The 226,483-nt window shown below is 64.0% G+C and carries 203 protein-coding genes, 7 pseudogenes and 2 riboswitches (2 of these 212 only partly in view); of the genes and pseudogenes, 105 read left to right on the top strand and 105 right to left on the bottom strand.

Annotated elements, in window-relative coordinates:
• The 4 genes and pseudogenes from C2H86_RS25800 to C2H86_RS25785 form a co-directional block, all read left to right on the top strand.
• Positions 1–1,074: pseudogene (locus C2H86_RS25800) on the top strand (cation acetate symporter) (its annotated part extends 495 nt beyond the left edge of the window); the annotation flags it as partial.
• Positions 1,075–1,101: 27 nt separating this feature from the next.
• A complete protein-coding gene (locus C2H86_RS25795; RefSeq protein ID WP_159410485.1) occupies positions 1,102–2,334 on the top strand; it encodes an OprD family porin in 1,233 nt (410 codons plus the stop codon).
• 24 nt (positions 2,335–2,358) lie between these two features.
• On the top strand, positions 2,359–4,407 hold the full coding sequence (gene paaZ, locus C2H86_RS25790) for a phenylacetic acid degradation bifunctional protein PaaZ (RefSeq protein ID WP_159410484.1): 2,049 nt from the start codon (positions 2,359–2,361) through the stop codon (positions 4,405–4,407).
• Positions 4,408–4,624: 217 nt separating this feature from the next.
• Positions 4,625–4,924, top strand: coding sequence for a hypothetical protein (locus C2H86_RS25785; protein ID WP_159410483.1), 300 nt, complete (start codon positions 4,625–4,627; stop codon positions 4,922–4,924).
• Here C2H86_RS25785 and C2H86_RS25780 read toward each other — a convergent pair.
• Complete coding sequence (locus C2H86_RS25780; protein ID WP_159410482.1) at positions 4,911–6,572, bottom strand: ATP-binding response regulator; 1,662 nt, start codon at positions 6,570–6,572, stop codon at positions 4,911–4,913. The two genes, C2H86_RS25785 and C2H86_RS25780, sit on opposite strands and share 14 nt — an antisense overlap.
• 116 nt (positions 6,573–6,688) lie before the next feature.
• On the opposite strand from C2H86_RS25780, the gene C2H86_RS25775 reads away from it, so the two are divergent.
• Both C2H86_RS25775 and C2H86_RS25770 read left to right on the top strand, forming a co-directional pair.
• On the top strand, positions 6,689–7,303 hold the full coding sequence (locus C2H86_RS25775) for a LuxR C-terminal-related transcriptional regulator (protein WP_159410481.1): 615 nt from the start codon (positions 6,689–6,691) through the stop codon (positions 7,301–7,303).
• 149 nt (positions 7,304–7,452) lie between these two features.
• Positions 7,453–7,623 carry a hypothetical protein gene (locus C2H86_RS25770; protein ID WP_159410480.1) on the top strand — a complete coding sequence of 57 codons (171 nt, stop codon included), beginning with the start codon at positions 7,453–7,455 and terminating at the stop codon, positions 7,621–7,623.
• A 4-nt stretch (positions 7,624–7,627) separates the two neighbouring features.
• On the opposite strand, the gene C2H86_RS25765 is transcribed toward C2H86_RS25770, so the two are convergent.
• Both C2H86_RS25765 and C2H86_RS25760 read right to left on the bottom strand, forming a co-directional pair.
• The gene (locus tag C2H86_RS25765; protein ID WP_159410479.1) at positions 7,628–7,897 is read right to left on the bottom strand and encodes a DUF6555 family protein; all 270 of its coding nucleotides are present in this window, start codon (positions 7,895–7,897) and stop codon (positions 7,628–7,630) included.
• Between the two features lie 132 nt (positions 7,898–8,029).
• Positions 8,030–8,245: a general stress protein gene (locus tag C2H86_RS25760; protein WP_103447403.1), complete on the bottom strand. Its 216-nt coding sequence runs from the start codon at positions 8,243–8,245 to the stop codon at positions 8,030–8,032.
• Positions 8,246–8,555: 310 nt separating this feature from the next.
• Between C2H86_RS25760 and C2H86_RS25755 the strand changes: the two genes are divergently transcribed.
• Positions 8,556–12,320 (top strand): CheR family methyltransferase, encoded by a 3,765-nt coding sequence (locus tag C2H86_RS25755; RefSeq protein ID WP_159410478.1) that lies wholly within the window; start codon positions 8,556–8,558, stop codon positions 12,318–12,320.
• A gap of 31 nt (positions 12,321–12,351) precedes the next feature.
• Here the strand turns inward: C2H86_RS25755 and C2H86_RS25750 are convergent, their stop codons facing one another.
• Together C2H86_RS25750 and C2H86_RS25745 are read right to left on the bottom strand one after the other, a co-directional pair.
• A complete protein-coding gene (locus C2H86_RS25750; protein WP_159410477.1) occupies positions 12,352–12,903 on the bottom strand; it encodes an ATP-dependent Clp protease proteolytic subunit in 552 nt (183 codons plus the stop codon).
• A 23-nt stretch (positions 12,904–12,926) separates the two neighbouring features.
• Complete coding sequence (locus C2H86_RS25745) at positions 12,927–13,301, bottom strand: low affinity iron permease family protein (protein ID WP_159410476.1); 375 nt, start codon at positions 13,299–13,301, stop codon at positions 12,927–12,929.
• Between the two features lie 172 nt (positions 13,302–13,473).
• Here C2H86_RS25745 and C2H86_RS25740 point away from each other — a divergent pair, with 172 nt between their 5' ends.
• From C2H86_RS25740 to C2H86_RS25720, 5 genes are read left to right on the top strand one after another with little or no spacing between them, the layout of a single operon-like run.
• Complete coding sequence (locus C2H86_RS25740) at positions 13,474–14,391, top strand: DUF72 domain-containing protein (RefSeq protein WP_159410475.1); 918 nt, start codon at positions 13,474–13,476, stop codon at positions 14,389–14,391.
• Positions 14,388–15,173: an endonuclease/exonuclease/phosphatase family protein gene (locus C2H86_RS25735; RefSeq protein WP_159410474.1), complete on the top strand. Its 786-nt coding sequence runs from the start codon at positions 14,388–14,390 to the stop codon at positions 15,171–15,173. The genes C2H86_RS25740 and C2H86_RS25735 overlap by 4 nt, the downstream gene beginning before the upstream one ends.
• A complete protein-coding gene (clsB, locus tag C2H86_RS25730) occupies positions 15,170–16,372 on the top strand; it encodes a cardiolipin synthase ClsB (protein WP_159410473.1) in 1,203 nt (400 codons plus the stop codon). The genes C2H86_RS25735 and clsB overlap by 4 nt, the downstream gene beginning before the upstream one ends.
• A complete protein-coding gene (locus C2H86_RS25725; protein ID WP_159410472.1) occupies positions 16,372–17,319 on the top strand; it encodes a lysylphosphatidylglycerol synthase domain-containing protein in 948 nt (315 codons plus the stop codon). Before clsB ends, C2H86_RS25725 begins: the two co-directional genes overlap by 1 nt.
• Before the next feature lie 17 nt (positions 17,320–17,336).
• Positions 17,337–17,765, top strand: coding sequence for a hypothetical protein (locus C2H86_RS25720; RefSeq protein ID WP_159410471.1), 429 nt, complete (start codon positions 17,337–17,339; stop codon positions 17,763–17,765).
• A gap of 15 nt (positions 17,766–17,780) precedes the next feature.
• Here the strand turns inward: C2H86_RS25720 and C2H86_RS25715 are convergent, their stop codons facing one another.
• Positions 17,781–18,011 (bottom strand): metallothionein, encoded by a 231-nt coding sequence (locus C2H86_RS25715; protein ID WP_159410470.1) that lies wholly within the window; start codon positions 18,009–18,011, stop codon positions 17,781–17,783.
• Positions 18,008–18,472 (bottom strand): phosphotransferase system, HPr-related protein, encoded by a 465-nt coding sequence (locus tag C2H86_RS25710; protein WP_159410469.1) that lies wholly within the window; start codon positions 18,470–18,472, stop codon positions 18,008–18,010. The genes C2H86_RS25715 and C2H86_RS25710 overlap by 4 nt, the downstream gene beginning before the upstream one ends.
• Positions 18,473–18,601: 129 nt before the next feature.
• Between C2H86_RS25710 and ligD the strand changes: the two genes are divergently transcribed.
• Genes ligD through C2H86_RS25685 form a run of 5 tightly spaced genes read left to right on the top strand, consistent with a single transcriptional unit; the run spans position 18,602 to position 24,146 of the window.
• The gene (gene ligD, locus C2H86_RS25705) at positions 18,602–21,100 is read left to right on the top strand and encodes a DNA ligase D (RefSeq protein ID WP_159410468.1); all 2,499 of its coding nucleotides are present in this window, start codon (positions 18,602–18,604) and stop codon (positions 21,098–21,100) included.
• Positions 21,097–22,140 (top strand): acyl-CoA dehydrogenase family protein, encoded by a 1,044-nt coding sequence (locus C2H86_RS25700; protein WP_159410467.1) that lies wholly within the window; start codon positions 21,097–21,099, stop codon positions 22,138–22,140. The genes ligD and C2H86_RS25700 overlap by 4 nt, the downstream gene beginning before the upstream one ends.
• Positions 22,137–22,892: a PIG-L deacetylase family protein gene (locus C2H86_RS25695; protein WP_159410466.1), complete on the top strand. Its 756-nt coding sequence runs from the start codon at positions 22,137–22,139 to the stop codon at positions 22,890–22,892. The genes C2H86_RS25700 and C2H86_RS25695 overlap by 4 nt, the downstream gene beginning before the upstream one ends.
• A gap of 10 nt (positions 22,893–22,902) precedes the next feature.
• Entirely contained in the window at positions 22,903–23,502 is a 600-nt protein-coding gene (locus C2H86_RS25690; protein WP_159410465.1) for a class I SAM-dependent methyltransferase, read from the top strand.
• Positions 23,499–24,146, top strand: coding sequence for a glycosyltransferase (locus C2H86_RS25685; RefSeq protein ID WP_159410464.1), 648 nt, complete (start codon positions 23,499–23,501; stop codon positions 24,144–24,146). Before C2H86_RS25690 ends, C2H86_RS25685 begins: the two co-directional genes overlap by 4 nt.
• Before the next feature lie 53 nt (positions 24,147–24,199).
• Here C2H86_RS25685 and C2H86_RS25680 read toward each other — a convergent pair whose 3' ends face one another.
• The 9 genes and pseudogenes from C2H86_RS25680 to C2H86_RS25640 form a co-directional block, all read right to left on the bottom strand.
• Positions 24,200–25,039 (bottom strand): Ku protein, encoded by an 840-nt coding sequence (locus C2H86_RS25680; protein WP_159410463.1) that lies wholly within the window; start codon positions 25,037–25,039, stop codon positions 24,200–24,202.
• A gap of 90 nt (positions 25,040–25,129) precedes the next feature.
• Positions 25,130–25,720 (bottom strand): nucleosidase, encoded by a 591-nt coding sequence (locus C2H86_RS25675; protein ID WP_159410462.1) that lies wholly within the window; start codon positions 25,718–25,720, stop codon positions 25,130–25,132.
• A gap of 51 nt (positions 25,721–25,771) precedes the next feature.
• The gene (locus tag C2H86_RS25670; RefSeq protein WP_159410461.1) at positions 25,772–26,929 is read right to left on the bottom strand and encodes a carboxylate-amine ligase; all 1,158 of its coding nucleotides are present in this window, start codon (positions 26,927–26,929) and stop codon (positions 25,772–25,774) included.
• Positions 26,930–26,935: 6 nt separating this feature from the next.
• Complete coding sequence (locus C2H86_RS25665) at positions 26,936–27,889, bottom strand: methyltransferase (protein WP_159410460.1); 954 nt, start codon at positions 27,887–27,889, stop codon at positions 26,936–26,938.
• Positions 27,889–29,217, bottom strand: coding sequence for an iron-containing redox enzyme family protein (locus C2H86_RS25660; RefSeq protein WP_159410459.1), 1,329 nt, complete (start codon positions 29,215–29,217; stop codon positions 27,889–27,891). The genes C2H86_RS25665 and C2H86_RS25660 overlap by 1 nt, the downstream gene beginning before the upstream one ends.
• Before the next feature lie 59 nt (positions 29,218–29,276).
• Positions 29,277–29,399, bottom strand: a pseudogene (locus tag C2H86_RS25655) (general stress protein); the annotation flags it as partial.
• 157 nt (positions 29,400–29,556) lie between these two features.
• Complete coding sequence (locus tag C2H86_RS25650) at positions 29,557–30,846, bottom strand: NTP/NDP exchange transporter (RefSeq protein ID WP_159410457.1); 1,290 nt, start codon at positions 30,844–30,846, stop codon at positions 29,557–29,559.
• 4 nt (positions 30,847–30,850) lie between these two features.
• Positions 30,851–31,759 (bottom strand): aldo/keto reductase, encoded by a 909-nt coding sequence (locus C2H86_RS25645; RefSeq protein WP_159410456.1) that lies wholly within the window; start codon positions 31,757–31,759, stop codon positions 30,851–30,853.
• A gap of 89 nt (positions 31,760–31,848) precedes the next feature.
• Positions 31,849–32,730: a Dyp-type peroxidase gene (locus tag C2H86_RS25640; RefSeq protein ID WP_159410455.1), complete on the bottom strand. Its 882-nt coding sequence runs from the start codon at positions 32,728–32,730 to the stop codon at positions 31,849–31,851.
• Positions 32,731–32,922: 192 nt separating this feature from the next.
• On the opposite strand from C2H86_RS25640, the gene C2H86_RS25635 reads away from it, so the two are divergent.
• The gene (locus tag C2H86_RS25635) at positions 32,923–33,810 is read left to right on the top strand and encodes a bile acid:sodium symporter family protein (RefSeq protein WP_159410454.1); all 888 of its coding nucleotides are present in this window, start codon (positions 32,923–32,925) and stop codon (positions 33,808–33,810) included.
• Here C2H86_RS25635 and C2H86_RS25630 read toward each other — a convergent pair.
• Positions 33,767–34,240 (bottom strand): sterol desaturase family protein, encoded by a 474-nt coding sequence (locus C2H86_RS25630; protein WP_159410453.1) that lies wholly within the window; start codon positions 34,238–34,240, stop codon positions 33,767–33,769. The two genes, C2H86_RS25635 and C2H86_RS25630, sit on opposite strands and share 44 nt — an antisense overlap.
• Before the next feature lie 384 nt (positions 34,241–34,624).
• Here C2H86_RS25630 and C2H86_RS25625 point away from each other — a divergent pair, with 384 nt between their 5' ends.
• A complete protein-coding gene (locus tag C2H86_RS25625) occupies positions 34,625–35,338 on the top strand; it encodes an MgtC/SapB family protein (RefSeq protein WP_159410452.1) in 714 nt (237 codons plus the stop codon).
• On the opposite strand, the gene dksA is transcribed toward C2H86_RS25625, so the two are convergent.
• Positions 35,335–35,742 (bottom strand): RNA polymerase-binding protein DksA, encoded by a 408-nt coding sequence (gene dksA / locus C2H86_RS25620; RefSeq protein ID WP_159410451.1) that lies wholly within the window; start codon positions 35,740–35,742, stop codon positions 35,335–35,337. The two genes, C2H86_RS25625 and dksA, sit on opposite strands and share 4 nt — an antisense overlap.
• A 110-nt stretch (positions 35,743–35,852) precedes the next feature.
• Between dksA and C2H86_RS25615 the strand changes: the two genes are divergently transcribed.
• The 3 genes from C2H86_RS25615 to C2H86_RS25605 all read left to right on the top strand — a co-directional run bounded on the left by C2H86_RS25615 (position 35,853) and on the right by C2H86_RS25605 (position 37,243).
• Positions 35,853–36,395: a GNAT family N-acetyltransferase gene (locus tag C2H86_RS25615; RefSeq protein WP_159410450.1), complete on the top strand. Its 543-nt coding sequence runs from the start codon at positions 35,853–35,855 to the stop codon at positions 36,393–36,395.
• Positions 36,396–36,466: 71 nt separating this feature from the next.
• A complete protein-coding gene (locus tag C2H86_RS25610) occupies positions 36,467–36,967 on the top strand; it encodes a DUF4142 domain-containing protein (RefSeq protein ID WP_159410449.1) in 501 nt (166 codons plus the stop codon).
• A 24-nt stretch (positions 36,968–36,991) separates the two neighbouring features.
• A complete protein-coding gene (locus tag C2H86_RS25605; protein WP_159410448.1) occupies positions 36,992–37,243 on the top strand; it encodes a hypothetical protein in 252 nt (83 codons plus the stop codon).
• 47 nt (positions 37,244–37,290) lie between these two features.
• On the opposite strand, the gene C2H86_RS28255 is transcribed toward C2H86_RS25605, so the two are convergent.
• A complete protein-coding gene (locus tag C2H86_RS28255) occupies positions 37,291–37,464 on the bottom strand; it encodes a DUF6021 family protein (protein ID WP_205524569.1) in 174 nt (57 codons plus the stop codon).
• Between the two features lie 56 nt (positions 37,465–37,520).
• Positions 37,521–38,504: a DNA-binding protein gene (locus tag C2H86_RS25600; RefSeq protein ID WP_159410447.1), complete on the bottom strand. Its 984-nt coding sequence runs from the start codon at positions 38,502–38,504 to the stop codon at positions 37,521–37,523.
• A gap of 220 nt (positions 38,505–38,724) precedes the next feature.
• Between C2H86_RS25600 and C2H86_RS25595 the strand changes: the two are divergent.
• Positions 38,725–38,976: pseudogene (locus C2H86_RS25595) on the top strand (PrpF domain-containing protein); the annotation flags it as partial.
• Here C2H86_RS25595 and C2H86_RS28450 read toward each other — a convergent pair.
• From C2H86_RS28450 to vasI, 7 genes are all read right to left on the bottom strand, one after another.
• Positions 38,964–39,794, bottom strand: coding sequence for a TonB-dependent siderophore receptor (locus C2H86_RS28450; RefSeq protein WP_346266758.1), 831 nt, complete (start codon positions 39,792–39,794; stop codon positions 38,964–38,966). The pseudogene C2H86_RS25595 and the gene C2H86_RS28450 overlap by 13 nt on opposite strands.
• 60 nt (positions 39,795–39,854) lie before the next feature.
• The gene (locus C2H86_RS28445) at positions 39,855–41,405 is read right to left on the bottom strand and encodes a TonB-dependent siderophore receptor (protein ID WP_240349642.1); all 1,551 of its coding nucleotides are present in this window, start codon (positions 41,403–41,405) and stop codon (positions 39,855–39,857) included.
• A 107-nt stretch (positions 41,406–41,512) separates the two neighbouring features.
• Entirely contained in the window at positions 41,513–42,481 is a 969-nt protein-coding gene (locus tag C2H86_RS25585; protein ID WP_159410446.1) for a DUF4880 domain-containing protein, read from the bottom strand.
• Complete coding sequence (locus C2H86_RS25580) at positions 42,478–42,981, bottom strand: sigma-70 family RNA polymerase sigma factor (protein WP_159410445.1); 504 nt, start codon at positions 42,979–42,981, stop codon at positions 42,478–42,480. Before C2H86_RS25580 ends, C2H86_RS25585 begins: the two co-directional genes overlap by 4 nt.
• 78 nt (positions 42,982–43,059) lie before the next feature.
• Positions 43,060–46,623: a type VI secretion system membrane subunit TssM gene (gene tssM / locus C2H86_RS25575; RefSeq protein WP_159410444.1), complete on the bottom strand. Its 3,564-nt coding sequence runs from the start codon at positions 46,621–46,623 to the stop codon at positions 43,060–43,062.
• On the bottom strand, positions 46,620–48,086 hold the full coding sequence (tssA, locus tag C2H86_RS25570; RefSeq protein WP_159410443.1) for a type VI secretion system protein TssA: 1,467 nt from the start codon (positions 48,084–48,086) through the stop codon (positions 46,620–46,622). The genes tssM and tssA overlap by 4 nt, the downstream gene beginning before the upstream one ends.
• Entirely contained in the window at positions 48,074–48,637 is a 564-nt protein-coding gene (gene vasI, locus C2H86_RS25565; RefSeq protein WP_240349641.1) for a type VI secretion system-associated protein VasI, read from the bottom strand. The genes tssA and vasI overlap by 13 nt, the downstream gene beginning before the upstream one ends.
• Before the next feature lie 431 nt (positions 48,638–49,068).
• On the opposite strand from vasI, the gene tssB reads away from it, so the two are divergent.
• The 15 genes from tssB to C2H86_RS25490 all read left to right on the top strand — a co-directional run bounded on the left by tssB (position 49,069) and on the right by C2H86_RS25490 (position 65,795).
• Complete coding sequence (tssB, locus tag C2H86_RS25560) at positions 49,069–49,572, top strand: type VI secretion system contractile sheath small subunit (RefSeq protein WP_159410441.1); 504 nt, start codon at positions 49,069–49,071, stop codon at positions 49,570–49,572.
• Between the two features lie 18 nt (positions 49,573–49,590).
• The gene (gene tssC / locus C2H86_RS25555) at positions 49,591–51,081 is read left to right on the top strand and encodes a type VI secretion system contractile sheath large subunit (RefSeq protein ID WP_159410440.1); all 1,491 of its coding nucleotides are present in this window, start codon (positions 49,591–49,593) and stop codon (positions 51,079–51,081) included.
• Positions 51,078–51,488: a type VI secretion system baseplate subunit TssE gene (tssE, locus tag C2H86_RS25550; RefSeq protein ID WP_159410439.1), complete on the top strand. Its 411-nt coding sequence runs from the start codon at positions 51,078–51,080 to the stop codon at positions 51,486–51,488. The genes tssC and tssE overlap by 4 nt, the downstream gene beginning before the upstream one ends.
• 5 nt (positions 51,489–51,493) lie before the next feature.
• On the top strand, positions 51,494–53,260 hold the full coding sequence (gene tssF / locus C2H86_RS25545; protein WP_159410438.1) for a type VI secretion system baseplate subunit TssF: 1,767 nt from the start codon (positions 51,494–51,496) through the stop codon (positions 53,258–53,260).
• Positions 53,224–54,240, top strand: coding sequence for a type VI secretion system baseplate subunit TssG (tssG, locus tag C2H86_RS25540; protein ID WP_159410437.1), 1,017 nt, complete (start codon positions 53,224–53,226; stop codon positions 54,238–54,240). Before tssF ends, tssG begins: the two co-directional genes overlap by 37 nt.
• Positions 54,237–54,806 carry an FHA domain-containing protein gene (locus tag C2H86_RS25535; protein ID WP_159410436.1) on the top strand — a complete coding sequence of 190 codons (570 nt, stop codon included), beginning with the start codon at positions 54,237–54,239 and terminating at the stop codon, positions 54,804–54,806. Before tssG ends, C2H86_RS25535 begins: the two co-directional genes overlap by 4 nt.
• A 2-nt stretch (positions 54,807–54,808) precedes the next feature.
• The gene (gene tssJ / locus C2H86_RS25530; RefSeq protein WP_159410435.1) at positions 54,809–55,564 is read left to right on the top strand and encodes a type VI secretion system lipoprotein TssJ; all 756 of its coding nucleotides are present in this window, start codon (positions 54,809–54,811) and stop codon (positions 55,562–55,564) included.
• 45 nt (positions 55,565–55,609) lie between these two features.
• A complete protein-coding gene (gene tssK / locus C2H86_RS25525) occupies positions 55,610–56,947 on the top strand; it encodes a type VI secretion system baseplate subunit TssK (protein WP_159410434.1) in 1,338 nt (445 codons plus the stop codon).
• Position 56,948: 1 nt separating this feature from the next.
• Entirely contained in the window at positions 56,949–57,794 is an 846-nt protein-coding gene (icmH, locus tag C2H86_RS25520) for a type IVB secretion system protein IcmH/DotU (protein ID WP_159410433.1), read from the top strand.
• A 111-nt stretch (positions 57,795–57,905) separates the two neighbouring features.
• Positions 57,906–58,421 (top strand): Hcp family type VI secretion system effector, encoded by a 516-nt coding sequence (locus tag C2H86_RS25515; protein ID WP_159410432.1) that lies wholly within the window; start codon positions 57,906–57,908, stop codon positions 58,419–58,421.
• 73 nt (positions 58,422–58,494) lie between these two features.
• A complete protein-coding gene (locus C2H86_RS25510; RefSeq protein WP_159410431.1) occupies positions 58,495–60,663 on the top strand; it encodes a type VI secretion system Vgr family protein in 2,169 nt (722 codons plus the stop codon).
• A complete protein-coding gene (locus C2H86_RS25505; RefSeq protein WP_240349640.1) occupies positions 60,660–61,589 on the top strand; it encodes a DUF4123 domain-containing protein in 930 nt (309 codons plus the stop codon). Before C2H86_RS25510 ends, C2H86_RS25505 begins: the two co-directional genes overlap by 4 nt.
• Entirely contained in the window at positions 61,582–64,560 is a 2,979-nt protein-coding gene (locus tag C2H86_RS25500; protein WP_163985996.1) for a T6SS effector BTH_I2691 family protein, read from the top strand. The genes C2H86_RS25505 and C2H86_RS25500 overlap by 8 nt, the downstream gene beginning before the upstream one ends.
• Before the next feature lie 4 nt (positions 64,561–64,564).
• Positions 64,565–65,458 carry a DUF6708 domain-containing protein gene (locus tag C2H86_RS25495; RefSeq protein WP_159410429.1) on the top strand — a complete coding sequence of 298 codons (894 nt, stop codon included), beginning with the start codon at positions 64,565–64,567 and terminating at the stop codon, positions 65,456–65,458.
• A gap of 142 nt (positions 65,459–65,600) precedes the next feature.
• Positions 65,601–65,795, top strand: a complete 195-nt coding sequence (locus C2H86_RS25490) for a hypothetical protein (protein ID WP_159410428.1) — start codon at positions 65,601–65,603, stop codon at positions 65,793–65,795.
• Between the two features lie 13 nt (positions 65,796–65,808).
• Here the strand turns inward: C2H86_RS25490 and tenA are convergent, their stop codons facing one another.
• Positions 65,809–66,474 carry a thiaminase II gene (tenA, locus tag C2H86_RS25485; RefSeq protein ID WP_159410427.1) on the bottom strand — a complete coding sequence of 222 codons (666 nt, stop codon included), beginning with the start codon at positions 66,472–66,474 and terminating at the stop codon, positions 65,809–65,811.
• Positions 66,471–67,118 (bottom strand): TenA family protein, encoded by a 648-nt coding sequence (locus tag C2H86_RS25480; RefSeq protein ID WP_159410426.1) that lies wholly within the window; start codon positions 67,116–67,118, stop codon positions 66,471–66,473. Before C2H86_RS25480 ends, tenA begins: the two co-directional genes overlap by 4 nt.
• A gap of 30 nt (positions 67,119–67,148) precedes the next feature.
• Positions 67,149–67,263: riboswitch (TPP riboswitch) on the bottom strand.
• Between the two features lie 252 nt (positions 67,264–67,515).
• Between C2H86_RS25480 and C2H86_RS25475 the strand changes: the two genes are divergently transcribed.
• From C2H86_RS25475 to C2H86_RS25455, 5 genes are all read left to right on the top strand, one after another.
• A complete protein-coding gene (locus C2H86_RS25475) occupies positions 67,516–70,911 on the top strand; it encodes an Ig-like domain-containing protein (protein ID WP_159410425.1) in 3,396 nt (1,131 codons plus the stop codon).
• A gap of 67 nt (positions 70,912–70,978) precedes the next feature.
• Positions 70,979–71,965, top strand: coding sequence for an SCO family protein (locus C2H86_RS25470; protein WP_159410424.1), 987 nt, complete (start codon positions 70,979–70,981; stop codon positions 71,963–71,965).
• 80 nt (positions 71,966–72,045) lie between these two features.
• Positions 72,046–74,373, top strand: coding sequence for a putative bifunctional diguanylate cyclase/phosphodiesterase (locus tag C2H86_RS25465; protein WP_159410423.1), 2,328 nt, complete (start codon positions 72,046–72,048; stop codon positions 74,371–74,373).
• A complete protein-coding gene (locus tag C2H86_RS25460) occupies positions 74,361–75,233 on the top strand; it encodes a phosphate/phosphite/phosphonate ABC transporter substrate-binding protein (RefSeq protein ID WP_159410422.1) in 873 nt (290 codons plus the stop codon). Before C2H86_RS25465 ends, C2H86_RS25460 begins: the two co-directional genes overlap by 13 nt.
• 122 nt (positions 75,234–75,355) lie before the next feature.
• Positions 75,356–76,336, top strand: a complete 981-nt coding sequence (locus C2H86_RS25455) for a site-specific integrase (RefSeq protein WP_205524568.1) — start codon at positions 75,356–75,358, stop codon at positions 76,334–76,336.
• Here C2H86_RS25455 and C2H86_RS28440 read toward each other — a convergent pair.
• Positions 76,326–77,435, bottom strand: a complete 1,110-nt coding sequence (locus tag C2H86_RS28440) for an SMP-30/gluconolactonase/LRE family protein (RefSeq protein WP_240349735.1) — start codon at positions 77,433–77,435, stop codon at positions 76,326–76,328. The two genes, C2H86_RS25455 and C2H86_RS28440, sit on opposite strands and share 11 nt — an antisense overlap.
• A 51-nt stretch (positions 77,436–77,486) precedes the next feature.
• Positions 77,487–77,972 (bottom strand): annotated as a pseudogene (locus tag C2H86_RS28435) (SDR family NAD(P)-dependent oxidoreductase); the annotation flags it as partial.
• Positions 77,973–78,176: 204 nt separating this feature from the next.
• On the opposite strand from C2H86_RS28435, the gene C2H86_RS25445 reads away from it, so the two are divergent.
• Positions 78,177–79,193: a LysR substrate-binding domain-containing protein gene (locus tag C2H86_RS25445; RefSeq protein ID WP_159410420.1), complete on the top strand. Its 1,017-nt coding sequence runs from the start codon at positions 78,177–78,179 to the stop codon at positions 79,191–79,193.
• Here C2H86_RS25445 and C2H86_RS25440 read toward each other — a convergent pair.
• Together C2H86_RS25440 and C2H86_RS25435 are read right to left on the bottom strand one after the other, a co-directional pair.
• The gene (locus C2H86_RS25440; RefSeq protein WP_159410419.1) at positions 79,131–80,273 is read right to left on the bottom strand and encodes a glycerate kinase; all 1,143 of its coding nucleotides are present in this window, start codon (positions 80,271–80,273) and stop codon (positions 79,131–79,133) included. The two genes, C2H86_RS25445 and C2H86_RS25440, sit on opposite strands and share 63 nt — an antisense overlap.
• Positions 80,274–80,385: 112 nt before the next feature.
• On the bottom strand, positions 80,386–81,483 hold the full coding sequence (locus tag C2H86_RS25435) for a sugar diacid recognition domain-containing protein (protein ID WP_159410418.1): 1,098 nt from the start codon (positions 81,481–81,483) through the stop codon (positions 80,386–80,388).
• A gap of 163 nt (positions 81,484–81,646) precedes the next feature.
• On the opposite strand from C2H86_RS25435, the gene C2H86_RS25430 reads away from it, so the two are divergent.
• The 4 genes from C2H86_RS25430 to C2H86_RS25415 all read left to right on the top strand — a co-directional run bounded on the left by C2H86_RS25430 (position 81,647) and on the right by C2H86_RS25415 (position 87,217).
• Positions 81,647–82,975: an MFS transporter gene (locus tag C2H86_RS25430; protein ID WP_159410417.1), complete on the top strand. Its 1,329-nt coding sequence runs from the start codon at positions 81,647–81,649 to the stop codon at positions 82,973–82,975.
• Positions 82,976–83,352: 377 nt separating this feature from the next.
• Complete coding sequence (locus C2H86_RS25425) at positions 83,353–84,873, top strand: FAD-dependent oxidoreductase (RefSeq protein ID WP_159410416.1); 1,521 nt, start codon at positions 83,353–83,355, stop codon at positions 84,871–84,873.
• A gap of 80 nt (positions 84,874–84,953) precedes the next feature.
• A complete protein-coding gene (locus C2H86_RS25420; protein ID WP_159410415.1) occupies positions 84,954–85,964 on the top strand; it encodes an aldo/keto reductase in 1,011 nt (336 codons plus the stop codon).
• A gap of 155 nt (positions 85,965–86,119) precedes the next feature.
• On the top strand, positions 86,120–87,217 hold the full coding sequence (locus tag C2H86_RS25415; protein ID WP_159410414.1) for an alkene reductase: 1,098 nt from the start codon (positions 86,120–86,122) through the stop codon (positions 87,215–87,217).
• Between the two features lie 83 nt (positions 87,218–87,300).
• Here the strand turns inward: C2H86_RS25415 and C2H86_RS25410 are convergent, their stop codons facing one another.
• The 14 genes and pseudogenes from C2H86_RS25410 to benA form a co-directional block, all read right to left on the bottom strand.
• Positions 87,301–88,281, bottom strand: a complete 981-nt coding sequence (locus C2H86_RS25410) for an LLM class flavin-dependent oxidoreductase (RefSeq protein WP_159410413.1) — start codon at positions 88,279–88,281, stop codon at positions 87,301–87,303.
• A gap of 99 nt (positions 88,282–88,380) precedes the next feature.
• Positions 88,381–89,292, bottom strand: a complete 912-nt coding sequence (locus C2H86_RS25405; RefSeq protein WP_159410412.1) for a LysR family transcriptional regulator — start codon at positions 89,290–89,292, stop codon at positions 88,381–88,383.
• Between the two features lie 30 nt (positions 89,293–89,322).
• Positions 89,323–90,030, bottom strand: coding sequence for a TraX family protein (locus tag C2H86_RS25400; RefSeq protein WP_159410411.1), 708 nt, complete (start codon positions 90,028–90,030; stop codon positions 89,323–89,325).
• A gap of 3 nt (positions 90,031–90,033) precedes the next feature.
• The gene (locus C2H86_RS25395) at positions 90,034–91,113 is read right to left on the bottom strand and encodes a metal-dependent hydrolase (protein ID WP_159410410.1); all 1,080 of its coding nucleotides are present in this window, start codon (positions 91,111–91,113) and stop codon (positions 90,034–90,036) included.
• Positions 91,114–91,206: 93 nt separating this feature from the next.
• Complete coding sequence (locus tag C2H86_RS25390) at positions 91,207–92,457, bottom strand: OprD family porin (protein ID WP_159410409.1); 1,251 nt, start codon at positions 92,455–92,457, stop codon at positions 91,207–91,209.
• 54 nt (positions 92,458–92,511) lie between these two features.
• Positions 92,512–93,711 carry a benzoate/H(+) symporter BenE family transporter gene (locus C2H86_RS25385; RefSeq protein ID WP_159410408.1) on the bottom strand — a complete coding sequence of 400 codons (1,200 nt, stop codon included), beginning with the start codon at positions 93,709–93,711 and terminating at the stop codon, positions 92,512–92,514.
• A gap of 161 nt (positions 93,712–93,872) precedes the next feature.
• A complete protein-coding gene (gene catA, locus C2H86_RS25380) occupies positions 93,873–94,787 on the bottom strand; it encodes a catechol 1,2-dioxygenase (protein WP_159410407.1) in 915 nt (304 codons plus the stop codon).
• Positions 94,788–94,825: 38 nt separating this feature from the next.
• Positions 94,826–95,116, bottom strand: coding sequence for a muconolactone Delta-isomerase (gene catC / locus C2H86_RS25375; RefSeq protein WP_003256111.1), 291 nt, complete (start codon positions 95,114–95,116; stop codon positions 94,826–94,828).
• Positions 95,117–95,280: 164 nt separating this feature from the next.
• Positions 95,281–96,402: a muconate cycloisomerase family protein gene (locus tag C2H86_RS25370; RefSeq protein ID WP_159410406.1), complete on the bottom strand. Its 1,122-nt coding sequence runs from the start codon at positions 96,400–96,402 to the stop codon at positions 95,281–95,283.
• 29 nt (positions 96,403–96,431) lie between these two features.
• On the bottom strand, positions 96,432–97,769 hold the full coding sequence (locus C2H86_RS25365) for an MFS transporter (RefSeq protein WP_159410405.1): 1,338 nt from the start codon (positions 97,767–97,769) through the stop codon (positions 96,432–96,434).
• Between the two features lie 66 nt (positions 97,770–97,835).
• Positions 97,836–98,596, bottom strand: a pseudogene (locus C2H86_RS25360) (1,6-dihydroxycyclohexa-2,4-diene-1-carboxylate dehydrogenase).
• Between the two features lie 79 nt (positions 98,597–98,675).
• Positions 98,676–99,689 (bottom strand): benzoate 1,2-dioxygenase electron transfer component BenC, encoded by a 1,014-nt coding sequence (benC, locus tag C2H86_RS25355; RefSeq protein WP_159410403.1) that lies wholly within the window; start codon positions 99,687–99,689, stop codon positions 98,676–98,678.
• Positions 99,690–99,759: 70 nt separating this feature from the next.
• A complete protein-coding gene (gene benB / locus C2H86_RS25350) occupies positions 99,760–100,245 on the bottom strand; it encodes a benzoate 1,2-dioxygenase small subunit (RefSeq protein ID WP_159410402.1) in 486 nt (161 codons plus the stop codon).
• Positions 100,242–101,600, bottom strand: a complete 1,359-nt coding sequence (gene benA / locus C2H86_RS25345) for a benzoate 1,2-dioxygenase large subunit (RefSeq protein WP_159410401.1) — start codon at positions 101,598–101,600, stop codon at positions 100,242–100,244. The genes benB and benA overlap by 4 nt, the downstream gene beginning before the upstream one ends.
• Before the next feature lie 632 nt (positions 101,601–102,232).
• Here benA and C2H86_RS25340 point away from each other — a divergent pair.
• The 12 genes from C2H86_RS25340 to C2H86_RS25285 all read left to right on the top strand — a co-directional run bounded on the left by C2H86_RS25340 (position 102,233) and on the right by C2H86_RS25285 (position 116,912).
• Positions 102,233–103,294, top strand: a complete 1,062-nt coding sequence (locus C2H86_RS25340) for a 3-deoxy-7-phosphoheptulonate synthase (RefSeq protein ID WP_159410400.1) — start codon at positions 102,233–102,235, stop codon at positions 103,292–103,294.
• Positions 103,295–103,376: 82 nt separating this feature from the next.
• The gene (locus C2H86_RS25335) at positions 103,377–103,658 is read left to right on the top strand and encodes a peptidylprolyl isomerase (protein ID WP_054884552.1); all 282 of its coding nucleotides are present in this window, start codon (positions 103,377–103,379) and stop codon (positions 103,656–103,658) included.
• A 7-nt stretch (positions 103,659–103,665) separates the two neighbouring features.
• Positions 103,666–105,594 (top strand): extracellular solute-binding protein, encoded by a 1,929-nt coding sequence (locus C2H86_RS25330; RefSeq protein WP_159412994.1) that lies wholly within the window; start codon positions 103,666–103,668, stop codon positions 105,592–105,594.
• A complete protein-coding gene (locus tag C2H86_RS25325) occupies positions 105,591–106,649 on the top strand; it encodes a microcin C ABC transporter permease YejB (RefSeq protein ID WP_159410399.1) in 1,059 nt (352 codons plus the stop codon). The genes C2H86_RS25330 and C2H86_RS25325 overlap by 4 nt, the downstream gene beginning before the upstream one ends.
• Positions 106,649–107,665 carry an ABC transporter permease gene (locus C2H86_RS25320; protein ID WP_159410398.1) on the top strand — a complete coding sequence of 339 codons (1,017 nt, stop codon included), beginning with the start codon at positions 106,649–106,651 and terminating at the stop codon, positions 107,663–107,665. Before C2H86_RS25325 ends, C2H86_RS25320 begins: the two co-directional genes overlap by 1 nt.
• A 72-nt stretch (positions 107,666–107,737) precedes the next feature.
• Positions 107,738–109,120, top strand: a complete 1,383-nt coding sequence (locus tag C2H86_RS25315) for a sigma-54 interaction domain-containing protein (RefSeq protein ID WP_159410397.1) — start codon at positions 107,738–107,740, stop codon at positions 109,118–109,120.
• Positions 109,121–109,390: 270 nt separating this feature from the next.
• Complete coding sequence (locus C2H86_RS25310) at positions 109,391–110,782, top strand: GntP family permease (protein ID WP_159410396.1); 1,392 nt, start codon at positions 109,391–109,393, stop codon at positions 110,780–110,782.
• Positions 110,783–110,793: 11 nt separating this feature from the next.
• Complete coding sequence (hbdH, locus tag C2H86_RS25305; protein ID WP_159410395.1) at positions 110,794–111,564, top strand: 3-hydroxybutyrate dehydrogenase; 771 nt, start codon at positions 110,794–110,796, stop codon at positions 111,562–111,564.
• Between the two features lie 55 nt (positions 111,565–111,619).
• Positions 111,620–112,099 carry a serine protease inhibitor ecotin gene (gene eco, locus C2H86_RS25300; protein WP_159410394.1) on the top strand — a complete coding sequence of 160 codons (480 nt, stop codon included), beginning with the start codon at positions 111,620–111,622 and terminating at the stop codon, positions 112,097–112,099.
• Positions 112,100–112,156: 57 nt separating this feature from the next.
• Entirely contained in the window at positions 112,157–114,115 is a 1,959-nt protein-coding gene (locus C2H86_RS25295; RefSeq protein ID WP_159410393.1) for an acetoacetate--CoA ligase, read from the top strand.
• Positions 114,116–114,151: 36 nt separating this feature from the next.
• Positions 114,152–114,427 carry a peptidylprolyl isomerase gene (locus C2H86_RS25290; protein WP_008095636.1) on the top strand — a complete coding sequence of 92 codons (276 nt, stop codon included), beginning with the start codon at positions 114,152–114,154 and terminating at the stop codon, positions 114,425–114,427.
• Between the two features lie 133 nt (positions 114,428–114,560).
• Positions 114,561–116,912 carry an autotransporter outer membrane beta-barrel domain-containing protein gene (locus tag C2H86_RS25285; protein WP_159410392.1) on the top strand — a complete coding sequence of 784 codons (2,352 nt, stop codon included), beginning with the start codon at positions 114,561–114,563 and terminating at the stop codon, positions 116,910–116,912.
• Here the strand turns inward: C2H86_RS25285 and C2H86_RS25280 are convergent.
• Positions 116,909–117,532 (bottom strand): LysE family translocator, encoded by a 624-nt coding sequence (locus C2H86_RS25280; RefSeq protein WP_104834775.1) that lies wholly within the window; start codon positions 117,530–117,532, stop codon positions 116,909–116,911. The genes C2H86_RS25285 and C2H86_RS25280 overlap by 4 nt on opposite strands.
• Positions 117,533–117,663: 131 nt before the next feature.
• On the opposite strand from C2H86_RS25280, the gene C2H86_RS25275 reads away from it, so the two are divergent.
• Positions 117,664–118,482: an AraC family transcriptional regulator gene (locus C2H86_RS25275; RefSeq protein WP_159410391.1), complete on the top strand. Its 819-nt coding sequence runs from the start codon at positions 117,664–117,666 to the stop codon at positions 118,480–118,482.
• 61 nt (positions 118,483–118,543) lie between these two features.
• A complete protein-coding gene (locus C2H86_RS25270) occupies positions 118,544–119,158 on the top strand; it encodes a LysE family translocator (RefSeq protein WP_159410390.1) in 615 nt (204 codons plus the stop codon).
• Here the strand turns inward: C2H86_RS25270 and C2H86_RS25265 are convergent.
• Positions 119,106–119,831, bottom strand: a complete 726-nt coding sequence (locus C2H86_RS25265; protein ID WP_159410389.1) for a metallophosphoesterase — start codon at positions 119,829–119,831, stop codon at positions 119,106–119,108. The genes C2H86_RS25270 and C2H86_RS25265 overlap by 53 nt on opposite strands.
• A gap of 74 nt (positions 119,832–119,905) precedes the next feature.
• On the opposite strand from C2H86_RS25265, the gene C2H86_RS25260 reads away from it, so the two are divergent.
• The 3 genes from C2H86_RS25260 (at position 119,906) to C2H86_RS25250 (ending at position 121,482) form a co-directional block, all read left to right on the top strand.
• Positions 119,906–120,421: a DUF3016 domain-containing protein gene (locus C2H86_RS25260; RefSeq protein ID WP_159410388.1), complete on the top strand. Its 516-nt coding sequence runs from the start codon at positions 119,906–119,908 to the stop codon at positions 120,419–120,421.
• A 78-nt stretch (positions 120,422–120,499) separates the two neighbouring features.
• Positions 120,500–121,243, top strand: a complete 744-nt coding sequence (locus C2H86_RS25255; protein ID WP_159410387.1) for a carbon-nitrogen hydrolase family protein — start codon at positions 120,500–120,502, stop codon at positions 121,241–121,243.
• Positions 121,240–121,482 carry a hypothetical protein gene (locus C2H86_RS25250; RefSeq protein ID WP_159410386.1) on the top strand — a complete coding sequence of 81 codons (243 nt, stop codon included), beginning with the start codon at positions 121,240–121,242 and terminating at the stop codon, positions 121,480–121,482. Before C2H86_RS25255 ends, C2H86_RS25250 begins: the two co-directional genes overlap by 4 nt.
• A 26-nt stretch (positions 121,483–121,508) precedes the next feature.
• Here the strand turns inward: C2H86_RS25250 and C2H86_RS25245 are convergent, their stop codons facing one another.
• The 8 genes from C2H86_RS25245 to C2H86_RS25210 all read right to left on the bottom strand — a co-directional run bounded on the left by C2H86_RS25245 (position 121,509) and on the right by C2H86_RS25210 (position 132,978).
• Positions 121,509–122,009 (bottom strand): methylated-DNA--[protein]-cysteine S-methyltransferase, encoded by a 501-nt coding sequence (locus C2H86_RS25245; RefSeq protein ID WP_159410385.1) that lies wholly within the window; start codon positions 122,007–122,009, stop codon positions 121,509–121,511.
• Positions 122,010–122,087: 78 nt separating this feature from the next.
• A complete protein-coding gene (locus C2H86_RS25240; RefSeq protein WP_159410384.1) occupies positions 122,088–123,734 on the bottom strand; it encodes a fatty acid--CoA ligase in 1,647 nt (548 codons plus the stop codon).
• An 11-nt stretch (positions 123,735–123,745) separates the two neighbouring features.
• A complete protein-coding gene (locus C2H86_RS25235) occupies positions 123,746–125,515 on the bottom strand; it encodes an acyl-CoA dehydrogenase C-terminal domain-containing protein (protein ID WP_159410383.1) in 1,770 nt (589 codons plus the stop codon).
• Positions 125,508–127,973 (bottom strand): efflux RND transporter permease subunit, encoded by a 2,466-nt coding sequence (locus C2H86_RS25230; protein ID WP_159410382.1) that lies wholly within the window; start codon positions 127,971–127,973, stop codon positions 125,508–125,510. The genes C2H86_RS25235 and C2H86_RS25230 overlap by 8 nt, the downstream gene beginning before the upstream one ends.
• Positions 127,973–128,950 (bottom strand): WD40/YVTN/BNR-like repeat-containing protein, encoded by a 978-nt coding sequence (locus C2H86_RS25225; RefSeq protein WP_159410381.1) that lies wholly within the window; start codon positions 128,948–128,950, stop codon positions 127,973–127,975. The genes C2H86_RS25230 and C2H86_RS25225 overlap by 1 nt, the downstream gene beginning before the upstream one ends.
• 22 nt (positions 128,951–128,972) lie before the next feature.
• The gene (locus C2H86_RS25220; RefSeq protein ID WP_159410380.1) at positions 128,973–130,331 is read right to left on the bottom strand and encodes a DUF1329 domain-containing protein; all 1,359 of its coding nucleotides are present in this window, start codon (positions 130,329–130,331) and stop codon (positions 128,973–128,975) included.
• Positions 130,332–130,369: 38 nt separating this feature from the next.
• Positions 130,370–132,325, bottom strand: a complete 1,956-nt coding sequence (locus C2H86_RS25215; protein WP_159410379.1) for a DUF1302 domain-containing protein — start codon at positions 132,323–132,325, stop codon at positions 130,370–130,372.
• A gap of 86 nt (positions 132,326–132,411) precedes the next feature.
• Complete coding sequence (locus C2H86_RS25210) at positions 132,412–132,978, bottom strand: RBBP9/YdeN family alpha/beta hydrolase (protein WP_159410378.1); 567 nt, start codon at positions 132,976–132,978, stop codon at positions 132,412–132,414.
• Between the two features lie 191 nt (positions 132,979–133,169).
• Between C2H86_RS25210 and C2H86_RS25205 the strand changes: the two genes are divergently transcribed.
• The gene (locus C2H86_RS25205; protein WP_159410377.1) at positions 133,170–134,180 is read left to right on the top strand and encodes an AraC family transcriptional regulator; all 1,011 of its coding nucleotides are present in this window, start codon (positions 133,170–133,172) and stop codon (positions 134,178–134,180) included.
• A gap of 7 nt (positions 134,181–134,187) precedes the next feature.
• Here C2H86_RS25205 and C2H86_RS25200 read toward each other — a convergent pair whose 3' ends face one another.
• The 7 genes from C2H86_RS25200 to C2H86_RS25170 form a co-directional block, all read right to left on the bottom strand.
• Complete coding sequence (locus tag C2H86_RS25200; RefSeq protein ID WP_159410376.1) at positions 134,188–134,505, bottom strand: Rieske (2Fe-2S) protein; 318 nt, start codon at positions 134,503–134,505, stop codon at positions 134,188–134,190.
• Positions 134,502–135,155, bottom strand: coding sequence for a DsbA family oxidoreductase (locus C2H86_RS25195; RefSeq protein WP_159410375.1), 654 nt, complete (start codon positions 135,153–135,155; stop codon positions 134,502–134,504). The genes C2H86_RS25200 and C2H86_RS25195 overlap by 4 nt, the downstream gene beginning before the upstream one ends.
• Positions 135,152–136,456, bottom strand: coding sequence for an MFS transporter (locus tag C2H86_RS25190; protein ID WP_159410374.1), 1,305 nt, complete (start codon positions 136,454–136,456; stop codon positions 135,152–135,154). Before C2H86_RS25190 ends, C2H86_RS25195 begins: the two co-directional genes overlap by 4 nt.
• Positions 136,457–136,628: 172 nt before the next feature.
• Positions 136,629–137,681 carry a 3-keto-5-aminohexanoate cleavage protein gene (locus C2H86_RS25185; RefSeq protein WP_159410373.1) on the bottom strand — a complete coding sequence of 351 codons (1,053 nt, stop codon included), beginning with the start codon at positions 137,679–137,681 and terminating at the stop codon, positions 136,629–136,631.
• Positions 137,682–137,737: 56 nt separating this feature from the next.
• Positions 137,738–138,586, bottom strand: a complete 849-nt coding sequence (locus C2H86_RS25180) for a TauD/TfdA dioxygenase family protein (RefSeq protein ID WP_159410372.1) — start codon at positions 138,584–138,586, stop codon at positions 137,738–137,740.
• 13 nt (positions 138,587–138,599) lie between these two features.
• Complete coding sequence (locus C2H86_RS25175) at positions 138,600–139,580, bottom strand: quinone oxidoreductase family protein (protein WP_159410371.1); 981 nt, start codon at positions 139,578–139,580, stop codon at positions 138,600–138,602.
• 218 nt (positions 139,581–139,798) lie between these two features.
• A complete protein-coding gene (locus C2H86_RS25170) occupies positions 139,799–140,203 on the bottom strand; it encodes a MerR family transcriptional regulator (RefSeq protein WP_159410370.1) in 405 nt (134 codons plus the stop codon).
• Positions 140,204–140,303: 100 nt separating this feature from the next.
• On the opposite strand from C2H86_RS25170, the gene C2H86_RS25165 reads away from it, so the two are divergent.
• On the top strand, positions 140,304–141,539 hold the full coding sequence (locus tag C2H86_RS25165) for an NADH:flavin oxidoreductase/NADH oxidase family protein (RefSeq protein ID WP_159410369.1): 1,236 nt from the start codon (positions 140,304–140,306) through the stop codon (positions 141,537–141,539).
• Positions 141,540–141,578: 39 nt separating this feature from the next.
• A complete protein-coding gene (gene osmE, locus C2H86_RS25160) occupies positions 141,579–141,998 on the top strand; it encodes an osmotically-inducible lipoprotein OsmE (RefSeq protein ID WP_159410368.1) in 420 nt (139 codons plus the stop codon).
• Here osmE and C2H86_RS25155 read toward each other — a convergent pair.
• Together C2H86_RS25155 and C2H86_RS25150 are read right to left on the bottom strand one after the other, a co-directional pair.
• The gene (locus tag C2H86_RS25155; RefSeq protein ID WP_159410367.1) at positions 141,935–142,264 is read right to left on the bottom strand and encodes a hypothetical protein; all 330 of its coding nucleotides are present in this window, start codon (positions 142,262–142,264) and stop codon (positions 141,935–141,937) included. The genes osmE and C2H86_RS25155 overlap by 64 nt on opposite strands.
• A 221-nt stretch (positions 142,265–142,485) precedes the next feature.
• Entirely contained in the window at positions 142,486–142,854 is a 369-nt protein-coding gene (locus C2H86_RS25150; protein WP_159410366.1) for a hypothetical protein, read from the bottom strand.
• Positions 142,855–143,101: 247 nt separating this feature from the next.
• Here C2H86_RS25150 and C2H86_RS25145 point away from each other — a divergent pair, with 247 nt between their 5' ends.
• Positions 143,102–143,416 carry a hypothetical protein gene (locus tag C2H86_RS25145; RefSeq protein WP_159410365.1) on the top strand — a complete coding sequence of 105 codons (315 nt, stop codon included), beginning with the start codon at positions 143,102–143,104 and terminating at the stop codon, positions 143,414–143,416.
• Between the two features lie 63 nt (positions 143,417–143,479).
• Here C2H86_RS25145 and C2H86_RS28250 read toward each other — a convergent pair whose 3' ends face one another.
• Positions 143,480–143,641 (bottom strand): hypothetical protein, encoded by a 162-nt coding sequence (locus C2H86_RS28250; RefSeq protein ID WP_178120111.1) that lies wholly within the window; start codon positions 143,639–143,641, stop codon positions 143,480–143,482.
• 173 nt (positions 143,642–143,814) lie between these two features.
• Positions 143,815–144,037: riboswitch (cobalamin riboswitch) on the top strand.
• A 109-nt stretch (positions 144,038–144,146) separates the two neighbouring features.
• Here C2H86_RS28250 and C2H86_RS25140 point away from each other — a divergent pair.
• The 7 genes from C2H86_RS25140 to C2H86_RS25110 all read left to right on the top strand — a co-directional run bounded on the left by C2H86_RS25140 (position 144,147) and on the right by C2H86_RS25110 (position 150,648).
• Positions 144,147–144,332 (top strand): CbtB domain-containing protein, encoded by a 186-nt coding sequence (locus tag C2H86_RS25140; protein WP_159410364.1) that lies wholly within the window; start codon positions 144,147–144,149, stop codon positions 144,330–144,332.
• 7 nt (positions 144,333–144,339) lie between these two features.
• On the top strand, positions 144,340–145,032 hold the full coding sequence (locus tag C2H86_RS25135) for a CbtA family protein (RefSeq protein ID WP_159410363.1): 693 nt from the start codon (positions 144,340–144,342) through the stop codon (positions 145,030–145,032).
• A gap of 17 nt (positions 145,033–145,049) precedes the next feature.
• On the top strand, positions 145,050–145,442 hold the full coding sequence (locus tag C2H86_RS25130) for a cobalamin biosynthesis protein (RefSeq protein WP_159412993.1): 393 nt from the start codon (positions 145,050–145,052) through the stop codon (positions 145,440–145,442).
• A 30-nt stretch (positions 145,443–145,472) separates the two neighbouring features.
• Positions 145,473–146,225, top strand: coding sequence for a precorrin-4 C(11)-methyltransferase (gene cobM, locus C2H86_RS25125; RefSeq protein WP_159410362.1), 753 nt, complete (start codon positions 145,473–145,475; stop codon positions 146,223–146,225).
• Between the two features lie 61 nt (positions 146,226–146,286).
• Positions 146,287–146,529 (top strand): DUF1272 domain-containing protein, encoded by a 243-nt coding sequence (locus C2H86_RS25120; RefSeq protein ID WP_159410361.1) that lies wholly within the window; start codon positions 146,287–146,289, stop codon positions 146,527–146,529.
• A 215-nt stretch (positions 146,530–146,744) separates the two neighbouring features.
• Positions 146,745–147,359 carry a response regulator transcription factor gene (locus C2H86_RS25115; RefSeq protein ID WP_159410360.1) on the top strand — a complete coding sequence of 205 codons (615 nt, stop codon included), beginning with the start codon at positions 146,745–146,747 and terminating at the stop codon, positions 147,357–147,359.
• Positions 147,360–147,372: 13 nt separating this feature from the next.
• A complete protein-coding gene (locus tag C2H86_RS25110; protein ID WP_159410359.1) occupies positions 147,373–150,648 on the top strand; it encodes a transporter substrate-binding domain-containing protein in 3,276 nt (1,091 codons plus the stop codon).
• On the opposite strand, the pseudogene C2H86_RS28820 reads toward C2H86_RS25110, so the two are convergent.
• From C2H86_RS28820 to C2H86_RS25100, 3 genes and pseudogenes are all read right to left on the bottom strand, one after another.
• Positions 150,623–151,054: pseudogene (locus C2H86_RS28820) on the bottom strand (methyl-accepting chemotaxis protein); the annotation flags it as partial. The gene C2H86_RS25110 and the pseudogene C2H86_RS28820 overlap by 26 nt on opposite strands.
• 153 nt (positions 151,055–151,207) lie before the next feature.
• Positions 151,208–151,837 (bottom strand): annotated as a pseudogene (locus tag C2H86_RS28815) (PAS domain-containing protein); the annotation flags it as partial.
• A gap of 219 nt (positions 151,838–152,056) precedes the next feature.
• Complete coding sequence (locus tag C2H86_RS25100) at positions 152,057–153,076, bottom strand: LacI family DNA-binding transcriptional regulator (RefSeq protein ID WP_159410357.1); 1,020 nt, start codon at positions 153,074–153,076, stop codon at positions 152,057–152,059.
• Between the two features lie 206 nt (positions 153,077–153,282).
• Here C2H86_RS25100 and C2H86_RS25095 point away from each other — a divergent pair, with 206 nt between their 5' ends.
• The 3 genes from C2H86_RS25095 (at position 153,283) to C2H86_RS25085 (ending at position 155,673) form a co-directional block, all read left to right on the top strand.
• The gene (locus C2H86_RS25095) at positions 153,283–153,822 is read left to right on the top strand and encodes a gluconokinase (protein ID WP_159410356.1); all 540 of its coding nucleotides are present in this window, start codon (positions 153,283–153,285) and stop codon (positions 153,820–153,822) included.
• Between the two features lie 111 nt (positions 153,823–153,933).
• The gene (locus C2H86_RS25090) at positions 153,934–155,286 is read left to right on the top strand and encodes a GntP family permease (RefSeq protein WP_103447493.1); all 1,353 of its coding nucleotides are present in this window, start codon (positions 153,934–153,936) and stop codon (positions 155,284–155,286) included.
• Between the two features lie 84 nt (positions 155,287–155,370).
• Complete coding sequence (locus C2H86_RS25085; RefSeq protein WP_159410355.1) at positions 155,371–155,673, top strand: hypothetical protein; 303 nt, start codon at positions 155,371–155,373, stop codon at positions 155,671–155,673.
• A gap of 29 nt (positions 155,674–155,702) precedes the next feature.
• Here the strand turns inward: C2H86_RS25085 and C2H86_RS25080 are convergent, their stop codons facing one another.
• The 4 genes from C2H86_RS25080 to C2H86_RS25065 form a co-directional block, all read right to left on the bottom strand.
• Positions 155,703–157,130, bottom strand: coding sequence for a sigma-54-dependent transcriptional regulator (locus C2H86_RS25080; RefSeq protein WP_159410354.1), 1,428 nt, complete (start codon positions 157,128–157,130; stop codon positions 155,703–155,705).
• Positions 157,105–158,595: a sensor histidine kinase gene (locus C2H86_RS25075; RefSeq protein ID WP_159410353.1), complete on the bottom strand. Its 1,491-nt coding sequence runs from the start codon at positions 158,593–158,595 to the stop codon at positions 157,105–157,107. Before C2H86_RS25075 ends, C2H86_RS25080 begins: the two co-directional genes overlap by 26 nt.
• Before the next feature lie 303 nt (positions 158,596–158,898).
• On the bottom strand, positions 158,899–160,356 hold the full coding sequence (locus C2H86_RS25070; protein ID WP_159410352.1) for a sensor histidine kinase: 1,458 nt from the start codon (positions 160,354–160,356) through the stop codon (positions 158,899–158,901).
• Positions 160,357–160,461: 105 nt separating this feature from the next.
• A complete protein-coding gene (locus C2H86_RS25065; RefSeq protein WP_159410351.1) occupies positions 160,462–161,055 on the bottom strand; it encodes a lytic transglycosylase domain-containing protein in 594 nt (197 codons plus the stop codon).
• Between the two features lie 185 nt (positions 161,056–161,240).
• Here C2H86_RS25065 and gspG point away from each other — a divergent pair, with 185 nt between their 5' ends.
• On the top strand, positions 161,241–161,666 hold the full coding sequence (gene gspG, locus C2H86_RS25060) for a type II secretion system major pseudopilin GspG (protein WP_159410350.1): 426 nt from the start codon (positions 161,241–161,243) through the stop codon (positions 161,664–161,666).
• Between the two features lie 11 nt (positions 161,667–161,677).
• Entirely contained in the window at positions 161,678–162,868 is a 1,191-nt protein-coding gene (locus C2H86_RS25055; protein WP_159410349.1) for a type II secretion system F family protein, read from the top strand.
• Between the two features lie 2 nt (positions 162,869–162,870).
• Here C2H86_RS25055 and C2H86_RS25050 read toward each other — a convergent pair whose 3' ends face one another.
• Positions 162,871–163,785, bottom strand: coding sequence for a site-specific integrase (locus C2H86_RS25050; RefSeq protein ID WP_159412992.1), 915 nt, complete (start codon positions 163,783–163,785; stop codon positions 162,871–162,873).
• Positions 163,786–163,970: 185 nt separating this feature from the next.
• Between C2H86_RS25050 and C2H86_RS25045 the strand changes: the two genes are divergently transcribed.
• Positions 163,971–165,152, top strand: coding sequence for an NnrS family protein (locus C2H86_RS25045; RefSeq protein ID WP_159410348.1), 1,182 nt, complete (start codon positions 163,971–163,973; stop codon positions 165,150–165,152).
• Positions 165,153–165,198: 46 nt separating this feature from the next.
• Positions 165,199–165,846, top strand: a complete 648-nt coding sequence (locus C2H86_RS25040) for a DUF1345 domain-containing protein (protein ID WP_159410347.1) — start codon at positions 165,199–165,201, stop codon at positions 165,844–165,846.
• Here the strand turns inward: C2H86_RS25040 and C2H86_RS25035 are convergent.
• Positions 165,772–167,001 carry a pyridoxal phosphate-dependent aminotransferase gene (locus C2H86_RS25035; RefSeq protein ID WP_159410346.1) on the bottom strand — a complete coding sequence of 410 codons (1,230 nt, stop codon included), beginning with the start codon at positions 166,999–167,001 and terminating at the stop codon, positions 165,772–165,774. The two genes, C2H86_RS25040 and C2H86_RS25035, sit on opposite strands and share 75 nt — an antisense overlap.
• Before the next feature lie 295 nt (positions 167,002–167,296).
• On the opposite strand from C2H86_RS25035, the gene C2H86_RS25030 reads away from it, so the two are divergent.
• Positions 167,297–167,557 carry a DUF1652 domain-containing protein gene (locus tag C2H86_RS25030; protein WP_159410345.1) on the top strand — a complete coding sequence of 87 codons (261 nt, stop codon included), beginning with the start codon at positions 167,297–167,299 and terminating at the stop codon, positions 167,555–167,557.
• Here C2H86_RS25030 and C2H86_RS25025 read toward each other — a convergent pair.
• The 9 genes from C2H86_RS25025 to C2H86_RS24985 form a co-directional block, all read right to left on the bottom strand.
• Positions 167,554–169,641, bottom strand: coding sequence for a putative bifunctional diguanylate cyclase/phosphodiesterase (locus tag C2H86_RS25025; protein ID WP_159410344.1), 2,088 nt, complete (start codon positions 169,639–169,641; stop codon positions 167,554–167,556). The two genes, C2H86_RS25030 and C2H86_RS25025, sit on opposite strands and share 4 nt — an antisense overlap.
• 336 nt (positions 169,642–169,977) lie before the next feature.
• The gene (locus tag C2H86_RS25020) at positions 169,978–171,465 is read right to left on the bottom strand and encodes an efflux transporter outer membrane subunit (protein ID WP_159410343.1); all 1,488 of its coding nucleotides are present in this window, start codon (positions 171,463–171,465) and stop codon (positions 169,978–169,980) included.
• Positions 171,462–174,569 carry an efflux RND transporter permease subunit gene (locus C2H86_RS25015; protein ID WP_159410342.1) on the bottom strand — a complete coding sequence of 1,036 codons (3,108 nt, stop codon included), beginning with the start codon at positions 174,567–174,569 and terminating at the stop codon, positions 171,462–171,464. The genes C2H86_RS25020 and C2H86_RS25015 overlap by 4 nt, the downstream gene beginning before the upstream one ends.
• Entirely contained in the window at positions 174,566–177,664 is a 3,099-nt protein-coding gene (locus tag C2H86_RS25010) for an MdtB/MuxB family multidrug efflux RND transporter permease subunit (RefSeq protein ID WP_159410341.1), read from the bottom strand. Before C2H86_RS25010 ends, C2H86_RS25015 begins: the two co-directional genes overlap by 4 nt.
• On the bottom strand, positions 177,661–178,968 hold the full coding sequence (locus C2H86_RS25005) for an MdtA/MuxA family multidrug efflux RND transporter periplasmic adaptor subunit (RefSeq protein WP_159410340.1): 1,308 nt from the start codon (positions 178,966–178,968) through the stop codon (positions 177,661–177,663). Before C2H86_RS25005 ends, C2H86_RS25010 begins: the two co-directional genes overlap by 4 nt.
• 224 nt (positions 178,969–179,192) lie before the next feature.
• A complete protein-coding gene (gene tpx / locus C2H86_RS25000; protein WP_159410339.1) occupies positions 179,193–179,693 on the bottom strand; it encodes a thiol peroxidase in 501 nt (166 codons plus the stop codon).
• Between the two features lie 165 nt (positions 179,694–179,858).
• Positions 179,859–181,139 carry a serine/threonine transporter gene (locus tag C2H86_RS24995; protein WP_159410338.1) on the bottom strand — a complete coding sequence of 427 codons (1,281 nt, stop codon included), beginning with the start codon at positions 181,137–181,139 and terminating at the stop codon, positions 179,859–179,861.
• A gap of 297 nt (positions 181,140–181,436) precedes the next feature.
• Positions 181,437–182,633 carry an aromatic amino acid transaminase gene (locus C2H86_RS24990; protein WP_159410337.1) on the bottom strand — a complete coding sequence of 399 codons (1,197 nt, stop codon included), beginning with the start codon at positions 182,631–182,633 and terminating at the stop codon, positions 181,437–181,439.
• 116 nt (positions 182,634–182,749) lie between these two features.
• A complete protein-coding gene (locus C2H86_RS24985; RefSeq protein WP_159410336.1) occupies positions 182,750–183,775 on the bottom strand; it encodes an Ldh family oxidoreductase in 1,026 nt (341 codons plus the stop codon).
• Positions 183,776–183,918: 143 nt separating this feature from the next.
• Between C2H86_RS24985 and C2H86_RS24980 the strand changes: the two genes are divergently transcribed.
• The 11 genes from C2H86_RS24980 to C2H86_RS24930 all read left to right on the top strand — a co-directional run bounded on the left by C2H86_RS24980 (position 183,919) and on the right by C2H86_RS24930 (position 196,502).
• The gene (locus C2H86_RS24980) at positions 183,919–184,791 is read left to right on the top strand and encodes a MurR/RpiR family transcriptional regulator (protein WP_159410335.1); all 873 of its coding nucleotides are present in this window, start codon (positions 183,919–183,921) and stop codon (positions 184,789–184,791) included.
• A gap of 21 nt (positions 184,792–184,812) precedes the next feature.
• Positions 184,813–185,565 carry a transporter substrate-binding domain-containing protein gene (locus C2H86_RS24975; RefSeq protein ID WP_159410334.1) on the top strand — a complete coding sequence of 251 codons (753 nt, stop codon included), beginning with the start codon at positions 184,813–184,815 and terminating at the stop codon, positions 185,563–185,565.
• A 142-nt stretch (positions 185,566–185,707) separates the two neighbouring features.
• Positions 185,708–186,427: an ABC transporter permease gene (locus tag C2H86_RS24970; protein WP_060485113.1), complete on the top strand. Its 720-nt coding sequence runs from the start codon at positions 185,708–185,710 to the stop codon at positions 186,425–186,427.
• Positions 186,424–187,134 carry an ABC transporter permease gene (locus tag C2H86_RS24965; RefSeq protein WP_159410333.1) on the top strand — a complete coding sequence of 237 codons (711 nt, stop codon included), beginning with the start codon at positions 186,424–186,426 and terminating at the stop codon, positions 187,132–187,134. The genes C2H86_RS24970 and C2H86_RS24965 overlap by 4 nt, the downstream gene beginning before the upstream one ends.
• A gap of 15 nt (positions 187,135–187,149) precedes the next feature.
• Positions 187,150–188,394 (top strand): NAD(P)/FAD-dependent oxidoreductase, encoded by a 1,245-nt coding sequence (locus C2H86_RS24960; protein WP_159410332.1) that lies wholly within the window; start codon positions 187,150–187,152, stop codon positions 188,392–188,394.
• A gap of 22 nt (positions 188,395–188,416) precedes the next feature.
• A complete protein-coding gene (locus C2H86_RS24955) occupies positions 188,417–189,199 on the top strand; it encodes an amino acid ABC transporter ATP-binding protein (protein WP_159410331.1) in 783 nt (260 codons plus the stop codon).
• A gap of 297 nt (positions 189,200–189,496) precedes the next feature.
• Positions 189,497–190,306 (top strand): gamma-glutamyl-gamma-aminobutyrate hydrolase family protein, encoded by an 810-nt coding sequence (locus C2H86_RS24950; RefSeq protein WP_159410330.1) that lies wholly within the window; start codon positions 189,497–189,499, stop codon positions 190,304–190,306.
• 579 nt (positions 190,307–190,885) lie between these two features.
• Entirely contained in the window at positions 190,886–191,797 is a 912-nt protein-coding gene (kdgD, locus tag C2H86_RS24945; RefSeq protein ID WP_159410329.1) for a 5-dehydro-4-deoxyglucarate dehydratase, read from the top strand.
• A 103-nt stretch (positions 191,798–191,900) separates the two neighbouring features.
• Positions 191,901–193,265, top strand: a complete 1,365-nt coding sequence (locus C2H86_RS24940; RefSeq protein WP_159410328.1) for an MFS transporter — start codon at positions 191,901–191,903, stop codon at positions 193,263–193,265.
• Positions 193,266–193,344: 79 nt separating this feature from the next.
• Positions 193,345–194,898, top strand: a complete 1,554-nt coding sequence (gene garD, locus C2H86_RS24935) for a galactarate dehydratase (protein ID WP_159410327.1) — start codon at positions 193,345–193,347, stop codon at positions 194,896–194,898.
• A gap of 23 nt (positions 194,899–194,921) precedes the next feature.
• On the top strand, positions 194,922–196,502 hold the full coding sequence (locus C2H86_RS24930; RefSeq protein WP_159410326.1) for an aldehyde dehydrogenase (NADP(+)): 1,581 nt from the start codon (positions 194,922–194,924) through the stop codon (positions 196,500–196,502).
• A gap of 170 nt (positions 196,503–196,672) precedes the next feature.
• Here C2H86_RS24930 and C2H86_RS24925 read toward each other — a convergent pair whose 3' ends face one another.
• Positions 196,673–197,422, bottom strand: a complete 750-nt coding sequence (locus tag C2H86_RS24925; protein ID WP_159410325.1) for a FadR/GntR family transcriptional regulator — start codon at positions 197,420–197,422, stop codon at positions 196,673–196,675.
• Positions 197,423–197,705: 283 nt separating this feature from the next.
• On the opposite strand from C2H86_RS24925, the gene C2H86_RS24920 reads away from it, so the two are divergent.
• Positions 197,706–198,035 (top strand): hypothetical protein, encoded by a 330-nt coding sequence (locus C2H86_RS24920; RefSeq protein ID WP_159410324.1) that lies wholly within the window; start codon positions 197,706–197,708, stop codon positions 198,033–198,035.
• A gap of 54 nt (positions 198,036–198,089) precedes the next feature.
• Here C2H86_RS24920 and C2H86_RS24915 read toward each other — a convergent pair whose 3' ends face one another.
• The 3 genes from C2H86_RS24915 to C2H86_RS24905 all read right to left on the bottom strand — a co-directional run bounded on the left by C2H86_RS24915 (position 198,090) and on the right by C2H86_RS24905 (position 201,376).
• Complete coding sequence (locus tag C2H86_RS24915) at positions 198,090–199,016, bottom strand: LysR family transcriptional regulator (protein ID WP_159410323.1); 927 nt, start codon at positions 199,014–199,016, stop codon at positions 198,090–198,092.
• Between the two features lie 26 nt (positions 199,017–199,042).
• Complete coding sequence (locus C2H86_RS24910) at positions 199,043–200,017, bottom strand: quinone oxidoreductase family protein (protein WP_159410322.1); 975 nt, start codon at positions 200,015–200,017, stop codon at positions 199,043–199,045.
• A 144-nt stretch (positions 200,018–200,161) separates the two neighbouring features.
• Positions 200,162–201,376, bottom strand: coding sequence for a YeeE/YedE family protein (locus tag C2H86_RS24905; RefSeq protein WP_159410321.1), 1,215 nt, complete (start codon positions 201,374–201,376; stop codon positions 200,162–200,164).
• 136 nt (positions 201,377–201,512) lie between these two features.
• Between C2H86_RS24905 and C2H86_RS24900 the strand changes: the two genes are divergently transcribed.
• The gene (locus C2H86_RS24900) at positions 201,513–202,421 is read left to right on the top strand and encodes a LysR family transcriptional regulator (protein ID WP_159410320.1); all 909 of its coding nucleotides are present in this window, start codon (positions 201,513–201,515) and stop codon (positions 202,419–202,421) included.
• Here C2H86_RS24900 and C2H86_RS24895 read toward each other — a convergent pair whose 3' ends face one another.
• The 4 genes from C2H86_RS24895 to C2H86_RS24880 all read right to left on the bottom strand — a co-directional run bounded on the left by C2H86_RS24895 (position 202,422) and on the right by C2H86_RS24880 (position 205,486).
• A complete protein-coding gene (locus C2H86_RS24895; protein WP_159410319.1) occupies positions 202,422–202,928 on the bottom strand; it encodes a DMT family transporter in 507 nt (168 codons plus the stop codon).
• A 141-nt stretch (positions 202,929–203,069) separates the two neighbouring features.
• Positions 203,070–203,648 (bottom strand): hypothetical protein, encoded by a 579-nt coding sequence (locus tag C2H86_RS24890; RefSeq protein ID WP_159410318.1) that lies wholly within the window; start codon positions 203,646–203,648, stop codon positions 203,070–203,072.
• A gap of 111 nt (positions 203,649–203,759) precedes the next feature.
• Complete coding sequence (locus tag C2H86_RS24885) at positions 203,760–205,061, bottom strand: PQQ-dependent sugar dehydrogenase (RefSeq protein WP_159410317.1); 1,302 nt, start codon at positions 205,059–205,061, stop codon at positions 203,760–203,762.
• Entirely contained in the window at positions 205,058–205,486 is a 429-nt protein-coding gene (locus C2H86_RS24880; protein ID WP_159410316.1) for a DUF2231 domain-containing protein, read from the bottom strand. Before C2H86_RS24880 ends, C2H86_RS24885 begins: the two co-directional genes overlap by 4 nt.
• A gap of 171 nt (positions 205,487–205,657) precedes the next feature.
• On the opposite strand from C2H86_RS24880, the gene C2H86_RS24875 reads away from it, so the two are divergent.
• On the top strand, positions 205,658–205,957 hold the full coding sequence (locus tag C2H86_RS24875; RefSeq protein ID WP_159410315.1) for a hypothetical protein: 300 nt from the start codon (positions 205,658–205,660) through the stop codon (positions 205,955–205,957).
• Positions 205,958–205,969: 12 nt separating this feature from the next.
• On the opposite strand, the gene C2H86_RS24870 is transcribed toward C2H86_RS24875, so the two are convergent.
• Positions 205,970–206,782, bottom strand: a complete 813-nt coding sequence (locus tag C2H86_RS24870; RefSeq protein WP_159410314.1) for a class I SAM-dependent methyltransferase — start codon at positions 206,780–206,782, stop codon at positions 205,970–205,972.
• A 191-nt stretch (positions 206,783–206,973) separates the two neighbouring features.
• Positions 206,974–209,160 (bottom strand): OsmC domain/YcaO domain-containing protein, encoded by a 2,187-nt coding sequence (locus C2H86_RS24865; protein WP_159410313.1) that lies wholly within the window; start codon positions 209,158–209,160, stop codon positions 206,974–206,976.
• A 258-nt stretch (positions 209,161–209,418) separates the two neighbouring features.
• Here C2H86_RS24865 and C2H86_RS24860 point away from each other — a divergent pair, with 258 nt between their 5' ends.
• The 4 genes from C2H86_RS24860 to C2H86_RS24845 are packed head-to-tail and all read left to right on the top strand — an operon-like array spanning position 209,419 to position 214,503.
• Positions 209,419–209,874, top strand: a complete 456-nt coding sequence (locus tag C2H86_RS24860; RefSeq protein WP_159410312.1) for a (2Fe-2S)-binding protein — start codon at positions 209,419–209,421, stop codon at positions 209,872–209,874.
• Positions 209,874–212,120 (top strand): xanthine dehydrogenase family protein molybdopterin-binding subunit, encoded by a 2,247-nt coding sequence (locus C2H86_RS24855; protein ID WP_159410311.1) that lies wholly within the window; start codon positions 209,874–209,876, stop codon positions 212,118–212,120. Before C2H86_RS24860 ends, C2H86_RS24855 begins: the two co-directional genes overlap by 1 nt.
• Positions 212,121–212,138: 18 nt before the next feature.
• Entirely contained in the window at positions 212,139–213,476 is a 1,338-nt protein-coding gene (locus tag C2H86_RS24850; protein ID WP_159410310.1) for a c-type cytochrome, read from the top strand.
• 13 nt (positions 213,477–213,489) lie between these two features.
• The gene (locus C2H86_RS24845; RefSeq protein ID WP_159410309.1) at positions 213,490–214,503 is read left to right on the top strand and encodes an XdhC family protein; all 1,014 of its coding nucleotides are present in this window, start codon (positions 213,490–213,492) and stop codon (positions 214,501–214,503) included.
• Between the two features lie 9 nt (positions 214,504–214,512).
• Here the strand turns inward: C2H86_RS24845 and C2H86_RS24840 are convergent, their stop codons facing one another.
• The 7 genes from C2H86_RS24840 to C2H86_RS24810 form a co-directional block, all read right to left on the bottom strand.
• Positions 214,513–215,328, bottom strand: a complete 816-nt coding sequence (locus C2H86_RS24840; RefSeq protein ID WP_159410308.1) for a substrate-binding periplasmic protein — start codon at positions 215,326–215,328, stop codon at positions 214,513–214,515.
• Between the two features lie 163 nt (positions 215,329–215,491).
• Positions 215,492–217,366 carry a diguanylate cyclase domain-containing protein gene (locus C2H86_RS24835; protein ID WP_159410307.1) on the bottom strand — a complete coding sequence of 625 codons (1,875 nt, stop codon included), beginning with the start codon at positions 217,364–217,366 and terminating at the stop codon, positions 215,492–215,494.
• Positions 217,367–217,396: 30 nt separating this feature from the next.
• Positions 217,397–217,933 carry a PqiC family protein gene (locus tag C2H86_RS24830; protein ID WP_159410306.1) on the bottom strand — a complete coding sequence of 179 codons (537 nt, stop codon included), beginning with the start codon at positions 217,931–217,933 and terminating at the stop codon, positions 217,397–217,399.
• 28 nt (positions 217,934–217,961) lie between these two features.
• Complete coding sequence (locus tag C2H86_RS24825; protein WP_159410305.1) at positions 217,962–219,602, bottom strand: intermembrane transport protein PqiB; 1,641 nt, start codon at positions 219,600–219,602, stop codon at positions 217,962–217,964.
• Positions 219,586–220,227 carry a paraquat-inducible protein A gene (locus C2H86_RS24820; protein WP_159410304.1) on the bottom strand — a complete coding sequence of 214 codons (642 nt, stop codon included), beginning with the start codon at positions 220,225–220,227 and terminating at the stop codon, positions 219,586–219,588. The genes C2H86_RS24825 and C2H86_RS24820 overlap by 17 nt, the downstream gene beginning before the upstream one ends.
• Positions 220,224–220,820 carry a paraquat-inducible protein A gene (locus C2H86_RS24815; RefSeq protein WP_159410303.1) on the bottom strand — a complete coding sequence of 199 codons (597 nt, stop codon included), beginning with the start codon at positions 220,818–220,820 and terminating at the stop codon, positions 220,224–220,226. The genes C2H86_RS24820 and C2H86_RS24815 overlap by 4 nt, the downstream gene beginning before the upstream one ends.
• 221 nt (positions 220,821–221,041) lie before the next feature.
• Positions 221,042–221,362, bottom strand: a complete 321-nt coding sequence (locus C2H86_RS24810; protein WP_159410302.1) for a hypothetical protein — start codon at positions 221,360–221,362, stop codon at positions 221,042–221,044.
• A gap of 266 nt (positions 221,363–221,628) precedes the next feature.
• Between C2H86_RS24810 and C2H86_RS24805 the strand changes: the two genes are divergently transcribed.
• The 3 genes from C2H86_RS24805 to C2H86_RS24795 are packed head-to-tail and all read left to right on the top strand — an operon-like array spanning position 221,629 to position 224,385.
• Entirely contained in the window at positions 221,629–222,291 is a 663-nt protein-coding gene (locus C2H86_RS24805) for a TetR/AcrR family transcriptional regulator (RefSeq protein WP_159410301.1), read from the top strand.
• Positions 222,292–222,336: 45 nt separating this feature from the next.
• Positions 222,337–223,854 (top strand): MDR family MFS transporter, encoded by a 1,518-nt coding sequence (locus C2H86_RS24800; protein WP_159410300.1) that lies wholly within the window; start codon positions 222,337–222,339, stop codon positions 223,852–223,854.
• 54 nt (positions 223,855–223,908) lie between these two features.
• Positions 223,909–224,385, top strand: a complete 477-nt coding sequence (locus tag C2H86_RS24795; protein WP_159410299.1) for a YMGG-like glycine zipper-containing protein — start codon at positions 223,909–223,911, stop codon at positions 224,383–224,385.
• Positions 224,386–224,414: 29 nt separating this feature from the next.
• Here C2H86_RS24795 and C2H86_RS24790 read toward each other — a convergent pair whose 3' ends face one another.
• The 3 genes in view from C2H86_RS24790 to C2H86_RS24780 are tightly spaced (each overlapping or abutting the next) and all read right to left on the bottom strand, a layout consistent with a single transcriptional unit that may run on beyond the window.
• Positions 224,415–225,206, bottom strand: a complete 792-nt coding sequence (locus C2H86_RS24790) for a sugar phosphate isomerase/epimerase family protein (protein WP_159410298.1) — start codon at positions 225,204–225,206, stop codon at positions 224,415–224,417.
• Entirely contained in the window at positions 225,203–225,943 is a 741-nt protein-coding gene (locus C2H86_RS24785; protein ID WP_159410297.1) for an SDR family NAD(P)-dependent oxidoreductase, read from the bottom strand. The genes C2H86_RS24790 and C2H86_RS24785 overlap by 4 nt, the downstream gene beginning before the upstream one ends.
• Positions 225,940–226,483 carry the 3' portion of an MFS transporter gene (locus C2H86_RS24780; protein WP_159410296.1) on the bottom strand. 806 nt of this gene lie beyond the right edge of the window, so the window shows 544 of its 1,350 coding nt (coding positions 807–1,350); the start codon falls outside the window, past its right edge — the gene reads right to left on this strand; it ends in the stop codon at positions 225,940–225,942. Before C2H86_RS24780 ends, C2H86_RS24785 begins: the two co-directional genes overlap by 4 nt.

Genomic DNA, 226,483 nt, shown 5'->3' with positions numbered 1-226,483 from the left:
GCCTACGTCACCTTCGGCGGCATGCTCGCCACCACCTGGGTGCAGATCATCAAGGCAGTGATGCTGCTGTCCGGCACCAGTTTCATGGCCTTCATGGTGCTCAAGCACTTTGGTTTCAGCACCGAAGCGATGTTCGCCAGCGCCGTGGCGGTGCATGCCAAGGGCCAGGCGATCATGGCCCCGGGCGGCCTGCTGTCCAACCCGGTGGATGCGATTTCGCTGGGCCTGGGCATGATGTTCGGCACCGCCGGCCTGCCGCATATCCTGATGCGCTTCTTCACCGTCAGCGACGCCAAGGAAGCGCGCAAGAGCGTGTTCTACGCCACCGGCTTCATCGGCTACTTCTACCTGCTGCTGATCGTCATCGGCTTCGGCGCCATCGTCATGGTCGGTACCGAGCCTGCGTATCGCGACGCGGCGGGCGCGATCATCGGTGGCGGCAACATGGTCGCCGTGCACCTGGCCCAGGCCGTGGGTGGCAACCTGTTCCTCGGGTTCATCTCCGCCGTGGCCTTCGCCACCATCCTGGCGGTGGTTGCTGGCCTGGCGCTGTCCGGTGCTTCTGCGGTGTCCCATGACCTGTATGCCTGCGTGGTACGCAAGGGCCAGGCCACCGAGCAGGAAGAAATGCGCGTGTCGCGGATCGCCACTTTGGTGATCGGCCTGCTCGCGGTGGTGCTGGGCCTGGTGTTCGAGTCGCAGAACATCGCCTTCCTGTCCGGCCTGGTGCTGGCCGTGGCGGCCTCGGTCAACTTCCCGGTGCTGCTGCTTTCGATGTTCTGGAAGGGCCTGACCACCCGTGGCGCAGTGTGCGGCAGCATGGCCGGGCTGGTGTCGGCCGTGCTGCTGGTGGTGCTCGGCCCTGCGGTGTGGGTCAACGTGCTGCATAACCAAACGGCATTGTTCCCCTACAGCAACCCGGCGCTGTTCTCGATGAGCCTGGCATTCCTCAGCGCCTGGGCGTTCTCGGTCACTGACAGTTCGGAGCGTGCCCAGGAGGAACGTGGCCGCTACCTAGGGCAGTTCATTCGCTCCATGACCGGTATCGGCGCCGCCGGCGCCAGCAAGCACTGATCTTTGACTCTGTCGGGTATAACAACAATGAACCGCACACACCTGAAATCGGCCGCCTGGTTGGCCACCTTCGCCCTGCCGCTCCCGGCCCTGGCGGACTTCATCGACGACAGCCACGCGCGGCTGGAAATGCGCAATCACTACATCAACCGCGACTTCCGCCAGAGCAACGCGCCCCAGGCCAAGGCCGAGGAATGGGCCCAGGGCTTTACCGCGAAAGTGGAATCGGGCTTCACCGAGGGCATGGTCGGTTTTGGCCTCGATGCCATGGGCCAGCTGGGCGTCAAGCTCGATTCCAGCCCTGACCGACGCAACACCGGCCTGCTGCCGTTCGGCCCGAACAGCCATGAGCCGGTCGATGACTACAGCGAACTGGGCCTGACCGGCAAGGTGCGGGTGTCCAAGAGCACCCTGCGCCTGGGCACGCTACAGCCGATCCTGCCGGTGGTGGTGTACAACGACACCCGCCTGCTGGCCTCGACCTTCCAGGGTGGCCAGCTGACCAGCCAGGACATCGGCGGCCTGACCGTCAACGCCGGGCGCCTGAGCAAGGTCAACCTGCGCGATTCGTCCGGCCGCGACGACATGGGCTATGGCGCCGCCACCAGCGACCACCTCGACTTCGGCGGTGGCAACTACGCGCTCACCCCACAGACCAGCGTCAGCTATTACTACGCAAAGCTTGAAGACATCTACCGCCAGCAGTTCTTCGGCCTGATCGACACCCGCCCGCTGGGCGAAGGCCTGAGCCTGCGCAGCGACCTGCGCTACTTCGACAGCCGCAACGACGGCGCCGAGCGCGCCGGCAACATCGAAAACCGCAACTTCAACGCCATGTTCACCCTCGGCGTACGCGCCCACAAGTTCACCGCTACCTGGCAGCAGATGTCCGGTGACAGTGCGTTCCCGTTCGTCAACGGCGGCGACCCGTTCACCGTCAATCTGGTGACCTACAACACCTTCACCCGCGCCGGGCTGGACTCGTGGCAGCTGCGCTACGACTACGACTTCGTAGCCATGGGCATCCCCGGCCTGAGCTTCATGACCCGCTATACCGACGGCCGCCATGCCGAAACCGCCACGCTCAGCAACGGCCGTGAGCGCGAACGCGACACCGACCTCACCTACGTCATCCAGAGCGGCCCGTTCAAGGACGTCAGCCTGCGCTGGCGCAACGTCACCTTCCGTTCCGGCAATGGCCTGACCAACGCCGTGGACGAAAACCGCCTGATCATCGGCTACACCCTGGCGCTTTGGTAACAGCGCCCACAAGAGGAAAACAGCATGTCTGACGCCCCAACCCTGCAGAGCTTCATTGCTGGCCGCTGGATCGGCCAGCACGGCGCCCAGGCCCTGCGCAGCGCCCTGGACGGCCACGTCCTGGCCTACAGCCACGAAGAACGCCCGGATTTCGCCGAAGCCGTGGAATTCGCCCGCGCGCGCGGCCTGGCCGAGCTGATGGCCATGGACTTCCAGCAACGCGCCCAGCGCCTCAAGGCCCTGGCCCTGTACCTGGCCGAGCGCAAGGAACAGCTCTACGCCCTGTCCCACCACAGCGGCGCCACCCGCGCCGACAGCTGGATCGACATCGAGGGCGGCAACGCCACGTTGTTCAGCTACGCCGGCATCGGCAGCCGCGAGCTGCCGTCGGGCAACCTGGTGCACGAAGGGCCGGCAATTCCGCTGGGCAAGCAGGGCCACTTCTCTGGTAGCCACATCCTGGTGCCGCGCGCCGGCGTGGCCGTGCATATCAACGCCTTCAACTTCCCGATATGGGGCATGCTCGAAAAATTCGCGCCGACTTTCCTGGCCGGCATGCCGTGCATCGTCAAGCCCGCGACCTCGACCAGCTACCTGACCGAAGCCGTGGTGCGCCTGATGAACGACTCCGGCCTGCTGCCGGCGGGCAGCCTGCAACTGGTGATCGGCAGCACCGGCGACCTGCTCGACCGCCTGCAGGGCCAGGACGTGGTGACCTTCACCGGCTCCGCCGACACTGCCGCGAAGCTGCGCGTCACGCCCAACCTGATCCGCAACTCGGTGCCGTTCACCGCCGAGGCCGATTCGCTCAACTGTGCCATCCTCGGCCCGGATGTGAGCCCGGACAGCGAGGAGTTCGAGCTGTACATCAAGGAAGTGGCGCGGGAAATGACCACCAAGGCCGGTCAGAAGTGCACCGCCATCCGCCGCGCCATCGTCCCGGCCAGGCACATCGATGCGGTGGCTAGCCGCCTGCGCGAGCGCCTGAGCAAGGTCGTGGTCGGTGACCCGTCGGTGGAAGGCGTGCGCATGGGGGCATTGGCCTCCCATGACCAGCAACGCGACGTCGGCGAGCGCGTGCGCAGCCTGCTGCAGAGCTGTGACCAGCTGTTCGGTGCCAGCGATGGCTTTGCCCCGCGTGGTGAAGGCGTTGCCGAAGGCGCGTTCTTCGCCCCCACGCTGCTCCAGGCCCGGGACCCGCATGGCGAAGGCGGCGCCCATGACATCGAGGCGTTCGGCCCGGTCAGCACGCTGATGGCCTATGACGACCTGGATGAGGCCCTGGCCCTGGCCGCACGTGGCAAAGGCAGCCTGGTGGCGACCCTGGTCACCGCCGACCGAGCCGTCGCCGCCAAGGCCATCCCGGTTGCTGCCGCCTGGCACGGGCGCCTGCTGGTGCTCGACAGCGAAGCGGCGAAGGAATCCACCGGCCACGGCTCGCCACTGCCGCAACTCAAGCACGGCGGCCCGGGCCGCGCCGGGGGTGGCGAGGAGCTGGGCGGCCTGCGAGCGGTCAAGCACTACCTGCAGCGCGCCGCGGTGCAGGGTTCGCCCAGCATGCTCACGGCCGTCACCGGCGAATACGTGCGTGGCGCCGAAGTGATCGAGACCGAAGTGCACCCGTTCCGCCGTTACTTCGACGACCTGCGTATCGGTGAATCGCTGCTGACCCACCGTCGCACCGTGACCGAGGCCGACCTGGTCAACTTCGGTTGCCTGTCGGGCGACCATTTCTACATGCACTTCGACGAGATCGCGGCCAAGGAATCGCAGTTCGGCAAGCGCATCGCCCATGGCTACTTCGTGCTCTCCGCTGCGGCCGGGCTGTTCGTTTCGCCAGGCGCCGGGCCGGTGCTGGCCAACTACGGGCTGGACACCCTGCGCTTCATCAACCCGGTCGGGATTGGCGACACCATCCAGGCGCGGCTGACCTGCAAGCGCAAGATCGACCAGGGCAAGACCAGCCCGCTGGGGCAGCCGCAAGGCGTTGTAGCGTGGGATGTGGAGGTGACCAACCAGTTGGGTGAATTGGTGGCCAGCTATGACATCCTGACCCTGGTGCTGAAGAAGTAATAAATGGGTTGGCTGTGCCGGCCTCTTCGCGGGGCAAGCCCGGTCCTACAGGAGATCACATCCCCTTGTAGGAGCGGGCGTGTTCCCGCGAAAGGGCCGGCACTGGCACAACATAAAGGCACATAGCCACCTCGTACATCCGCCCTAATGCCCTGTCCGCTCCTCGGCGCTATAGTCCGGCCATCCGCCACACCCCACGCCAAGGAAGCCATCCGCCATGAAACCCGCCAAGCTCCTGCTGAGCGCCGCCGTCCTGTTTGCCGTCGCCGGCTGCCAGACCATCAAACCTTCCGACCAGACCCTCAAGGAACGCGCCGAATTCGCGCTCAATACCCCGGTCAGCAAAGTCGCCAACGTGCGCAGCGACAGCACCCTCACCTACTACACCGTTACCACCGCCAAGGGCGAATACAACTGCCAGATGCCCAGCGGCGCCATCGTCGCGGTCGGCAGCATGGGCCTCTATGAGCCCACCCCGTCCTGCCTGAAGGAAGGCCAGGCGATCATCCTTCAGTGATGCTACCGCTGCCCCCGGCGCCGCGCTCCAGCTCCGGCGCCGCCGGCACCTCGCGCAAGGCCCGCAGGGCCGCGCGCAACTCCGCCGGGCGCACCGGCTTGGACAGGATTGCAATATTGCGCCCCTGCACAATCGCCTGGATCTTCTCCAGGTCATGCCCGGTCATGATCAAGGCCGGCACTTCCCAGCCCCGCTGCGCCCGCAAGCTGTCGATGCAATCGACCCCGGTGGCCTCCTGGCCCAGGTCGTAGTCGGCAACGATCACGTCACACTGGCTGACCAGTCCCATGGGTGAACCATGCGCTTCAACTTCGCAGCCCCAACGCTGCAGCAGCGCCGAGGTCGCACGCAACACGTTGTGATCATCCTCCACCAGGCACACCTTCAGGCCGCCGAGCATGGCGCCCTGCAGCACGTGCTGTTCGCTACGTTGTGGCAATGGCTGTGCGGCCAGCCGCGGCAAGCCCTGCAGGCTGACGGCCGTACCATGGCCGACACGAGAACGCAGCTGCACCTGCAAACCCATCAAATGCCCCAGGCGCTTGACGATCGAAAGGCCCAGGCCAACCCCTTCGACATCCTTGTCACGCACTTGGCGCACCCGGTAGAACTCCTCGAAGACCAAGCCCTGATGCGTCTCATCGATCCCGCGCCCCTGGTCATAGACCACGATGGCCAGCGCTTCACCCCGGCGCCGCACACCGAGCAGCAGCGGCCGATGGGCGGCGTACTTGAAGCTGTTGGACAGCACGTTCTGCACCATGGTCGCGAGCATGCCGCGGTCGGCGTGGGTCCAGTGCGCGCAAGGGCGCAAGCGCATTTCCACGCCCGCCCAGCGCGCCGCTTCGGTATTCTCGCGCAGCAGTTCGGCAAGAAACTCATGCAAGGCAAAGGCCTGGTACTTCGGTTCTACCCGGCCATTGTCCAGCGTGTACAGGTCGAGGATAGAGCGGAACAGCTGCGACACGTTGAGCAGCGAGCGGTCGATGCTGTCCACCAGGCGCCGTTCCTGCTCGGCCAGTGGCGCTTCGCGCAGGCAGGCGGTGAACAGCCCGATGGAGTGGATCGGTTGGCGCAGGTCATGGCTGGCCTGGGCCAGAAAGCGCGATTTCTCCCGGGTGGCAGCCATTGCCAGCTCCGAGGCCTTGCGCGTGCGCTCCAGCAGAATATGGGCGTAGAGCGGGATGACCGTACTGGTGGTCAGCAGCATCAGCACCATGAACGGGTTGGCCTGCCAGTAAGGGTTGAGCTGGTACACCGCCACCAGCGCGGTCAGCGCCAGCACCGTGGCGATGGCCAGGTAGCGGGTGCCGAAGCGCATGCCGTTGCCCAGGTTCACCCAGACCATCACCGCATACAGCGGCAGCGCCGCTTCGCCACCAAGTACCAGGCCGAAGCAGGTGCCGGTGTAGTCATGCACGATACCCAGCACCCGCCGCCACGGGTAATGCCCCGGCCAGCGGGCGATGGCCTGGCGCAGGCCGATCGACAGCACGATGAAGCTGATGATGTAGTAGATCACCGGCAGGTAGCTGTCGATCGATTCACCCGGCAGGAAACCCAGCACGGTGATGTAGACCAGCGCGCAACTGGCGACGATGACGCGCAGGTTGGCCTGGTCGAGTTCGTTGTTCTTGTTGTAGTCCATGGTCGACGTCCTTGTGCACGGGGTCGCATAAACGCCTGCTTGGCGCAGCGCTTGCCGTTGTCGGATGCTAACTTAGCATGGTCGGAACAACCGCCGTTCACAGGGAGTGTCAGGACGTGACGTGCCGCATCATCGTGGCGGACGACCATCCATTGTTCAGGGAAGCGATGGTCCGCACCGTGCAAAGGGTATTGCCACAGGCGCAGCTCGAAGAGGCTGGCGACCTGCAGCAGGTGTTGGCGCTGGCCCGCGAGGGCGAAGCACCGGACACGCTGATTCTCGACCTGCGCTTCCCGGGGCTCGACTGCATCGAGCGGCTGGCCGAACTGCGCCAGCTGTTACGCCGTACCACCCTGATCATCGTGTCGATGGTCGACGACCCGGCGCTGATCGAGCATGTCATGGCCACTGGGGTCGACGGCTTCATCGGCAAGAGCGTCGCCCCTGACGAGCTTGGCGCGGCAATCCTGGCCATTCGCGACGGCGAGGTGCTGGTCAGGTACAGCCCTTCGGGGTTGTTGCCGAGCCTGGGCAGCCCCAGCGAGCTGGAACAGCTCACCCACCGCCAGCACGAGGTGCTGCGCCTGATCGCCCAGGGCAAGACCAACAAGGAGATCGCCCGCGCCCTGGATATCTCGCCGTTCACCGTGCGCATTCATGTGTCATCGTTGCTCAAGGCGCTCAATGTCACCACGCGCACCGCCGCAGCGGTCAAGTACAGCGGTACCTGATACCGTTGGTCGGTGTCTCGCGGTTTGGAATGATCAGGCCAGTGCGCCAGTCACTCTCAATGAATGAGGGGTGGTCAATGGCTTTGCCTCTCACTCCTGTGTCTGGCCCGCCGCGGGTGGGCCCTTTTCCCCAGAACGAGGGCGCCGAAATGAACATACAACTGCATATGGGCGGAGGCAGCGCCCAGGACGACTGGCCTGAGCTGGACCCTGAGCAACGCAACGACCGGGCAGACGACCCGGATGCCGACCCGAACCTGAACGATGACGATCAGAACCGGCCTGGGGTGCCTGCCAGCGACCCCGAATCCGGTGCATGAGGCACTAGCTGGTCACACTGGAGTCGCTGACCGCCTGGCTGGGCTTGCCACCTGATACGCGCCAACTCACGGCGGTTATCCCGTACCGCTCAGCCATCGGCCGGCTGACCTTTCTGATCTTCTCTCGCCCGAATTTCGGGATGATGCCGATCCCTGCATCACAACTTGCCCAGTGCCAAGCCTCGGCGTTATCGATCTTCTCGAGCCGGATGATGAAACTGCGCGGCTCGCCGTGCAGCAGGTAATCGATAATGTAAAGCTGCGGACTAGGCATCACGCCGCCCTCCTTTTCTCCATGGATGACTTCTTCATTGAGTGATGCCGTCCGGGAAAGATTCAAAAAGATTGTCGAACAATTCACGGCAGACGGCCCGCCAGCCGCACTGGCGGGCTTCAGCGAGCGCCGCTATTGCTGATGCGGGCGCCCACCGCCGTGGCTGTTCTGTCCGCCCTTGCGGCCGGCCTCCGATGCCCGTTGCCGATCGTTGGCAAAGTTGCCGCCAGATGCCTGGCCGCCTTTGTGGCCAGCACGGGAAGCGCGTTCACGATCATTGGCGAAATTGCCTGGGTTGGTTTCCTTGGTGCCGCCACGTTGTCCGGTCCGTTGTTGATCACCAGCCATGTCATTTCTCCTTGCGATGCGGAGGGGTTGGGCGCATGAAACGGTGCCATGCCTTAATTCCGAACCGGCGATGGGAGGGTCTGCTCAATCGGATTGCGCGCGGCTGACCGGTGGCGCGAAAGGTGTTCGGCACGGATGTTTGTGCCGCAGGTATTGGTCAGGCAATTTTTCTCGATGCCAATGGTCACAAGCTCAAACGGTCCCACCTTGCAATGCCTCGCGGCAGAGCCGACGAGCGGCCTATAATGGTCGCTCATCTGCCCGGCGATGCTTCAAAGGGCCACCCTTCAGGTCTGCACAAGGCATCTCCATGACTGAGCAACCCGCATCGCCACAAAACCCTGCGCTGAGCCCCAGCCACCTGGATTTCCCGGTGGTCGGCATCGGCGCTTCGGCTGGTGGGCTGGAAGCCATCCGCACCTTCTTCCAGCAGATGCCTGGCGATTGCGGCATGGCCTTCGTGGTGGTGCTGCACCTGTCGCCCGACCACCAGAGCGTGGCTGACCGGATCATCCAGGAGGCCACGTCGATGCCGGTGCGCCAGGTCACCGAGCCCGTGCCGATCGAACGCAACCACGTCTACGTGATCTCCCCGGCCAACCGCCTCTCCACCAATGACGGCTACCTGCGGGTCACCCCGGCCAACCGCCGGCGTGGCGACCACGTGGCCATCGACCTGTTCTTCCGCGACCTCGCCGACGTGCATAAGGACCACGCTTTCTGCGTGGTGCTGTCAGGTACTGGCGCCGATGGCGCGGTGGGCCTGTCGCGGATCAAGGAACAAGGTGGCGTGACGCTGGTGCAGACGCCGGATGACGCGCAGTACGACAGCATGCCGCGCGCCGCCATCGAAACCGGCATGGTCGACCTGGTGCTGCCAGCTGCAGAAATGCCGCAGAAGCTGATGGAACTGTGGCGTACGGCGCGCCAGGTGAAATTGCCGGAGATCGAAGACGACACCTTGCCGCCAGCGCTGGGCACCAGGGCCGGCGATGCCCAGGCCTCAGAGCCTTTGCTTGAAGAGATCTTGCTGCAACTGCGCAGCGCTACCGGTCACGACTTCCAGCATTACAAGCGCGCCACCGTGCTACGGCGGATCGAGCGTCGCCTGCACGTGACCGGGCAGACCGACCTGGGCGGTTACCTGCGCTACCTGGAACAGCACGCCAGCGAAGCCACGGCCTTGCTGGGCGACATGCTGATTGGCGTCACCAATTTTTTCCGCGACCGGGAGGCGTTCGAATCGCTGGAGCGTCATGTACTCCCACAACTGGTCAGCGAAGGTGAGGACAATCGCGAGATACGCGTCTGGTCGGCTGGCTGCTCCACTGGCGAAGAGGCCTACAGCCTGGCCATGCTGGTCAGCGAGCAACTGGCGATGGAACAACGTGCCCGCAAGGTACAGGTGTTCGCCACCGACCTGGACGAGCGCGCCATCGGCATCGCCCGCACAGGCACCTATCCAGAAGCGATTGTCACCGATGTGCCGCCTACCCGCCTGCGCCAGTTCTTCGTCAAGGAAGACCAGCATTACCGGGTGCGCAAGGAAGTGCGCGAAAAGGTCCTCTTTGCCCGTCACAACTTGCTGTCCGACCCGCCCTTTTCGCAAATCGACCTGATCGTCTGCCGCAACCTGCTGATCTACCTGGACCGCGAGGTGCAGGAGGATATCCTGCGGATGTTCCATTTCGCCCTGCGCAGCGGCGGCTACCTGTTCCTTGGCACGTCGGAGTCTGCCGATGTGGCCAATGAGCTGTTCACGCCCGTGGACAAGCGCAACCGGATTTTCCGTGCCTGCGACGTCAGCCCGGCTGGCCGCAGTTCAGGCCGGCAGCTGCCAGACGCAGGCATGGCCAAGCTCGCCCAGGGCGCCCAGGCCAAGGCCAAGCCGGGGCGCAAGCCGTCCTATGCCGAGGTGCACCACCGCGCCCTGGCCCGGCGTACGCCGCCCAGCCTGATCGTCGACAGCGAAGGCAACATCCTGCACATGAGCGAGGGTGTCGGGCGTTACCTGCAACTGGCCGGCGGCGAGCCGAGCCGCAATCTGCTCAACCTGGTGCTGCCAGGCTTGCGCCTGACCCTGCGCAGCACGCTGTTCCAGGCCCGTCAGGGCACCGAGGCCGTGACCTCGCGCCCAGTCGACCTCGGCGAAGGTGAGCACAGGCCCCAAGTGGAAATCACCGTGCAACCCTACAAGGACGAGCCCAGTGACAACGAATGCCTGCTGGTGGTGTTCGAAGAACGCGCGCCCGACCCATCGTTGCCACTGCCCGGCGTGATCCGCCAGACCGACAGCATGGTGCTGCACAATCTGGAACGTGAACTGCAACGAACACGCCTGCAACTGCAGGAAACCATCGAGCAATCGGAGATTTCCAGCGAAGAACTGACCGCCTCCAACGAAGAAATGCAGGCGATCAACGAAGAACTGCGTTCGGCCAGCGAAGAGCTGGAAACCAGCAAGGAAGAGCTGCAGTCGATCAACGAGGAACTGCTCACCGTCAACTACGAGCTCAAGAACAAGGTCGAAGAAACCGACAAGGTCAACGATTACCTGAGCAACCTGATAGCCTCGACCGACATCGCCACGGTGTTCGTCGACCGCAACCTGCACATTCGCTGGTTCACCCCGCGCGCCACCGACCTGTTCAACATGCTGCCGGTGGACACCGGTCGCTCGCTGCTGGACATCACCCACCGCCTCGACTACCCGGCCCTGGCCGATGACGCCCGCGCCGTGGCCAAGGGCGAAACCATCATCGAACGCGAAATAGGCGGCCATGGCGATCACTGGTACCTGGCACGCCTGCTGCCCTACCGCTCCAGCGAGCAGAAAATCGACGGCACGGTGCTCACCTTCATCGACATCAGCAAGAACCACGCCGCCGAAGAGCGCGTGCGCCTGGGGGAAGAGCGGCTGAGCAAGCAGTTGGCAGAATCGCAGACCTCCAGCCACATGAAGGACGAGTTCTTCGCGGTGATGTCCCATGAACTGAAGCACCCGCTCAACCTGATTCAGCTCAATGCCGAGATCCTCCGCCGGCTGCCCACGATCAAGGGCATCGGCGCCGCCAGCAAGGCAGTGACGACCATTTGCGAAGCGGTGTCGAGCCAGGCGCGGATCATCGATGACCTGCTGGATGTGGCACGCATTCGCACCGGCAAGCTCAAGCTCAAGACCGAACCGGTCGACCTCGGCGCCATAGTCCAGGGCATCCACGCCGTGGTACTGAGCGAGCAGCATCCTTGCCCGGTGCGCCTGGAGCTGCCTGCCGACGACTTGCCCTTGATGATCGAGGGTGACGTCACGCGCCTGGAGCAGATCATCTGGAACCTGCTGAACAATGCGCTGAAGTTCAGCCCGCCTGGCAGCGAAATTCGCCTGGTGCTGAGCCACGACGAGGTACAGGCGCGGCTGCAGGTGATCGACCAGGGCGTGGGGCTGAACCCCGACAGCCTGGAGCACATCTTCGGCCTGTTCAGCCAGGCGGCGCCGCAATTGGCCAACCATGGCCGGGAAGGTCTGGGCATCGGCCTGTCACTGGTGCGCCAGCTCGCCGAAGCCCATGGTGGCAGCGTCGAGGCCCGCTCGGCAGGGCTGGGCAAGGGCTGCACCTTCACCGTGCGCCTGCCGCTGTGCGACCCCGGTTTGCAACCGCGTGCCGATGGCCCCGAACCATTCAGCGAGGGGCGGCTGCAAGGCACCATCATCTTGCTGGTCGACGATTCGCTCGAAGTACTCGAGGTCATGCAGGAATTGCTGGAAATGGAGAGTGCCGAAGTCATGGCCTACAGCGACCCGCTGAAGGCCTTGGAGGCTGCTGCCGACGGGCACTATGACGTGATCATCTCTGACATCGGCATGCCGGGCATGGACGGCCACGCGCTGATCAGGGCCCTGCGTGGCCATGCCCATCTGCGCACCACTCCGGCGATCGCCCTCACCGGTTACGGTGCCAGCGCCGACCAGTACAAGTCGCGCCAGTGTGGCTTTGATCGTCACCTGAACAAACCAGTGGGCTATGACGAACTGGTCGAGGCGATCGAGGCACTGAGCGGTTCGGTGCCTTACTGAAAGGCTGGGGCCGCCTCGCGGCCCCGGCAATTCAGGCGTGGACGCTCCACTGGGTGCTGTCGGACTCGATCGGCAGCTCATCGATGGCATGGATCATTCCGCTCTCCAGCGCTTCGTTGGGGCCGAGGATCCGCGGATAGGCCATCAGGTAGCGCGGCACATCCAGCACTTCGCGGCTGCCCTCGGTACGTTCGGCGACGATTTGCGCATACAGGCGCAAGTCATAGTCCAGGCTCATGGCGTATTCCGCCATGCGCGCATGGTCCACCGAGCCGTGCAGCGTCCAGTGGAACGGATGGAACAGGAACTTGCTGTAGCTGCACGCCGTACGGTGCTCGCCCGCCAGAAACAGGATATTGCCCATGGACTCGACGGTGCCGAGGTTATGGGTGTGCACGCTGATCGGCAGCGCCCGCAGGAAGTTGTACAAGGTAAAGCCATAGCTGCACTCGCCGCCCATGGTGGCGATGTTCAGCTGCAGCACGTCGGCGCCCTGCTGCATGGCGCGCGAGCAGGTGTTGATCAGGTTGCCGCAGGTGGATGAATTGATCGGCCCGGTGAAGTGGATGATATGTCTGGCCATGCTTGCCTCCAGTCTCTGGCAGGTCATTCCTTCGGTTTCTGCCCATCGTCGCCGCGCTCGGCCATCTGCTGGTACTGCTTGCGCAAGGCATGCAACTCGGCCGGGTCCATGTCCTCCAGGTCAAGCAGTGCCTTGTGCGCCTTGTGGGTGGTGCGCAGCAATTCGTCGATCTTGATATGCAGCTCGTCGTTGTCGCGGTTCTGGGTGTTCTGGATCAGGAACACCATCAGGAAGGTGATGATGGTGGTCGAGGTGTTGATCACCAGTTGCCAGGTGTCGTTGAAATCGAACAACGGCCCGGTGATGCCCCAGATCAGTATCAACAGGAAGGCCAGGCCGAACGTCAGTGGTCGCCCGGTCCAGTTCGCCAGCCACTGACAGAAGCGATCGAATTTCATCCCGACGATCTCCTGCGCTGCATATCCGCTATGCGGTGGAATCGCTGGCGCCGGCAAAGTTCAACTCTGGCCTGCAACATCGCCTTCGATCAACTGCGCTGAACCCTCGACACCCCGCCCAGGTCGCACCTTCAGAGTGATGTTCAACGGAGCAGGCTATGAGGACAGCAGCGTGAGCGATATCCGCATCGGCATTTCGGGATGGCGCTATGGCCCCTGGCGCAAGGACTTCTACCCCAAGGGACTGCGCCAGGACAGCGAGCTGGCATTTGCTTCGCGGGCGGTGAACAGCATCGAGATCAACGGTTCGTTCTATAGCCTGCAGACGCCCGAACGCTATGTGAAATGGCGCGACGAAACACCGGATGATTTCATTTTCGCGGTCAAGGGCCCACGCTACATCACCCATGTGCGCCGGCTGAAGGAAATCGAAGAACCTATCGCCAACTTCTTCGCCTCCGGGCCACTGCTGCTGGGCGACAAGCTCGGGCCGTTCCTGTGGCAGTTTCCGCCGAACATGAAGTTCGACGAAGCGCGATTCAGCCACTTCTTCCAGTTGCTGCCCAAGGACCGCAAGGCCGCAAGAGCCTGTGCACAGGGATGCGCGGAACAGCTCAAGGATCAAGGCGGTACTGCAATCAGGGGTAATGCGCGGCTGCGCCACGCTGTGGAGATCCGCCATGACAGCTTTTTGTGCGAAGCCTTCGTCAGACTGTTGCGCAAGCACCGGGTGGCGCTGGTGGTGGCGGACAGCGCGGGCAAGTGGCCGTATGTCGAGGATGTCACGGCCGACTTCGTCTACCTGCGCCTGCACGGTGACGTCGAGCTCTACAGCAGCGGCTACACGGCGCATGCCTTGCGCCGCTGGAAGCAGCGTATCCAAGCCTGGGCCCAGGGTAGCCAGGCCGATGATGCGAAGCTGATCGTGAACAAGGCTCCGCCGCGGCGGGCCTCACGGGATATTTACTGCTACTTCGACAACGATCAGAAAGTGCATGCCCCCTACGATGCGCGGCGCCTGCTGGAAAAGCTCAAGCTTGACTACCACCTGCTGACCGAACCGGGCGTGACGCCGCAGGTGCAGCTATGAACAAGACCTTGCCCGCCCCCCGTTGCATCATCGACAAAGTGACGACGGTACACCGCCTGAATGTGCTGACGATCAACGTGCACAAGGGCTTCACCCTGTTCAACCGGCGCTTCATCCTGCCGGAACTGCGCGACGCGGTGCGCACCACCAACGCTGACCTGGTGTTTCTTCAGGAAGTGCACGGCAGCCACCAGCAGCATGCCGTGCGCCACCCGGCCTGGCCGGAGACGCCACAGTACGAATTTCTTGCCGACAGCATGTGGCCGCAGTTCGCCTATGGCCGCAACGCGGTGTATCCCCACGGTGACCACGGTAACGCCCTGCTGTCGAAATTCCCGATTGCGCATTACCAGAATCTCGACGTGTCGATCCACGGCAACGAACAGCGTGGCCTTCTGCATTGCCATCTGGAGGTGCCCGGCCATGAGCAGGTGCATGCGATCTGCGTGCATCTGGGGCTGCGCGAGGCGCACCGGCAAAGCCAGGTACAGCTGCTGCTGAAGCTGCTCGACAGCCTGCCGGCGCAGGCTCCGGTGATCATCGCGGGCGACTTCAATGACTGGCGTTTGAAGGCCGATGCGGTGCTCTCCCAGCGCTTGGTCGAAGCCTTCGGCGAACATTTTGGCAGCCCGGCACGCAGCTTCCCCGCACGCATGCCGCTGTTGCGCCTGGACCGTATCTATCTGCGTAACGCCATGCCGACCAAGGCCCAGGTGCTTTCCATGTACCCCTGGTCGCACCTGTCAGACCATGCGCCACTGGCTGCGGAGATCAATCTGTGAACAGACCCTGGGTTGACGGAAACAATGTCGAGCTGCTGATCAATGGCGAGCAATATTATCCCCGCGTATTCGAGGCAATGGCTCAAGCGCAAGAAGAGATCCTGCTGGAAACCTTCATCATCTACGACGACAAAGTTGGCCAGCAGCTGCAGCAGGTGCTGATCGATGCTGCCAGGCGAGGTGTGCGGGTGGAAGTGGCGGCGGATGGCTACGGCACCGCCGACCTCCCTGACAACTTCGTGGCAGCGCTGACCGATGCCGGCGTCAGCTTTCATGCCTTCGACCCGCAACCCCGGCTGGCCGGCATGCGCACCAACCTGTTCCGCCGCCTGCACCGCAAGATCGTGGTCATCGATGGCGAACGGGCGTTCATCGGCGGCATCAACTACAGCGCCGACCACCTGGGTGACTTCGGCCCCATGGCCAAGCAGGATTACGCCGTGGAGGTGACCGGGCCGGTGGTGGCGCAGGTGCATGCCGCCAGCCGCAGGCTGATGGCCCCGGTGCTCGAGCCGCCCAGTGAGGTACGCCCGGTGACACAGCCGACCGGCAACAGCACGGCGGTGCTGATCGAACGCGACAATCGGCTGCGCAGCACCGACATCGAAGCCCACTACCTGCAGGCCCTGCGTGGTGCGCGGCGGCGAGTCGTGGTGGCCAATGCCTATTTCTTCCCCGGTTACCGCCTGCTGCGCGAGTTGCGCAATGCGGCGCGGCGCGGGGTCGAGGTCACGCTGATTCTCCAGGGCCAGCCTGACATGCGCTGGGTGCGCGCCCTGTCGCGCTTGCTCTACAACTACCTGCTGCGCGACGGAGTGCGGATACTCGAATATCGCCAGCGGCCGTTGCACGGCAAGGTGGCGCTGGTCGACGACGAGTGGGCCACGGTCGGTTCCAGTAATCTCGACCCCTTGAGCCTGTCGTTCAACCTGGAAGCCAACCTGTTCATCCGTGACTCGGCATTCAATCAGCAACTGTTCGAGCACCTGCAGACGCTGGCAGACGAACACTGCAAACCGGTGACCCTGGAACGGATGGTCCGCGGCTATTGGTGGCGAGCACCGCTGATCTTCGCCTGTTTCCATGTGATCCGGCATTTTCCGCGGATTGCTGGCTGGTTTCCCGCTCACCGCCAACGCCTGCGTTCCGTGCAGCCAGAAGTCGCGGCCCAAGGCGACCTGCATGAGGGCAATACCTGATGGCACAGAAAGCCTGGCAAATATGGGGCAAGCGGGTGTTCACCGTAGCTTTCCTGGTTCTGATCCCTGTGTTGCTCTATGTACTGGCGCGCAACCTGGACTGGAACGAGGTACGCCAGTCGCTGCTGGCCTACAAGCCGGGCACGCTGGCCATCGGCCTGGTGCTGGCGCTGTGCAGCTACCTGATCTTCGCCAGCTACGACTTGCTGGCCCGCGCTTATACCGGGCACCGCCTGCCGGCCCGTCAGGTGCTGCCGGTGGCATTCGTGTGCTACGCCTTCAACCTCAATTTCACCACCTGGGTAGGTGGCGTTGCCTTGCGCTATCGCCTGTACAGTCGCCTGGGCCTGGACACACCGACCATTACTCGCATCCTCACCCTTGGCCTGCTGACCAACTGGATGGGCTACATGCTGCTGGCCGGCAGCGTGTTCGCCCTGGGGCTGGTCGAATTGCCGGCGAACTGGGCGGTTGGCGCCAGTGGCCTGCGATTGATCGGTGTGCTTTTGCTGGTCATCGCCGTCGGCTACCTGCTGGCTTGCGGCTTTGCGAAAAAGCGGACCTGGCGTTGGCGTGAGCACGAAGTCACGCTGCCCTCGCTGCGCCTGGCCCTGTGCCAAGTGGCGTTGGGTGCCAGCAACTGGGCCATGATGGCCTTGCTGATCTTCTGGCTGTTGCCTGGCGAAGCGTTCTACCCCTCGATCCTCGGCATTCTGCTGATCAGCTGTGTCGCGGGGGTGGTCGCCCATATTCCTGCCGGCCTTGGTGTGCTCGAAACCGTGTTCCTCGCCCTGCTCCACGGGCAGATCGGCCAAGGCACCCTGGTGGCGGCACTGCTGGGTTACCGGACGTTGTACTACCTGATTCCGCTGGTAGCGGCCGTAGTCACCTACCTGATCCTGGAAAAGCGCGCCAAGGCCATGCGCCAGCGCGATAAACCGGCCTGAATGGCCCGGGAGGTAACATGCGCATGCATCTGATAATGACGTTGCTCGCCAGCCTGGCCAGCGGCGAAGTGCTGGCCGAAGCCTGTGATGTGCAGACCCGCTCCTCCAGCGAAGCGGTAAAGCCGGTCGAGCATCACACCTGCTACAGCTTCAGCAACATGCCCGCCGAAGCGATCAACTGGTCGTGCAGCAACGAGAGCAAGGACATGCTCAGCACCGAAAAACACAAGGTGGCGCGTTGTGCCGATGGCAGTGTGGGCAGCTGCATCGCACCACTGACCCAGGAAACCCTGGCCAACCCCAAGGCCGGCGGGCGGGACCAGCCTTCGACCAAGCCGGCCCTGAGCAAGGATGCCAGGGTTATCACCTATTACTACGACACGCCCAGCCTCGGTCAGGCCCGTGCAGACTGCGAACGCGCCGAGGGCATCTGGCAGACACATTGACCCAGAGAATGCGCTTCAGGGCGAGATAGGGTCACTGGCCGGGAAGGTCTCGTCCAGCGCATTGTCCACGTTGCTTTCCTTGGGCTGCACGGTTTCTCCACACTTGCAGTCGGCCATGCGGCACGGTTCGCCATTGCGGTGCCCGCTGGCGCAGGCCTCGCAGCAGTAGGCCTTGCCACCCTGCTGCACGGCATTGGCATCGACGGTACAGCTGCAATGATTACAGGCACAACGTTGCTCGTTCATCGTGTGTTCCCCTCGTCGTCTTCGATGACATCATCTGTCCATGGCTCGCCATCCAGTGGTGCAGAACGTGCAAGTTCTGCCTCATCCAGACCGATGCCGCCGCCAATCTCGTCGGCATCCACATGGCGCAGGGCCTGGTCTGCCGGCCCTCCGTCGCCAGGTTCATGCGGGTCGCGGGCGCCGGTTTCGTCCAGCAGCGTGTCGGGGCTGAGGTCGTCGTAGGTCACGTTGTCCTCATGCAGGCTGTCGCTCAGGGCTTCGCCGCCGGTCATGCCGCTTTCGGCAACGCGCCGCGGCGGGAATTCCTGGGCCACCTCAGCGGCTGGCCGTTCATCGCCGACACGGCCTTCGCGCTCGTCGTTTCGGTCGCTGAAGTCCAGTTCACGGACACTGCCCATGCGGTCTTCGGTGTCGTCGATTTCGGTGGGTGTGTAGGCCTTGGGATCGTCGGGTCGGTTCATCTGGGTTCTCCATCAGTGCGGTACACACGGTCGACTCCGCCAAGCTGTGGATGATTCAGAGTTTTTTTGAACTAGCACGCAGGCCGCCGCCTCCCAATCTACAGACAGTGAATCACCCCGGAGCCCGCCATGGCCAAGCCCCTTGCTGAATATGAACGCAAGCGCGATTTCAATGCCACGCCCGAGCCCAGCGGCACGCGCAGCCGGGGCAAGCACGTTCACGCTCTGCAGTTTTGCATCCAGAAGCACGACGCCAGCCATCTTCACTATGACTTTCGGCTGGAACTGGACGGCACGCTGAAGAGCTGGGCCATTCCCAAGGGCCCGTCGCTCGACCCGAAAGTGCGGCGCCTGGCGGTGCATGTCGAGGACCACCCGCTGGACTACGCCGATTTCGAGGGGCATATCCCAGAGGGCCATTACGGGGCTGGCGACGTGATCGTCTGGGACCGGGGTGTCTGGGAACCCGAAGGCGATGCCCGCCAGGCCTACGCCAAGGGCAAATTGCGTTTTCGCCTGCAGGGCGAAAAGCTCAACGGCGTCTGGAACCTGTTCCGTACCCACCTGGCCGGCAAGAAAGAGCAATGGATGCTGGTGAAGTCGCACGACGAACAGGCGCGCAGCGAAGACGAATACAGCATCGTCGAGGCCCAGCCGGATAGCGTGCTCAGCGACCGCACCCTGCTGCCCCGACGTACGGCCAAAGCCAAGGCCTCGCCAACCCGGACCAACCGCAAGCGAGCCGGCAGCGCGGTCAAGGCTGCACTGCCCGAGCAACTGCAACCACAGCTCGCCACCCTGGTCGATTCGCCGCCCGACGGCGACTGGCGTTACGAGGTGAAATTCGACGGCTATCGCATGCTCGCACGGATTGAGGGTGACGACATCCGCCTGTACACCCGTAATGGCCATGACTGGAGCGACAGGATGCCTGGCCAGGTTGCCGCACTGCGTGCGCTGGGTGTCGATTCGGCCTGGCTCGACGGCGAGATGGTGGTCAATGACGAGCACGGCAAGGCCGATTTCCAGGCGCTGCAGAACGCGTTTGACACCGATCACGACGAACAGATCAGCTATTACCTCTTCGATCTGCCTTACCTGGGCGGCCGGGACTTACGTCAACAACCGCTGCGAGAACGTCGCGGGGCCCTGCGCCAGCTGCTTGAGCACAGCGAGTCGGACAGGCTCAGGTATTCCGAGGACTTCGACCAGCCCGTCGAGTCGCTGCTGGACAGCGCCTGCCGCCTTGAACTCGAGGGCCTGATTGGCAAGCGTGCAGACAGCCCCTATGTCGGCCGGCGCAGCGCCGACTGGGTCAAGCTCAAGTGCAAACAACGCCAGGAGTTCGTGATCGTCGGCTTCACCGACCCCAAAGGCAGCCGCAGCGGCTTTGGTGCCCTGCTGCTGGCCCTGCACGACAACGACAGCGGCGAACTGCGCTACGCCGGCAAGGTTGGCACCGGCTTCAGCGCCACCACGCTGGACAACATCCATGCCCGCCTCAAACCGCTGGAAGTCGCCAGGCCCGCACTGCCCAAGCCACCGACCGGCGTTGAAGCACGTGGCGTGCACTGGCTCAAGCCGCAGTTGCTGGCCGAAGTTGCCTATGCCCAGATGACCCGCGACGGCGTAGTGCGCCATGCGGTGTTCCATGGGCTGCGCGATGACAAGCCTGCCACCGCCATCGACCTGGAGCGCGCCATGCCCGGCAAGACCCTGCCCAAACGCCAGCAAGCCGACCTGCCGGACGACCTCGGCGAGCTGCGCCTGACCCATCCCGACCGGGTGATCGACGCAACTGTCGGCGCCACCAAGCGGCAGATAGCCGAGTACTACGCCGAAGTCAGCCAGTGGCTACTGCCGCAACTCAAGGATCGCCCCGTGGCGCTAGTGCGGGCCCCGGACGGCCTGGCCGGGGAGCTGTTCTTCCAGAAGAACGCCGGCCAGTTGCACATCCCCCATGTGCTCACCTACGACAAGGCCGAAGCCGGGCAGGCAGCCATGGTCATCAACCGCGCCGATACCCTGCTGGGCGCCGTGCAGATGAACATGCTCGAACTGCACACCTGGAACGCCACCGACAAGGATTTCGACAAGCCCGACCGCTTCGTGCTCGACCTCGACCCAGACCCGGCGTTGCCGTGGAAAGCCATGCTCGAAGCCACGCAACTGGCCCTCACCCTGCTCGACGAGCTGGGCCTGAAGGTGTTCCTCAAGACCAGCGGCGGCAAGGGCATGCACTTGGTCATCCCGCTCACCCGCCGAGCCGGATGGGACGAGGTAAAGGACTTCAGCCATGCCATCGTCGAATACCTGGCCAAGCTGTTCCCCGACCGGCTCAGCGCCGTCTCCGGGCCAAAGAACCGGGTCGGCAAGATCTTCATCGACTACCTGCGCAACGGCAAAGGCGCCACCACGGCGTGCGCGTATTCCCTGCGGGCCCGAGAAGGCCTGCCGGTGTCGGTGCCGATCTGGCGTGAGGAGCTGGGCCAGCTCAAAGGCGCCAATCAGTGGCATATCGGCAATGTGCGCGAACGCCTGGCCGAAGCCGACGACCCTTGGGCCGACATGGCCAAGACCCGGCAATCGATCACCGCGCGCATGCGCAAGCAAATGGGAATGGCATGAGCATCGTTCAGGATTTCGACCTCAACAACCTCGACCGGCTGTTGCGCGCCTTTGGCGAGCGGCCGCAGCCGCTGAACCTCGACACCCAGCTGCCGCAACTGATCCAGGCCTTGCAGGCCGACCACCTGGACCTGCTGCCCCTGCCTGGGCAAGGCAATACCTTACGGCGCTGGCAGACCTTGGCACGGGTGGCCGGTTGCGACCTTGCATTGGCCAAGCTTTACGAGGGTCATACCGATGCCCTTGCGATACTTGCTGAATGCGGCGCAGCGCACCACGTCGACGAAGGTATCTGGGGCGTCTGGGCCGCAGAGCCGCCAGATGCCCGCGCACGCATCGTCGCCCGTGACGGCAACCAGGTACGCCTGGCCGGGCGCAAGGCCTGGTGCTCCGGCGCACTGCAGATCGACCGGGCGCTGATTACGGCCTGGACCGAAGACGACCAGCCGCAACTGGTAGCGATCGAACTGGCGCAGCCGAGCCAGGGTTTGAGTATCGACAGCTGGCAGGCCATTGGCATGGCGACCACCGCGAGCATAGAGGTGGAATTCGACCATACGCCCGGCATCGCCATTGGCCGGCCCGGGCAATATCTGTCGCGCCCTGGCTTCTGGCACGGCGGCGCCGGCATTGCCGCATGTTGGTATGGCGCCGCCGAGGCATTGGCCGACTACCTGCGGGCGCATTGCCGCAAACCGCGCCCCGATGCCCACGCCGATGCTCACCTGGGCGCGGTGGACGCTGCCTTGTTTGGCGCACGCGCTGCACTGCGCGAATGCGCGGCATGGATCGACCGGCAGCCCGAGGCCGACGCCAGTTTCGAAGTGCGACGTACCCGCGCCCAGGTCGAGCAGGCGGTCGAGCTGGTGATTCACCACGTCGGCCGGGCGCTGGGGGCTACGCCCTTCTGCCGCAACAGCCACTTCGCCAGGCTCAGCGCCGACCTACCGGTCTACTTGCGCCAGAGCCATGCCGAACGTGATCTGGCGGCATTGGGGGCGCAACTGACACAAGTACCGGCAGGAGCCTGGAAGCTATGAACACCAACCTGATCCAGTCCAGCGACGGTACACCCTGGGCCGAGTGGCAGCAGGCCGCCCACCTGGCACGTGCCACCTGGATAACGCCGCAACAACTGTGCCCGCCTGGGCGCCGCCTGGTGCTGATTGCACCGCACCCGGACGACGAAGTCCTGATGGCCGGCGGGTTGCTGAGCCATTTTCACGGCCGTGAAAACGAACTGCTGCTGATTTCCGCCACCGATGGCGAGGCTAGCCACGCGGGCTCCGAACAGTGGACCGAGCATCGCCTGCGCAGGCAGCGCCCGCTTGAGAGCCGGCAGGCCTTGCAGCAGCTCGACCTGGACCTCAACCGCCTGGACTGGCGAAGACTGAACCTCAAGGACGGCGCCCTGCCCCGCGAAGAAGCCTTCCTGGTCAACCACCTGACCCAGGTACTGCGGCCCGATGACGTGCTGATGGCGACCTGGCGCAGCGATGGTCATGGCGACCACGAGGCGGTCGGCAGGGCCGCTGCCCAGGCCGCGCAGGCGCGCAGGGCGCAATTGATCGAAGTGCCAGTGTGGGCCTGGTACTGGGCACAGCCAGACGACCCGCGCCTGCCCTGGCCACGCGCCCACCGCATTCAACTGGATGAAACCGCCCTGGCGCGCAAACGCAAGGCCTTGGCCGCGCATGTCAGCCAGCTGGAGCCGGATGGCCCGCGCCCACCCGTGCTGCCGGCCCGGTTGCTGGATTGCCTGCTGCAGCCTTTCGAACTGGTGTTTCTGTAACGGAGTGATCATGAGCCTTGATGCGCAGTATTTCGCCGACCTGTATGCCCGCAACGAAGACCCGTGGGCGTTCCGCACACGCTGGTATGAGAAACGTAAACGCGAGCTGGTCGCGGCCAGCCTGCCACGCCAGTGCTACCAGCGAATTTTCGAGCCGGCCTGTGCCAATGGTGAACTGAGCGTACTGCTGGCCGAGCGCTGCGCCGAGCTGCTGTGCCAGGACCTCGACCCTACGGCGGTGGGCCTGGCCCGAGAGCGCCTGGCCGATGTGCCGAATGCTTCGATCGAGCAGGCCAGGTTGCCTGGTGACTGGCCGGGGGGGCGCTTCGACCTGATCGTGCTCAGCGAAATCGGGTATTACCTCGCCCCCACCGATTGGCTGCAGGTCATCGAACAATCGGTCGCCAGCTTGACTTACGACGGAGGCTTGCTTGCTTGCCACTGGAAGCATCCCATCGCCGGCTGCCCGCAAGATGGCCGTGAGGTGCACCAGTGGCTGGCCAAGCACCTGCCGTTGTATCCGGTTTACCGCCACGAAGAGGCCGACTTCCTGCTCGAATACTGGTCGTGCCAGCCCAGCGTGGTCGACCTGGACGAGACCTGCCCATGATTGGCGTGGTGATTCCTGCGCACAACGAAGCCAGGCGCCTGGGGCGCTGCCTGAAGGCGATGGCTGCCGCTGTGGCCAGCGCTGAACAGGCAGGCCATCTTGTGCGTGTGCTGGTGGTACTCGACCGCTGTGTCGATAGCAGCGCCCAGGTAGCCGCTCGGCATGCTGTCGATGTGCTTGCGGTCGAGGCCGGCAGTGTCGGCATGGCACGCCGCCTGGGTGCCGAATGGATGCTTGAGCGCGGCGCCAGCTGGCTGGCCTGCACCGATGCCGATAGCCAGGTGCCTACGCACTGGTTGCTGTCGCAGCTGGCCTGCACGGCCGAGGTGGTGTGCGGCACGGTGCATATTGCCCATTGGCAGCCTTGGCAACGGGCGGCGCTGCGCAAGCTCTACCTCAGCCGCTATGAAGCGCGGGAAGGCCATCGGCATATCCATGGGGCCAACCTTGGCGTGTGTGCCCGGGCTTATGAGCGGGTTGGCGGGTTCCAGCCGCTGGCTGCACATGAAGATGTGCAGTTGGTGCACGACCTTGAGGCCGATGGCGCGCAGATCGTGTGGACGGCCAGGCACAGTGTGGCGACCAGCAGCAGGATCGACAGCCGGGCCAGAGAAGGTTTCGGGGATTATCTGGCTAGTCTGTGATTGCCTGTACCGGGCTCTTCGCGGGCACGCCCGCGAAGAGGCCGGTACAGAACTCAGGAGGCCTTGCGGCTACGCTTGGCGGGTTTTTTCTCGGCAGCAGCTTTCTTGCCTCCCAGGCTGCGTTTGAGCAGTTCGGTAAGGTCGATGATGTCGGCCCCTTTCTCGCCAGCTCCACTCTCGCCCTTTTCCACCACCGCGATCTTGCCCTTGCTGGCCTTCTCCTCCACCAGGTCCATGATGGTCTGGCGAAACGCGTCGTGGTACTCATCGGGCGCCCACGGCCCGCTCATGTCTTCGACCAGCCGCTTGGCCATCTCCAGCTCACGCTTGTCGGGCTTGCTGTCGGTCACGCTCTTGTCCAGCTCCAGCGTTTCCAGACCGCGCACTTCCTCCGGCCAACGCAGGGTGATCATCACCAGCGCATCGTCGAGCGGACGCAGCAGCGCCAGGTGTTGGCGGGTATGCAGTACCACGGTGGCCAGCGCCACCTTGCCGGTCGCCTCCAGGGTTTCGCGCAGCAAGGCATAGACCTTGCCACCGCGCTTGTCAGGGCTCAGGTAATACGGTGTGTCGAACTGCTGCAGGGGGATGTCCTGCGCTTCGACGAACGAGAAGATGTCGATGGTCTGCGTGGCTTCAGGGCGGGCCTTGCGGATTTCCTCCTCGCTGATCACCACGTAGCGGCCCTTCTCGTACTCCACACCCTTGACGATGTTGTCCTTGTCGATGTCCTTGCCGGTGACTTTGTTCACCCGCTTGTAGCCCACCGGCTCCATGCTGCGCTTGTCGAGCCAGTCGAAATCGACCCGCTCGGTGCGCACCGCGGTATTGAGCGACACCGGGATATGGACCAGACCGAAACTGATCGCGCCTTTCCAGATAGCCCTGGCCATCGTTTGCACCTCCCCGACCCGACGATGGGCCTCATATCAGAAATGACTGCGTGGCGCCGGGAAGGTTTACTCGATTCGCCCTGCGGGTGGTCAGCCCACCTGGGTGAACAGCACCCGCTTGAACGCCTCGGCCGCCAGGTGCACCTGCACTGCCCAGTCCCCCGCCGCATCACTGCCGGCATCGTCAGAGATGTACTTCAGGCACACGAACGGAATGCCCTCTTCGCGGGCAATCAGCGCGAACACGTAGGCCTCCATGTCGACCACATCGTAAGGTGCATCGCCATGGTTGATCTCGAAGCTGTCACCGCTGCCGCAGGTTTCCACAGGCAAACCAGGGATCACCTGGCCATGCTCCAGCAGGACCGGGATGTCCGACAGCGGCGTTTCATAGCGGGCGAAACCCAGTGGGGTCACGTCCATGTCGCGCTGCACGAAGCGCGTGCAGCACACCACCTCGCCCTTGCCGTGGCGCTGGCTGCCGGCCGAGCCAAGGTTGACGATCAGCTTGGGACGCTGCTGCTGGATCGCCCGGGTCAGGGCGATGGCGGCGTTGACCTTGCCGATACCGGTGAACACGGTATTCACCTCGGTAAAGACGTCGCCGGCCTCTGCCTCAAGGGCAAAGACGAACAAGGTATCGGCGAGGGAAATGTCGGGGAATTGCTTGATCAGCATCATGGTGCAGGGGTCCGAATGGCGTGCGATGGGCGTCGCCATTGTCGGCCATCGCTACCTGATTGCAAGCCCTGCCGCTGTCAGCGGCGTTATCGGCTCGCCACGGCCTTGGGCCAGCACCTGCAGGGTCACCGCTTGCAACGCTTGAGCAGCGGTGGCTCCATCGGCAAGCGACCGTGCCCTCAGCCCTCGCTGGTGATCGGCACTGGTGCCAGCCTGCAGAATATGCTGCGCATGCCGGCAGGCCCGTTCAGCGTCCACCGTGTCGATGGCATGACGTTCCTGCAGCTGGCTGAGCCAACCCTGCGCGGTAACCGGCTGCTGGTCATGCAGCCCGATGAACTCGGCAAAACGGCCATGGCGCATGGCCCGCCAGTAATTCTCCTGGGTAATCCAGCGCAGTTCACGGCCAAGCGGCATAGGGTCGTAATGGGGCTGCAGGTTGAGTTCCACCAGATGGCGGAACAAACCGGCGACGCACAACGCGTCCTCCAGGTCAGGGCAGGCATCGCAGATGCGCAATTCCACGGTGGGAAAGCGCCGCGACGGCCTGATCGCCCACCAGAAATCACCGTCGATTGCCAGCGCACCGGTACGCTGCAGCAACGCCCGGTAGCGCTCGTAAGCAGTCCAGTCAGGCAATGCCTCCGGCAGCCCCATATGGGGCCACTCACCACAGATCACCCGCCGGTAGCTCATGTAGCCGGTATCCTGCCCGCCCCAGAAGGGCGACGAGGTGCTCAGCACCAACAGCAGGGGTAACCAGTACAACAGGCGGTTGATCAGCTGCATGCGGTCACAGCCTGGCGGTACGCCTACATGGATGTGCAGGCCATTGAGCAGGCTACGGCGGGCCACATGCTGGTAATCGTCGAAAACCTGGCGGTAGTGCGGCGAAGGCCTGGCTTTCTGCCGCAGCCACGGCGCACTCGGATGACTGGCAGCGCAGTACAGTCCAATGCCCTCCTCGGCCAGACGGGTATTGAGACGATGCCGGTATTCGAGGAAGAACTGCCGAGCCTCATGCAAGTTGCCGAAAATCGGCGAGGCAATCTCGATCTGGCTGCGAAACATCTCTTCCGCGTAGTAACGGCCTACCGCTTCACGGCAGCGCCGAGCCACCGTGAGCGAAGGTGTGGTCAACACTCGCCCACTGGCCATGTCCGCCAGCAGGTATTCTTCCTCGATGCCGAACGTGCAGGGCCGGTACATGCGGCATCAGGCGCAGCGGTTGACGGTCAGCGCCACGGCGGCGATGCGTTCAACCCGCTCATAGCCTGGTTCCAGCAGTTGCTCGCCGAACACGTCTGGGTCGATTTCGCGGTACACCCAGGCCCATTCCGGCCCGGCCAGGCGCAGGCGAATGGCTTCGAGCAAGGGGTCACAGCCTTCGACGATCGCGACCCCGGTGTACAGCAGCAACGAGCCACCGGGGCTAAGACGCTCCCGCGCCTGTTCGACGATACGCAGGGACAATTCCGCGCCCAGCGCCCCGCCGCCATGGCGATAGGTGCGTTGGCCGGCATCGAGCATGTACGGCGGGTTGGCCACGATCAGGTCGAACTGGCCGCTGATGCCGTCGAGCAGGTCACTCGGTTCGATCGATACATTGCTGACACCGGCAAGCGCCGCATTGACGGCCGTGTAGCGCAGGGCCAGCGGATTGATATCAACGGCGCTGACCTGGGCATGTTGCGCCGCGCGGGCAATCACCAACGCACCGACACCACTGCCGCAGCCGATGTCGACAGCGTGCTGCACAGGGATCGGACTGCGCTGCAGGTGGTCATGGATAACCTGGGCGAAACGGTAGCTGTCGGGGCCGAAGAACACCGCATCACTGGCCTCGGTCGGATAGGCCGAATGCACCAACAGCAGGTCGTCCAGGCTCGACCAACGTACCCGGCTGCGCAGCCATTCGCCTTCCTCGCTCACCACGTCGGCGGCGCGCAGCTGTTGGAGTTCGTCACTGGAGATCAGTGAAGGCGAGAACGGTCGGCTCCAGCCGAACACATCGCGCAGGCTGCTGGCATGTTCGGCGCCCTGCCGGGCGTTGTTGCGTGCCTGGGTGGCCGGTGTCACGCAGGTGAAGCGGTATCCATCTGCGCGCAGCCTGCGGCCGAGCTGGAGCAGCGCCTCGTCGGCCTGCACCTGTTGTGGGTCGAGCATCATCAGTATGGGCCCTCCTGGGCAAGGCCGGTAACGCGCAAGTAGGCACGGGTAGCGGACAGACCCTGAGGCTGGGCGTGACGATTGCCGGCCATGTCGGCGATGAGGCTGTCGATATCCTGTTCCCTGACGATGCTCTCGGTTGGCGCCGGGATGTCTGGCAACCAACTGCCTGGCGCCACCCGGCGCAGGGGCGGCTGCCAGTCAGCGGCGATCCAATCGTGCCAAAGCTGCTTTTCATAGGCGTTGAACACACCGAACATGGGCGCACTGGGGCCCTCGATCAACGACCACCAGCGGCTGTCGGATGGGTTCTGCCCGCGCTTGATCCAGCCTTGGTTCTGCAAAGCCTGCAGGAACCCCGGCAGCGAATCCGGCTCGGCCAGCCACTGATTCACCGTACGCTGCTGCAAGCGGCAACGGTCGGCATGCATGAACTGACCAAAAGCGCGTTTACGCTCGAGGGCGGCCAGTAATTCAGCCTCCAGGTCGAAGCGGCTGATCAAGGTGGGGGTAGCCGTGCCAAGGTCGTTGAGACGGTAGCCGTGGCGAACCCGACGGTAGAACGTCTCGGTGTCCTGCTCCGGGCACAGTTGCTGCACGGCTCGAATGGCGTTGCGCGCATGACCACTGGCAGCATTGTCGATGGTCACATGCAGCTGAAAATACTGACCGTCGATGCCCAGCTCTGCCAGTTCATGGGTGGTGATCAATAAATGCAGTGGCGGCTGTTCGTAGCCCAAGTTGTAGCCGATTACCTCCGGCAGGAAGCTGTCGCCATATCGGCCCAGGGCGAGCTGCAAGGCCCCTTGCAGATACCGTTCATCGTCGAGCGCCAGTGGCTCCAGGCAACCCAGCCGGCTCAACAGGCGCTGGTAGATCAGCACGTGATTGCAGCGCGGGTCGCCATCGCCCAATTCTTCGAGGTACGTGCGGATCAGGCCGTGGAATCGCGGGTCGTGCCAATGGTGCAGGCTGGCGTGCAACCAGGCACCGTCGACTGCCTTGGTCGGTGCCACTTGCTGCAAGAACCATAGGGCTTGGGAGCGATTGGCAAAATACCGCCGGGGGGCACCCTGGCGACGTTGCTCCAGGTAGTGAGCATGGTCATGGGCGACCTGCGCGGCATGGCGCGTGCTCCAAGCGTCGAGCTGCCCAGGCGTGTCCGGTAGGTCGTCGGCCATGACGCTGGCCTGATCCAGCCTGGCGGCAAGCCATTGGTGAGTGCCATGGTCTTCGCCCGACAGCAGCGCGTGGTAACGGCTGGCAAGGCTGTTATCAGTGGCCAGCGCCCCTGTCGGTGCTGTGTTGTTGCGGGTCGTGACCGTCATGCCTTGCTCCCGATCTGGAGACCGCAGCGCCAGGTCGCCCCGGCACTGCGTTGCCTCACTTACGAACGGCCGCCCTTGCGGCCCGACTCGCTGCTGGTACGACCGCTGCCGGATTGCTGGCCGCCTTTGCGACCGGCCTCGGAGGCCTTCTCGCGATCATTGGCGAAGTTGCCAGGGTTCTTGCTACCACCCTGGCTACCGGTGCGGCTGTTTTCTTTGTTGGCCATGGTCTCTAACCTCTTGTGGCTTTCGAAGTGCACGGCGCTGCGCCGTACATAAGGTCGGAGTTCGGCGATATCGGGGGATTCGTTTTATTGCGAAGGGTTCGGACCGGCGGCGTTAAATAAGCGGCGGCGGTTTATTTGGTGCGACAGCCGATTCTGCCTGGCGCTGACGTCTGCCCAACCAGCCGCCTGTCAACGCCCAGCCTATGGCAAGCCCTGCGCCGATCAGCATGGCCAGCTGTGGGTGATCGGCCAGCAGGTCCAGCCCGCGCTTGAGCCAGCCGCTCAGGGCGTCGCCACCGCGATACACCACGGTGTCGATGAAGTTCTTCGCCTTGTACTTGTCTTCTGCCGGCAAGACCGTGAACAACATCTCGCGGCCCGGCCGCACCAGCGCATACTCACCCGCCCGGCGCACCACCATGACCACCACGAAGACGGCGAATACTGGTGCAAGGGCCAGCCAGAGGAAACCCGCCGCCATCACCAGCGGCACCGCCACCAGCAACACGCCTACGCCCATCCGCCTGGCCAGGCGACCGGTAAGGAATACCTGAGTAAGGATGGCCAGCGCCTGTACCACGGTATCGATCAGGCCGAACACCTGGGTCTGGCGCGTACGATCGGTGAAGGTTTCGCTGACGATGCGGGCCTGTTCGAAATACAGGAAGGTACTGACACTGGCGAGCAGCACCACGAACAAGGCAATCGCCAACAGATAAGGTGAGCGCAACACGGCCGTCGCGCCGGCGAAGGGATTGCCCCCCAGGGGGCGTGAGGTGGGCTGTTCATTCGCTGCAGGCAATGGGTTGCGATCGCGCCAGAGCTGCAGCCAGAGGCAGGCGATCACGCTGCCCAACAGCAACAACCCGGCCAGCAGCACCAGCCCGGCATGTCCCAATGGTGCGACCAGCAGCGTGCCCAGGATCGGCCCGCTCAGGCCACCCAGGCTGGCCCCGGCGGCCAACAGGCCGAACAGGCGCTTGCCTTGCTCGGTGGAGAACAGGTCGGTGAGCACACTCCAGGCCAGCGAAATGCTCAGCAGATTGAACACCGACAGCCAGATGTAGAAAGCCCGGGCGCTCCACAGGTCGTCTGGAGCAACCGCAAACAGCGCCGCGAACAGCACCAGGTTGCTGGCGAAGAAACCATAGGTCCAGGGCAGGATGTGCCGGCGACGTACCTTCGAGGCCAGCCAGCCGAACAGCGGCAGGCAGGCCAGGGTGGCGATGAAGGTGCCGGTGAACAGCCATTGCAGGTTGTCCACGCCCCCTGCCACACCCATGGTTTCGCGCACCGGGCGCAGCATGAAATAGCCGGTGAACAGCAGGTAGAACAGCAATAGCCCGGCGATCACCGCTGGCCCCTCTCCGGGCTGGACGAGGCGCCTGCCCCAGCTGTTCATGGGCTCAGGCGAACTGCTTGATCAGCGCGTCTTGTTGCGCCTGGGTGAGCAGCGGCTCATGCCCAGCCTTGAGCTGGTCAACCTGGCGTTCCGGTCGCCCGGTCGCCGGTATCACTGTGGTCACCGCCGGGTGGCTGATGGCGAACTTGAGAAACAACTGTGCCCAACTGCCGACTCCGGCCTCGGCGGCCCATGCCGGCAAGGCCTGGTCCCTGACCCTGGCGAACAGCCGACCGTCGTCGAAGGCGCGGTTGATCAGTACGGCGACGCCCTTGTCCTGGCACAACGGCAGCAGTTCGCGTGCCGCTTGCGGGGCATTCACCGAGTAGTTGACCTGGATGAAGTCCAGCGGCTCGCTGCGCACGATGCGCGCCACGTCTTCGTGGCCGCTGTTCAGGTAATGGGTGATACCGACATAACGGGCCTTGCCCTGCTGCTTGAGCTCGCGGGCATAGGGCAGTTGGGTCTGCCAGTCGCGCAGGTTGTGGATTTGCAGCAAGTCGACCTTGTCAGTGCGCAGGCTCCGGAGCGTGCCGGCCCATTGCGCTTCGGCATCGGCCCGGCTGTCGGCGGCGATCTTGGTGGCGATGAAGCACTGCCGGTGCCAGCCGCCCTCCTCCAGCAACTGCCCAAGAATGCTGTCGGCGCCGCCATAGTTGGGCGAAGTGTCGATGACCTTGCCGCCACCGTCGAAAAACGCCTTGAGCACCACCTTGAGCTGCTGGAACTCGGTGGAGCCGGCCTCGACCTCGAAACTGCCGGAAGTGCCGGCACCAATCACCGGCAAGGCCTCGCCCGTGGAGGGGACCTTGCGCGTCAGCAACCCGGCGGAGCTGGCGGCATGCAGCCACGGGCTGGCGGCTACCAACCCCAACGCCGCACCAGCGCGTAGGACATCGCGACGCTTGTACATGGCAAAGCTCCCGTCATAAGTCGGAAACTTTCAAGGCTAGCCGTTATGCCCTGCGCTGGCAGGTGATTCTGTATCTGGATGTTTTGTGATCAGGCCTGCAGCAGTGCGCGCAGGTCCAGACCCGCCTCGGCCATCGGTGGGCACCAGTAATAGCCGCCGGTCAGCGGCCGGCTGAAGCGGTACAGGCCGTCGATGACGCCGTCTTCCAGGCCGCTCATGCGCCGCAGCTGCACTTCGAACGCATCGAAGCTGTGGCCCAGGGCGACGAACGCCAGGCCTGCGCCACGGCTGTCGGCCCAGGCGACCGAACGGCGCACCATGAAGGCTTCCGGCTCGAAGCTTTCCTGGGCAGTACGCTTGACGTGGGCCGATGCCGGCGCGTCGTCGAGCTCTTCGTTATCGCTCAGGCGGCGGCCGATGATGTTGTCCTGGTCAGCCTGGGGCAGTGACTTGAAGTATTCCAGGTCGTGCTTCCACAGCTGGAAGGCGGCGAAGCTGGAACCGGCCAGGCCTGGCTGCTCGCCGGCAAGAATGGCGGCATCCACCGCCTCCTGGTCCACCGGGTTCTCGGTGCCGTCTTCGTAACCGGTCAGGTCGTGGCCACCGCGGTGCAGGAAGCCATCGACGCTGTCAGCCAGGCGCAATGCCGGGGCCAGCGCCTGTTCCAGTGCCTGGGCCTGGAGCAGCAGGTCGCCACGCTCGTTGCCGCGCAGCCACAACCACAGGGCGTGCTGGGTGCTCGGGTTTTCCACTGCGGCATCGAGTTGCGGAAAGGCGCGCAGGCCAGGGATGTCGCGGCCAAGGGCTTTTACCAACGGCGCACCGATGCCGAGGATCAGGTTCTGGCCATCCACCTGCGGCAGCAATGCATCCAGTACGGCAGGCAGCGCCTCGGGCGACTGCAGGGCGAAGAACAGGTGACGGGCGTGGGCCGGCACGGGGGTGGCAAGCAGACCTTGCTGGAACGGCATGACAGGCTAATCCTCGGCAAAAGCGGAATGCTACTGCGCTGGGGCGCCTATCGCAACGCGACGTGGAGACGCTGTGCGCCAGGGTCTGCCGGTAATCCGGTAACAAACGGTTACCAAGTACTGGCGCATTGCGATTAGCCAGCCCGCAAGGCCGGCCTAGACTGCCTGCATCCCTTGCCTGAGTGCCTGCCCATGACCGCCTCACCCTTGTTGACTGCGTTCCTCCCCCTGGCGCTGGGCATCATCATGCTCGGTCTCGGCTTGTCCCTGACGCTGGCCGACTTCGCCCGCGTGGTGAAATACCCGAAACCGGTGGTGGTTGGCTTGTGCTGTCAGATCCTATTGTTGCCACTGGTGTGCTTCCTGATCGCCAATGGCTTTGGCCTGGAATCGGCGCTGGCGGTCGGCCTGATGCTGCTGGCCGCGTCCCCGGGAGGCACCACCGCCAACCTGTTCAGCCACCTGGCCCATGGTGATGTGGCGCTGAATATCACCCTGACAGCGGTCAATTCGTTGATCGCGATCTTGACCATGCCGCTGCTGGTAAACCTGTCGCTGGCCTGGTTCATGACGTCGGATCAGGCAATTCCGTTGCAGTTCGCCAAGGTCATGCAGGTGTTCGCCATCGTCCTGCTGCCGGTGGCCCTGGGCATGCTGATCCGCCATTGGGCACCGCGTTTTGCCGCACGCATGGAAAAGCCGATGAAGCTGGTGGCAGCGCTGTTCCTGGCGTTCACCATCGTGCTGGCGCTGGCCAAGGACTGGCAGACCGTTGTCGAATATGCCCCGGTGGTGGGTCTGGCAGCCTTGCTGTTCAACCTGATCAGCCTGACACTTGGCTACTGGGTGCCGCGCCTGCTGAGTATTCCCAAGCGCCAGGCCATCGCCATCGGCATGGAAATCGGCATCCACAACGGTACCTTGGCCATCGCCCTGGCGTTGAGCCCATCGCTGCTGAACAACGCCACCATGGCCGTGCCAGCCGCGCTGTACAGCCTCATCATGTTCTTCACCGCCGCAGGGTTTGGCTGGTGGGTCAGCCGCGGTCGCGTGGCACCCGCGCCTGCAGCTGGCGCTTGAGCACCTTCAGCGGCGGGGCATAGAAAAAGCCGAACGACACGCTGCCCGTGCGCCCCTTGACGGCGTGGTGCAACTGATGGGCACGGTGCAGGCGCTTGAGGTAGCGGTTGACCGGCCGCGGCTTGCCCGGCCAGTGCCGGTGAAAGAAGCCGTCGTGGGCCAGCACGTACAGCACGCCATACCCGGCCACGCCTGCGCCTACCCACTGCAAGGGCGCATGGCCGGCCTTGCCCAGGGCGATCAACGCCGTGGCGATCAGCCCCAGGGCCACCAGGTACAGGTCGTTGGTTTCCAGCATGCCCAGCTGCGGCTCGTGGTGCGAACGGTGCAGCCACCAGCCCCAGCCATGCATGATGTACTTGTGGGCCAGTGTGCCGACACCTTCCATGGCCACCAGGGTGCCGAGCAGCACGGCGAGATTGAACAGCATGTAACGGTCCGGGGTATGGCGGAGAATGGCGCAAGGGTACCGATTACCCAGGTTTATTTCCATGCAGGCGTGACCGGCTGTAGGGCATTTCCTGATGAATCCCTTGTCATGTTTTTGCCCTTGACCCGGTGTGGACGGCGGCGTAAGGTCCGCGACGCAATTTCGCATCCCTGAACAGGAGTCCTGCTTTGGACAGTAGCCCCAGTCGCTTGCGACAGGCCCACACGGCGAGCTAGTCCGGCAGCTTCCTGCCACTGTCTCGCCATTGGCCAGGCGGTGGAATTCTCCAGCCTTTAAAGGCTTTCCCCCCTCTTCCCTTTCGTGGTCCTGCGCATTTTCTGGTTATTCAACCGTGCGGGCGTGTGCCCGTGGAAGAGGTTTGCTATGGATTGGAAAGTCTTTCTGCTGCGCGTCAGCATTGCCCTGCTGCTCGGCGCCCTGATCGGTGCCGAGCGCCAACTGCGTCAACGCCTGACCGGGCTGCGCACCAACGCGCTGGTCAGCACCGGTGCCTGCCTGTTCGTGCTGATGACCCAGGCGGTGCCTGGCATGGCACCCAACGATGCCTCGCGGGTGGCCGCTTACGTGGTGTCGGGCATCGGGTTTCTCGGTGGTGGCGTCATCATGCGCGACGGCTTCAACGTGCGTGGCCTGAACACCGCCGCCACGCTCTGGTGCACCGCGGCGGTCGGTGTGCTGTGCAGCCTCGGGCTGCTGCTCGAGGCAACGCTGGGCAGCCTGATGGTACTGTGTGCCAATATCCTGCTGCGCGATATCGCCCAGCGTCTCGACCGCCAGGAGGTGCTGCCAGCCAGTGAGGTCGAACAACGTTTCGAGGTGCGCATCGTCTGCCGTGCCGAAGATGAGATTCAGGTGCGCAGCCTGATGCTGCACAGCCTGGGCGACCCACAGTTGCGCCTGCAATCGCTGCACAGCGAAGACCTGGCCAACCCAGCCCGCCTGGAGGTACGCGCAGAACTGCTCGGTAACCCGCAGGCGCCGGCGCAACTGGAGCGGCTGGTGGGTCGGGTGAGCCTGGAAAAAGGCGTCAGCTCGGTGCGCTGGCAGTTGCAGCCCCAGGCACTGGCGGCGGATTAACGCTCTTCGCGCAGGTGCCGCTCCTTCTGCTCCTGGCGCTCCTTGGCTTCGATGCACAGCGTTGCCGTGGGGCGCAGCAGCAGGCGGCGCAGGCCGATCGGTTCGCCGGTTTCCTGGCACCAGCCATACTCACCCCGGGCGAGGCGCTCCAGTGCCTGGTCGATCTTGTCCAGCAGCTTCTTCTCCCGCTCCAGCGAGCGCAGCCTCCACTGCCGTTCCTCCTCGGCGCTGCCGATATCGGCCGGGTCGCTGTGCACTTCCTGCTCACGCAAGCCCTGGAATTCTTCGTCGATACGGGCTTGCAGGTCGCAACGCTGGCCAAGCAACAGCGTGCGGAAAAATTGCTGTTGGACCTCGTTCATGTAGGCTGCGGGCGCCTGGCGCAGCAGTTCCTCTTCAGTCATCAAGGCGGTCTCGCGTGGCTGGGAAAGCGAAAATGTTACGTTATAACCCTATTATTGCAAGCCCTGTTCATATCGCCACAGACTATTGCCAGCCCATGGAGGAACGTCCAATGCTCATACGCCCCGCCTTGCTTCCCGACATCGCCCAGCTGATTGCAGTCGAGCGATCAGCCGCACAAGCGTTCTTGCAGTTGCCCGAACTGGCCTGGCTGGCAACTGCCGAGGGGCTGGACGCAAAGGCGCACAAGGCCTTCATTGACGATCAGGGCAGCTGGTTGGCCGAGGATGATCAGGGCCAGGCCCTGGGCTTTATATGCCTGAGCCTGGAAGGCCAGGCACTGCATGTGCACGAGCTTTCGGTACGGTTGCAGTCGCAGGGGCAAGGTATCGGCAGGCAGTTGCTGGACAAGGCATGTGCCGTAGCCCGGCGTCGGGGCGCTGTGGAGTTGACCTTGACCACCTTTGCGCAAGTGGCCTGGAATGCGCCCTTCTATGTGAGGTACGGGTTCGAAGTGCTCGATGTCCAGCACCTCGGGGCAAGGTTGCAGAGCATCCTGGCAACAGAGCGCGCGCATGGGTTGTCCGGGCGGTGTGCAATGCGTCTGCCACTGGCAGTTGACTCGCGGTGGTCGCCCGGCGCCAAGAAAAACTAAACCTTTGCCGATCTGCCTGGCTCAACCGTACGCGACACTGAGGTCGCGCCACCGATTACAAGGAGTCAGGCATGAGCAATCTGTTCATCAAACGCGCTGGGTTGTCGCTGGTACTGGGCATGGCATCGCTGCAGGCACTGGCCGCCACGTCCGATGATTTCGTCGATGCCGCCACCGAGGCCGGCATCGCCGAGACGGTCACCGGCAACCTGGCCATGGAAAAAAGCCAGAACGCCGAGATCAAGACATTTGCCCAGCAAATGGTCACCGACCACACCAAGGCCAACCAGAAGCTTGGCGACATCGCCCGCAAGCTGGACATCAGCGTACCGGACGAAGCAACGCTGACCGATAAAGTGAAAAAGATGATCCTCGAATGGCGCGACGAGTCGTTCGACAAGTCGTACGTCAACAACCAGGTCGACGCCCACGAAAAGGCTGTGGAGCTGTTCAAGAAGGAGGCCGCCTCCTCAGACAAGCCTGAACTGAAGGCTTTCGCCAGCGAGACTCTGCCGACCCTCGAACACCACCTGGAACAGGCCAAGGCACTCCAGGCCACCCATGGCAAGTGACCGCCCCACGACACGAGGCCACACATGACTAACGATGCTTTGCGAAGCGAAATTCTCACCCGCCTGCTGCACGCCCACCCTCAAGGGCTGGGCAAGGAGTTGCTGGACAACTATCGCGGCGAAATGGCGGTAGCCGGCATGCTCAAGACACTTCAGGAGCATGGTTTGATCCAGGATGGCAGCGTGGCGGTGGACGAAGACCACCAGATCAGCATGAGCTACCCGATCAAGCTGTCTTCGGCGGGGGTCGAAGCGGCCAAACAAGTGGAGCGCTGAACCGCAGCCACCCCATCGCCGGGAGCCCGACGATGGGGTGGGTCGGCTTAGCGCTTTCTGTTGGCCTTTTCATCGTCCCTTGGCGGCTTTGCCGGCCCCTGCGGGTCGACTTGAGGGTCGTCAAGGTCCGGCGAGTCCGGGTCAAAACCCAGATCATCCTTCTTGCTTGCATGGTCTGAAGAATGCGGACCTTGGCGATGTTGCGGCTCTGGCTTGCTCATGTTGTGCTCTCCCGGTTATGTCTTCGGAAGAACGCAGCCGACCCAGGAAGTTTGATTCAATTGCTCGGCGCAAGCTGCGCACGGCAGGCCTGAAGTGCTTCGTCGCGCTTGCGCAGTTCGTCCTGCAGGTGCTGCAACTGCCTGCCCTGCTCCGTGTTGATAGCGCGGTTGTCTTCCAGGCTCTGGGTTTGCGCCTGCAGCTGCCGGCGCATTTCATCGCTGGCGCCCTGTGCTTGTGCGAGGATTGTTCGCAAGCCCTGGATCTGCGCATCGCGCTGCTCGAGCAGCTCGTCCTTGACCTTGCATTCGCTGTTGGCCTGGCGGTGTTCGCCGAGCATCCGTTCGTTGTCGCGGTGCAGGCGAGTCAGTTCGTCCTGCTTGACGATCATGCCTTGCTGCAACTGGCGCAGCTCCACCTGCAACTGCTGGGTCTGCGCTTCATGGCGGCGCTGCTCCTGCTCGCGCTGTTCGCGGCTGGCGCTGCGGTAATGCTCAAGTGCATCACGGGCATGGCGGTGCTTGTCTTCCAGCGAGCGCACCTGCTCGTCCTTGTCGGTCAGCCGCACCTGCAATTCGCCCAGTGACTGATTGAGGCTGGCGCTACGCAATTGCTCGGCCTGCAGCGAGTTCTGTGCAGTCACCAGGCGCTCAGACTCGGCAGCCAGCGCAGCAGCCTGGATCTGCTGTTGCTGATGGGCGGCCGCCAATGCCTGCTGCGCCAACTGCAACTGCGCCTCAAGCTTCTCACGTTCCTCACTGAGCGCGGCTTCGGCCTGCTCGATGCGGGCGTCGCCTTCCTCCTGCACCTGCGCAGCCAATTGCGATACCAGTTTGGTCAGCGCGTCGCTGAGGGCAGCCTGCCCCTGCAGGGCCACTGGCTTCTGCCCCTCAAGCTCCTTCAAGTAGCGATGGATGGTGGTCTTCGAGCCCGTATTGCCCAACTCGATACGTACCGCATCGATGCTGGGGTACTCACCCCGGGCGATCAGCACCTGCCGCGCCTGCTGCACTACCGCCTTGTTGATACCGCCCCGGGCCATGTTTGCTCCTACGATTTCGTAACATGATACGTACCATGTAATTACGTGGGGATTTTGTTCCTTGTCAGGCAATATTTCAAGTTGAATCTAAGGCTTAATAATCACGGCTTATCGCATGTTAATCACGAAAAAGTACTCAATACGGTCGCGGATCGAGGTGGGCAGTACGCCATAGGCCTTGTTCGCGACGTTCTCGACATTCGCCCGCAAGGTCACTTGCGGCGTGTTCGGCGCGGTCAGCGCAGCCACTGCCTGCCTGATCGAAGTCATGGTGACCCAGGGCATTGCCGTCACTGGCTCGGGCGACCGCCAGCGGCTTTCGGTGGAGCACCCCAGTGGTGAATTCAGTATCGAGGTAACGCTGGAACAGGGTGCATTGACCGGCTGCGGGTTGGTACGCACGGCTCGCCTGTTGTTCGACGGGCAGGTGTGCGTACCTCGGGCGCTCTGGTCGGGGGCTCAGAAGTCGTAACGCACGTTCATCATCAGGTTGCGTGGCGCACCATAATGCCCATAGCTGCCGGCGAACCCCGTGTAGTACTTCTCATCGAACAGGTTGTTCAGGTTGACGGTGGTCGACAGGTGCTCGTTGAAGCGGTAGCGAGCCATCAAGTTGACCACGGTGTAGTCATCCTGGCTGACGCGGCTGTTGAAATTGCTGAAGTACAGCGAGTTGCTGGAGTTCCAGTTGACCCCTCCGCCCAGGGTCAGGCGCTGCCAGTCGCCCGGCAGCTGATAAGTGCTCCACAGGCGAAAGGTGTCCAGCGGCAGTTGCGCGGTCAGTCGCTCGCCGTCCGGGTCTTCGGTGCGCGAGTGGCTGTAGCCACCCTGGAGGTTCCAGCCTGGGCTCAGCTCGCCGGCCAACTCAAGATCGACGCCCTTGGTCTCGGCGCCATTGACCGCACGGTAGGCGCTTTCCTCGGAATCGGAGCCCGGCACAGTCAGGCCGCCGTCCAGCTCGGCGACGTTGTCACGCTTGATCAGGTAGGCTGCGACGCTGGCATTCAGGCGGCCTTCATAGAACTCGCCCTTCCAGCCCATCTCGTAGTTCTTGCCTATCACCGGGTCGAGCATCTTGCCGGTGCGGTCACGGGCCGACTGAGGTTTGAAGATGTCGGTATAGCTGACATAGACGGACTGCTCGGCGGTCAGGTCGTAGACCAGGCCGGCATAGGGCGTGACCACGCCGCGTTCAGTCAGGCGATAGTCGGTGGGGGCGCCGTTGGGCAAACTGCGAAGGTAGTAGTGATAATGGTAGTTGCTGGCCCGGGCGCCGAGAATCAGGTGCAGGCTGTCGGTCAGGTTGAAACGGCCGGCTGCGAAGTAGCCGCTTTGCTGGGTGTCGACATCTTAGTCCAGGTTAGGGGCGAAGCTGCCCTTGTCTGGCTTGGGCAGTTCGTTGTTCCAGCTGTCGAAGTCGACGCTGACCGCAGACCCCGTCACGGCGTGGTGATGGTTCACGTAATCGAGGTAGTTGCCCCCGAGGATCAGTTCGTGGGTTTGCCCGAACAGTTCGAATGGCCCCTGCAGTGTAACGTCGATAGCTTTCTGCCGCTGGGTAGCCCAGGACGCGCTTTGGCCGATGCTGGCGATGTTGTCCGAGGTGATTCGGGAGTTGCCGGACGGGCTGCTGTACGAGCCGGTGGTGGTGTTGCGGTCGACATCCATGTAAGTGCTGGCGATCTTCAGCTGCCAGTCACCGGCCAGTTGTTGCTCAAGGCCGATGTTGTAGTTGGTTGTTTCGAAACGGTCCTCGTTCCAGCGTGCGCCGGAGCTGGTCGAGCGAGAGAAGTCGGTCTGCTGGCCGTTGGTGTAGATCAATGGCACACCCTGGGCGCCGGTAGGCCGATAGCGCTGGTGGTCGATGCTCAGGCGCAGCACGGTACTGTCGCTGAGGTCGGCTTCAAGTGCGCCGTAGGCGATATCCCGGTCCTGCTGGTACCAGTCCATGAAGGTGTGGTTGGTCTGCTTGGCGGCCACCAGGCGCCCGCGTACATTGCCGGTTGGCGTCAGCGGGCCGGAGACATCGGCTTCCAGGCGCTTGTAGTTCCACGAGCCAAGACCGCCCTGGATGTACGACTGGAAGGTCGCGGTCGGGCGCTTGCGCACCACGTTGACCACGCCGCTCGGGTCGCCGGCACCGGTCATCAGGCCGGTCGCGCCGCGTACCACTTCCACACGGTCGTAGATCGCCATGTCCAGCAAGGTACTGGGCATGGTGCGAGTCTGGTTCTCCTGGTAGGTGGTGACGCCATCGAACTGATAGGTGTTCAGCGCGCTGCCACGGGAATAGATGTTGAAACGTTCGCCGCCGTCCTGGGACATGGTGATGCCTGGGGTCTGCTTGAGCACATCGGACATGCTGGTCAGCTGCTGATCGTCCATGAACTGGCGGGTGATCACGCTGATCGATTGCGGCGTTTCGCGGATCGACAGGTTCATCTTGGTGGCGGTGCTGGTCACGCCAGTGGTGTAGGAGCCGGTCCCTTCGGTGGTCGCCCCGAGCCCTGCTGCGTTGACGCTGGTTGCGCCCAATTCCAGGGCGCTCGTCTCGTCGCCCCTGGCAATCAGCCGATAACGGCCGCTAGCCACCAGCACTGGCTGTAGCCCGGTGCCGTTCAGCAACATGGCCAACCCCTGCTCCACCGAAAACCGGCCGCGCAGCCCGGGGCTCTGCACGCCATGGGACAGTTGCGAATCCACCGCGACCATCACCCCAGCTTGCTGACCGAATTGGCCCAGCACGCTGTCGAGGCTGCCTGCGGCAATGTCGAAACGGCGCACATCGGCTTGCGCGGCAGTGGCCTCTTCGGCCTGTACGGGAAGGTGGAATGCAGCGACGGCGAGGCCAAGCATCAGCGGGCGCACAGCGGCGGCAATCGGGGTGAGGCGAGAATGCATCGGGACAATCCTTGGCAGACAGGGGTAGGCACAGTGCGCTGCTCGTTCAGCGCTTTCTCCTGTCTTGATGCGCGAAAAACCAAAACCTGCCGCCAGCAATGAAAAAATCAGGCAGGCACTACCGAGGCCCAATAGCCCAGTACGCGCTGGACCTGAACCGGGAGCACTTCGGTAAGCAACTGCAGGCTGGCATCCGGCCGGTCGACCGAGAACATGCCACTGACCCGCAGCCCGGCGATACGCGGGTCGCAGCGCAAGATGCCAGGTCGATAGCGATCGAGTTCGGCCAGCAACTGCACCAATGGCATGCGTTCGGCGACTAACTGGCCCTGGGTCCAGGCCGTGGCAGCAGCGTTCAAAGGCTGGGGCGGCTCAGCCCCGGCTGTGCTGAAGCGCTGTTGCCAACCCGCCGCCAGTTTCAGGCGGGCACCCTGCCCGTACTCGATCAGCGCAGCGCCTTCCAGTAATTGCACCTGCGTCGTCATTGCCAATTGCTGAACCACCAGGCGTGAGGAATGCCCAGGTCTTACCAAAGTTTGCGCACTGCGCAGATGCACATCTGCGTTATCTCCAAGCTCCAGCAGTAGCCGACCACGGTTGAGCGTCAGCAACTGCGCCCCGGCCACCGACTCGATGTCCAGCGCACTGCCTGTATCGAGTTGCAGCGCAAGCTCCCCTTGCAGGCGCCAGCTGCGGCGCTCGCCAGTAGCGGTGGCGTAATCACTGAACCAGGTCGGCAATAGCCTGCGCTGCTGGAGGCTGTAACCACCGGCAATCAGTACACCAGCACCGACCAGCCCATTGAGCACCGCGCGGCGCGAAACCTGCGTGCGCGCTTGCAGCAACTGTCGCGCGCCCTGCGCACTCAGGCCGTGGGTGCCTTCGCGCAGGCCCTGGCCAAGGCCATTGAGGCGCTGCCACGCCAGTTCGTGTGTGCTGTTTTGCAAACGCCAGCGCTGACAGGCCTGCTGCTCGGCCTCGCTGCAGGCCCCTGATTGCAGGCGCACCAGCCACAGCATCGCCTGCTCCACCACGGCCGGGTCCAGCACAGGCTCATTCGCGCCGTGCGCTCTCATGCGCCGTAAACCTCGGCATAGCAGTGCCGATAGGCTTTGAGCATGGCCTTCTGTACCACATTGACGGTCAGCCCCAGGCGTTCGCCGATCTGCACGTAGGTCAGGCCATCGAGTTGCGACAGCAGGAACACCTCGCGCACCCGGCCGCCCAGGCCGTCGAGCACCTGGCCGACGGCATCCAGTGCTTCGAGTACCAGCAGGCGGTTCTCTTCCGAGGGTTGATGCTGCGGCTCCAGTGCAGCCAGGCTATCCAGATAGGCCCGCTCCAGTGCCTGGCGGCGGAAATGTTGCAGGCACAGCCGACTGGCAACAGTGCTCAGGTAGGCTCGCGGCTCGCGCAATGGCGCCGGCAGCTCGCTGCGCAGCAGGCGGACGAAGGTGTCCTGGGCCAGGTCCATGGCCTGCTCGCGGTTACCCAGCCGGCGGCGCAGCAGGCTGACCACCCAGCTGTGGTGCGCCAGGTAGAGGTCTGCGACGGCGTCGTGGCGGGCAGCAGGCATGCAGCGGAGCTCCGGGGCGATTAATAGGAAGTCCGCGCATGATAATACTTATCATTTGATTTCGGCCAGAGTTGCGATCTAAAGCGCCCCCTGCAACAACCCGCGCGGCAGCCTGAAGTCCTTGAAGGGTTGCTGGGTAATGGGATTGAAGGCCTTTTCAGCATTCAACCGATAGCGCATCACGCCATCGCCGGCACGGAAGCTCAGGTCCACGCTGCTCTCGGTACGCCCGTTGAGCGCTCCGCGGCTGAACAGGCGGAACATCGACCAAGGACCTCGATAATCGAGGCTGCTGCTGTTGCCACCGTGCCTGAGCAGGGTGAGGTTGCTGCGCACCTGCTGCCCCAGCGTATTGGGCCAGATCACCCCGACGATCTGACGCGGACCGTGGGTGTAGGAGATCAATTGGCCATCGAGGTCGAGCAGGCTGGTGCGCTGGTTGGCACTGAGGCCCAAGGGCTCGATGCTGAACTGCACGCTGAGGTTGCCACGCGGGTCGAAGAACGTCTCGCGGATACGGTCGGCGGCTTCCAGTTGCTCGATGACATCTTCACGAATCAGCGAAGTACCCTGCCGGCCTGAGCGCAACGCCTCGAGATTGTCTTTCAGGAAGACCTTGAGGTACTGATCCTGAAACTGCTGCAACCGCCCCTTCGGCCCAAAGAAGGCCTCGAAGTCCTCCAGCGAGGCATCGGGCGCTTTCACCACGAAGGGGTAGCGGCCGGCCAGGCGTTGCTGGAAGAAGCTGTATACCTCACTGTCCCAGCGTCGCTCCAGTTCCCGCAGGGCCTCGATATTCAGCACACGGGTGGTCTGCTCGGCGACCGCCCTGACCTGCTGCCTGACTGGTTCAGGCAGGCCGGTCGCGACTCGCTGCAATGTACTGATCGGGTCGGCGCCCTGCATCGAGAAGCGCTGCAGCACCGCCTGCAACGCTGCATTGCCTCGATCCGGACTGCCCTGCACCGTCCTCGCATACTCGTGGACGGCAACTATCGCACCGAGGGTTTCATCGTAGTAGCTGGGCTTCTCACCTTTCGCTTCAAGCATGGCGTTCAGCCCGGAAAACGCCCGGCTGATTGCGGTAACTTGCAGTGGCAGCGGGCTGTCCGGTACGGCATCGGCCATGCTGGATAATGCCGGCAAATGTTGGAGGACAGTGTTTTCACGCACGGTCTCCAGCAACCGTTGCAACGGCGCCGCCGGCCCGGTCAGTTGCTCGAGGACCTTCACTGCATGGTCGAGATCACGGAAATCGGCGATGGCCAATGCCTGCAACGCGCGTTGCCAGCTGGCGATGTAGTCTGCGCTGTACAGGGCGCGGACCCGCTCGATCAGGGCTTCGCGGTCGGCATCAGAGTAGTCAAGGGCCTTGCGTTCGCCCAGCGCCCACTGGTCGATCAAGGCCATGTCGGTGATGTGTCGACTCTGCAGCTCGAAATATTCGGTAAACCCTTTCGCCGTCAGCAGGGGCGCCAGGTAGATGTCTTCGGTGGCGCGGTCGGCTGGCTGATAGACGATGTCGAAGACCGGGCCCACCTGATGGCGCAGATTCAGCCCGTAAGGCAGCCGCTCCAGGGCCTGCTGTTTGAGCGTGGCATACACCCGTTGTGGCAACGGGACCTTGCGCAAAGCCTGCTGAACGCTCGCGACGCGCGCCTGGAACTGCGGCAGGTCGGCATCGGCATAGGCCAGGGCATACTGCAAATGTCGCATGAGGTCGCGCTGTACCTGGCCTTGGCCGGGAAACGCCTGCTGCCACTGGCTCGCCATCCACTCCTCGACCCATTGCGGGCGACGGTTGTGGCGGTCTTCGAGCATGCGGTAGACCCTGAGCGCAGCCATCTGTTGCTCGCTGCCAGCCAGCGCCGCATCCATTGCATCGACCACGCCACTGGCCAAGGCTGGCAGAAAGCGCCGCGAAAGCAGGCTCAGGTAGGCTTCGTCGACCCGGGGCCCGATGACCCGCCCCTGGTAGAGGCCGACATCCGCCACCAGCGGCCATGCGGCGCGATAATCACCAAACACCGCAACAGCGTCGCGGATCTGGTCGAGTGGTTCCAGCAGGTTGCGGCCGGTGGGGTCCAGGCGCGGGTCCACGGCCTGTTGGCTGAACGACCGGCTCTTGTCCAGCACCCCCGCCGCCTTGGCGCCGTTCAGGTCGAAGTAGCGGTGCCATGTGGCGGCTGCCACGGCCAGTGCCAGTACGCCCACGGCGGAACCGACCCACAGCAACTGGCGTTTGCTTCGCGCAACCCGTACGTTGTCGCCGGCCAGGCCCGCTTCCTTGTAGACGACCTGCTGCAAGACCTGCTGGGCGAAATAGCGCTGCGCCTTGAGCTGTCGCGTGCTCTCGCGCGGTGGCAATGACGTGTTGTAGGGCTGCGCCGCCTCGCGTACGAACGCGTTGCTGACCTCCCCCTGCTGCTGCACCGAGGACCAGAACACCCCGCGCACCAGCGGCGGCGTGGTGAAGCGATCACTGGCCAGCACTTCGCGCAGGAAGCCCGTCAGGATCGGCCGCAGCCCGCCCAGCTGTGCAAGCAGTGACACGAGGGATGTGCGCTGGGGCAGACCGTCCGCAAGCAGCAGTTGCTGCAGGGTCTGTGCCTGCAGCTGGACGATCAGGCGATCATATTGCTCGACCAACTCGTCCTGCCAGGCATCGAAACGGCTGAGCGCATCGAGCCTGAATGTGAAACCCAGCAACTGTTCGCGCTGGGCCGGTGAAAGGCGGTTGTAGAACGGACCGAAGCCGTCCAGCAAGTCGAATTTGCTCAGTACCACGTACAGCGGCAGCCGGGCGCCCAGTTGGCTGCTCACCTCATGCAGACGAGTGCGCAATACATAGGCCAGCGCGGTTCGTTGCTGCGGTGTCCCGTGCAGCAACGCGGGCAGATCGACGACCAGCAATAGGCCATTGAGCGCCCGGCGGCTGCGATTACGCAGCAACCAGGCCAGCAAGTCGCTCCAGAGCCTGGCCTGTATACCCGCAGGTAGCTCCGCCGGCGGTCTCTGGTCGGCATCCTGCTGTTGCGCGTCGATGGCGTCGTGGATGATGAGATCGCCTGGCGGGTCGAGGATCACCGCCTCATTGCTGACCCACCAGCCCACCGGAAAAGCAGTTTGCTCAAGCTGCTGCCCACGCGCTTGGACATTGCCGATACGCGTCAAGGAAAACCTTTGGTTCGTACCCTCAATAAAATCACTCTTGCCTGCGCACTTGTCGCCGAGCATCAGGTACCAGGGCAAGCGATACAGCGCCCGCCGCCCTCCCGCATTGCTCAGGTAGTTCGCCAGCTGGCGATCCAGCGCCTGTTCCTGGGCGTGAACAAACGGCAAACACGGATCGGCCTGGGCTGCTGCATCCTGGCGACGTTCCGCCTGCAGGCTACGAAAGCGGCTACGCAGTACAACTGCCCAGCACAACAGCGGCACCAGAACCAGCAGCAGGCTGGCCACACTGCGATGCGCGACACTGGCCAAGGGTTGTTGCTCGCGCCAGTTCCACTGCGGGCCCAGCCACCAGATGGCGATCAACATCAACAATGCGCCCAACCCAAGCAATAGCGGCATGGCAAGGCCGATTCGCATGGCCAGCGGCATGCCCCAACGTTTGAGTAGCTTCCAGAATTGACTCATGAAGGTTTCCAGTCCTTGTTCTGATCGGTCAGCTCGGCATGAGCGCCGTACTGCTGAAGCCTCTGGAACACATCAGGTTCCCAGGCATCCGCCGTGGTTTGCTGCATCGTCAGGGCGACACTGCTGCACAGGTCCTGGGCCAGCCAGGAAACCCCGCGCGCCGCCAGCAGATCAGCAGCAATCAGCGTGCTGTGGCAGCGCTCGCGCGGTGCGCCAAAATCCGCTTGCAGTGCCTGCAGGCGCAGCAGCACCGGCTCGATTCCACCCGCCTCCAGCTGGTTGGCCAGCTCTTCACGAAGCGTCCCAAACTCATGGGCAGGCGCGCCCCGATCGACCTGCCCTTGCGCACCTTTGAGCCATGCCAGGCACGGCTCGTCGACGAACGCCGTGCCGTCGCTGAAACACAAGCGCTGCAGGGCCGGAAGGCGCTGGACAAAGCGGACGGTGGCGGCGCGAATGGCTTCGGCCACCTCGCCCATCGCCAAGCGCTTTGCCACGACCGAGGCCAGGAAACTGCCGCGGATCCAGTACGGCGAGGCCGCCACGCTCTTTTCAATGCGCAACAACAGCGCAAGGTCCGTCGCCTGGCTGGCGATGGCGTCCTCGTAGCTACCGGCGATATCGGTCGGCACCGCCATCAGCTCGGTGCGATGGTCCTGCCTGGACATCGGTGCGGCCTTGATTGGCGCCCACAGGCCAAAGCGGCGCAGCTGGTAGCCCGTTGGGTCGTAATGGTCCTGCTGGTTGATGTAGTCGGCCATGTTCAACAATGCCCGCCGGGTCTCGCGCTCGTTGCCCAGAGACAAGCTCGCCTTGGGCGCAGCGAAAGTGGCGCCCAGCGGTGCGGGCGTTGGCAGAGGGGCGGCGACCGTGGCCGGCGCGCTTTCGACGTTGCCGCCGGTACACTCCAGTTGCTTGGACAACTGCTGTTGCAATGCGTCGAGCAGACTCGGCTCCAGTTGCGCCTTGTCCGTCTGCCGTTGCAGACATTCCATCGCCTGGCGCGCCGCCGCTGCCTGAGCGGGACCGTAGGTGAACCGGTCCAGGCGTGGCAGCGCCTCAAGCAAGCGGTTGAGCACCAGAACCACCAGTTTGCGCTTGCCCAGCAAGCCCTTGGGCCCGGGCTTGGGGTGTGCGGACTCCCAATAGCGGTCGAGCACGCCTGCCAGCAGCCCGGCGGTGAAGCCCCAGCGCGCCCAGCAACCGCTGCGCAGCCAAGCGGCGCTCAGGTGCGCGACGATGCGCAAGTGCTTGCAGCGTTGGCTCAAGTACTCGCGGGATGCCTCTTCGATGTACGGCCAATCGATGGTCGCTTGGTGCAGGCCGCCAAGCTTGACCATTTCCTGGTCGACCGCCTGATAGATATCGTCCTCCATGTCGAACAGGCCTGCCGGTGTTTCGGGATCGATGGGCGCAAGCAACCGCTCGATGTCCTGCGCCGACACCTCCGCTACCAGCGACATGTCTTTCGCGCCTGGTCAATCAGTGGATCCAGCCCCTGAGCATCGAACGTCAGCCCATCGACACCAGGGTCATCGCTGACTACTTGCACTCGATGGGCACCGATCAAGCGCTTGATCTGTTCGATGGCCGGCAGTCCGCGGCCGGCATCGAGTACCTGGCCATTTTCCATCACCTGCCAAGCCGTTGCCGTGCTGGCTCCCCGCGCCCCCTGCAGTTGCACCTTGACCCGATTGGCCTCGATCGGCTGCCCAGTGATCAGCTGCAGCCTGGATATGCTCTGGATACAGCTGATCACCAGATAGCTGCGTGGCTCGGCCGAGGCTACCGCCGGTGCTGATATCACCAGCCACGGCTGCGCTGCACCAGCCTCCTCGTTCGCGTTACCGAGGCGGAAGGTCAGGTCATCGATGGGGCGGCCGGCCTCGTTGGCCATCACGCGTGACACGCTTGGGGCCTGCTGCTCCGGTGCCGACCATGTCTGACTGAGCGCCCTGGCAGGCGTGCCGGCGGCCTCGTCGAAGCAGGCTAGGCGCTCCAGATTGGATACCACGCGTGGGCAGTCCCGTAAGGCACCAGCAAACGCCGGTTGCAAAATGAACAGCAACGAAAGACCAGCGGTATATGCACTGCGGGCAGTCATCGTAAGTTGGCTCTCCCTCTAAATATCAACGCCAGGCCCCGCACTTGCAACCAAATTAATGGCACCGGGCACAGCAAAACCCCACGAAGACTATTCATGCCGGAAGAGATATACAAATAAATATTTACTTACACTTAAGGCCTCGACCAACAGGAAACTTTCAGCGCATTTTTTAAAGGAGGAAAAGTTTCCGAAAAACACCCTAGGTAACAAATCTTTCTTTATGTGAGACGAGCCCTACAGAAATATATAAACACGAAAAACATCCTACAAACATCAAATATCCACACTGAACACTTATACGAAACATCCTACAAGCAAAGCGGGAAGTTCAAATAAACATGTCCAAGAATACGAATTCCGTGGCGCCGAAAGAGCGCATCAACATCCGTTACGTACCCGCCACAGGCGGCGAGCAAGCTGAAGTCGAGCTGCCCCACAAGATGCTGGTTATCGGTGATTTCGGGCTGGACGACAGCCGTGCGCTCGAAGACCGACCCGTCCTGCGGATCGACAAGCATTCGTTCGACAGTGTGCTGGAAGAAGCCCAGGTGAGCCTGAACCTGTCGGTCCCCTCCCAGCTCGACACGGACTCGGATACCGAACTGGCCGTCAGCCTGCAGTTCGCCTCGATCAAGGACTTCGGGCCAGACCGAATCGCGCGCCAAGTGCCGGAGTTGAATCGGCTGATCGAGCTGCGCGAGGCACTGGTGGCCCTGAAAGGCCCGCTGGGCAACGTCCCGGCGTTCCGCAGGCAGCTTCAGCAGTTGCTGGATGACGATCAGGGTCGCCAGCGACTGGCACAAGAACTGAACCTGGTGCTAGACGCACCACGACAAGACTGAAGACAACGGAGCGTCAGCATGCCGACCCAGAACAACACGACCACCACGGCCGAAGTTTCATCCGAGGTATTGGGTGAGGCCACCCTGCTCGACCAGATCATGGCGCAAACCCGGCTGTCCCCGACCCAGGAAGGCTATCAGGTTGCCCGGCAAGGCGTAGCCGCATTCATTACGCAGATTCTGCGAAGCGATGAGCCGGAGCAATCGATCAACAAGCATCGCGTCGACCAGATGATTGCCGAAGTCGACCGTGTGCTTGGCAAACAGATGGATACCATCCTCCATCAACCGGAGTTCCAGCAACTCGAGTCTGCCTGGCGCAGCCTGAAACTGCTGGTGGACCGCACGGACTTTCGTGAAAACATAAAGCTTGAGTTCCTGCACACCAGCAAGGAGGAACTGCTCGACGATTTCGAAAACGCAGCCGATATCACCTGCAGCGGTATTTACAAACATGTTTATGCCGCCGGTTATGGCCAGTTCGGTGGCGAGCCGATTGCCGCCATGCTGGGCAACTACCATTTCGGTCCGTCATCACCTGATATCAAGCTGCTAAGTTACATGGCATCAGTGGGCGCCATGGCCCACGCACCTTTTCTCGCGGCGCCAGCGCCAGAATTCTTCAATCTCAGCAGTTTCGAAGACCTGCCTGACCTGAAAGAGATCAAGGACATCTTTGCCGGCCCCCGTCATGCCAAGTGGCGAGCGTTCCGCGACAGCGAAGATGCTCGCCACACCGCGCTGGTCGCCCCGCGCTTCATGCTGCGTTCGCCGTACCACCCCGAGGAGCTGCCGACGGAAAGCTTCAGTTACCACGAGAACATGGGCGCTCGTCACGGCAACTACCTGTGGGGCAACGCCGCGTTCCTGCTGGCCAGCTGCATCAACGACAGCTTTGCCCGCTACCGCTGGTGCCCGAACATCATAGGCCCGCAGTCGGGTGGCGCAGTGGATGACCTCCCGGTGCACCTCTACGAATCACTGGGCCAGTTGCAGGCCAAGATCCCCACCGAAGTGCTGATCTCAGACCGCAAGGAGTTCGAACTGGCCGAGGAAGGCTTCATCGCCCTGACCATGCGCAAGGACAGCGACAACGCGGCGTTCTTTTCGGCCAACTCGGTGCAGAAGCCCAAGGCCTTCCCCAGGACCCCTGAAGGCCTGCAGGCCCAGACCAACTACAAGCTCGGCACCCAACTGCCATACCTGTTCATCGTCAACCGCCTGGCGCACTACATCAAGGTCATGCAACGCGAACAGATCGGCAGTTGGAAAGAGCGCCGCGACCTGGAGTCGGAGCTCAACAAGTGGATCAAGCAGTACGTCGCCGACCAGGAAAATCCTTCGGCCGATGTACGCAGTCGTCGCCCGCTGCGCGCTGCCGCAATTACCGTCACGGATGTCGCCGCAGACCCGGGCTGGTATCACGTCTGCATCGCCGTGCGCCCGCATTTCAAATACATGGGCGCCAACTTCGAGATCTCGCTGGTTGGGCGGCTGGATACGCAATGAGTGGCCTGTTCGACCGCCTGACTGCCGAGCGCCAGACCCTTCGCGCGCCGTCCCGGCGGGAACAGGCTGGGCAAAAGTTCGAGGTGATCAAGCGGCACCTCGAAACGTTGCTCAACGCACGCCAGGGTTGCTCCCGAAGTAGCCCTGAGTTGGGCCTGCGCGACTTCAACGGATACGACCTGAGCACTGGTGACCGCGTGCGGCAGGTCAGTGATGACATCCGCCAGACCCTTCAGCGCTTCGAGCCACGTATCCAGATCCGTGGAATGAAAGCCGTGCCCGATGCCTACGCCCCGCTTGAGCTGCATTTGCGGCTCGACTGCCTGGTGCAGGTGAACGATCACCCCGAGCGGTTGCAGGTCGAGTTGCTGGTCAACGGGCTTAGCCGATACACCCGAGTAAGGTAGTAGCCATGTCATTAAAGGATCGATTCAGCGAAGAACTTCGCTACCTGCGCGAGTTGGGTGCGGATTTCGCCAAGGACAACCCACAGCTGGCGCGGTTTCTCGGCAAGGACAGTGGCGACCCTGACGTGGAGCGCCTGCTTGAGGGCTTCGCGTTCCTGACTGCCAAGCTGCGATTGAAGCTTGAGGACGACCTGCCGGAGCTGACCCACCCCATGCTGCAACTGCTCTGGCCCAATTACCTGCGCCCCCTGCCGAGCGCAACGATCATCCAGTTCTCACCGGAGAAACAGGCGCTCAGCCAGTCCCGCAGCATTCCCAGGGGTACGCGGTTGTTCTCCGTGCCCGTGGATGGCATCGCTTGCGAGTACCGGACCTGCACCGAGGTAACGCTGCATCCTTTTGCCATCAGCGACGTCCAGGCCACCCACACGCCGGAGCATTCCGTGGTGCGCATCGAGCTGGAAACACTGGTCGAACGCCCGCTGAACAGTTTGGGCTGCGACAGCCTGGACGTTCACCTCAGTGGCGATGACTGTTGCGCGCAGACCCTGTACCTGTGGTTGTCGCAGTACCTGAAGCACATCAGCGTGACGATCAACGGCGAGGTCCGCCGGCTACCGGCCAGCAGCCTGGCTTTTCCCGGTTTCCGCCCCGAAGAAGCCCTGCTGCCCTACCCGCAGAATGTCTTCGACGGCTACCGGATCCTGCAGGAGTATTTCGTTTTTCCTCAACGCTTCCACTTCTTCTCCCTGACCGGCCTGGGCGAGCACTGGCCGGCCCAGAGCAGCGGGCAGGTGAGCATCGACTTCCACTTCAGCCGCCCGCTGCCTGGCGCAATGCCCCTTGGCGTCAACGATTTCTGCCTGTTTTGTACGCCAGCGGTAAACCTGCTGCACTGTGGTGCCGAACCGATCGACCTGTCTGGCGAGCACGCCCACGCATTGCTGAAGCCAAGCTGCAGCGCAGCGCACGGCTACGAAATATTCAGCGTAGACCGAGTGATCAGCACGCGTACCCTGGCCGATGGCGAGGCGGGCGAGCCGCTGCGGGCCTTCCTGCCTTTCGAATCGTTCGCCCATGAAATCGAGCACGCCCAGGGCCGGGCCACGCTGTACTACCGTTGCCAACTCGAAGAATCATTGCTCGGCGATGGCGTGATACACCGTATATCTTTCGTGCGCGCCGACACCAGCGCCTACCGCGGTGCGCTGGAAACGGCTTCCATCGACCTGACATGCACCAACCGCGACCTGCCTTTGGCGCTGCATGCTGGCGACATCTGCACCATCAACGAATTCACGCCACCGCTGACCACCTACCGCAACCTTCGGCGCCCGACCCGTCCGTACCGCCCTGTGCTCGACGGCCAGTTGCAATGGGCGCTGATTTCCAACCTGTCGCTCAACTATCTGTCGCTGCTGTCGGCTGACCCGCTGAAGGCGGTGATCCGCGCCTATGACTTCGCGGCCCTGCATGACATTCAGCAGGCGCGCACCACGCGCAAGCGCCTGGACGCTATTTGTGACGTGCAGACCGCGCCCCTGGACTGGCTGATCAACGGGCAGCCCGTGCGCGGCCTGCACACCCGATTGCAGCTCGACCAGCAGGGCTTCCTCGGCGAGGGCGACCTTTACCTGTTCAGTTGTGTGCTCGCGCACTTCTTTGCCCTCTACGCCAGCATCAATTCCTTCCATCAACTGGAAGTGACCAACACCACCAACAACGAGCATTACATATGGCCGCCGCTGATTGGCAAACAGCCCCTGATCTAGCCGATTCGCTACTCGTACAGGCGCATCGGTTCGATTTCTTCCAGTTGCTGGAGCATCTGCACGGCTTGCATGGTGACAATCTGGAAGCGCGCTGGCCCGATGCTGTCACGCGCTTGCGGCTGCGCCTGGGCTGCGATCCACGGCTACGCTTTCCCGCCAGCGATGTGCTGAGTGCCAAGCGAATGCCTGGCCATGATGCCCGCTACCGGATCTGCACCACCTTCATGGGCCTGCACGGCAGCGACTCGCCGCTGCCCACCTACTACCTGGAGCAGATCGCCCATGAACATGCCCAGGGGATTGGTGTACGTCCGGCGTTCCTCGATTTCTTCAACCACTACCTGCTCAGCCTGCTGCACCGTGCCTGGCGCAAGTACCGTTACTACATTCGCTTTCAACCTGGCGCCGACGACCAGTTTTCCCAATACGTTTTCGCGCTGATCGGCCTCAATGATCGGCAATTGCGCGGTGACACCACACTGCCCTGGAGCCGCTTGCTCAGTTTCGCCGGTGTGATCGCCAGCCGTAGCCGTTCACCGGGTACCGTGGCCGGCATCATTGGCCACTGCTTCGACCTTTCGCAGGTACACATCCGCGAGTTCGAAACGCGCTCGGTGCGCACTGCCGCACGCCAACTGGTGCGACTCGGCCGGGCCAACGGCGAACTGGGCAGCAGCTTCATGGTTGGCAGCCGAACACGAACCCGCAGCAGCAAGTTCACGATCGTGATCAGCGAGCTTGAACAGGCGCAGTTTCGCGACCTGCTGCCCAGTGGCATCAACTTCGGCCGTTTGCGTGCACTGATCGACGTGCTGCTGCGGGATGGCTTGGCGTATGACCTCGAACTACGCCTCAAGCGCAACGCGCTGACGCCGTTCAGCCTGCACCGCAGCCAGGGTGCCTATCTGGGCTGGACCAGCTTCATCGATGACCGTCACGGAGTGATCAGCCCGGTGGTCCGGTTCAGGGGGCGGGCATGAGCACTTTGACCCTGCACGTCAGCAACATCGAACAGCTACCGCACGGCGTGAGTCGCCAGCACCGCTTCGGCCGCAGTGGTGGCACCCTGGGCAGCCAGGGTGCGGACTGGCTGTTGATCGACAGGAGCCTGAAGGTGCAACCCATCCACTGCGAGATCCGCTGGACGGACGGCGGCTACTGCGCCATCGACCGCAGCGGCCACACGTATCTGAATGACGGCACGCGCTGCCTCGGAATACGCCCACCCATGCGCCTCAAGGATGGCGACATCCTGCGGGTCGGCGCCTATCGGTTACGGGTCGATCTGCAGACGGAACAGGCAATCAGACGCTCTCTGGAGGAAGTCTTCGTGCCTCGGCAGGACGTGCACGAGGCCTTGGAGGCGAGCGCTTCGACTCGCCCGCGAGACAACGCCATCAATCCCTTGCCACACCTTACCGCGACAGATGTGTGCTCGGCATTCGACCCGCTCCCCGGGCACGACCCCTTGGCTGCCCTCGATGCGAGGTCGCAGCCTTGCCCTGCGAAGCAGAACCCTCTGCAAGATCTGATTACAGGACCGTGATCATGCTTCCACGCCGGATGCTTTGCGCTTCACTGTTGCTTGTACTCACCACCACCTCTGGCTGCACTGCCCTGGGCAAGATGTCCAAGGTGCTGAAAGACCCGTCAATCCCCGTGGGCGCACCGGAAGATGTGCCGACCGAACTTGCCATCAGTATCCATGTCAGCCCTACGCTCAATGGTGTTGCCGACAACGGCGAATCCGCTGAAGCAGCACCAGGCGAACTCGAGCCTGGCCCTTACACGGTCAGCCTGAGCGCAGACGACCCGCATGCGCTCACCGAGAAAGTTGCCAGCCTGTTCAGCTACTTGCAGGCGCAGTATCCCGAATCAGTACCTGCCGATGAGAGTGCGCTCGGGGACTACGAGGTGCCCACGACAGGGCTTGAGCGGCCCGATGCAACGCCCGGCCACGGCCCCCAGCTCGCCAGCCCCATCGCCGTCAAGGTCCTGCAACTGCGGGACGACTCACTGCTGCTCAACAGCGTTTACCAACAACTGGTGCCGGACCCGGCCAAAGCGCTGCGCAACACCTACATCCGCGATGACGATTACCTGCTGTCGCCCGGCCAGTTCAAGTTCGTGCCGTTCGAACCCCTCCATGACGACACGCGCTTCATTGCAGTGATTGCCGACTACCGCAGCCTGGAGAGCGCAACCTGGCAGCAGGTACTGCGCATTGCCCCGCGTGGCCGCCGGGTGGTGCTCTCGCTGCAAGTCCATGACGCGCAAATCGAGCTCAAGGAAGAGGACCGATGATCGATCAGCCGGCCCGCCACCCCTCATCCCTGACATGGAGTGCCCATGAGTTCACGTAACCCTGTGCTATGGCCCGAAGGCCTGTTCGTCAAACCGCAGCATTTCCAGCAAGCGGCCCGGGCCAGCGAGGCGGCGCTGCATCAACGCCTGAGCAGCCTGAGTGCGGGGTTCTACGGTTTCAGCGAGCTGCAGTTGAACGATGAATACCTGTGCCTTGGCAAGGTCGCCATCACCCGGGCCAGAGGCATCATGCCCGACGGGGCCGTCTTCGATATCCCTGGCGACCTGCCCCCACCGCCACCGCTGGAGATCAGCGACGATGGCGCGCAGAACAGCGAGATCTACCTGTGCCTGCCGCTGCGCTCCGACGGCGGCCGTGAAGTGAGCTGGCCGGACAGCGTGGCAAACCTGCGTTATGTCGCGCATGCCCAGGATATCAAGGACACCCACACCGCCGATGGCGACCTGGTACAGGTGGGCCTCGCCGTGCCGAACCTGCAACTGCGGCGGCAAAGTGAAGACAGCAGTGCCTATACCCGCCTCGCCCTGGCGAGAATCCTCGAGCGTCGCCCCGATGGCAGCCTGCAGCTGGACGAATCGTTCTACCCCACCAGCGTGTCGGTGCGGGCAGTGCCGGCGCTGCAGCGCTTCCTTGAAGAGATCAGCAATACCTTCCGCGAACGTGCGCGCAACCTGGCGGCGCGTATCGGCTCGTCAGGCCAATCCGGCATCGCCGATATCCGTGACTTCAACCTGTTGCAGGCCCTGAATCGCTGGTGGCCCTGCTTCGCCCACCTGGCCCGGCAACCGCAGACTCACCCGGAACAACTCTATCTCAGCATGAGCCAGGCCTGTGGCGAACTGGTGACCTTCACCGACGAGAACCGCCTGCCGCAGGAATACCCGGCGTATCACCACAACGCCCTGCGTACTTCCTTCAAACCACTGCAAGACACGCTGCGCCGCGCCCTGAGCACGGTGCTGCAGCCGCGGGCGCTGTCGTTGCCGCTGCAGACCCTCGATTGGGGTGTGATGACTACGACCCTGGAAGATCGCCGCCTGATCGACGAGGCCGACTTCATCCTGGCGGTGCGCGCCAACCAGCCCGTGGAATCGTTGCGTCAGACCTTCGTGCACACAGTCAAGGTCAGCGCGCTGGAAGCGATGAACGAGATGGTCCTGCATCACTTGCCGGGCATTGGGCTGGTGGCATTGCCTGTGGCCCCGCGCGACCTGCCCTTCCATGCCGGCTTCAGCTACTTCGAGCTGGACCGGCGCAGCCCGGCCTGGGCATCCATGAAGGACAGCCATGGGTTCGGCATCCACATTGCCGGAAAAATCCCGGGCCTTGAACTGCAATTCTGGGCGATCAGGAGTGAATGAAATGGAAGCGTCCGACAGCAAGGCTGTTGATAGACCGCCAACGAAACGCGAACCGCTGGAGACGGCGCTTCACCCGTCAAAATCCGGGGCTGCAGACGCGTATGCGGCTGATGCCAAAAGCGCTTGCGCAGGCTACCCGGCAGACCCGGATTTCCAGCTGCGCGGCACCTTCCAGAACCCCATGATCGATGCGGCGATGCCGCTGTTCGGCCTGGTGATGCGCCTGCGCACGCTGGACAGCCTGCCCAACATTCAGGAGGTGCACCATCAGGTGCGCACCCAGGTCGACAACGTTGTCGAAGAAATGCGCCAGCGCGGCTATGAGTCGGCGCAACTGCTGGCCTATTCCTACGCCCTGTGCCTGTACCTGGACGAGGCCGTGATGAGCCGCCCCTGGGGCAGAAGTTCTTGTTGGAGCCAGGAGTCGCTGCTGAGCATTTTTCATCATGAGACCTGGGGCGGGGAGAAGATCTACACGGTGCTGTCGCGCCTTATGCAGGAGCCCCAGCGCTATATCGACGTGCTGGAGTTTCTGTACCTGTGCCTGTGCCTCGGTCTCAAAGGCAAATACGGCCTGGCACCCAAGGGTGATGAGGCGGTGAACGCCCTGCTCCAGCAGATCCACACACTAATCCGCGAAGTGCGTGGTCCGGTCCCGGAACAGGTCTGCGATCCGCTGGCCAATGTCGCTTCAAGCGACTTTCGGATGCACCGGCAGTGGCCGTGGTGGAGTCCGTTGCTGATCAGTGCTACGGCCATGGCAGTGGTGTACGGGGTTTACAGCTATCACCTGCACCTGCTGACTGCTGAAGTGCTGGAGTCGCTCAACAGCATTCTTCAGCAGTGACCTGATTCAACGAATTGACGAGGGCCGACCTCGTTGAAAAGCCCATCGCTACCGATGGCCACGCCGCCCATGGTGCGCGTGATTATCCACTTGGAGACAGGAGAAACTGCCATGGCAACACCCGCTTACATCAGAATCGTAGGTAAGACCCAAGGCAACATCACCGCGAGCGCCTTCACCCCTGACTCGGTCGGCAATGTCTTCGTAGAAGGTCACGAAGACGAGATTCTGATACAGGAGATCAAACACGAAGTAACTACACCAACAGACCCACAGAGCGGTCAACCGACCGGTCAGCGTATTCATAAACCCTTGACTTTCACTTGCGCACTGAACAAGGCGATACCACTCCTTTATCAGGCGCTGACAACTGGGGAAATGCTCATCGAAGCCGAAATCAAGTGGTATCGGACTTCTGTGGAGGGCAAGCAAGAGCATTTTTTCACCACAACGCTCGAAGACGCCACCGTCGTCAACATCCATACGGTACTCCCTCATGCTCAAGACAAGGAGAACGAAAGCCACACGCAACTGATTGAGGTATCGCTGGCCTATCGGAAAATCAACTGGGCCCACGTCGCTGCGAACACCGAAAGTTCCGATGACTGGCGAGCGCCTGCTGCCTGACATTCAGGAGTGCTCCGGGCGGACTCGTCTGCCCGGACTTTCTACCTCCAGTGACGGCAGATAAGGATTTCACATGCCTAGCCAATCTCACTTCCGTTACAGCTTCGAGCCTTTGATCGCTGAAATGGATCTCGAAGTGGTGTCCTTCACGCTTGACGAAGCGCTCAGTACTCCCTTCCAGTTGCACCTGGAGCTGATCAGCTTCCATGACGATATCGACTTCGGCCAACTGCTCGACAGACCTGCTCTCTTCACCATCTGGGATGAAGGGCACCCGGTGCGTTACGTACACGGCCTGATCAGCCGCTTCCGCCAGGGCGACAGCGGCTTCCACCGCACTCGCTATCACGCGTTGGTCGAACCGCAACTGGCCCGCGCCGGGCTGCGCTCGAACTGGCGTATCTTCCAGCAGAAGACCGTTCCACAGATTCTCGAACTGATGCTCCAGCGCCAGGGCATCCTGCGCTTCGATCTGAGTACCAGTGTGGACCATCAGGTCCGCGAATTTTGCGTTCAGGCTGGCGAGACCGACCTCGACTTCATTGCCCGCCTCGCGGCAGAGGAAGGTTTCGTCTACAGCTTCGAGCACAGCCCCAAGCAACACAAGCTGCTCATCACCGACCGTTTGTTATCACTGGGCCTGATCAGACAAGGTCCCATTCAGGCCAAGGACAAGCACCAAGGCGCCTACGAAGCAGAGGATGCAATTAGCCCTGAGCCTGTGGTCTACCACGTCAACAGCGGTGGCGACCAGGCGCAACCTTGCCTACGGCGCTTCCACTACAGCGAAAACGTCCGCACTGCGCGCCAGGCCCAGCGTGACTATACCTTCACCCACCCAGCCTATCGCCTGGATCAACAAGCCAGCGCCAAGGGCGAAGTGCATCAGTCCATGGATTACGAGCGCTTCGACTACCCCGGTCGCTACAAGCGCGAAGTGGTGGGTATCCCTTTCACCCAAACCCGCCTTACCGGTTTGCGCCACGATGCCCGCATCGCCGAAGTCACAGGCGACGACGTTCGCCTGCAGCCAGGCAAGGCCTTCATCCTCACCGGCCACCCGCGCGAAAACCTCAATGTGCTCTGGCGGGTGATCAGCGCCCGCCACGAGGGCAGCCAGTTCACCAGCCTGCAGGAAGGCGCCGCCGACGCCAAGCAAGGCACCCATTACGAGCAAAGCACCGTGCTGGTCCCCGGCATGGCCGAATGGCGACCGGCGCCGCTGCCCCGGCCACGCGTCGATGGCCCGCACATGGCCACCGTGGTCGGCCCGCCCGGCGAGGAGATCTTTTGCGACCCGTGGGGCCGGGTCAAGGTCAGCTTCCCCTGGGACCGGGAAAGCAACAGCAACGAGTTCAGTTCCTGCTGGGTGCGCGTGTCGCAAGCCTGGGCCGGCGGCAGCTGGGGCTCGATGGCCATCCCCCGCATCGGTCAGGAGGTGATCGTCCAGTACCTCAACGGTGACCCCGATCAGCCGATCATCACCGGCCGCACCTACTGCGGTAACCAGCTGCCGCCGTATGACCTGCCGGAACACAAGACCCGCATGACCATCAAGAGCCAGACCCACAAGGGCGATGGCTATAACGAGCTGCGTTTCGAAGATGAGCTGGGCCGGCAAGAGGTGTTCATCCATGCCGAGCGGGATCAGAACAATGTGGTCAAGCACGATGAGAGCACGCAGATAGGCAACGACCGGACCGAGCAGATTGGCCACGATGAAACAATTTCCATTGGCCATGACCGCAGTGAAACCGTCGGTAACGATGAACGCGTCAGCATTGGCCAGGACGACTTCCTCCATGTTGGCCGCAACCAGAGGATCAATATCGCCAAGGACCGTTTCGAAGCCGTCGGCAACCATCGCCACGACAAGATCACCGCCAACTATCAGGTCCAGATTGGCGGCAATCTCGAGCAACAGATCGAAGGGCATGCGGAACTGGAGGTACGAACGGAAATCCGCAGGCGCACCCGGCGTTATGACCTGCGGGCGGCTGAAGCACTGGTCATTCAAGGCCCGGGTGGCTCGATTCGTATCGATGAGTCCGGCATCACGCTGGACAGCCCGACGATACGCCTCAACGGAGCGGTGCACCAATCGCTGGGTGGCTCCACTCATTCCTTCACCATCAATGGCGCACCCGTCAGCGGGGCCCCTCTGGATCGGCAGTGCGGGCGACGTCCCGACGGAACGTGCTCGCTGTCTGACTGCAACTGCATAGGAGCACCTGGCGCATGATGGGTTCATCATCCGTGCCTATGCCTGACACCCACTTTGCCAGTGGCTTGCGCTTTCTCTTGCTGCTCAGTCGAGAGCTGGAGTATTCAGCCGTCCGCCCGCTCTCCATTTCACCGCAAGGTGAAGTAGTGCCTCCCTACGCGCCGTCAGTGTTGGAGCTGATCGATGCCGTGGCCCATCGCCCGCCTCACGCCTGGCCCTGGAAACGCAGCGTCATGGATGAAGAATATGAGTTCGGCCCATTGCTGGTGGACGTCAGCGATTCGCCAGAACTGCTTCGTCATGCCGTCATTAGCTGGATGCCCATTGGCGGCGCTATCGCTATGGATGCAGAGGTCAGCGTCGATGAGCTTTCCGACCATTTCCACAGCCTGGTGCAATTCACCATGCCGGATCTGGGGGTGGCCACCCACCACATTACGCCCAATCACCTGAGCGCCTGGCTGGACGCATTGGATGAGGCCAATCGAGCAGCCTGGCTGGGCCCGGTGTCGCGTTTGGCGTGGCGAGTCGACTGGGGGCCTGTCCATGAGTGGAAGACACTTGAAAACACTCCGACCACAGCGCGTTCGAGGTATGCCCTTCTGTTGTCCCTGCAAGAGCACGAGCTTGGCCGGCTGCAATCGGGCTTGCACGAACACTTCGTGATCAGTCTTGCCCACGAACTGCTGGCTACGCCGGCTCATACCGATCGCACGCTGGCGGAGATCCGTGAATGGATCGAAGCCCTGTTGCCGCAACTGGATGCACTCAACTTCAGCGACGAGACCGTTGCCGGTGATTTCATTCGCCTGGTCGCCGAGCACAGGTGGCTGATGACTGATGCGCGGGCCGAGGCTATCTACACCAACCTCGAAGAGTCACCGCAAGGCCGCCTTCGCGAGCTGCAAGCACTCATTCACAGCAAGGAAAACGCCCATGACTGACGCCTCCGTGAGCCGCGCCGCATCGCCCCCTGCCTGCAGTGCACGGGTACCGATCCTGCCAGTGCGCTACGCCGTCGTGCCACGTAGCGGCGCTGCCCCGCCCTGCCGCTACAGCGACTCCGGCTTCGCCCTGGAGCAAGGCTTCCCTTCACTGCAGCACGCCGCCTACACCCTGCGCGCCCTGCGTCCGGGTTATGTCTACGTGTTCATGAAAGGCACCCAGGGCGAAAAGCTGGTCATCCACGAGTACGACGGTGAAGGTCAGTACAAGGAGTTGCGCCACCGGTGCCTGGAGCACTACCAACGGCGCGACCGCTACTTGTCCGGCCGGGCGATGGGTTGGGTCTGGGCCGACACCTGCGAGACCAGCGCCAAGGAAGTCTGGATCGCCTACAGCCCGCACCTGTGGACCAACGCTATAACCGCGCGCATCACCGGTTCGCTGGCCATGCGCAAACGGCACATGCGCCAGCTGAACATGGCCGAGTTGATTGCCGGCAACCAGGCGCCGTCCAACCAGGCCCATGTGCTGCCGGTCAGCGCTTTGCATACCTGGGTCGAAGACTTCAAGCCGGACGCGCAACGCATGTCACTGAGCTGGAGCAGCCAGCCACGCACTTCGGCATTGCTCGCCGGCAGCCTGCACGCCGTTGCACGGCACTACCCTTACACCCAACCGAAGATCCCCGCCGTGGTGGTGCTCAGCGACGCCGAGGGCCTGGCCCTGGACCTGAGCCTGTCGGTGTCGGCCTATCAGCACCAGATGCGCGACCTGATGCCCTCCGAACAGCTGCCCCACACAAGGCCGGCGCAGGGTACCGAGCAGGCTGATGTACCGATGTGCTACCAGCTGGATGCCGAACGCCTCAGCCCGCAGAGCCGCGATTTCCACCATCGCAATCTGATTGCCACGTTGCTGAACAAGACCCTGGAAAGCATGTACCCACCCGACAACCCGTCCCTGGGCACGGCAGCCCTGAGGATACGCCCGGACAGCCGACCGAAGCCGCCTTACGAGGAACGCTTCCGGGTGCTCACCCACCCAGACTATTCCGAGCAGGGCCATCGACTGGGGCAGCGTATCGATACCGCCAAGTACCTCAAGTTTCTGGAGGAACGCGACGAACTGGAGTACCGCATCAGCCAGATGCGTGAACTGGCCTTGCAAGCCAGCAACGATCACGACGCCTGGCTGGCCACCGCCGAAGCCGCGCATCTCGATGATCCTTACAGCCTGGCGGCCGCGCTGGCCTGCTATGACCGGGACGAACTCAGTTCCGCCCGCGGACTGGAAATGTCCCTGGCCCTATTGATTCATCCCATGGGCCAACCCGTGCCCGGCACCGAAGAGCAGGACCTGCGCTTCAAGCGCCTGGAGCGCTGGCTGGACCAGCATGACAGTCCGCTGTACGAAGCGTTGGCGCCCTTCAACCCGTTTCGCGACAAGGCCGACTCAATCGGCACCTTGCTCGGTGGCAGTGACAATGTCATCCAAGGTTTGGTCGGACGCTTTCCAGCCATGGCGAATATCACCGACCTCACGGCTCAATCGGTCAGTACCGTGGTGCTGAAGCGCATGCGCGGACAGACGCGCTGGGATGCCAGCAACAGCCTGCGCCAGCAAGTGCAAGCTGCCGCGCGCGAGGCCAATGCCGAAAAAGCGCTGGGGCTCCTAGCGGCGCGGTACAACATCACTGACAAATTGATCCTCGAGAATCCCTTCAGCCAGGAAGTGGAAAAATACCTGAAAAGCGGGATGGCGCAAGTTGAAGAAATGAAGCAGTTGCGCATCACAGGCAGTAGGAAAGTGATGCTGGAGATGACTACCACTTCACTGGTCAAGCCAACGCCACTCGGGCTGCTAACTTCTGGCGTCGGGACGGGTTTGAATGCCGGAATGCTGTGGTTCAACATATTTACACTGAAAGCGGCGTACAACAACTTGCAGCGAAGTGATGCGCCTGAGTATGAGACAGGTTTTTCGGCTTCCGTCTTTGGTGTGATCGGTGCTACAGCAGCGACGTTAGTAAGTACACGAGCAACACAAAAAGCGATCATGCTGAAATTGGGATCTAGTGCTCCAGGGATGGCATTCGGCAATGGGTTAACAACATTCCTGAGCAGTAATTTATTTGTACGAATTTCTGGCTACCCAGCCATCTTATTGAGCTTAACCTCAGATATCCAAAAGTACAAAAGACAGAATGCAAATGGTAACGCGGAGGCCGCAAGCTACACATTACGCGGCGGGGCTTCTATGGCACTGGGGGCCACTTTGACTTTAGAGGGGTCCCTTGCAATTGCTGGTCCAACAATGTTTATTCCCTTCGCTGGCTGGGCTGCGGCCGCAGTTGTACTGCTTGGCGCCGGCTTCATTGCAGGCGGAATGTACTTTCACCATAAATCTCATGAAAAACTTCATAACCCGATAGAGCTTTGGGCAGTCAGAAGCATTTTCGGTACACGCCAAAATGATGGAGAAACCAGAGAAGAGACGCCTCTGGATCACGCAAGGAAACTGCCAACATTCACGAGTGCAAAGGAAGAAATTAGAGCATGGCATGCTGCTTTTTATTTGCCCTCCCTACTGTCAAAGGAAGATTCAAAAAAACTCGTCGGAGGACAAATGAATACCGGCACTTCTAAATCATGGTCATCTCCTAACTGGAGAGCGATCTTTCACGGTGATATGCCAAGCCACACGAACAGCCTGGGATTTACCGTGCTTTTACCCGGCTTTGTTCTTGGTCATAGCACTTGGAAATCAAGTGCAAGCACACGAAACCATGATAATACTACTAGTGCGATCGCTATAACACCGACCTGCCACCTGACAGCGGCAGGATTGATTTTGATCTTCAAAATGATGAGCAACACCCCCATTAAGATAACGTTAAAAATATGCTACTACCCCGGCACAGACCTAGATGAGGAAGCCAAGTCCACAACAAAATTTTCTTTAGGAGATTAACAACATGGCAACATTGTGGCTTTTCACACCTACAGGCAACTCAAATCATCCGCCACGAATTGGCGGTCAAATCACACAAATCAATCAAACGGTACTAACACTGAAAAACCCCTGGGTAACTGACTCCGTTTTTATGGGCAAGATTTATACTGCCATGACAATATTTCTCGCCATATTCATCTATCCAGACATAGTAGATGAAAATTTTCGAGATATAACCTTTGCCGACATAGACTCAGCAATAATTCTTCTGCTATGCCCTCTTATTTTTTCTCCTTTTTTAGTTTATCGCATCTACTTCATAAAAAAATTATCCGCCGTGTATTTTAACCGATCAACAAAGAAGATTTACTACAAGCGCATAGGAAAACTATTTATTTTCGATTGGCACAATGTCTGCGGAGGTGTTTTCAAAAGGACCGAATTTGGCGGTTCATCCTTCAGCACCAGCTACGCCTTGGCGTTCGCTCCCCGTCGAGAAGATGGCACTCTCCACCAGCGAGACTGCCTCTGGACTGACAGCAACGAACCTACCGAGCCTGACATCAGATATGTCGCCGAAGTCTGGGAATACCTACGCCATTTCATGGACCACGGCCCCGACAAACTCCCTCCTCCAGGCGAACCCAACTGGTGGCACAGGCCGTTACACGCCATCTGTCTCACCCCAGCAGAAGCGTGGCGCCACTACGCCCCTTGGCGCACCGGCGAGCCCGGTGAAATACAGGGTAAAAAGAACTGGCAACTACCGTTCTGGGCAGTCCTCTTTCCCTACAACCTGTCAGTTGCCATCTGCTGGTACGTCATCTGCCGTGTATTCAACGTTCGCGCAGCGCCGCCACCGCCAGAGGCGTTCGAGGAAGCCCCCATTCAACCCAGCAAGCGAAAACGCAAATGAGCACCGGCTCAGGAAAGCTTGGGCTGTCTGCAGCAGCCCAATCACTCAAGAAATTGAGCCAGATCGCTAGACTTCACCTTTATCCCCTGACAAAGTAAGGAAAATCTCACGGACGAGACCAACAACCAAGCAAGGCGATTCCATGGCAATCGATTCCGTTCTGGTCCGCATCCTCCGTGCTTTCACCTCATTCAACCAACGCCTGTTCCTGCGCCGCCTGAACAAGGAAGAGGTCAACCTCATCGACCACTACCGCACCCTGCCCGAGCGCGATCGAATCGCCGTGCGGTACATGTGCACGGCGATCCACAAAACCTCAATGAAACAGCCTGACTGAAGCCAACCGGCACTCAGTCAACGCCATCCAGCCCCATCTGCCAGAAATCAGCCTCCAACCGCGAAGCCTGGCCAAAGATCTGTGCCAGCTCCACAAACCGCTGCTCGGTCATGCTCCGCGCCGCCAGTTCGTCCAGGTGCTTGCGCGCCGCCGCTGCCACGCCCTGGTAACCCTCGCCGGCATACTCGCCAATCCACTCCCGGTACGGGTGGTCGCTCAGGTCACCAATGCGCTCCGCCAATGTGCGGCCGATCTCGGCGTAGCCGATCACGCACGGCGCCAATGCCACATGCAGTTCGAGCAAGTCGCCGGCCGCGCCGCAGTCGAGCACGTAACGGGTGTAGGCCACGGTCGCCTGGTGCTCGGGGGCTGCCTGGATATCGGCTTGCGACAACCCCCAGCGTGCACACAGGCGCAGGTGCAGTTCGGTTTCATCGAGAATCGCCGCCAAACCGGCCTGGGCGGCGCGGATATCCGTCGGCAGGCGGCTCTTGTAGGCGGCCAGGGCCCAGGCGCGGGCGAACTGGATGAGGAACAGGTAGTCCTGGATCAGGTAGGTGCGGAAGGCTTCTTCGGGCAGCGTGCCCTCGCCCATCTGCCGCACGAAGTCATGATCGACATAGCTGTTCCACTGGCCGGCCGTGGCAGCCTTCAGACGCTCGAAAATATCCATGCTCACGCCTCCTCGCTGTACACGGCGTCGAAGAAGGCAAGCTCCAGTTCAACGGTACGTGCGTAAAAATCACTGGCCAATGCGGCCTCCAAGGGGCCGACCCGGTCCAGTTCGGACTTCAGGAACGCCACGAAATCGCAAAATGCCGGGTTGTCGTGCAGCGTGATCCATTCGGCATAAACGAAGTTGGCCGGCAGCGGCTTGGGTGCCTTGAGGGCCCAGTCCAGGTACAGGCCTTCGGCAACGTTCAGCACGGCCAGCGCGGCGGCGTAGGAACGGGTAGCCGCGGCCTCGCGCATGATGGCCTTGAAGCCGGCGGTAGGTGCTGTGTCTGCAGGCTCGGTGCGCTGCGCCGGGCTGACGTCCAGCGCCTCGAACGCTCGCAGGAAATAGGTGTTCTCGTCGCTGGAGATCATCCCGGCGAAGCGGCCGAAGCGCAGGCGGGCCTCATAGGTGTCGGCGGTGGCGATGGCGGCGCCGAGCAGGGTCAGGAAGCTGTCGAGAAAGCGATGATCCTGGACCAGGTAGCGGACCATGATCGGGTCGGCGACGCTGCCTGCGCAGAGTTCGGTGACGAAACGGTGGCCGACGGCCGCCGACCAGGTCGGTTGGTTCTGGCGTTGAAGGGTTTCGCTGAAGCGTTCGGTCATGGTGTGGCCTCGCAGTGAGGCCGGCAAAAGGCAGGTCGGCAGTCCCATCCCTTCGCCGGCATTATCCGGATCAGGTTCGAAGGGTCACCGCGCTTCAACTCTCAGCGGTTTCTCAGCCCGTTGCCGGGCTCCCCTTGGTGGGCATTAGGTATACAGCGCTAAACAAGAATTGTCACCACTCCCAACACCGCTGTTGGGCCCCACTTCACCCCGCTTTCGGGGCCCTACACCCGTTCATTGACACCCCATTATTTAGCGCACCTCAGGCGTTGCAAGGAGTTGTTTAACAAAGTGTTGCCGAAACATCTGTTGGCACAGCCGTTGCTCAGGCCAGTAAAACCCGGCACAACGCCATTGATGGCCCTTAGCCATTTAGCTGCGAGCGAGGCACCAGGCAATGAAAACACCTGCCGTGATCCACCCCAACAGCCCTCTCTTCAAATTGTCCGCCGTGACCGCGCTGATGCTCAGCCTCGGGCTGATCTCAGCAATGGCCTCCGGGCTGGATGACGTCAGCCCGCCGCCGCCGACGGACCCGTCGCATTTCGATGACCAACCGGCAGACCCCGGCCCGGCACTGCTCAACCTGTTCAACCTGCCTGAAGCCAACGAAGGTTCGCTGGAACTGCAAAACGGGGTGTACGGTGATCGCGCGACCAACCGCGTCGACAACGTGCTGCCGCCCGCCCTGCAGACATCACGCAATTACCCTACCAACGGCAAGCCAAGCCCGTTGTTCGGGGCCCAGCCGTTCACTCAGCAATTGCTGCTGTTCGAGGAATTCGGCCCGGAAAAACTCGACCCCAACCTGCCTCCCCCTTCGCTGACCTTCCCGGTTCCCACACTGGGCGCGGAACCTGCTCAAGACCCCAACGTGGTGGCCCGCAGCAGCCCCAACGGCAATGCCCTGGAGGCCTTCCTCAAGCAGCCGGGGCTGTACCCGTTCCCGACCCAGTTCGCCAACACCCTCGACCGCAACCCGTGGAAGGCGCAGATCGAGCTGTTCCTCAACCGCAACTCGGTCGGCTCGCCAGCGGAAGGCCGGCCACCAGGAAAAGGCTGGTCGCACCAGCGCTGGAACGAGTTCTACCCCCAGGCGGCGTTCAAGACTGCGCAGGCAGGTGCGCGCATCAACCAGGGGCTGCGTGACCGCAAGCAGCTGCACAACTATGCCGCGGGCGAGTTCGCGCCGGGCGGGCTGTATTACCAGACCTCGGACATCCCGACCACCCTCGGCACCACCAAGGGCATCGACACCCGCTTCCACCCGAACTTCCCGCTGCAGAACCACAAGTCGCTGTGGACCTTCGACGGTACCTTCCCGCCGAAACTGCTGATGGTTCGCTATGGCCAGCCGGTGCTGATGCGCCACTACAACGCGCTGCCGATCGACCCGGCAGCCAACGCCGGCTTTGGCCTGCACACCATTTCCACCCACGAGCACAACGGTCACTCACCAGCCGAGAGCGATGGTTTCGCCAACGCCTACTTCTTCCCTGGCCAGTACTATGACTACCGCTGGCCGATCCAGCTGGCCGGTTACGACACCATCAACACCCGTGCCGAAGACCCGCGCGCTGCCTTCCCCTGCTCGCCGGGTGAAACCCTGTTCGTCAACGACGCCAACCCAGGGCTGAAGACCTGCGAGAACGGCAGCATCAAGATTCGTGGCGACTGGCACGAAACCATGAGTACACACTGGTTCCACGACCACATGATGGATTTCACGGCGCAGAACGTCTACAAAGGCAACGCCGTGATGATGAACTACTACAGCGCCATCGACCGTGGCAACGAAGCGCTGCAGGACGGTGTCAATCTGCGCTTCCCCAGCGGCTCGGCCATGCCGTGGGGTAACCGCGACTACGACGTCAACCTGGTGATCGCCGACAAGGCCTGGGATCAGAGCGGCCAGCTGTGGTTCAACCCGTTCAATACCGATGGCTTCCTCGGTGACCAGATCCTGGTCAACTGGCAGTACCAGCCCAAGCTCAAGGTTCGCGCGCGGGCCTACCGCTTCCGTATCCTCAATGGCTCGGTTTCGCGTTACTTCAAGTTTGCCGTGGTGCGTGAAATCGCCGGCAACGGTGGCGAGTTCAAGGGCCCTTCCGGTTCCAACGTGTCGTACGCCCGTGTGCCGTTCCACATGATCGCCAACGACGGCAATATCATGGAACACGCCGTGCCGTTCGACGGCACCATGGACCTCAACGGCGACGGCAAGACCGACGACAACAACGCCATCCTGCCGCTGCAAGGCATCGCCGAGCGCTATGACATCATCATCAACTTCGCCAAGAACGGCATCAAGGTCGGCGATAAGCTGTATCTGGTCAACATCATGGAGCATGACACCGGCAAGGGCCCGAAACAGCCCATCGAGTTGGCCGACGTGCTGTCCGAAAAATACAAGGCAGTGATCAAACAGACCAGCAAAGGGCCGGAATGGGACAAAGGCGACCCGGTAGTGGGCAAGTTCATGCAGTTTATCGTGCAACCCTACAGCGGCACCGACGTCAGCATGGACCCGACCGCCTATGAACCGGCCAAACCGGGCAAGGCCGAAGGCCTGAAGATGATCCCGCTGACCATCGACCGCACCGCTGCCGCCGACCAGGCCAAGATCAAGGCGGCCCGTCACCGCGAGTTCATCTTCGGGCGCTCCGACGGCACCGATACCGCCCCCTGGACCATCAAGACCGACGGCGGTTTCGGCTACAGCATGGACCCGCGGCGCATCTCCGCCGCGCCACAGCTGGCCAGCGAAGCGACCCAAGGCGGCTTCAGCGGCGACGGCACCCTGGAAGTGTGGAAGATCAAGAACGGCGGCAACGGCTGGAGCCACCCAGTGCATGTGCACTTCGAGGAAGGCGTGATCCTCAGCCGTGACGGCAAGGCACCGCCAGAGTGGGAAAAATGGGCACGCAAGGACGTCTACCGCATCGGCCCGGACGACGACTCCTCGGAAGAAGTGGAAATGGCCATTCGCTTCCGCGAGTTCGCCGGTACCTACATGGAGCACTGCCACAACACCCAGCATGAAGACTCGTCGATGCTGCTGCGCTGGGACATCGAGCACCCTGGGCAATTCCAGGTCATGCCGACGCCGCTGCCAGGCTGGGATGGCGTGCAGTACATGGCTTCTGTGGGTCTGCCGACCTTCCGCACCGCCAGCAACAATAACGGTGAAAATCCGGCCAACAAACCACCCGTGGCCGTCAACGACAGCGCCGCGACCACGGCCGGCAAGCCGACCGTGATCAACGTGCTGGCCAACGACACCGATCCGGAAGGCAACCTGCCGTTGACCGTCAAGGACCTCAGCCAGCCCGACTCCGGCAAGGGCTCGGTCAGCAGCGACGGCACCACCGTGACCTACACCCCGCCGGCTACGGTCGACACCCCGTTCACCGCCAGCTTCAACTACACGGCGCGTGACGCCAAGGGCGCCGAATCGCTGACACCGGCCACGGTCAGTGTGGCGGTGAGCCCGGCAGCCGTGGCGGACCAGATCCAGGTCAGCAGCGCCGTGGTGCAGGTGCGCAGCAACAACCGCTACACCTGGGACATCTCCGGCACCACCTCGGTGGCCACCGGCAACAGCATCAGCGTGACCGCAGCCACCACCAGTGGCCCGCTGAACCTGGGCACGGCGACGCTGACCGCGGCCTCCAGCGGGGCGCGCTGGCGGTTGTCGGTGACCACCACCGGTGGCAGCCTGGCGGCACCGGCGACGATCACCGTGAAGTCGGCTCTGGGGCAGAGCGTCACGGTACCAGTAAGCGTCAAGTAATACGCATTGCACGGGGGGCCGCTCTGCGGCCCTTTCGCGGCTCACCGCAAATCAGAGGACGTACATCATGGCCCTGTCATGGCGTGTTCTGCTCGCACTTACCCTGTTCGCCGCCGGCACCCACTACTGGCCGATCAAAGCGGAACAATCGATACCAAGCACCGAAGCCGCCACCCCATGGGGCGCCGACTACTTCCCCAACACCCCGCTGGTGACCCAGGACGGCAAGCAGGTGCGTTTCTTCGACGACCTGATCAAGGACAAGGTGGTGGCGATCAACTTCATCTTCACCGGCTGCTCCGACTCCTGCCCGGTGGAAACCGCCCGCTTGCGCCAGGTGCAGAAGATCCTCGGTGAGCGGGTCGGCAAGGACATCTTCCTCTACTCCATCAGCATCGACCCCTACAACGACACCGCCGCCACCCTCAAGCGCTATGCCGAAAAGTTCGGCATCGGCCCTGGCTGGACCCTGCTCACCGGCGAACCCGAAGATATCGAACAGCTGCGCCGGCGCCTGGGCCTGTACATCGAAGGCCTGGAGAACGGTCGTTCCAAGGACCACAACCTGAGCCTGATCATCGGCAACCAGGCCACCGGCCGCTGGATGAAGGCTTCGCCGTTCGAAAGCCCGTACATCCTCGCCGACCGCCTGGGCAACAGCCTGCACAACTGGAAACAGGCCACTGCCATGACCAACGACTACGCCAGCGCGCCGGAAATCCGCCCGCCCAGCAGTGGCGAACAGATCTTCCGCACCCGCTGCTCCTCGTGCCACACCGTGGGCAACACCGAACCCGGCCAGCCCGGCATCGGCCCCGACCTGCTCGGCGTGACCCAGCAACGCGACCCCAGCTGGCTGGTACGCTGGCTGAAGGAGCCGGACCAGATGCTGGCCGAGAAAGAACCGCTGGCCACGCTGCTCTTCGAGCAGTACAACCGCCTGGCCATGCCCAACATGCGCCTGGGCGATGCCGAGGTCACCGCGCTGATCAGCTACCTGCAGGAAGAAACTTCACGCATACAGGCGCCCCTGACGGACCGGGGAAAACCTTAAAGGCAATTAGCCACCAGTCATGAGGCTGTCATCTGCCTGTCGTATTTTTCGACCATCACCCAGGGTCGGGAACAACAGCAGTGATCCGTCGCTCTCTCTCCTCCGCAAGCCTCCTGCGCTTGCTGATCCTGATGCTCTGTGCAGCCACCCTGACCTTCCTCTGGGGGCTGCACGTCACCCAGAAGGCCGCCTCGCGCCAGGATGCACTGGCGGCCAAGGCGGCCGAGCATCTGAACCTGGCAAGTATTGTTGCCGAAAGCCTGCGCCAGCTGGTCGACCGCGCCCAGGCCGTGGGTCGGGTGACCCAGGACGACATGAAAACCTTGCGCCAGGGCAGCCTGAGCCTTGCCAGGCTGTTGGCCGAAGACCCCGTGTTCAAGCGCATGAGCCTGTACGATCGCCAGGGTCGGCTGCTGTCCGCCAGCCATAGCGACGAAGCCGCGCAGCTGCCGGCGGACTGGCTGCAGCAATTGAAGGTGCATGTCGCCCACTACGGTTTCAAACCGTTCCTGCCACGGATCATCCCCGATACCTCGCTCCCGACCCTACCCAACTGGCGCCTGCCCTTCCTGTTGCCGTTGACCGACCTGCCGGGCCGGGAAATCGACAATATTCTCGTGGTGCAGCTCGACATTGGCTACCTGGCGGTGCTGTTCCAGCACATCGACCTTGGCGACAGCGGCTTGATGCGCCTGATTCAGGACGATGGCCAGGAGCGTCTGCGCATCGATACCAGCGGCGTGGTGGTGGCAGGCGACAGCTTCGAACCGGACATGGCAGATGCCGACGGGGCGGCCGGGCAGCTGACCCAATACGCGTCCGGGGTCCCTTACCAGAGCCTGTACCGGCGGGTGCCCGAGCGTGGCTTCAGCGTGGTGGTCAGCCAGCGTTATGACGAGATTCTCGCCCCTTCCACGCTGGCCTATTCGCGGCAGTTCTGGCTGAACCTGAGCATGACCCTGATGATCCTCGCCAGCCTGGCCTGGACCCTGCGCCTGCTGCGCAAGCGCCAGGAGGCGTTCAGCGCCCTGGAGCACGCGCAGCAGGTCAACCAGCAACTGATCGGCCGCCTGGAAGACGAACACCGGCGCAGCAGCCACGCCGCCGCCACCGACCACCTCAGCGGCCTGCACAACCGCCGCCAGTTCGTCGAAGTCGCCGGACAGGCGCTGACCCGGCAGCGCGGCAAACGCCGCCTGATGGCAATCCTGTTCATCGACATGGACCGTTTCAAGTCGATCAACGACTCGCTCGGGCACAAGATCGGCGACCTGTTGCTGCAGGCGGTTGCCGGGCGCATCCAGCGCCTGCTCGAACCCGGCGACGAGGCCTCGCGCTTTGGCGGTGACGAGTTCGTCGTGCTGCTGGCGGGCGAGCGCAGTGAGGCGCAGATCAACAACTGGGTACGCACACTGGTGCAGAAGCTCTCGGCCATCTACGCCCTCGACGGCCAGGAGGTCAACACCAGCCCCAGCGTCGGGGTCAGCATCTGCCCGCGTGATGGCCAGGACATCGACAGCCTGATCCGCAGCGCCGATGCCGCCATGTACTCGGCAAAGCAGGCCGGGCGCGCCCAGTACCGCTTCTTCGACCCCTCGCTCAACCTTTCCGACATCCAGGCCTTCACCCTCGAGCAAGCCTTCGGCACAGCCCTGACCGAGCGCCAGTTCGTGCTGCACTTCCAGCCGCAGATCCGCCTGGATAACCACCGTGTATTGGGCTATGAAGCCTTGGTGCGGTGGGATCACCCCGAATTCGGGCTGCTCTACCCCGACCGCTTCATCAGCCTGGCCGAACGCAGTGGTTTCATCATCGAACTGGGTTGGGAGGTGTTGCGCCTGGCCTGCGAAGAACTGGCCCGCTGGGATGCGCAAGGCCGTGAGGCACGGCTGGCGGTGAATGTCTCGGCCATGCAGTTGCGCCAGGCCGACTTCAGCACCCGCCTGCTGGCCAAGCTGAAGCTGTACGGCATAAACCCGCAGCGCCTGGAGCTGGAGATCACCGAAACCACCATCCTCGACCCGGAAGGCACCGCCGTCGATCACCTCCATCGCCTGCGTGCCGCCGGCCTGGGCATCAGCCTGGACGACTTTGGCCGCGGCTACGCCGGCTTCGCACACCTGCAGTCGCTGCCGCTGAGCAAGCTGAAGATCGACCGCTCGCTGATCGCACCGCTGTCCAATAGCTACGACGACAGCCCGATCGTGTCCTCGACCATCATCCTGGCCAAGCGCCTGGGCCTGGAGGTGGTGGCCGAAGGCGTTGAGACCCGCGAGCAGGTGGTGTGCCTGAAGCTCGCCGGCTGCGATATCGCCCAGGGCTATCATTTCAGCCGGCCGTTGTCGCCGGCGCAGTTGCGTGAGTATCCGCCCTTCAACGGTATCGAGGAAAAGCCATGCGTGTTGTGAAGACCCTGGCCGCGCTGTTGCTGGCCAATCTGTTGGCCTCTGCCGCCGTGGCCGATTGCACGCCGCGCAGCCTGCGCCTGGCGGTGATCCCGATCAAGAGCAGCGAGGACATGGTTCGCGAACACCAGCCGCTGCTGCAGCGCCTGAGCCAGGCAGCGGGTGTGCCGGTAGAACTGGTGATTGCCGCCTCCTACGAAAGCGTGGTTGACGCCATCGTCTCCGGCGGCGCGGACATCGCCCGGCTTGGCCCAGCATCTTATGTATTGGCCAACCGACGCGACCCCGGCATCGAACCGTTCGCGACCTTCACCTTGAGCGCTGGCCCTTACACGCCGGCCGGCAGCCATTACCAGGCACTGCTGCTGACCCGTGGCAACAGCGTCGAAAACATCGAGCAACTGCGCGGCAAGCGTGTGGCCCTGAGCGACCCGGCCAGCACCTCGGGCAGCCTGGTGCCGAGTGTCGAGTTCCCGGCCGAAGTCGGCTCGCCGTTACCGCAATTCTTCGGCGCGCTGGTGTATGCCGGGACCCACGACAAGGCGCTGGAAGCGTTGCTCGATGGTCGGGTCGATGCCGCCTTCGTCGCCAGCGAGCGGGCCGATGCCTACCTCGCCCGGCATGCCCTGAGCCCGGCTGCACTCAAGGTGCAATGGCGCTCGCAGCCGATCTACTACGACCCTTATGTGTTCAGTGCCAGCCTGTGCCCGGCGCTGAAGCAACGCATTCGCACGGCCATGCTGGACGACCCCAAGGCCATGGCGGCCTTTGTCGCCTCTCAGGATGCCAGCGGGCTGGTGCCGGTGAGCCAGGCCGAATATGCGCCGCTGCGGCAATTGATGGACGCCTCGTTGCCTCGCTGATTTACGCGCATCCTGTGCCGGCCTCTTCGCGGCTAAAGCCGCTCCTACAGGGGTTGCGCAGGGCCTGTGGGAGCGGCTTTTGCCGCGAAGAGGCCGGGACAGGCGGACCAATAAGCTTTATCGTGTCACGGTCTCCCACCAACCTGCCAGCCATGACCGACATCGAGCGCTACGTCCGCGCTGCCACCCGCGACAACACCCGGCGCAGCTACCAAGCCGCCATCGAACACTTCGAGACCCATTGGGGCGGGTTCCTGCCGGCCACCGCCGACAGCATCGCCCGCTACCTGGCCGACCACGCCGAACAGCACGCGGTCAGCACCCTGCGCCAGCGTCTGGCAGCACTCAGCCAGTGGCACATCAGCCAGGGCTTCCCCGACCCGACCAAGGCGCCGCTGGTGCGCCAGGTGCTGCGCGGCATCCGCACCCTGCACCCGACACCCCCCAGGCAAGCCGCCCCGCTGTTACTGCAACACCTGCAGGCAGCCGTCGAGCGCTTCGAAGCCGAAGCCACCCAGGCCCGTGAATGCCACGACCTGCCAGCCCTGCGCCGCGCCCGGCGTGACACCGCCTTGCTGTTGCTGGGCTTCTGGCGCGGCTTTCGCGGTGATGAACTGGCGCGCTTGCGCGTGGAGCACATCCAGGCCGAAGCGGGCGTGGGCATCACCCTGTTCCTGCCGCGCAGCAAGGGCGACCGCGAAGCGCTGGGCGTGCAGCACCGCACCCCGGCACTGAAGACGCTGTGCCCGGTCAATGCCTACCTGCAATGGATCGAGGTGGCGGGCATCGCCCACGGCCCGGTATTTCGCAAGCTCGACCGCTGGGGCAACCTCAGCGATACGCCGCTCAACAGCAACAGCCTGGTCGGCCTGCTACGGCGCATGCTGGCACGTGCCGAGGTACCCGCCGCGCTGTACACCGGCCATTCCCTGCGCCGCGGCTTTGCCACCTGGGCAACGGCCAATGGCTGGGAGTTGAAAGCCCTGATGAGCTACGTGGGCTGGAAAGACGCCAAGTCAGCATTGCGCTATATCGACGCCGCGCAACGCTTCGGCGAGCTGGCCGTGCTACCGGCCAGTCAGGGGCAGGTGCTCATTCCTTGAAGGCATACCGTGCGATGCCAGCCACCTCCGGGCGGATCGCGTAAAGATCGCCCGCATCCGGGTAATGGCGCAATTGCGCCGGTGCCATGCCGACCCGTGCGGTGGTGATGTACAAGGTATCCAGGTTCTCGCCGCCAAAGCAGCAACTGGTCGGGCGCGGTACCGGCATCACCACCTGATCGGTCAGGTGGCCATGACGGTCGTAATGCAGCAGGCAGCTGCCATTGAACTGGCAGACCCACAGCCCACCCTCACGGTCCAGCGCAATGCCGTCCGGCCGCCCCAGTTCGGCAGGCGTCTCGGCGAACAGGCTGACCTGCTCCAGGCGCCCTTCTGCGGGGTATTCGGCGCGGTAGATCCTGCGTGCCACGGAGTCGACGAAGAACAGCGTCTGGCCGTCGGCTGACCAGGCCAAGCCATTGGGCAACGCCAGGCCGCAATGGATCACCTCGTCACTGAACTGGCCGTCGAAGCGGAACAGCGCCCCGGTCCCGCCACTCGGGACTTCGTCCATCAGGCCGGTGACGAAGCGCCCCTGTGGGTCACAGGCGCCATCGTTGAAACGATAGGTCGAGCGCGGATGCACGGGTACCGAGTACTGGCGAATGCGGCCGCAGGCAAGGTCGAGCAGCACCGCGCTGGAGTCTTCGGTGAAGATCAGGTTGCCGCGGTCGGTCAGCGCCAGTGCGCCAATACGTGCGGCCGACTCATACAACCGCTCCAGCTTGCCATCGGGCTGCAGCCGGTTGATACGCCCGCCGGTGATATCGACGAAGTACAACGCCCCCGTCCGCGCATCCCAGACCGGGCTTTCACCCAGGTCGGCACGGGTATTGGCAACCTTGACCGGCTGGTAGTGGCATTCCTTGATGCGGCTCCAGCGCGCCGCGACTTCGGCCAGGCTGGCAGCCTCCACCCGTGCCAGGTCGCGCGGGTAGCTGACCCCGCTGTTCTCGCACAGGCGCGTGGCGGTGAACTGGCCGTTGCTGGCCCTCAGGATATAGCCGGTGTCGTGGCACAGCCCGCTGGCCAGGTACAGCACACCCGGGGTGACCCACTCCGGCTTGAGCTCTTGCGGTGCCTGGCTGATACCCCACATGCGGGTCTTGGCCACGGGCGAGATCGCATTGACCAGAATGCCGTGCTCCTGCCCTTCCATGCTCAGGGCGTTCATGATGCCGACCTGGGCCATCTTGCCCGCCGCATAGGCCACCAGCCCCGGCTGCGCGTAACGCTGGTACATGGCACGGTCGGAAGTGGTCAGCACGATGCGCGGTGCCGCTGATCGCTTCAGGTGCTTCCAGGCATGCTTGGCCAGCCACACCGGCGCGTGCACGCTGATGCCCAGGGCGCGGTCGAGGAAGGCCTGTTCCTGGGTCTCGATGCCCTGGTAGTCCACCCAGCCCGCGTTGTGGATGAGGATGTCCAGTGCGCCGAAGTGTTCGACGGCCAGCTCGACCAGTTGCCGGCAGGCGTCTTCATGTTCCAGCTGGCCGATGTGTGCGACCACGTCGAAACCCCTGGCGCGCAGGGTTTCGAACGCAGCGCTGACGGCCGTCGGGTCCTGCCCTTCACCTGACCGGTCGGTGCCCAGGTCGCTGATGACGACCCGGGCGCCACGGGCTGCAAGTGCCATGGCGTAGTCCAGGCCAAGGCCCTGGGCAGCACCGGTGACGATGGCGACCTTGCCCGTGAATGGGTCTGTAAATGGCATTGTAGAGCCCTTCCAATTCTCCTTTTTACGATAACAACAAAAAAATCAATGACTTAATATTAAAAGCATGCAACTTTGATATCTCCGGGATATCACCGCCGTCCCGGCTCGTCGAAGGAAGAGGGAATGATCGAGACACGCTTGCTCAGGCAGTTCATTGCCGTCGCCGAGGAGCTGCACTTTCACAAGGCGGCCCTGCGCCTGCACATGGCCCAGCCGCCCCTGAGCCAGGCGATCAGCCGCCTCGAAGAAAAACTGGGGTTCAGCCTGTTCCTGCGCAACAAACGGGCGGTCAAGCTCACCACTGCTGGCGTGGCCTTCCTGGAAACAGCCTACCGCACGCTCAAGGAACTGGAGCAAGGCATCGAATACGCGCGTAATGTCTCCCAAGGCATCAGCGGCAAATTGACCATCACCGCTATTTCCATCGCCTACTACGCGTCGCTGCTCACCACCTTGAAGCAATTTCGCGAAACCTACCCGAACGTGCGCCTGACCATCCGCGAAATGCCTTCGGCCTCCCAGGCCAAGGCGTTGCTGGCCGGGGAAGCGGACGTCGGCTTCATGCGCAAGCTGCCGCTGCCGGCAGGCACCCTCGAATCACGCCTGATGCTCAGCGAGCAGATCGTCATGGCCTTGCCCGCTCACCATCCCGAAGCGCGGCAGCCCGTGGTCGACCTGCGCAATTTTGCCGATGAGGATTTCGTCTTCACCCCGCAGGCGCTGGGCAGCGGCTATCACGGCCAGCTAATCGCCCTGTGCGAGTCGGCAGGCTTCCACCCCAGGATCGTCCAGGAGGCCGCGCAGATCCACACCCAGGTCGGGCTGGTGGCCTGCGGTTTCGGTGTCGCCCTGGTACCGGAATCGATTGCCTACTCGGCCTTGGGCGACCGCGTGCAGTTCCGCCCGATCCGGCCGATCAAGGGCCAGCCCACGCCGAGCATGGGCCTGTACATGAACTGGAATACCGAGAACGCCTCGCCGGCGCTGGGCAGCTTCATTGCCATGCTCCAGCAGGGCGCGCCGCAGCGCTTTGCCGATACCCTGCAGAAGCCGCTGATGCAGGAGGATTGCGACGTATCAGCGCTGCTGCCTGGCGCGTTGCCAGACACGGGCGATATCACCGGCACGGTCCTGCAATAGCTGCGCGGCGTTCGCGCACGCCTGCTCCAGGGTCATCGGCCCATTGGACAGGGCAAAGGCCGCGTCGATACCGTGGGCATACAGCTGCTGGTAGCCTTCGCCCAGGGTACCCGCCAGCACCACCACCGGCACCCCGTGACGCTTAGCCACCCGGGCGACACCCATGGGCGTCTTGCCGCGCAGGGTCTGGGCGTCGAAGCGCCCTTCACCGGTAATCACCAGGTCGGCGCCTTGCACCAGCGCGTCCAGGCCAGCCAGCTCCGCGACCACTTCCACCCCCGGGCGGAAGCGTGCGCCCATGAAGGCCTTGGCGGCAAAGCCCATGCCCCCGGCCGCACCGCAACCCGGGAAGTCGCGCACGTCTTCACCGAGCAGTTGCGCACAGTGGTCGGCAAAGTGGCCCAGGGCCTGGTCCAGCGCCTGCACCTGCTCGGGGTTGGCGCCCTTCTGTGGGCCGAAGATCGCCGAAGCGCCATTGGCGCCACACAGCGGGTTGTCGACATCGGCCGCCACGTCGACCTGCACCTCGGCCAGCCGTGGGTCCAGGTCACTGGCGTCGATACGGGCCAGCCGGGCCAGGGCAAGGCCACCCTCCTCCAGCGCTTGCCCGTCGGCATCCAGCAGGCGCAGGCCCAGCGACCGCAGCATGCCGCTGCCGCCATCGTTGGTGGCGCTGCCGCCAATGGCCAGGACGATCCGTTGCGCCCCGGCCGCCAGGGCTGCGGCGATCAGCTCACCAGTGCCCCAGGTGCTGCTGCGGCAGGCATCGCGCTGGCCGCTGGGTACCAGCTGGATGCCGCTGGCCTGGGCCATCTCGATGACCGCAGTGCGGCTTTCTGCCAGCCAGCCCCAACCGGCTTCCACGCGCTGCCCCAGCGGCCCGCGCACGGTCTGCCGGCGCAGTTCGCCATGGCTGGCAGCGACAATCGCCTCCATGGTGCCTTCGCCGCCATCGGCCATCGGGCATTCGACCAGCTCGGCAGCGGGCAACGCCTCGCCCAGGCCAAGGGCGATGGCACGGGCGACACCGGCAGCGTCGAGGCTGTCCTTGAACGAGTCGGGGGCGATGACGATTTTCATGGGGATTCTCCTGTCCTGATAACAGGCATGCTGACAGCTGTCTGGCGCGGCGGCCTCAGTCGGATGCACAAAAGGCCGATGGCGTTGTTTGGGCAAATGCCTTCGGCGGCGCTCAATCGGCCGGCAGCAGTTGCAGCCCCAGGTACAGGCTCAGCATGCCTTCCAGGCGCAACGGGTCTACTTCGCCCAGTTCGGCGATACGCTCCAGGCGGTAACGCAGGCTGTTGCGGTGGATACCCAGGGCATCGGCACAGGCCTGGCTCTGGCCATCGTGCGCGCACCAGGCGCGCAGCGTGGTCAGCAACTGGCCGCTGGCATCCCGGGCGCGAAGGCGTTGCAACGGCTCAAGCAGTTCATCCAGCGCGTCTTCATTGCGATGGCGCCAGAGCAAGGCCGGCAAGCGGTAGCGGCTGAGGCTCAGCAGCTGTTCCTTCGGCAGCACCTCACGGCCATAGGCCAGCAAGTCACGTACCCGCCGGTAACCCCGGCGCAGCTGTTCCAGGCTCTGCGCCGCGCTGCCCAGGGCCAGGCGTTCCACCTCCCAGCCGTGGCGCCGCAGGCGCTCGATCAGGCGTGCTTCATCCAGCACCAGCCCCGCCGGCCGGCACCACAGCAGCGACTCGCGCGAAGGGCTCACGCACCAGCTTTCCGGGTAGCGGCTCATCAACCAGGCCGACAGCGTTTCGGCAGGCGGCCCGGATTGCAGCTCGAACAGGCATGGCACCCGTGGCAACTGAGGCTTCAGGCCCAACTGCTGGGCCTCGTCCAGCAACCGTGGCGAATCGCCGCTGCCGCCGAGCAGCAGCGCCAGCAGGTCGTCGCAACGCTGGCGCCGCCACTGCTGCTCGACCTGCAGATGGCGCTGCGCCAGGAGCATCTCGGCGGTCATGCGCACCAGCTCGCCGTAGGTGCGCAGTTGCTGCGGCTCGCCGGTCAGGCCGAGCACGCCGATCAAGCGCCCGTCGAGCATCAACGGCAGGTTGACCCCAGGCTGCACGCCCTTCAGGCACTTGGCCGCGTCGACGTCCAGTTCGACCACCCGGCCATTGGCCAACACCAGCTGCGCACCCTCGTGACGGGTGTTGATGCGCTCCGGCTCGCCACTGCCGAGGATCAGCCCCTGGCTGTCCATGACGTTGACGTTGCAGGGCAGAATGGCCATCGCCCGATTGACGATATCCTGCGCCAGGTCATGGTCCAGTTCGAACATTCAGCGGTCCTTAATCGTGTCAGCTTTTGTACGGCGGCACAGCGCCATCCGCGATACGCTGTGCAAAAGCACAAAGACAGGCGCGCCGCCGTCCCCGAGACTCGTCAGGGCGAGCGCCGGCACAGGCGACGCGGCGACAACCATAACAACAGAGACCACGATCATGGCACACAGCCCCGCCCCTGACCAAGGCACGGACATCACCCGCAACGCGCTGTACCGGCGCATCACCCTGCGGCTGATCCCGTTCATTTTCATCTGCTACCTGTTCAACTACCTGGACCGCGTCAACGTCGGCTTCGCCAAGCTGCAGATGCTCGATGCACTGAAGTTCAGCGAAACCGTGTACGGCCTCGGCGCCGGCATCTTCTTCATCGGCTACGTGCTCTGTGGCCTGCCGAGCAACCTGGCGCTCAACCGCTTCGGCCCGCGGCGCTGGATTGCGGCGATGATGATCGCCTGGGGCAGCCTGTCGACCTGCCTGCTGTTCGTCACCACCCCCACCGAGTTCTACACCCTGCGCCTGCTGACCGGCGCCGCCGAGGCAGGTTTCTTCCCCGGCGTGGTGCTGTACCTCTCGCGCTGGTTCCCGGCTGACCGCCGTGGCCGCATCATGGCCTTGTTCATGTCGGCGATCCCGGTGTCGGGCCTGCTCGGCGGGCCGTTCTCCGGCTGGATCCTGCAGCACTTCGCCGCTGGCCAACATGGCCTGGCCGGCTGGCAGTGGATGTTCCTGATCCAGGGCCTGCCAACCGTCGCCCTCGGTGTACTGGCCATCAAGCTACTCAGCGATGGTTACCAGAAAGCCGACTGGCTGAGCCCCGCCGAACGCCAGCTGATCGCCGCCGACCTCAAGGCCGACGCCGCCAGCAAACCGAACGCTACCGGCGACAGCGTGATGGCTGTATTGACCAACCCGCTGATCTGGACCTTCGGTTTCGTCTACTTCTGCATCCAGAGCGGTGTGTACGCGATCAACTTCTGGCTGCCGTCGATCATCAAGAACATGGGCTTCGACAACCCGCTGCTGATCGGCTGGCTGAGCGCCATTCCGTACCTGCTGGCTGGGGTGTTCATGATCCTCTGCGGCCGCTCGGCAGACCTGCGCAACGAACGGCGCTGGCACCTCGTAGTGCCGATGTTGATGGGCGCCGTCGGCCTGCTGATCGCGGTCAACTTCGCCGGCAATCCGACCATCGCCATCCTCGGCCTGTCGATCGCCACCATGGGCGCCCTCACCGGCCTGCCGATGTTCTGGCCGATGCCGACCGCGCTGCTCAGCGCCAGTGCCGCAGTGGCGGGCCTGGCGATCATCAACTCGGTGGGGCAGATGGCTGGTTTCCTCAGCCCGTATCTGGTCGGGTTCATCAAGGACCAGACTGGGTCTACCGATGCTGCGCTGTATTCGCTGGCCGCGCTGATTGTGCTGGGTAGCCTGGTGGCCTTGCGGGTTACCCGGGCTGGGGCGTTGAGTACTGCTCGGGTAAGTTGAGGCACCGGGGTGTTCGCCGGGAGGTTTGCAGCGCCTGTTAGATCGAGCGCCGCCCGCGCGGCGCATCGCGAGCTCTGCTCGCTCCTACGTTTGTTTCGGGCCAGTAACGCCTGTGACAGGCGCGCGCGACCGCCTTGTCTGTACGACGCGATATCCCGCCAGGCGCCAAGGCGTTCGCGGGCAAATCCCACAGGAATAACTGGCCCGAAACAAACGTAGGAGCGAGCAGAGCTCGCGATGCGCCGCGCGGGCGGCGCTCGATCTCATAAGCGCTGAAAATCCCAAGGCGAACACAAGAACACCGATCGTCAGCTCAACGCATCCCTCTCCCACCCCAGGCGTCAAATGGTTCCAAAGCCCCCCTTTGGAGAAGCCCCATGACCCAGCACGCCGTGGCCCGCCTCGAACAGCTCGATCCCAGGCGCCCCTTGCGCATCCAGGCCGGCAACGAAGAAATGATCCTCATCCGCCAAGGCGATCAGGTCCATGCCTACCAGGGCAACTGCCCGCACGAAGGCGCGCCGCTGGAAGAAGGCGTGATCTGCGGCGGCCTGCTGGTCTGCCCCTGGCACAAGGCCGCGTTTGCCGTCGATGAAGGCGCGGTATGCGAACCCCCGGCGTTGACGGGCCTGCGCAGGTACCGGGCATGGGTCAAGGAGGGCGAGGTGTGGGTCGATGACCAACCCTTGCCACAGAGCGAGTCACCGCGACACAGCGATGCCCGCACCTTCGTGGTGATCGGTGCCGGTGCCGCCGGTTCGGCGGCGGTGGTCACGCTGCTCGACCACGGCTTCGGCGGGCACCTGATCTGGCTCGATCAGGAGCGGCAGCCCGCTTACGATCGCACCGCCTTGAGCAAGTTCGTCATTGCCGGGGAGATGGCGCCCGACGAGGTGTCCGCCTTGCTGGAGCCCGATCAGCTGCGCAAGGGCCATCTTGACCGGCGCTTCGGCAAGGTCCGTGCGCTGGATGCGAAAAAGCGCCAGATCACCCTCGCCGACGGCCAGCACATCGACTATGACGCCGCCCTGCTGGCCACCGGCGGCAAGCCGTTGCGCCCGCAGCTGCCGGGTGTCGACCTGCCCGGCATCATGACCCTGCGCTCGCGCGAGGATGCCGCACGCCTGCTCGATGCCGCCGAACCTGGGCAGCCGGTGGTGATCGTCGGTGACGGGTTCATTGGCCTGGAAGCCGCCGCTGCGCTACGCAAATATGGCGTACAGGTGCATGTGGTCACACGTCACGACGTACCGTTGGCCAAACAGCTGGGCGAGCGCATCGGACGCTGCATTCGCGAGCTGCATGAACGCAAGGGCGTGGTGTTCCACGGCCCGACCGAGGTCGAGCGCTTTTTGGGCGAAGACAAGGTCGAAGCCGTGCAGTTGGCCAATGGCGAGAAGCTGAGCACCTCTCTGGTGTTACTCGGAACGGGCGTTAAACCGGCCACGGCGTTCGTGCAAGGTGTGCAATTGGCCAAAGACCAGTCAGTGTCGGTCGATGCCGAACTGCATGCCGCCGATGGGCTCTGGGCCGCTGGCGATATCGCCACCTTTCCCCATGCAGGGCAGCCGGTGCGCATCGAGCACTGGCGGCTGGCCCAGCAGCACGGCGTAATTGCAGCGGCCAACATGCTGGGTGAGCAAAGGCGCTACAACGATGTGCCGTTCTTCTGGACCTACCAGCACGGGCGCACCTACGAGGTGCTGGGACACGCCCGGGACTGGAACCGCATCGAGTTCGTCGGTGAGCCGGAGAAAGGCGACTTCATTGCCCTGCAGTGTGTCGGGGAACAGGTCGAGGCGGTGGTAGCCAAGGGTTACTCGGATGCCATGGCGACGCTGTCACAACGGATGAAGCGGCCCTTGAGCCTGGACGAAGCTCTCCAATTGATTGGCTGAATTCAGCGCCCTTGCGGCCTTTCAAACCCCGTCGGTTCTGTGTAAAACAACCGGATCATTCCCCGCAAAGGATACTCGGCATGATCTACCGTCCCCTGGGCCAATCCGGCCTGCAAGTCTCCGCCCTGACCCTGGGCAGCATGATGTTCGGCGAGCAGACCGGCACCGAGGATGCACTGCGGATCATCGACAAGGCCTGGGACCAGGGCATCAACTTCATCGACACGGCCGACGTGTACAACGCCGGCCGCTCCGAAGAGATCGTCGGCGAAGCGGTGGCGCGCCACCGCCAGGACTGGATCGTCGCCTCCAAGGTCGGCATGGGCCCCACCGATGGCCTGCCCAACCGCAGCGGGCTGTCGCGCAAGCACATCTTCAATGGCATCGACTCCACGCTGACGCGCATGCACCTGGACTACCTGGACATCTACTACCTGCACCGCGAAGACCACAAGGTGCCGCTGGAAGAGACCGTGCGGGCCATCGGCGACCTGTTGCAGCAGGGCAAGATCCGCTACTGGGGGGTGTCCAACTACCGTGGCTGGCGCATTGCCGAAATCTGCAACCTCGCCGAGCGCCTGGGTGTGGCCAAGCCGGTGGTGAGCCAGCCGCTGTACAACATCGTCAACCGCCAGGCCGAGCCTGAGCAGATGACTGCTGCCGCGTATCACGGCCTGGGCGTGGTGCCCTTCAGCCCGCTGGCCCGTGGCGTGCTCAGCGGCAAGTATGCGCCGGGGGCCGAGCCCGAGGCCGGCAGCCGCGCGGCACGTCAGGACAAGCGCATCATGGAAGTGGAATGGCGCCAGGAGTCGCTGGCCATTGCCCGGCAGCTGCAGGATTACGCCCAGGCCAAGGGCGTGGGCCTGGTCGAGTTCGCGATTGCCTGGGTGCTCAACAGCCAGCTGGTCAGCTCGGCCATCGTCGGGCCGCGTACTGAGGCGCAATGGGATACCTATGGCGGGGCGCTGGAGGTGAAGATCACGGCGGAAGACGAGGCATTCATCGATTCGCTGGTGACGCCGGGGCATGCGTCGACGCCTGGGTTCAATGATGTGGCGCATTTTGTCAGTGGGCGGTTGGCTCGTCGCTGATTGTTCTCCTGTACTGGCCTCTTCGCTGCCAGCCCGCGAAGGGGCCAGTACAGGCAAAAGGCATTGGGGAGCTCTACTCCGGGGTCCCGGTCCCCCCTTTCCCCAATCATCCCGGTATCGTTCGCGCCATTGGTTTCCCTACCTCTGGAGCAACAATGAAACTCTTGCAACCCCTGCAGATCGGCCCCCTGACCCTGTCCAACCGCGTGTTCATGGCCCCACTCACCCGCCTGCGCAGCCTGGAACCCGGTGACGTGCCGACGCCGATGATGGCCGAATACTACCGCCAGCGCGCCAGCGCCGGCCTGATCATCACCGAAGCCACGCAGATTTCCTTCCAGGCCAAGGGTTATTCCGGTTCGCCCGGCATCCACAGCGCCGAGCAAATCGCCGCCTGGAAGATCGTGAACGATGGCATCCACGCCGATGGCGGCCACAGCGCCGTGCAGGTCTGGCACACCGGCCGCGTTTCGCACACCTCGCTGCAACCCGACGGCGAAGCACCGGTCGCACCATCGGCCCTGCCGGCCAACGCCCGCACCACCCTGCGCGATGAACAAGGCAACCTGATGCGGGTGGAAACCTCCACGCCTCGTGCCCTGAGCGAAGACGAGATTGCGGCCATCGTTGCCGACTTCGGTCAGGCCGCCGTCAACGCCCGTGAGGCCGGTTTCGATTTCATCGAGCTGCACGCCGCCCACGGCTACCTGCTGCACCAGTTCCTCACCCCGAGCGCCAACCAACGCGAAGACCGTTACGGCGGTAGCGTGGAGAACCGTGCGCGTATCGTTCTGGAAGCCGTGGACGCTGCAATCGCCAACTGGAGCGCCGAGCGCATTGGCATCCGCGTGTTCCCGCTGGGTGGTTTCAATGGTGTGGACAACGGCGAGGACCAGGAAGCCGCCGGCCTGTACCTGATCAAGCAACTGGCCAAGCGCAACCTCGCCTACCTGCACCTCTCCGAGCCAGACTGGGCCGGTGGCAAGCCGCTGCGTGATGAGTTCCGCGAGCAGATCCGTGCCGCGTACCCAGGTGTGATCATCGCGGCGGGTGCCTATACCGCCGAGAAAGGCGAAGACTTGATCGGCCGTGGCCTGATCGATGCCGTGGCTTTCGGCCGCAGCTACATTGCCAACCCGGACCTGGTGGAGCGGCTGCGGGTGCAGGCGCCGCTGAACGAGCATCGGGCGCAGTTCGACTATGCCAATGGGCCTGAGGGGTATACGGATTATCCGTTCCTCAAGCAGGCCTGATGCTGAAAGGGAGCTCGAAAGCTCCCTTTTTGTTGCCTGCTCTGGCCCCTTCGTGGGCTTGCCCGCGAAGAGATCAGAATAGGTTAACGCAACTCGGCCAACGCCCGCGCCGCATAAGCATGCGAGCGCAATCTGGCCAACGGATCATGGATCCGGCAATCGATCATTAACTCATCCGCACCGGTCTGCTCGATCAGCGAACGCAGCCCTTCCCGCACCCGCTCCGGCCCTCCGGCAATGCTGCAGGCCATCACCTGCTCCAGCACCGCCCGCTCGTGCCCCGGCAAGTTCTGCACATACCCTTCCTGCGGCTTGGGCAGCAAGCCGAAGCGCCCGACATGCAGGTCCAGCATCCACTTGCGGTGCGAGCTGGCCTGGTAATCGGCCTCGGCATCGCTGTCGGCGGCGAACAGGTTCACGCCCACCATCACATACGGCTTGGCCAATTGTGCAGAAGGCTGGAAGTTGGCCCGGTAATGGGCAATCGCCTGCAACAGGTAACGCGGTGCGAAATGCGAGGCAAAGGCATACGGCAGCCCCAGCTTCGCTGCCAGGTCGGCACCGAACAGGCTGGAGCCGAGGATCCACACCGGCACATCGTGTGCACCCGGTACACCGCGGACCTGGCGCTTGCCGTTGTCGGCCAAGTAGTCGCGCAGTTCGGCGATGTCCTGGCTGAAGTCGCGCTCCGGCGCAGCACCGCGCAAGGCGCGAACGGTGGGCCCCGAAGTACCGGGCGCACGCCCCAAGCCCAGGTCGATGCGGCCCGGATGCAACGTGTCGAGGGTGCTGAACTGCTCGGCGACCACCAAGGGTGCATGGTTGGGCAGCATGATGCCGCCGGCGCCAACGCGGATATGCTGCGTGGCATTGGCGATCTCGTTGATCACCAGCGAGGTGGCAGCCGAACCGATGCCGGGCATGTCGTGGTGCTCGGCGATCCAGTAGCGGCGATAGTCATGCTGCTCGACGTGGCGAGCCAGCTGGCGGGATTCTTCGATCGCGTCGGCGAAGGTCTTGCCTTCGCCGATCATGACCAGATCCAGTACGGACAGGACAGTCATGGGGTCTCCAGAGGGATTATCAGTGACGCCAGTTTCTGCGCTGCGGCGCCAGGGATAAACCCGACCTCAGGCCCCACATAGGGGCCTGGCAGTCCCCAATCAGTCTTCCCAGGGCACGCCCTGCTCCCAGGTCGCTACCAGCAGGTCGATGAACCCGCGTACCCGTGGCGACAGGTGCCGCTTGCTCGGATAAACCACACGAATTGGGTCAGCCGGTGGGCGATAGTCGTGCAGCACCTCCACCAGCGTTCCGGCCCGCAAATCATCGCCAGTGATGTAGGTCGGCAGGTGAATCAGGCCGAAACCGGCACGGGCACCATCGAGCATCGCCTCGGAACTGTCGATGTTCAACCGCCCGGGCTCTTCGCACAGGTGCAGCCCTTCGTCGGTGTGAAAGCGCCACGGCATCGACTTCTCGCCACTGAGGAAGGCGATCTTGTCATGCCCGTAGAGGTCCGCCGGCACCTGCGGCACGCCGTGCTGATGCAGGTACTCGGGCGAGGCACAGGTGACGAACTGCTGCCAGGCCACCGTGCGGGTCAACAACTGCGAGTCTTCCTTGGGCGCACCAATGCGCACGGCGACGTCGACGCCCTCTTCCACCAGGTCGACAAAACGGTCGGTGAAGCGAATGTCGGCACGCAACTCCGGCCACTGCTTGAGATAGGCATCCAGGACCGGCAGCACATGACGCTGGCCAAACGACAACGGCGCGGTCAGGCGCAAAGTGCCGGTAGGCTTGCCCCGGCGCAGGGCCATGGTGCTCTCGACCTCGTCCAGATCATCGAGAATCTGCCGCCAGCGCTCGAAGGCCACCTGGCCCTCGTCGGTCAGGCTCAGCTTGCGTGTGGTGCGGTTCAGCAGGCGCACGGCCATGCGCGCTTCCAGCCGGGCGATGCTCTTGCCCACCGCCGAGCGGGTCAGGCCAAGGCTGGCTGCCGCTGCGGTGAAGCTGCCAGCCTTCACGGCGCTCACGAAGGCGGCGATATCGCCGAAGCGGTTGGGTTCCATGGCGGGCTCCTGCGGATACGAAAGACCCGCTTAAATGGGTGCGATTTGCGCCATTGCAAGGGCTAACACAAGGACTTTGATGAGCAACAGATGCACAGGGTAGAACAGATAGCCCCAGCGCCGCACCGCTGGCACCGGCCAATGCTCGGCCCGCAGCAGCAGGCAGCCGATGGGAATCGCCAGCACCGCAGCGGCCATGGTGATCAATGTCACCGGGGCCCCGAGATGCCCGCGCAGCCAGCTGTTGGTCAGGTTGCCCGCCACGGCCAGCAGGCCGGGCAGCAGCCAGGCCAGCCCGCCCTGCCGACGCGCCAGCAGCCAGCCGGCAGGTAGCAACACACCGGGCAGGCCGTACATCACACGCTCGCTGTAGAGTGCGGCGAGCAGAACGGCAGCAAGCCCGCCCAGCCGAACGCAAACCTGCTGATGATGCACACCCCATGCAACCAGCAGCCCCAGGGTCAGCGTGGGAATGATGCTGAAGGTCTGCGAGTCTGGGTCCAGCCAGCGATAGGGCGCTTCGGACAATACGGCGAACGCCAGCAACCAGCCGAGGTAGCGCAGGTTGATATTGCCAGCACGCGCCACGTTGACCGCCATGGCCAGGCAGAACAGGGGAAATGCAAACCGGCCAACGATGAACAAGCCTTGCGCTTCAGGCCAGATGAATCGCACATGGTCGGCGATCATGGTCACGATCGCCACCCACTTGACCAGGTCCAGCCCCGCCGAGCGCACGCCTTAGTGCCCAGGCTCGCTGGCCTGCCCCAGGTACCTGCTGGTCCAGGCTGCCAGTGGCAACGGCGGTTGCTGGTCGAGGATGCGCCGCCAGATCAGCGCCAGATCGTCACGGTTGAACATCACGCCGCCGCCCTGCCACAAGCTTGGCCGGTCGACGATCCAGTGGCCCTGGCTGTCGCGGTGGGCCATGTTGAAGCGGAAGGTATAGTTGCCCGGGATGCCCATGCGCAGGTCAGTGACCACCAACGCGTCACCGACCTCGTCATAGCGCAGCCAGCCGTCGGTGAACCAGCGCAAGCGCTGGAGCAACGCAGAACCGCTCAGCACCTCTGCCGCCTCCAGGTTCAGCGGCAGGCGCTGCATTTCCGGTGGTTCGCGGTCGAATGCGCTGCTGATGCCTTCGTAGTAATAACCATCCGGGGTCTTCGCCAGCACCCGCCAGACCAGGCTGTTGAAGGCCATCGGCACTGCGCGTACTTCGCTCACGACAATGCCCTGTGCATCGAGCGCGGTCTGCAAGCGCTGTTCAGCGGCCATGCGCCCCGCCAGGCCGAAGCCCAGGTAGGCCGTGCTGAACAGCAGTGCCAGGCCCAGCCACCGTATCGCCATGCCCTGCAGGCCCTTGAATGCCGCGTAGATCACTGCCGCCAACAGCGGCACGGTATAGACCGGATCGATGATGAACACCGCCGCCCAGCTCAGCGGGGTGAATGGCAGCGGCCAGAACAGCTGGGTGCCGTAGACCGTGAACGCATCGAGGATCGGGTGGGTCACCAGCACCAGCCAGAACGCCAGGAACAGCCGGGAAAAGGTGTAACCCTTGTCGGGCCAGCGCTTTCGGGCGAGCCAGTTGACTAGCCAGGCCAGCAGCAAGGCCAGGCCGGTGAGGACGAAGAGCGAATGGGAGAAGCCGCGGTGGTAGGTCATCTGCGACACCGGGTCGGCGTAGCGGATGACCACGTCGAGGTCCGGCACGGTGCCCAGCGCAGCGCCATAGATGAGTGAACGGCGGCCCTGGATGCGGCCGAGAACCGTGCCTTGCAGCGCTGCGCCAAGCACGGCTTGAGTGATGGAATCCAAGGTCAGGCTTCCTCAGTGGCAATGGGGAAACCTAACCCTCCACACCCAGGTGGCGCAATCGCTGCTGTGTGACAACAAATGGCTGACGATGCCTCAGAACAGCTGCCAGGTGTACACCAGCGTCAGCCGGTTCTCGTCGATGTCACTGCGGTAGTTGGACCGTGCCATGGCATTGCGAACCCTGATGCCCAACCCCTTGAGTACGCCGCTCTGCACGGCATATCCAATATCCAGGTCACGCTCGCGGTCCTTGCCTTCGTACCCCTGGCCCGTGTCGACGTTGTTACCGGTGATATAGCGAACCGTCGCCGTCAGCCCTGGCACGCCCATCGCCGCAAAGTTGTAGTCATAACGCACCTGGTACGAACGCTCGTCGGTATAGGCGAACTCGTAGGTCGGCACTTCGTTGCCCAACGGCGAGATGTTGGCGAACACCCGTGGGAACGGGCTGTCGCCATAGATGCCCTGGTAACCGGCGCCGAAGCTGTGGCCGCCATGCCGCGCGGTGAACATCGAGAAGAACGCCTGGTTGTCGATCTTGCCCAGCAACGCATCGCCATCCTCGTGGGCGGTGAAATAACCAAGGTTGGCGCTCAGCACCCAATCCCCCACCGGCTTGCTGTGCTTCAGGCCCAGGAAGCCCTGGTGGTAGATGTCTTCAAGCTGCCCGTACCAGAGGCTGACACTGCTCTGGTTGGCGTTGAATGCATAGTCACCGCCCACATAGTTGAACGCATCGCTCTCGGCCTGGCGCTGGGGCACATGGCCGAGCATGGCGTTCATCTTGCCGTCGCCGCCCTCGTTGCGCAGGTGGGTGCTGGTCAGGTGCCCGGCCTGCACGGTCAGCCCGTCGATTTCTGCCGAGCTGATGCTGGTGCCCTGGTAGGTCGGCGGCAGCAGGCGGATATCACTGAACGTCAGCACTGGCAGGTTGGGCTGCAATTCGCCCACGCGCAGCTCGGTCTTCGACAGCCGGGCCTTGAAGGTCGGCGCGATGCGGCTGTACTCGTCGGCTGCGCGACCATCGCCGTGCACTGGCAGCAGGCCGGTGTTGACCCGGTCCGGGCTGCTGTCGAGCTTGATGCCGAGCAGGCCCAGGGCGTCGACGCCAAAACCGACCGGGCCCGGCGTGTAGCCGGACTTGAAGTCGAGGATGAAACCCTGGGCCCACTCCTCGGCCTTGGACTGCTGATTGGCCCCGACGATGTCGGAAAAGTCACGGCTGAAGTAGTAATTGCGGGCGCTGAGGCTGGCCTTGGCATCCTCGAAGAAGCCGCCTTCGGCGGCGAGTAAGGAGGGGCTGAGCAAAGTCAGCCCGATGGCGACGCAAGGGGTGTGGTTCATTCCGAAGCTCTCTTGATCTTGTTGTTATGGATAAAGCGCGGGGAACACGGGTTTTCAGGGTGTGCGGCGCAGCACCTCGCGGGGTTGCGGGCGGCGCAGGCGCAGCAGCGCATGGGCCAGCAGGCCGAACAGCAGCCCCCAGAACGCGGCCGACAGGCCAAGGAAGGACACTCCCGAAGCGGTGACCAGAAAGGTGAACAACCCGGCATCGCGTTCGCTGGGTACGGCCAGACTGCGCGCCAGGGCCTCGCTGATGGCGCCGTACAGGGCAAGCCCGGCCAACGCGGCGATCAGCGCGGCAGGGAACGCGGCGAACACCGACATCAGCGTCGCCCCGGCAATCCCCAGCAGCAGGTACAGCGCACTGCCGGCGAGCGCCGCGATATAGCGCCGGCGCGGATTTTCGTGGGCTTCGTGCCCGGTGCACAGGCTGGCGGTGACGGCAGCGAGGTTCAGGCCATGGCAACCGAACGGCGCAAGCAGCGCACCAGCCAGTGCGCTGGCACTGATCAGCGGGCTGGCCGGCGTGGCGTAGCCTGCGTTGCGCAACACCGCCATGCCCGGCATGAACTGCCCGGTCAGTGCGACCAGCACCATGGGCAGTGCCAGGCTGAAGGTGGCCGCCAGGCTGAACTGCGGGATGATCCATTGCGGCGAGGCCAGTTCCAGCACCAGCGCCTCGCTGCGAAAGGCACCGCTGGCCACGGTCACCATGGCGCCGACCATCAGCACGGCAGCCACGGCATAGCGCGGTTGCAGCCTGCGCATCAGCACATAGGTCGCGAACATCGCCAACACTAGCAGCGGCTGCACCGGCAATGCTCGGAACACCTCGGTGCCGAAGCTGAACAGGATGCCGACCTGCATGCCCGCCGCGATGGAGCCAGGCAGGTGCGCGATGATGCGGTCGAAGGCCCCGCTGATGCCGATCAGCAGTAAGACCAGTTTGGCGACCAGGTACGCACCTACGGCCTGCTCCAGGCCAAGTTGGGGCAAGGCGGTGACCAGCAGCGCCGAACCCGGGATCGACCAGGCAATCACCACCGGTACCCGGTAATGCAGGCTGAGCACCGCACCGAGCACGGCGCTGCCCATGGACACGGCCCAGACCCAGGACGACAGCATGCCGTGGGACAGGCCGGCGGCTTCGGCGGCATGGAAGATGATCACCAGCGGGCCAGCGTAGGAAATCAGGGTCGCGATGCAGCCGGCGACCAGGGCTGACAGGGAGCAGTCCTTGATCAGGGTTTTCATGAGACGTCTCGCAAGGCTTCGGCCGGCCTTGGTGGCTGGCTCTTGTTCTGTGTGGCCTTCTTCGCGGGACGAGCCCGCTCCCACAGGATCAGCACAGGTTCTGATACTGACGCGACACCTGTGGGAGCGGGCTTGTCCCGCGAAGAAGCCAGCGCGGTGTATCAGGCCTCCTGCAACGCCCGCGGCCGCCCGCTGCACTGTTCATCCTCGGTCCCGTACGCCTTCTGCAACTGGAAGTCGAACTTCAACTCGGCATGGCGGCCCGTTGCCCCTTCATGGAACACCACCTCGCCCACCAGTCCGTCACGGGTGGCGTAGGCAAAGTCATCCCACAGGTACTTGTCCCCGGCCAGGTTGATCTGGGTGGTCAGGTGGCGGTGCCCCGGTGCCGAGATGAAGAAGTGCACATGTGCCGGACGCTGGCCGTGGCGGCCGAGCAGGTCCAGGCATTCCTGGGTCGGCCCCTGCGGGTCGCAGCCATAGCCGGACGGCACGATGGAGCGGGCGCGATAACGGCCCTCGGCATCGGTGACGATGCGTCGGCGCAGGTTGTACTCGGACTGGCTCTGGTCGAAGAACGAGTAGGTGCCACGGGTATTGGCATGCCACAGGTCGACGATGGCCCCGGCCAGCGGCTGGCCTTGCGGGTCGAGCACCTGGCCCTCGAGCAGCATGACGGTCGCCACGCCCTCCTCGCTGCCGTCGTCCATGCGCACTTCACCCCGGGCCAGCGGCGCGCCGGCCACGTACAGCGGGCCTTCGATGGTGCGCGGGGTGCCGCCGCTCAAGCCGACTTCGGCATCCTTGGCGTCCTGCAACAGGTCGAGGAAGTGCTCGATGCCCAGGCCCGCCACCAGCAGCCCGGCCTCACCGCGCCCGCCAAGGCGGTTGAGGTAGTCGACGGCATGCCAGAACTCGTCCTCGGTGATTTCCAGGTCTTCGATCAGGCGTGCGGTGTCCTGCAGCACGCGCTGGATGATGCGCTTCAGGCGCGGGCTGCCTTGGTCATTGCCAAAGCCGGCGGCTTCCTCGAAGAACGCCTGGATATCGGCAGCCTGGGAAATCTTCACGGTCATGATGGATACCTCATCTTGTTCTTGTGCAAAGGGTTGAATCAGCGGTCGTCACTGTGGATCGACGACGGGTGGCGGCACAGGCCGTCGACCTCGATGTCCATGTACGGGAACAGCGGCAGCTGCATCAGCGTGTCGTGCAGCGCCTCGACGCTGGGCACGTCGAACACGCTGTAGTTGGCGTAGTGCCCGGCAATGCGCCACAGGTGGCGCCAGGTGCCCTCGCGCTGCAGGCGCTGGGCCAGTTCCTTCTCGTCGGCCTTCAGTTGCGCGGCCTTGGCCGGGTCCATGTCGACCGGCAGTTTCACGGTCATCTTCACGTGGAACAGCATGTTGTCTTCTCCTGTCTTACATGAGCTCTAAAAGCTTGTGCAGTCCCTGTAGGAGCGGGCTTGCCCCGCGAACACGGGCGAAGCCCGTGCCATCCACCGCGTCGTCTGCTTCGCGGGACAAGCCCGCTCCCACAGGGGGTTTGTGTGTTGCCTCAGTCCGTGGCTCAGCGGCGGGCGAAGCGCGCCAGGCGTTGCTCGTCCAGGGCCAGGCCCAGGCCTGGCGTGCGCGGCACGTGCAGCTGGAAGTCGTGGTACTGCGGTGGCTCGTTGACGATCTCTTCGGTCAGCAACAGCGGCCCGAACAGCTCGGTACCCCAGGTCAGCTGGCGCAGGGTGAGGAAGGCATGGGCCGAGGCCAGGGTGCCGATCGAGCCTTCGAGCATGGTCCCGCCGTACAGGGCGATGCCGGCCGCTTCGGCGATCTGCGCGGTGCGCAGCACGGCACGCGGGCCGCCGTTCTTGGCGATCTTCAGGGCGAAGATGCTGGCCGCGCCATCGGCGGCCAGGCTGAAGGCGTCCTCGACGCTCTCGATGGATTCGTCGGCCATGATCGGCGCCGGGCTGCGCTGGTTCAGGCGCACCTGGCCGCCGCGGTTGATGCGTGCGATCGGCTGTTCGATCAGGTCGATGCCGTTGTCGCCGAGCACCCGGCAGGCACGGATGGCTTGCGATTCGTCCCAGTACTGGTTGACGTCGACCCGCACGCTGGCGCGCTCACCCAGTTCGCGCTTGATCGCCACCACGTGCTGCAAGTCCTGCTCCAGCGGGTTGGCGCCGATCTTCAGCTTGAACACCCGGTGCCGGCGGATCTGAAGCATGTGCTCGGCTTCGGCGATGTCGCGGGCAGTGTCGCCGCTGGCCAGGGTCCAGGCCACTTCCAGGCTGTCGCGCACACGGCCGCCGAGCAGTTCGCTGACCGCCAGGCCGAGGCGCTTGCCCAGGGCGTCGAGCAAGGCGCTTTCGATGCCGGACTTGGCGAAGGTGTTGCCCTTGGCCAGCTTGTCGAGCTTGAGCATGGCGGCGTTGATGTTGTCTGCGGGCAAGCCGATCAGCGCCGGCGCCAGGTGCGCGTCGATGTTGGCCTTGATGCCTTCTGGGCTCTCGTAGCCGTAGGCCAGGCCGCCAATGGTGGTGGCCTCGCCGATGCCTTCGACGCCGTCGCTGCAGCGCAGGCGCAGCACCACCAGGGTCTGCTGCTGCATGGTGTGCATCGCCAGCTTGTGCGGGCGGATGGTCGGCAGGTCGACGATGATCGCGTCGATGCGCTCGATGGTCGGGCTTGTCATGCAAAAGCTCCAGTTCAGTCAGTGAGTAATCAGGCCGTCGCCAGATGGGCCTGGCGCCGGCCGCTGGCCAGGTGCACGGCCATGGCCAGCGCGGCAATCGCGCCAGGGATGGCGAAGGCGATGAAATTGAGTTGCAGCGGCAGGTTGATGCCCATCAGCGCACCGCCGAGCAGCGGGCCGACGATGGCGCCGTTGCGGCCGATGCCCGACGCCCAGCCAAGGCCGGTGGAGCGCACCGACAGGCCGTAGAGCTGGGCTGCACCGGCATACAGCAGGATCTGCGTGCCGATGGTGGTGGCGCCGGCGATGAAGATCAGCAGGTACAGCACCGGCATTGGGCTGTTCACGCCAAGCAGGCTGATCGACAGCGCCGCCGCGATGAAAAAGGCCACCTTGACCTTGACCAGGTTGTAGCGGTCGCCCAGCCAGCCGCCGAAAATCGCCCCGGCCATGCCACCGAAGTTCAGGGCCAGCAGGAACGACAGGCTCGACCCCAGGCTATAGCCGGCATTGGCCATCAGCTTGGGCAGCCACGAGCTCAGCGCGTAGACCATCAGCAGGCAGCAGAAGAACGCCAGCCACAGGGCCAGGGTGCGGATGGCCAGGCCGTTGCGGAACAGTTCGAGGACGGCGGTGAACTTGCCGGCCCTTTCGCGGGGCAAGCCCGCTCCCACAAACAACGCGTCCTCGGGTTGCAGGTCGCATTTCGGGTCCAGGCGTTTGAGCAGCTTGCCGGCGTCATCGGTACGCCCCTGGCGCACCAGGAAACCGATGGACTCCGGCAGGTAATAGAGGATCACCGGCAACAGCAGCAGCGGCACTGCGGCGGCGAAGAACATCGACTCCCAGCCAAAGCGCGGCAGCATGAAGATGCCGACACCCGCCGAGAGCATGCCTCCCAGCGAATAGCCGCTGAACATGATCGCCACCAGGGTGCTGCGCACGCGCTTGGGCGCGTATTCGTTCATCAGCGCCACGGCATTGGGCATCAGCCCGCCGCAGCCGAGGCCGGCGATGAAGCGATAGATGCCGAACTCGCTGGGGCTGCTGGCAAAGCCGTTGAGGATGGTCGCCCCCGAAAACAAGGCAAAACAGATGGCGATCCCTTTCTTGCGCCCGATGCGGTCGGCCAGGCTGCCGAACGCCAGGGCGCCGAACATCATGCCGAACAGCGCGTAGCTGCCCAACGCACCGGCCTGCAACGGGCTCAGGCCCCACTCCTTCATGATCACCGGCAGGACCACGCCGTAGATGAACAGGTCGTAGCCGTCGAAGATCAGCAGCAGGCCGCACAGGGCCATGATCATCCAGTGGAACGGTGTAAAGGGAGCGTTATCGATGATCGGGTGTACGTCCAGGGTTCGCATGGCATCTGTCTCTCTTGTTGTTGTTTTGGAGGAACGCTTTGCCGGGGGGCTTTGCATGGGGAGGGTTCAGCCGAGGTCACCGCCCCCACCGGCAGGGTCACGCCGGTGATGTAGGAAGCCTCGTCAGAGGCCAGGAAAAGGATCGCGCCGACCTGCTCGTCGATGCTGCCGTAGCGGTGCATCAGGCTGCTGTCGAGGGTCTGGTCGACGATCTGCTGGTACCAGGCCTTGTCCTGCTCGCTCTGCTCGCTGTTGTTGCGCGGCACCCGGCGCGGGGGCGCCTCGGTACCGCCAGGCGCAGTGGCGTTGACACGGATGCCGCGGCCGGCGGTTTCGAAGGCCAGGCACGCGGTGAGTGCGTTGACGCCGCCCTTGGCCGCGCCGTACGGCACGCGGTTGACCCCACGGGTGGCGATCGACGAGACGTTGACGATGGCGCCGCTGCCGCGTTCGAGCATGTACGGCAGCGCCGCGTGGCAGCACCACAGGGTCGGGAACAGCGAGCGGCGTACTTCGGCCTCGATCTGGTCGACCTGGTAATGCTCGAAGGGCTTGGCCCAGATGGTGCCGCCGACGTTGTTGACCAGGATGTCGAGGCGGCCGAAGGTTTCCACCGCCGTGGCCATGACCCGCGCGCAATCGGTGTGCAGTTCGAGGTCGGCGGTGAGGGTCAGCATACCCTCCCCGGCCAGTTCGTGGACCAGCTCGGAGCGGTCCACGGCCACCACCTGCGCGCCTTCGGCCTTGAGCCGCCAGCAAACGCCACGGCCAATGCCCTGGGCGGCGCCGGTGACCAGGGCGACCTTATTGTGGAATCGGTTGTTCATGTCGGTCTCCTTAAAATCCGGCAGTCAAATAAAAGGAGGCCGCCTTCACCCGCACGATGATGGCGGCCCCAAAGGAACCTCAGGCCGCAGCCGCCGCGAACTTCTCGTAGTAGAAGTTCGCCGGCGTGATGCCCTGCTCGCGGATGTACTGGCTAACCGCCTCGACCATCGGTGGCGGCCCGCACAGGTACACATCGACGTCGCCGTCATTGAGGTGCTGCGGCGCGATGTGCTGGGTCACGTAGCCCTTCTGCGGGTACTGGCTGTCGGGGTTGGCCACGCACGCGCTGTAGGTGAAGTTGGGAATTCGTGCGGCCAGCGCCTGCAGGCGGTCCAGCTCGACCAGGTCGAAATCGTTGGTCACCCCATAGATCAGGTGCAGCGGGTGTTCGCTGCCCTGCTCGGCAATCTTCTCCAGCATCGCCGTGAACGGTGCCAGGCCCGTACCACCGGCCAGCAGCAACAGCGGGCGCTGGATCGGCCGCAGGTAGAAGCTGCCCAGCGGGCCAGCCAGGCTCATGCTGTCCCCGGCTTTGGCCAGGCTGGTGAGGAAGTTGCTCATCAGGCCGCCCGGCACGTTGCGGATCAGGAAGCTGACCTCGCCGTCCTTCTGCAGGGAGCTGAAGGAATAAGCGCGGCTCTGGTCGCTGCCCGGCACCTTGAGGTTGACGTACTGCCCCGGCAGGAATGCCAGGCGGCTCAGTGCGTCGCCTTTGATCGACAAGGCAATGGTGCTGGCCGACAGTTGGCGCACATCGCTGATGGCGGCCTCGAAGCTGGCCTGTTCGGTCTTGCACAGCTGCGACGACGCCGGGATGCGCACTACACAGTCGCTTTCGGCGCGCATCTGGCAGGTCAGCACGTAGCCTTCAGCGATTTCGTCTTCACTCAGGGCGTCTTCGATGAAGTTGTCGCCCAGGTCGTAACGCCCGGACTCGGCCTTGCACTTGCAGGTACCGCAGGCGCCGTCGCGGCAGTCCAGCGGGATGTTGATGCCCTGGCGGTAGGCGGCGTCGGCCACGGTTTCATGGCCGCTGGCCTCGATGAAGCGGGTCACCCCGTCTTCGAAATTAAGCGCGATCTGGAAGCTCATGTTGCACCTCGCGGGCGAACCTGGCCGCAGCGCGCCAAAGGGCACACCGGGCGGCTCGCGTTACCTCGGATCAGATGTGGTAGATGTCGATGACCTGACGCACGTAGTCGTTCTTCAGCACCACCTTCTTGGCCTTGATCAGCGGCTGCCCGCCGCGCAGGTCGAGGGTGTAGAAACTGGTGCCGAAGTAGCTGTCGGTGGTCTTGTAGCGGAAGCTCAGGGTGTGCCAGTTGAAGCGCACCTGGCAGCTGCCCTCGCCCTGCTCGACGATCTCGATGTTGCTGATGTTGTGCGAGGTGCGGGTGTCCGGCACGGTCGCACTGGAGCGCTCGGTCTTGATGCGGAACACGCGGTCTTCAAGGCCACCACGGTTGCCGTACCAGATCAGCGAGATCTCGCTCTGAGGGTCTTCGGTCAGGGTGTCGTCATCGTCCCAGGACGGCATCCAGAAGGTTGCGTCGCTGGCGTACAGCTCCAGCCACTGGTCCCACTGGGCATCGTCCAGGTAGCGCGCTTCGCGGTAGAGGAAGTCGCGCACGGTGTCATGCAGGCTCATTGCACAGCCTCCACGGGGATCAGCTGGGTTTCCTGCTCGAGGGCTTTGATCATGGTGTCCTGCCAGTACTTGTGCTGCAGCACGAACAGCCCTTCGTCCTCGGTACGCACGCCCGACAGCAGCGGCTTGAGTTCGATTTCCCTGGCGGCCTCATCAGCCCCTTCGACCCAGTGCTGCGCACCACGGGACATGTCGTTCCAGCCGGTGCCGCCGCCGTAGCCGGTCTGGCAGGAGCGGAACTCTTCCAGGTCGTCCGGGGTGGCCATGCCGCTGACGTTGAAGAAGTCTTCGTACTGGCGGATGCGCTTGGCACGGGCATCGGCGCTCTCGCCCTTTGGTGCGATGCAGTAGATGGTGATTTCGGTCTTGTTCACCGAAATCGGCCGGGCGATGCGGATCTGCGAACTGAACTGGTCCATCAGGTAGACGTTCGGGTACAGGCACAGGTTGCGCGAGTTCTCGATCATCCAGTCGGCGCGGGCCTGGCCGAAGTCGGCGGCCAGCTGGTCGCGGCGCTCGAAGGCCGGGCGGTCTTCGGGGTTGGCCCAGCGGGTCCACAGCAGCAGGTGGCCATGGTCGAAGGAATAGAAGCCACCGCCCTGCTTGGCCCAGGCGCCGGCGCTCATGGTCTTGATCTCGTCACCCGCTTCGCGCTGCTTGCGCTGGTTCTGGGTGGCGGCGTAGTTCCAGTGCACCGAGCTGACGTGGTAGCCGTCGGCACCGTTCTCGGCGGTGAGCTTCCAGTTGCCCTCGTAGATGTACGAGCTGGCACCGCGCAGCACTTCCAGGCCTTCCGGGGACTGGTCGACGATCATGTCGATGATCTTGGCGGACTCGCCAAGGTGCTCGACCAGCGGCTTGACGTCGGCATTCAGGCTGCCGAACAGGAAGCCACGGTACGACTCGAAGCGTGCGACCTTGGTCAGGTCATGGGAGCCGTCGCAGTTGAAGCTGTCGGGGTAGCCGGCGTTGCTCGGGTCTTTGACCTTGAGCAGCTTGCCGCTGTTGTTGAAGGTCCAGCCATGGAACGGGCAGGTGTAGCTGGAGCGATTGCCGCGCTTGTGCCGGCAGAGCATGGCGCCGCGATGGCTGCAGGCGTTGAGGAAGGCATTGAGCTCACCGTCCTTGTTGCGCGCGATGAAGACCGGCTGGCGCCCCATGGTCAGGGTGAGGAAGTCGTTTTTCTCGGGGATCTGGCTTTCATGGGCCAGGTAGATCCAGTTGCCCTCGAAGATGTGCTTCATCTCCAGGTCGAACAGGCGCGGGTCGGTGAACATCTCGCGTTTGCAGCGATAGACGCCGGTTTCACGGTCGTCCTCAAGCATGGCATTGAGGTAGTCGAATCCCAGGGACATGGCCAGGGTCTCCATTGTTATTGTTCAGACCGGGTCAGGTTAGGGTTTGCCCTGGAGCGGCAATATCCATCGTGTGCAGAGTGCTATCCGTTTTGTGCAATTATCGGCGCGATAGCATTTATCCATTGAACAGTGCGCATCGCCTGAAGTAAGCTCGGGCTCATTCACTGGAGAGCAACATGCCGAAACACACCCGCAACCACGCCAACCACACCGGTCGCACTCTGCGCCCAGTGCTGGCCGTTGCCGGCTGCCAGGCTGCTGCCAGCTATTACTTTGGGTATTGGTTTAGCCACTAGGCGCCGATACCCACCCGGCGCCCACCTTCGAGGGGCCGCCGAACATGAGCATACTCAAACCCCCGGTCGGCTCCCCGACCGGGGGTTTTGCTTTTCAGGTCATTGCACTTTTACCGATTCGAACTGAGGACAGATTCATGAACTACGCCACTTATTACTACGCAAGCACCTATGCCTGGCGATTTAGCCAATCCCGTTCGGGCCAGCCTGCCGCCTCCGATCGGTCCATCACCGGTGGCAATGCTGCAGACCATCAATCAACGAATAGTCGAACACCTCGATAGGGCCGACCGCGCGGGCCAGAACCCGCCGTCCGCCCAGGGAACATACGCCATGCAAGCCTCGAACCTCGCTCTGCCCCTGACCCAACCGCACGCTGCCAACACCACCGTCAGCCAGCGCCTGCCCAGCCCGCACCTGCTCAAGCAGCAGATGCCGCTGTCCAGCGAACTCGCCCAGCAAGTCCACAGCCACCGCCAGGCCATCCGCGCCATTCTCGAAGGCCGCGACGAGCGCCTGCTGGTGATCGTCGGCCCATGCTCGATCCACGACCCCCGCTCGGCCGTGGAGTACGCCGACCGCCTGGCGGCGCTGAGCCGCGAAGTCGATGACAAGCTGCTGCTGGTGATGCGCGCCTACGTGGAAAAACCTCGCACCACGGTGGGCTGGAAAGGCCTGGCCTACGACCCGCACCTCGATGGCAGTGACGACATGCACGCCGGCATCGCCCTGTCTCGCGGCTTGATGCTGAGCATGATCGAACGCGGCCTGCCGATCGCCACCGAACTGCTGCAACCGATGGCCGCCGGCTATTTCGATGACCTGCTGGGCTGGGCGGCGATTGGCGCACGCACTACCGAATCGCAGATTCACCGGGAAATGGTCAGCGGCCTAGAGCTGCCGGTCGGCTTCAAGAACGGCACCGACGGCGGCGTCGGCATCGCCTGTGACGCCATGCGCAGCGCGGCGGCCCCGCACCGCCACTTCGGCATGGATGCACAGGGCTACCCGGCGATCATCGAAACCCTGGGCAACCCGGACACCCACCTGGTGCTGCGCGGCGGCCACAAGGGCCCGAACTACGATGCCGCCAGCATCGCCCAGGCCCGCCAAGGCCTGGCCAAAGCCGGTTTGCAGGCACGCATCGTCGTCGACTGCAGCCATGCCAACAGCGGCAAGGACCCTGCCCGCCAGCCCGCCGTGTTCGAGGACGTGCTGGCCCAGCGCCTTGCCGGTGACCGCTCGCTGGTCGGCGTGATGCTCGAAGGGCACCTGTTCGATGGCTGCCAGGCCCTGGGCAAGGGCGCGCTGAAATACGGCGTGTCGATCACCGACGGCTGCCTGGGCTGGAGCGCGACCGAAACTCTGCTGCGCGAGGCTGCAGCGCGTATGTGAAGTGCCTACAGCAAGCCTGGCGAGACATGACCCGATCAAGTGCGCTAGGCTTGCCGTTTTCACCCCCCAAGGAGCAGTACCCATGGCACGCGCCACCGCACGTCACATCCTCGTCGCCACTGAAGACAAGTGCAACGAACTGAAAGCCCAGATCGAAGCCGGTGCCGACTTCGCTGAAATCGCCAAGGCCAACTCCACCTGCCCGTCCAGCCGTCAAGGCGGTGACTTGGGCTCGTTCGGCCCAGGCCAGATGGTCAAGGAATTCGACACCGTGGTGTTCAGCGCACCGGTCAACACCGTACAGGGCCCAGTGAAGACCCAGTTCGGCTACCACCTGCTGGAAGTGACCAGCCGTCAGGACTGATCGACTGATCATCGTGTCCCTTGTGGGAGCGGGTTCACCCGCGAAGAGGCCCGAGCAGACAATTGGGTTGTCTGGCTTGGCCTCTTCGCGGGTAAACCCGCTCCCACAGGTCATTCTTGGCGTCGTGCTTTTGTGCATGGGCTGGATGGCCCAAGCCGCGCCCACCCATGCCTTGACCGTCTACGGCGAAGCCCCCCGCTACAGCGAAACCTTCCGCCACTTCGACTACGCCAACCCCGACGCCCCCAAGGGTGGCCTGATGCGCCGCTCGGCCATCGAGATCGGCCAGTTCGACCATATCCTGCCCTACATCGACAAAGGCATCGGCGTCAGCGAGGTCGATGGCTGGCTGTATGCGCCCCTGGCGCAACGCTCGTTCGACGAACCCTATACCGTTTACGGCCTGATCGCCCGGCGCATGGAACGTGGCCCGGGCGAGGCCTGGCTGCGCTTCGAGATCGACCCCAAGGCAAGCTTCGCCGATGGCAAGCCGGTGCTCGCCGAGGATGTGCGTTTCAGCTTCAATAAACTCATGGCCGAAGGCAGCCTCAAGTACCGCACCCAGTTCGCCGAAGTCGCCGGCGTAACGGTCGAAGGCCCGCTGCAGGTGCGCTTCGACTTCAAGCAGCCCCACGGCCGCACCCTGGCCCTGGACCTGGCCAGCCTGCCGGTAATGCCCGAGCATGACTGGGCCAACCGCGATTTTGCCAACGGCGCCGGTTTCGACAAGCCGGTCGGCAGCGGCCCGTACCGTATCGGGCGCATCGACAACGGCCGCAGCATCACCTTCGAACGCGACCCTGGCTGGTGGGCCAAGGACTTGCCGGTCAATCGCGGGCGCTACAATTTCGAGCACATCCGCATCGAGTATTTCGGCGATACCGAAGTGGCACGCCAGGTGCTCAAAGGCGGTGGCTACGACTACAACCGCGAGTTTTCCGCCACCGCCTACACCCTGGGCTACAACGGCGCACAGCTGGACGATGGCCGTCTGCAACGGGCCCACCTGGGCCCGGCCAAGCCGCAGGCGGCCCAGGGCTTCGTGTTCAACCTCGACAAGCCACAGTTCAAGGACCGCCGTGTGCGCCAGGCACTGGCCATGCTCTGGGACTTCGAGTGGAGCAACCGGCAGATGATGCGCAATATGTACATCCGCCAGCAAAGCGTGTTCTCCAATACCCCGCTGGCAGCCCGCGAACTGCCGGATGCGGGCGAGCTCAAGCTGCTCGAGCCGCTGCGCGGCCGGGTGCCGGACGAAGTCTTCAACCAGGTGTTCACGGCGCCGGTCACCGACGGCTCGGGGATCATTCGCCCACAACAATTGCAGGCGCTGGCCTTGCTGCAACAGGCCGGCTGGCACCCCGACGGTGATCGCCTGGTCAATGCCCAGGGCGAGCCGCTGGAATTCACCTTCCTCAACGGCCAGTCCGGCATGGAGCGCCTGTTGCTGCCGTGGAAGCGCAACCTGGCGCAGATCGGCATCACCCTGAACATCCGCAACGTCGATTCGGCGCAGTACGTGAACCGGCTGATGGCGCGCGACTACGACATGATCGTCACCGGCTATACCGTCACCCTGTCGCCAGGCGCCGAGCTGTACAACTACTTCGGCTCGGCCGCCGCCAACGACCCGGGTTCGAACAACCTGATGGTGCTCAAGGACCCGGTGGTGGACCAACTGATCGACGGCCTGGTGCGCGCCGACACCCAGGCCGACATGCTGCACCACGCCCATGCCCTGGACCGGGTGCTGCAATGGAACTACTACTGGATCCCCAACTATTACCCGCCCGGCAGCTCTACAGTGTGGTGGAACCGCTTCGGCCTGCCGAACGTCCAGCCCGCTTATGACGAAGGCCTGGACAGCTGGTGGGAAATCAGCCCGACCGCACTGACCAACGCACAGATGGCCGAACGGCAGAAGGCCCAGCCATGACCAGCTACATCCTGCGGCGCCTGCTGCTGATCATCCCGACCTTGCTGGCGATCCTGCTGGTCAACTTCGCCATCGTCCAGGCCGCCCCCGGCGGCCCGGTCGAGCAGGCGGTGGCGCGGCTGCAGGGCCTGGGCGGCGGTGCGCCCGGCTCCCGGGCCGAGGTGGTACACGGCGAGTCCCGGGCCACCCGTGGCCTGGACCCGAAGCTGATCGAGGAGATCAAGCGCCAATACGGTTTCGACAAGACCGCCCCGGAGCGCCTGTGGCTGATGCTCGGCCAGTACGCCCGGCTGGACTTCGGCCAGAGCTTCTTCCGCGGCGCCAAGGTCACCGACCTGATCCTCGACAAGCTGCCGGTGACCCTGTCGCTGGGCTTCTGGGCCACGCTGATCACCTACCTGGTGTCGATCCCGCTGGGCATCCGCAAGGCGGTACGCCATGGCACTCGCTTCGATACCTGGAGCAGCGCGCTGATCGTGGTCGGCTATGCCCTGCCCTCGTTCCTGTTCGCGCTGCTGCTGATCGTGCTGTTCGCCGGCGGCACCTCGCTGAACTGGTTCCCGGTACGTGGCCTGGTCTCGGATGATTTCGACCAGCTCAGCCTGCTGGGCAAGGTCGCCGATTACTTCTGGCACCTGGTGCTGCCGGTCGGCGCCCTGGTGATCGGTGGCTTTGCCACCCTCACCCTGCTGACCAAGAACGCCTTTCTCGATGAGATCTCCCGCCAGTACGTGGTCACTGCCCGCGCCAAAGGCCTGAGCGAACGCCGCGTGCTGTATGGGCACGTGTTGCGCAACGCCATGCTGCTGGTACTGGCCGGCCTGCCCCAGGCGCTGATCACGGTGTTCTTCGCCGGCTCGTTGCTGATCGAGGTGATCTTCTCCCTCGACGGCCTTGGCCGCATGAGTTACGAAGCAGCGGTGTCACGGGACTACCCGGTGGTGTTCGGCACGCTGTTCATCTTCACCCTGGCCGGCCTGCTGTTCCGCCTGATCGGCGACTTGGCCTTCACCGTGCTCGACCCGCGCATCGACTTCGACACGAGGGCGCACTGATGCTATCGCCGGTTTCGCGTCGTCGCCTGCAGCGTTTTCGCCGCAACCGCCTGGGCTGGGTGTCGCTGTGGCTGTTCGCCGGGATGCTGGTGCTGAGCCTGTGCGCCGAGTTGGTGGCCAACGACAAGCCGCTGCTGCTGAGCTACAAAGGCGATTTGTACATGCCGGCACTCAAGCGCTACAGCGAGCAGCAGTTCGGTGGCCAGCTGCCGTTCCAGCCGGACTACCGCAGTGCCTATGTGCGCCAGCTGATCGAGGGCCAGGGCGGCTGGATGCTGTTCGCACCCATTCCGTTCAGCGCCGACACACCCAACTACGACCTGCTGGTGCCCACCCCCAGCCCGCCGAGCGCGAGCAACTGGCTAGGGACCGACGACCAGGGCCGCGACGTGCTGGCGCGGGTGCTGTATGGCACCCGCACCTCGCTGTTGTTCGCCTTTGCCCTGACGGTGATCAGTGTGCTCATCGGCGTCGGCGCGGGCGCGCTGCAAGGTTATTACGGCGGCTGGGTGGACCTGTTCGGGCAGCGCTTGCTGGAGGTGTGGTCGGGCCTGCCGGTGCTGTACCTGCTGATCATCCTCAGTGGCTTTGTCGAACCGGACTTCTGGTGGTTGCTGGGCATCATGGCGCTGTTTTCATGGCTGGCCCTGGTCGATGTTGTGCGCGCTGAGTTCCTGCGTGGGCGCAACCTCGAGTACGTGAAGGCAGCACGTGCTCTTGGGCTGTCAGATTCTCTGGTGATGCTGCGCCATGTACTGCCCAATGCGATGAACGCGACGTTTACCTATGTACCCTTCATGCTCACCGGGGCGATCACCACGCTGACGGCGCTGGATTTCCTAGGCTTCGGCATGCCCGCCGGCAGTGCTTCGCTGGGTGAGCTGGTGACTCAGGGCAAGCAGCACCTGGAAGCACCGTGGCTGGGCTTTACCGCGTTCTTTGCCTTGGCGGTGATCTTGTCGCTGCTGGTGTTCATCGGCGATGCCTTGCGTGAGGCGTTCGACCCCAGAAGATAGGTTTTCAGGACCGGCCCTTTCGCGGGACAAGCCCGCGAAGAGGCCAGCAAGGCAAGTACAGGAATTAGCAAGATGCACGACAGCGACAGCCTCAAGGACTACCCCCAGGTACGGCAACTGGCGATCCGCTCGCTGTTCGAGATCATCGAGCAGTCCAGCGAAGGCACGGTGATCGTCGACCGTGATGCACGCATAGTCTGGATGAACGAACGTTACGCCCGGCGCTTCGGCCTGGCCGATGCCGGCAGCGCGATCGGCCAGCCGTGCGAGGCGGTCATTCCGGGTAGCCTGATGCGCCAAGTGGTGAGCGATGGCCGGCCGATCCTGCTGGACATGCTCGATACCCCCAACGAGCCGCTGGTGGTGATGCGCCTGCCGATCCACGATGCCCAGGGCGCCCTGATCGGCGCCATCGGCTTCGCCCTGTTCGAAGAGCTGCGCAGCCTGTCGCCCTTGCTCAAGCGCTATGCGAGCATGCAACAGGAACTGGCCAGCACCCGCTCGCAATTGCGCGCACGCCAGGCCAAGTACAGCTTCGCCCAGTTCGTCGGCAGCAGCCCAGCCAGCCTCGAAGCCAAGCGCCGCGCACGGCGCGGTGCGGGCAGCGATTCGCCAGTGCTGCTGCTGGGCGAAACCGGCACTGGCAAAGAGTTGCTGGCCCATGCCATCCATGCAGCTTCGGCGCGGGCGCACAAGGCCTTTGTCAGCATCAACAGTGCGGCGATCCCAGAAACCCTGCTGGAAGCCGAGTTCTTCGGCACCGCGCCTGGCGCCTTCACCGGTGCCGACCGCAAGGGGCGCAGCGGCAAGCTGCAACTCGCCGAGGGTGGCACCTTGTTCCTCGACGAAATTGGTGACATGCCGCTGGCTCTACAGAGCAAGCTGCTGCGCGTACTGCAGGAGAAAGAGTACGAACCGGTCGGCTCTAACCAGATGCTGCGCAGCGACGTGCGCATCATTGCCGCCACCTCCATCGACCTCCAGGCGGCCATGGCTCGCGGGGCATTTCGTGCCGACCTGTACTACCGGCTGAATGTGCTGCCGATCGACGTGCCGCCGCTGCGCGAGCGGGTCGAGGACTTGCCGGCGTTGTGCGAAGCGATCCTGGCCGAGCTGGGCAGCCAGTACGAGCTGGAACAGGACGCCCAGGCACTGCTGGCGCGACATGGGTGGCCGGGAAATATTCGCGAGCTGCGCAATGTGCTGGAACGGGCGACGTTGCTGGCCGACCAAGCGCGCCTTGGTGTCACCGACCTGGCGGCGGCGCTGGGGCCGCTGAGCCCGGTGGTGGGTCAGGAACAGCGGATGGGCTATCGTGAGGCGTGTGAGCAGTTCGAGCGCAGGCTGATTGCCGGGGCGTTGGCCGAGCATGCGGGGAATGTGTCCGAAGCTGCCAAGGCGCTGGGGTTGGGACGATCGACCTTGTACAAGAAAATGGTTGCATTTGGTCTCTGATTGGAGACTTTTGTTTCTGTTTTGGGATTGCCGCGAGGGCTTCGCCCTCGATCGCGGATAAATCCGCTCCTACAGGGGGTACGCGGTCTCTTGTACGAGCGGATTTATCCGCGATGGACCGCACAGCAGCCCATGCAATCTCAAAATGGAGACACAGCCATTAATAAAAAACAAAAAATCCTTTAACTTCATATAGTTACGCACTTGGCACGATTCCCGCTATCTCCCGGTCACCCATAACAACAAGACTCACCCAGGAGACCCATCCCGATGACCGTGCTCATCGCCCTCGCCGCTCTGGCCCTGCTGATGCTGGCCGCCTACCGCGGTTACAGCGTGATCCTCTTCGCCCCCATCGCCGCCCTCGGCGCCGTCCTGCTCACCGACCCGGCCGCCGTGGCTCCTGCGTTCACCGGGGTGTTCATGGAGAAGATGGTCGGCTTCATCAAGCTGTACTTCCCGGTGTTCCTGCTCGGTGCCGTGTTCGGCAAGCTCATCGAGCTGTCCGGCTTCTCGCGCTCGATCGTCGCCGCCGCCATCCGCCTGCTTGGCACCCGCCAGGCAATGCTGGTGATCGTGCTGGTCTGTGCCCTGCTCACCTACGGCGGCGTATCGCTGTTCGTGGTGGTGTTCGCGGTGTATCCGTTCGCCGCCGAGATGTTCCGCCAGAGCGACATCCCCAAGCGCCTGATCCCGGCGACCATCGCCCTGGGCGCGTTCTCGTTCACCATGGATGCCCTGCCCGGCACCCCGCAGATCCAGAACATCATCCCCAGCACCTTCTTCAACACCACCGCCTGGGCCGCGCCATGGCTCGGACTGATCGGCACATTGTTCGTGTTCTGCACTGGCATGCTCTACCTGCAGCGCCAGCGCAACAAGGCCCAGCGTGCGGGTGAAGGCTACGGCAGCAACCTGCGCAACGAGCCTGAAACCGCTGCCGACCTGGCCCTGCCCAACCCCTGGCTGGCACTGTCGCCGCTGGTGCTGGTGGGGGTGATGAACCTGATGTTCACCCACTGGATCCCGCAGTGGTACGGCCCCAGCCACACCCTGCAATTGCCGGGCATGAGCGCGCCGGTCAACAGCGACGTGGCCAAGCTCACGGCAATCTGGGCGGTGCAGGCAGCCCTGCTGGTGGGCATCCTGATGGTGCTGGTGTGTGCCTTCGGGGTGATCCGCGAACGCCTGGCCGAGGGCACCAAGAGTGCAGTCGGCGGCGCTCTGCTGGCAGCCATGAACACCGCCTCCGAGTATGGCTTTGGCGCAGTCATCGCTTCGCTGCCAGGCTTTCTGGTGCTGGCCGACGCGCTGCGCGGGATTCCCAACCCGCTGGTCAACGAAGCGATCACCGTGACTTTGCTGGCCGGCATCACTGGCTCCGCCTCGGGTGGCATGAGCATCGCCCTGGCGGCCATGAGCGACAGCTTCATCGCTGCGGCCCATGCCGCCAATATTCCCCTTGAAGTGCTGCACCGGGTGGCCGCGATGGCCAGTGGCGGCATGGACACCCTGCCGCACAACGGCGCGGTAATCACTTTGCTGGCGGTGACCGGGCTGACCCACCGCGAAGCTTACAAAGACATTTTCGGTATTACCCTGATCAAGACCCTGGCGGTATTCGTGGTCATCGCCACGTTCTACGCCACCGGCATCGTCTAAGGAGTTTCTGCATGACTTTGAAAGGCAAGACGGCACTCGTCACCGGCTCCACCAGCGGCATCGGCCTGGGCATCGCCCAGGTGCTGGCCCGCGCTGGAGCGAACATTGTACTCAACGGCTTCGGCGACCCGTCGCCGGCGTTGGCAGAGATCGCCAGCCACGGCGCCAAGGTGGTCCACCACCCGGCGGACCTCTCCGATGTGGCGCAGATCGAAGCGCTGTTCGCGATGGCCGAGCGCGAGTTCGGCGGTGTCGACATCCTGGTCAGCAACGCCGGCATCCAGCACGTAGCGCCGGTGGAGCAGTTCCCGCTGGACAGCTGGGACAAGATCATCGCCCTCAACCTCTCGGCCGTGTTCCATGGCACCCGCCTGGCCCTGCCCGGCATGCGCGCGCGCAACTGGGGGCGGATCATCAATGTCGCCTCGGTACACGGGCTGGTCGGTTCCACCGGCAAAGCGGCCTATGTGGCGGCCAAGCACGGCGTGGTCGGGTTGACCAAGGTGGTGGGGCTGGAAACCGCCACCAGCAACGTCACCTGCAACGCCATCTGTCCAGGGTGGGTGCTGACCCCGCTGGTGCAGAAGCAGATCGACGATCGTGCCGCCAATGGCGTCGATCCGCAGCAAGCACAGCACGATCTGCTGGCCGAGAAGCAACCTTCACTGGCCTTCGTCACCCCCGAGCACCTCGGTGAGCTGGTACTATTCCTGTGCAGCGAGGCCGGTAGCCAGGTTCGCGGTGCCGCCTGGAACGTCGATGGTGGCTGGTTGGCCCAGTGACTGGCGGCCTGGGCCTGGCAGCGGTCTTGCACTCGTTTACCTGCAAGGAGGCCCTATGCGCCCAACCCCAATGACCGCGATCTTTGCCCTGACCCTGGCCGCCGCCGCTCCGGCGATGGCCGCCAGCCTCAAGGACGTCGCGCCCTATCCCGAGGCGGAAAAAGGCTTCACCCGGCAGGTCATCCACCTGCCGGCGCAAACCGATGAATCGGCCCACAAGCTGGAAATCCTGGCCGGCAAGACGCTGGAAGTGGACTGCAACCGCCAGCGCCTGGCCGGCAGCCTGGAAGAACACACCCTCGAAGGCTGGGGCTACAGCTACTATCGCCTGGACAAGGTCGGTGGGCCAGCCAGCACCCTGATGGCCTGCCCGGATGGCAAGACGACCCAGGCCTTCGTGCCGGTGGTCGGTGAAGGCTTCATGCTGCGCTACAACAGCAAGCTGCCAGTCGTGGTGTACGTGCCCAAGGGTGTCGAAGTGCGTTATCGCGTGTGGTCGGCATCCGAAGAAGTGCAAAAGGCTAAAGTGGAATAAGTCTCCCCGAGGGCCCTTCACGGGCCCTCAACCCCAAGCAGTCTCTGGAGGTTCGGCATGAACGATGTGCTCTGGCGCCCCTCCACGGCGCAGATCGAAGCCAGCCGGATGGATGCCTTCCGCCGCCGGGTGAACCTGCGTTACAACCTGCAGCTCAATGACTACGCGGCCCTGCACCGCTGGAGCATCGAGCAGCGGCCGGCCTTCTGGCAAACCCTTGCCGACTATTTCCATGTGGCCTGGCATACCCCATCCAGTCAGGTCCTCAGCGAAGGCGCGCAGATGCCTGACGCCCGCTGGTTCAGTGGTGCCACCCTGAATTTCGCCGAACACCTGCTGCGCCGTCGTGACGACCGGCCTGCGGTGGTTTCCGTGCGCGAAGATGGCCAGCGCACGGTCTTCACCCACGCCCAACTGGCCGCTGAAGTTGCGGGCCTGCAGAAAGCGTTCAAGGCAGCCGGCATCGAGCCCGGTGACCGCATCGCGGCAGTCATGCCCAATACCTGGCAAACCCTGGTAGCGATGCTTGCCTGCTCCAGCCTGGGTGCGGTCTGGTCGACGTCTTCGCCGGAGTTCGGCCTGCACGGCATCATCGACCGTTTCGGCCAGATCGAACCGAAACTGCTGCTGGTCTGCGCCGGTTATCAATACGCCGGCAAGCCGATCGATCAGGTCGACAAGATCAACCAGGTCTGCGCCCAGTTGCCGGGGCTGCAGCAGTTGATCGTGGTGCCCTATACCCGCCCGCACACCCAAGCGTGTGAATTCAACGCCGCCAAGGTCAGCCTGTGGGATGACTTCTACCAGCCCGGCGGCGAACCTGTGTTTGCCTCGCTGCCGTTCGACCACCCGCTGTACATTCTCTATTCCAGCGGCACCACGGGCGTGCCCAAGTGCATCGTCCATCGCGCGGGCGGCCTGCTGCTGCAACACCTCAAGGAACACGGCCTGCACAACGACCTGAAGGCCGACGACGTGCTGTTCTACTACACCACCTGTGGCTGGATGATGTGGAACTGGCTGGCCAGCGGCCTGGCCGTCGGTGCCACCCTGGTGCTGTACGATGGTTCACCGTTCTACCCCGGCCCGGAGCGTCTGCTCGACCTGATCGACGCCGAACGCATCCAGGCCTTCGGCACCAGTGCCAAGTACCTGGCTGCGCTGGAACAGGAAGGTCTGGAGCCGGCCCGCAGCCATCGGCTGCACAGCCTGCGGCTGATCCTGTCCACCGGTTCGCCCTTGTCGCCACACAGTTACGACTACGTGTACGGCAAGATCAAGGCCGACTTGTGCCTGGCTTCGATGTCCGGTGGCACCGATATCGTCTCGTGCTTCGTGCTTGGCAACCCGACCCTGCCGGTGCGCCGTGGCGAGATGGCCTGCAAGGGCCTGGGCATGGCCGTGGAGGTGTGGAACGAACAGGGTCAGCCGGTGCTCGACGAAAAAGGCGAGCTGGTCTGCACCCGCAACTTTCCATCGATGCCCCTGGGCTTCTGGAACGACAACGACGGCAGCCGTTACCACGACGCCTATTTCAGCCAGTTCCCCGGGGTCTGGGCGCAGGGAGACTACGCCGAGCAGCGCAGCAGCGGCGGCCTGCTGATCCATGGCCGCTCCGACGCCGTGCTCAACCCGGGCGGCGTACGCATCGGCACGGCAGAGATCTACCGCCAGGTGGAAAAGGTTGAAGAGGTGCTGGAAAGCGTGGCTATCGGCCAGGCCTGGCACGGCGATGTGCGCGTGGTGCTGTTCGTGCGCCTGCGCGATGGCCTGCAGCTGGACGACGCCCTGCGCCAGCGCATTCGCCAGGTGATCCGCCAGTACACCACGCCGCGCCATGTGCCGGCGGTGATCGCCCAGGTCACTGACATCCCACGCACCATCAGCGGCAAGCTGGTGGAGCTGGCCATCCGCAACGTGGTGCACGGGCTGCCAGTGAAAAATACCGACGCCCTGGCCAACCCTCAGGCGCTGGAGCAGTTTCGTGACCGCACGGAGCTGCGCGATCAGGCATAATGGCGCCCTTTTTTGCCCCGAAGCACAGGTGTACCCATGAAAGCTCAAGCCCGCCACATCCTGGTCAAGACCGCTGACGAAGCCGAAAAGCTCAAGCAGCGCATCGCCAACGGCGAGGCCTTCGACGTGCTGGCGAAGAAGTTCTCCACCTGCCCGTCGGGCAAGCGCGGTGGTGACCTGGGCGAAGTGCGCCCGGGCCAGCTGGTGGGGGCGATCGACCAGGTGATCTTCAAGAAGCCCCTGCGCGTGGTTCACGGGCCGATCAAGAGCAAGTTCGGCTACCACCTGGTGCAGACCTTCTACCGCGATTGATAGCCACGGGCCACCTAGCATTTTTGCCAGTTGCCCCGTGTTCGCGCTTTACATACAACTCAGGCAGGGCCGAAGCGGTGCTTAAGATGCCGCTTCAGGTAGTGGTCCCTCTAACGGACACGGAGACCTGCCTATGCGTTGCCCTCGCTTGCTTTCGTTCGCCGCTTTTCCCCTCCTGGCCCTGCCGCTACTGGTCCATGCCCAAATCATGGTCGTTTCGCTTGGCGACAACCTGGGCGCCGTGGTGCAGACCCCGGCCATCGACGACTTCAGGATGACCGGCGGGACCGTGCAATCGCTCAATCAAGGGCAAGGCTACGACACGTTCTACATGTCTGGCGGGTGGAACGTCGGCGCCTTCGAGGATGGCGACCGGGCAATCTTCGCGGGCGGGCGTATTGGCCGGGTCGACCTCAAGCTGGCCGACAACTTCTTCGAAATGTCCCAGGACCTGGGCGTCGAAACCCTGATCGATGGCAACCTGGTCAGCGGCTTCGGCAACGACACCATCATCCTTCGCGGCGGCACCATCGGCGGCAACATCAGCACCAGCGGTGGCGAAGACAGCATCACCATCAGCGGCGGCATCTTGAAAGGCAACGTGCTGGCCAGCGCGGGCAATGATGTCCTGAACTGGTCAGGGGGCACCATCGGTGGGCGGGTCGACATGGGCGTCGGCGACGATCAGGTCACCATCAGTAACCTCTTCCCGCAAACCCTGAGCGTCAACATCGATGGCGGTGCCGGCAACGACCGCCTGCAATTTTTCAACAGCGAGATTGATGGCGGTGCCCGCTACCTGAACTTCGAGTTTGTCGAACTGAACCAGAACAGCCGCCTGACGCTGAACGATACGCTTGCCCTTGGCGATGCAGATACCGGCAGCGGCACGCTGGCCATTGATACCAGCAGCACGCTGGCTGCTCGCCAGGGAACGATTGCGTCCTTCACCACGGGGCAACTTGCCAGTGTGCGCAATGCTGGCACGATCGACCTGAGCACGGGCAATGATGCCCAGGGCCGCCTGACCATCAACGGCAACTACCAAGGTGACAATGGCCTGCTGCGCGTGAACAGTGTGCTCGCCGGCGACGATGCAGCATCCGACCGGCTGGTGGTCAGCCAGGGCAGCATCGGCGGCAGCACGCGCCTGGAGGTGAACAATCTGGGTGGCGCGGGGGCCGCCACGAACCAGAATGGTATTCAGGTCGTTGAAGCCCGCAACGGCGCCACCAGCACCGCCACGGCCTTTGTTCAGACTCAGACGCTGTCGGTGGGTGCTTATGACTACCGACTGTTCAAAGGCGGTGTGACGGCTGGCAGCGAAAACAGCTGGTACCTGCGCTCGACACTGGTCGCGCTGCCCGCTCCGTCCCCCGCGACACAACCGGGAAATCCGTCACAGCCAACGCAGCCAACGCAGCCGGGCGAGCCGCCCGTGATCGCCTCGGCGGCTACCCCGCCTGTCGCTGCGCCAGCGCCCGGCCAGCTTGACCTGCCAGCGCCGGTGCAAGGCGAAAGCCTGCCGCTGTATCGCCCGGAAGTGCCGGTCTATGCCGCAGCTCCGAGGGGCGCCGCCATTATCGCCCGCCAGGCACTGGGCACCTTCCATCAGCGCCAGGGTGACCAGCAGTTGCTGCAGGGCAAAGGCGCCTTTCCTGCCAGCTGGGGCCAGGCCTACGGCGGCGCGCTGCGCCAGCAATGGAGCGGCACCGTCAGCCCGAGCCTGGACGGTGACCTGTACGGCTTCAAGGTGGGCCAGGACCTGTATGCCAAGGTCAGCGATAATGGCTATCGCCAGCATCTGGGCCTGTATGTCAGCCACAGCCGGCTGGACGCCGACGTCAAAGGCTTCGCGCTGGCCGTGGAGGATCGCAGCGTGGGTGATCTCAAGCTGGACGGCGACAGTGTCGGCGGCTACTGGACACTGGTCGGCCCGCAAGGCGGGTACCTCGACAGCGTATTGCAGTACACGAAACTCGATGGCCGCGCCCGCTCCGACCGGGGCGACAAGCTGAACATCGACGGGCACGCCTGGAGCGCATCGCTGGAGACCGGCTATCCGATCAGCCTGTCCAAACGCTGGACCCTGGAACCACAAGCCCAGCTGATTGCCCAGAAAGTCTCGCTCGACAGCGCCAACGACAGCGTCTCGCACGTCAGCCATGATGCCCAGGTCGAGCTGACCGGTCGGCTCGGCGTGCGCCTGGAAGGCGCCTATGGCGGCATCAACGGCCGCCTGCTGCAACCCTACGCGCAGCTCAATCTGTGGCACGGCGATGGCGGTCGCGACACCCTGACGTTCGATGGGGTGGACAAGATCAAGACCGACTACCGCTACACCGCGTTGCAGCTGGAAACCGGCCTGGTCGCCCAGGTCAGCGAGGCGCTGAGCCTGCACGGCGGTGTGCAGTACTCAAGCAACCTCGACAGCCGCCAGCAGGAAGCCAGCGGGGTGAACCTGGGCGTGCGCTGGCAGTTCTAGCGGCGCGCCGCCAGCAGGCCGAGGCCGGCGCAACCGAGCAGCGAGGCGCTGACCCGGTTGAACAGCCGGCGCGGCCCGGGCTGGCTGAACCAGCGTTGCATATAGGCGCCCAGGCCCGAGTAGATGGCGATCGCCGCCCACTCCAGCAGCAGGAACAGCACACCGAGCCAGAGGAACTGCTCGCTCACCGGCGTCGCGCTGCCAACCGAAACGAACTGCGGCAGGAAGGCGGTGAAGATCAGGATGGCTTTCGGGTTGCCCGCCGCCACCCAGAACTCCTGGCGTGCCAGCCGCCACGTGCCACTCGGGTGATCGCTGGCCACCACGGCCTCGCCGACCGGGGCGCGCCACAGCTGCCAGGCGATGTAGAACAGGTATGCCGCGCCCACCACCTTGATCGCCAGGAACAGGTACTCGCTGGTGTGCAGCACCACCGCCAGGCCCATGGCGGCGAGGGCGATCATGCCGCTGAAGGCGAGAATCCGCCCGCCACCGGCCACACAGGCGGTGCGCAGGCCGTAGCGGCTGGCGTTGTGCAGTGACAACAGGTTGTTCGGCCCCGGCGCCATATTCAATGCGAAACAGGCGGGGATGAATAGCAACAGGCTCGACAGGTCCATTTTGTTCTCCAGGCAATCAGGCGCTACTTTCGATGCCCGGCGGGGGCCAGGTCAAGGTACAGCCAGCGGCAAAAACTGTACGGTCGCTCGCCCAGCGCTGCTAAGCTGCCCAGCTGATCGAGGACCCTTTCATGCCCACTGCCCGCTCCCAGCTCTGGCGCGACCCGGCACTGCCCTGGGTGGAAAGCCGTCGAGCCTGCCATAGCCGCGCCTGCTACAAGGCGCATAGTCACCCGACCTTCTCCATCGGCGCAGTGGATGCCGGCAGCAGCTGCTTCACGGGCGCAGGCGACCGGCAGGAGCGCCTGACGCCGGGCACCCTGGTGTTGGTGCCCGCGCAGCGGGTACACGCCTGCAACCCCGAACCCGGCAAGGCCTGGAGCTACCAGATGCTGCATGTGGATGCCGGCTGGCTGGCACAGTTGCGCCTGGAATCAGGGCTCGAAGCGGCCAGGCCCGGTGCCCCTGCGCGGATCAGCCGGGACCCGGCGCTGTACCGTGAATTCTGCACGTTGAACGACCTGCTCTTCTCTGCAGCCACCATCAGTGAGAAGGAAGCGGAGCTGGTGGCATTCCTCGGCGATCACGACTTTTCGGCACAACCGGCATCGCTTGCGGCCCCCGCACCAGTGCTGGGAGTGCCCACCTTGCGTGGGCTGATCGAACACATCGAAGCGCAAGACCTGGCGCAGTTGAGCCTCGAATGCCTGGCCGGGCAAGCGGGCCTTGGCCGCTATCAGTTGATCCGGGCGTTTCGCGCCGCCACCGGGCTGACACCCCATGCCTACCTGCTCAACGCGCGGGTCAACCGTGGCCGGCTGCTGCTGCGTGACGGGCTGGCGTTGGCCGAGGTTGCCTACCAGTTGGGGTTTGCCGACCAGAGCCACTTCCAGCGGGTGTTCAAGGCCCATGTCGGGGTCACGCCGGGGCAGTACCGGCACGCGCAATAATCTTCAATACCTGCGCCAGAGCAGCCTCCAGACTGCGGCTTTGCTACCGAGAAAGCCCACCATGGAGCAGTTCCTGATCGTCGCCCTCGCCCACTTCCTCGCCCTGCTGTCTCCCGGCCCGGACTTTTTCCTGGTGGCCCGCACCTCGGTAGCGGCAGGTTGGCGCATTGCCAGTGGCGCCTGCCTGGGCATCGCCCTGGCCAATGGCCTGTTCATCGCCATGGCCTTCGCGGGTCTGGCCATCCTGCGTGAAGGCAGTGCACTGTTCCTTACCCTGCAACTGGCCGGTGCCGGTTACCTGCTGTACATCGGCCTGCTGTTCCTGCGCCATGCCGGTAAGAGCGAACTGACAGCCGTTGCCGGGCAGGGCGCGATCAAGGGTTGGTGGCGCGGCCTGGGCATGGGTTTTCTGTCTGGGGCACTGAACCCGAAGAACGCATTGTTCTACGCCAGCCTCGCCGGCATGGTGGCCAGCAGCAGCGCCGGCTGGAAGTGGCTGTACAGCGCCTGGATGTTCACCATCGTGCTGTTGTGGGACCTGCTGGTGGCCGCAGCCATCGGCAATCAACGCCTGCTGCGGCGTTTCGCCCATGCCCTGCCGTGGCTGGAACGGGCTTCCGGGGTCATGCTGATGGTGCTGGCGGTGGGGCTGTTGATTCATCTGCTGCCGGGATGACCAGGCGCAAGCTGGCGAGGTCCATCAGGCTGAAATGGCCACTGGCCCAGCCGCCGGTATCCAGGTGCCAGACGTTGCCCAGCTGCTTGGCCCGCAACACTGGTGTATGCCCTACCAGCAAGGCGCGCAGGCCTGCCACATTCTCGGTGTTGCCGTCCTTCAGGCGTTGACGCGACCACTGGCAGACCTCGCGAACGCCCGCATCGTCATCGAACAGCAGGCTATCGCGCAAGGCATTCCACTCGCTGAACGGGCTGTCGGCATGCAGCAAGCCGATCAGGCCGGCTTCCGTTTGCACTTCCAGGGCAATCGGCAGCTGCAGGAACCGTTCGACAAACACCTCCTGCCGGTCTCTGGGCATATCGATGAACCAGCCACCCCCTGCGGCGCGGTACATCTCCAGGTCCAGGCGCCCGCCATACAGGCAGGTGATTGCCAGCGACTCGTGATTGCCCTGCACGGCATGGAACCAGGGCTGGTCCAACCAATCCAGGCACTCTTCACTGTGCGGCCCGCGGTCGACCAGGTCGCCGACGCTGAACAGCCGGTCCACGGCAGGGTCGAAACCTGCTGCGTCCAGGCACTGCTCAAGCCGCCGAAAATGCCCGTGGATATCGCCCACGGCCAGGTCGCGCCCCTTGCTGTTGGCGGCTAGCCGCCGAAACCGGCTCATTACAATGTTCCTCTGCTGGCGCGCGGCGGCCGGCGTAAAATGGAGCGACACGCAGCCCACCCCGGAGGTGCATCATGCGTAACGCTCTAGTGTGTGCCGTGCTCATGGCGCTGTCATTCAACAGCATGGCACAAGGCACTCCGCCTGCGCAGGTCGAGGTACGTTTCGACCACCCGGAAAAATTTCGCGACGCCAGCCTCGATGGCCCTGGCTATGAACGCGGGGCCGACGCCTACGTGATGAAGAGCCTGACCGAGTACCTGCACAAACTCGGCCAACGCTACCTGAAGCCCGACCAGCAGCTGGTCATCGACATTCGCGACATCGACCTGGCCGGCCGATACGAGCCGTGGCACAGCCAGGCCTACGATGTGCGCTTCATGCGCGACATCACCTGGCCGACCATCGACCTGAGCTACACCCTCCGCCAGCCCGGCAAGCCCGACCAGCAGGCCCAGGAGCGGGTCAGCGACAAGATGTACCTGAGCCGCCCAGGGCGGGCCTCCCACAGCAGTGACCGCCTGTACGCGGAAAAGGCCATGCTCGATGACTGGTTCCGCCAGCGGTTCGGGCCCCATTCGACGTCTTGAGGCAACCCATTGCTGGTACTGGCGAGTATGTCGGGGGTATGCTCGGCCATTCGACCAGTACCAGGGAAGGGACGCACCATGAAACTCTGTGCCGTACAACTGGCGTCGCGCAAAGGCGACCTGGCGAGCAACCTCGCCCGCCATCTGCGCTGCATCGAGCAAGCGGCGGCGCTGGGTGCCGAGCTGGTCGTGTTCCCGGAACTGTCGTTGACCGGCTACGAGCCAACCTTGGCGCGCCAGGTGGCCCTGCCGGTGACCTCTGCCCGGCTCGAGCCGTTGCAGGCGCTTTGTGACCAACTCGCAATCAGCGTGGCCGTTGGGCTGCCACTGCCGACCGCAGACGGCATTCGCATTGGCATGCCCATCCTGCGCCCAGGCCTGCCGCCCCTGGCGTATGCCAAGCAGCGCCTGCATGACGATGAACTGCCGTTCTTCACGCCTGGAGACCAACCCCTGGTATTCGAATCGGGGGCGCTGCAAATCGCCCCGGCCATCTGCTATGAATCGATGTTCATCGAACATGCCGACCAGGCCCATGGGCTGGGTGCCGAGCTGTATCTGGTCAGCGTGGCCAAGACCGCCAAAGGCATCCGCGAAGGCAACGAGCATTACCCGGAGGTGGCGCGCACCTTGGGCATTCCGGTGCTGCTGGCCAACTGCGTCGGGCCGGCCGACAACTTCATCGGTGCCGGCGGCTCCGCAGCCTGGGACAGCCAGGGCAACCTGCTGGCTGCCCTGGATGACAAGGCCGAAGGCCTGATCCTGCTGGATACCGCCAGCAACATCGCGCTCTGCCTGCCGTTGAAGATGGCTGAGGCATGAAGTTCCTGCTGTCGACGCTGTTCAGTTTTGCCTTCACCTACTACGTGGTCGGCCTGCTGATCCAGGGCCAGCTGGCTGAAATTGCCGAGGGATTGCGGCACCGGCCCGATGCACCGACGCCGGGCGAATACCTGCGCGAGGTAAGGCCACATGCACGGCGTGCACAACGCCTGTACACACTGATGGCAGGGTCGGTGCTAGCGCTGGTCGTCTGCCTGCTGGTGAGCTGGCTCAGCTGAACCGCGAACAGCCCGGTACAGGACTCTCAAAGATCCAGGGCCAGGCTCTGCCGCCCTTCCAGTGCCAGTAGATACTGCTTGGCTGCCAAGCCCCCGGCAAATCCGGTCAGGCTGCCGGATGCGCCAATCACCCGGTGACACGGGGCAATGATTGAGATCGGGTTGCGCCCGTTGGCTGCACCCACTGCCCGCACGGCACTGGGGTTGCCAATCTGCCGGGCGATGTCGCTGTAGCTGCGGGTCTCACCGAAGGGAATGGTCAGCAAGGCCGCCCACACCTGGCGCTGGAACTCGGTACCGGCAAAATCCATGGCCAGTTCGAAGCGCTGGCGGGTGCCGGCAAAGTACTCGCCCAGCTGACGGGCCGTTTCGCGCAGCGTCGGGTGCTGGTCATCGCGGTGCAGCTCGCCGAGCCGCACCCGGTTCTCGCGTTCCTCTTCCCACAGCACAGCGGCGAGTCGCTCGCCGCGTGCCACCAGGGTCAGGGTGCCGACCGCAGACGGCATCAAGGTAAAGGCGCTGGACATCTGAGTTCCCTAAGGCAAACCAGTTTCAGCGCACTTTAACGTCGCTCGCTCCCCGCTGCATCCGCTTTCTTGCGCAGGTTATTCCGTGAGCAAGGACTGCCGGATCAGTTTCTTGTCGACCTTGCCCACACTGGTTTTCGGGATTTGCCCGACACAGCGTATCTGCCGCGGAATCGCCCACTTGTTCAGCTGGCCGCTGGCGACAAAAGGCTGCAGGTGCTCGGCCAAGGCCGCCGCATCCAGCTGCCGACCGTCTCGGCACACCAGTAATGCCAGCGGCTGCTCGCCCCACTGCGGGTCCGGCACGCCGACCACCGCCACCGCCTCGATGGCCGGGTGCTGGCTGATCAGGCTTTCCAGTTCGACCGAGCTGATCCACTCGCCACCGGTCTTGATCACATCCTTGATGCGGTCGCGGATGCGCACCACGCCACCGGCATCGATGCAGGCCAGGTCACCGGTGTGCAGCCAGCCACCGCGCCACAGCGCAGCGCCTTGCTCCGGCTCCTTGAGGTAGCCCTGGGTCAACCAGGGTGCGCGCACTACCACTTCACCCAGGCGTTCGCCATCGTGCGGCACGTCAACGCCTGCGTCATCGACGATGCGCAGGTCCACCAGCACGATCGGCACGCCGGCGTTGATGCGCAGCGACACCTGCTCGGCCATGGGCAGCGCCAGGTCCTGGGCACTCAGGCGGGTGACACTGAGCAGCGGGCAGCTTTCCGACATGCCATATCCACAGTGCACGCGGATGCCGCGCTGGCTGGCCCGTTGTGCCAGCCCTACGGTCAGCGCACTGCCGCCGAGCAGCATCTTCCAGCCGACCAGGTCGGTGCGCCGGCCCTCGTCGCTGTCGAGCATCATCTGCAGCACGGTCGGCACACAGTGCGAGAAGGTCACGCCCTCCTCCCGATACAGGCGCACCAGGCGGTTGGGCTCGTAGCGCCCCGGATACACCTGTTTGATGCCCAGCGCCGTGGCCACATAGGGCACGCCCCAGGCATGAACATGGAACATCGGCGTGATCGGCATGTACACATCGCCTTCACGCAACAGCGGCTCGCCACCGCAGGCAGCCAGGGTCGCCTGTTCGGCCAGGGTGTGCAGCACCAGCTGGCGATGGCTGAAGTACACGCCCTTAGGGTGGCCGGTGGTGCCGGTGGTGTAGAACAGCGTCGCCAGGGAGTTTTCGTCGAAATCGGGGAAGTCGAAACTGGCACCCGCCGCGCCCAGCAGTGCCTCATACTCACCCAGCGTGGGCAGTGTCGGCTGCTCACAGTCGCCATCGCTGAGGCGGATGAAGCCTTGCACGGTTGGCAGCTCCTCGCGCAGCTGCGCCATCAGCGGCAGAAAGTCGTCATGCACCAGCACCAGCCGGTCTTCGGCATGGTTCATGGTGTAGCGGACCTGCTCGGCGGACAGCCGCACGTTGACGGTGTGCAGTACAGCGCCAAGCATCGGCACGGCGAAGAAGCATTCCAGGGCGCGGTGGCTGTCCCAGTCGAGCAAGGCGACGGTGTCGCCTGGCCTGACCCCGGCCTCGGTGAGCACATTGGCCAGGCGCTGGATGCGTTCGATCAGCGTCGTGTAGCTGTAGCGCAGCTTGTCGGCGTAGACGATTTCCTGGTTTGGCTGGTAGCGCACGCCTGACAACAGCAGGCGCTTGATCAGCAGCGGGTAGCCATAGGCCTGTTCGGCGGCCGGCATGATACGGGTGGTGGTCATCGCGGCATCCTTCACAGCAGGTCGGCATCGAGCAGGTAAAGGCTGTGGCTACCCGCCTTGACGCTGGCATTCAGCGAGTGGGTGCGCGGCAGCAGGCGCGCAAAGTAGAAGCGCGCGGTGGCCAGCTTGCTCTGGTGGAACGGCTCGGGTTGCACTGTTTTCAGGGCGACTTCGGCCATGCGTGCCCACAGGTAGGCATACAGCGTGTAGCCGAATGCATGCAGGTATTCCACCGACGCAGCGCCAATCTCCTGGGGGTTGCCCTGGCCACGGTCGAGGACCCAGGCCGTCAGGTCATCGAGTTCATTCACCGCCGCCAGCAGCGGCGTACCGAACTCGGCTGTCTGCGCCTCGGCGAAGATGCGGATCTCTGTCGACAGCAGGCGGTACGCCTGGCCACCATCGCCCAGCAGCTTGCGCCCCACCAGGTCGAGGGCCTGGATGCCGTTGGCGCCTTCGTAGATCTGGGTAATGCGGCAATCGCGAATCAGCTGTTCCTGGCCCCATTCACGGATGTAGCCATGCCCGCCGAACACCTGCTGGCCATGCACGGTGGTTTCCAGGCCCATGTCGGTGAGGAAGGCCTTGGCCAGCGGGGTCAGCAAGGCCACCCTGGCCTCGGCCAGGCGACGTGCGCCGGCATCCTCGCTGTACCTGGCCAGGTCCAGTTGCAGCGCCACGTAGGTGGAAAATGCCCGCCCGCCTTCGTTCAGGGCCTTCATGGTCAGCAGCATGCGCCGCACATCCGGGTGCACGACGATCGGGTCGGCGGCCTGCCCGGGCGCCTCGGCGCCGGTCGGGGCGCGGCCTTGCTGACGGTCGCGGGCATAGGCGATGGCGTTCTGGTAGGAACGCTCGCCCAGGGCCAGGCCCTGGATACCCACGCCCAGGCGCTCATAGTTCATCATGGTGAACATGGCATTGAGGCCCTTGTTCGGTTCGCCGACCAGGTAACCGATGGCGCCGTCGAAGTTCATCACGCAGGTGGCCGAGGCCTTGATGCCCATCTTGTGCTCGATCGAGCCACAACTGACGGCATTGGCCTCGCCCAGCGCGCCATCATCGTCGACCAGCACTTTCGGCACCAGAAACAGGGAAATGCCCTTTGCACCGGCGGGTGCGTCCGGCAGACGGGCCAGCACCAGATGGATGATGTTCTCGGTCAGGTCCTGCTCCCCGCCGGTGATGAATATTTTGGTGCCGCTGACCCGGTAACGGCCATCGGCCGACGGTTCGGCGCGGGTGCGCAGCAAGCCCAGATCGGTACCGCAGTGCGGCTCGGTCAGGCACATCGAGCCCGTCCAGCGGCCTTCATACATGGGTGGCAGGTAACGCGCCTTGAGCGGTTCGCTGGCGTGGTTGAGCAGTGACAGGCAGGCGCCTGCGGTGAGCATCGGGTACAAGCCGAACGACAGGTTGGCCGCGTTGAGCATCTCTTCGAGCTGGGCGCCGATCACTTTTGGCATGCCCATGCCGCCATATTCCGGGGCGCCGGCCACACCCACCCAGCCATCTTCGGCGAACGCCCGGTAGGCGTCGGCAAAGCCATCAGGGGTGCTTACGCGGCCGTTATCCCAACGGCAACCCTGTTCGTCACCGCTGCGGTTGAGCGGCGCCACCACGTCGGCAATCAGCTTGCCGGCCTGTTCGAGCACGGCCCGGGCGGTGTCGGCATCGACCTGCTCGGCCAGCGCCGGGGTCTGCGCCCACCAGGCCGGGATATCGAACACTTCGTTGAACAGGAAATCCATGTCGCGCAGTGGCGGAAGGTAATCAGACATGAGGCGAACACTCGGTTTCTTGGGTTGACGAACATGACGCGGCACGGGCCCGGCTTGCCGCCGGGGCGCCATGGCCGCGCAAGAGGAAGTGCGACAGCGCGGGGATCAGCACCAGCGCGCCGAGCATGTTCCAGAGGAACATGAAGGTCAGCAGCAGGCCCATGTCGGCCTGGAACTTGATCGGCGACCAAGCCCAGCCGACCACGCCAGCGGCCAGGGTGATGCCTACCAGGCCGACCACGCGCCCGGTGAAGGCCACGGCCTTCTGGTAGGCCTGGGCCAGCGGCAGGCCGGCACGCTGGTGATGAAGCTGCACGCTGAGCAGGTACAAGGCGTAGTCGACGCCAATGCCCACACCTAGGGCGATCACCGGCAAGGTGGCAACCTTGACGCCGATGCCCATGGCCACCATCAGCGCTTCGCACAGCAGTGAGGTGAGCATCAGTGGCAGGATCGCCACCAGGGTGGCGCGCCAGCTGCGGAAGGTGAACAGGCAGAACACGGTAACCGCCAGGTACACCAGCAACAGCATGCGGTGGTTGGCCTCGCGCACGACGATATTGGTCGCGGCCTCGATACCGGCGCTGCCGGCGGCCAGCAGGAACTGGCGATCATCGCCACTGTTGGCCTGGGCGAAGCGCTCGGCGCTGGCGGCAACCTGCGCCAGGGTGTCGGCACGGTGGTCCTTGAGATAGGCGATCACCGGCATCAGCGAACAGTCGTTGTTGAACAGCTCCGGGGTGTTGACCGAGGCTTGCTGGGCCGCGTAGTTGAGCACGTCCTGGTTGCGCTGCAGGCTGTTCAGGCGCGGGTTGCCTTCGTACGTGCCGGCGGTGATCTGGCGCACTGCGTTGGCCAGCGACAACGTGGTCTGTACCCCGGGCAGCTGTTGCAGCTCCCAGGCCAGGCGGTCGGCCAGCACCAGCGTCTGGTAGCGCAGGCAGCCTTCCGGGGGCGTCTTGACCATCACCGCGAAGGTGTCGCTGCTCAGCGCGTAGTGGCCGGTGATGAAGGCGTTGTCGCGGTTGTAGCGCGAGTCGGCGCGCAGCTCCGGGGCACCGCTGTCGAGGTCGCCGATCTTCAACTGCAGGCTGCCCCACACACCGACGGCGGCAAGGACCACGGCCACCAGCAAGGCGCCCGTGGCCCACTTGCGTTCGGTGAAGCGGTCGAGCAGGTCCCACAAGCGGCCAAAGCCACGGTGCTGCGCCGCACGGGCATCGATGTACAAGGCGCGCTCGGCAGCCTTGCGGCCCACGCCGACATACGACAGCGCCACCGGCATCAGCAGCAGCGAGGTGAAAATCAGCACCGCCACGCCGATGCTGGCGGTGATGGCCAGGTCCTGGATCACCGGGATATCGATCAGCATCAGCACGGCAAAGCCCACCGCGTCCGCCAGCAGCGCGGTGACCCCGGCCACGAACAGGCGGCGGAAGGTGTAGCGTGCGGCGATCTGCCGGTGGGTACCGCGGCCGATGTCCTGGAGGATGCCGTTCATCTTCTGCGCGGCGTGGGAGACGCCGATGGCGAAGATCAGGAACGGCACCAGGATCGAGTACGGGTCGATGGCATAGCCCAGCCAGGCGACGATGCCCAGCTGCCAGACCACCGCGATCAGCGAACACAGCACCACCAGCAAGGTGCTGCGCACGCAGCGGGTGTACAGGTAGATGATCACCAGGCTGGTGAGCACGGCCAGAGCAAAGAACGCCATTACCTCGATCAGCCCGTCGATCAGGTCGCCCATCAGCTTGGCGAAGCCGATCACGTGGATCTGGTACTGGCCGCTGGCCTGGTACTGGTTGCGCAGCTGTTCGAGCTTTTGCGAGAAGGCGTGGTAGTCGATGCCTTTGCCAGTGGCCGAATCCTGGTCCAGCAGTGGCACGATCAGCATGCTCGACTTGAAGTCGCGGGCCACCAGGCTGCCGACGATATTGGCGCGCTCGATGTTCTGGCGTAGCTGCTCGATGTCGGCGGCGCCGCCCTGGTAGCTGTCAGGCATCACCGGGCCGCCCTGGAAGCCTTCTTCGGTGACCTCGGTCCAGCGCACCGCCGGGCTCCACAGCGACTTCATCCAGGCGCGGTCGACACCGTCACTGAGAAACAGCTCGTCGTTGATCTGGCGCAGTGTCTGCAGGTAGTCGGGGTCGAAGATGTCGCCGCGGGTGTTCTGCACCACCACCCGCACCGAGTTGCCAAGGCCGCGCAGCGACTGGCGGTTTGCCAGGTAGTTCTGGATGTAGGGGTGGCTCTGCGGCAACATTTTCTCGAAGCTGGGGCGCAGTTCAAGGCGGGTCAGTGCCATGTAGCCGAGCACCAGGGTGGTCAGCAGCATGCACAGCACGAAGGCCAGGCGGTGGTTGAACACCAGGCGTTCCAGGCGATTGCCCGAACGGCGGTCGAAGTCGGCGAGGTTATGGATCACCGGCAGTGGGTCTTGGCGGATATCGGCCATCAGGGTCTTCTCTCGTCGAAGGTACGCACGCCCCGCTCGCCCACCAGTACCAGGCCGGTACCGGCGTCGTTGGCCAGTGCGGTCACCGGGCCACGTGTGGCTTGTGGCTGCGGGCTGAAGCTGGCGCCGCCGTCGCGGCTGAGCAGCAGGTCGCCGGCCTGGCTGGCCAGCCAGACATCGCCGCCTGCGCCAAGGCTGGCCGCCGTGAGGCTGGTCTTGACCCCACTGCTGACCGGTTGCCATTGCTGGCCGCCATCGGTGCTGCGGTAGGCATTGCCACGCAAGCCGTAGATCAGCAGCAGGCCGGGTTTGCCGACGGCACCGAACAAGGTGCCGGCATACGGCGTGGGAACCTGCTCGAAGCGTTGACTGGCGGCATCCAGCTTGAGCAGCAGGCCTTGCTCGCCAGTGATGTACAGCGCGTCACCGACTGGCGCCAGGCTGGTCAGGTGCAGGCCTTGCGGGTTGTCGCTGTGCGCCTGCCACGGTAGCCAGTGCTGGCCACCGTCCTCGGTGCGCAGCAGTAGGTTGAACAGGCCCACGGCATAGCCGTGCTGGTCATCGCTGAACCACACATCGAGCAAGGTGCTGTCGGTGCCATCGGCCAGTTCACGGCCATCGAGCTGCTTTTCCCAGTGCTGGCCGCCGTCGCGGCTGTACAGCACCACGCCGTCGTTGCCCACCGCCCAGCCGTGCTCGGCGGAGGGGAAACTGACGGCATTGAGGTCGGCGCTCACCGGCACCTGAGCCTGCTGCCAGTGCGCGCCATGGTCGTCGGAGTACAGGATGTGCCCACGCGGGCCCACCGCCACCAGGCGCTCACCGGCCCGGGTCACATCCCGCAGCGCGCTGGCTGCGGCCAATGCACTGGGCATGGCCGGCAGGTCCAGCACGTCGGTGAAGGGCGCCGCCTGGGGCGCGCCTTGCAGCGCGCCCCAGAGCAGCATCGCCACGCTGCATCGTTTGCAGACAGACATTGCGAACCTCTGCGCCATGCGCTCAGCGAATGCCATTGCCGGCCAGCGATTCAGGCGACCACTGGGCCTTGGACAGCGGGTCGATGTAGCGGATGCCACCGTAGGCGCCGACCACGCCATTGAGGTTGTAGGTACCGCCAACCAGGTCGTAGATCATGAATGGCGTGGCGTCCGGGGTCTGCTTGTCGTAGCTCTGGGTGAGGAAGGCGAACGAGCCACGGTACAGCTGGCCGCGGGCGTCATACTGGTCGGAGGCCAGGGCCACCCAGCTGTCCTCGTCGAGGTAGAAGCGGCGCTTGTGGTAGATGTGCCGCGCGCCGTCCTTGAGCTTGCCTTCCACCACCCACACGCGGTGTTTTTCCCAGCGCACGAACTGCGGGGCGAGGTGGTTGGCGGTGGTCAGCTGCTTGACATCGGTGTTGTAGGTCAGTTGGTAGGTGTTGTACGGCACGTACATTTCCTGCTTGCCGACCAGGGTCCAGTCGTAGCGGTCGAGGGCGCCGTTGAAGACGAACACGTCATCGTAGGTGCCAGACCCCGAGGTCCCCGGGTTGGGCGTGTCGTAGGCCAGGTTCGGCGCCAGCTTGACCCGGCGCTGGCCAGGCAGGTACTGCCAGGCGCTGCGTGGCTGCACCAGCGGGTTGGCGGCATCGCGCAGCATCATCGCTTCGCCGGCGCGGCGGGCGGGGCCGGTGTACACCAGTTTCATCTGGTAGTAGGTGTCCTTGGCGCCGATCGGCTTGTTCATGTCTTCGTAGATCGGGTAGCTGATGTTGGCCTGGCCGGTGGTCGACAGCGACGGCTTGCCGGCGGCGTCGACGTTCCACGAATCGTACTTGGCGGTCATGCTCACGCCTTGGTAGCGCAGCAGGAAGTTCCACATTGCCTCGGCGCCGTTCTGCGGGATCGGGAACGGGATGCCCGGCAGCACATTGTCCACCGCGGTGCCGCCCTCCTGGCTCTTGGCGCCGGTGGCGTTCTTCAGGGTGTTGTCCAGCACCGCCTGAGGCAGCGCCACGCTGCGGTGGGTCGGGTAGACATCGACGCGCATGGTCGGGAAGCGCTTGAGCAGTTCAAGGGTGGTGGCGGTCAGCTGGCCCTTGTACTGCTCGGCGTTCTTGCCATCGATGACCAGCAGCGGCTTCTCGCTGGCGAACGGGTCCGGGCGCATGCTGGCGCCGCTCTGATAGCCGGCCGGTGGCGTCAGCAGGCCGCCCTGGTAGGCCGGGATCGAGCCATCGGCATTGGCGGCCTTTTCCGCGCCCAGGGTGGTCAGGCTCTTGCCCAGCTTGGCAGCCTGGTCAGGGGATACGGCGGCGTGGGCCGCGTTGAGGGCAGCCAGCGACAGGCAAGTGGCCAACAGGGTTTTCACGTGGTTCATGATTGTTGTTTTCCTGTGAAGTCTGTGGGGAACAGGTCTCAGAACGTGGTCTTGAGGGTCAGGTACAGGGCGCCACGGTCTTCGGTGGTGGCACCACCGCCGGAGAAGGAGGCGTAGCCGCCGCCGTAGCAGGTGTAGTCCTGTTCGCCGTCGAGGGCGTTCGGCGTGCTGCCGTCGGTCTGGCCATCCTTGCAGGACTGGGTCTTGCCGAAGCTGTCGACGTACTTGAGGTCGACGAAGTACTGGTTGTAGATGGCCGCGCTGACGCCGACCGCATAGTTGCCAGTGTCCTTGGCACCGCCGCCCTGCACCGGCGACACACCGTCGATGCCGACGTTGACCGACAGCGGCATGCTCAGGTCGATACCGGGCATCACCTGGAACCAGGTGGGCGTGAAGTTGACGGCGATGCCCCAGTTGTCGCGGGTCGGCTGGTCGATACCGCGGTAGCTGCTCTTGCCCTTGTACAAGGCCTCGTTGTGGCCATCGAGCTTGAGCAGGTTGCTGTAGAACAGCTCGCCAAGCAGGGTTGCCGAATCGAACAGCGGCGTGTTGCCGATGGTCATCAGGCCGTTGAGGGTCCAGTGCAGGGTTTCACCGGTGGCGCTCAGGCTGTCGCCGTCCTTGGGCACATCGTAGATCACCCCGCTGCTGGCCAGGCGTGGCGGCAGCAGGCCGAAGCCGCCGCCCAGGCCGGCGGTGCCGGGGGCGCTGACGATGGCCGGGATGCTCGCCAGGGGCATGTGGTGACGAATGTTGAGGTCGCTGCCGACGCTGATGCCGCCGATGTCCTTGGACAGGCTAAGGCCATAGATGTCGATGTCGTCGGAGTAGGCGAACTGGTAGGTGGTGCTCTGCAGCGAGTTGTACAGGTTGCCGACCGCGCCCTGGCGGCTGGCAGGCGGCGCGCCGAACGGGCCACGGGCCACGGTCATGCCGCGTGCGTCGAGCCAGGCCTGGGGCAGGATCTCGGAGGTCTTGCGGTAGTAGAAGCCCAGGGTGCCGCCGAGCCATTCCGGCGACCACTTGGCCATGACGCCCCAGTCGCCGCTTTTGCGTGGGGTCAGGTCGTCGCCACGGCGGATGGTGGTGAGCGCACCGCGCACCGGGATCAACCCAGGGGTGCCGGTGTGGCCGAGCAGGAAGCTCTGGGCGCCCTCGCCCACCACGTCAGAACCGCCATAGTAGGTGCCGGCTTCCGGCAGGCGCGCGGCATCCCAGTCGAAGAAATACTGTGCCCCCAGGGTCAGCTCAGGGTTGACCATGAACGACGTGGACAGCTGGTTGCGCGGCACGAACAGTTCCTTGGCCTCGGTGCCTGGCGAGGCCGCGAGCTTGGCCAGGTCCAGCCCGGACTGGCCGTAGCTCAGCGAGTGCACCGGGTTGAGCAGGGTTTCACCCCAGAACAGGTTGTGCTGGCCGACTTTGGCGCTGATCTGCGACTCCTCGCCGACGTCGCGGCTGAAGAACACGAAGGCATCCAGCACTTCGCCAGAGGGGCCGCTGTAGTAGCGCTGGGCATAGTTGCTCAGGTGCGGGCTGCCCAGTGGTACGCCGGTACCCGGCAGGCCGTTGAGGCTGGGGTTGATGCCGGACTGGTCACCGTTGCCGTTGACGAACGGGTTGCTGTTGGAGCCGGTGTTGTCATAGGCCTTGTCGTACCAGCTGGCGGTGCTGACGCGAAAGCCGGTGTTGCCCTGGTAGACCACGTCCAGCTCGGTCAGCAGGTCGACCCGGTTGGTGACCGTGGTGCCAGCCTTGCGGAAGTTGAAGTCACCGTCGTTGCTGTTGGGCGTGCCGAGGAGGCGTTTGTCGGCGCTTTCGGTGCGCACGCCATAGTTGTACTTGACCGTATTGTCGAAGCGCACGGCCCAGTCTTCGCTGCCGGTGGTGACTTCGAAGGCTTGCGCGCCGGGCAGGCTGAGCAGGCTGATGGCGCAGGCGAGCAGGCAGCGCTGTGGTTTCACAGCACGGTGGATGCGGTGTTCTGGCATTGCGATGGCTCCACTTATTGTTCTTGTTGTTCATGGCCGCCCGTGATCTGCGGGCTTGGCTTGGGCATCCGTGCGGGGTCGGCAGATCAGTGGTCCAGGCGACGAATCAGGTTTTCAGCCATCGGCCAGGGGCCAAAACCGGCTGCCGGGTTGAGGTGGCCGACCGGCCCAAGGGCGATCAGCTCGCTGCCCCAGGCCTTAGCCATGACGCCGGCGGCGTCGAAGCTGGCCAGGTGGTCGTTGCTGCTGGCGGCGACGATGCTGGGGAACGGCAACGGCGCCATCGGCAACGGCGACCATCCCTGCTCGGCGAGTCTTTGCGGGCTGGGGTAGTGAGCCGGCCATTGGGCGTGCAGGTCTGGCGGAGCTGCCAGCAAGGCGCCTTTGATCGGCCGCTGATAGCGCGCAGCCCAGTGGGCCACCATCAGCACGCCAGCGCTATGCGCCACCAGCACCACCTCGCCGTCGATCTGCTGCAGTTCATGCTGGATCGCTTCGACACGGGCGTTGCAGCTAAGCCCGTCGACCTGCAGCGGCGGCACGCTGCGGACCTTGGCCAGGCGCGCTTCGAGCAGGGTTTGCCAGTGCTCGCTGACAGGCTCGCGCAGGCCAGGGATGATCAGCACGGTGGCGGTGGTTTGCAGTTTTTCCACGTCAGAACCTCAGCTTGGATCGGGGCTTGGATCGGGTACGAGGTTCACAGTAAAGAGGGGGCTCGACGGGTGCTTTACATTGCGCGTCAGTGACTTTTCATTTGATGACAAGCTGATCTTTCGGCCTTGTGCTTCTCTATTGATGACACGCAGGCTATAACTCACAGACCGCCTGACGAAAAACAATAAAAATGCCCGCCCTAGTCCGCGCCGCCAGCCTGACCAATTACCTCGAAGTGTCCCGCCACGTGGGCCTGAACCCCACCCCCCTGCTCGCCCAGGTGGGCCTTAGCGCTGCATTGCTCGAAGACCCCAACCGGCGTATTCCGGCAGCCAACGTGATTACCCTGCTGGAAGAGTCGGCCCGTATCAGCGGTTGCGAAACCTTCGGCCTGCGCATGGCCGAATCGCGCCAGCTCTCGGATTTCGGCGAAATCAGCCTGCTGCTCAGCCACCAGCGCAACCTGCGCGATGCCCTGGAAGTGATCGTGCAGTATCGCCACTTGCTTAACGACGCCCTGGCCATCCATGTCGAGGAAGCCGGCAAGACGGTCATCATTCGTGAGGAAGTGATCAACGACCGGGCGCCGTGCAGCCGGCAGGCCACCGAGCTTGCCATCGGCGTGATGCTGCGCCTGTGCGCGGCGCTGTTGGGGGCCCATTGGCACCCGATCAGCGCCAACTTCACCCATGCCGCTCCGGCCGACCTGGCCATCCACCGGCGCATCTTCGGCTGCAAACTGGTGTTCGGCAGCGAGTTCAACGGCATCGTCTGCCCCGCCGCCGACCTCGACAGCGCCAGCCCCCAGGCCAACGAGGCCATGGCCCGCCTGGCACGGCGCTACCTCGACACCCTGCCGGCCGGTGGCACGCCGTCCCTGGAGCTGGAGCTGCGCAAGACCATCTACCTGCTGCTGCCCATGGGCCGTGCCACCATCGAGCAGGTGGCGCAAACCCAGGGCATGAATGTGCGCACGCTGCAACGGCGCCTGGAAGAGGACGGGCTGACCTTCAAGGAGATGATCAACACCGTGCGCCGCGATCTGGTAATGCGTTACCTGGAAAACCCCAACTATTCGCTGGGGCGCATTGCGGACTTGCTCGGCTACTCGATGCCAAGCTCTTTCACCCGCTGGTTCATCGCCCAGTTCGGCATGCCACCCGCCAGCTGGCGAGCCAGGCTCGCCGAGCAGGCGCCTTGAAGGGTGATCAGGCTTCGCAGGCGATCACGATGAATACTTCGCCATCCTGACGCTCGACCGCGTAAGTCTCGACCTTGAGCGCTGTCGAATGCAGCAGGTAGCCGCTGGCCAGGTCGAAACGCAGGCCATGGGCGCAGCACTGGATGACCCGGCCCTCCAGGCGCCCGCCACACAGCGAGGCCCCCTGATGCGGGCAGCTGTCGTCGATCGCGTAAAGGGTATCGGCGACATTGAACACGGCCAGGCTCTTGCCGTGGCTCTCCACCAGCACACGCCCGTTACGCTCGGGCACCTGGCTCGCGGCCAGGGCGATACGCCGGCTCATGCCGGCACCTGTATCTGCAGGGCTTCACGCATGGCGGCGAACAGCACATCGGCAGGTTGCGCGCCGGGGATCAGGCGGCCCTCATTGAAGCGAAAACACGGCACCGCGCTGCCCGCGCGCCCGGCACCGTCGAGAAACGGGCTGCCATCTTCACGCAGGCAATCGACCACTTGCGCCGCCTCCAGCCCACAAGACTGGGCAATGGCGAGCAATACCCGGCTGTCGCCCAGGTCACGACCCTGATGGAAGTAGGCAATGAACAGCTGAGCCAACAGGGTTTCAAGGCGCCTGGCGCTGAGCAGGCCGGACGCACGTTGCAGCAAGCGGTGGGCATTGGCGGTATTGGGCATGCGGCGGATACGGCTGAAGTCAATGTCCTCACCCACCACGCTGGCCGCTGCTCGCACCTGGGCCTGGCGCTCACGCACGGCCTGCTCGCTGCCCAGTCGCTCTGTATAGAAGGCGTGGAATGGCAGGCCATTGGCAGGCAAGCCAGGCAGCAGCTGCACCCCCCGCCAGTGCAAGGTCACCTCTACCTGTGGCTGCTCGCGCTGCAGCAGCAACAGGGCAGCCTGTAATTGCCGCTGACCGATCAGGCACCACGGGCATATGAAATCGAAGAACACTTCGACGGACAACGTCTGTTTCACGAACTCAACTCCTCGGTACGACTGACCGATGCTTGCAGACGCTCCATGTCGCGGTGGTAATGGCGTTTGGCGATGAAAAACACGGCGGCGGCGGCGATACTCATCAGCGGCACCAGCTGGAACGCAGCGTGCAGGCCGATCAGGTCGGAAACACGGCCGGTGATCAGCGGGCCGGTCGCCAGGCCCAGCAGGTTGTTGGCCAGGGTCAGGGTGGCGAATGCAGTGCCGTGCACGGCTGCATGGGTCAGGTTTGCGACCATGGCACTGGACGGGCCGTTGGTGCCAACTGCGATCATCATTCCCAGGCAGATCAGCACCAGTTGCGCGGTACCTGCCGGCAGCGCGAAGGCCAGCGACAGCAGCAGGCAGCTGCCCAGGCAGTAGCCGATGGCCAGGCTGATCTTGCGGTCCGGGCGCTGACGGCCCAGGCGGTCACAGAGCATCGCGCAGAGGATCGTGCCGATGCCGCTGCACAGCACGATCACGGCGGCTATCGCCCCGGCGCGGTCGGTGCCCATGGCGTAGTAACGGTTCAGGTAGCTGGGCATCCAGACGATGACCGTGCCGCCGACGAACAGTTGCAGGCCACTGCCGATATACGCGGCGATCACCGAGCGCGAGCCATACAGGGTGCGCAGCGGGCGACTCGCCTTGCCCCGGGCCTGTTCGACGCATTTGGCGGTGATGCGAGCTTCCTTGACGATCAGCGGATACAGCAGCGCCAGCACCAGGCCGAACAGGGCCATGCCGGCGAACGCCCAGCGCCAGCCCAGGTGCTGGGCCAGCAAACCGCCCAGGGCCATGCCCAGCACCGAGCCGAACATGCCGCCGGCCATGAAGGCGCCGGCCAGGGTCGAACGCATGTCACGGGGGAACACTGCCACCACCACGGCGATGCCGACGCTGCCATAGGCGGCCTCGCCGACACCCACCAGGAAACGGGCGATGAACATCTGCGGGTAGTTTTCCGCCAGGGCGCAGCCCAGGGTCGCCAGGCTCCACAGCACGGCCATCAGCACCAGGCTGCGCACGCGGCCGAAACGATCAGCGAGCAATGACAAGGGGAAGGTCAGCAGGCCGACCATCAGCGCGACGATGCCACTGAGCAGGCCAAGCTGGCTATCGCTCAGGGCCCACTCGCCCTTGAGCAGCGGGAATACGGCATTGAGCACCTGGCGTGACATGTAGTCGGAGATCAACAGGCCGAAGGTCAGGGCAAAGACGACCCAGGCATAGCGCCGGGGGATGCTGTGCGCGGTGTCGGTGCCGGGTGTATCGGCACTGGCGAGATAGGTGGCCATGGTGCCTCCTCGGGGTATCTGGCGTGGGTGGTGTTCTTGTTTTTATGGGTAACAGCCAAAATCTTTACTGCTTGGCCTGGCCTCTTCGCGGGCACGCCCGCTCCTACAAGTTCAAGGCCGTCAGGTAACCCTGTGGGAGCGGGCGTGCCCGCGAAGAGGCCGGACCTGCCTGTCAGGCCCGCTGCGGCACGCCTTTCTGCCCCGACTGGCGGTTCGGCGCCATGCCGTTGGCCTTGAGGGTCTCTTCGATGCTGGTGTACTGCTCGCCAATGCGGTAGATGGCCCGGGCCTCTTTGCCGTTGGCCACTTCGCGGCCCAGTTCATGGGCCACACGTACGGTCTGCTGGATCTGCTGCACCGAGCCGAAGCGCTTGCCATGCTGGTCGATGATGGTGTCTTCGTTGCCGCAGCGTGGATGCAGGCCCATGGCCAAGGCCATGGTGTTGAACGGCAGCACGTTCTTCAGCAGCGATTCGGCAGTCAGCGTGCAACCATCCGGCGCGCGGTGGATGAAGTTGAAGAAGTTGAACGGATTGGGGCCGTCGAAACCGCCACCGATACCGATCCAGGTCAGGTTCAGCGGGCCCATGTAGTCGCCTCGGCGGACAATGCGCTCAAGGGTTTCCAGGGCATGCATGCCGGTCAGCTGGAAGTGCGGCTGGATGCCACTGGCCTGCAAACGGCGCAGGTGCTCGCGGACCCAGGCCGGGCCGGCTGGCACGGTCATTTCGCTGTAGGCAGCGTGGATCGCCGGGTGGGCCAGGGAGGTGCCTTCCAGGTACTCTGGATACAGCAGCTCCATGATGTTCATCTGCGTGGTATTGATCGCCACAGTCACCTGGTCAGGACGCGGGGTCAGCTCGGCGAGCATGTGCCGGGTGTCGTCGGACAGCCACTTGGCCGCCTCGCCTTCGCCCTCGGGGGCAAAGGAAATCGAGCCACCGACCTGGATGATCATGTCCGGTACCGCTTCACGCACCCCGGCGATCAGCTCGTTGAACTTGGACAGGCGCTTGGAGCCCTTGCCGTCCAGTTCGCGCACATGCAGATGCAACACGGTGGCGCCGGCTTCATAGCAATCAACTGCCTTCTGTACCTGCTCCTCCATGGTCAGCGGGATGTCTTCGGGGAAGTCCTCGGGCATCCATTCCGGGCCATACGGGGCGACGGTGATCACCACCTTTTCCATGTTTTCCGGGTGCAACGAATCGTCGAAGAATTGCATGCAGTAGTCCTCGCTATTGTTATTGTGCTGCGCGCCGCGTTCTTGCGGCGGCTGACTCAGAAAGTGCGGCTGCCCTTGATCCCCGCACGCTCCATCTTGCGATGGCATGGCGGGTAGTCCATGACCGCGTAATGCTGGGTGCTGCGGTTGTCCCAGATGGCCACGCTGTCGGGCTTCCAGCGCCATCGCACCTGGTACTCGGGCAGGTAGGCCTGGCTGACCAGGTAGCGCAGCAGGTCGGCAGCGCCGGGGTTGGCGTCCTGGCCGAAACGCACACGCTGGGGCGTGTGGTAGTTGCTGAAGTGGGTGGTGAAGGCGTTGACGAACAGCACCTGCTCACCGGTGTCCGGGTGCGTGCGCACCACCGGGTGCTCGGCATCCGGGAACTGCGCCTTGAGCGCCAGGCGCTTTTCGATCGGCATGGCGGCGCCGAAGCTGGCTTCGATGCTGTGGCGTGCGCGCAGGCCTTCGATCTTCGCCTTCACGTCTGCGGGCAGGTTCTCGTAGGCCAGCACCATGTTCGCCCACATCGTGTCGCCACCTACCGGTGGGCATTCGACGCAGCGCAGCACGCAGCCCATGGGCGGTGCTTCGCGCCAGGTGGCATCGGTGTGCCAGGCGTTTTCATAACGGTCGTTGGGCTGGTCAGGGCGCTTGTAGATCTGCACCAGGCCAGGGTGGTCCGGGTCGCTGCCGGCCACCGGGTGGTCTTCGAGGTCGCCGAAGCGCCGGGCAAAGGCCACGTGTTCGGCACGGCTGAAGTGCTGGTCACGCAAGAACAGCACTCGGTGCTTGAGCAGCTGCGCGCGCAGCTGCTCGAACAGGTCGTCATCGTGGATCGCGTCAGCCAGGTTGACGCCGCTGATCTCGGCGCCGATCGCACAGGTCAGTTGTTCGATGTGCATGCTGTTGCCCTCTTCAGATGACGAAGATCGACGAGCCAGTGGTCCTGCGCGCTTCAAGATCACGATGGGCCTGGACGGCGTCCTGCAGGGCATAGTGCTGGTTGATTTCGATGCGGATGCGGCCGCTGCTGACATGGTCGAACAGCTCGCCGGCCAGGTCGGCCTTTTCCGCAGGGTCGGCAATGAAGTCGGCCAGTGCCGGGCGGGTCAGCTGCAGCGAGCCCTTGATCGCCAGCAACTGTGGGTCGAACGGCGGGATGGTGCCGGAGGCGGTACCGACGCAGACCATCAGGCCACGGCGCTTGAGCGAATCGAGCGAGCCCACGAAAGTGTTCTTGCCGACGCTGTCGAACACCACGTTGACGCCGACGCCATCAGTGAGCTCACGCACGCGGCTGGCCACGTCCTCGACGCTGTAGTTGATGATCTGGTTGCAGCCATGGGCGCGGGCAACTTCGGCCTTGGCCTCGGTGGACACCGTGCCGATCACGTTCAGCCCCAGCAGCCGCGCCCATTGCGCGACGATCAGGCCGACGCCACCCGCTGCGGCATGCAGCAGCACGGTGTCGCCAGGCTTGAAATCGTACAGCCGGCGCATCAGGTAGGCCGCGGTCAGGCCGCGCATGGTCATGGCGGCGGCGGTCTCGAAGGCAATCGTTTCCGGCAGTTTGATCAGCGCTGCGGCGGGGATCAGCCGCTCGGTGCAATAGGCGCCGAGGGTGTTGAGGAAACCGGTGTAGGTCACCCGGTCCCCCACCGCCACCTGGGTCACGCCCTCACCTACCGCCTGCACCACCCCGGAGGCTTCCACGCCAATGCCATTAGGCAGCGGGATCGGGTAAGTGCCATTGCGGAAATAGGTATCGGCATAGTTCAGGCCCACTGCCACCTGACGCAGGCGCACCTGGCCCGGGCCGGGCTCACCAACCTCGGCTTCCTCGTAGCGCAGTACTTCGGGGCCACCGGTCTGATGGAAACGTACGACTTTGGACATGCTTGTCTCTCCAATCATCGATCTGGACGCAGGGCGTCAGTTCTGGGTAATTGGAATGTAAGCGCTCGGGGTGCGGGGTGCTTCGCATCGGGCGACAGCGGGTTTTCATTTGATGACAGGTCGCCGGGCCTGGGGCTGCAATCTTTTCTTCATGAGCCAGAATACTCAGGGGTCTGCCTGGGGAGCCACGAAAATGGCAAAGGAAGCCCGGAAGGCAGCTACCCTTCCTGCCACCCGGCAATCAGGCGCTGGGCATTTTCGTCGCAATCCATGCCCTGTGGTTTGCTCTGCATGCCGGCGATCACCGCCAGCAATTGCGCGCGGTTCTGCGCCAGGCGCAGTTGCATGGCTTCGATTTCGGTCACCTTGCGCTTGAGGCTAGCCAGCAGCAGATCATGCCGTGCTGCGCCGTCACCCGATGCGCTGGTCAGTTTGCGCATTTCCTCCAGGCTGAACCCCGCCTGCTGCCCGCAAGTGATGATCTCCAGTGACCTCACCACCTGCTCCGGGTAATCCCGATAACCGTTACCCAAGCGCCGGGCCTCGATCAGCCCGCTGGCTTCATAGAAACGGATGCGCGATGCGCTGAGGCCCGTGCGTCGGGCCAGTTCGCCAATTTTCATGCTGGGTGAAATTCTCTGTTGACCTTAAGGTTTACTTTAACCTTAGCCTTCCCCAAAACCCAACCCGCCCGACGCCCGGCGCTACCTTGGAGAACACCGCATGACCCCGTTCCAGCCCCTGCGCCTGCCCAATGGCAGTGTCATCCCCAATCGCATTGCCAAGGCGGCCATGGAAGAAAACCTCGCCAACCAGGACCAGACCCCTTCCGATCAGTTGCTGCGCCTGTATCAGGCTTGGGCCGAAGGTGGCGCCGGCTTGCTGCTGACCGGCAACGTCATGATCGACCCCAGCGCCATGACCGGCCCAGGGGGCGTGATGCTCGATGACAGCCAGCAGCTGCAACGTTTTCGCCAATGGGCCGAAGCCGGCCGCGCCCAGGGCGCGCAGGTCTGGATGCAGATCAACCACCCCGGGCGGCAGATGCAGGCCAACCTTGGCCAGCCAACCGTGGCACCCTCGGCGGTGGCACTGGACATGGGCGGTTTGTCGAAACTGTTCCCGCAACCCAAGGCCTTGGACGAAAGCGAGATTGCAGCGTTGATCCAGCGCTTCGCCCGCACTGCGGCACAGGCCGAACAAGCCGGCTTCAGCGGCGTGCAGATCCACGCCGCGCACGGCTACCTGCTCAGCCAGTTCCTCTCGCCGCTGACCAACCGGCGCCAGGACCGCTGGGGTGGCAGCCTGGAAAACCGTGCGCGGCTGTTGCTGGAAGTGGTCAAAGCGGTGCGCGAGGTGGTGGCTCCCGGCTTCAGCGTGGCGGTCAAGCTGAACTCGGCCGACTTCCAGCGCGGCGGCTTCGAACCGGCAGATGCACGCCAGGTCGTGCTGTGGCTGAACGAACTACCGGTGGACCTGGTGGAACTGTCCGGCGGCAGCTACGAAGCACCGGCCATGCAAGGCGATGCCCGGGATGGCCGTACCTTGGCGCGGGAGGCCTACTTCCTCGAGTTCGCCCGCGACATTGCCGCGATTGCCCGTATGCCCGTGATGGTCACCGGTGGCATCCGTCGCCTGGCAGTGGTCGAGCAGGTGCTCGCCAGCGGCGTGGCCATGGCTGGCATCGCCACTGCATTGGCGGTCGACCCGAACCTGCCCCGGCGCTGGCAAGCCGGCGAGACCAAGGCTTTGGCCGAACTGCCGCCGGTCCGTTGGAAGCGCAAGGCATTCGCCGCCCTGGCCTACATGGCGCTGGTGAAGTTGCAGATGCGCCGGCTCGCTGCCGGCAGCAAACCCCAGGCCAAGGCTTCGCCCCTGCGCGCCCTGCTGTTGGAACAGTGGTGCACGCTGCGTCGGGTGAAGCAATACAAGCGTATGATGAATAGCCGACTGGATTGATGCTGTTCCGTAACGGCGTTCTCTGACGGGAGCACTGCCATGAACCAATCAACTTGTGCGCTGTTGCTGGTATTGGCAGCGTTCGCGGGCTGTTCAAGTAACTCATCCACTTACCATGACCAGCCGTTGGTAGCCAAGGTCGATAACGGCATGAGCAAAGAGCAAGTACTGCAAATAGGCGGCGCGCCGGGCGCCCAGTCCGACCGCACGGTAGTGCCTGGAACGTGCTTCGACTACATGCTGAGCAAACCGGGGCAGAAACAACAGCCTTACATGGTCAGCTTCGATCAGGCCGGGAAAGTCGACAAGACCCGCTTCATGACCTGCGCCGAATGGAGCAATGCCCAGCATGGGCGGCATGGGAGGGTCAGGCTACTGATGCAACCGGCTGCCGGTCACTCAAGGCACTCTCTGGCGGCCATGCGCAACTTGTCACTCGACAGGAAGCTGCCTTTGTAGAAAGTTGCCCGGCTGCCATCGCGATACTCGACCACTTCCAGCACCTCGTCCGACGTCACGGCGCTGGGTGCGGTCAGCCGATAACCATGGTTGATGGACTTTTGCGTGGTCTGCGGCGACAACGCCTGCCACTTTGGCAATACGCAGGCGGCGTAGTTCTCCGGGGATTTCGAGGTCAGCTTACTGGCGGTAGGCTTGCCTGGGTTTGCGCAAGCGGCAAGGCTTGCTGCGAGCGCGGCACAGAACAGGATGCGAAAGGTTGGCATTTGCAATTAACCAGACGGGAACGTGCGCCATTCTAGCTGGGTTCGCGTCGGAGGAGTAATCCACCAAGGTCGTGAACCGGCTTGATTGCCATGGCGCAAGACTTCCGTCGAATGGGCAAGACGGCTCCATTCCCTAGAATGCACCTCGCTGATGGATCAGCACCCATCGCAAAAAGCCCGCTCTCATGTGCGCGGGCTTTTTGCTCTTGCAGAGCAATGCTTCAGGCTTTTTTACACATCAAGGCAGCATCGAGCAGCCTGCCATGGTCGTACCAGGCGTCGCGCTGGTAAGCCGTGAACTGACGCTCGGTTCCCGTGCCGTGCAGTTCTACCAAACCAGCGGCCTGGGTGAGGTCGGTACTTTCGACGTACAGTTTCACCGAGTTGTCGCCATCGACCTCATAGGTTTTCACGTTACCTTGAAGTTCGCCTTTGACACACCCCAGATAAGCGGTCGTGCTTCTATCGGTAGTACCGGACGTATAATCATGGCCATCGCGCACATCCCGATTCTGTGCACACCCGGCCATCAACAGCGTGGCAAAAGTGGTTAACAGTATTGCGCCTGCGACCGATCTTGAACTCTTCACGCGACACGCTCCTGCTGCCCCATCGATAACTGACGAAAGAGTGGCCAAGCCGAACGCCCTTTTTAGTTCTCGTGTGCCCATGGTACTGCGCAAAGTGCACAGCACAATAGGCTTGTTTGCTATATGGGCAATGGTCCATGACTGGCAACTTTCCGGCTTTCGCATTATTTCTTTAGCCGAGCGGAACGATTTCAATCAGCCATGATTCTCATGCGTATCGACCACGCGCAACGTTCAGGAGAGTCCCATGGTGTGGTGGCTGGAAATACTCGCCCAGTTCGTGATCTCCACAGGACTTGCCGTGTTCAGCATCTTTGTGTTCTGGGCCTATACGCTGGCGTTCGGCAAGACCTACAGCAAGCTGCTGTCAGCCGCGCTGGCGCTCGCCCTGCTGGGCATCGCCGCCTTCCCCCATGGCACGAGCGTGGCCATCGGCCAGCAGGCGCTGCTGGGGGCTGGCAGCGAATTCCTGTTGCTGGTCGCGGACGCCTTGGGTGTGATCAGCGCCGTGATGATTGCATCATTCTTCTTCAACCCTGGGCGGTTGCTCGAAGATTCATGACGGTAGCCAGGCTATCCGCCCAGCCCTTGGCCGGTGAGCGAACAGCCGTCAGCTTCAGTACTGTCAGCGTGGGCCACCACCGTGCCCGCCGCCCATCATGCCTGGGCCGCCATGCCCCCCACCATGCCCACCACCGCCACCTGGCGGCATGAACATCCAGCAACCTGCCAGCGTGGATACCAATGCAGCCACCACGGCGGCACGCAATACATGCTTCAACTTCATTGCAACGCTCCAAAAGCAAAAACGGGTGCCCTGCCGGATGGAAGGCAGAACAGCGTTGCAAGTGTAATTTCCAGACCGGGCAGCCTGGCGAGCTTTTCCATTTCTTTACAGTTGCGTGGTACAGGCCTGGCCCCATGCACCTTTGCATTTGACGCCACCTTCGCCGCGTGCTCTCCTAACGCCTTGCGTCAGGTGCCCCATCGAGGGTGAAACGGGAAATCGGTGCGTCGCAGGCCCTTGTCAGGGCCGGGCAAATCCGGTGCTGCCCCCGCAACGGTAAGCGAGCGAAGCGTCCAGACCACTGTGCCACGCAGTCCGGCATGGGAAGGTGATGCTTTTCAAGGAGCCCAGCTCCTCCTCGCAAGCCCGGAGACCGGCCTGGCGTTCATGAACACCCCGCGGAGGGCGGGCGCTGTCGCATTCCCTCGGGCGCCCTCGTGCCCGGGGCTGCCGCGCTTGTCCCCATTGCCTTCTAAAAAGCAAAAGCAAAGCAGAGGATCGCGTCATGCCCATCACCAGCGCCAAACACAACATCACTACCCCCGTCACCCTCAGCCAGCGCGTGGTCATTGCCGTCGGTGCCAGCCTGCTCGGCCTGTGCCTGGTGTACTTTGCCGGGTTCTCGCACATCGAAGCCGTGCACAACGCCGCGCACGACACCCGCCACAGCGCCGCATTCCCTTGCCACTGAGGCTGCCATGATCAAGCGTATCGCCCGCACTGCCGGGTTCAGCGGCCTGCTCGCCGCTCTGTTGCTGACCCTGCTGCAAAGCTTTTGGGTCGCACCGCTGATCCTCGAGGCGGAAACCTATGAATCGGCCGCTCCGGCAGCCGAGCACCACAGCCACGGCGACGAAGCCAGCGCTGGCCACACCCACAGCGAGGAAGCTTGGTCGCCAGAAGATGGCTGGCAGCGCATCCTGTCGACCACCGGCGGCAATCTGGTGGTTGCCGTCGGCTTCGCCCTGATCCTCGCCGCCCTGTACAGCCTGCGTGAACCAGGCCGTACCAGCACGGGAGCGCTGTGGGGGTTGGCCGGTTTTGCCGTGTTCTGCCTGGCCCCTACCCTGGGCTTGCCGCCGGAACTGCCAGGCACTGCCGCAGCCGACCTCGGTCAGCGCCAGAGCTGGTGGATCGGCACCGCAGCCGCGACCGCAGTGGGCCTGGCCCTGCTGGTGTTCGCACGCCATGGCTTGCTCAAGGCACTGGGCGCCGTCTTGCTGGTGGTGCCGCACGTGATTGGCGCTCCGCAGCCGGAAGCCCATGAAAGCCTGGCCCCGCAAGCCCTTGAGGCTCAGTTCAAGATCGCTTCCTGGCTGACCAACGCGGTCTTCTGGGTAGCCCTGGGCCTGCTCAGCGCCTGGCTGTATCGCCGCTCCAGCCACGCCTGATGGCCATCGACCAGCCATTGCCGGCGCTGTACGCCGGCTTCGGCTGCCGTCGGGGTTGCCCGGTGGACGTCCTCGACGTGTTGCTGCATGAAGTGCTGCAGCGTCACGGCCTGACCGCCACAGCACTTCGCGGCTTTGCCAGCATCGCGGGCAAGGCCGACGAGCCAGGCCTGCAACAACTCGCCGCACGCTACGCCCTGCCGTTGGTAGTTTTCGCTACCGAGCAACTGCAGGCGTACGAACCCCAGCTCAGCCACCGCTCCGCAGTCGCCTACGCCCACAGCGGCTGCTGGGGCGTTGCCGAGAGCACAGCACTGGCCCTGGCCAGCCTCAGTCACGCCGGCGCCACACTCAGGGTAACCCGTCAGGTGCGCGGCCCCGCTACCCTGGCACTGGCCTCTGCCGGATAATCGCTTCTTTCATCATTTCAAGGATCTGCCATGACGGTCTACTTCATCGGCGCCGGCCCCGGCGACCCGGAACTGATCACGGTCAAGGGCCAACGCCTGATCCGTCAGTGCCCGGTGATCATCTATGCCGGTTCGCTGGTACCTGCGGCGGTGCTCGAAGGGCATCAGGCCGAGACGGTCATCAACAGCGCCGAACTGCACCTCGAGCAAATCATCGACGCCATCCGCACCGCACACGCCAATGGCCAGGACGTGGCCCGGGTGCACAGTGGCGACCCCAGCCTGTATGGCGCCATCGGCGAGCAGATTCGCCACCTGCGCGAACTGGGCATCGATTACCAGATCATCCCTGGCGTCACTGCCACCGCCGCCAGCGCGGCATTGCTCGGCTGCGAACTGACCCTGCCACAAGTGGCGCAGACGGTCATCCTCACCCGCTACGGCGACAGCTCACCGATGCCAGCAGGCGAGCAGCTCGGCGACCTGGCCCGACACGGCAGTACCTTGGCCATTCACCTGGGGGTCAAGCACCTGCCACGTATCGTCGAAGAACTGCTGCCCCACTACGGCCCCGACTGCCCGGTCGCGGTGGTTCATCGTGCTACCTGGCCAGACCAGGACTGGGTGCGCGGCACGCTGGCCGATATCATCGAACAGGTTGCCTGCAAAGGGTTCCGGCGCACCGCCCTGATCCTCGTCGGCCATGTGCTCGGCGATGCGCCGTTCAGCGAGTCGGCGCTATACCGCGCCGGCCACGCCCACCTGTACCGCCCCGGCGACTAGCATTGCCAGGCTGACGAGGGGCGGAGCAGACTGCGCATTCCACCCGACCGGAGTGATACCCATGCTGGAGCTGCGCCCTAATTGTGAATGCTGCGATGCCGACCTGCCGGGCGATAGCCCAGACGCCCTGATCTGCTCGTTCGAATGCACCTTCTGCCGTAACTGTGCAGACCAACGCCTGCAAGGACGTTGCCCGAATTGCGGCGGCCAGTTGCTGGCCCGCCCGACGCGGGTGGGCCAGGCCTTGAGCAATAACCCCGCCTCGACCCAACGGGTCCTCAAGCCTCATCCGACCTGCGCCTGACCCTCCGCCAATACAGGCACCGCCACTTCTGACGGTGTCTGTAGCAGCTACCGTGTAGGAATTTTCCACAACACCGGCTCGCTTGTTCAACACATCTATACTCGCCATTACCATGGATCCGGAATCGTCGTATCGTGCCGCACAGCAGAAAAAGCTTGCAGACGTATTCCTGATTGCCTCAGGAAGCCGACCACATTCCGACAGGAGTTAGTGACATGACAACCGTGCTGATCGTTGATGATCATGCCATCGTCCGTTTTTCCTTACGCATATTGCTCGAGCGTGAGCGCTTTCGCATCGTCGGCGAAGTCGACAATGGCAGTGAAGTAGCACAGAAGGTGCGCGAATTGCGCCCGGATGTGGTGCTGCTGGACATAGGGCTCCCCGGCCTGGATGGCATGGAAGTCATCAAGCGCCTGCAACAACAGGAGCCTGCCCCCAAGATCATGGTGCTGACCGGGCAGGCCACCGACCTTTACGTGCGCCGCTGCCTGGATGCCGGGATTGGTGCATTCGTTACCAAAGGCGAAGACCTGGAGGCCGTGGTGTTCGCAATCAAGGCCCTGATCAAGGGCTACTCCACCTTCCCCCAGATGTCGGTGAACAGCAATACCCTGGAGAGCGAGCCAGAGCGCCTCGGCAGCCTGTCCAACCGCGAGATGGAAGTATTGCGGCGCCTGAGCCGTGGTGAAAACAACAAGAACATCGGCGCCTGCATGAACCTCAGTGCCAAGACCATCAGTACCTACCGTGGCCGTATCATGGAAAAACTCAAGACCGAGTCACTGGTGGAAATGGTGGACCTGGCCAAACGCAACGACGTCAGATGAGCGTGCGGGAAGCATGAAATCTGTCCTGGCCGGCCTGACCCTGCTCATCGCCCTGCTCTGCTACCCGTTCATGGCGCTTGCCGATGGTGAATCCAGGCATTTGCTGGCACGCGCCACCAGTGCTACGCAACCGCTGCAGCTGAATGACGACGACCGCCAGTGGCTGCAGCGGCGCGGCGTGTTGCTACTGGGGAGTTCACGGCCGGATTACCCACCCTTCGAGATCAACGTCAGCCTGGCTGATTACGAAGGCCTGAGCGCCGATTATGCCGGGCTGATCGCCGAGCAGCTGGGCGTACCGATCGAAGTCAGGCGGTTCGCCAGCCGTCATGAAGCGATCGCCGCGTTGCGTGCTGGCACCATCGACCTGCTGGGCAGCTCAAATGGCTTCGAAGCTGCCGATGCCCAGCTCAGCCTCAGCCTGCCCTATGCAGAAGACCTGCCGGTGATCGTGACGCGCGAGTCCTCCCCGCTACTACATGGCAAGGACCTGGCTGGCTTGCGCCTGGCGATGGTCGACCACTACTTGCCGGGCGAGACCGTCCGCTCCCTCTACCCCAATGCCCAACTGAGCCTCTATCGCTCGACCCTCGCGGGCCTTGCGGCAGTCGAACTGGGCGAGGCCGACGCCTATCTGGGCGATGCCATCAGTACCGACTTCCTGATAGGCAGAAGTTACCAAGGCATGGTGAAGATCGATCATTTCTGCCAGGTGGCGCCCGGCTCTTTCGCCTTCGCATTCGCCAATGACAACCCACGGCTGCGCCGCCTGGTCGATAGTGCCATGGCCAGGATCACCGAAAGCGAGCGCCTGAACATCCTGCGCCGCTGGAGCAGTGGCAATACCAGCCTGTTGCTGGACCGCCACCTGTCAGTACTGACACAGGAGGAAAACGAATGGATAGCCCGGCATCCGACGGTCAGTGTACTGGTCGACACGGCCCTGGCCCCGCTCACGTTCAATGACGCCGAGCAGCATGTCAGCGGAATCACCATCGACCTGCTCAAGCAGATCGCCCTGCGCACCGGCTTGCAGTTCAAGTTCATCGAGCAAGGTACCGTGCAGCAGATGGTTGACAAGGTCGCACGCGGCGAGGCACAGATGATCGGAGCACTGGGCTATGGCACGGAACGCGCAGCCCAGCTGCGCTACACCCGTCCGTATCTGGTCAGCCCCAGGGTGCTGGTGACGCGCGACCAGGCGCCCTCGCCACTGCACGCCAGGAACCTGGACGGGCAACGCATTGCCCTGCTGCAGGGCTCCCACCTTCGCGCCGAAGTACTGCAGCGCTTCCCGCAGGCGAAACTGGTCATGGTGAACAACCCCCTTGGCCTGATGGAAGCGGTGGCCAACGGCGACGCCGACGCCGCCTATAGCAGCTACATCAATGCCTCGTACTACATCAACCAGGTATTCAAGGGGCGCCTGCGTATCGCCGGCGTCGTGGGGGACGAGCCGGCCGTTGCCTCCTTCGCGGTCGCCCCTGACCTGCCGCAATTGCAGGCCATCCTCGACAAGGCGTTGATGAGCATTCCTCCCGAAGAACTGGAACAGCTGATAAACCGTAGGCGCAGCAGCACCTTGGTCAGCGACAGCCCCTGGCGCAACTACCGCACCCTGGCCCTGCAAGTGTTGGTGCTGTCAGCCCTGCTGCTGGCGGGCGTGGTGTTCTGGAACAGCTACTTGCGCAAGCTGATCCACCAGCGCACCGAAGCGCAGCGCGCCCTGCAGGCGCAACTGGCCTTCAGCCGCGGGCTGCTGGAGCAACTGCGCCAGGCCAAGGATGAAGCAGAACAGGCCAGCAAAACCAAAAGCGCGTTCCTGGCGACCATGAGCCACGAGATCCGTACCCCCATGAACGCGGTGATAGGCCTGCTGGAACTGGCGCTGCAAGACAACCGCGCTGGCCACTGCGACACCCAGACCCTGCAAACCGCCCACGATTCCGCCATTGGCCTGCTTGGGCTGATCGGTGACATCCTTGATATTTCCCGCATCGAATCAGGGCACATGACCCTGCAGCCGGTTGCGACCGACCTGGTCGAACTGCTGCGCAGCACCCTGCGCGTCTTCGAAGGTAACGCACGGATAAAGGGCTTGCACCTGCAAGGCGAGCTGCCAGCGGGCCCACTCTGGGTCTTGGCTGACCCGTTACGGATCAAGCAGATCCTCTCCAACCTGTTGAGCAATGCTATCAAGTTCACCGATCGTGGCGACGTACAAGTCCGCCTCACGTTCAACCCCGTGAGCGCAGGCGACATCGCGCTGGTCGAGGTGAGCGTGACCGACACCGGTATCGGCATTGCCGCCCAGGATCAGGCCCGGCTGTTCAACACCTTTACCCAGGCCTCAGGCCCCCGAGCGAGCCAAGGCGCTGGCCTGGGCCTGGTCATCAGCCGGACCCTGACCGAACTCATGGGAGGCAGGCTGGACCTGCAAAGCGTGGAAGGCGTCGGCACCCGTGTGCTCGTCCAGTTACCGCTGCCACTGAGTGCGCCACCCGCCCCCGTGGAGCACCCTGCAGTCGCCGACGAAGCCGAAAGCGGGCCGCTGAATGTGCTGGTGGTCGATGACTACCCTGCCAACCTGCTGCTGCTGGAAAAACAGCTGCACAGCCTCGGTCACCAGGTGACGCTGGCCGAGAATGGCGAATCGGCGCTGACCTTGTGGCAAGCACACGACTTTGACCTGGTCATTACTGACTGCAGCATGCCGGTGATGGACGGCCATGAGTTGGCCCGCAGGGTTCGCCAGCTCGAGCAAGAGCGCGGGCTACCCGCCTGCAACATTCTAGGCGTCACCGCCAATGCCCAGGCCGAAGAGCGTCAACGTTGCCTGGAGAGCGGCATGGACGACTGCCTGTTCAAGCCCATCGGGCTGCAGACACTGAAGGCACATCTGCCCCAGGCACGCGCCGCCGCCCATGCACCTGCATCAAGGGTCAGTGGTTTCGACCTGAACGAACTGCACCACCTGACCCAGAATGACCAGCAGCTGACCCGGCACCTGCTCGAGCAACTGACGCAAAGTGCCCGCGAGGACCTGGCCGCCCTGCAAGCCCTGGATGCCGCCAGCGACCGCGAGGCGCTGCGCACCCTCGCTCACCGCATAAAAGGGGGCGCCAAGATGCTGCGGGTGCGCGGGGTGGTCAAGGATTGCGAAGCCATCGAGCAGGCTCATGCCCAGGGGCTGCCGACGAGCGCGCTGCACCTGCAGCTGGAAACGAGCCTGCAGGCCTTGCTGCGGGAACTGGGCGACGCCCTCAGTGCAATTGCAGTGTCGAGTTGATCTGGCTGATGGCGTCGACCACGTGACGCGAACCCTGCTGGATTTCCATGATCACCGTTCCCGCCTCGTTGGCCAAGGCAACGCCACGCCCGGTGCGGGACAGGCTCGACTGCATGCTGGCCACGGCGGTCAGCGACAGGTCGTGGTTCTGGCGCACCACGTCGACAATTTCCAGCGTCGCCTTGCTGGTGCGCGCGGCCAGGCTACGCACTTCATCGGCCACCACGGCAAAGCCACGGCCATGCTCACCGGCCCGGGCCGCCTCGATGGCCGCGTTCAATGCCAACAGGTTGGTCTGGTCGGCGATGCCACGGATGGTCAGCACGATCTGCCCGATCACATCCGACTGTTTGCTCACCGCATCGATGCTGCGCGCGGCGTCATTGAGTTCCTGGGAAATCTGCTCGATGACCGCTACCGTCTGTTGCACCACCTCGGTACCCTTGCGCGCGCAAGCATCGGTCTGCACCGAACTGGCATGGGCCGCATCGGCGGCGCTCTGCTGGGTGCTGACCTGCGCGGTGATGTCGCTGGCGAACTTGACCACCTTGTACAAGCGCCCTTTGCTGTCGAAGATCGGGTTGTACGAGGCCTCCAGGTACACCGTCTGGCCTTGCTTGTTGATCCGCTCGAAGCGGTGCGAGTGATATTCGCCGCGATTGAGTGAAGCCCAGAACTCGCGGTATGCGCCGGATTCACGTTCATGGGGCTGGCAGAACAGCCCATGGTGACGGCCCACCACTTCTTCCAGGCGATAGCCCATGGTCGCGAGGAAGTTCTGATTGGCCTTGATCACCCGCCCCTGCGGCGTGAACTCGACCACGGCCATGGACCGGCCAATGGCCTTGAGCAGGCTTTCGCTCTCGTGTTCGTCCTTCACCCGCTGGCTGATATCGGCTGCCACCTTGATCACGCTGGTGACCTGCTGTTGCTCGTCGAGCACCGGCATGTAGCTGGCCTCCAGCCAGACCTCACGGCCTGCCTTGTCGACGCGCTCGAAGGTGCCGCTGATGGCCTTGCCCTGGCCCAGTTCATGCCACAGTTGCTGATATTCGGCGGTCTTGGTGTAGCCTGGGTCGCAGAACAGGCGGTGGTGCTTGCCGCGCAGCTCGTCGACGTCGTAGCCCATGGCCTGGCAGAACTGCGCATTGGCATCAACAATGGTACCGTCGGGGGCGAACTCGATCATGGCCATGCAGCGGCTGATCGCGGCAAGCTTGGCCTGGCTCTCGGCCAGGGCCTTGCGGGTGCGCTGAATCTCGATCAAATCAGACTTGCGGTGGAAGTCGAACATGGCGCCACGATCCTTGATGCCCAGGGTTTTCTGAGCATAGATCGGCTTTGTTACCGTGCAAGCCAATTGATATCACTTAGTGATTAAACAGTTAGCGACGGTTCCTGCAAAACCTCATGAACTCTCGCGCACCATCAGTTCAAAGCCCAGATCCTGCTGCTCGGTCGCTACCCGCTTGCCATCGAGCAGCGCCAGCAATGCCTGGGCGGCGCCCCGACCAACGGCCGCCCGTGGGGTGCGAATGGAGGTCAGGCGCGGCACCATGTGCGCCGATGCGGGCAGGTCGTTGAAGCCGACCATGGCCACCTGGTTCGGCACCTCGATGCCTTGACGCAACGCCTGCAACACCGCGCCCTGGGCGAGGTCGTCGTTGCAGAAGAAGATGCCATCCACATCAGGCGCCTGCGCCAGAAGCTGGCTGAACAGTTCACTGCCCAAGGCAATGGATGACGGTTGTGGCGCCAGAATCTCCAGCTCAGTGGCCTGCATGCCGGCGTCGGCAAGGGCCTGGCGGAAGCCTTCGGCGCGCTGCATCACCCGTGGGTCGAGCTGCGCGGCAATGAACGCCAGGCGCCGCCGCCCCCGCTCGATCAGGTGGGTTGCCGCGGCCCGCCCGGCCTGCTGCTGGGAAAAGCCCACCGACAACGCGCCAGCCTCACCGCCCAGCTCCATCATGTGCACGCAAGGCACGCCGCTGGCGGCCAGCATCTGCCGCGCCGCGTCGCTGCGGTCGAACCCGGTGAGCAGCATGCCGCAAGGCTGGTAGGCCAGGTAATTGCGGATCAGGTTCTCTTCTTCGTCGAGGTCGTAGTGATAGTTGCCAATCAGCACTTCCAGCCCACGCGGGCGCATCACCTCGTGGATAGCCTCCAGGGTGTCGATGAACAGCTGGTTGGACAGCGACGGAATCAGCACCACCACCGATTGGCTGCGCGCCGACGCCAGCGCCCGGGCTGCAGGGTTGGCGACGTAGCCCAGGGACGCGGCAGCGGCCATGACCTTTTCCACCAGTTCCGGGGCAACCGTGCTGACTCCGCGCAACGCGCGCGAAGCGGTAATCGGGGAAACCCCGGAAAGCCTGGCGACTTCAGCCAGTGTGGGACGACCTGTGGTGCGAGAGCCTGTGCGGGACATGGATGTTGTAATTTTACTACTTGCAGGAATGGGGAACGGCCACTAAGGTAGCGCTGTCTCAGGACGCAGGCAATGTAATCTTTGGTAGTGGCCACTGCAGCACACTGCCAAGCGTCCATACTGCGTAAGGACAAGATCAATAACACCGGGGAGGTGGCGTTTCGTGAGCGACGAGACAGCGCTATCTCACCCCGCAGGAGGTACTGATGAATTCTCCCCTGTCCGCCATCGTGGTGATGGGCGTGGCCGGCTGCGGCAAAAGCTGCGTCGGTGATGCCATTGCCAAGCGAAGCGGCGGTCGCCTGATCGAAGGCGACGCGTTCCACCCTGCCGAAAACATCCGCAAGATGAGTGCCGGTATCCCGCTGGACGATAATGACCGTGCCGGCTGGCTGGTGCGCCTGGGCCAGGAGCTGCAAGCGACGGTGCAGGCCGGCGAACGGCCGATCCTCACCTGCTCCGCGCTCAAGCGCCGGTATCGCGACACCCTGCGCGCGGCGATGCCGGAGCTGGTGTTCGTGTTCCTCGAACTCACCCCCGCAGAAGCGGAAAAACGCGTGCTTGCCCGCCCAGGCCATTTCATGCCGGCCAGCCTGATCGACAGCCAGTTCGCTGCCCTCGAATCACCCAGGGGCGAACCCCTGACCCTGCCGCTGGACGCCACTCAACCGATTGTGGTGCTCGCCGAATCGGTCGACGCCTGGCTAAAGCCCTGCGGTGAGCGGAACCTGGCGCGGACTGCCTGAACCGGCGGTTTTTCCGGCTCACCAAAGATAGCGCTGTCTCGACGCCTGAAGGCGACGAAAGTTCAATAAATGCTACGCCCAAAACAACGATAAGACCGAGGCATCAAAACCATGTTCGGACTGGCTACAGATACCTACCTGCTGCTCGACGCGCTGGTCACCATCGTCGGGCTGATCCTGCTGATCACCCATTTCAAGGTCCACCCCTTCGTCGCCCTGACCCTGGCTGCCGGTTTCCTCGGCCTGACCTCCGGCATGCCGGTGGCCAAGGTGATGAAATCGTTCCAGGACGGCTTCGGTGGCGTGCTCGGCTTCGTCGGCATCGTCCTCGCCCTGGGTACGATGCTCGGCAAGCTGATGGCCGACTCCGGCGGCGCCGACCAGATCGCGCAAACCCTGATCCGCGCCTTCGGCAAGAAGAACGTGCATTGGGCGATGATGTTCGCCGCCTTCCTGGTCGGCATTCCGCTGTTCTTCGAGATCGGCTTCGTGCTGCTGATTCCGTTGGTGTTCATCGTCGCCCGGCGCTCGGGCGTGTCGCTGGTCAAGATCGGCATCCCGCTGCTGGCCGGCCTTTCGGTGGTGCATGGCTTGGTCCCGCCACACCCGGGGCCGCTGCTGGCGATCGGCATCTTCCACGCCGACATCGGCAAGACCATCTTCTATGGCCTGCTGGTGGCACTGCCCACGGCGATCATCGCCGGCCCGCTGTTCGGTAACTTCATTTCCCGCTACATCCCCGGCAACCCGTCGCAGGAGCTGATGGACCAGATTGCCAAGGAGTCGGACCAGAGCAACCTGCCAAGCTTCACCATCACCCTGGTCACCGTGCTGCTGCCCGTGGCGCTGATGCTGCTCAAGACGTTCGCCGACGTGGTACTGCCGGCCGAGCACATCATCCGCCAGTGGATGGACCTGATCGGCCACCCGATCACCGCGCTGCTCGCCGCCCTGTTGCTGGCCTTCTATACCTTCGGTTCGGCCCGTGGCTTCAGCCGCCAGCAGATCATGAAGATGCTCGACCAGAGCCTGGCACCGACTGCGGCCATCGTGCTGATCGTCGGCGCCGGTGGCGGCTTCAAGCAGATGCTGGTGGATACCGGCGTGGGCAACGTGATCGGGCAGATGGCCGTGCAGGCGGAGATCTCGCCCATCATGCTGGCCTGGCTGGTGGCGGCGGTGATCCGCATCGCCACAGGTTCGGCAACCGTGGCGACCATTACCGGTGCCGGCATCGTCGCCCCGGTGATCGACCTGGTGCCAGGGGTCAACCGCGAACTGCTGGTGCTGGCCACTGGCGCCGGTTCGCTGATCCTGTCCCACGTCAACGATGCTGGCTTCTGGTTGGTGAAGCAGTACTTCAACATGACTGTGGCGGAAACCTTCAAGACCTGGAGCATGATGGAGACGATCCTGTCGATCGTCGGCATCATCTTCATCATGGCGCTGTCGACGGTAGTGTGACCGCTGATCGGGGTGATGGCACCTGAGCATCGCGGGTAGGGCCCAACGCAAGTATGTGCCCTACCCAATGCAAAGGAGCCTGCCATGCCCCGTTCAACCTTGCTGCTGCTTGCCCTGCTCACCTCGCCGCTGGCCCTGGCGGTCGGCACCGGGCCGACCTACCCCGATGATCCGCACAACCCGGCGCCTCAACCGGGTGTCGACAGTACCCTGAACCCCATAGAGAAGCCCATGCCGCGGGATACCGACCCGCGCATCCAGGGCAATGATCCAGAAAGCCCACCGGCCAAGCAGAATGACAACCGCGACTTGCCGGGGATGGATGGCAGCGGCTCGGAAGGCACTGGCCGAGAAGGCGGGAGCAATTCAGGCGGCAGTCAGCAATAGAACCCCAGGGGCGCACTGCGCCCCTGGTCTTACCACTGGCGCTTGTCGGGCCGGGTAAGCCCCAGCTTCTCGATGCGGTAACGCAGCATGTCCCGCGACAGGCCCAGCATCCGCGCCGACTTGGTGACATTCCAGTCGGTACGATCCAGGGTCTTGCACACCAGGTCGCGCTCCATGTCCGGCAGGCTGGTGCCCGCCTCCGGCTCATGCCGTGGCATTTCGTACACCGTCGCCATGGGCTGCGCCACCAGCGGTTCATCGACCAGAGTCAGACACAAGTTCAGCTGGTGCGCCTGAACCACTTCATTCGGTGCCAGTAACACGGTCTGCTCCAGCATGTTGCGCAGCTCGCGCACATTCCCCGGCCAGGTGTAGCCGAGCATCAATGCTTCGGCTTCAGCGCTGAAGCGCAAGTTCGGCTTGCCATAGCGGCGCCCGTGGTGAGCCAGGAAATGCCGGGCCAAGAGCAGCACATCCTGCCCTCGGGCATGCAGGCGCGGCACTTTCAGGGCAATGATGCGCAGGCGGAAGAACAGGTCACGGCGGAACTTGCCTTGCTGCACCATCTGCTCAAGGTTGCAGTTGGTGGCGCTGATCACCCGCAGGTCGACCTTGCGCTCCTTGACCGCACCGATGCGGCGGATGCTGCGGTCTTCCAGCAACTTGAGCAGCTTGGCCTGCAGCACCAGGTCCATCTCACCGATCTCATCGAGGAACAACGTGCCGCCATCGGCCGCTTCCACCAGGCCCACGCGGCGTTCCTTGGCATCCGTGAACGCGCCCTTTTCATGGCCGAACAGCTCGGCCTCGAGTAGGTTGGCCGGGATCGAGGCGCAGTTGAACTCAATGAACGGTCCCTTGCTGCGCGAGCCGTCGAAATGCAGCGCGCGTGCGACCAGCTCCTTGCCGGTACCGGTCTCGCCTTCGACCAGCACTGGCGGCAGATCGTCGCTGGCCATGCGCCGCTCGGCATCGAGCACTTGCTGCAAGGTGTGCTTGAGGCTGAGCATCGCCGGTGACTCACCAATCAAGGCCTGCAAACCCGACTTCTGCGCCTCCCGCTCCTGGTAGAACGACAGGGTGCGCTCCATGCGCTCGGCCGCCAGGGCCTTTTCCAGGGTCAGCTTGAGCTCGGCCAGCACCACTGGTTTGGTCAGGTAGTGGAACGCGCCCTCCTTCATGGCCTGCACGGCATCTTCGACATTGCCGTAACCGGTCATCATGATCACTTTCAGGTCAGGCGCCTGCTCCACCAGGGTACGCAGCAGGTCGTGCCCGCTCATGCCCGGCAGCGAGTTGTCGGTCAGTACCGCATCGGGCTGAGCCCGCTTGATCTGCTCCAGCGCCAGCTCCGCGCTGTGGCAGAGCGTCACCTCGAAGCCCTTGAGGCTGAGGTAGGTGCGAATGTTGTCGCCGAGGATTTCGTCATCCTCAACTACCAGGATGCTGTGCTCCATGGTCCCCTCCCGCTGCGATATTGAAAGTGAGGCTGACGCGGGTTCCTTCCTCTTCACGGCTGCTCAGGCTGACCGAGCCGCCAAACCGTTCCATGATCCGCTTGACCAGGGCCAGGCCTACGCCGAGGCCGCCCTGCTTGGTCGTGAAGAATGGCTTGAACACCATTCTTTCCTGCTGTTGGCTCATGCCCTTGCCGGTGTCGCTGAGCAGCAGCTGCGCGCGCTGGCCATCCTGCAGGCTGACCTGTGCATGCAGGACGCCGCCCTTGGGCATGGCTTCCAGGGCATTGGAAAACAGGCTGTTGAGAATCTGCGTCAATTGCAGGGGCTGGCTGGCTACCCACTGCGCCTGCGGCCCTTCGAAGCTGAAGCGCACGCCATTGCGCTCGATCTGCTGGGCAAAGGCCTGGTGGGTATCTTCGATAGCCGCCACCAGGTCCACCGCCTCGGCGTTATCGCTGGCCGGGCGCAGCGACACCAGCAGCTCACGCACCCAGCGCGACATACGGTCGACCTGGGTGATGATGTCATTGATGTTCTTCTGCGCCAGCGGGCTGGCGATTTCCTCGGCCAGCTCGGCGCTGGAGCGGATGTTGGCCAGCGGATTGCGCAAGCTGTGGGCCACGGCGGAAGACATCTCGCCCAATGCTACATAGGTTTCGCTGGCCACCAGCCGGTCCTGTTGCTGCTGCAGCATGTGCGCGGCGCGGCGCACGATCCAGAACAGGCCGAAGTAGATCAGTGCGCCGCCCACCAGGGTCGAGGCCCAGATCAGCACGTAACCACGCTGGATACGCCGCACCAGGTCCTGCGGCTCCTTGTAGATCTCGACCATGGCCATGACCTGCTCGCCCTGGCTGTCGTACAAGGGGATGTAGTTTTCGATGAACAGGTACTTGGGCTCGCGCAAGAACTTCTGCTCTTCCCGGTCGTCCTCGGCCTTGTGGTAACTGGCAGATACCGCCTTGCGCGAGTGGAAGGCGCGGTCCAGGTCACCGTCGGCTTCGATACGCTTGCCGATAAGCTCAGGATTGGTGGACCAGACGATGGTGCGATCACGGGCATAAGCGTTGGCCAGCAAGATATCGGGCAAGTGCTCGACGTGGTCGAGAAACTCGATCCGGGTCGACTCGGCCAGGGCCGGACTGACCTGCAGGTGCTGTTGATCCAGGCGTGGGTCAAGCAGTTCGCCCATGGTGGAACCGGGTGGCAGCTGCGAATGACGCACTTCGCCCAGGGCCATGGCTTGAATGAACTGGGCGGTTAGCATGGCATCGCGCTCTACGCTGTCGCGCACCACGAAGCGGGTCGACACGTAGCCGAGACCGCCGGCCACCGACGCAATGATCAGCAGGCTGATCACCGAAAACCAGCGCAGCAGGTTGAATTCGCGAAGCGGCACGGCCAGGCCGCTGCTGGGGAGCGCGGCCGGCTTCACGGGAGCATCTTCATCCAGCATCTGCATCGCGTCGTTCCCGTACAGGGAGTCCGTTCAGAAGGTGGTCACCGCATTGCTACCGATAGTAGCAAATTGATGCCATCCCACCAGGGCAGCTGCCGCCACCGTTGTCGCGCGTTGCCTGCAGCGAGAGTCTGCAAGAACTCCGCCATGCGCGTTTACCAATCGTCATATCCATATAAATCAATCAATTACAGTTTGTTCATGGTTTCTGCTCGAGGATGATTCCCCAGATTTGGGTACCGTTTACCCAAAAGATGAAAATTCTATACAGATCAGCTAGTTATAACTTCGTCTTGATATTTTAAGTTACGAATGCACCAAGCGAAAACTGAGCGAGATCCGCGTGCCATGGCCCTGGCTGCTGCTCAACCGGACTGAACCGCCAAAGCGTTCCATGATGCGCTTGACCAGTACCAGCCCCACACCCAACCCACCTTGCTTGGTGCTGAAAAATGGCCTGAAAGCCAAGCGCAGCTGCTTTTCGTTCATGCCCCTGCCGGTATCGGCCAGGCGCAAGGTCAGGCTGCGCCGGTCGCGCTTGACCACCTCGATGCGCAACCGCCCGCCCTGCTCCATCGCCTCCAGGGCATTGGCTATCAGGCTGTTGAAAACCTGTCCGAGCAGCGCCGGGTGACCGAGCACTTGTACCGGCGGTACCGGCTGCAGGTCCAGGGTTACCCCGCTACGGGCCAGCGGCACGGCGAAACTTTGCAGGCTTTCCTGCAGAACCTGAGGCAGGTCGACCGGCACCGCTTCGTCATTCAGCGGCCGCAAGGATTGCAGCAGCTGGCGAATCCACTGCGACATGCGGTCGACCTGGCTGATGATGTCATTGATGTTGCGTTGCGCCGGTCCTTCATCAAAGGCCTGGGCCAGCTCGGCGCTGGAGCGGATGCTGGCCAGCGGGTTGCGCAGGCTGTGGGCCACCGCCGAGGACACCTCGCCGAGGGCCACGTAGGTCTCGCTGTTGATCAACCGCTTCTGCTGAACCGCCATCACCCGCGCGGCGCGGCGCATGATGCCGTACAGGCCGATGTAGACCAGCGCGGCTCCGACGGTGATGGCCATCCAGATGAGTATCAGCCCGTGCTCGATGCGCACGATCAGGTCGTGAGGTTCCTTGTAGATTTCCACCATCGCCGTGACGGTATCGCCATCGGCATCGAACAAGGGGATGTAGTTTTCGATGAACAGCTGTTCCGGCGCGATCACGAACTTCTGTTCGGCGCGGGCCTGCTCGAAATTGTGATAGCTGGCCGAAACTCGCATCTTGTATTCGAAGGCCCGGTCCAGGTCGTCATCGCCTTCGATCAGCTTGCCCACCAACGCCGGGTTGGTCGACCAGATTACCGTACGGTCCGGCGCATAGATGTTGGCCAATAGCATGTCCGGCAGATGGGCGATATGGTCGAGGAACTCTCCGCGGGACTTGCGCCGCGCTTCCGGGTCGACATCGGGCATGGCGGTCAGGTCGGTGCGTGGGTCGAGCAGTTCACCCATGGTGCGCACATTGGGGATCGACACATGGCGCACTTCGGCGTCGGCGATCGAGGTGATGAACTGCGCGGTGAGCAAGGCATCGCGCTCGATGCTTTCATCGATGATGAAGCGACTGGAAATCAGCCCCAGGCCTGCGGCAACCGAAAGGATGATCGCCAGGCTCACCCAGGCGTACCAGCGCAACAGGTTGAACGGCCTGCGCGGGGTGGCGGCTTCGCTACCCGCAGGCGCCTCGGTTGCTTCGGAACGGGGGGCGATGTCCATGGCGGACTCCACTGCAGGGCACCTTTTGAAAGGTTATAGCCTAGAGTTGGGTAACCATGGCACTGATTGGGGACGATTTGCGCCACTTCGTGACGCAAGGCCCGTTCAGAGGGGCGAGTCATCGGCCAACCCCTGCAACCTGCGGTATTCGCGCAACACGTTTGGCACATAGCGGCGGGTCTCGGCGAACGGCGGTACCGCACCCCGCCGCCGCACGGCATCGGGGCCCGCGTTGTAGGCCGCCACGGCCAGGGTGATGTCATTGTCGAACAGGGTCAGCATGCGTTTGAGGTAGCGCGCCCCGCCCTGCACATTGTCTTCGGGGTCAAGGATATCTTCCACGCCCATCTCCTTGGCTGTGTCGGGCATCAGTTGCATCAGCCCCACCGCCCCGGCCGCCGAGCGGGCCTTCGGGTTGTAGCCTGATTCGGCCTTGATCAGCGCATGCAGGAGCGCCAACGGCACATCGTAGTCGCGGGCCGCCGCAGCCACCAGTTCGGCATAGGGCCGCCCGGTGATCAACTGGGCACCGGCCGGGCCAGCCTGGGCAAGTGGCTCGCTGATCACCCGTTCGTAATGGCGTCCTGGCCGGTGGACGTTGCTCAGTACATAACCACCCTTGGCATCGATGGAAATGTACATGTCGGCCTGGGCGCTTGCCGCCACCAGCCAGGTCACTATCAGGATCACCACACGCATGTCGGTCGCCTCCCCGCCGTGCCCCCCGATATGGGGGAAATGCCCCGGAAAACCCGGGCTTTTCTGCTACGACGCAAGCACTGTGCCGCTTGCCATGGCGCATGGCGCAAGGCCCCGAGGCAGACGTGCACGGCTGTTGCATGTGGCTTGAAAAAGCGTGTCCCCATGCAGCGGAGGGCTTCACCATGCAGCGCAGATCCAACCCTCAACGTGGCTTCACCCTGCTTGAGCTCCTGGTGGTCCTGGTGGTGCTCGGTCTGTTGGCCGGTATCGTCGCGCCCAAGTACTTCAGCCAGCTCGGTCGCTCGGAAGCCAAGGTGGCGAAGGCGCAGATCGAAGGCCTGGGCAAGGCCCTGGACCTGTACCGCCTGGAAGTGGGCCATTACCCCACCGGCGAACAGGGCCTGCAGGCGCTGGTCGCCGCCCCCAGTGGCGAGTCGCACTGGTCGGGGCCCTACCTGCAGAAGGCCGTGCCGCAGGACCCATGGGGCCGCGCTTACATCTACCGTCAGCCGGGTGAAAACGGCGGTGAGTACGACCTGCTGTCGATGGGCAAGGACGGCCAGCCCGGCGGCGATGGCGAGAACGCTGAAATCACCAGCTGGCAATGAGGAGAACTCACATGCGCTATAGCCTCAAGGCCCTCGGCAGACAGGGCATCGTGCAGCTGCAGATCGACGCCGAGGATGCCGAACACGCGCGGCGCCAGGCCGAGAACCAGGGGCTGCGGGTGGTCAGCGTGCGCGGTAAGGGCAAAGCCCTGGGCGGGCTGGCCTGGCGCCGCGCGGCAACATTCGACCTGGTGTTGTTCAGCCAGGAACTGACCACCCTGCTGCATGCCGGCCTGCCGCTGATCGATGCCCTGGAAAGCCTGGCGGAAAAATCCCCCGTCGGCGCCTCGCGCAAAGTCCTGACCGAGCTGGTGCGCCAGCTCTATGAAGGCCACTCGCTGTCCCAGTCGTTGGCGCAGCAGCCACGGGTCTTCCCGCCGCTGTACGTGGCGCTGGTGCAGTCCAGCGAGCGCACCGGCGCGCTGGGCGATGCCCTGGCCCGCTACATCGGCTATCGCCAGCGCCTGGACCTGGTCCGGCAGAAACTGGTGGGCGCTTCAGTCTACCCGTTGCTGCTGTTGCTGGTCGGCGGCGGCGTGGTGCTGTTCCTGCTCGGCTATGTGGTGCCGCGCTTCAGCCTGGTGTTCGAGGGCATGGGCAGCGAACTGCCCTGGATGTCCCGGGTATTGATGGACATCGGCCTGTTCCTGCATGCCCAGCAACTGCCGCTGGGACTGGCCTTTGCAGGCGGCATCGGTGCGCTGGTGGTACTGCGCCGCAACCCGTTGGTACGGCGCTGCGCATCACGGCAACTGCGGCGATTGCCGGCCCTGCATCAGCGCCTGGTGATGTATGAACTGGCGCGCTTCTACCGCTCGCTGGGCATCCTGCTGCAGGGCGGCATCCCGATTCTGACCGCCATGGGCATGGCCCACGGGCTGCTCGGCAGCGCTTCGGCGCAAGGCCTTGAACAGGCCAGCCGGCGCGTCGGTGAAGGGCTGCCGTTATCGGACGCACTGGAAGCCGGGCAGTTGGTCACGCCCGTGTCGCTGCGGCTGCTGCGGGCGGGGGAACAATCGGGGAACCTGGGGGAAATGCTGGAACGCTGCGCGGATTTCCACGATCAGGAAATCGGCCGCTGGGTGGAGTGGTTCGTGAAATTGTTCGAGCCGCTGCTGATGACCTTCATCGGGTTGCTGATCGGGGTGATCGTGATCCTGATGTACATGCCGATCTTCGATTTGGCTTCGAGTATTCACTGACCTCAGTAGTCGAACCGATCCACCGCACGCCGCCGTTCGTTGTCATCGCGCCGGTCATAACCGGCGGTGGTCTGGATGTTGGCATGGTGTGCCAGCTTCTGCGCAATCGACAGGTCATGCTCTTCGATCACCCGGGTGATGAACGCCCGGCGAAAATCGTGGGGCATGATCTTCACCCCCACCTGGGCACCGCGCTGTCGGGCGATGTAGTAGATCGCATGCTTGGTGATGCGGGCACGGGTGATGTGGTTGCCACGGCGAATGCGGTTGAACAGGAACAGGTCATCGGACGCCCCTTCGGGCAACGCCTCGCGGCGCAGGTCCAGCCATGCCTGCAGCTTCTCGAACGCCCAGGCCGGGGCGTACTTGATCAGCTGCCGGTTGCCCTTGCCCGTGACCTGCAGGCTGCGCGCCTCGAAGTCGACCTGGCTGAGGTCGATGTCCACCGACTCCGACTTGCGCATGCCGGTACCGTAAAGCAAGGCGATGATCGCCGCATCGCGCACGCCCTGGGGCCGCGGGTCGGCCTCGCACAAGTCCATCAGTTCGCGGATCAGGCTACGCCGCAGGTTGCGCCCGGGCGGCAGGCGGCTGCCGGACGCAGGCTTCACCTCACGGATACGCAACAGCTGTTCATGGTCGATCAGGCCTTGGCGCCACGCCTCGTTCATCACCCCGCGTACCGCGTTGACATACAGCGAGGAACTGTTCGGCGCATAACCATCGGCGCGCAATGCCGCCACCAGCGCAATCACATGGCCAGGTTCGAGCCGGTGCCACGGCACATCGACCAGGTTGCAGTCGACGAAGCCGAGCCGGTCGGCGGCATCCTGGAGGATGTAACGCATGGTCTGCTGGCTGGAGGGTGCCAGCCGGGCCAGGTATTGCAGCAGTGGATTTTGCGAAAGGTTGGACAAAGCGTGAATCCTGAAGCAGGTCATTACGACTCTCCTGCAAGTCGTAATGACTAAGAAACAAGGGGTCAATAACACCCAGGGCAGTGCCATCACCTTGATATTCAAGGCCTTTGGCGATGGCACGGATCGTGATAGTACCTCAAACACGCAGACAACAACGCCCTTGATCGACCCGAGGTCAGCCCATGCTCGTACAACCGATCGATTCCCGTCCACGCCAGGCCGTCTGGGCCCTGGGTTTTCGGCCGTTCTTCCTCGGCGGCAGCCTGTTCGCGCTGGTCGCCTTGCTGATCTGGGCCGGCGTGCTGGCCGGGGTACTGCAACCCACACCGCCAGGCGGCATGCTCGCCTGGCATCGGCACGAAATGCTGTACGGCTTCGCTGTCGCCATCATCGCCGGCTTTCTGCTCACTGCGGTGCAGAACTGGAGCGGTATACCCGGCCTCAGCGGGCGACCGCTACAAGCCTTGTTCCTACTCTGGCTGCTGGGCCGGGCCAGCTGGTTCCTGCCGCTGCCAGCCTGGTTGCTGATGGTGTTGCAGGGCAGTTTTCTGCCGTTGGTGGCATTGGCCCTGGCGCGCCCGATCGTGCAGCGGCGGCTGCGCAACAACTACCCGATCATCGGCCTGGTGCTGCTGATTGCCGCCTGCCAGTGGCTGACGTTGATTGGCTGGTTGCGCCAGGACGAGTTGGGGCAACGCCGGGGTATTTTCGCCGGGTTGTGGCTGGTGGCCGCGATGATGACCCTGCTCGGTGGCCGGGTGATCCCGTTCTTCACCCGTCGCGGGCTGGGCAACATGACCCCGGCCACTGCCCGCCCTTGGCTTGACCGCGCCTGCCTGCTGCTGAGCATCGCCCTACCGCCCGCCTTCGCCAGCGGTATGGCCGACGTGCCGCAACCGGCCATGGCCGTGCTGTTCGCTGCGCTGTTCGGCCTGCACGGCGTGCGCCTGGTGCTTTGGTACGACCGTGGCCTGTGGCGGGTGCCGCTGCTGTGGTCGTTGCACCTGGCTTATGCGTGGTTGGCACTGGCCTGCCTGGGCATGGCGCTGTGGCACGCCGGGGTCGCGCTCAACCCGAGCCTGGTGGCCCACGCCTTGACCGTGGGTGGCATGACCGGGCTGATCGTGGCGATGATGGCGCGGGTCAGCCTCGGCCATACCGGAAGGCAGCTGCAGGTGCCCGGCAGCATTGCCTGGGCATTCGCGCTGATGCAGTTGGCGGCATTGGCACGGGTACTGCTCACGCTGTTCACACCGTTCGGCATCGACGTCTCGATTCTGTGCTGGAGTGGCGCGCTGCTGCTGTTCCTCTGGCATTATCTGCCGATCCTGCTGCGCCCGCGGGCGGATGGCATGCCTGGGTAAGCAGTGGTCTAGAGTGGTAGCCATGACTGTTCTGTAGCGAGCGCCCATGGCTTTCCACCGCCTGACCCGTACCCACCCGCGCCTGAGCATCGCCGCCCTGGTCGGCCTCCTCGGCGCCTGGCTGATCCCTGCCGACGATACCGTCCAGCGCATCCTCGCCGGCTGGAACCTGGGGGTCTGGCTTTATCTGCTGCTGGTGCTGTGGCTGACCTGGCGCGCCAGCCCCGACAAGGTGCGCAAGATCGCCCGGGTCGAGGACGAAAACGCCGGTCTGGTGTTGCTCACCGTGTGCATCGCCGCCATCGCCAGCCTGGCGGCCGTGACCCTGCAGCTGGTTTCCAGCCGCGGCCTGCAAGGCAGTGCGCTGGCCCTGCACTACCTGTACACCGGGCTGACCGTGGCTGGTTCCTGGCTGCTGATCGGCTGCATCTTCAGCCTGCACTACGCCCGCCTGTTCTACACCGGCGAGCGCAATGCACCGGCGCTGCGCTTCCCCGACGGTGAGTGCAACCCGGATTATTGGGACTTCCACTATTTCTCGTTCACCATCAGCGTTGCCGTGCAGACCTCCGACGTCGGCGTCGGCGGGCGTGGCATGCGCCGGGTGGTGCTGGCGCACTCACTGGTAGGCTTTGTGTTCAACACGGCGATTCTGGGCTTCACCATCAATATTGCGGCAGGCCTGCTCGGCTAGTATCCGTCTTGCGCAGGCGCCGATGCGCTGGCAGGCGTGTTCCAAGCGCTCGGCATCGAGCACCAGCCCCAAGCGCACATGGCCCGCCGCACTGGCGCCAAATGCATCGCCAGGCAAGAGTGACACTCCTTCCTCCCACAGCAGGCGCTGGGCGAAGGCCTGGGCGCTGAGCCCGGTGGCACGGATATCGAGCATGACGAACATGCCGCCGGCCGGGCGATGGGCAAGCACTCCCGGGCAATCCGCCAGGGCTGCACAGACCCGATCACGCCGCTGCCGATAGGCCTCGCGCATCGCGTGCACCGCCGGCAGGTCCTGCTCCAGCGCCACGCAGACGGCAGCCATGACAAACTCCGGCAGGCCGAACAGCATCGCCATGGCCAAGGTCGCCAGGTGGGCTATCAACGGTTGCGGGCCCACCACCCAGCCCACCCGCCAACCGCTCATGGCATGGGACTTGGACACGCTGTCGATCAGCACGCAGCGCTCGGCCATGCCCGGCAGGCTAAGCGGGTCTGCCGGTTCGCCGTCGAACAGCAAGCCGCTATATACCTGATCGCACACGAGCCACAGGTCATGTTCACGACACAGTTGCGCCAACAGCGCCATGTCCTGCGGCGAAATGGCGGCGCCGGTAGGGTTATGCGGGGTATTGAGCAGCAGGCCACGGGTACGCGGGGTGATCGCCCTGGCCACCGCCATCGGGTCAAGGCGAAAGCCCTGCTCCGGGCTGACAGCTACCTGCACGGGCTGTGCCCCGCAGGCAGCGAGCACGCCCTGGTAGGTGACATACATCGGCTCGGCGATGATCACCTCGTCACCGTGTTCGAACAGGCATTGACAAACCGCGTACAGGGCGCACTGGGCACCGGCGAGGACCATCACCTGGTCGGCCAAGACCTGCGCGCCTGTGCGCCGGGCAATCGCCTGGCGCAGCGCCAGGCTACCGTGCACGTCGCTGTAATGGGTTTCGCCACGCTGCAGGCTGGCAATCGCCGCGTCGACCACCGGCGCTGGCGTGTCGAAGTCCGGATCGCCCATCGACAGCAGAAAGATCTCGCGCCCCTCGCGGCGCAGTGCCTGGGCCTGATAGTGAATGTCCCATGCCGCAACGGCTTCGCCGACGATGCGTTGGGTGAGCGTGGAATAGCGCATGACTGTCTCCCTGTCTGCCCAGCTCGCACCGCTCGTCCGAAAACGCTGTGCGCCGAATGTGGATAAAAATAGCAGAGCAAATCGGCAACCATGCGGGCATCGTGCGGAGAAAACGTTTGCGTGGCCATTTGCCGCCAAACGGCGTGCATGACAGGTGTGTGAACGCTGTCATGCATTCATACATTTGTCTTGTCCTGGTCCGAACATGGGCTGTGGCAGGTGCTATGGTTAGGTTCCCGGCAGCCGAGCGAACGGCGGTCGATCACCGCGTCCAGGCAAGGACAAGGAGGCTGGCTTGAACAAGATGACGTTCCCCAACGCCTGCCAGGTGATGCGCTGGCACTTCCATCCGCTGGGCTTCGAAGCCAGCATGGATGCACCGCGCAGCATGGTTGCACGGCTGTTCGATCGGGCCACGGGCGAGACCCTGCTGGCCATTGCCGGCATCCCCTGCACGGCGATCATGGCCGCAGCAGATGTCGAACGCATCATCGAGGCCGTGGAGGCCGAGATGGAAGCCTTTGCCCCACCCTTCTCCCTGCTGGATGCGGGCTAGACAGCCACTTCGCTTTCTTCGCGCAACGCCTGCAACCTGCCCATGAACTGCTCGGCCGGCACCGGCTGACCGAGTAGATAGCCTTGCAGCGAATCACAACCCAGGCGGGTCAGGAAGTCCTGCTGGCGGTTGGTTTCCACCCCTTCGGCCACGATGCGCAGGCCCAGCGCCTGGCCCAGGGCGACGATTGCCGAGACGATCGCGGCGTCATCGCTGTCCTGTTCCAGGTCACGTACGAAACCACGGTCGATCTTCAGCTCGTTGGCCGGCAGGCGCTTGAGGTACATCAGGCTCGAATAACCGGTGCCGAAGTCGTCGATCGACAGGTCCACACCCATGTCGGAAAGCTGCTGCAGCACGGTCAGGCTGGCATCGGCGTCGTGCATGGCAGTGGTTTCGGTAATTTCCAGGGTCAGGCAGTTGGCCGGCAGGCCGTTCTCCTGCAGGGCGCGGGCAACACTGTCAACCAGGCCGGCATGGCAGAACTGGATGGCCGACAGGTTGACCGCCATGCGCCAATCGCGGTGCCCTTGCTCGAGCCACTGGCGCATCTGCCGACAGGCTTGATCCAGCACCCACTCGCCAATCGGGATGATCAGGCCGGTCTTTTCCGCCAGGCCAATGAAGCGGTCAGGCAGCATCAGGCCGTGCTGTGGGTGCTCCCAGCGCAGCAAGGCTTCGGCACCGATCGGCCTGCAGGCCTGGGCGTCGAACTTGGGCTGGTAGTGCAGGCGGAACTGACCTTGTTCGAGGGCCGCCCGCAGGTCCTGCAGCAGCTGTAACTGTTGCCGGGCGTTGCTGTTCATCGACACGTCGAAGAAGCTGTAACCGTTCTTGCCAGCGCTCTTGGCGTGGTACATGGCCGCGTCGGCGTTGCGCAGCAGTTCGAGCTGGTCCTGGCCGTTGCCGGGGTACATCACGATGCCCAGGCTGGCTGTGAGTTGCAGGTCATGCTCGGCGACGCGGAAGAGGCGCGACACCAGGTTGACCTGCTTGACCGCGACATCCATGGCGTCTTCCGGCTCTTGCAGCTCCACCAGCAGCACGAACTCGTCACCGCCGATGCGCGCCAAGGTGTCCTGGCTGTGCAGGTGGCCGCGCAGGCGGGCCGCCACGGCCTTGAGCAGCAGGTCGCCAACATGGTGGCCAAAGGCATCGTTGACCGGCTTGAAACCATCCAGGTCAATGAACATCAGCGCAAAGCAGCCACCCTGCTCCGCCACTTTGCCAATCGCCTGATCGATGCGGTCAGACAACAGCGTGCGGTTGGGCAGCCCGGTCAAGGTGTCGTGCAAAGCCAGCTGTGTCAGCTCCTGGTTGGCCAGGGTCAATGAGTGGGCCAACGCCGCCGTACGTGCTTCGAGGCGCGCGTCCAGTACCGACGTGAGCAACGCCGCGGCCAGCACCGCCAAGGTGGTGATCAACACCAGATAGACCAGGCCATCGCCCTGCAGGCCGCTTACCAGCGCGCCACAGTAGCTGCCCTCGGGGAAATTCGCCGCAGCCATGCCGGTGTAGTGCATGCCGACGATGGCAACGCCCATCACCATGGCTGCCAGGCCGCGGATCTGTCGCACGTAGGGGGTGTGCTGACGCAGGCGGAAGGCAATCCACAACGCGGCCGCCGAAGCGCCTACCGCTATGGCCAGCGAGACGCCGAACAAGGTCGGGTCATAATCGATGCCGGGCAGTATGCGCAGTGCAGCCATGCCGGTGTAGTGCATGCAGGCGATGCCAGTGCCCATGATCAGGGCGCCAAAGGCCAGCTGCAGTCGGGGCAGGCTGGGCTGGCTCACCAGCCACAGGGCGAAGCCGGAAGACAGCACGGCGATTACCAGCGAGAACGCGGTCAGGCCGATGTCGTAGCCCAGGGCGATGGGCAGGCTGAAGGCGAGCATGCCGATGAAGTGCATCGACCAGACGCCGATGCCCATGGCCAGCGCACCCCCGCCCATCCACAAATACACGGCACGGCCCTTGGCCGTGGCGATGCGGCCAGTCAGGTCAAGGGCGGTGTAGGAAGCAAGGATGGCTACGCAGAGTGAAATCAGCACCAGCGCAGAGGAGTAACTACCGGTCAGCATTGGAAAATCCAGCTCGGGACAGGGGGGCCCGAAAAAACTGACGATTGTACTCAAGCTTTGGCGAAACGCACGGGGTTTGTGCGAATGGGAATGGATCCATCGAGTAATAAAACTTGCTGAATCCCCTGACTCAGAGCCATTTCCAGCACGATGGAGGCAAATTGCCATTTGTCGGACCGCCGCGCTTTTTTTGTGGGAGCCGCGCTTGCCGGCGATGGGCCGCGAAGCGGCCCCACAATTTCAAGGTTGTTGCACAAATTGACGGGGCCGCTTCGCGGCCCATCGCCGGCAAGCGCGGCGCCCACAGGATCGTGCCAGCCCTTAGCACGGTAGTGCCTACTCCTGCTGGGCAAACGCCTGTTCGGCATCCCAGCCGCCGCCCAGCGCGGCAATCAGCTGCACGCTGGCCACCAGCCGCCCTTGCAGCAGGGTCAGCGCACTGCGCTCGTTACTCAGCGCCGTGGTCTGCACGTTGACCACATCGAGGTAACCGATCAGGCCTGCCCGGTACTGGTTCTCGGTCAGGCGCAACGATTCGCGTGCCGCTTCCAGCGCTTCCTGGCGCACCACGGCTTCATCGGCGTACACCTTCAACTGCACCAGGAAGTTCTCCACCTCTTTGAAGCCGTCGAGCACGGTCTGGCGGTACTGCGCCACGGTCTGGTCATACACCGCCCGGGTGCGGTCAACCTCGGCGCTGCGCTTGCCGGCGTCGAACAACGTCATCGCCAGTTGCGGCCCCACCGACCAGTAGCGGTTGGGCAGCTCGATCCAGTTGCTGAAGCTGCTGCTGGAATATCCGCCGCTCATGCTCAGGCTCAGGTCCGGGAAGTAGGCGGCGCGGGCCACGCCGATATTGGCGTTGGCGGCCATCACGTTGCGCTCGGCCGAGGCAATGTCCGGGCGGCGTTCGAGCAGTTGCGACGGCAGCGTCACCGGGATCTGCGGCAGTGCCGGAATGCTTTTGCTGTCGGCCAGGGAGAACTCCGCCGGGGCATTGCCCAGCAGCACCGCGATGGCGTTCTCGAACTGCGCGCGCTGCCAGATCAGGTCAATCAGGTCGGCCTGGGTGGACTTCAGCTGGGTACGCGCCTGGGCCACTGCATCCGGGCCGGCGACGCCTGCACGGTACTGGTTTTCGTTCATCCGCAGCGACCGCTCGTAGGTCGCGACAGTCGCTTCGAGCAAGCGCTTCTGCTCGTCGATCACCCGCAGCTGCAGGTAGTTCTGCACCAGCTCGGACTGCTGACTGAGGCGGATCGCGGCCAGGTCGGCGAAGCTGGCTTCGGCACTGGCTTCGTTGGCATTCATGGTTTCGCGCAGCTTGCCCCACAGGTCGACTTCCCAGCTGACGCCGAGCTGCGCGTTGTAGGTGTTGCGGATACCGCTGCTGTTGTTGGACAGGCTCGAACTGGAGCTACCGGTGCCTTGTGCCGAGCGGTTCTTGCTGGCGCTCAGGTCCAGGCTGGGGAACAGCGATGCCCGGCTGCTACGCACCAGCGCCTGGGCCTGGCGGTACTGGGCTTCCGATTGCGCGACGGTCTGGTTGCTGCGGTTGAGCTCCTCGACCAGCGCATTCAGCCCGGCATCCCCGTAGATCTCCCACCAGGCGCCACGGGCGATGGCATCGGACGGGTTGGCCTGGGTCCAGCCTTCGGCCTGCTTGTACTGCGCCGGGGTGCTCAGTTGCGGGCGGTGGTAGTCCGGGCTCAGGGTACAGGCACTGAGCATGGCCACGCACAGCCCGGCCCCGGCCAGGCGTGAGCCCCGCCCACGGGTCAGCAGCTGCAAGGCACGGTGAAGTCGGGTCTGGGCGAAGTTCATAGCGGTGTGTCCAGGGCGGCGTCGGTGCGGATACCGCGCCAATGGTTGAATCGGTGGCGCAGGCGGTCCAGGTACAGGTACACCACCGGCGTCGTGTAAAGGGTCAGCAGCTGGCTGACGACCAGGCCGCCGATGATGGTCAAGCCCAGCGGCTGGCGCATCTCCGCACCTTCGGCGCGGCTGATCAGCAACGGCAAGGCGCCGAGGATGGCCGCCAGGGTAGTCATCAGGATCGGCCGCAGGCGCAGCAGGCAGGCGCGGCGGATCGACTCTTCCGGGCTCAGGCCCTGGTGGCGCTCAAGTTGCAGCGCCAGGTCGATCATCAGGATGGCGTTCTTCTTCACCACGCCGATCAGCAGGAACAGGCCCAGCAGCGAGATCAGGCTGAACTCGCCGCCCGTGGCGTACAGCGCGAGCAAGGCACCGACGCCGGCCGAGGGCAAGGTCGACAGGATGGTCAGCGGGTGGATGTAGCTCTCGTAGAGAATGCCCAGCACCAGGTACACCAGCACCAGGGCACCGAGGATCATGAACGGCTGCCCTTCCTGGGTCTTGGCGAAGGCGCTGGCCGTGCCGCCGAGCTTGGCAATCACTTCCTCGGGCAGGCCCAGCTTGGCCACTTCGCGTTCCACCGCGGCCATGGCCTGGTCGGGGCTGTAGCCTTCGGCAACGTCGAAGGCGATGTCTTCGGAGGCGAACTGGCCTTCGTGGCTGACCCGGTCATTGGCCAGGCTGTTCTCGTAGTGGGCAATGGTCGACAGCGGCACCCGCGCGCCGTCGCTGGTGATCACCTGCACTTGTTCCAGGGTGCTTGGGTCCCAGGCGTATTTCGGGTTGATCTCCAGGACCACCTGGTACTGGTTGAGGCTGTCGTAGATGGTCGAAATCTGCCGCTGGCTGTAGGCGTTGTTCAGCACTGCGGTGACCATGTCCATGTCGATGCCCAGGCGCTTGGCCTGGTCACGGTCGACCACCAGGGTCACCTGCTGCGTACCGGAGCCGTCACGGGCGTCAATGGCGGTCAGTTCGGGCAATGCGCGCAGGGCCGCGACCACCTTGGGAAACCACTGGCGCAGGGCCGCCAGGTCGCCGCTCTGCAAGGTATACAGATACTGCGAGGAGGTCTGGTCACGGCCACCACCGCCCAGTTGCAGGTCCTGGTCGGCCATCAGGAACAGCCGCCCACCCGGCACCTTGGGCATTTCCTTGCGCAGTCGTTCGATGACCTTCTGCGCATCGAGCTTGCGCTCGGCGATGGGTTTCAGGCGTACCAGTACGAAGGCGTTGTTGGTGCCACTGTTGCCACCGATGAAGCCGGCCACGCTCTCTACCGCCGGGTCGGCGAGCAACGCGCGGCGATAGATCTCCATCTTCGGCTGCATCACGCTGAACGACAGGCCATCGTCGCCACGGATAAAGCCTTGCAACTGGCCGGTGTCCTGTTGCGGCATCAGGGTCTTGGGTATCACCACGTAAAGGGCGATGTTCAGGCCGATGGTCGCCAGCAGGCTGATCAGGGTCAGGCGCTTGTGCCGCAGCGCCCAGCCGAGGCTGCGGTCGTAGACATCGACCATGCGCTGGTGGGCCTTGTCGCTCCAACGTTGCAGGCGTGTCGGCTCGGCGCGGTGAGGCTTGAGCCAACGGGCGCAGAGCATCGGCGTGAGGGTCAGCGACACCACCAGCGAGACGATGATCGCCGCCGCCAGGGTGATCGAGAACTCCTGAAACAGGTTGCGCACGATGCCGCCCATGAACAGGATCGAGACGAACACGGCCACCAGCGAGACGTTCATCGACAGCAGGGTGAAGCCGACTTCCCTGGCGCCAAGGAATGCCGCGCGCATCGGCGGCTGGCCGTCCTCGATGTGCCGGGAGATGTTCTCCAGCACCACGATGGCATCGTCCACCACCAGGCCGGTGGCCAGGATCAGCGCCATCAGCGACAGGTTGTTCAACGAGAACCCGCACAGGTACATCACTGCGAAGGTGCCCACCAGCGACACCGGCACCGCCAGGCTAGGGATCAGCGAGGCGCGCAGGCTGCCGAGGAACACATAGACCACCAGGATCACCAGCACCACAGCGATCAGCAGGGTATGCTCGGCCTCCTTGAGGGTGGCCTTGATCACGGGCGAGCGGTCCATGGCCACGTTCAGCTGGACGCTGGCAGGCAGCAACGACTGCAGGGCCGGCAGCTGTGCCTTGATCTGGTCAACGGTTTCGATGATGTTGGCGCCGGTCTGGCGGTTGACCACCAGCAGCACGGCGCTCTGGTCGTTGAAGAAGCCGCTGTTGTAGCGGTTCTCGACGCCATCGGTGACGGTGGCCACGTCAGACAGGCGCAGGATGGTGCCATTCGACTGGCGGATCACGATCGGCTCGTAGTCCTTGGCGGTTTCCAGCTGATCGTTGGCGCGCACCTGCCAGTTGCGCTCGGCATCCTCGACAAAGCCCATGGGCCGGCGCTGGTTGGCGTTGGACACCGCAGTGCGCACCTCGTCCAGCGACAGGCTGTACTGGTTGAGCAACTGCGGCTCCACGGCAATGCGCACCGCCGGCAGCGAGCTGCCGCCGATCTGCACTTCCCCTACCCCGCTGACCTGGGCCAGGCTCTGCGACAGGATGGTATCGGCCAGGTCGTACAGCTGGCCCTTCTGCAACACGCTGGAGGTCAGCGAGAGCACCATGATCGGCGCCTGCGACGGGTTGATCTTCTTGTAGGTGGGCATGCTGCGCATGCCGCTGGGCAGCAGGTTGCGCGTGGCATTGATCGCTGCCTGCACCTCACGGGCGGCACCGTCGATGTCGCGGCCCATCTCGAAGCCGATGATCACCCGGGTCGAGCCCTGGTTCGAGCTGCTGGTCAGGGTGGTGACGCCGGCGATGCTGCCGAGCTTGCGCTCCAGCGGCGTGGCCACGGTGGCGGCCATGACTTCGGGGCTGGCCCCGGACAGGTTGGCTTGCACCACGATCACCGGGAAGTCCATCTGCGGCAACGGCGCCACCGGCAGCAGGCCGAAGCTGACACCGCCGAGCAGCATGATCGCCAGGCTCAGCAGCATGGTCGCCACTGGCCGGCGGATGAACGGTCCGGACAGGTTCATGCCTCGGCCTGCTGCGCGTCAGCGGCCGGGCGCCAGCGGCGGGCCAGGCGGTCGAAGTACAGGTAGATGACGGGCGTGGTGAACAGTGTCAGCACCTGGCTGACCAGCAGGCCGCCGACCATCACCAGGCCCAGCGGCTGGCGCAGTTCGGCACCGGAACCGGTGGCCAGCATCAGCGGCACGGCGCCGAACAGCGCGGCCAGGGTGGTCATCAGGATCGGCCGGAAACGCAGCAGCGCCGCCTGGTAGATCGCATCGCGCGGGCTCATGCCCTGGTTGCGCTCGGCTTCGAGGGCGAAGTCGATCATCATGATCGCGTTCTTCTTGACGATGCCGATCAGCAGGATGATGCCGATGATGGCGATCATACCCAGGTCATTGCCGCTGAGGATCAACGCCAGCAAGGCGCCGACCGCCGCCGACGGCAAGGTCGAAAGGATGGTCACCGGGTGGATGTAGCTCTCATAGAGCACGCCCAGCACGATGTACATGGTCACCACGGCCGCCAGGATCAGCAGCAAGGTGCTCGACAGCGAAGCCTGGAAGGCTTCGGCAGCGCCCTGGAAACGGGTCTGCACGCCGAGCGGCATGCCGATGTCCTGCTGCACCTGTTCGATAGTCTTGACCGCCTCGCCCAGCGACGCACCATGGGCCAGGTTGAACGACAGCGTCACCGCCGGGAACTGGCCGATGTGCGAAATGGCCAGCTGCGCCTGGCGCTGCTCGATACGCGCCAGCGCCGACAGCCGCACCTGGCCGCCATCAGTGGCTTTGACGTGGATCGACTCCAGCGCCTGCGGGCCGATGACCGCCGCGTCCTGCGCCTGCAGCACCACGCGGTACTGGCTGGCCTGGGTATAGATGGTGGAAATCTGCCGCTGACCGAAGGCGTCATACAGAGCGTTGGTGATTTGCGCCACGGTGATGCCCAGGCGGCTGGCCATGTCACGGTCGATCACCAGGTACACCTGCAGGCCCTTGTCCTGCAGGTCACTTGCAACGTCCTGCAGTTCCGGGCGTTCCTGCAGGGCCTGCACCAGCTTGCCGCTCCACTGCGCCAGCAGCTCGGCATCGGGCGACGACAGGGTGAACTGGTACTGGGTACGGCTGACCCGGTCCTCGATGCTCAAGTCTTGCACCGGCTGCATGAACAGGCGGATACCGACCAGCTTGTCGAGTTGCGGTTGCAGGCGGCTGATCACTTCACCGGCGGTGACATCACGTTCGCCGTGGGGCTTGAGGTTAATCAGCAGGCGGCCGCTGTTGAGCGTGGCATTGTCGCCATCGACCCCGATATAGGACGACAGGCTCTGCACTGCCGGGTCCTGCAGGATGACCTTGCTCAGGGCCTGCTGGCGTTCGCTCATGGCGGCGAACGAGGTCGACTGTGGCGCTTCGGAAATACCCTGGATCACTCCGGTGTCCTGCTGGGGGAAGAAGCCCTTGGGCACCACCAGGTACAGCAGCACGGTCAACGCCAAGGTGGCCACGGCCACCAGCAGGGTCAGCGGCTGGTGCTTGAGCACCCACTGCAGGCCGCGGCCGTAGTGTTCGATCATCCAGTCGATCCAGGCACCGCTGGCGCGGTAGAAGCGGCCCTGCTCTTCTTCCTTGGGCTCGCGCTTGAGCAGGCGCGCGCACATCATCGGCGTCAGGGTCAGCGACACCACCAGGGAGATCAGGATAGCCACCGCCAGGGTGATGGCGAATTCGCGGAACAGGCGGCCGACCACGTCGGCCATGAACAGCAGCGGGATCAGCACGGCGATCAGCGAGAAAGTCAGCGAGATCAGGGTGAAGCCGATCTGTTTGGCGCCCTTCAGCGCTGCCTGCAGCGGCGTTTCGCCTTCCTCGATGTGGCGCGAGATGTTCTCGAGCATGACGATGGCGTCGTCGACCACGAAACCGGTGGCGATGGTCAGTGCCATCAGCGTGAGGTTGTTGACCGAGAAGCCGGCCAGGTACATCACGCCGAAGGTGCCGATCAGCGACAGCGGTACGGCGATCGAGGGAATGATCGTGGCGCTGAAGCGGCGCAGGAACACGAAGGTGACCATCACCACCAGCACGATGGCGATCAGCAGTTCATGCTGCACGTCCTTGACGGCCGCGCGGATGGTCTGGGTGCGGTCGGTGAGCACCGAGACATCGAGGCCGGCCGGCAGGTTGTCAGTGATCGATGGCAACATCTGCTTGATGCGGTCGACCACCTCGATGACGTTGGCACCCGGCTGGCGCTGGATGTTCAGCAGCACGGCCTGGTTCTGGTTGGCCCAGGCGGCCAGGCGTTCGTTCTCGGCGCCGTCAACGATCTCGGCGACATCCTTCAGGCGCAGCGGCGCACCATTGTTGTAGGCGAGGATGAGGTTGGCGTATTCCTCGGGCGAGCGCAGCTGGTCGTTCGCGTCGAGCATCGACACCCGGGTCGGGCCGTCGAAGTTGCCCTTGGGCTGGTTGACGTTGGACGCGCCGATCAGGGTGCGCACGTCGTCAAGGTTCAGGCCGTTGGCCGCCAGCGCATCGACGTTGACCTTGATCCGCACCGCCTGGCGCTGGCCGCCGGCGATGCTGACCATGCCCACGCCACTGATCTGCGCGAGCTTCTGCGCCACGCGGGTATCGACCAGGTCGTTGAGCTTGGGCAGCGGCATGGTCTTGCTGGTGATGGCCAGGGTCAGCACCGGGGTGTCGGCCGGGTTGACCTTGTTGTACACCGGTGGCGCCGGCAGGTCGGTGGGCAGCAGGTTGCTGGCGGCGTTGATCGCGGCCTGCACCTGTTGCTCGGCGACGTCCATGTTCATGTCCAGGCTGAAGCGCAGGGTCAGCACCGAGGCACCACCGGAACTGGTCGACGCCATCTGCTCGAGGCCCGGCATCTGGCCGAACTGGCGTTCCAGCGGGGCAGTGACCGCACTGGTCATGACCTGCGGGCTGGCACCCGGATACAGGGTCATGACCCGGATGGTCGGGTAGTCGACCTGGGGCAAGGCCGACACCGGCAGCAGCTTGTAGGCGATCAGGCCGGCCAGGACGATGGCCAGCATGGTCAGCGTGGTGGCGACCGGGCGGAGGATGAACAGGCGTGACAGGTTCATGCGCCCGCCTTGCCTGCCGCTTTGCCCGAAGGTGCTTCATCGGTCTGTGCCGAACCCTTGGCGTCCTGGCCCTGCAGGTGCTGGCCCGGGGTAGTCGGCACCTGCGAGCTGTCTTCGACCACTTCGACCTTGGTGCCTTCACGCAGGCGGTCGGTGCCTTCCAGCACCAGGCGGTCGCCGGCCTTGAGGCCGTCAAGGATGACGCTGTTCTGGCCATCGCTGGCGCCGACCTTGAGCTTGCGGATATTGACCGTGCTCTGGTCATTGACCACATAGGCGAAGGTGCCGTCGTTGCCGAACTGCACGGCGGCTGCCGGTGCCATCACCACCTGCTTGAGGGTGTCGGCCAGCAGGCGCACGTTGACGAACTGGTTGGGGAACAGGACCAGGTCCTTGTTCTCGAAGCGGCCCTTGAACTTCAGGGTCCCGGTGGTGGTGTCGATCTGGTTGTCGATGCTACCCAGCACGCCGGTCGACTGCAGTTTGCTGTCGGTGCGGTCCCAGGCCTCGACCGGCAGGCTCGCGCCGCTGCGGTAACGCTCGAGCACGGTGCTCAGCTCGGTTTCCGGCAAGGTGAAGGCGACACTGATCGGCTCGGTCTGGGTAATCACCACCAGGGCGGTGGTGTCGTTGGCCGCCACCAGGTTGCCCAGGTCAAGCTGGCGCAGGCCCACGCGGCCGTTGATCGGCGCACGGATCTGGGTGAAATCGAGGTTCAGGCGGGCATCGTTGACCTGGGCCTGGTTGGTCTTGACCAGCCCCTGGAACTGCGCAACCTGGGCTTCGGCGGTGTCGAGGGTCTGCTTGGCGATGCTGTCCTGGGCATACAGGCCTTTATAACGTGCCAGGTCGACCTGGGCATTCTTAAGCTGCGCCTGGTTCTGCGCCAGGGTGCCTTCGGCCTGCTGCAGGGCGATGCGGTAAGGGCGCGGATCGATTTCGGCGAGCAGGTCGCCGGCCTTGACCTGCTGGCCCTCCTTGAAGAGGATCTTGACCAGTTCGCCGGCCACCCGGCTGCGCACATTCACCGTGTTGGTCGCGGTGACCGTGCCCAGGGCCTTGTAGTAGAGCGGGAAGTCGCCAACCCGCACCGGTTCGACGCGCACCGGCACCGGGTCGGTGGAGCCACCGAAGCCTGGCCGACCCATGCCCATGCCCCCGCCTTTGCCGCCGCGCCCGCCTCCGGCCGCTTTGTGGTCAGGCGTTGCAGCAGGCCACAGCCACCAGGCCAGCAAGGCCACCAGCAGCAGGATCAGCAGGCCGACGAGCCAGCGACGAGGGGATCGGGAATTGGACACTTGCATGGGTTGAACGAACCTTGTTCGGAAATGGCGGCTTGGGGAGATTGAACGATAAGCAGTGGCATCGTTTTAGCAAAGGCTCTTTACCAGAGGTTTACCTTTGCCTGACGTTGCCAAAAGGTTGAACTTTAAACGAAAACGGCCCGGAAAGCGTTCCGGGCCGTTACAGGGTGTTGCTTGGAGAGGGGCCAGGCAGAAGAGTTCCTTTACCCTCCCCCAGGCAGTCCTTACTTCAATACAGCCAGGGCTGCCTCGTAGTTCGGCTCGTCGGCGATCTCGCCAACCAGCTCGCTGTGCAGCACCTTGTCGTTCTCGTCCAGTACCACCACGGCGCGGGCAGCCAGGCCGGCCAGCGGGCCGTCGGCGATGGCAACGCCGTAGTTCTGCAGGAACTCGGCACCGCGCAGGGTGGACAGGTTCTTCACGTTCTCCAGGCCTTCAGCACCGCAGAAGCGCGCCTGGGCGAATGGCAGGTCGGCTGAGATGCACAGCACCACGGTGTTGGCCAGGTCGTTGGCCTGGGCGTTGAACTTGCGCACGGAAGTGGCGCAGGTCGGGGTATCGACGCTTGGGAAGATGTTCAGCACCTTGCGCTTGCCGGCGTAGTCCTTCAGCGACTTGTCAGCCAGGCCCTCACCTACCAGGGAGAAAGCTGGAGCTTGAGCGCCGACCTGTGGCAGGTTGCCGTTGACCTGAACCGGGCCGCCTTTGAGAGTGACTTGAGCCATGACGAAATCCTTATACGGGTTTTGAAAAGGACACTGAGTTAATCATGAAGGCGGCCGGGTGCCTATGGGCACATCGCAATTGTTCTATTTCCAGACAATTCTTGTGGACAAAAAAAGTCCGGATGACGACAAGTGCTCCGGACTTTTCTTATTGCAGGCAGCGTATCAGCCAATCAGGCCGTACACTACCGAGGTCAGTGCAACCACGCCGATCACCACCACAAACGCGTTCGACAGTACACCACTGTACTTGTGCATCGACGGCACGCGACGGATGGCGTACATCGGCATCAAGAACAGCAGCACCGCGAGGATCGGCCCACCCAGCGATTCGATCATGCCGAGGATGCTCGGATTGAGGGTGGCGACGATCCAGCAGACCACCAGCATCAGCGCGGCGACCACACGGTCCAAGGTCTTGGCGCCTGGGCGAACGCCGGTCTTGGCGATGATACCCTTGAGGCCTTCACTGGCACCGATGTAGTGGCCCAGGAACGACTTGGCAATCGCGACGAAGGCGATCAGCGGCGCGGCAAAGGCAATGGTCGGGTTGCTGAAGTGGTTGGCCAGGTACGACAGGATCGACAGGTTCTGCGCCTTGGCTTCGGCCAGCTGGGCACTGCTCAGGGTGAGCACGCAGCTGAACACGAAGAACAGCACCATCACCACCATCAGCAGGTGGGCACGGCGCAGGATCTGGCCGCTGCGCTGGTCGGCGTGCTCGCCGTAGCTGCGCTTCTGGTCAACGGCGAAGGCCGAGATGATCGGCGAATGGTTGAACGAGAACACCATCACCGGAATGGCCAGCCACAGGGTGTGCAGGAAGGCCGAGCCCGACGGCACCTGGGCGGCGCTGTCGAGGATGCCACCGGTCCAGTGCGGGATCAGGTACAGGCCGAGCAGCCCCAGGGCGACGATGAACGGGTACACCAGCAGGCTCATGACCTTGACCGTGGCCTGCTCGCCGCAGCGCACGATGGCCAACAGGCCGAGGATCAGCACGAACGACAGGATGACCCGCGGTGGCGGCGCCATGTGCAGTTGGTGCTCCATGAAGCTGCTGACGGTATTGGTCAGCGCCACGCTATAGATGAGCAGGATCGGGAAGATCGCGAAGAAGTACAACACGGTGATCAAGGCACCGGCCTTGATGCCGAAATGTTCCTCGACCACTTCGGTGATGTCACCGCCGTTACGCCCGGACAGCACGAAGCGGGTCAGGCCACGGTGGGAAAAATAGGTCATCGGGAAGGCCAGCGCGGCCAGTATCAGCAGCGGCCAGAAGCCGCCGAGGCCGGCGTTGATCGGCAGGAACAAGGTCCCCGCGCCAATGGCTGTGCCGAACAGGCCCAGCATCCAGGTGGTGTCGTTACGCGACCAGGCGCCGAGGGTGGCGGGGGTCGATTCTACAAAGCGTTGTTCAACGCTTGGGGCCTGCTCATTCATTCCGGGTGAAGCTCCACTCGCAAGACTGCAACAGGCTGAGAATGGCGAACTAGACGATTCGCCCAACTCAACCGGGGAAGAGGGGCGCGATTGTGCACCGAAAGGTTGCACTTGCGAAGCCCTTTTCCGAGGAGTGGTTGCACTTGTCTTTACAAGCGGGTTGTGCCGGGGCTGCGTTTCAGCCCAATCGCCGGCAAGCGCGGCTCCCACAGGTATAGCGCATGGCTCAAGTTCTGCGCGGTCGGTGTGGCAGCCGGGCTTGCCGGCGAAAGGGCCGCAAAGCGGCCCCGTGCAGTCTTACTTCTGTACTGCGGCGAAGGCCTCGGCAACCCGTTGCAGGTTGGCCGGACGCAGGCCGGACATGCACACCCGGCCGCTGTCGATCAGGTACACGCCGAACTCGTCACGCAGGCGACGCACCTGCTCGACACTGAAGCCGGTGTAGCTGAACATGCCGCGCTGGCGCAGGAAGAACTGGAAGTCCTGGCCCGGCAGCAGCACCGCCAGGGCATCGACCAGCGCCTGACGCATGTCGAGGATACGCTTGCGCATCACTTCCACTTCTGCGGCCCACTGGGCGTTGAGTGCGGCATCGCCGAGCACGCCAGCCACCAGCTGGGCACCGAAGTTGGGCGGGCTGGAGTAGTTGCGGCGCACGGTGGCCTTGAGCTGGCCGAGCACGCTCTGGGTGGTGGCTTCGTCGTCGCAGACCACCGACAGCCCCCCTACTCGCTCGCCGTACAGCGAGAAGATCTTGGAGAACGAGTTGCTGACCAGGCACGGCACGCCAGCACGGGCCATTTCGCGGATGGCGTAGGCGTCTTCCACCAGGCCTTCGCCGAAGCCCTGGTAGGCAATGTCGAGAAACGGAATCAGCTGGCGCGCCTTGACCACTTCCACCACCTGTTGCCACTGCGCCGGCTCGAGGTCGGCACCGGTCGGGTTGTGGCAGCACGGATGCAGCAGCACAATGCTGTTGGCCGGCAGGCCCTGCAGGGCTTGCAGCATGCCGTCGAAATCGACGCCACGGCTGGCCTGGTCGAAGTACGGGTAGGTGTGGACCTTGAACCCGGCACCCTCGAAAATGGCGCGGTGGTTGTCCCAGGTCGGGTTGCTGACCCAGACTTCCGACTTCGGGAAGTAGCGCTTGAGGAAGTCGGCACCGACTTTCAGCGCGCCGGAGCCGCCAACGGTCTGCACGGTGGCCACGCGCTTGCCGGTCACGGCCGGGTGGTCGGCACCGAACAGCAGCGTCTGGATCGCCTGGCGGTAGCTGGCCAGGCCTTCCATCGGCAGGTACAGCGAGGCTTCATGGGCCTGGCCGGCAATGCGCTTTTCCACCGCATCCACCGCTTCCAGCTGCGGCACCACACCGGCCTCATCGTAATACAGGCCGATGCTCAGGTTGACCTTGTCGGCGCGCGGGTCGGCCTTGAAGGTTTCCATCAACGAGAGGATCGGGTCGCCGGCATAGGCATCGACATGTTTGAACACAGCGTGCAGCTCCTTGGATCAGGACAGTTCGGAAAGACTGCCCTGAGGATACCCGGAGTCGGGCCCAAGGAACATCACATAAGTGCAAGGTTGTCTATGCAACTTTGCACAACGGCTCAGCCAAGCAGCGCCCTCAGGCCCTGCAGCTCCTGTTCGGTCAGGGCCACCCCTTCGCGCTCGGCCACTTCCCGCTCGCGGTAGCGGCGCTCGCCCGGCATGCGCGACAACCCGGCAGCGTGCATGTGCTCGACCAGTTCGCGGCTGCGCTGGGCAAACCGGCTACCCTCGGCCTTGCTCGGGTCGATGACGATGATCAGTTGCCCGGTCCACGGCGTTTTCGCGCCCGGATGCCGCGACCAGTCGAACTCCCAGGAGAAATGCCCACCGGTCAGCGCCGCCGCCAGCAACTCGACCATCATCGACAGTGCCGAACCTTTGTGCCCGCCAAACGGCAACAGCGCGCCGCCTTCGAGAATGGCCTTGGGATCGGTGGTCGGCAGGCCCTGGGCATCCACGCCCATGCCTTCGGGCAGTGTCTGGCCGGCGCGCGCGGCGATCTGCACGTCGCCATGGGCCATGGCACTGGTGGCCATGTCGAAGACGATCGGGTCATGGCCCGCGCACGGTGCGGCAAAGGCGATCGGGTTGGTGCCGAACAACGGTTTGCGCGCACCGTGCGGCACCACGCAGGTCATGCTGTTGACCACGCTCAGTGCCACCAGGCCCTCATCGGCAAAGGGCTCGACATCCGGCCACAGCGCAGCGAAATGGTGCGAATTGTGGATCGCCAGCACGGCGATGCCGGCGCTGCGGGCCTTCTCCACCAGCAACTCACGGGCCGCTGCCAGGGCGGGCTGGGCGAAGCCACCGGCGGCATCCACGCGTACATAGCCTGGCGCCAGGTCGGTTACCTGCGGTGTGGCACGCCCGTCGACCCAGCCACTGGCCAGGGTCGAAACGTAACCGGGAATACGAAACACGCCATGGCTGTGAGCGCCATCGCGCTGGGCACTGGTGCAGTTGTGGGCAAGCACGGTAGCCACCGCTTCGCTGCAGCCGTGTTGCTGGAAGATCGCTTGCAACAGCCCTTGCAGCTCGGCGAAGGGCACACGCACGAGCGGGCTGGTGGAAGGTGCGGACATCTGTAGCTCCTTTTTTGGAATTGGAATGGCAACAGCGTATGCAACGACAAAAACTTTCCAATAAGTGACAGCTATCTGTCAAATGTTGACGCAATGACAGAAAACGGCCATTTTCTATTTCACGACTTACCTGGAGCAGCAGCATGAGCCAACCGATCAAGCAACGCCTGGAAAACAGCCTGCAAGGAGCCGCTGCCTCGGGCCGCAAGATCGCCAGCTACATGCTCGCCAACCTGCACGAACTGCCGTTCCAGACCTCGGCCAGCATTGCCGAAAAGCTGGGTGTCAGCGAATCCAGCGTCGGCCGTTTCTGCCGCTCCCTCGGTTATGCCCATCTCAAGGCGCTCAAGCAAGACCTGCAGAGCGACCTCGGCGACGGGCCATGGCTGATGGGTGATCGCCTGCAAGAATATCGCCAGAACCAGGATGTCAGCGACAACGCCGGCAGCCTGGAACGGGAAATCGCGGCCCTGGTGCGCGTTCACGAATACCGCCAGAGCGACGCCTGGCACGCCGTGGCACAGCGCCTGGCGGTAAAACCACGGGTGTGCATCGCCGGCTTCCAGACCGAGCGCGGTATCGCCATGTGCATGAGCCACCTGCTGCAATACCTGCGCGACGGCGTGCTGCTGGTCGATGGCAGCGCCGGGCACTTCGGCGACGTGCTGCTCGGCCGCAGCGAAGACACCGCGCTGGTGGTGTTCGAGGCGCGCCGCTATTCACGCCATGCCCTGCAGCTGTGCCAGAAGGCACGCGACGCCGGCATCCCGGTCACCCTGGTGACCGACACCTTCTGCGACTGGGCCGATGCCCATGCCGACGAAGTGTTCCGCATCCCCACCGAATTCAACCTGTTCTGGGAGTCCACCGCGACCATGCTGTCGTGGGTGCACCTGATGGTCAACGAGGTCTGCAAGAAGCTCGGGCCTGAAGTTGAAAAACGCTTGGAAGCGACTGCCGCTCTACATAACGAGTTCGTCGGCTACACCTCGTGGCCGGCGGGCAAACAACAATAGCAAGAGTGCAAGAGGTGCGAGATGAACAAGACCATGGCTATGCTGGGTGCGTGTGCCCTGCTGCTGGCGGGCAACGCCAGCGCCGAGACCCTGCGCTTCGCCACCGAAGGTGCCTACCCGCCCTTCAACTATGTCGATGCCGATAACCAGCTGCACGGCTTCGACATCGACATCACCCACGCCCTGTGCGAACAGATGAAGGTCGAATGCACCCTGGTCGCCCAGGACTGGGAAGGCATCATCCCGGCCTTGATGGCGCGCAAGTACGACGCCGTGGTGGCGTCGATGATCGACACCGAGGAACGGCGCAAGAAAATCGCCTTCACCGACCACTACTACCGCACCCCGCTGACCGTCGCCGTGGCCAAGGACAGCAAGATCGGCGACGCCCAGACCAAGTTTGACGGCTACACGGTCGGCGCCCAGTCGTCCTCGACCCAGGCCATCTATGCCGAAGACGTGTACGCCAAGGCCGGCGCCGATGTGAAGCTGTACCCAACCATGGACGAGGCCAACGCCGACCTCGCCGCCGGCCGCCTGGACGGGGTGATCGCCGACAAATTCCCGCTGCACGAGTGGATGAACAAGAACGGCGGCGATTGCTGCAAGATCCTCGGCGACGTTGCCGAGACCAAGGCCGACGCCGCCATTGCCGTGCGCAAGGACGACGATGCCCTGCGCCAGCGGCTGAACACCGCACTGGCCGAGATCGTCGCCAACGGCACCTACCAGAAGATCGCCAGCAAGTACTTTGCCTTCGATATCTACAACTGACACTGGCTTACCCACCTGACCTGTGGGAGCGGGCTTGCCCGCGAATGCATTTGACCAGCTAAACGCGCCACATGGGCCGACGCATTCGCGGGCATGCCCGCCCCCACAGGGATGGGGGGCAATCCCACGTGAGGGGTTTGTCATGCTCGATCAATTGTCCTTGCTGTCCTTCGCCAGTGGTGGCTGGGGCCAGGCGCTGCTGGCCGGCGCCCTGGTCACCGTTTCCCTGGCCCTCGCCTGCCTGCCCATCGGCCTTCCGCTGGGCCTGGCCGTGGCCCTGGCGGCGCGTTCGCGCAAACGCCTGCCACGGGCCTGGGCCACCACCTTTTCCACGGTGTTCCGCGGCCTGCCCGAGCTGTTGACCTTGCTGATCATCTATTACGGTTGCCAGATCGCCGCTCAGAAGCTGCTGGCGGCCATGGGCTATGAAGGCGAATTTCTGATCAACACCTTCCTGGCCGCGATGATCGCGTTCAGCCTGGTATTCGCAGCGTTCTCCAGCGAAATCTGGCTGGCGGCGTTCAAGACCCTGCCCAAAGGCCAGCTCGAAGCCTGCTCGGCGTTGGGCCTGAGCAAGCGCACCGGGTTCTTCAAGGTGGTGCTGCCGCAACTGACCCGTATCGCCCTGCCGGGCCTGTCGAACAACTGGCTGTCGCTGCTCAAGGACACCTCGCTGGTGTCGACCATCTCGCTAGTCGACCTGATGCGCCAGACCAACCTGGCGGTCAGCGTGACCAAGGAGCCGATGTTCTTCTATGGCGTCGCCTGCCTGGGTTACCTGCTGTTCTCGGCCGCCTCGGGACGGGTGTTCGCCTATATCGAGCGCCGCAGCAACCGCCACCTGCAAGGAGCACGCGCATGAGTGCCGATCAACTGCTGGGCCTGGTGCTGGACCCCGACTTGTTGGAACGCTACGGGCCGCGTTTTGTCGATGGCCTGCTGGTGACCGCCAAGCTGGTGGCGATCTCCTTCAGCCTGGGCGCCGTGCTCGGCCTGCTGCTGGCCCTGGCGCGCATGTCGCGCCACCAGCTGCTGCAGCGCATTGCAGCCGGCTACATCTACTTCTTCCGCGGCTCGCCGCTGCTGGCACAGCTGTTCCTGCTGTATTACGGCCTGGGCTCGCTCAAAGGCTTCTGGCAGGACGTCGGCCTCTGGTGGTTCTTCCGTGAAGCCTGGTTCTGCACCCTGCTCGCGTTCACCCTGAATACCGCCGCCTACCAGGCCGAGATCTTCCGCGGCAGCCTGATGGCCGTGGCGCCGGGCCAGTACGAAGCGGCACGGGCACTGAACCTGAAACGCTCGACCACCTTCTTCAAGGTGATCCTGCCGCAATCGTTGCTGGTGGCCATCGGCCCGCTGGGCAACGAGCTGATCCTGATGATCAAGGCCAGCGCCATTGCCTCGCTGGTGACCATCTACGATCTGATGGGCGTGACCAAACTGGCGTTCTCGCGCAGTTTCGACTTCCAGATCTACCTGTGGGCCGCGGTGCTCTACCTGGTGATCGTCGAACTGGTCCGGCGCTTGCTCAAACACCTGGAAGCCCGCCTGGGCCGCCACCTGAACTGACCGAAGGATACATCCATGCATTGCCAGACCCTTGTTCTCGGCGCCGGCATCGTCGGCGTCAGTACCGCACTGCACCTGCAGGCCCGCGGGCGCCAGGTGATCCTGATCGACCGCGACGACCCCGGCAGCGGCACCAGCCATGGCAATGCCGGGCTGATCGAGCGCTCCAGCGTGATCCCCTATGCCTTCCCCCGGCAGTGGAGTGCCTTGCTGCGCTACGGCCTGAACCGCCAGCCCGATGTGCGCTACAGCCTGCTGCACCTGCCCAGGGCGGCGCCGTGGCTACTGCGCTACTGGCAGCAGTCGGCGCCTGGGCGCCTGGCCGGAGCGGCGGCCGACATGCTGCCGCTGGTGCAGCGCAGCGTCGAGGAGCACGATGCGCTGATCCACGCCGCCGGCCTTGAAGGGCTGGTCCAGGCCAAAGGCTGGATCGAGGTCTATCGCGAACCGGCGCTGTTCGAGCAGGCCAAGGCCGAGCTCAAGGGCCTGGCCCGTTACGGCCTGCAGTACGAAATCCTCGAACGCGGCCAGCTGCAGGCGCGCGAACAGCAGCTCGACAGCACGGTGGTCGGTGGCATCCACTGGCTCGACCCGAAGACCGTCAGCAACCCCGGCGCCCTCACCCGTGGCTACGCCGCGCTGTTTGTGCAGCGCGGCGGGCAGTTCCTGCATGGCGATGCACGCAGCCTGCGCCAGGTCGACGGCCAATGGCAGGTCGACAGCCAACGGGGGCCGATTACCGCCAACGAGGTCGTGGCCTGCCTGGGCCCGCAGTCGGGCGACCTGTTCGAGCGCCTGGGCTACCGCATTCCGCTGGGCATCAAGCGTGGCTACCACATGCACTACGGCACCCGTGACGGCGCGCAGCTGCAGCATTCGGTCTGCGACACCCAAGGCGGCTATGTGCTCGCCCCCATGGCCCGTGGCGTGCGCCTGACCACCGGCATCGAATTCGCCGCCAGTGACGCGCCGGGCAACGAAATCCAGCTCAAGCGCTGCGAAGCCCTGGCCCGCAAGCTGTTCCCCGCCCTGGGCGAGCGCCTCGATGACAAACCCTGGCTCGGCCGCCGGCCGTGCCTGCCCGACATGCGCCCGGTGATTGGCCCGGCGCCCCGGCACAAAGGCCTGTGGTTCAACTTCGGCCACGCCCACCACGGCCTCACCCTCGGCCCGGTCAGCGGCCGCCTGGTGGCCGAGCTGCTCACCGGCGAACGCCCCTTCACCGACCCTGCGCCCTACAGCGCGGCACGTTTCGACTGACACCCAGCGGGAGAACAACAACATGACCGCCCCCATGAGCGTTGCCAGCCTTGCCCCCGAACCTGACCCGCGCCCGGAGCTGATCCGCATCGAGGGCCTGAACAAGCACTATGGCGCCTTCCATGTGCTGCGTGACATTGACCTGCAGGTGCGCGAAGGCGAGCGCATTGTCCTGTGCGGCCCGTCCGGCTCGGGCAAATCGACGCTGATCCGCTGCATCAATCGCCTGGAAATCGCCCAGCAGGGCAGCATCCAGGTGGCCGGCACCGACCTGGCCGCCAACACCCGCCAGGCGGCCCAGGTGCGCAGCGACATCGGCATGGTGTTCCAGCACTTCAACCTGTTCCCGCACATGAGCGTGCTCGACAACTGCCTGCTCGCCCCTACCAGCGTGCGCGGCCTGTCACGCAAGGACGCCGAGGAACGGGCGCGCATGTACCTGAGCAAGGTGGGTATCGAGAGCCAGGCGCACAAATACCCCAGCCAGTTGTCCGGCGGCCAGCAACAGCGCGTGGCCATCGCCCGGGCGCTGTGCATGAAGCCGCGCATCATGCTGTTCGACGAGCCGACCTCGGCGCTCGACCCGGAGATGGTCGCCGAGGTGCTGGATGTGCTGGTGCAGTTGGCCGGCACCGGCATGACCATGCTCTGCGTCACCCACGAAATGGGCTTTGCCCGGCAGGTAGCTGAGCGGGTGCTGTTCCTCGAAGGCGGGCAGATCATCGAGGACAGCCCGCCCCAGGTGTTCTTCAACCAGCCGCGCACGGCGCGGGCCAAGGCGTTCCTGGCGCAGATACTGCACTGAGCCGTCGATCATTGCAGCGCTGCAATGATCCAACTGCGTCGTTAAATATAATTGACCTTACCCCCTGCCAAACCCTTGCCGGCTCAGGCTCGCAAGGGTGCAGCCCCCGTATTTCGGCGCCTTAACCGCTTTTTGCTCGTTTGACATATCGAACGGCTCTGGCAAGCTATCTACAAGCCCCGACCGGAATCGTCCAGTGATGAGCCGGCAGTGCTCGGGACTTCAGGTAGCACATCAAGGCCACGGGCCGTGCACCTGCACAACAACGACAGGCAGAGCCCTGTCATAAGGTGACATATGTCCAACAGCAACATTGGCAACAAGCAACCTTCCCTGCGCAAACCCGTCGTCTTGATGACCATGGGCAGCCAAGAGCGCAAAGGCCATGACTACCAGGTCATGACCCACAAATACATCACCCCGCTGGTCGACTTCGCCGATTGCGTCCCGGTCCTGGTGCCCACCTGCTGTGGCGTCGAAGACCTCGAGACCTATCTGGACATGGCCGACGGCGTGTACCTGACCGGTGCCGGCAGCAACATCGACCCGACCCTGTACGGTCAGGAGAACGAAACGCCAGGCAAAGGCCAGGACAAGAACCGCGACCTGTTCGACATCCCGCTGGTCAAGGCGGCCCTCAAGCGCGGCCTGCCGATTTTCGGCATCTGCCGTGGCATGCAGGAAATCAACGTTGCCCTGGGCGGCGACATGTACCAGAAGGTCTACGCCGAGCCAGGCTTCAACGACCACCGGGAAAACCCGGAAGATCCGGTCGATGTGCAGTACGCCCAGGTGCATGGCGTGAAGATCAAGGCGGGCAGCTGGCTGCGTGAAACCCTGGGCACCGACGAGATCCGCGTGAACTCGCTGCACGGCCAGGGCCTGCGTAACCTCGGCGCCGGCATCGAGCCGATCGCCGTCGCCGAAGACGGCCTGGTCGAAGCGATCCACGCCCCGAGCATCTCGCCGTTCCTGTTTGCCGTGCAGTGGCACCCGGAGTGGCAAGCCGCGAAGAACCCTGATTCGATCAAGATCTTCCAGGCCTTTGGCGACGCCTGCCGCGCCCAGGTGCGTAAAAGCCAGATCAAGCGCCAACAGGCCGCCTGATACCCGGTTTCAGCTTCGTTAGCTTTGATCGCGGGGCGGCGCAATGTCGCCCCCGCTTCCCCGGTCACCCTCTGCTGGTCCCAGAACACTTCCCGTGGAAGCGGGCGGCGGGCTTGTGCCTGTCTCCGCGGTCGTTTTTTTCCTTTTTCCTTCAAGAGATACGATGACTGCCGAGTGGTTGTCGTAAGATTTTCTGCGCCTGTGAGATCGAGCGCCGCCCGCGCGGCGCATCGCGAGCTGCGCTCGCTCCTACGTTTGTTTCTGGCCAATTAATCCTGTGGGATTTGCACGCGAACGCTTTGGCGCACGACAAGATATCTTGTCGTATCAGCTGGGCGATCGCGCGCGCCTCTTACAGGCGTTACTGGCCCGAAACAAGCGTAGGAGCGAGCGCAGCTCGCGATGCGCCGCGCGGGCGGCGCTCGATCTGCGCACCACCACAAATCTCAAGGCAACCCTCCTCCGGCATCCCGACAAAAATTTCTCCAAAGGGGCTAGTCATCGCAGAGGTTGTACGATAACTTACCTCCAACGCAGAACAACACCCTTCACCCCAAGCGCCACAGGATGCCTACAACAATGACTCCACAAGAACTGAAATCCATCCTCTCCCACGGCCTGCTGTCTTTCCCGGTCACCGACTTCAATGCCCAGGGCGACTTCAACCAGGCTGGCTACATCAAGCGCCTGGAGTGGCTCGCCCCTTACGGCGCCAGCGCCCTGTTCGCCGCCGGTGGCACCGGTGAATTCTTCTCCCTGGCTGCCAGCGAATACAGCCAGGTGATCAAGACTGCGGTCGACACCTGCGCCACCTCGGTACCCATCCTCGCCGGCGTCGGCGGTTCCACCCGCCAGGCCATCGAATACGCCCAGGAAGCCGAGCGCCTGGGGGCCAAGGGCCTGCTGCTGCTGCCGCACTACCTCACCGAAGCCAGCCAGGACGGCGTTGCCGCCCACGTCGAAGCGGTGTGCAAGTCGGTCAACATCGGTGTGGTGGTGTACAACCGCAACGTCTGCCGCCTGAACGCCAACCTGCTGGAGCGACTGGCCGAGCGCTGCCCGAACCTGATCGGCTACAAGGACGGCCTGGGCGATATCGAACTGATGGTGTCGATCCGTCGCCGCATGGGTGACCGTTTCAGCTACCTGGGTGGCCTGCCGACCGCCGAGGTGTATGCTGCGGCCTACAAGGCACTGGGTGTGCCGGTGTACTCGTCGGCTGTGTTCAACTTCATTCCGAAGACCGCGATGGACTTCTACCACGCCATCGCCCGCGACGATCACGCCACCGTGGCCAAGATCATCGACGATTTCTTCCTGCCGTACCTGGACATCCGTAACCGCAAGGCCGGCTACGCCGTGAGCATCGTCAAGGCTGGCGCCAAGATCGCCGGTTACGACGCAGGCCCGGTGCGTACCCCGCTGACCGACCTGACCGCCGAAGAATACGAAATGCTCGCAGCACTGATGGACAAGATGGGCCCGCAATAAGCGCGCCCCGCGGCCTGCCAATGCCGCATCCGGAGTGGGCCCGCCCCACTCCGGCTACAACTCGTGAGCCCGCACAAAAATAACTAGTGGGAGTATTAACAGCATGCAAGCGACTAAAAAGACGCATGTGCGCTACCTGATCCTGTTCATGCTGTTCCTGGTGACCACGATCAACTACGCAGACCGAGCAACCATCGCTATCGCAGGCTCCAGCCTGCAGAAAGACCTCGGCATCGACGCCGTCACCCTTGGTTATATTTTCTCCGCCTTCGGATGGGCTTACGTGGCCGGGCAGATCCCCGGTGGCTGGCTGCTGGACCGCTTCGGTTCGAAGAATGTCTACGCCTTCAGCATTTTCACCTGGTCGCTGTTCACCCTGCTGCAAGGCTTTGTCGGCGGCCTGCCGGTGGCCTGGGCGGTGGTGACCCTGTTCACCCTGCGCTTTCTGGTCGGCTTCGCCGAAGCCCCGTCGTTCCCGGGTAACGCCCGTATCGTCGCAGCCTGGTTCCCGACCCAGGAGCGTGGTACCGCCTCGGCGATCTTCAACTCGGCGCAGTACTTCGCCACTGCACTGTTTGCCCCGATCATGGGCTGGATCGTGTTCAGCTTCGGCTGGGAACACGTGTTCGTGGTCATGGGCGCCCTGGGCATCGTGTTCTCCATGGTGTGGCTGAAGACCATCTACAACCCGCGCCAGCACCCGCGCATCAGCAAGGACGAACTCGAGCACATCGAACAGAACGGCGGCCTGGTCGACATGGACCAGAAGCGCGGCAACGATGGCCCGAAATGGGGCTACATCAAGCAACTGCTGACCAGCCGCATGCTGCTGGGCGTGTACCTGGGCCAGTACTGCATCAACGCCATCACTTACTTCTTCCTCACCTGGTTCCCGGTGTACCTGGTGCAGGAACGCGGCATGACCATCCTCAAGGCCGGCTTCATCGCCTCGCTGCCGGCGGTGTGCGGCTTCATCGGTGGCGTGCTGGGCGGCGTGATCTCGGACTGGCTGCTGCGCCGCGGCAACTCGCTGACCTTCTCGCGCAAGCTGCCGATCGTCTGCGGCCTGTTGCTGTCGACCACCATGGTCTTCTGCAACTATGTCGACGCCGAATGGATGGTGGTCGGTTTCATGACCCTGGCCTTCTTCGGCAAAGGCATCGGTGCACTGGGCTGGGCGGTGGTGGCAGACACCTCGCCCAAGCAGATCGCCGGGCTGTCCGGTGGCCTGTTCAACACCTTCGGCAACATCGCCTCGATCACCACCCCGATCGTCATCGGCTACATCATCAGCGCCACCGGCTCGTTCAAGTGGGCCCTGGTGTACGTGGGTGCCAATGCCCTGGTGGCGGTGTTCAGCTACCTGGTGATCGTCGGCCCGATCAAGCGTATCGAGTTGCGCGACGATGCCCCAAAGCCACAGCCTGAGCCGGTCGCCAACGGCGAACTGGCCAGCTCGCGGCACTGAGTGAACACGCCCGCGCCGGCCGAAGCCTGCGCGGGCGGACGTACAAAAAGCCTGAGAACCTGACAAGTAGGGCCCAAACATGCAGTTGATCGAACATTCCGACTCGCCCCGCTACGTCCGCCTGCACGACGACGACAACGTCGTGGTAGTGGTCAACGACGGCGGCCTGGGCGAAGGTGCACGCTTCGCCGATGGCCTGACCCTGGTCGAAGGCGTGCCACAGAGCCACAAGGTTGCCACCGTGCTGATCGCCAAGGGCGAGCCGGTGCGCCGCTACGGGCAGATCATCGGGTATGCGCTGGAAGACCTGCGCCAGGGCAGCTGGGTGCAGGAAAGCCAGCTGGCCATGCCGGCCGCCCCCGAGCTGGACAGCCTGCCGCGCTGCGACGCGGTACCGGACGCCCTGCCACCACTGGACGGCTTCACCTTCGAAGGCTACCGCAACGCCGATGGCACCGTCGGCACCCGTAACATCCTCGGCATCACCACCACCGTGCAGTGCGTGACCGGCGTGCTGGAACACGCGGTCAAGCGTATCCGAACCGAATTGCTGCCCAAATACCCCAATGTCGATGATGTCGTCGCCCTCACCCACAGCTATGGCTGCGGCGTGGCGATCAACGCTCGCGACGCCTACATCCCGATCCGCACCGTGCGCAACCTGGCGCGCAACCCCAACCTCGGTGGCGAGGCGCTGGTGATCAGCCTGGGCTGCGAAAAGCTCCAGGCCGGCCAGGTGATGCACGACAATGACCCGTCCGTGGACCTCAGCGAGCCGTGGCTGTATCGCCTGCAGGACGCCAGCCTGGGCTTTGCCGAGATGATCGAGCAGATCATGGGCCTGGCCGAAACCCGCCTGAAGAAGCTCGACCAGCGCCGCCGCGAGACCGTGCCGGCCAGCGAGCTGATCCTCGGCATGCAGTGCGGCGGCAGTGACGCCTTCTCCGGCATCACCGCCAACCCGGCACTGGGCTACGCCGCCGACCTGCTGGTGCGCGCTGGCGCCACGGTGCTGTTCTCGGAAGTGACCGAAGTGCGCGATGCCATCTACATGCTCACCTCGCGCGCCGAAAACCAGGAAGTCGCCGATGCCCTGGTGCGCGAGATGGACTGGTACGACCGCTACCTGCAGCAAGGCGCGGCGGACCGCAGCGCCAACACCACGCCGGGCAACAAGAAAGGCGGCCTGTCGAACATCGTCGAGAAGTCCCTCGGTTCGATCGTCAAGTCTGGCAGCGGCGCCATCCAGGGCGTGCTCGGCCCAGGCGAGCGGGTCAACCGCAAGGGCCTTATCTTTTGCGCCACCCCAGCCAGCGACTTTGTCTGCGGCACCCTGCAACTGGCCGCCGGCATGAACCTGCATGTGTTCACCACTGGCCGCGGCACGCCGTATGGCCTGGCCATGGCCCCCGTGGTCAAGGTCTGCACCCGTACCGAGCTGGCCCAGCGCTGGCCGGACCTGATCGACATCGACGCCGGGCGCATCGCCAGTGGCCGCTCGACCATCGAAGAACTGGGCTGGGAGCTGTTCCACTACTACCTGGACGTGGCCAGCGGCCGCAAGCAGACCTGGGCCGAACAGCACCGCCTGCACAACGACATCACCTTGTTCAATCCGGCACCGATTACCTGAACATTCAACCCTAGGAGCCCCACATGCCAGAGATCCTCGGCCACAACTTCATCGCCGGCCAGCGCAGCGCCGCTGGCGCACAACGCCTGCAGAGCCTGGACGCCACCACCGGCGAGGCCCTGCCGTACAGCTTCGCCCAGGCCACCGAGGCCGAAGTGGACCAGGCAGCCAAAGCCGCTGCTGCCGCGTTCGTCGAATTCCGCAACCTGAAGCCGGCCCGCCGCGCCGAGTTCCTCGACGCCATCGCTGCCGAACTGGACGAGCTGGATGACGCCTTCGTTGCCATCGTCTGCCGTGAAACCGCCCTGCCTGCCGCGCGCATCCAGGGCGAACGCGGCCGCACCAGCGGCCAGATGCGCCTGTTCGCCCAGGTGCTGCGCCGTGGCGATTTCCTCGGTGCGCGCATCGACCTGGCCCTGCCCGAGCGCCAACCGCTGCCGCGGGTAGACCTGCGCCAGATGCGCATCGGCGTCGGCCCGGTCGCCGTGTTCGGTGCCAGCAACTTCCCGCTGGCCTTCTCGACTGCCGGTGGTGACACCGCCGCAGCCCTCGCCGCCGGCTGCCCGGTGGTGTTCAAGGCACACAGCGGCCACATGGCCACCGCCGATCTGGTCGGCTGCGCCATCCAACGCGCCGCCGAGCGTACCGGCATGCCCAAGGGTGTGTTCAACATGGTGTTCGGCGCTGGCGTCGGCGAGCCGCTGGTCAAGCACCCGGCCATCCAGGCCGTCGGCTTCACCGGTTCGCTCAAGGGTGGCGATGCCCTGTGCCGCATGGCGGCCGAGCGCCCGCAGCCGATCCCGGTGTTCGCCGAGATGTCCAGCATCAACCCGGTGATCATCCTGCCGGGTGCCCTGGCCAAGCGTGGCGAGGCCATCGCTCGTGAGCTGGCCGGCTCGGTCTGCATGGGTGCCGGGCAGTTCTGCACCAACCCGGGCCTGGTGATCGGCCTGCAGTCGCCGCAGTACAGCCAGTTGCTCGCCGACCTCGGCCAGCACCTGGACCAGCAAGCCGGGCAGACCATGCTCAATGCCGGTGGCCTGCGCAGCTACGTCGGCGGCCTGGAGCACCTGCACGCCCACGCCGGTATCGAGCACCTGGCCGGCCAGGCCCAGGAAGGCAGCCAGGCCCGTGCCCAGCTGTTCAAGGCCGATGCCCGCCTGCTGGTGGAGGCCGACCCGCTGCTGCAGGAAGAAGTGTTCGGCCCGACCACCGTGGCGGTCGAGGTCAAGGACAATGCGCAACTGCGTGACGCCCTGCTGGGCCTGCGCGGCCAGCTGACCGCGACGCTGATTGGCGAGCCGGAGGACTTCGAGGCCTTCGCCTGGCTGGTGCCGCTGCTGGAAGAGAAAGTCGGCCGCATTCTGGTCAATGGCTACCCGACGGGCGTGGAAGTGTGTGACGCGATGGTCCACGGCGGGCCGTATCCGGCCACCTCCGATGCCCGCGGCACCTCGGTCGGCACCCTGGCCATCGACCGCTTCCTGCGCCCGGTGTGCTACCAGAACTACCCGCAGGCGCTGCTGCCGGAAGCACTGCGTGACGGCAACCCGCTGGGGCTGCGTCGCCTGGTCAACGGGCAGTGGAGCGAAGGGACGGTCTGAGTGCCCTGAAACAAGAAAGCCCCGCATCTGCGGGGCTTTCTTTGTTGCCTGCACTGGCCTCTTCGCGGGACAAGCCCGCTCCTACAGGTGCTGCGCAGCCCTGAAGCTACAGGTACTCCTGTAGGAGCGGGCTTGTCCCGCGAAGAGGCCAGCAAAGGTTACTGAAGGGCTCAGGCCCCTTGTGCCTCTGCTTCTTCATGGGCCTGGCGCAAGCGTTCGCGGCTGTTGCTCAGGTGCATGCGCATGGCCATCTTCGCCCCTTCGCTGTCGCGCCGGGCAATGGCTTCGTAGATCGCTTCATGCTCATGCATCAACCGGCTCATGTAATGCGCCTGGTCATCATGGGCCAACCGCGCCGAATTCAACCGGGTACGCGGAATGATGCTGGTACCCAGGTGGTTGATGATGTCGGCGAAGTAGTGGTTGCCGCTGGCCTGGGCAATACGCAGGTGGAACTGGAAGTCCGCCGATACCGCGTCGGTGGCATGTGCAGCCCCCTCGTTCAGCTCGTCCAGCGCCGCACGCATGCCGGTCAGCTCTTCATCGCTGCGCCGTTGCGCCGCCAGGCCCGCCGATTCGATTTCCAGGGCGATGCGCAGCTCCAGTACCGCCAGCACCTCGCGCAAGGTCACCACGGTCGCCGGGTCGATACGGAAGCCCCCGGTCGCTGGCGCATCCAGCACGAAGGTGCCGATGCCATGGCGAGTCTCGACCTGCCCGGCCGCCTGCAGCCGGGAGATCGCCTCACGCACCACGGTACGGCTGACGCCCTCCTCGGCCATGATCTGCGATTCGGTCGGTAGCTTGTCGCCGCGCTTGAGCTGGCCGCTGCGAATGCGCTCGGTCAGCACCGTGACCAGTTCCTGGGCCAGACTGCGCGGCTTGCGCCGGGTCCTTGCCTGTACCTGCTGCTCTGTCATGCCCTGTATTTCACCTTGAAAGACAGCCGTCATCATAACGCAAGCAGTTGTACGATCACATACACCCGACGCGGTATTTCTTGCCGGGGCTGGCCGCCGTGAAGTCAGGTACAGTGAGCCTTTTCCATGGCGCGTCTCGAAACTGACGCTGCTGAACGCGGCGCCTAAGCCCCGCACTGGCAAATCGCTTTCGCATCGCCACTACCTGATAGGAAAATGCTGGCCCCCAGGCATTTCCAGTGAAGGCAAACTTCGTTCATCTTCATATGCTTAGGACAGCAACATGCGAACAATTCTAGCAACGATGGCCGGCTGCCTGTTGGCCACTGTCGGCTTCGGCGCCCAGGCCAAGGCGCTGAACCAGAACGATCGCAACGTCTGTGGTTGGGGCTCGCAAATCGCCGCCGAGGCCCAGCAAGCCAAGCTCTCCGGGGTCACCCTGTATGCCACGCGCAAGAAGCTGCAGGTGCGCCGTTTCGACAAGCCATGGATGCGCATGACTGCCTTCGGCATCACCGAACAGACCTACAACAGCCGTTCGAAGCTGCAGCCGGCAGCGATCAAGCAGACGTATTACGAACAGTGCGTCCAGCACGCAGTTGCTAAACGATAAATCTATATATTTCATATATTTGAAATATTTTTATAGTGCATTTTTGAGACTCAGTCAGCCCTGGTTTCGCCAGGGCGGGCCGTTCTTGAAGCGTTCCTCTATCCAGGCCTTGAACGCCCCCATGGCCGCGCTGTTCAGCCGCGCCGAGGGGCGCACCAGGTAGATACCCGCTGCCACGTCCAGCTGCCATTGTGGCAACACGCGCACCAGGCGTCCGGCCGCGAGGTCCTCGCCCATCAGCCAGTCGCCACCTGCCAGAATGCCCACGCCACGCCGCGCGGCCTCAAGCAGTGCCTCATTGTCGTTGCCGCGTAGCGAGCCGCTGACCCGGACGCTCACCTGTTGCGCTTCATTGTTGAGCCGCCATTCAGGAAATGATCGTAAACCACTGAATTCTAAGCAATTATGTTCAACAAGCTGTTGAGGCTCAGCAGGTTCACCATGGCGCGCAAGGTAGGCCGGTGAAGCGCACAGGATGCGCAGGTGATCACCCAGCTTGCGCGCCACCAGGCGATTGTCTGCCAGCTCGCCAACGCGGATGGCTGCGTCGAAACCCTCGCCGACCAGGTCAACGAAACGGTCGGCATACTCGGCTTCGATGGTCACTTCAGGGTAAGTCAGGACAAAATCCGCCAGCAGGCCGCTCAGCCAGCGGCGGCCCATGGCGGCAGGCAAGGCCAGGCGCAGGCGGCCACGCACCTCTGCGGCGCCCTCGGCGGCCTCCTGCTCGGCCTCGGCAATCAGGCGGCTGGCCTCGCGCACGCGTGCTACCAGCCGCTCACCTTCGTCGGTGAAGCGCAACTGCCGTGTGGTGCGCTCCACAAGGCGTATGCCCAGGCGTTGCTCCAGGGCGTTCAGGCGCTTCGACAGCACCGTGGGATGGCGCTCCAGCTGGCGGCCGGCAGCGGCAAACGAGCGTTGCTCGTGCAAGGCCAGCAAGGTGGCGAGTTCATCAGCGCGGCGGCTGTCAAAGGCATCCATGGCAAGGCTCGGTGGTGAGTTCGGTATCAAGCGGTGAGAATCAGCGCCCCTTCCGACCGCCCTTGCTCCAGGTCCCCATGGGCCCTGGCTGCCTCGGCCAACGGGTAACGGCGCCACACGCGGGGCTGAATGATACCTGCGCCAATCGCTGCCAGCACATCGACTGCGCGCTGCTGGTATTCCTCGGCCGTGGCAGTGTGGGCGGCCAGGGACGGCCGGGTCAGGTACAGCGACCCCTTGGCATTGAGGGTGGCCACTTCGATGGGGGCCGGTACTCCCGAGATTGCCCCACAGGACACCAGCAGGCCGCGGGGACGCAGGCTGTCCAGCGATGCCTGCAGCGACAGCTTGCCTACGCTGTCATATACCACGTCGACGCCCTGCCCCTGGGTCAGCGCACGCACCTGGCTGGCCAGGCTCGCGGCATCGAACACCAGCACCGCGTCACACCCCGCAGCCTGCGCCCGCGTCACGCTCTGCGGCTTCGACACCACGCCAATCACCCGGGCACCCAGATGACGCGCCCAGGGAGCCATGAGCTGGCCGAGGGCACCGGCGGCGCCATACAGCAGAATCTGCGTACCAGCCCCCACCGGGTAGGTTGCCTTGAGCAGGTACTGCGCAGTGATGCCCTTGAACAGCACGGCAGCGGCCGCTTCATCGTCCAGGCTTGGCGGCAACTTCACCAGGCGCTCCGCCGGGTAAAGTCGGCCGCTGGCATAGGCGCCCACAGGGCCGGTGGCATACGCAACGCGGTCACCCACCTGTACGTTGCTCACTCCTGCACCCACCGCAGTCACTCGCCCGGCCCCCTCCAGCCCCAGCCCCGAAGGCAGGGCCAGCGGTGCGCCGCCTTTGCGCTGCAGCACATCGAGGGGGTTGACGCCCATTGCAGTCTGCTCCAGCCATACCTGCCCGGGGCCGGGCTGCTGGGGCTGCAGCTGTTCCAGGTGCATGACGTCGGCAGCGCCAGTGGCGCTCAGGGCAATTCGGCTAGCCATGTTCGGTTCCTTGCGGCAGTGAAAGACCGGATCAGGCTAATTGGCAGGCGGAATTCGAACAATCGGGCCAGGTGCAGATGATTACTGCACCTGGTGAAGCAATGCTCAGCAGGGATAGGCCGGGTCGCACTTGATCACATCGTTTCAGCAGCCGCTGAGCGCCACCGGGCGGCGCTCGCCGGCGAAGAACAGCGGGCGCAGGCGCACGCCGATCAGGTTGCCGGTGTAAGCCGCGATCAGCCACAACCAGCCGTGCACACTACCCGACGCGATACCGCTGAAGTAGGCGCCGATATTACAGCCATAGGCCAGGCGCGAACCATAGCCCAGCAGCAGGCCACCGATCACTGCGGCGATCAGCGATGGCAGCGGGATTTTCAGGCTTGGCGCGAAGCGGCCTGCCAGGCCTGCCGCCATCAGTGCGCCGAGCACGATGCCGATGTCCATCACCGTGGTGATGTCCTGCCACAGCGGCGCAGCCAGTGCCTTGGCATTGGCCGGCGCCTGCCAGAACACCCAGCTGCCGACGTCCACGCCGAAGCTGGAAAGGGTCTTGGCGCCCCACAGGGCAAAGGCCGAAGTGATACCCCACGGGCGCCCGGCCAGGGCCAGGGTGGCGTAGTTGAGCAAGGCCAGGGCAATCGCACCCCATAGCAGCGGCCAAGGGCCGCGCAGGAAGCGTCGCAGGCCTTGATGCTCGCTGCTCAGTGGCGCTTCCAGGGCGCCATGACGACGTTTTTCCAGCACCACCGTGGCCCAGGCGATCAGCGCGAACACGGCCACGCTGACCAGCAGCGCAGGCACCACGCCCCAGGCCTGGACAATCGAAGTGGCCGGGAACGACGGCAGCGCGAACCACCAGTCAGCATGGTGGGTGGCGCTGACCGAGCCGATGATGAAGAACAGCAGGGTCACCAGCATCCGCGCATTGCCGCCGCCGACCGTGAACAGCGTGCCCGAGGCACAGCCGCCCCCCAGTTGCATGCCGATGCCGAAGATGAACGCGCCGAACACCACCGACACGCCAGCCGGCGCGACCAGGCCGGTAACCGGGGTGCCGAACAGGCTGCCGGCCGACAGCGCCGGGAAGAACAGCAGCACGGCCAGGGTCAGCATGACCATCTGCGCACGCAGGCCAGCGCCGCGGCGCTCGTTGATGAACACACGCCAGGCCGAGGTGAAGCCAAAAGCGGCGTGATAGAGCGTCAGGCCCAGGGCGGCACCGACAATCAGCAGCAGCACCTGCTTGAAGCCGGCGTTGAGGTTGAGGAACCAGGCGCCGGCCAGCAGCAGGGCCAGGGCGATCAAGGGCGCACCGAGGCGGCGCGGTTCGGGGGTGGCGGTTGCGGAAAAACCCATCGGAATACTCGGATTACAGTGAAACGGGGGGCGAGTATAACCCCGTCAGGTGCTTTGTGTGGCCTGTCCCGCGAAGAGGCAATCACATCTGTTAGGCTGATAATCACCTGTCAAAGCCACCAGAAGCATTCGCCCCATGGATGAACTGCGCAAGATCGACCTCAACCTGCTGCTCACCCTGCATGCCCTGCTCAGCGAAAAGCACGTGACCCGCGCCGCCCTGCGCCTGCACCGCAGCCAACCCGCCGTCAGTCATGCCCTGGCGCAGCTGCGTGCACACTTCGACGACCCGTTGCTGATCCGCCAGCACGGCCAGATGGCCCTGACCGCCCGCGCGCAATCCCTGGCCAAACCGCTGCAGGATGCCCTCGGCAGCCTCAACGGCCTACTGGCCGCGCCACAATTCGACCCTGCCCAAGCCCGGCGCCGCTTCAGGCTTTCGCTTTCCGACTACTCCTCGCGCATCATCTTGCCGCCGCTGGTGCGCCACCTGCGCCAGGTCGCCCCCGGTGTCGATCTGGCCATCAGCCAGGCCAGCCGCGAAGCCATGCTCGCGCAGTTGCTCGATGGCGAGCTCGACCTGGCCCTGGGCATCTTCCCGGAACTGCCGGCCGATATCGCCTCCCTGACCTTGTTCGAAGACCGCTTCATCAGCGTCGCCGATCGCCGGGTGCTGCCGGCCAAGGGTGGGATAGCCCTGGATGACTGGCTGGCTCGCCCGCACGTGCTCATGGCCATGCACCCGGATGCCCACGATGAGATCGAACGGGCCCTGGCCGAACAAGGCCAGCGCCGGCACATCGCGCTGGCGCTACCCCATTGGAGCGCAGCGGTCGAAGTGCTCACGGGCACTGACCTGATCCTCACCGTGGCCCGCAGAGCGGTAGGCCCGATGCGCCAGCATCCGTCTCTGCGCGAGTTCACGCCGCCACTGCCGATACCTGCCCTCGCCTATCAACAGGCCTGGCATGGGCGCAAGGACAGCGACCCCGGCCATCGGTGGCTGCGCGAGGCGGTCTGGGCGTGTAGCCAGCCCGGGCATTGATCAGCGTTCGATAACGGCCTGGCCGGACGACGGGGTCGAGGTCCAGCCGCCCTGCACCAGCAACACGCCACCGAGGATAAGCAGTACACCGGCAACCCTGGCCAGGTTCACCGGCTTGCTGGCAACGCCCATCAGCCCGAAGTGGTCGACGATCACTGAGGTCAGGATCTGCCCTGCCACCACCAGCACCAGAAAACCCGCCGTGCCCAGCTTGGGCGTCAATGCGGCAGCGCCAGCCACGTAGAGGGCGCCCAACACGCCACCGATCCATAACCACCACGGGCCTTGCAGCGCTTTGCTCAGGTCAGGCATGGGCACCCGCAGGATCAGCAACGCCGTGATGATCACCACCGAACTGACCGTCAACGAGGTGAAGGCGCCCCATAACCAGTGTCCGAGCGCACGGCCGACGGCAGCGTTGCTGGCGGCCTGATACGGCAGTACGAAGCCTGCAAGCAGGGCCATCATCACGGGAAGGAATGCAAACAGCAGGGTCTTGTAGGACATGATGGGTCTCATCTGAAGTCAGGATGAGACCATGATCGGCAAATCGACGATGGTTATGGAAATCGAAAAGGTGCACGTGCAGTATTCGTCATGCGCATACAGCCAAATGCGGGCCTGCCGAAGCGTGCCCGCAGTCCGACCTTACCGCCAGGTATCGACCCGCAGTACTTCGGTGTAGATCGCATCGACGGTCTGGCCAACCTTGAGGTTCTTCATGCGTTTCTGCAGGTCCGGGTTCTCGACCTTGACCACCTGTAGCTTGCCTTCCGGCGGCAACAGGGTCACTTCATGTGTTTTCAGGTCGATCTTCTTGATCTGCGAGGTTACTCGAACCTGGCGGAATGCTTCGCCGCCCGGGTTCGGATTGTCCTTGGTGGCGCGAATGGTGCCGGATTCTTCACTCGCTTTGGGCGCGCCGCCCACATTGCTGTTGAGCACGTAGGCGATTGCCCGGGTGACATAGATATCAACGTTGTCACCGACCTTCAGGTTGGGCAGCGCCTTGGCCTTTTCCGTCAGTTGCAGGGTGACGTCCTTGTCGTTCGGCCCTTTTACCGTGACTTGGCGATTGTCCAGGTCGATGGCGGTGACCTGGGTTTTGACGTGGCTTTCCAACGCCTCACTGCCAATCGGAATCTCGGCAGCCTGTACGGTGATGGTGGCAGCGGACATCAGCGTGGCGAGGGCAACAGCGCGAGCGAGCGTGCAAATAGGATTCATAGGCCTGCTTCCATGTGTTCAAGACCGGGTTCGTGCGTGAAATGTTTACGCGCAAACAAGCATAGCCATTGCCCGCCACTCTGCAGGCAAACGCCCGCGCTGCTGCACATTTCAACCCCTTGGCGTCATACGCGTCACACGCCAGACGGTGTTGGCCAGGTCATCCGCAATGATCAACGCCCCGCGCGGGTCCACCGTCACGCCCACAGGCCGACCTCGGGTCTTGCCATCTTCCCCACGGAACCCGGTGGCAAAGTCGATCGGCTCACCGGCTGGCTTGCCCGCCTTGAACGGCACGAAGATCACCTTGTAACCCACCGGGTTCGGCCGATTCCAGCTACCGTGCTCGCCCACGAACACCCCGTCGGCAAACCGTTCACCCATGGCCGGGATGGAGAAGTCCACGCCCAGCGCGGCAACGTGCGACCCCAGGCTGTAATCCGGCTTGATCGCGGCCGCCACCTTGTCCGGATTCTGCGGTTTCACCCGTTCATCGACGTTCTGCCCCCAGTAGCTATACGGCCAACCATAGAAGCCGCCCTCTCGTACCGAGGTGAGGTAGTCCGGCACCAGGTCCGGGCCCAGTTCGTCACGTTCGTTGACCACCGTCCACAACTGCCCGGTGTCCGGCTGAATGGTCAGCGCCGTCGGGTTGCGCAAACCGGTGGCGTAAGGCTTGTGCGCCCCCGTCACGGCGTCGATCTGCCAGACCATGGCGCGGTCGATTTCCACCTCCATGCCACGCTCGGTGATGTTGCTGTTCGAGCCGATGCCTACGTACAGATAGCGGCCATCAGGGCTGATGGTCAGCGCCTTGGTCCAGTGGTGGTTGATCTCGGCCGGCAGGTCGGTGACCTTGATCGGCGGGCCACCCGCCTTGGTCTGACCGTCCTGGTAGTCGAAACGTACCAGAGCATCCTGGTTGGCCACGTACAGCTTGCCGCCGGCAAAGGCCAGGCCGTAGGGCGCATTGAGGCCTTCGGCGAACACCGTCTGTAGCTCATAGGTGCCATCGCCATCGGCATCGCGCAGCAGGGTCAGGCGGTTGCCACCCTTGACCTGGGTATTGCCCTTGGCCTTGATCTGGCTGGCGATCACGTCCTTGGGCTTGAGCTTGGCGGCACTGCCGCCGCGTCCTTCGGCGACCAGGATATCGCCATTGGGCAGCACCAGGCTCTGGCGCGGGATCTTCAGGTCAGTGGCGATGGCCGTGATGCTGTACCCCTCGGGCACGGTGGGCTTCTGCTCGCCCCACTGCGCCGGTTGCGCGATCTTCATGCTCGGCAGCAAGCCGCGCTCCGGGGCCGGCAGTTTTGGGTCGGGGCCCAGTGCCTGGGTCGGCTCACCGTCACCGCCGCAGGCGGCCAACAGCAGTGCCACGCTCAGCAGCGACATTCCATGCAACGGCTTCATGCCTCACCTCCCGAACCCAGATTACTCATGCCCAGCCACGCCGCCACGCAAGCCAGCACGGTGACGATCACCGACAGCACCAGGCCCGCCGGCATCACGGCCCAGGCGTCCTTTGCATGCTCAAACGCGTTGATAAGCCCCAACACCCAGGTCGCCAGCAACAGCAGGAAGTACAGCGTCGGCCGCCCGCCCTTGCGCGGGGCGCGGATCAGGTTGGCCAGGGCAAACAACAGCGCCAGCCCGCAGAACAGCAAGCCACCGGCAATCAGCCAGGCGGCGAAGTTGCTCCACTGGATCTGGTAGCTCTTGAAGTAGGCAATGTCGCTCAGCAACGCGCCGAGAAACAGCGGAACCGTGCCGGCCAGCAGGATCGCGTGCAGCGGGCTGGGCGTGCATCGGTAGAGGGTTTGCTCAGTAGCGGTCACGGCGCCTCCTTATCAGTCGGTGACCCGGGGCTGAAGGACTGGCACGGGGCCTTGTCCATCAGGCGTGCGCAGGGTGCGCTTAAGAAGGGATCACCTTGACGTTCGGATAGTTCACCGCTTGGCTTGATAGAAATATCCTGAAAGACTTCGCGCGTCCGAATGAGGGATACCATGAGCATCTGCAGCACACGACCTTACGCGTACTGGACCGCGCATGCCTTGCTGGCCATCAGCCTGGCACTCAATGCCGGCTGTTCGAGCAAAACCAGCAAGGCGCGCTACTACGCCGCAGCCCCGGGCTCCAACTGTTACGCCAAGGCGCTTCCCAGCACTGGCGAAGGCGGCCTGGCCTGGGGCAACACACTGGGCATTGCCAAGCAGAAATCGCTGAACAACTGCATCCGTTATGCCGGCCGCTCAGGCGGCACGCCAGACACTTGCCAGGTGGTGCTGGCCAAGTGCAAGAACTAGCCGCAGCGCAGTTCAACGACGGGTGATGACCACCTCCAGGTACTCGCTGGGTACAACCAGTGAGGCCCCGCCGCCGATGTTGCTCTCATCCAGCAACTGTGTCAGCTCTCGCTCCAGCGCACTGGCCGCTTCCGGTTCGAGCGATGCGAACGCCTTGTGCACCGGCCCGTACCATGTGCGGAACACTTCGATGAAATGCGCTGCCGAGCGATAGCGAAAGTTGAAATACTGCGGGTTGATGTCAAGCATCCCGATTGCCCCTTCGAACATGGCCCGCAACGCCATCTCGTCACCCCAGCGCGATGGCGGCAAGGCTCCGGGAGGGGGCGGTACATGCCGGCCGAGGGTCTTGAACATCTGCCCGACGAACCCCTGCGGCGTCCAGTTGGCCAGGCCGATACGCCCACCCGAGCGGCAAACCCGGGCCATCTCCCGCGCCGCCTGGGGCTGATCGGGGGCGAACATCACGCCAAAGGTAGACAGCACGACGTCGAAGATGCCGTCCTTGTACGGCAGCGCTTCGGCATCGGCCACTTCGAAATCGACCTTGAAGTGCTCCGCACGGGCACGCTCTTCACCGCGCTTGAGCAGTTCGGCCACGTAGTCGGTGGAGGTGACCCGACAGCCGCGCCGGGCGGCGGCCAGGGTGGCGTTGCCATTGCCGGCCGCGACATCCAGCACCTGCTCGTCCCAGCGCAAATCGCAGGCTTCGGCCAGGCGTTCCCCGACCAGTTGCAAGGTGGTGCCGATCACCGCGTAGTCGCCGCTGGCCCATGCCGCTTGCTGGCGGGCCTTCAGTGCATTGGTATCCAGAGGAGTGCTCATGGTCTGCGCCTTCTTGTTGTGCGCGCGGCCGAGGTCCTTCTGGCGGTCTGCGCGCCATGGAATGGAATAGGTTTGAGCGGGATTCAGCTAAGCGCTGATGAGGGGGAGCGGCAAGCGCACGGCAATACCAATTGGCGATAGCAGCAAGCACGCCTGGCTATTTGGGGCTGCATGGCAGCCCCAAACATGTGTCAGGCAAACCTGGCCCGCGCAGCATGCAGTTTCTTGTAGCTCTCGATCAGCCGCAGATGGCGGTCCAGCCCTTCGAGCTTCGTGCTGGTCGGGGTCAGCCCATGGAAGCGCACGCTACCGTCGACCGAACCCAACACCGCGTCCATCCGCGGGTTGCCGAACATGCGGCGGAAGTTGGCTTCGTAGTCGGCCATTTCCAGCTCCTCATCCAGCTGCACCTCCAGCACCACGTTCAGCGCCTGGTAGAACAGGCCGCGCTCGACGGTGTTGTCGTTGAACTGCAGGAACGCCTCGACCAGTTCCTTGGCATCCTCGAAGCGCTTGAGCGCCAGGCAGATCAGCAGCTTCAATTCAAGAATGGTCAGCTGGCCCCACACCGTGTTCTCGTCGAACTCGACGCCGATCAAGGTGGTGATGGTGGTGTAGTCGTCCACCTCGCATTTATCCAGGCGACGGCGCAGCGCGCGCAGGGTGCGGTCGTCGAGGCTGTGCAGGTTGAGGATGTCGGCACGGAAGCCCAGGGCGCGGTTGGTGTTGTCCCAGATCAGGTCCTCGACCGGATAGATCTCGGAATAACCCGGTACCAAGATGCGGCAGGCGGTGGCGCCGAGGTTGTCGTACACCGCCATGTACACCTCTTTGCCGAGGTCTTCGAGGATGCCGAACAGGGTCGCGGCTTCCTGAATGTTGGAGTCTTCGCCATGGCCGGAGAAGTCCCACTCGACGAACTCGAAATCGGCCTTGGCACTGAAGAAGCGCCACGACACCACACCGCTGGAATCGATGAAGTGCTCGACGAAGTTGTTCGGCTCGGTCAGCGCATGGCTTTCGAAGGTCGGTTGCGGCAAGTCGTTGAGGCCCTCGAAGCTGCGGCCCTGCAGCAGCTCGGTGAGGCTGCGCTCCAGCGCCACTTCAAAGCTTGGGTGGGCGCCGAACGAGGCGAACACGCCGCCAGTGCGCGGGTTCATCAAGGTCACGCACATCACCGGGAACTCACCGCCCAGCGAGGCATCCTTGACCAGCACCGGGAAGCCCTGCTCTTCCAGGCCCTGGATACCGGCGAGGATGCCCGGATACTTGGCCAGCACTTCCTGGGGAACATCCGGCAGCGCCAGCTCGCCCTCGAGGATTTCGCGCTTGACCGCGCGCTCGAAGATTTCCGACAGGCACTGTACCTGGGCTTCGGCCAGCGTGTTGCCGGCGCTCATGCCGTTGCTGAGGAACAGGTTCTCGATCAGGTTGGACGGGAAGTACACCACCTGCTCGTCGGACTGGCGCACGAACGGCAATGAGCAGATACCACGCTCGGTATTGCCCGAGTTGGTGTCGTACAGGTGCGAACCGCGCAGCTCACCGTCGGCGTTGTAGATCGCCAGGCAGTGTTCGTCGAGGATTTCTGCCGGCAGCGCGTCCTTCGGCCCTGGCTTGAACCACTGCTCGTTCGGGTAATGCACGAACGGCGCGTTGGCGATGTCTTCGCCCCAGAACTGGTCGTTGTAGAAGAAGTTGCAGTTCAGCCGCTCGATGAACTCGCCCAGCGCCGAGGCCAGTGCGGCCTCCTTGGTCGAGCCCTTGCCGTTGGTGAAGCACATCGGCGACTGGGCGTCGCGCACGTGCAGCGACCAGACGTTGGGCACGATGTTGCGCCACGAGGCGATCTCGATCTTCATGCCCAGGCCGGCAAGGATGCCGGACATGTTGGCAATGGTCTGCTCCAGCGGCAGGTCCTTGCCGGGGATGTAGGTGCTGGTGTCGGCCACCGGCATCAGCAGGCCCTGGGCATCGGCGTCGAGGTTGTCGACTTCTTCGATGATGAACTCGGGGCCGGTCTGCACCACTTTCTTCACGGTGCAGCGGTCGATGGAGCGCAGGATGCCCTGGCGGTCCTTCTCGGAAATGTCCTCGGGCAGCTCGACCTGGATCTTGAAGATCTGGTTGTAACGGTTCTCCGGGTCGACGATGTTGTTCTGCGACAGGCGGATATTCTCGGTGGGAATATCGCGAGTCTGGCAGTACAGCTTGACGAAGTACGCCGCGCACAGGGCCGACGAGGCCAGGAAATAGTCGAATGGGCCCGGGGCCGAACCATCGCCCTTGTAGCGGATCGGCTGGTCGGCGATCACCGTGAAGTCGTCGAACTTGGCTTCAAGACGAAGGTTGTCGAGAAAATTGACCTTGATTTCCATGCGGGGATTACCGTGATTGAGGCGTGCAAAACGAAATTGGCCGGCATTATCCGGGTTTTCGGCCCGGAAGTCCTCTCCGCAATCTGTGGGAGCCAGCCTGGATATTGCGCATTCCACCGGATTGCTTGCCTGATCCTCTGAACCTGTGCCCACCACCAGCCCAGTGGTCGTATCACTGTGCTAGCGTTTCTGGATTGGGGAACAACGTATTCCCCAGCAGACCGTAAACGCCCTCAACCGATGATCAGCAGGTGAGCCATGGAACTTCGTATCAACCAGAAGACCTATCAGGTCGACACCGATGCCGACACGCCGCTGCTGTGGGTATTGCGTGACGACCTGGGCATGACCGGCACCAAGTATGGCTGTGGCCTGGCCCAGTGCGGCGCCTGCTCGGTGCTGGTGGATGGCAATGTCGTGCGTGCCTGTGTCACCCCCGTGGCCGGCGTGGTCGGGCGCGAGGTGACCACCATCGAAGCGGTCGAGGCCGACCCGGTAGGCAAGCGCGTGGTGGCGGCCTGGGTCGAGCACCAGGTGGCGCAGTGCGGCTACTGCCAGTCCGGCCAGGTGATGGCGGCCACGGCGCTGCTCAAGCACACCCCCAAGCCCAGCGATGAGCAGATCGGCGCGGCGATGGTCAACCTCTGCCGCTGCGGCACCTATAACGCCATCCATGCTGCCGTGCATGCACTCGCCCAAGGGGAGCAGGCCTGATGAACACGCCCGTCGATACCCCCGCAGAACTGCTCAGGCTGCAACTGGGCGAAACCGTCAACCTGTCGCGCCGGCGCTTCCTGGCCGGCACCGCGGTCGGTGCCCTGGTGCTGGGTTTCGGCCTGCCGATGGGTTCGGCCCGCGTGCAGGCGGCGGCAGCCGCCCCGGAACGTGGCACCCAGGTGCCGGCGTTCCTGGAAATCCGCCCGGATGGCAAGGTGCGCCTGCTCAGCCCGTTCATGGAGGGTGGCCAAGGCCCCTTCACGGCCATGGCCCAGATCGTCGGTGAAGAACTCGACGTCGACCCGGCCAACTTCCTGGTCGAAAGCGCACCGCCCGGGGAAGCCTACGTGGTGATGGAAAACGGCCTGCGCATCACCGGTGGCAGCATGTCGGTGCGCATGAGCTACCCGACCATGCGTCGCCTCGGCGGCCTGGCCCGGGCCATGCTGCTGCAGGCTGCGGCCGAACAATGGGGCGTGCCGGTCGGCGAGCTGTCCACCGAGCCTGGCAAGGTCATCCACGCCGCCTCCGGCCGCTCGCTGGCCTATGGCGAACTGGCCGGCCGTGCCATGGACCTGCCGGTGCCGGACCCCGCCAGCATCAAGCTGCGCGACCCCAGCCAGTTTCGCTGGATCGGCAAGCCGGTGCGGCGCCTGGACGCCTACGACAAATCCACCGGCAGGGCCGAGTACTGCATCGACATCAAGGTCGACGGCATGCTCCACGCCGCCGTGCAGCACGCGCCACGCCTGGGCATGACCGTGGGCAGCCTGCGCAACGAGGAACAGGTCAAGGCCATGAAAGGCGTGCATTCGGTGCATCAGTTGCCAGGCGCCGTGGCCGTGGTCGCCGAACGCTGGTGGCACGCCAAGCGTGCAGTGGAAGCCATCCAGGTGGACTGGAAAGAGCCAGGCGCCGACAGCAAGGTGCGGCCGATGCCGGCAGACTTTTCCAGCGACGGCTGGCGCGAGCACCTGGCCACCGTTGAAGGGCCGGCTCGCGATGAGGAAAACCAAGGCGACATCGCCGGCGCCCTGGCCAATGCCAAGACCAAGGTCGAGGCCAGCTACCACAACCAGTACCTCAACCATGCCCAGCTGGAACCGCCGTCTGCCCTGGCCCGCTTCAACCCGGACGGCACCCTGGAAGTCTGGCTGCCCAACCAGGCGCCGGACATGTTCCGCGACGACATCGCCAAGCGCACCGGCCTGGATGCGGCGCAGATCACCCTGCACTCACCTCTGCTTGGCGGCTTCTTCGGCCGCCACTTCCTGTACGACTCGGCCAACCCGTACCCACAGGCCATCGCCCTGGCCAAGGCCGTCGGCCGCCCGGTCAAGCTGATCTGGAGCCGCGAGGAAGAGTTCCTGCGCGACGTGCTGCGCCCGGTTGCCGTGGTCAAGTTCCGCGCCGGTCTGGATGCCGACGGCCTGCCGGTGGCCATCGAAGCCGTGAGCGCCACCGAAGGCCCGACCGAAGCCCTCGCCGGCAAGCAAGGCGACAAGATCGACCCCACGGCCCTCGAAGGGCTGTCGGGCAAGTCTTACGCCATTGCCAACAAACGCATTGCCCAGATCTACGTCAAGGGCCCGGCCATGCTTGGCTACTGGCGCTCGGTGGGCAACTCGCTGAACGACTTCTTCTATGAATCGTTCCTTGACGAGTTGGCCGACAAGGGCGGCAAGGACCCTTACGAACTGCGCCTGCACCTGCTGCGCGACAATCAGCGCCTGACCAACCTGCTGCACGCGGTGGCCGAGTTGTCCGGCGGCTGGAAGCGCGGGCCGTTCACGGCAGAAGACGGCAGCAAGCGCGCCCGCGGCATAGCCATGGCCTCGCCGTTCGGCTCCGAAGCCGCGGCCATCGCCGAGGTGTCGATCGAGAACGGCCAAGTCAAGGTGCATGACATCTGGCAGGCGATCGACCCCGGCAGCATCGTCAACCCGGCGATCATCGAGCACCAGGTCAACGGTGCGGTAGCCCTGGGCCTGTCGCAGACGCTGGTGGAGGAAGCGGTGTTCATCGACGGCAAGCCGCGTGCACGCAACTACGACCTGTACCCGATCCTGCCCCCCTCGCGCATGGCCCGGGTGCATGTGCGCATTGTCGAGAGCGGGGCGAAGATGGGCGGTATCGGCGAGCCGCCGCTGCCGGCGGTGGCGCCTGCCGTGGCCAACGCCGTGGCGCAGCTCACCGGCCAGCGGGTGCGTAGCCTGCCGCTGAGCCGCCACACCTTCAGCTGACCGGACAAGGACTGCCCCATGACCCACAGCCGTTTCGCCCGAACCGCGGGCTGGTTGGCCGTGCCGTGCCTGGTCGCGGCCGGCCTGCTGGCCTGGTACGTGACCCGCGAGCCCGCCTCGCCTTTCAGCACCGAACGTGTTGACCCCGCGCTGGTCAGCCGTGGCGAATATGTCGCCCGGCTCAGCGACTGCGTGGCCTGCCACAGCCTGCCCGACGGCAAGCCGTTTTCCGGGGGCCTGGCAATGGCGACGCCGCTGGGCACGATCCACGCCACCAACGTGACCCCCGACCGCGAAACCGGCATCGGCAACTACAGCCTGGCCGACTTCGACCGCGCTGTGCGCCATGGCGTCGCACCGGGTGGCCGGCGCTTGTACCCGGCCATGCCCTACCCTTCGTACGCCAAGCTCAGTGACGACGATGTCAAGGCGCTGTACGCCTTCTTCATGAAGGGTGTGCAGCCGGTACCACAGGCGAACATCCCCAGCGATATTCCCTGGCCGCTGAACCTGCGCTGGCCCATCGCCTTGTGGAACGGCGTGTTCGCCGCCGACACGCCTTACGCTGCCAAGTCAGGGCAGGACGCACTGTGGAACCGCGGCGCGTATATCGTCCAGGGGCCTGGCCACTGCGGCAGCTGCCACACGCCACGGGGCCTGGCCTTCAACGAGAAGGCCCTGGATGAAGCGGGTAAGCCGTTCCTCGCCGGTGCCCTGCTCGATGGCTGGTATGCGCCCAGCCTGCGTGGCGACCACAACACCGGGCTCGGCCGCTGGAGCGAGGACGAGATCGTCCAGTTCCTCAAGACCGGGCGCAACCGGCATGCGGTGGTGTATGGGTCGATGACCGAGGCGTTCAACAATTCCACGCAGTTCATGCACGATGACGACCTGGGCGCCATCGCCCACTACCTAAAATCGCTGCCCGGTGACCCACAGCGAGACGGTACGCCCTGGCAGTACCAGGCAGTTTCTGCAGCCACGCGCCTGGACAGCCCTGGCGCTCACACCTATGTCACCCGCTGCGCCAGCTGCCATGGCCTGGACGGCAAGGGCCAGGCCGAGTGGATGCCTCCGCTGGCCGGTGCCACCTCGGCATTGGCCAGGGAAAACGCCTCGGCGATCAACATCACCCTCAATGGCTCGCAACGCATCGTCGCCGCCGGCGTGCCGGATGCCTACCGCATGCCGGCGTTCCGCGAGCAGCTGTCGGACCAGGAGATTGCCGCTGTGCTGAGCTTCGTGCGCAGCACCTGGGGCAACGCGGGCGGCGCGGTGGATGCACAGGCGGTGGGCAAGCTGCGCGGGCACACCGACCCGGCCAGCAGCAGCCCGATCATCCTGCATATGCGCTGAGGAGGCACGGCCCATGGAAAGCATCGACCTGTTGGTCTTGCGCACCGCCCGTGACTGGCTCCTGGCTGGCGAGCGCGTGCTGCTGGCCACCGTCGCCCGCACCTGGGGCTCGTCGCCACGGCCGGTCGGTTCGATGATGGCCCTGCGCGGCGATGGCCGGGTGGTCGGCAGCGTCTCTGGCGGCTGCATCGAAGACGACCTCATTCACCGCTACACCACGGCCTACCAGGGCGACGGCATGCCAACGGGCCTGCCGCAGGTGGTGCGCTACGGCGTCAGCGCCGATGAAGCACAACGCTTCGGCCTGCCGTGCGGCGGCACCCTTGAGCTGATCCTGGAGTTCGACCCGGCGCTGGCAAGCCTGGAGCAACTTCTGCCATTGCTGGACAGCGGTAATCTGGTACGCCGCGAGCTGGACCTGGATAGCGGCCAGGTACAGCTGACCACCACCCGCGCACCGGTGCAGTTCGGCTTCGATGGCCGGCACATGCTCAACACCATGGGGCCGGGTTATCGCATGCTGCTGATCGGTGCCGGGGTGCTGGCCGAGTACCTGGCGACCATGGCCCTGTTCAATGGCTTCAAGGTGGCAGTCTGTGACCCACGGCCGGAATACATGGATGGCTGGAACGTGGCTGGCGTGGAGAAAATCGTCGGCATGCCGGATGACGTGGTGCGTGCGTTCGACCCGGACCTGCGCAGCTGTATCGTCGGCCTCAGCCACGACCCCAAACTGGACGACCTGGCCCTGCTCGAAGCCTTGCACAGCCCGGCGTTCTACATCGGCGTGATCGGTTCGCGGCGCAACAGCCAGTCGCGCCGGGAGCGCCTGATCGAGCATTTCGGCGAAAGCGAGGCCTCACTGCAGCGCCTGCACGGGCCGATTGGCATCTACATCGGCAGCAAGACGCCGGCGGAGATTGCCGTCAGCGTCATGGCCGAGATCCTGGCGACCAAGAACGGTGTCGCCTTGCCCGGTGCAGTCAATGTCAGCGAAGCCAAGCGGGCGCTGGAGGTTGATGGCTAGCCGCCCCCCTCAAGGCTTCCCTCCCACCTGCTGCCGCCGCCACAACTCCAGGTTCTTCTCGACCAGCTGCTCGGGCACCGGCCCGGCAACCAGCTCTTTCATTTTTTGCGCCAGCCTCTCGCGCAGCTCTGGACGGTTGCACTTCGATTGATGCGACAGCGCCAGGTACAGCCCCTCGCTGGCCACCGGCGGGTCGAGCACCTTCAGCTGCGTATCCCAACCCTGCGTTCCCGCCAGGGCCATGCCGGGGTACTGCTCATAGATCAGGTAGTCATTGCGTTTGAGCAGCAGCTTCTCGAACGCCTGCCTGGCGCTGGGCACCGCTTCGAGCTGCAGGTTTGCCCTGGCGTAGTCGTCGAACTGCTGGCCGTGGCTGTTGCTGACCAGCGTCCCGCCGTTGTGGCCCTTGAGGTCTGCCCAGTCGTGGTAGGGAAACCCGCCATCCTGACGGACCCAGACCACGCTGCGCACATGCAGGAACGCCGGGCTGACGAAGTCCATCCGCTGCTGGCGCTCGTGGGTCAGGAAGTACCCCGCCATCAGGTCGATACGCCCGGTGCGCACCTCCTCCTGCGCCCTTGACCAGGGCCCGCCGTACACCACCTTCACGTCCAGCCCAAGCGCCTTGCCCACTTCATCGAGCAGGTCGGCATTGGCCCCGATCAACCGTTCAGGATTGTTCGGGTCACGCCAAAGATACGGTGGATACTCCGGGTTGCCGGTAGCAGTCAGCTGGCCGCACAACGCCTCTGCCACCGCAAGTTCAGGCGGCAGCAGCATGAAGAGCGACAGCAGCAAAGACCGGCAACGACAGCGCACGATCATCTACACCCCTCGGAAGCTGTGACATTCAGCGGCCAGGTGTGGTCGCGAAAGCTGCCACATCCCGTGGGCCACGGCGGCATCGATGGCCGCGTGCTTCCAACAGTCTGGCCCAGGATTGGCCGTGCGCCAGCCTTTCGTGCGCCATTTGCGCATTACGCGACACTTAGTCGCCGGGCTGGAAAACGCTGACCCGCCCACGCAGGCGCTTGGCTTCATACATCGCCTGATCGGCGGCCTTGACCAGTGCGTCCACCTCGCTGGCATGGGCAGGCGCGAGGGCAAGGCCGATGCTTGGTGTAACGAAGTCGATGCTCAGCCCCCTGACACTGACCGGCTCGCCCAGCACCTTGAGCAAGCGCTGGGCCAGCGCATTGGCTGCCTGGAACTCGGTCATCGGGACGATCACGGTGAACTCGTCGCCCCCCAGGCGATAGGCCTTGGCCGGTTGACGCAGCGCATTGCCCAGGCGCTCGGCCATGCATACCAGCAAGGCATCGCCGATATCGTGGCCAAAGCGGTCATTGACCTGCTTGAAGCGGTCAAGATCGAGAAAGATCAGCGCCAGCGGCAGGCTATCGCCATTCAGGTGCCGGGCAAGGTCCTCATGGAACGCCTTGCGATTGCCCAGCCCGGTCAAGGCATCATGATAGGCCAGGTCGAACAGTTGCTGTTGATGAAGCACATGCTCGCTGACGTCGTGCAGGATGCCGCGATAGCCGATCAGACGGCCCCCGGCATTGTGCCGCCTGGAGATCTGGGTCTCGAAGTGGCCGATGCTGCCGTCGGCGCGCCGCAGCCGGGCCGAGAGCGGCGCCCCGGGCTCGGTCTCGGCGATTGCCGGTTCCGTTGCCGCGCTGGCCTCATGGTCTTCCTGCAGAGAAGCAACGGTTCGCCCGATCACCTGCGCCGCCGGGTAACCGAGCAGCCTGCAGAAAGCCGGGTTGACCGACTCGATCCTGGCCAGCTCGTCGAGTTCGAAATAGCCGTCTTCCATGGCGTCGAGAATCGCCCGATCGCGCGCTTCGCTTTGCTCCAGGCGGTCCAGCGCACGGTTCGCTTCGCGCGCCAGCTTGCCCAGCTCATCGCGCCCGTCGTCGGTCAGGCGCCGCCCTGCCGCCGTCGGGCCAATGGCCAGAAGTTCCTGATGCAAGCGTGCAATACGCCGCAGCAAAGTCACGTCCAGCGCGAGGTAGATCAGCAACCAGGCCAGACCAATAAGCCCCCCCGTCGCGCCGAGGAACACATTGAGTTGCTGCTCGCCCTCCAGGTACAGATGGCGCTCGCGGGTCAGTTGCAGGCGCAGCTGCGGCTCGCCAAGACTGTCCTGGAACAGCAGGTCGATGCTCTGGTGGCGGGCATCGACCACCTCACGATTGCCAATGCTCATCAGTTCGGCCTGCAGCACCGGCCGCTGCTGCTCGGTGGCCGATGGCAGCCAGGTGAGTTCACCGCCCAACTGCTGTTGCAGCATGGCGATGCGCTTGCTGTCCAGGAATGTTCCCGCCAGCAGCACACCGCTGGCCCTGTCGCCGCTGCGCGCAGTATCCACGGCCACCAGAATCAGCGGCACCCTGAGCACGGCCAGCAATTGCGCTGGCGGCGCCACATCCTGAGGCTGCAGCAGGCGCGCCAGTTGTTGGGCGACGCCGTCATGCAGCGCCTTCAGGTTCAGTGCCGGCGCTCCGGCCGGGCGCTCCAGCGACGCCAGGTCCAGTGGCCGCCAGCTCACCCGCTGCTCACCATTGGCGAAGTAAAGGATGAAATCGAAGCCACTACGGCCCAGCGTGGCGGCATCGAGCGGGAACGCCGACGGCACCGCCCCCGGAACTGCCTGCGCCCATTGTCGCAGGCGGTTGGCGTCACGCTCGAAGCTGTTGCCCAGCAAGGCGCGCAGGCGCTCGGCCTCGGCCACCAGCAGCCGCTCGTCCTGCTTGTCCAGCCGCGCCAGCAGCATGCCCTGGGCCGCGAAGTAGACGAGCGACAACACCAGCAGCAGCGGCGGTACGAACAGCCAGAGCAATCTCGTGCGTAACTTCATGCGGGCTCCCCGTACCCTGGTTTACCCGCTTCATGAGCTTGGGCAGGACCTGCCTGGCGCCGCCGCTGCCCGCACGGCCTCGGCCAGCTTGCGCAGGTTGGCCTGATGGGCGTTGACCAGGTTGTTGATGCTGTTGTCGGCGGCGGTCTGGACCGACGTCCGGCAGGTAATTTCGGGCTCGCCTGGACGCTTCAGACGCCACAGGGTATCGAGCGAGGCGTATTGGCCGGGCACGCTGTCGAAGCGCTGCACATCCACCCTCAACACACTGCTGGTGCCGGGCGCCGGGCCGCCCAGCATGTCCTGCAGGGCACTGCGAAACTCATCCACCAGGTTGGCGCCCCACCACTCCGTTTCCAGGATGGCGAGGCCGCTGCTGCCCTGACGCACCACCAGTTGCGGGCGGTCCACTTGCGGCGGCAGGCTGACCCGGCTCACCTGCACGTGCTGGCCACCGCCTTGCACCGGCTGCGCCGGAACCAGGGTATGGTAGTTGTTCGGGGTACTGCTGCAGCCGCTCAGCCAGATCAGCAGGCTGGCCCCACACAGGTTGCGCACTCGATGCATCAGCTGACACTCCTTTGGCCTTTCACTTTCAAGGTCTCAAGTCTTGCGCCCCGGCTGCCTTCGGCCGGCCTTGAATCAGCGACTCGGGGTGGCGCCCCAGGTAGTCGGTCAGGTCACGCAGCGAACGCGACATGCGCTCCAGTTCGTCCAGTGTTTCGCCCAGCCGTTCGCGCTCCGGCGAATCGTCGGCAATGGTCGCATTGGCCGTTTTCAAGGTCTTCTGCATGTCGTCGAGGGTGGCTTTCACCCCAGGCAACGTCTGGCCGTTGAATGTCTTGAGGTTGGCACGCAGGTCACGCAAGGTGCCATCGAGGTTGCTGGCAATGCTTTCCAGCGGCAACTTGCCGATGCGCTCGACGAAATGCTGCAACTGCTCCTGCAGCATCTCCAGGCTGCCGGGCATTGTAGGAATGACGATTGGGTTAGCCTCCCTGTCGAACGCGACCTTGGGGGCGCCCGGGTAGAAGTCCAGGGAGATGAACATCTGCCCGGTGATCAGGTTGCCACTGCGCGCCTGCGCCCGCAGGCCATGCTCGACGAAGGTGCCGATCAGCTGCCGTGCGCCGTTGAGGTCACCCTCGGTGTGCTTGAACACCGCCAGCATCTTCTGATGCACCGGGCCGAGCCGCTGCGGGTAGATCACCGCATCCACCACCACCGGGAAGATCTGTTTCACCGGGTCGTAATCCAGTTTGATCGAAGTGACCCGGCCAAACTCCACGCCCTTGAACTCTACCGGAGCGCCCACTGACAGCCCGCGCATGGACTGGTCGAAGCGCAGCTGCAGGTACTGCCCCTTGCCGTGTGGCGGTGCCAGTGCCGCATCACGATCGGCAAACAGCTGGAAGTGCGTCTGGTCCGCTGCCGGCTGAACATCCGCGGTAAAGTCGGGAGAACCAAAGGCCAGCCCGCCGATCAGGATGGACGACAACGACTCGGTATCGACCTTCAGGCCATTGGCGCCGATCTGCATGTCGACACCGCTGGCATTCCAGAATCGGGTGTCGCCTGTGACGAAGTTGTCGTAGGGCGACTGCACGAAGATGCCGATCTCGACGCCCTTGCCATCGTCCTGCAAGCCATAGGACACCACTTCACCCACCGGGATCTTGCGGTAATAGATGGCCGCGCCGATATCCAGCGAGCCGAGGTCTTCGGCACTGAGCAGGAAACGCTTGCCCTTCTCGCCATAGGTGATCGCAGGCGGCAGCTCCAGGCCGGTGAAGTTCTTTTCCGAGGCTTTCGACTCACCGGCATCGGCACCAATGAAGCTGCCAGACAGCAAGGTATCGACGCCGGACACCCCGCCCGCGCCAATCCGTGGGCGTACCACCCAGAAGCGCGCCCCCTCGGTGGCGAACGAACGCGCATCATTGGCCAGCTGCACCTTGACGATGACGCTGTTGTGGTCCTCCGCCAGGTCCACGGTGGTCACTTCGCCAATCACCACGCTGCGGTACTTGACCTGCGTCTTGTGCGCCACCAGCCCTTCACCGGAGCGAAAGGAAATCGAAATCACCGGCCCTTCCTGCAGCCAGTTGCGCACCACCAGCGAAGCCCCGACCAGAATCGCCAGGATAGGCACGATCCACACCAGTGAGATATTCCAGCGCCGGGTACGTACCTCTGCCTGCCCTGCCCCGTTTCGCGCGTCACTCGCTTGCGCCATCAGTGCGACCTCCATCATTGCCAGGGTGATCCCAGATCAAGCGTGGGTCGAAGCTCATTGCCGAAAACATGGTCAGTACCACGACCATGCCGAAAAACAGGATGCCCGGGCGCGGTTCGATGGTGCCCAGGCCGCGCAGCTGCACCAGCGCGGCCACCAGTGCGACGACGATGACATCGAGCATCGACCAGTAACCGATCAGTTCGACGCCACGATAGAGTTGCGAGCGCTGCCGTTGTGCCCAGCTGGAGCGGCGCTGGGCAGTGAACAGCAGCAGGCCAAGGGAACAGAACTTGATCGCCGGCACGCCGATACTGGCAATGAAGATGATCAGGGCGATGTCCCAGGCGCCTGCCTCCCAGAACTCCAGCACGCCGCCACCGATAGTGCTGTCGCTGCCACTGCCGAGCATTTCGGTGTGCATCACCGGCAACAGATTGGCGGGGACGTAGAACACCAACGCGGCCAGCAAAAAGGCCCAGCCACGGTTGATGGGGTTGGCCTTGCGCCGGTGCAAGGGTGCACCGCAGCGCGGGCAGGTGTGGGCCTTGCCCAGTTCGCATGCCAGCCCGCAGCCGTGGCACAGGCACAGGCCGAGGTCATCGGCCAATACGGGCGTGCTCATACCTGCTCCCAAAGGTCGCGAATATCGCGGCCGGCAATATAGATGATGAGCATGCTCAGGGCGGCCAGGGCGATCAAGCCGATACCTGGAATGACATCGAGCAGGCCGGCCAGCTTGATGACCGCCACCAACGCGCCGAGCAGGCAGACTTCCAGCATGCTCCAAGGGCGCAGGCCTTCCAGGCAGCGCATGCTCACGGCAAACCCTGGCGCCCTGCGCCCGGCCAGGGCAAAGCTCAGCAACCAGCACAGCAAGGTGATTTGCAACACCGGCGCAAAGATGATCGCCAGCGCCATGACCAGGGCGATGAAGGTGATGCTGCCACTGCTGAGGATCAGCACCGAATCCCACAGGGTGGCGGAATTGCTCAACCCTTGCATGCCGATGGTCATCACCGGATAAAGGTTGGCCAACAGCAGCAATACACCGCCCGTGACACTCAGGGCCAGGCGTTGCTGGATGGTCAGGCTGCCATGCCGGTAAAGGACACCCGCGCAGCGCGGGCAGAGGGCACGTTGGTGGCGCTGCAGGGGTGTGCGCCGATACACAGCATCGCAATATTCGCAGATGATCAGGGGCTCGGTCTGGCTCATGCGGAATTCCCGGATGCAAGTCTCTATGCGTGCAGTCAGCCGTTGATTGACGCAGGGCCGAGCGTCGACATGAGCAAGCGTAGACGGGAAAGTTGCGTTACGGAGCCTGAGGGCGCACCGCGGATCCAATGGCAGTAATAGAAGAAAGGCCGGAAACCGATGCTTTACATCGATCCCCGGCCTTCTGGATCAGGCAAGCCTGCTGATCGAATGATCCTGGATCACCTGCACATGCGCTTCACGGCGCGCTCTGCGGCCGCCTGGAACACCGTGCGCATGGCCTCCAGCTGTTCGGGCGACAACGCCTTGGCACAAGCCAGGCCCTGCAGGAAGCCGATACCCCAGCCTTTGGTTTCAGCCAGCTCCTGACGGTTCTCGGCGTCGGCGATATCCCCCAGGTGCAGGGCTGCTGGATGCTCGTAGCGGTCTTCCAGCGCCAGTTTGCGCAGTTCCTCCAGCGCCACCTTGAACTCGGCAGCGGCAGCATCGTCCAGGCCCAGGTGCTCATACTGCAGCAGGCTCAGACGGTCGGTGGCGGTCATCTTCGAATCTCCGTTTCACAGTAAAAGGAGCAGGTGCAAAGAAATCACCAACCCGCCGCGACGCATCCGGGTGCCAGCGAAGGTGGTGTCAGTTCCCGAGTTGTATACCACAACTCGGGGTTCTCCCCCTAGCGGCGTGCGCCATCCGGGTGCAACGCAGCGACACCGTCTGTCGCAGGGCGGTCGCGATAATTAAATTTAAATTGAATTTAATTTAAAACACGATCACGCTCGGTGTCATAACACTGAATCGAGAGCATCACATCATGGCCACCACACCCCGCGAACCGCGCAAGGACGGCGAAGCCACCCGCACACGCATCCTCCAGGCCGCTGGCGAACTGTTCGCCGCCGTGGGTTATGCCGAGGCCAGCAACAAGGCCGTCGCCGCCAAGGCCGAGGTAGACCTCGCCTCGATCAACTACCACTTCGGCAGCCGCAATGGCCTGTACCTGGCCGTGCTCGACGAAGCACGGCGGCGCTTCCTGGACATCAGCGACCTGCAGCGGATCACCCTCGGCGAGCAACCGGCGGCGGAAAAGTTGCGGGCACTGGTCGAACTGGTCGTGCGCAAGGCCACGCAACGCCGCGACAACTGGCACCTGCGCGTGCTGGCTGCGGAAATCCTCGCGCCCAGCCCGCACGGCCAGGCCCACATGCAAGCCGAGGCACCGCTGAAGCTGTCGCTGCTCAAGGGCCTGTTCAGCGAGATCACCGCCATCCCCCAGAACGACCCGGCCCTGACCCGCTGCATCCTTTGTGTCACCGCACCCTGGGCGATGCTGTTGATCGGCCCGCGCGGGTCCACCGGGACCCTCCACGAAATCCTCGGCATGCCGGCCGAAGACGTGTCTGCCCAGTTGTTCAGCTTCGCCCTGGCCGGCCTGCAGGAAGCCGGCCGCCAGCACGCCAACGGCAAAGGCTGCTGACCGCACATGGACGCTCAATCGCACCCACAGGCTCAAGGCAACTGCATGCAACCGACATCCGCTGACGCGCCCTCCCCCGTACAGGCCGAACCGGGCACACAGGCCTCCATCCCGCTGCTGCTCGGCGCCCTGATGCTGGTGATGTTCCTCGCCGCACTGGACCAGACCATCGTCTCCACCGCGCTGCCGACCATCGTCAGCGACCTCGGCGGGTTGCGCTGGCTGTCCTGGGTGGTCACGGCGTATCTGCTGGCTTCCACCGTGGTCGTGCCGCTGTATGGCAAGTTCGGCGACCTCTACGGGCGCAAGCGCGTCCTGCAGATCGCCATTGCCTTGTTCCTGCTCGGCTCGGTGCTGTGCGGGCTGGCCCAGGACATGATCCAGCTGATCCTGTTCCGCACCCTGCAAGGCCTGGGCGGCGGCGGCCTGATGGTGGTGGCCATGGCGGCCATCGGCGACGTCATTCCACCCGCCGAACGGGGCCGCTACCAAGGCCTGTTCGGTGGCGTGTTCGGCCTGGCCACCGTGGTTGGCCCGTTGATCGGCGGGTTTCTGGTCGAACACCTGTCATGGCACTGGATCTTCTTCATCAACCTGCCGCTGGGCCTGCTGGCCGTCGTGGTGATCGGCAGCGTGTTCCGCCCGCACGTGGCCCCGGTCAAGCATGTGGTCGACTACATCGGTGCGTTCTTCCTCACCATCACCTTGGGCGCGCTGGTGCTGATCACCAGCCTGGGTGGCAGCTTGCTGCCCTGGGCCTCGCTGGATGTGCTGTGCCTGGCGCTGTTCGCCGTCATCGGCCTGGTCGGCTTCGTGTTCGAACAACGCCGTGCGGCCGAACCGATCATGCCGCTGCACCTGTTCCGCCACCGCACCTTCGTGCTGGCCGGGTTGATCGGGCTGATTGTCGGTGTGTCGCTGTTCGGCTCGGTGACCTTCCTGCCGCTGTACATGCAGGTGGTCAAGGACGCCTCGCCCACCAGCGCCGGCCTGCAGATGCTGCCGTTGATGGGTGGCTTGCTGGTGGTGTCGGCGATTACCGGGCGGCTGATCAGCCGCTGGGGGCGCTACCGGGTGTTCCCGATCGTTGGCACGCTGCTGCAGGTGCTCGCCCTGGGACTGCTCAGCCGCCTGGAGCTGGACACGCCGATGTGGCGGATGAACCTGTACATGGGGCTGCTTGGCGCAGGCCTGGGCATGGTGATGCAGGTACTGATCCTGGCGGTGCAGAACAGCGTCGAACGGCGCCACATGGGCGTGGCGACTTCCGGGGCCACGCTGTTCCGTTCGATTGGCGGCTCGGTAGGGGTGTCGGTGTTTGGCGCGCTGTTTTCCCATGCGCTGCTCGATGGCCTGCCGAGCGATTTCGCGGCCAGCAGTGGCGGTGCCGCGAGCCTCTCGCCGACGGCGGTGCATGCCTTGGCGGCGCCGATGCAGCAGGCGTATCTGGAGGCATTCTCGGGGGCCATGCATGGGGTGTTTCTGGTGGCAGCGGTGATTACCTGTGTGGCCTTTGCCTTGTCCTGGCTGCTGCGCGAGGTACCGCTGCGTACGGCTCATTGAGCGCAGTACCCAGCTATGCTGTGAGATGCGATTCCCGTCCGGTGGAGGTGTGCGATGCGTACGTTCACGTGGAGTTACCTGCTGATGCTGCTGTGCGCGGCGTCTGCAGCCCAGGCCCAGTCGGTGGTGCCGCTCAAGGGCCAGAGCAGCCAGCAGATGCAGCTGGACATCAACGACTGCAACACCGTGGCGACCAACGCCGCGAACAACGCCAGCAGCAGTACTTCTGGCAGCCATGTCGGCGGCAGGGTCAAGGGCGCGGCGGCTGGCGCCGCAGCCGGTGCGGTTGGCGCCCAGGTGCGGGGCAATCAGCATGACGAGGTGTATGACCGGGTCGGCGACGATGCCAAGCAGCAATACCGGCAGAACCGCGCTGGCCAAGGGGCTGCAGCCGGTGCTGCGGTAGGCGCCTCGCGGCAACGCCAGGAGCGCCGCCAGGACCGGCGCAACCAGGGCGAGGCACAAAGTTCGGCGCATGCCAGCGCCTACAGCGGGTGCCTGCAGGGGCGTGGCTATCAGGTCAACCCTTGAGAATCGGGGCCGCTCTGCGGCCCCAGGTTTCACACTCGGCTTAGCCAGGTGCGGGTTGTTTCATAGGCGGTTTTCAAGCGCATTTCAGGCGCAAACAGTGCCGAAGGTGTCTCCACGCTGACTTGCACATCAGCTGGCAGAGCGTTAATCAGCGCCGCCAACGGCAATTGCCCGTCCCCCGGCAACAACCGCCCTTCCCGTGCCTCCTGAATGATCAACGTCTCTACCGGCGCCTGCAGCGGCGCATCGCACAACTGCATAGCCCGCAGGTAACGCGGGTCAACCTGAGCAAGCGCTTGCTCATCCCCACCCGAGCGATACAGGTGCAGCGCATCCACCAGCACCCCGGCATTCCCTTGCCCGGCCCCGGCCACAACGGCCACCGCTTGCTGCACGTTCGCCACCGCCCGCCAGCGCATGAACTCGAGGTCCACGCGCAGGCCGTAGCCACTGGCCAACTCACAAAGCGCCGCAAAGGTGTGGGTGAGCCGCACCGGGTCGTCGTCATCACCCGAGACGGTGAGGCTGACGGCCCCCAGCTCAGCGCCCGCAGCCAGCAAGGGCTCGCATTCGGCGACCTGCAGTTGCGCAGTGAGCGACACGAACTCGATATCGCTCACCCGCACGCCCTCACCCGCCAGCACCCGCTGCAGTTCGCGGGCAGAGGGGCTGCCGACCGGTTGCGGGTAGGCCAACGCGCCCGGCATTACCGGATGCAGCCGCAGCCCCACGGTACTGAACCCGGCCTGCGCCGCCTTACGCACCAACCCCACCGGCGCCAGGTCCAGCGCCGTCAAGTGGGCAACCCCCAGCGGCCTCAATAGGTCGCCCTCCCGCCGCTGAGGTCGAACACGAACCCGGTGGTGAAGCTGCATTCCGGCCCGGCGATCCAGCTCACCATGTTGGCAATCTCTTCCACCTTGAGGAACCGCCCCATGGGGATCTTGGCCTTGCTGGCGGCGATGTGTTCCGGGGTCATTTCCGCCATCAGCGGGGTCTCGACCATGGCCGGGGCGATGCAGTTGAGCAGCACGCCGTCCTGGGCCAGTTCCTTGGCTGCTGCCTTGGTGAAGGCGATGACACCGGCCTTGGCCGCGGAGTACGCCGAGATGTACTGCACGCCGTCCTTGCCGGCCATCGAGGCGACGTTGACGATGCGCCCGTAACCGCGCTCACGCATGTGTGGGATGGCGGTGCGGCAGCAATAGAAGACACCGTTGAGGTCGATGGCGATGACCTTGTCCCAGGCTTCCGGCGGGTATTCCCACGAGGCGACCACCGGGCCATTGATGCCGGCGTTGTTGACCAGAATCTCGACCTGGCCAACCAGGGCCAGGGCTTCGCCGAACGCCGCCTCCACCGACGCCAGCGAGGACACATCCACCGCCTGGCGCAGCACCGGCTGGAAACCGTTTTCAGCCGTGTTCCAGCCATCGACCGCGAGGTCCCAGATCACCACCTGGGCGCCGGCCCGGTGCAGGCGCTGAGCGATGGCCAGGCCGATGCCGCGCATGCCGCCGGTGACGATTGCAGTTTGCCCGTGCAGGGGTTGGCTCATTGTCTTGCTCCATTTTCAACAGAAGGGATATCCGGCAGGCGACGCAGGTCGCGCACCATGAACAGGTAGCACAGCGCACCCAGCGCGGTGATCGTCGAGACGAAGGCCAGCGCCCAGACGAACGAACCCGTGGCAGTGACAATCAGGCCGATGGTCAGCGGGGTGACGATGCCGGCGGCGTTGGCGAACAGGTTGAACAAGCCGCCGCTCAGGCCCAGCAGCCCTTTCGGCGCAATGTCGGACACGATCATCCAGGCCAGGGCCGACATGCCTTGGGCGAAGTACGCGACGCAGAGAATGCTGATCACCAGCGCGTCCGACTCGACATAGTTGGCCAGCACGATGATCGACGCGGTCAGCAACCCGGCGATCACCGGCAGCTTGCGCGCCAGGTTCAGCGAATGGCCCCGGCGCAGCAGTGCATCGGAAATCCAGCCGCCAACCAGCGTACCCAGCGACGCGGCAATGAACGGCAGCACCGCCACCCAACCCACCTTGAGCCAGGGCATGTGCCGCTCGGTGACCAGGTAAGTGGGGAAC

The sequence above is a fragment of the Pseudomonas putida genome, from assembly GCF_009883635.2.
GTDB lineage: Bacteria > Pseudomonadota > Gammaproteobacteria > Pseudomonadales > Pseudomonadaceae > Aquipseudomonas > Aquipseudomonas putida_W.
The sequence above is the reverse complement of the archived record's forward strand: the minus strand, read 5'-3'. Positions and strand labels throughout refer to the sequence as shown.

What these genes read in the sequence shown, in the direction of transcription:
- C2H86_RS25675 (WP_159410462.1), bottom strand. Translation starts at nt 25,720, where the DNA reads ATGATGCTGATCAAGCAATTCCCCGACATTTCCCTCGCCGATACCTTG.
- C2H86_RS25175 (WP_159410371.1), bottom strand. Translation starts at nt 139,580, where the DNA reads ATGTCCAAAGTCGTACGTTTCCATCAGACCGGTGGCCCCGAAGTACTG.
- C2H86_RS25215 (WP_159410379.1), bottom strand. Translation starts at nt 132,325, where the DNA reads ATGCCAGAACACCGCATCCACCGTGCTGTGAAACCACAGCGCTGCCTG.
- C2H86_RS25445 (WP_159410420.1), top strand. Translation starts at nt 78,177, where the DNA reads ATGATCGAGACACGCTTGCTCAGGCAGTTCATTGCCGTCGCCGAGGAG.
- hbdH (WP_159410395.1), top strand. Translation starts at nt 110,794, where the DNA reads ATGACTTTGAAAGGCAAGACGGCACTCGTCACCGGCTCCACCAGCGGC.
- tssK (WP_159410434.1), top strand. Translation starts at nt 55,610, where the DNA reads ATGAGTTCACGTAACCCTGTGCTATGGCCCGAAGGCCTGTTCGTCAAA.
- C2H86_RS24865 (WP_159410313.1), bottom strand. Translation starts at nt 209,160, where the DNA reads ATGGAAATCAAGGTCAATTTTCTCGACAACCTTCGTCTTGAAGCCAAG.
- tssA (WP_159410443.1), bottom strand. Translation starts at nt 48,086, where the DNA reads ATGTCGCTGGTAGCGGAGGTGTCGGCGCAGGACATCGAGCGGTTGCTT.
- C2H86_RS25140 (WP_159410364.1), top strand. Translation starts at nt 144,147, where the DNA reads ATGCCCATCACCAGCGCCAAACACAACATCACTACCCCCGTCACCCTC.
- C2H86_RS25075 (WP_159410353.1), bottom strand. Translation starts at nt 158,595, where the DNA reads ATGCAGATGCTGGATGAAGATGCTCCCGTGAAGCCGGCCGCGCTCCCC.
- C2H86_RS25630 (WP_159410453.1), bottom strand. Translation starts at nt 34,240, where the DNA reads ATGCTGTTCAATCTCGCCGTGCTGCTCGGCACCCTGGTGGCCATGGAA.
- C2H86_RS24785 (WP_159410297.1), bottom strand. Translation starts at nt 225,943, where the DNA reads ATGAGCCAACCCCTGCACGGGCAAACTGCAATCGTCACCGGCGGCATG.
- C2H86_RS25285 (WP_159410392.1), top strand. Translation starts at nt 114,561, where the DNA reads ATGCGTTGCCCTCGCTTGCTTTCGTTCGCCGCTTTTCCCCTCCTGGCC.
- C2H86_RS25275 (WP_159410391.1), top strand. Translation starts at nt 117,664, where the DNA reads ATGCCCACTGCCCGCTCCCAGCTCTGGCGCGACCCGGCACTGCCCTGG.
- C2H86_RS25245 (WP_159410385.1), bottom strand. Translation starts at nt 122,009, where the DNA reads ATGTCCAGCGCCTTTACCTTGATGCCGTCTGCGGTCGGCACCCTGACC.
- C2H86_RS25240 (WP_159410384.1), bottom strand. Translation starts at nt 123,734, where the DNA reads ATGACCACCACCCGTATCATGCCGGCCGCCGAACAGGCCTATGGCTAC.
- C2H86_RS25120 (WP_159410361.1), top strand. Translation starts at nt 146,287, where the DNA reads ATGCTGGAGCTGCGCCCTAATTGTGAATGCTGCGATGCCGACCTGCCG.
- tssE (WP_159410439.1), top strand. Translation starts at nt 51,078, where the DNA reads ATGAGTGGCCTGTTCGACCGCCTGACTGCCGAGCGCCAGACCCTTCGC.
- C2H86_RS25500 (WP_163985996.1), top strand. Translation starts at nt 61,582, where the DNA reads ATGACTGACGCCTCCGTGAGCCGCGCCGCATCGCCCCCTGCCTGCAGT.
- C2H86_RS25155 (WP_159410367.1), bottom strand. Translation starts at nt 142,264, where the DNA reads ATGCCAACCTTTCGCATCCTGTTCTGTGCCGCGCTCGCAGCAAGCCTT.
- C2H86_RS25660 (WP_159410459.1), bottom strand. Translation starts at nt 29,217, where the DNA reads ATGACGGTCACGACCCGCAACAACACAGCACCGACAGGGGCGCTGGCC.
- tssC (WP_159410440.1), top strand. Translation starts at nt 49,591, where the DNA reads ATGCCGACCCAGAACAACACGACCACCACGGCCGAAGTTTCATCCGAG.
- C2H86_RS24795 (WP_159410299.1), top strand. Translation starts at nt 223,909, where the DNA reads ATGCGTACGTTCACGTGGAGTTACCTGCTGATGCTGCTGTGCGCGGCG.
- C2H86_RS25085 (WP_159410355.1), top strand. Translation starts at nt 155,371, where the DNA reads ATGCCCCGTTCAACCTTGCTGCTGCTTGCCCTGCTCACCTCGCCGCTG.
- C2H86_RS25755 (WP_159410478.1), top strand. Translation starts at nt 8,556, where the DNA reads ATGACTGAGCAACCCGCATCGCCACAAAACCCTGCGCTGAGCCCCAGC.
- C2H86_RS25340 (WP_159410400.1), top strand. Translation starts at nt 102,233, where the DNA reads ATGCAAGCCTCGAACCTCGCTCTGCCCCTGACCCAACCGCACGCTGCC.
- tssJ (WP_159410435.1), top strand. Translation starts at nt 54,809, where the DNA reads ATGCTTCCACGCCGGATGCTTTGCGCTTCACTGTTGCTTGTACTCACC.
- C2H86_RS25635 (WP_159410454.1), top strand. Translation starts at nt 32,923, where the DNA reads ATGACCGCCTCACCCTTGTTGACTGCGTTCCTCCCCCTGGCGCTGGGC.
- C2H86_RS25605 (WP_159410448.1), top strand. Translation starts at nt 36,992, where the DNA reads ATGACTAACGATGCTTTGCGAAGCGAAATTCTCACCCGCCTGCTGCAC.
- C2H86_RS25795 (WP_159410485.1), top strand. Translation starts at nt 1,102, where the DNA reads ATGAACCGCACACACCTGAAATCGGCCGCCTGGTTGGCCACCTTCGCC.
- C2H86_RS24985 (WP_159410336.1), bottom strand. Translation starts at nt 183,775, where the DNA reads ATGTCCGCACCTTCCACCAGCCCGCTCGTGCGTGTGCCCTTCGCCGAG.
- C2H86_RS25680 (WP_159410463.1), bottom strand. Translation starts at nt 25,039, where the DNA reads ATGGCCAGGGCTATCTGGAAAGGCGCGATCAGTTTCGGTCTGGTCCAT.
- C2H86_RS25095 (WP_159410356.1), top strand. Translation starts at nt 153,283, where the DNA reads ATGAATTCTCCCCTGTCCGCCATCGTGGTGATGGGCGTGGCCGGCTGC.
- tssM (WP_159410444.1), bottom strand. Translation starts at nt 46,623, where the DNA reads ATGAGTCAATTCTGGAAGCTACTCAAACGTTGGGGCATGCCGCTGGCC.
- ligD (WP_159410468.1), top strand. Translation starts at nt 18,602, where the DNA reads ATGGCCAAGCCCCTTGCTGAATATGAACGCAAGCGCGATTTCAATGCC.
- C2H86_RS25335 (WP_054884552.1), top strand. Translation starts at nt 103,377, where the DNA reads ATGGCACGCGCCACCGCACGTCACATCCTCGTCGCCACTGAAGACAAG.
- C2H86_RS25780 (WP_159410482.1), bottom strand. Translation starts at nt 6,572, where the DNA reads ATGGACTACAACAAGAACAACGAACTCGACCAGGCCAACCTGCGCGTC.
- C2H86_RS25725 (WP_159410472.1), top strand. Translation starts at nt 16,372, where the DNA reads ATGGCACAGAAAGCCTGGCAAATATGGGGCAAGCGGGTGTTCACCGTA.
- C2H86_RS25010 (WP_159410341.1), bottom strand. Translation starts at nt 177,664, where the DNA reads ATGAACCTGTCACGCCTGTTCATCCTCCGCCCGGTCGCCACCACGCTG.
- C2H86_RS25040 (WP_159410347.1), top strand. Translation starts at nt 165,199, where the DNA reads ATGGCTTTCCACCGCCTGACCCGTACCCACCCGCGCCTGAGCATCGCC.
- C2H86_RS25460 (WP_159410422.1), top strand. Translation starts at nt 74,361, where the DNA reads ATGCGTGTTGTGAAGACCCTGGCCGCGCTGTTGCTGGCCAATCTGTTG.
- C2H86_RS25420 (WP_159410415.1), top strand. Translation starts at nt 84,954, where the DNA reads ATGATCTACCGTCCCCTGGGCCAATCCGGCCTGCAAGTCTCCGCCCTG.
- C2H86_RS25490 (WP_159410428.1), top strand. Translation starts at nt 65,601, where the DNA reads ATGGCAATCGATTCCGTTCTGGTCCGCATCCTCCGTGCTTTCACCTCA.
- C2H86_RS25760 (WP_103447403.1), bottom strand. Translation starts at nt 8,245, where the DNA reads ATGGCTGGTGATCAACAACGGACCGGACAACGTGGCGGCACCAAGGAA.
- C2H86_RS25480 (WP_159410426.1), bottom strand. Translation starts at nt 67,118, where the DNA reads ATGACCGAACGCTTCAGCGAAACCCTTCAACGCCAGAACCAACCGACC.
- C2H86_RS25250 (WP_159410386.1), top strand. Translation starts at nt 121,240, where the DNA reads ATGAAGTTCCTGCTGTCGACGCTGTTCAGTTTTGCCTTCACCTACTAC.
- C2H86_RS25295 (WP_159410393.1), top strand. Translation starts at nt 112,157, where the DNA reads ATGAACGATGTGCTCTGGCGCCCCTCCACGGCGCAGATCGAAGCCAGC.
- C2H86_RS25230 (WP_159410382.1), bottom strand. Translation starts at nt 127,973, where the DNA reads ATGGCCGATATCCGCCAAGACCCACTGCCGGTGATCCATAACCTCGCC.
- C2H86_RS25735 (WP_159410474.1), top strand. Translation starts at nt 14,388, where the DNA reads ATGAACAAGACCTTGCCCGCCCCCCGTTGCATCATCGACAAAGTGACG.
- C2H86_RS25135 (WP_159410363.1), top strand. Translation starts at nt 144,340, where the DNA reads ATGATCAAGCGTATCGCCCGCACTGCCGGGTTCAGCGGCCTGCTCGCC.
- C2H86_RS24885 (WP_159410317.1), bottom strand. Translation starts at nt 205,061, where the DNA reads ATGAAGCCGTTGCATGGAATGTCGCTGCTGAGCGTGGCACTGCTGTTG.
- C2H86_RS25510 (WP_159410431.1), top strand. Translation starts at nt 58,495, where the DNA reads ATGCCTAGCCAATCTCACTTCCGTTACAGCTTCGAGCCTTTGATCGCT.
- C2H86_RS25370 (WP_159410406.1), bottom strand. Translation starts at nt 96,402, where the DNA reads ATGACAAGCCCGACCATCGAGCGCATCGACGCGATCATCGTCGACCTG.
- C2H86_RS24970 (WP_060485113.1), top strand. Translation starts at nt 185,708, where the DNA reads ATGCTCGATCAATTGTCCTTGCTGTCCTTCGCCAGTGGTGGCTGGGGC.
- C2H86_RS25265 (WP_159410389.1), bottom strand. Translation starts at nt 119,831, where the DNA reads ATGAGCCGGTTTCGGCGGCTAGCCGCCAACAGCAAGGGGCGCGACCTG.
- C2H86_RS24810 (WP_159410302.1), bottom strand. Translation starts at nt 221,362, where the DNA reads ATGACCGCCACCGACCGTCTGAGCCTGCTGCAGTATGAGCACCTGGGC.
- C2H86_RS25700 (WP_159410467.1), top strand. Translation starts at nt 21,097, where the DNA reads ATGAGCATCGTTCAGGATTTCGACCTCAACAACCTCGACCGGCTGTTG.
- C2H86_RS25415 (WP_159410414.1), top strand. Translation starts at nt 86,120, where the DNA reads ATGAAACTCTTGCAACCCCTGCAGATCGGCCCCCTGACCCTGTCCAAC.
- C2H86_RS25685 (WP_159410464.1), top strand. Translation starts at nt 23,499, where the DNA reads ATGATTGGCGTGGTGATTCCTGCGCACAACGAAGCCAGGCGCCTGGGG.
- osmE (WP_159410368.1), top strand. Translation starts at nt 141,579, where the DNA reads ATGAACCAATCAACTTGTGCGCTGTTGCTGGTATTGGCAGCGTTCGCG.
- C2H86_RS25785 (WP_159410483.1), top strand. Translation starts at nt 4,625, where the DNA reads ATGAAACCCGCCAAGCTCCTGCTGAGCGCCGCCGTCCTGTTTGCCGTC.
- C2H86_RS25770 (WP_159410480.1), top strand. Translation starts at nt 7,453, where the DNA reads ATGAACATACAACTGCATATGGGCGGAGGCAGCGCCCAGGACGACTGG.
- C2H86_RS24855 (WP_159410311.1), top strand. Translation starts at nt 209,874, where the DNA reads ATGAACACGCCCGTCGATACCCCCGCAGAACTGCTCAGGCTGCAACTG.
- C2H86_RS25185 (WP_159410373.1), bottom strand. Translation starts at nt 137,681, where the DNA reads ATGCAATTCTTCGACGATTCGTTGCACCCGGAAAACATGGAAAAGGTG.
- C2H86_RS25080 (WP_159410354.1), bottom strand. Translation starts at nt 157,130, where the DNA reads ATGGAGCACAGCATCCTGGTAGTTGAGGATGACGAAATCCTCGGCGAC.
- C2H86_RS25580 (WP_159410445.1), bottom strand. Translation starts at nt 42,981, where the DNA reads ATGCCTGCTGCCCGCCACGACGCCGTCGCAGACCTCTACCTGGCGCAC.
- C2H86_RS24840 (WP_159410308.1), bottom strand. Translation starts at nt 215,328, where the DNA reads ATGATCGTGCGCTGTCGTTGCCGGTCTTTGCTGCTGTCGCTCTTCATG.
- C2H86_RS25170 (WP_159410370.1), bottom strand. Translation starts at nt 140,203, where the DNA reads ATGAAAATTGGCGAACTGGCCCGACGCACGGGCCTCAGCGCATCGCGC.
- C2H86_RS24820 (WP_159410304.1), bottom strand. Translation starts at nt 220,227, where the DNA reads ATGAGCACGCCCGTATTGGCCGATGACCTCGGCCTGTGCCTGTGCCAC.
- C2H86_RS25645 (WP_159410456.1), bottom strand. Translation starts at nt 31,759, where the DNA reads ATGTACAAGCGTCGCGATGTCCTACGCGCTGGTGCGGCGTTGGGGTTG.
- C2H86_RS24930 (WP_159410326.1), top strand. Translation starts at nt 194,922, where the DNA reads ATGCCAGAGATCCTCGGCCACAACTTCATCGCCGGCCAGCGCAGCGCC.
- C2H86_RS25710 (WP_159410469.1), bottom strand. Translation starts at nt 18,472, where the DNA reads ATGAACCGACCCGACGATCCCAAGGCCTACACACCCACCGAAATCGAC.
- gspG (WP_159410350.1), top strand. Translation starts at nt 161,241, where the DNA reads ATGCAGCGCAGATCCAACCCTCAACGTGGCTTCACCCTGCTTGAGCTC.
- C2H86_RS25015 (WP_159410342.1), bottom strand. Translation starts at nt 174,569, where the DNA reads ATGAACCTGTCCGGACCGTTCATCCGCCGGCCAGTGGCGACCATGCTG.
- C2H86_RS24920 (WP_159410324.1), top strand. Translation starts at nt 197,706, where the DNA reads ATGCGAACAATTCTAGCAACGATGGCCGGCTGCCTGTTGGCCACTGTC.
- C2H86_RS25070 (WP_159410352.1), bottom strand. Translation starts at nt 160,356, where the DNA reads ATGGACATCGCCCCCCGTTCCGAAGCAACCGAGGCGCCTGCGGGTAGC.
- C2H86_RS25190 (WP_159410374.1), bottom strand. Translation starts at nt 136,456, where the DNA reads ATGGCCACCTATCTCGCCAGTGCCGATACACCCGGCACCGACACCGCG.
- C2H86_RS25220 (WP_159410380.1), bottom strand. Translation starts at nt 130,331, where the DNA reads ATGAACCACGTGAAAACCCTGTTGGCCACTTGCCTGTCGCTGGCTGCC.
- C2H86_RS25425 (WP_159410416.1), top strand. Translation starts at nt 83,353, where the DNA reads ATGACCCAGCACGCCGTGGCCCGCCTCGAACAGCTCGATCCCAGGCGC.
- C2H86_RS25670 (WP_159410461.1), bottom strand. Translation starts at nt 26,929, where the DNA reads ATGTACCGGCCCTGCACGTTCGGCATCGAGGAAGAATACCTGCTGGCG.
- C2H86_RS25615 (WP_159410450.1), top strand. Translation starts at nt 35,853, where the DNA reads ATGCTCATACGCCCCGCCTTGCTTCCCGACATCGCCCAGCTGATTGCA.
- catA (WP_159410407.1), bottom strand. Translation starts at nt 94,787, where the DNA reads ATGACCGTGAAGATTTCCCAGGCTGCCGATATCCAGGCGTTCTTCGAG.
- C2H86_RS24845 (WP_159410309.1), top strand. Translation starts at nt 213,490, where the DNA reads ATGGAAAGCATCGACCTGTTGGTCTTGCGCACCGCCCGTGACTGGCTC.
- C2H86_RS25235 (WP_159410383.1), bottom strand. Translation starts at nt 125,515, where the DNA reads ATGTCTGATTACCTTCCGCCACTGCGCGACATGGATTTCCTGTTCAAC.
- C2H86_RS24910 (WP_159410322.1), bottom strand. Translation starts at nt 200,017, where the DNA reads ATGGCTAGCCGAATTGCCCTGAGCGCCACTGGCGCTGCCGACGTCATG.
- cobM (WP_159410362.1), top strand. Translation starts at nt 145,473, where the DNA reads ATGACGGTCTACTTCATCGGCGCCGGCCCCGGCGACCCGGAACTGATC.
- C2H86_RS25055 (WP_159410349.1), top strand. Translation starts at nt 161,678, where the DNA reads ATGCGCTATAGCCTCAAGGCCCTCGGCAGACAGGGCATCGTGCAGCTG.
- C2H86_RS25005 (WP_159410340.1), bottom strand. Translation starts at nt 178,968, where the DNA reads ATGCAAGTGTCCAATTCCCGATCCCCTCGTCGCTGGCTCGTCGGCCTG.
- C2H86_RS25115 (WP_159410360.1), top strand. Translation starts at nt 146,745, where the DNA reads ATGACAACCGTGCTGATCGTTGATGATCATGCCATCGTCCGTTTTTCC.
- C2H86_RS25505 (WP_240349640.1), top strand. Translation starts at nt 60,660, where the DNA reads ATGATGGGTTCATCATCCGTGCCTATGCCTGACACCCACTTTGCCAGT.
- C2H86_RS25145 (WP_159410365.1), top strand. Translation starts at nt 143,102, where the DNA reads ATGGTGTGGTGGCTGGAAATACTCGCCCAGTTCGTGATCTCCACAGGA.
- C2H86_RS25435 (WP_159410418.1), bottom strand. Translation starts at nt 81,483, where the DNA reads ATGTTCGAACTGGACCATGACCTGGCGCAGGATATCGTCAATCGGGCG.
- C2H86_RS24905 (WP_159410321.1), bottom strand. Translation starts at nt 201,376, where the DNA reads ATGGGTTTTTCCGCAACCGCCACCCCCGAACCGCGCCGCCTCGGTGCG.
- C2H86_RS25025 (WP_159410344.1), bottom strand. Translation starts at nt 169,641, where the DNA reads ATGCTGACCGGTAGTTACTCCTCTGCGCTGGTGCTGATTTCACTCTGC.
- C2H86_RS25665 (WP_159410460.1), bottom strand. Translation starts at nt 27,889, where the DNA reads ATGATGCTCGACCCACAACAGGTGCAGGCCGACGAGGCGCTGCTCCAG.
- C2H86_RS25100 (WP_159410357.1), bottom strand. Translation starts at nt 153,076, where the DNA reads ATGTCCCGCACAGGCTCTCGCACCACAGGTCGTCCCACACTGGCTGAA.
- C2H86_RS25470 (WP_159410424.1), top strand. Translation starts at nt 70,979, where the DNA reads ATGGCCCTGTCATGGCGTGTTCTGCTCGCACTTACCCTGTTCGCCGCC.
- C2H86_RS25260 (WP_159410388.1), top strand. Translation starts at nt 119,906, where the DNA reads ATGCGTAACGCTCTAGTGTGTGCCGTGCTCATGGCGCTGTCATTCAAC.
- C2H86_RS24815 (WP_159410303.1), bottom strand. Translation starts at nt 220,820, where the DNA reads ATGAGCCAGACCGAGCCCCTGATCATCTGCGAATATTGCGATGCTGTG.
- C2H86_RS24915 (WP_159410323.1), bottom strand. Translation starts at nt 199,016, where the DNA reads ATGGATGCCTTTGACAGCCGCCGCGCTGATGAACTCGCCACCTTGCTG.
- C2H86_RS24975 (WP_159410334.1), top strand. Translation starts at nt 184,813, where the DNA reads ATGAACAAGACCATGGCTATGCTGGGTGCGTGTGCCCTGCTGCTGGCG.
- C2H86_RS25515 (WP_159410432.1), top strand. Translation starts at nt 57,906, where the DNA reads ATGGCAACACCCGCTTACATCAGAATCGTAGGTAAGACCCAAGGCAAC.
- C2H86_RS25315 (WP_159410397.1), top strand. Translation starts at nt 107,738, where the DNA reads ATGCACGACAGCGACAGCCTCAAGGACTACCCCCAGGTACGGCAACTG.
- benB (WP_159410402.1), bottom strand. Translation starts at nt 100,245, where the DNA reads ATGAGCCTGCATGACACCGTGCGCGACTTCCTCTACCGCGAAGCGCGC.
- C2H86_RS25765 (WP_159410479.1), bottom strand. Translation starts at nt 7,897, where the DNA reads ATGCCTAGTCCGCAGCTTTACATTATCGATTACCTGCTGCACGGCGAG.
- C2H86_RS24870 (WP_159410314.1), bottom strand. Translation starts at nt 206,782, where the DNA reads ATGAGCACTCCTCTGGATACCAATGCACTGAAGGCCCGCCAGCAAGCG.
- C2H86_RS24995 (WP_159410338.1), bottom strand. Translation starts at nt 181,139, where the DNA reads ATGAATGAGCAGGCCCCAAGCGTTGAACAACGCTTTGTAGAATCGACC.
- C2H86_RS25430 (WP_159410417.1), top strand. Translation starts at nt 81,647, where the DNA reads ATGGCACACAGCCCCGCCCCTGACCAAGGCACGGACATCACCCGCAAC.
- C2H86_RS24835 (WP_159410307.1), bottom strand. Translation starts at nt 217,366, where the DNA reads ATGAAGTTACGCACGAGATTGCTCTGGCTGTTCGTACCGCCGCTGCTG.
- eco (WP_159410394.1), top strand. Translation starts at nt 111,620, where the DNA reads ATGCGCCCAACCCCAATGACCGCGATCTTTGCCCTGACCCTGGCCGCC.
- C2H86_RS25385 (WP_159410408.1), bottom strand. Translation starts at nt 93,711, where the DNA reads ATGAAAACCCTGATCAAGGACTGCTCCCTGTCAGCCCTGGTCGCCGGC.
- C2H86_RS25035 (WP_159410346.1), bottom strand. Translation starts at nt 167,001, where the DNA reads ATGCGCTATTCCACGCTCACCCAACGCATCGTCGGCGAAGCCGTTGCG.
- C2H86_RS25650 (WP_159410457.1), bottom strand. Translation starts at nt 30,846, where the DNA reads ATGAACAGCTGGGGCAGGCGCCTCGTCCAGCCCGGAGAGGGGCCAGCG.
- C2H86_RS25280 (WP_104834775.1), bottom strand. Translation starts at nt 117,532, where the DNA reads ATGGACCTGTCGAGCCTGTTGCTATTCATCCCCGCCTGTTTCGCATTG.
- C2H86_RS25610 (WP_159410449.1), top strand. Translation starts at nt 36,467, where the DNA reads ATGAGCAATCTGTTCATCAAACGCGCTGGGTTGTCGCTGGTACTGGGC.
- C2H86_RS25495 (WP_159410429.1), top strand. Translation starts at nt 64,565, where the DNA reads ATGGCAACATTGTGGCTTTTCACACCTACAGGCAACTCAAATCATCCG.
- C2H86_RS25585 (WP_159410446.1), bottom strand. Translation starts at nt 42,481, where the DNA reads ATGAGAGCGCACGGCGCGAATGAGCCTGTGCTGGACCCGGCCGTGGTG.
- C2H86_RS25365 (WP_159410405.1), bottom strand. Translation starts at nt 97,769, where the DNA reads ATGCGAACCCTGGACGTACACCCGATCATCGATAACGCTCCCTTTACA.
- C2H86_RS28250 (WP_178120111.1), bottom strand. Translation starts at nt 143,641, where the DNA reads ATGAAGTTGAAGCATGTATTGCGTGCCGCCGTGGTGGCTGCATTGGTA.
- C2H86_RS24955 (WP_159410331.1), top strand. Translation starts at nt 188,417, where the DNA reads ATGACCGCCCCCATGAGCGTTGCCAGCCTTGCCCCCGAACCTGACCCG.
- C2H86_RS24850 (WP_159410310.1), top strand. Translation starts at nt 212,139, where the DNA reads ATGACCCACAGCCGTTTCGCCCGAACCGCGGGCTGGTTGGCCGTGCCG.
- C2H86_RS25750 (WP_159410477.1), bottom strand. Translation starts at nt 12,903, where the DNA reads ATGGCCAGACATATCATCCACTTCACCGGGCCGATCAATTCATCCACC.
- tssF (WP_159410438.1), top strand. Translation starts at nt 51,494, where the DNA reads ATGTCATTAAAGGATCGATTCAGCGAAGAACTTCGCTACCTGCGCGAG.
- C2H86_RS28255 (WP_205524569.1), bottom strand. Translation starts at nt 37,464, where the DNA reads ATGAGCAAGCCAGAGCCGCAACATCGCCAAGGTCCGCATTCTTCAGAC.
- C2H86_RS25410 (WP_159410413.1), bottom strand. Translation starts at nt 88,281, where the DNA reads ATGACTGTCCTGTCCGTACTGGATCTGGTCATGATCGGCGAAGGCAAG.
- C2H86_RS24960 (WP_159410332.1), top strand. Translation starts at nt 187,150, where the DNA reads ATGCATTGCCAGACCCTTGTTCTCGGCGCCGGCATCGTCGGCGTCAGT.
- catC (WP_003256111.1), bottom strand. Translation starts at nt 95,116, where the DNA reads ATGCTGTTCCACGTGAAGATGACCGTGAAACTGCCGGTCGACATGGAC.
- C2H86_RS24950 (WP_159410330.1), top strand. Translation starts at nt 189,497, where the DNA reads ATGTCCAACAGCAACATTGGCAACAAGCAACCTTCCCTGCGCAAACCC.
- C2H86_RS25745 (WP_159410476.1), bottom strand. Translation starts at nt 13,301, where the DNA reads ATGAAATTCGATCGCTTCTGTCAGTGGCTGGCGAACTGGACCGGGCGA.
- C2H86_RS24980 (WP_159410335.1), top strand. Translation starts at nt 183,919, where the DNA reads ATGAGCCAACCGATCAAGCAACGCCTGGAAAACAGCCTGCAAGGAGCC.
- C2H86_RS24890 (WP_159410318.1), bottom strand. Translation starts at nt 203,648, where the DNA reads ATGAATCCTATTTGCACGCTCGCTCGCGCTGTTGCCCTCGCCACGCTG.
- C2H86_RS25200 (WP_159410376.1), bottom strand. Translation starts at nt 134,505, where the DNA reads ATGAGCCGGCGTATCGCCCTGGCCGCGAGCCAGGTGCCCGAGCGTAAC.
- paaZ (WP_159410484.1), top strand. Translation starts at nt 2,359, where the DNA reads ATGTCTGACGCCCCAACCCTGCAGAGCTTCATTGCTGGCCGCTGGATC.
- C2H86_RS25205 (WP_159410377.1), top strand. Translation starts at nt 133,170, where the DNA reads ATGCCCGCCCTAGTCCGCGCCGCCAGCCTGACCAATTACCTCGAAGTG.
- C2H86_RS24860 (WP_159410312.1), top strand. Translation starts at nt 209,419, where the DNA reads ATGGAACTTCGTATCAACCAGAAGACCTATCAGGTCGACACCGATGCC.
- C2H86_RS25695 (WP_159410466.1), top strand. Translation starts at nt 22,137, where the DNA reads ATGAACACCAACCTGATCCAGTCCAGCGACGGTACACCCTGGGCCGAG.
- C2H86_RS25090 (WP_103447493.1), top strand. Translation starts at nt 153,934, where the DNA reads ATGTTCGGACTGGCTACAGATACCTACCTGCTGCTCGACGCGCTGGTC.
- C2H86_RS25020 (WP_159410343.1), bottom strand. Translation starts at nt 171,465, where the DNA reads ATGAACTTCGCCCAGACCCGACTTCACCGTGCCTTGCAGCTGCTGACC.
- C2H86_RS24895 (WP_159410319.1), bottom strand. Translation starts at nt 202,928, where the DNA reads ATGTCCTACAAGACCCTGCTGTTTGCATTCCTTCCCGTGATGATGGCC.
- tssG (WP_159410437.1), top strand. Translation starts at nt 53,224, where the DNA reads ATGGCCGCCGCTGATTGGCAAACAGCCCCTGATCTAGCCGATTCGCTA.
- C2H86_RS25290 (WP_008095636.1), top strand. Translation starts at nt 114,152, where the DNA reads ATGAAAGCTCAAGCCCGCCACATCCTGGTCAAGACCGCTGACGAAGCC.
- kdgD (WP_159410329.1), top strand. Translation starts at nt 190,886, where the DNA reads ATGACTCCACAAGAACTGAAATCCATCCTCTCCCACGGCCTGCTGTCT.
- icmH (WP_159410433.1), top strand. Translation starts at nt 56,949, where the DNA reads ATGGAAGCGTCCGACAGCAAGGCTGTTGATAGACCGCCAACGAAACGC.
- C2H86_RS25325 (WP_159410399.1), top strand. Translation starts at nt 105,591, where the DNA reads ATGACCAGCTACATCCTGCGGCGCCTGCTGCTGATCATCCCGACCTTG.
- C2H86_RS25110 (WP_159410359.1), top strand. Translation starts at nt 147,373, where the DNA reads ATGAAATCTGTCCTGGCCGGCCTGACCCTGCTCATCGCCCTGCTCTGC.
- C2H86_RS24830 (WP_159410306.1), bottom strand. Translation starts at nt 217,933, where the DNA reads ATGCATCGAGTGCGCAACCTGTGTGGGGCCAGCCTGCTGATCTGGCTG.
- C2H86_RS25475 (WP_159410425.1), top strand. Translation starts at nt 67,516, where the DNA reads ATGAAAACACCTGCCGTGATCCACCCCAACAGCCCTCTCTTCAAATTG.
- C2H86_RS25390 (WP_159410409.1), bottom strand. Translation starts at nt 92,457, where the DNA reads ATGAACCACACCCCTTGCGTCGCCATCGGGCTGACTTTGCTCAGCCCC.
- C2H86_RS24875 (WP_159410315.1), top strand. Translation starts at nt 205,658, where the DNA reads ATGAGCATCTGCAGCACACGACCTTACGCGTACTGGACCGCGCATGCC.
- C2H86_RS25600 (WP_159410447.1), bottom strand. Translation starts at nt 38,504, where the DNA reads ATGGCCCGGGGCGGTATCAACAAGGCGGTAGTGCAGCAGGCGCGGCAG.
- C2H86_RS25720 (WP_159410471.1), top strand. Translation starts at nt 17,337, where the DNA reads ATGCGCATGCATCTGATAATGACGTTGCTCGCCAGCCTGGCCAGCGGC.
- C2H86_RS25065 (WP_159410351.1), bottom strand. Translation starts at nt 161,055, where the DNA reads ATGCGTGTGGTGATCCTGATAGTGACCTGGCTGGTGGCGGCAAGCGCC.
- C2H86_RS25440 (WP_159410419.1), bottom strand. Translation starts at nt 80,273, where the DNA reads ATGAAAATCGTCATCGCCCCCGACTCGTTCAAGGACAGCCTCGACGCT.
- garD (WP_159410327.1), top strand. Translation starts at nt 193,345, where the DNA reads ATGCAGTTGATCGAACATTCCGACTCGCCCCGCTACGTCCGCCTGCAC.
- C2H86_RS25180 (WP_159410372.1), bottom strand. Translation starts at nt 138,586, where the DNA reads ATGCACATCGAACAACTGACCTGTGCGATCGGCGCCGAGATCAGCGGC.
- C2H86_RS24825 (WP_159410305.1), bottom strand. Translation starts at nt 219,602, where the DNA reads ATGGCGCAAGCGAGTGACGCGCGAAACGGGGCAGGGCAGGCAGAGGTA.
- C2H86_RS24965 (WP_159410333.1), top strand. Translation starts at nt 186,424, where the DNA reads ATGAGTGCCGATCAACTGCTGGGCCTGGTGCTGGACCCCGACTTGTTG.
- C2H86_RS25255 (WP_159410387.1), top strand. Translation starts at nt 120,500, where the DNA reads ATGAAACTCTGTGCCGTACAACTGGCGTCGCGCAAAGGCGACCTGGCG.
- C2H86_RS25045 (WP_159410348.1), top strand. Translation starts at nt 163,971, where the DNA reads ATGCTCGTACAACCGATCGATTCCCGTCCACGCCAGGCCGTCTGGGCC.
- C2H86_RS24800 (WP_159410300.1), top strand. Translation starts at nt 222,337, where the DNA reads ATGCAACCGACATCCGCTGACGCGCCCTCCCCCGTACAGGCCGAACCG.
- C2H86_RS25310 (WP_159410396.1), top strand. Translation starts at nt 109,391, where the DNA reads ATGACCGTGCTCATCGCCCTCGCCGCTCTGGCCCTGCTGATGCTGGCC.
- benA (WP_159410401.1), bottom strand. Translation starts at nt 101,600, where the DNA reads ATGTCCCTGGGATTCGACTACCTCAATGCCATGCTTGAGGACGACCGT.
- C2H86_RS24940 (WP_159410328.1), top strand. Translation starts at nt 191,901, where the DNA reads ATGCAAGCGACTAAAAAGACGCATGTGCGCTACCTGATCCTGTTCATG.
- tpx (WP_159410339.1), bottom strand. Translation starts at nt 179,693, where the DNA reads ATGGCTCAAGTCACTCTCAAAGGCGGCCCGGTTCAGGTCAACGGCAAC.
- C2H86_RS25405 (WP_159410412.1), bottom strand. Translation starts at nt 89,292, where the DNA reads ATGGAACCCAACCGCTTCGGCGATATCGCCGCCTTCGTGAGCGCCGTG.
- C2H86_RS24900 (WP_159410320.1), top strand. Translation starts at nt 201,513, where the DNA reads ATGGATGAACTGCGCAAGATCGACCTCAACCTGCTGCTCACCCTGCAT.
- C2H86_RS24925 (WP_159410325.1), bottom strand. Translation starts at nt 197,422, where the DNA reads ATGACAGAGCAGCAGGTACAGGCAAGGACCCGGCGCAAGCCGCGCAGT.
- C2H86_RS25320 (WP_159410398.1), top strand. Translation starts at nt 106,649, where the DNA reads ATGCTATCGCCGGTTTCGCGTCGTCGCCTGCAGCGTTTTCGCCGCAAC.
- C2H86_RS25715 (WP_159410470.1), bottom strand. Translation starts at nt 18,011, where the DNA reads ATGAACGAGCAACGTTGTGCCTGTAATCATTGCAGCTGTACCGTCGAT.
- tssB (WP_159410441.1), top strand. Translation starts at nt 49,069, where the DNA reads ATGTCCAAGAATACGAATTCCGTGGCGCCGAAAGAGCGCATCAACATC.
- benC (WP_159410403.1), bottom strand. Translation starts at nt 99,689, where the DNA reads ATGAGCTTCCAGATCGCGCTTAATTTCGAAGACGGGGTGACCCGCTTC.
- C2H86_RS25270 (WP_159410390.1), top strand. Translation starts at nt 118,544, where the DNA reads ATGGAGCAGTTCCTGATCGTCGCCCTCGCCCACTTCCTCGCCCTGCTG.
- C2H86_RS25625 (WP_159410452.1), top strand. Translation starts at nt 34,625, where the DNA reads ATGGATTGGAAAGTCTTTCTGCTGCGCGTCAGCATTGCCCTGCTGCTC.
- C2H86_RS25225 (WP_159410381.1), bottom strand. Translation starts at nt 128,950, where the DNA reads ATGTCTGTCTGCAAACGATGCAGCGTGGCGATGCTGCTCTGGGGCGCG.
- C2H86_RS25535 (WP_159410436.1), top strand. Translation starts at nt 54,237, where the DNA reads ATGAGCACTTTGACCCTGCACGTCAGCAACATCGAACAGCTACCGCAC.
- C2H86_RS25690 (WP_159410465.1), top strand. Translation starts at nt 22,903, where the DNA reads ATGAGCCTTGATGCGCAGTATTTCGCCGACCTGTATGCCCGCAACGAA.
- C2H86_RS28445 (WP_240349642.1), bottom strand. Translation starts at nt 41,405, where the DNA reads ATGCATTCTCGCCTCACCCCGATTGCCGCCGCTGTGCGCCCGCTGATG.
- C2H86_RS25165 (WP_159410369.1), top strand. Translation starts at nt 140,304, where the DNA reads ATGACCCCGTTCCAGCCCCTGCGCCTGCCCAATGGCAGTGTCATCCCC.
- C2H86_RS25640 (WP_159410455.1), bottom strand. Translation starts at nt 32,730, where the DNA reads ATGCCGTTCCAGCAAGGTCTGCTTGCCACCCCCGTGCCGGCCCACGCC.
- C2H86_RS28440 (WP_240349735.1), bottom strand. Translation starts at nt 77,435, where the DNA reads ATGTGGGGTATCAGCCAGGCACCGCAAGAGCTCAAGCCGGAGTGGGTC.
- C2H86_RS24805 (WP_159410301.1), top strand. Translation starts at nt 221,629, where the DNA reads ATGGCCACCACACCCCGCGAACCGCGCAAGGACGGCGAAGCCACCCGC.
- dksA (WP_159410451.1), bottom strand. Translation starts at nt 35,742, where the DNA reads ATGACTGAAGAGGAACTGCTGCGCCAGGCGCCCGCAGCCTACATGAAC.